Source organism: Klebsiella sp. K4 (assembly GCF_014596785.2).
In the GTDB taxonomy this organism is placed as follows: Bacteria; Pseudomonadota; Gammaproteobacteria; order Enterobacterales; family Enterobacteriaceae; genus Klebsiella; species Klebsiella pneumoniae.
Genome location: NZ_CP115022.1, coordinates 57672 through 234572, shown reverse-complemented (window position 1 = coordinate 234572; position 176901 = coordinate 57672). Strand labels below are relative to the sequence as shown.

Sequence of the window (176901 nt, the reverse complement as noted above, 5' to 3'; positions counted from 1 at the left end):
CTTGATCCTCAACGGTTATCCACAAAAGAATGTCGTTATACGTATCGCAGTCAACGGATATACATACCTCAGTAAATACCGTTGCATATCACAGTATTAGATTTCGCATACAGCAGTCAACTTTTTACATTCCACAGTCGATCCAGTATGACGTTCAAGCCAGTTACAGCGCCTGCTGCAGCGATCCGGGGATCTCTTTAGGATCTCAATATGATCTCTTTGGGATCAATTACTGGATCGAAGCAATGAATAACGTTAATCCCCAGCCAGATCTACCCCACCACATTCAGGGTTCTGCAAGGGTAATCTGAATGCCGCATGAGTAACTCTCCCTGATTTAACATTAAATATTGACTGCGATATGTAGAATCTTCTTTTGTTGTTGACCAGCCCTCGGCTTTTAGTTTCATACCATAGTCAATTTTTCACATATCACAGTCAACTTCATGAAGATAGACTAATCCGGAGAAGTATCCGGCATCGTAGCGTTCGTGCTTTGTGCAGTCTCTGTGCTTTTCCACTTCCTCACTGCGTGAGATCGCTTACTGCGGCGAGCGGCAGTGAGAAATATTGACTGCGGTATGTGATTGAGCCTCTCTTCTCCGGTTTACAGCTTTCATTACAGTCAGCTTTGCAATTTTCAGATGACTTTGCGATTTTATTGTTGCTTTGCAAATAATTCCAAGATTTAATAAAATGATGCAAAGTGATGATTAAAGGATGCTCAGAATGGGACTGATGGATATACTTAACCAGTGCATTACTGCTGGACATGAGATGACGAAGGCTATCGCCATTGCGCAGTTTAATGACGACAGTCCGGAAGCAAGGAAGATCACCCGCCGCTGGAGAATTGGTGAAGCGGCGGATCTGGTTGGCGTTTCTTCTCAGGCAATCAGGGATGCAGAGAAAGCCGGCCGGTTACCTCACCCTGATATGGAAACCCGTGGCAGAGTTGAACAACGTGTTGGTTATACCATCGAACAAATCAATCATATGCGGGATGTGTTCGGTACCCGACTGCGGCGTGCAGAAGATGCTTTCCCTCCGGTGATCGGGGTTGCGGCTCATAAAGGGGGGGTTTACAAAACCTCCGTTTCTGTTCACCTAGCTCAGGACCTAGCCCTGAAAGGACTCCGTGTTCTTCTCGTTGAAGGCAATGACCCACAGGGAACGGCTTCTATGTATCACGGATGGGTGCCCGATCTTCATATTCATGCTGAGGACACTCTCCTGCCCTTTTATCTTGGGGAAAAGGATGATGCCAGCTACGCTATAAAGCCCACCTGCTGGCCTGGCCTTGATATCATCCCGTCCTGTCTGGCACTGCACCGCATTGAAACTGAGCTGATGGGGAAATTTGACGAAGGCAAATTACCTGCTGACCCGCACCTGATGCTCCGTCTGGCCATTGAAACGGTCGCTCATGATTATGACGTGATTGTTATCGACAGTGCACCCAACCTTGGTATCGGTACGATAAATGTTGTATGCGCTGCTGATGTATTGATTGTCCCTACTCCGGCAGAGCTGTTCGACTACACCTCCGCACTGCAGTTTTTCGATATGCTTCGTGACCTGCTTAAGAACGTGGATCTTAAAGGCTTCGAGCCAGATGTCCGTATTCTGCTTACCAAATACAGTAATAATAACGGCTCGCAGTCCCCGTGGATGGAAGAACAAATTCGGGATGCCTGGGGAAGCATGGTCCTTAAAAATGTTGTGCGCGAAACGGATGAAGTCGGTAAAGGTCAGATCCGTATGAGAACCGTTTTTGAACAGGCTATCGATCAACGTTCTTCAACAGGTGCCTGGCGTAATGCCCTCTCTATCTGGGAGCCTGTTTGCGATGAGATTTTTGATCGTCTGATTAAACCACGCTGGGAGATTAGATAATGAAGCGTGCCCCTGTCATTCCAAGACATACCACACATACTCAATCGACTGAAGATACCTCATCACCGGCGCCGGCTGCGCCGATGGTGGATTCATTAATTGCGCGCGTGGGTGCTATGGCCCGCGGTAATGCCATCTCTCTTCCGGTATGTGGACGGGAAGTAAAATTTACCCTTGAAGTGCTCCGGGGAGACTCTGTTGAGAGCGCTTCACGCGTATGGTCAGGCAATGAGCGCGATCAGGAACTACTTACCGAAGATGCTCTGGATGATCTCATTCCTTCATTTTTACTGACTGGTCAGCAGACTCCAGCTTTCGGCCGCCGGGTTTCCGATGTCATTGAAATTGCAGACGGCAGCCGTCGCCGTAAAGCCGCAATCCTGACGGAAAGTGATTATCGCATTCTGGTTGGTGAACTGGACGATGAGCAGATGGCAGCATTGTCCCGACTGGGTAACGATTATCGGCCGACGAGTGCTTATGAACGTGGTCTGCGTTATACAAGCCGGCTGCAGAATGAGTTTGCTGGAAATATTTCTGCACTTGCCGATGCGGAAAACATCTCTCGTAAGATCATTACCCGCTGTATCAATACGGCCAAACTGCCTAAATCCGTTGTTGCCCTGTTTGCACATCCTGGAGAACTGTCTGCCCGGTCAGGTGAAGCCCTTCAGAAGGCTTTTGCAGATAAAGAAGAATTACTGAAGCAGCAGGCTGAGACTCTCCACGATCAGAAGAAAGCGGGACTAATCTTCGAAGCTGAAGAGGTCATTAGTCTTTTAACATCCGTACTGAAACAATCTTCCGCATCAAGAGTTAATCTGAGCTCACGTCATCAGTTTGCTCCAGGGGCAACAGCATTGTACAAGGGCGATAAAATGGTGCTTAACCTGGATAGGTCCCGCATTCCTGCGGAGTGTATAGAGAAAATAGAAGCCATTCTTAAGGAGCTTGAGAAACTAGGAGTTTGATGCGGACACGCTTTAGTCTACGGTTATCTCCCTTTACTTCATTTCCTTTCTCACAGGCCAGAAAAAATAACTGGCCTGAATACTCTCTATGGGACCACGGTCCCACCTGCATCGTCGTTTAGGTTTTCAGCCTGGGGCCACGGTCCCACCTGTATCGTCGTTTAGGTTTCAGCCTGGGACCACGGTCCCACCTGTATCGTCGTTTAGGTTTTCAGCCTGGGACCACGGTCCCACCTGCATCGTCGTTTAGGCTTTCAGCCTGGGACCACGGTCCCACCTGCATCGTCGTTTAGGTTTTCAGCCTGGGACCACGGTCCCACCTGCATCGTCGTTTAGGCTTCCAGCCTGGGACCACGGTCCCACCTGTATCGCCGTTTAGGTTTCAGCCTGGGACCACGGTCCCACCTGCATCGTCGTTTAGGCTCCCAGCCTGGGACCACGGTCCCACCTGCATCGTCGTTTAGGTTTTCAGCCTGGGGCCACGGTCCCACCTGTATCGTCGTTTAGGTTTCAGCCTGGGACCACGGTCCCACCTGTATCGTCGTTTAGGTTTTCAGCCTGGGACCACGGTCCCACCTGCATCGTCGTTTAGGCTTTCAGCCTGGGACCACGGTCCCACCTGCATCGTCGTTTAGGTTTTCAGCCTGGGACCACGGTCCCACCTGCATCGTCGTTACATTATTAGTTTGGGATCGCAGTTCCATCAATGCCTGTCACGAACAGGTATTGGCATGGCGCCGGTGACCCGTTGAGCGGAGTAATCACGCAGCAGGACTGCTATTACAGGCGATGGTGAGAGCTCTGTTGGGAAATGAACGAAGCATGCATGTTGAGTGAAATCTGCAAAATTTCGCAGGGTATGCGGCTTAATTTTTAATTTCCGCCAGCATTTTTAAAGCCAGTTGCCGCCGCTGCGCGTAGGCCGGTCCTTCGTTCGGCCGGTAACCAGTTCCGGCCGTTTTACGACCTTGGGATCACCTCGTCAGCAGTGTCTCCACTGTGATGTCGTTTGTCACGTTGTCCGATCACAAAATATATTGGTTTTGACGTTCTGTTATCAATTGCGCCAGGTCTTTTTCGTCCAGAAGATCGAGCATTTTTTCCTACAGAACCGCGGGCACACAATAAAAAAACAGGCCGGTTGCTGTCAATAATAGCGACCGGGTAGCCGCAGCCGGCACCGGCGCTGGCCACCGGATCGTTTTTAAGTTCGCTGACGCTGGCAGTTACATCACACAGAATGATATTTGTCATGGTTCCCCCCTGAGACAAGTCATCTGCATGATCGGTAAAGTATGATCTGGCAGCAAGTTCCGTCTGTCATTTCGCCGGTCAGAAACGGGCAACCGGCAGCTCCTTCCAGCGGGTGGTATATGCCGATGAAGGCATCTCACGTTTCATCGGCCATTCCGGGGCAATTCCTCTACCGGCAAACCATACTTTACCCAGCCCTGAGTTGTTGATCCCGTCCAGAACCATCATCAGCTCAGCACTGTGAGGCCGTGGCGTCAGCAATGATGTCCCTGGTGTCCTGAGTGGGTGTAAGTAGTTTCTCCGTGGCCACGTTGCCGTAGTAAGGCTCTTTAACGGCGAACGGAGACGTTTTGATGGAAACGGAAATATGCCGTAAGCGTCAAGTCACTGCCGCCTGTGATTCCAGTCCCGGGATCGCTAGCTTAGAGCTCCGTCTAATTTAGAAGGAGTTCTGTTCATGGAAAATGCTGCCAACTGGCGAACTGAATCGCGTACCGTCTATTCCAGTGACTTCAAACTTCGGATGGTCGAACTGGCTTCACGACCAGATGCCAACGTCGCACAACTGGCGCGGGAACATGGCGTTGATAATAATCTCATTTTTAAGTGGCTACGCCTCTGGCAGAGAGAGGGGCGAATCTCTCGTCGAATGCCTGCAACTATCGTGGGGCCGGTGGTACCTCAATCTCTTCCGGCTTCTCCGACTCTGTTGTCCGTCGACGTTATCAACGACCCGTTGCCCGCCGCAGAGAATGACACTCTGTGTACGTTCTCCTCCGCTCACGCCAGCGCCACTTCCTGTCATGTTGAGTTCCGCCACGGCAAAATGACGCTGGAGAACCCGTCGTCAGAGTTGCTGACTGTGCTGATCCGCGAACTGACCGGGAGGACACAATGATATCCCTCCCGTCAGGCACCCGCATCTGGCTGGTCGCCGGGGCCACGGATATGCGTAAATCCTTCAACGGGCTGGGCGAACAGATACACCACGTTCTGGATGAGGATCCCTTCTCCGGCCATCTGTTTATCTTCCGGGGACGCCGTGGCGATACCGTGAAAATACTCTGGGCTGATGCTGATGGTCTGTGCCTGTTTATCAAACGCCTGGAAGAGGGACAGTTCGTCTGGCCTGCTGTACGCGACGGCAAAATCGCGATCACCCGCTCACAACTTGCCATGCTCCTTGATAAGCTGGACTGGCGCCAGCCAAAAATATCCCGCCTTAACTCACTGACAATGTTGTAAAAAAATCATAACCGCATTATAAAAGCGGTTATGAATCACGACTATCTCGCCCGTATCGCTGCGCTGGAAGACGCGCTTCGCCAGAAAGACAGTCAGCTCAGTCTCGTTGCAGAGACTGAGTCGTTCCTGCGTTCTGCACTGGCCCGCGCAGAAGAGAAAATAGAGAACGAAGAGCGCGAGATAGAGCATCTGCGGGCTCAGATAGAAAAACTGCGTCGAATGTTGTTCGGTACCCGCTCCGAAAAACTTCGCCGACAGGTTGAAGAAGCCGAAGCCCTGCTGAAACAGCAGGAGCAGCAAAGCGATCGCTACAACGGACGGGAAGACGATCCGCAGGTACCTCGCCAGTTACGTCAGTCCCGCCATCGTCGCCCGTTACCGGCACACCTTCCCCGCGAGATACATCGGCTGGATCCTGCGGAAACCAGCTGTCCGGAATGCGGCAGCGGTATGGCGTACCTCAGCGAAGTCAGCGTGGAGCAGCTGGAACTGGTCTCCAGCGCCCTGAAAGTGATCCGCACGGTCAGGGTGAAAAAGGCCTGCACCCGATGTGACTGTATCGTTGAAGCACCTGCGCCATCACGTCCCATCGATCGGGGTATCGCCGGGCCGGGTCTGCTGGCCCGCGTGTTAACGGCCAAATACTGCGAACACCTGCCGCTGTATCGCCAGTGCGAAATCTTTGCCCGTCAGGGCGTGGATCTGAGCCGGGCTCTGCTCTCCAACTGGGTGGATGCCTGTTGCCGGTTAATGGCCCCGCTGGATGAGGCCCTTTACCACTACGTGATGGACTGCCACAAACTGCATACGGATGACACTCCGGTTCCGGTGCTTGCACCGGGCAGAAAGAAGACGAAAACCGGGCGTATCTGGACGTATGTACGTGACGACAGAAGCGCAGGTTCATCAGATCCGCCAGCGGCATGGTTCGCCTTCTCGCCAGACCGGCAGGGAAAACATCCTCAGCAACACCTTCGCCACTATCATGGTGTGCTGCAGGCGGATGCCTTCGCAGGCTACGATCGGTTGTTCAGTCCGGAACGTGAAGGAGGGCCGCTGACAGAAGCCGCATGTTGGGCCCATGCCCGCCGAAAAATCCATGATGTCTATATAAGCACTCACACAGCGACAGCAGAAGAAGCCCTGAAACGTATCGGTGAGCTGTACGCGATAGAAGAAGAAATACGCGGCCTCACGACAGAAGAGCGTCTGGCAGCCAGACAATCGCAAAGCAAACCACTGCTGGCATCGCTGCATGAATGGCTGGTAGAAAAAAATGAGACGCTGTCGAAAAAGTCCCGTCTGGGCGAAGCGTTCGTTTATGTCCTGAACCAGTGGGATGCGCTGTGCTACTACTGTGAAGATGGCCTGGCAGAGCCTGATAACAACGCTGCCGAACGAGCCCTTCGTGCCGTCTGTCTTGGGAAAAAGAATTTTATCTTCTTCGGCAGCGACCACGGTGGTGAGCGCGGAGCCCTGCTGTACGGACTGATCGGGACGTGCAGGCTGAATGGTATCGATCCGGAAGCCTACCTTCGCCATATCCTGAGCGTACTGCCGGAGTGGCCCAGCAACAAAGTGGCCGAACTGCTGCCATGGAACGTGGTTCTTACCGATAAATAACCGTCAATACGGCGCTCACTTAACGCTTACTACGTATCGGGGAAGAGAACAGAATTTTGTGAGGCGGCGTGAGGAATGAGGGCGTAGAAGATTATGATTAAGAAAACATTATGCAGCTTATTGCTGGCCGTACTTTGTGGCGGCATGGTTGGCCCCGCAGTGAGTACGGAGAATGACCATCAGTATATTAGTATTCGTAATACGGATAGCAGTTGGGTGCAGGGCGTGTGTTCTTTGGTATTCCGGCTGGATAACGGCGGTGATGGGACATTCAATAACCTGACAGTCAGCTTACAATTAACTGATAAATCGGGAGCCGTTCTGGAAAAAGGAACTCTTGATGTTCAGCCGTTTGGCGATAGCAGTGCTACTCGCTCAACCCTTTCGGCAACTGAATTCAGCTGTGATGCGGTTGAAAATACAGCTAACATCGTGATTACCGACGTTGAGGAAACGTCTTCGGATGGTTCAGTCCATGCTCTGCCACTGTCGATGTTTGATCCGCAATATTATCAACCATTAAAAATGAGCGTACAAAAAAGCGGATAGCTTTAGCTGCCTTCTATGGGGATGATAGATATACATCCCCATTACGACGAAATAAGCGTTTATGCTTTGTTGATTAAATCGATAATACGATCGCCTTCTGTATCTTCTTGCGCAAATCGGCTAAAGATGCTGCCATCGTTTTGTGTACCCACCTTGATAGGTTCCTTGCAATCTTTGTGGAAGATTCTTTTCCCTTTTTTTGTGACAACCACACCTGACATATCGCCGTGCTGCTCTTTATCGTAAACAATATATTCATAGGGGCCTTTGACGACACGTATCCAGTAAAGCGAGCCACCGGCGATCATCTGAGAATTATAGTAGGCGTTAACCCCCGGTTGATTAGTGACAAGATTCAGCTCAGCAGTCGGAGCAGACTGGGTTCCCAGGGCATATCCCGCGCTATCCTGCGCAATAAAGGCGCTGGCGTATTTATTATTGGTGAGCAGGCATTCCAGCGTTAATTGTTCCTGATCCTCCGCACTGTAAGACGCAGCTAAAGCTGTCTGGCTGAGTGACATACAGACAATGGTCAACGCCGCAATTCGTAGAGTTAATTTCACGTTCCTTACTCCTTTATAAACTGACATGTTTAAGATTAGTGGCCGTTCTTTACTTGTTTGCAGGTATCCAGCCAGCCAGCTGTATCAATTTTGCCGTTCGCTAGGTATTTTTGCTGATTCTGCCAATGAGCAGCGAGGAACGGCTTAAGACCGGAAAGACGTTTATTCAGCATCAGCATCTGATTGAACACGTTCACTTCGCCTTTTAGCCCTGCTTGCCCATACAGGGTGCCGGAATCCACCAGACTGCTGGCGTAGTAGCTCGTTAGCTGCTGTAGACGATCGGTTTGTTCCGCCAGCTTATTTTTGCGGATGGCACAGTTGGCATCGCTGCTGTCTTTATCTTTGCACAGCAGCTCATAATTGTGATTGAGGAAGTCAAGGAAACGACCATCGTCCTGTAATTTGGTACAGAGAAAAGAGCCCAGATTCAGGCTGGCGCGGATAGACTGTGCTCTTTCTTCTTGCTGCTGCTGGTTGCTGGCACGAAGTTGGTTTTCCAGATCTTTCAGCTTTTTCTTCAGCTCGCCGTCTTCAACGCCAGAAGCCAGGCTACCTAACGCTTTCGCCGTATCATTGGACCCGGATTTGCTGCTCTCTGCGCCCGTTTTATCATCACCGAGAGTCGACCAGTTTTTCTCAAGAAGTTTGACCCGGTCCGTTGAGGTAATTGCCTGGGAAACCAGCACCAACCGCAGGCCCATTGTTTTACTGGTAAAAGGCTGGGCATTATCGTAATAGTTAATTTCTTTACGGCTAGCGCTGCGGATATCCGACTCACTGGACATCACGCTGCCGCCACGCACCACAAAACCGCCAGCCTGGCCATGCAATCGATTAATTTTATTGAGGTAGAAGGGGGTAAACATCATCTCAGAGACGTTGCCTAACATATCGTACAGGCCGAGCGGGTTAGGATTTAACAGACCGATGAGCTGAAGTTTCCCGTTTGAGGACTGCGAACCGGAATACCACTCATAATTTTTGATGTCGTCCATCGGATAACGGGAATCACGAAACTGTGCGGTATCCACTTTCAGACCGCCGCGCGCGGCAAACTCCCACTCTACTTCGGTGGGCAGTCGTAAAAAACCTGGCTTGTTATCTTCTTTCGGCAGCTTGTCGAGCGCGTTTGCGCGTAACCACTGGTTATATTTATCGGAGAAATTAACGGCCTCAAACCAACTGATGCTGGTTTGAGGGAGGCTAAGTTTACGCGATGGTGTCGGGCAAGTATCGGAAGTTAATGCCTGATATTGCAATGCCGTCAGCTCATATTTCGCCATTAAATAATAACGGCCTTTATTTTGGGGCGTTTCAGTAAAGCTACCGGCGATAAACGTGGGATAACTGTGTTCCACAAAGCCCCATTCACCGCCATCTTCCCCTAAGGTGATGGGAATATCATCCAGAGGACCGGCTACTGGAATTTCTACCCGACGAAATACCATCGAACCTTCGCAGGGCATAGGCAAAATCACGTCATCGCTATCTGGCTTCGGATTATAGGTTTTCTCTGCCCACGGTTCTGCCAGCGCGGGGGAGATCTTCACCAGCAGGGCTAGCGCCAGGCAGCGCGATAATGTGGAAGGAGTAAAGGCCATGAACGATCTCCGCTAAAATAGATGCTTAGGGCAAATTAAAAAAATAAGGGTTATGCCTCGCGCAGGCTCTGCGCAGGTTCAATATGGATCGCGCGCCAGGCACCGATACCGGCAACCAGCGTCGCCACAACCAGCGTCAGTAAGAGGGCGATAAGGCCGTGTAAGGGCGTTATCTTGCAAATCATCTGACCGGTGGCCTGGCTTGTGGACAGCGCCCGGTTAAATATCTGGCTGGCTAAAAAATAGATGCCAAAACCGCCGATATAGGCCATCAGGCTGAGCAAAGCGCCCTGACTAATGACGTAAACGCCTACGGCTGGTCGCGTGAAGCCCAGCAGACGAAGTACCGCAATATGCTTACGTTTACGATCAACATTGGCGATAAACGAGCCGATTAACGAGGCGATACAGCCAATGAGCGCGGTGATGGCGATCGTGTTAAAGATGATGCCCAACACACGGTTAATGCTTTTTACATTCTCAATATCCGCCAGCCGACTGGTGGTTTCGATGCGTTGGGCGCGCAAATCGCGTTCAAGGCTGGCGACATGGTCAATATCGCGTGCGTACAACCTTGCGCGGGCGTAGCGCGGCGCGTTACCGTTAAGCTGAGCGCCGCTGGCGACCCCTAACGCTGTTACCGCATAGCCATCGCGAAAATGTTCAAGAGCCATTAATAACGCGGGGCGGGTAAAGATAGCGGGGCGATTAAAATAGGTGGCTGGCAAAATCCCCACCACGGTCACGCGCTTACGTCCCCATTCGCGGCGTTCATCGAGCATACGACTCACGCGTAACGTGAGCGTATCACCGGTTTTCACCGCCAGCTTGCGTGCCGCTTCCTGAGTAATAACAACTTCATGGTCATGATGGAGCACCTGCGTGCCGAGCAAAGGATCGCCAGCCTCTGTCGGAATGACTTCCGCATTTTCAATAAAATGTGTGCTGTCCGTCTGCAAGTCAGTCAGCGTATTGAGCGAGCGCGTTTGCCCGATGGCGAAGCCGACATCAGGCCGCTGCCGTAGCTGCGTAATCCAGTGCTGATCGTAGCTTCCGCTGCTCAACATGCGGATCTCCAGATTGCGGGGATCGTTGGCCAGATCGTTTTGTAACTGGTTCACAATGCCAAAGCGCAGGCCAAAAAGGAGCAGTAAAGGGGCGATGACCGCAACAAGAGAGGAGACGATGCAAAAAGAGATGATGCGATCGTGCCACAGGTCTTGCATTGCAAGGCGACCGAGCAGTCTTGCACGATTAAAGGACAAAGTAAGTACCTCCCCGTTCGCTCTGTGATGACGCCGTCAGCGATTCTGGCTGCGCAGCTAAACAGGGTAAATTGAAGTGTTTGACCAGAGGCCAGTCATGGCAAACGACCAGCGCCATCATGTCTTCCTGACGGACTAGTTCGATAAACAGGCTAAATAATTTCTGGGCATTGTAGGGATCGAGCGCCGCCGTCGGTTCATCTGCCAGTACCAGCGCCGGGCGATGTAATATCGCGCGCGCAAAAGCGGTGCGCTGCCGTTCGCCAAAGGAGAGCTGGGTAGGATATTTTGCCAGTAGTGGCGACAGTTTTAGCGTTTCGATGACCCTATCCAGCATGGTGCTGTCAGGGCGGGCTCCCAGCAGCTGGCACGGCAAGAGAATATTATCTTTGACGTTCAGGTAGGGAAGGAGGCCACCGTTTTGTAATACAAAGCCAAGTTCGCGTGCCCGAATCGCAGCGAGTGTATTATGTCGCTCGCCCAGAAGCAACGCGGCAATATCCTGCTGCTGTGTCCCTTTGCTGAGCGTGTAACGCCCAATTTTGCTGGGATGCAACACTAAACCAATGGCTTCCAGAAGCGTGCTTTTACCGCAGCCGCTTTCACCCGTTACCGCCACCACCTCGCCTGGCCGCAGCGAAAGCTGCGGCAGGTAAACACGGTGAGCCTGATGATCCTGACCACGAACCACGCACAAGTCTTCAATGTGCAGCATCAGGGCATCATTTCCAGTGGGATGGGATACACGCGATCGCGCGGATCGCTACCTTGCGCCAGCTCGACCCAGCGGTCGACATCTGCATTATATTTTTGATAGTGACGCAGCTTGGATGACAGTGTGCGGATAAATTTCTCCTGTGACAGCCCATCCCAGCTTTTCCACGTTTCTTCATCGAGATTCAGCACATCGCTTTTGTAGGGAAGATCGGCCAGATACTCGCCCAGCACGCCAAGATCGCCGATGCTCGCGCTGTCTTGCTGTTTCAACTGGTTAGGATCGGTCCCCATTGTTGCCGCAACGGTGCGCAGTTGTTCAAACATCTTAGTGGGCGAGATCATCCCTTCATTAGCGGCTTTCAGAATCTGGCTGACGGCATCGCTTAAATCGCTCAGCTGTCCCTTGGTTAAGAGCACGCGAACATCTGTTGTGGGGATGTTCTGCTTAATCAGATCGCGATCGCTAATCCAGGCCTGGAACACCAGCGGGGCCTGGGTGCTGTTGCGTTTGCCCAAATAGGCTAACTGCATCGCATGCCCGATTAACGCCGTATCCTGGAGCAATTTCTGCTCCGCCGTGAGCTTTTGCCCCTCATCTTTGGCATACAGCGCGCTGCCAATGGCGGCATCCCCCATATAGGCGGCTTTCACCTGTTCCGTAATGGCTGACGCCAGGGCATCAACCTGCTGACCGAACATTTTGATATCGCCTGCATTCACCGCCTGATAAAGGTTAGATTGCGTGCTATCAAAATTGGAGAGATCGCGGTACTGGCTCTCGGCTTTGGTATGGTTTGCTTTGCCGCTGGCGGTTTTCAGGTGCAACGTATAAATAGCAATGCCGCGGTTACCGGCTTCCAGACGGAGCTGGCTGGCATCAAGGCCGGTTCCTGAAAGTTTATTGCTGCCCTCAATCGCGCCAGCATCGGTAATCAGCACCATATAGCGGGCGCCGAATGGACTCCAGTCAATGTCATCAATAGCTGATAACACGCCGGAATAGGCATCCTCGTCGTATAAAGAGCTTGAGACCTTCGCTTCTTTAAGATCGGCGACTTTCTGCAGAAAATCCGCGCCGTCCTTGACCTGGTTAGGGTCGGCGAAAATGCGGGTGTTATATTCAAGTCCCGGTACGGCTTTGGTATTTGAACGATAAGAGACCAAACCAAACTTGACCTGCCCATCCAGATGCTCTTGTTTAATTTTGTCGTAGATCTTATTGACCGCCTCTTTAGTGCGCTCAATATACGGCCCCATTGAAATGGTTGAATCGATAACGAACACCACCGAAGCGTTAAAGCCTTTCAACTGGTTTACGTCGTTATCTTGTTTTGCCGCTGCGTTATCATCCGCCTTGCTGACGGAGGCCACGTTGAGCAGGCGCGTATAGAAGCCATCTTCGGTCATGACCTCTTCGCCGCTCAGGATTGGCAGCAGATAAAATTGCTTTTGCAGATCGACAAAATATTCCGGCTCCTGGGCCTGAATACCTTCAGCGTGGCCGTCACGCTTCAATTTGGCGCGCAGCGGCGCCACCAGAGAGACAGGATCGGGGGCAGAAAGAATGTTATCCAGACTTTCTTTCTCTTTGAAAAAGAGTAACCGATCGCGGTTGGCCGGGTTGGTAAACGCCAGCGTCAACTGCATTTTCCAGTCTACGGTACAGGATTTCGGCAACCAGCCAAGGGTTTTGCCATAGCTACCCGGCCCGACTTTAAGCCAGCTTTGCCCCTTAGCCTCTTCCTTTTGATAAACATAAAGGCTGCTAAAGGCAGGCTGAAGCTGCCCATTTTCATCCCCGGCGTTGTCGCTAAGCTTACAGCCTGGCGTCGTCAGGATGCGCTGGTATAGCGTTTTCTTCCCTTCCTGAAGCAGCGGTTTATCGCCCTCGGCGGCAAAGAGGTGCCCGCTGAACAACAGGCCGCATAAGGGCAGCGCCAGACGGCAAAAAAAAGTCCGGGTCATTTTGCTAGCTCCTCAAGGCGCTGCTTAGCCGTTTGGTTCTCGGGTTCTGATTGCAGTACCGTTTCGTACCAATAGGCCGCGGTATCTTTATCCGCCTCTTTGAAACATTCGCTTGCCTGATGGTATTTCGGATCGTACTCACCGGCGTAAATCAGGGCGATTTTGGTATCGCCGCCCTGCGCGCGATTTGCGTACAGGCGCTGGGCGACGCCGCATTTCTTCGCCTCTTTCGCTGACTGGATAATGGCCAGCAGTTTATCGCTATCGAGTTTTTCCTGAACGCACGTCTGCACGAATTCAAGCTCGCTCAGCGTGTCTAAACTCTGTGCGGAACAGCCAGCCGGGGCTTTAGGCTCGGTGTTCGTCGCTTCAGGGGCGGCGGCTGCGGGGGCTTGCTGAGCTTGTACCGCCGGGACCACCTCCTGACCTTTGTCCCGGCCCATGAACCACCAAAGCGCGCCAGCAATCACCACTAAAAGCAGGATGGCGGCGATGATGAGCGGGAGGCGGGAAGCCGCAGGTTTTTGTTGCGGCTGCGGCTCGGCATGAATGGTCGGCGCAATGGTTTCAGATTCTGCGACGGGCGCTTCTACGATGGCCGCTGGTGCGGAGTCGGTTTCTGGGGTTGCCAGCATACTGCTGCTGCTGTAATTACCCGTCGCGCCCCTGGCTTCAGAAGAGAGCAACTCATCACGCACCAATTGGAGGGTGGTATTGCGCACTTCTCCTGAAGCCAGCTTGATCTGAATCTGGACCTGGCTTGCGTTTGCCAGCAAAGGGTCAAGTAGAGTAGGGCCGATACGAAAGCCGCTGCCGTTGGCCAGGGAGTAACCGCCGTTGACAGTAAACCAGTGCTGTGCAGGGCTCCAGCTGCCATCGGGCTGCAGATAGTTCTGCTCGTTATTACAAAGCGTAAAGGTCAGATCGGGCAGCACCGCAGTTTCGCCGCGCAGGCGAACCATCAATTGTGCGGTACCCGGCTCTGCCGGTTGGCAGGCGATGATTTTAGCTAGCATGGCATGTTCTCTTGTTTCAATTGGCTGATAATTTGACCAAGTTGGCGATTATGTTCGACGGAAATATCGCGCGTGGCGCTATGACCAGCGTTATCAAGTACGACGCTCATCAGGGCGGATAGCCAGTCTCCCAGATAAGAGACACCCGGCTGCGGCGCAACGGCGGCGAGCTGCGGCAGCTCGTCGTTCATCAGCGGTTTCTGGCGCAGGAAGACTTTATTTTTCTCGCCAACATAGCTGTTGGGCACCTTTTCAGGCGGTAGAGTGAGATAACCAAACCAGGCGATAAAATCACGCATAGTCAGTTGGGCGCGCAGAACCTGGCGTGCCATAAGATGTTCACGCCGCGTACCCGCTTGCTCCTGACCCGCCAGCGCGCGTTTCAGCGTGCCTTCCAGATCTAGGCGCGTGGCTGCGGTGATCAATTCTTCGCTGAGATGATTAATCAGTTCGCTGTTCATCCCCAACTGACGCCACTGCGGCGCTTGCTGCGGCAGTTCACGCAAATGCGCGACCCAGGCTTTAAACGCCTGATGGGCGAAATCATCGTCCTGGCCGACTCTTTCCTGGGCAGTTGACGCTGGCGCGTCAACCACGGCGATTTCAGCCGGTGCGTCGGCGAAGGGATCGCTGCCAAACGGGTTATCACCGAAGGGGTTGTTGCCAAATGGGCTGGCGGTAAACGCGTTTGCCGCCAGGCTGTCGCCATCGTTTGACGCTTCCGGGTTGCGGTCGCGAATGCTTAAATAGATGTTATTAAGCTCCTGCGTCGGCAGATCCAGACGATTAATTAGCTCTCCCATACTGTGGGAGCAGGCGGACAGCCCCTGCCATAGCTCTTTCGCGATGGCCTGTTTTTTCACGAGCTGCCCGTCGCCGTCTTTTTCGTACCAGCGGCCCAGGCGGCGATTGCCGGTCTCCTCGCGACACTGCTCAAGTTGTTGCTGCAAACGTGCCAGCTTGAATTCCAGATGCGCGACGCCGCGCAGCGCTTTGGTTAAGCGTCCCATGCCGCCATCGTTGAGCTCGAGCATCGCGTGCCAGGCTTTGCTCGGCTCGGTGACGTGTTGCAGCACGTTTTTAGCGCTAATGAAGGTGCTGCCCATTTCGTCGAGCTTCTGGCGATAGCGCTCGGTGATGCACGCTTCCTTGTTTCGCTCCTGTTCTGTACCGTCTTTTAGGTCGATGAACGGATTATCCAGCCCCGGTTTTCGCACCAGGAAACAGTTATTAAACGCCTGGCCGGGCGCCCATTGCTGCAGCCAATCATATTGGGCGAAACGCTCCAGCAAGGTCATGTGCAGCATACCTTCCCAGCCTTCTTTTAACTGTTCGGTGGTGAGTTGCAGACTGCTGTTGATGCGCATATCGCACATGGTGATGGCCCAGAACAGCCCAGGGTTACGGCCCTGACGTTCTTCGGCGCTTTTACCCTGCGTTTTTTCTACCCAGCGGTTTAATACCGGACCAACGTCAGCAACATCGCTCTGTTTGGCGGAGCTGGCGCACACGACCAGCGCGTTCATCTCCTGATTATCGGTGTAACGTTCAAACAGATAGGCGACTTTACCGCGCAGCAGAAGCTGGCAAATGGGATTAAGCCCCTCTCTACCGGCCTCTTCCAGTGCGGTAATTTTAAGACGCCCGCGATACCCAGGGAAGTCAAGCAGATCGACCTGCTCCACGACGCTGTCGGCCTCGACTTCCGCTAACGGGAAGATAAGCTCGGTGGTTAACGCTGCCAGTTCCGCCTGGGTTAAGCTGGCGCTGCCGATTTGCTGCTCCTCTTTCCAGTAGCGGATCTCCACGTGGCGATCCTGGCTGGAGCCTAGCCGGTTAAGGCTGTCGACGTTCATAATGCTGCCATTACTGTGATCGATAAGCGTCTCCAGCGGGGCGAACACCGTCCGGGCATGATTGAGTTTGGTCAGCACATTGGCTAATGAACGATAGGTCTCGGTGAGGGCCGGCAGTTCTCCCCACAATAAAGAAAATAGCTCTGCGCGTTCACCAGGACTCAGCGCAGGGGCAATTTTCAACACCTGCGGCCAATAGGCGTGTTCAAGTTTTTCAACCGATTTTCTGAACGAGGCGTTCAGGTAATCCCATAAGGCAACCACATCTTCCTGGCTCACGCCGTTATAGCTTTTTGCTTGTGTGGCGCGTTGCAGGAAGGGGCGCAGTCGCTCTTCAACCCTGGCTTCATCAAGTTGAAAGCTCAGCTGCTCGTGGTTGAAATCATTAAACCAGGCGTTTGCCAGAATTTTGGCCAGATCGATTTCACTGAACAGGCGCAGAGGCACAGGATAGCCCGCAGGCGCGGCGGGGGCCTGGCGGGTGAAGCGGGTGACCAGGCCGGTGGCCTCTTTACCGCCGCCGACGGGATTCACTTCTTTGATAAAGTCGACGCGCCGTTCGCCATAAAGGGCTTCCAGTGAACCATTGCTGCCAGCTGCCAATGCGGAGATGAGATAGGATTTCCCGGCCTGAGAAATGCCGAAAAAACCGAAGGTCATTGGCGTTCTGGCGACCAGCGTCAGGCTATTGGCCTGGTTACGCGTGCGGAGCAAGCTAAGGTTGAGTTTATCCGCCTCGTTGTCGAGGCGACGTGAACCGGAACGCACTGCATCAACCCAGCCAAGTGCGTCCTGACAGCCCTGAGCGATAGCTGCCCAGCCCTGAGTGAGAGATTTTTGATCGCTATTCATTATTTTTTAACACTCCCGCTATCGAGCCAGTGTCGGCTATCAATGAGCCCCGTATCGGGCATAGTATTGAGTTCCAGATCTACATCACGCTTGCTGAATGACTTATCGGTGTTGCTGGTGATATCCGCAATCATCAGCCGATCGCTGATTAAGCCCAGTTGGCGCGCCCGTTTGCCTTTGTCGATAGCCAGTCTCACTTTCAGGTACGGTGAACCGTTATCCACGGAGAAGGCGGCGGAAAACTTCTTACGGCCTTCTTCGCTAAAACGTAAGGTATAAAGCGGTGCGGCGGCCCAACGTTCGGCATCCAGTTGACGATAACCCAGCCGCAAATCGCCACGCATGATGATACTTTGCGTGGTGTTCTCGCCATTTTCGTCGGTGAATGTCGGCAATTTTATCTGCCCGTTCTCCGATTCGATATGGCGATAAACGATATCGGCACTGCGAATCAGGTTATCCATATCAATGGTGCCAATATGGCGAATCGTTGAGTAAGGCTTCAGCGCCGAGGTACGGAAATGGAAGTTAGGAATGCTGTGATTTGCGCACAGTTGCGTGAGCATCGCGCCAACGGAGGCGGTGCTCTTCGGATCGTCGATATGGCCATTTTTATGGAACGGATACCAGGTGCCGGTCTGATAACCGTGCAGAGGTAAAATACGCCCCGGCGGCAACGGCAGGTTGCGACGAATAATTGCCTGAATGCCCGGCAGCTGCGAAGGGCGGCCCGTCAGCAGTAGCAGGTCGCAATGATAATAGCTCAGCACTTCGCACAGCGCGGTTAGCACTTTATCAATGTTGAACTTACCCGAGCACAAATCGTTATGCACTCTGGCGAGCGGCAGAGTGAGCATTACCTCCGCTAGTTTGAAATCGGTCGGACCACCAGCTTTTTGTACTTCGCGGCGAACAAAGCTCTCGACTTCATCACGCAGAGAACCTACCGGCAGTAGATCGCCGACACGTTGGTTAATCACGATATGCGTTTGCTCGTCCAGCGGATCGAATTGCTCGTATTTACCCAGAATGTGCAACGCGAGGGGAACGAAGAGTTGGAGGGTGAGCTGCTGGCGCAGCACGGATTCCGCCGCGCTAATATTTTGCGAGCCGCACAGTTGAGACATCAGCGTCTCAACGGATATGACCCCCGTTTCACGCAGCGCCTGCTCAAAGGCTGGAAGCACATAGGACTGGATGACATCCAGCAGAATATCGTCGCCGGCAATTTTAAAACTGTCGCGAAAACGCTGCTGCGGGATGATATGGACGTTAGCGCCGCCCCCACTATGACCATTGCGATCGAGATGATAATCGGTGATGACCAGATCGGTGGTGCCGCCGCCGATATCGATAGATGCGATGGATATTCTTTCACGTTGCGTGCTGTCGGGTCGGCTAAGGGCGTCGAAAAACGACTCCGGGTGACCGGCAAAGTTTTGGTTTATCTCGGTGTAGAGATAAACCAACTGCGCGCAGGACGCTTCATCCCACTCGACCCTGATTTTCGGCAGCGGAATTTTAATGTTTGTCTGACTATGATCTTCTTGCTCATCCTCATAAGGATCGTTTTCGCCGTTGTGCCAGCGTAGCGCTTTCCAGACTAAACCGACCGCCTGACGCATACGGTCATCCAGTACGCAACGTTCAGCCATCGGCATACCGGGCGGCACGGTCAGAATAATATGGCGTAGCTGACGCGGAATACCTGCGTGTCCCTGACGTATGCGTTGTTCCGGGCTATTAATCTGACTAATCGCCTGGGTTAATACTTCCGCGAGCATAAAGGTCATCAGCGAGCTGCGGGAATAGCGTGGCGTAAAGACCGGGATGCGATCCATCTCATCTTCGATGGTGTGTAACGCCTCGCCCCGTTCATCGATCAGATTCGCGAACGGCGCAGCGGTGGCGAGTGGATTACTGTCCTGCACGTAGCTACCGTTGAATCGCCAGCCCTGACCGTAATATTTTTCATCCCAAAGATAACGTTTAGGGCTGGAGAGGCCGGTTGAACCTTCGCTGCCTTTTCGGCGCGCCGCTAAACGACCCGCTTCTCCGCCGATACGAGCGATCGTCGGCCACTGGAAGGCATCGTGGCGGCCGCTACGCACCGAGCAGTGATCTTTGCCGAAGAAGGCCTGTGAAAATTCGACCCGGCTTTCAAAGGGTTCGGTATAAACATGTTCCGGCGCGCTAAGATCGCGCAATTTGAGCACATAGTTGTGCTGCATACCTGAACCTGATTGCCCATGATCTTCAATGAGAATACCGCAGGTGCGTGAGTTACCGACATCGAGGATCAAATCAACGGGAATAGGCTTGATAGCGTTAGTTTCCCGATTGGCGATGACCCTGAACTGCGGCAATTCAATGATGGGGGCGGTCTGACTTTGCAAACCTTCGACGGGAATCGCCATCAGTGAAAGAAGGTTAAGGTAGTGCGCCAGCGGATACTGCTGGTTAAGCTCCTGCTCGCGTTCGTCGATATCCCGGCCTTTGCTCGCCTCTTTAAATACCTCTTTCAGCCAGTCGACAATCCACTCTTGCGTGAGATACCAGTTGAGGGCATAGGTGGCTGTCGCCACCGCAAAGGTTGCCCCGGCATTGACATCTTCCTGGTTCGGGCTGAGGTCGGCGGCGGCCTGCTGTTTGGCCATTACGCGAGTATCGATAGCCAACGTCATTCGATGGCTATGCCCATCCATATCAGGCTTGTCCAGCTTGACGATACGAAAACGCGCCCAGTTTAGCGGCCCTTCCTGATAGACGTCAGGCGGGCTGAAACGGAGTAGGGGAAGCGGCAACCATGTCCCGTCAAACAGCTTAAGACTCTGCTCAACGGGAATATCGTACTGGCTTTTAGCCTTCTCGATATTTGCCGGGCTGGGCTGATAAAAATAGTAATCACGCTGTTCGTTGTAGATTAAACGGGTCAATACGCCATTGGCTAATTTAACAAATTCACCGGCGGGCAAACGTCCTGGAGACAAACCAAAATCCATAAACTGGATCCCGGAGTCGCCTACCAGGGTTACTTGACGATCAAAAGATACAATCTCGGGCAACATAGTTATCTCGTCCCTGTTCAGGAATTAGGTTGAAGCATACGAATCGGGAAGGTTTTTTCCCCATCGTTGCTGCCAATACAATCGGCATGACCCGCGGAAGGTGATTTGCACTCGATGGTCGGCACAATAAAGTTTGAGCCATCGCTGCAGGTCATTTGCTCAGGGTTGGTAATGTTGAGCGCCCCCTGCTGCACGTTACCGTTGGCTGGGCCACGGCACGTTACGCCGCTGGACTGGCGGATGCTGACGGTGCCGTTGCCCTGGTCAAAATTATATTGCAGCTGGAGCGGGCGTCCGGTGTGCTTGTCCTGAATACCGCCATTCACGCGCCATTCGCCGTTAAGAAACTTCGCCGGGCCGTCCGGCAGGGTGGCCGGGAGGGTTAACGGTTCGCCCTGCGGCGCAACGAGCGGCGGGGCGGTTACCGGAGTCACGCCCGGAGGCGTCTGCTCGTCGTGGGTATCCTGTACGCCGGGCGGCAGTGGCGGTTCTACGCTGGCTTCATTTGCGTTAGCCGGCGGCGGCGTCGCATCGCCGTCTACCGCTCTGTCAGATGTGTCGGCAGGCATCGCGGGCACCGTTGAATCCAGCGCAGGATGCGCGTCCGCGGTTGACCCTTCCACAATGCCGGGTACGGCGCGAGCGCCAACGGCGGTTTCTGACCCCCTGATCGCCACGTCATGGGTGCTGGTGGCCGGGTGCGTAGCCACAGGTTCAGCGGTGACCGTGGTTTTATCCGCAGAAAGACCAGGGAGGCCCGGCAGGGAAAGAGAAGGAGCGCAGCCGCGGAGCAGCCCTAACAGCAGCGCCAGCAGCAGTAACGCCAAAAGTAGCCATAGCAACCAACGCCAGCGCCAGCGGCGCGTTCGAACATCAACAAAGGGCGCGGGAGCGGGTTCGACGGTTTTTTCCGTGGCGCTGGCCTGCGGCGGAACGGCCGCGAGGGCGGCGGCGGGAACGGACGATGAACTCAGCCAATGCATCGGGTGACGTTGTTCCCCTTCCGGGTGGACAAACCCCCAAAAGGTGATCACCAGCGTTCCATTAACGAGATAGACAAACTCATAATCGGGGAAATGGGTTACAGATTTTAGCAACTGGGCAAAGACCCGACGATCGCCGCCGGTTCCGCTTTGCTCCGCGTTGAGCAACTGTTCGCTTAGTGACTGCACTGCCATTCGAAACGCATTAAATTGCTGGCGCGCCGATTCTCGCTCCGCTTCGCTTGCGCCGCTCCACGGGATAACATCGCCGGGAAAACTGCTGTACCAGTCGGTTCTGTCACCGCCCTGATCGTTTTGCGGGATAGCCAGATGACGGGCCAGATCGCGCCCTGCATCAAGACGATAGATGGCTTCGCGTAGCTGGAAGGCCATCTTGAAAACAGGATAGCCCGTTTCACCCAGCGCCTTGAATGAAGAGTTATTTCCGGTACGAAGTAGTGGTCCCTGAATCGAATTTCGCATTATCTAACCCTTAAAGGCTGTAATTTGACTAAAGCCACAGTGGTGCAGGCTAATTTTTGGTCGCGCCGGGCGTCCATTTGAAACCCCAGCCATAGTGCTTATCCATCGACTCGCGGTCGGGGAAGAAACGGTCAAGGCGTTCAACCTGAATATTGCCATCGACATTTTTGAGCCTGGCGATGGCGGCGACATTATTACGCTGGTCGCTATCCGTGAGCATGGATGTAATCGGCTGCTGTTCGGGGACATAGAGGGTGACGGAGGCGTTTGTCCCTTGCCAGTTATCGGTGCCAGCGTAAATGAAGCTATAAATCAGCACCTCATCAATGTCCTGCCAGTGGCTGCCGTTGACGAAAAGCCATTCGCCATCCACGTCATTGCCTTCACGCAGATCTTCCTGCAGCAGCAGATACGGTGGCTGGTCATAGTTGCCGGGCAAATGACTCAGCGCCTCAGCGCCGCTGATTTCACCGTTTTTTAAGCGCACAAAGGCGGCAATATCGAGATCGACAGGCTCTTTGTGGTCCCCCTGCTTCCACTGCAGATTGATTTTTATCCGGCCAAAATCCTGACGTTTCTCAAGCTTCACGCTGGGATTGGTGTCAGTTAATTCGGTATGGGTTGGTGTAACAACGGGGAGCGTCACGGCCGGGCGATGTGTAAACCACCACCAGACACCGACGAGTAGGAGCAGCAGTAGCAATAATGCCAGCCAAGGAAGAAAACCGCGGCACCAGGGGATAACCACTACCGTATGGAGGGGCGCCGCTGTGCTGGCTGTGGCCCAATTGACCAACACCGGTTCGCCGCCGACGCTATAGCCGTCGAGGTGGTGTGATTGGGTGAGTAGCGTTTGCAACGCATGTACTGACTTATCTTCGCCGCGCGCGGCCAGCTGGCTGATTAACCCCGCCAGAATGTCCTGATATTGCTGACGTTTATTCTCAACAGTCAGCCGTTCGGCGTCATTCAGTGCGGAAAAAGGTTTAGCCAGCCCCTGACGTGCTGTCCACCACTCCAGGCGTCCTTCGGCATTGCGACGCGCGGTGGCATACAGCAGCGCCAGTGAAGGGGGAAGATGACGATGTATGATACCGACCGTCTCTTCATAGGTTGTCAGCGTTGCTTCATGAATCGGCGCGGCAGTTGTTAATCGTTGCATAAGCAAATCATTATTGTTGTGGGTGATATGCATGAGATGTGTATCATTGCATCTCAGACAGCCGGAACGTTTTCTGCGCTTTTAGCGGAGCGTATTTGCTTCTTCGAGAACTTTTATTTTGTGCTTGGCTTCGGCGACCTTTTTCTCAATCGCTGAAATTTCGCTGGCGCTCGTTGCCGTTTGTGACTGGCGCTGCAGCTCCTGCAATTTGGCAATTTCCTGCTGGCGTTCGCGGCTTTGAATCTTGCTTGATTTCAGTTTTGCGAGCGTCTGCGACAGATCCGAACGCACGGCATTTAGCCTTGCTTGTTCATCTGCCAGCTTTTGATTTAAGGTCTGCTGTCTGTTTTGGGTATAATCCTGCTGTTGCCTGGCCGATTCATTTTGATATTGGCTCAGGCGAACCTGCTGTTCTTTTTGATCAACCTGCTGACGATAACCACCCGACGTGGCGCAGCTCAGTTTGGTAATAAAGCTTGGATCTTGTGCGTGTAAATCACAGTCCTGGGGAGACGTAGTACAACCCGTAAGGACAAGGGCGGCAAGAAGTGCGTATTTTCTCATCAAATAATCCATCATTAGCGTCGAATAACGCTGCTTTAAGCAGTCTTAAACCGGCCGATAATGCTATCGGCCGAAAGGGTTAACCAAGGGAGATCGCCTGGCGCTGTTCATACAGCTCGTTGGTTTCTTGTTCCAGAGCAGCAATCTTGCTATTGAGATTGGCATATTCTTTGTTCAAATTTGCCAGCTTGCTTTTCTCTGCACTTGTGGTGGTCGTTTGACCTTGTAAAGCGACCTTATAGGCAGATTCTTTATCCTTCATGCCTTTCATGGTCTCTTTCATCTTGCTGATGTTGGCATCAATTTGCGCCAGCTGGGTTTTCGCACCGGCTTTATCAAATCCAGCTTTATCTTTTTGGATGCTGATTTTGGTTAAGGTGGCCTGGTTTTCGCTAATAACTTGTTTCATCGCCAGCGTCGATTTTTCAACCGCTGCGGTATCTTTGCTGATGTCGTTATCCATTGCCTGCAGACGATCGGCGGTGGAGGCATAATCTTTTTTCAGTCTGTCAAGATAGTAGTTAGCGGTCATACCTGCAGCACAGCCAGCAGCGCCACCAATTGCAGCGCCGGCAAGCGCTTTCTTCGAGTCACCTGTTAGCGCCCCTACTAACGCGCCGAGAGCTGCGCCGGATACGGCGCCTACGCCACAACCTTGTGCACCAGAAGCGCTAAAGAACTGTGATTGTTCTGTGGTGGTAAGGCGAGGATCCGGCTTTGTCCCAGACAGGAGAGAGCTTCCGGTATTGGCACAGCCTCCAAGTAATAATGCTGCGGAAATCACGATGCATGTGGTAGTTCGGTTAAATGTATTCACAATCTTTTTCCTTAAAAATAATTAAGTAACGACAAGCAAGCTGTATCAACTAAAAATTTAGAATTAGTAATGATTTTGTCCGACATTACTGATTATTGTATTAGTTATAAGATGTCAAAAGAGCTATTCAAAGAGTATTTAAATAATAAGCAATGAATTAATTGCAATGAGTTATTATGTGTTCGTAGGTATCCCGCACTGACAGCTTATGCAATTTTGATCTTGACCCTCCATCTCCGAACAGCTTATGCAATTCTGTGTTTTAGTATCACTTTATGTTGGCCTTGCTGCTGAAACACATCTTTTTCAAAAATAATCGACATTTTCGAATTCGTAGGCCTTACCATGAAACATGGGAGGATATCTCCACATAAAATATACATTCCGTGAATATATCTCAACGTCGGTAATGACTTCAACTTACGGATAGTGTTTTATGTTTAGATAATGCCCGATGACTTTGTCATGCAGCTCCACCGATTTTGAGAACGACAGTGACTTCCGTCCCAGCCTTGCCAGATACTGCCTCAGATTCAGGTTATACCGCTCAATTCGCTGCGTATATCGCTTGCTGATAACGTGCAGCTTTCCCTTCAGGCGGGATTCATAAAGCGGCCATCCGTCCGTCATCCATACCACCACGTCAAAGGCCGATAGCAGGCTCAGAAGACGCTCCAGCGTGGACATTGTGCGTTCACCAAAAACGTGGGCCACGACCGTCCTGCGTACCCTGTCATACGCGTAAAACAGCCAGCGCTGGCGTGATTTAGCCCCGACGTAGCCCCACTGTTCGTCCATTTCCGCGCAGACGATGACGTCACTGCCCGGCTGTATGCGCGAGGTTACCGACTGCGGCCTGAGTTTTTTAAATGGCGGAAAATCGTGTTGAGGCCAACGCCCATAATGCGGGCGGTTGCCCGGCATCCAACGCCATTCATGGCCATATCAATGATTTTCTGGTGTGTACCGGGTTGAGAGGCGGTGTAAGTGAACTGTAGCTGCCATGTTTTACGGCAGTGAGAGCAGAGATAGCGCTGATGTCCGGCAGTACTTTTACCGTTACGCACCACGCCGTCAGTAGCTGAACAGGAGGGACAGCTGATAGAAACAGAAGCCACGCAAGCACCTTAAAATAGTGATAGTCTTAATACTAGTTTTTAGACTAGTCGTTGGAGTCCGGATGATTGATGTTTTAGGTCCAGAGAAGCGCAGGCGGCGAAGTGTTCAGGAAAAAATCGCCATTGTTCAGCAGAGCTTTGAACCCGGAATGACCGTGTCGCTGGTCGCCCGTCAGCATGGTGTTGCTGCCAGTCAGCTGTTCCTGTGGCGTAAGCAATATCAGCAACTGTCTTGAAGGTAAAAATTATGGAGCAACGTGGTGGTACGACTCATCCCATTCTTCGTTCTTTCTGAGCATTGCGTTCAGGATGGTAAGCAGCTTACGCATACAGGCTACCAGCGCCACTTTTTTGGCCTTTCCGGCTGCAAGCAGGCGCACATAAAACGTTTTTATCACCGGATTAAAGCGGGTTGCCACAAGCGCAGCCATGTACAGTGCTGATCTTACGCCAGCCCTGCCGCCAAAAATGGTTCGCCGGCCACGCATAGTCCCTGAGTCCCGGTTGACAGGAGCAACACCTATAAGCGCACTGATTTCGCGCCGGGAGAGCGTTCCCAGTTCCGGAATCTCCGCCAACATCGCGGAAACGGTCATGGTGCCTACACCTTTGATACTGCTCAGGCGCTCAGCAATCTCTTTAAAGTGGTTACGGATGTGACTGTCCATTTCTTTCTCGAGCCTGACAAGCTCATCTTCCAGCGCTTTAATGATGGTATTAATGCTTTTCTTGTTCTGCGGATGGAATGGATGCAGTCGGTTACGCTCAGCCACCAACATCGCAATCAACTGGCGTCTGCGAACCACCATCGCAGCAAGGGCCTGACGTTCAGCATCCGGCAGTGCCCTGATAAAGCGTTTCCGCTCAGGGTGACGATTAATAACCTCAGCCATCTGCGTGAGGACTCTGGCATCAATTCGGTCGGTCTTCGCAAGATATCCCATTGCACGGGCGAAGTCACGGGCCTGCCTGGGATTGACCACGGCAACCTCAAAACCTTCGGCCTGAAGCGAACAGGCCACCGCAACTTCCAGCCCACCAGTGGCCTCCATCAGAACCAGAGCAACGGAGTGCCGTCTCAGTCCGGTAATAATCGCGTTAAAGCCATCAGAGTCATTGCTGACTGTAAACTGAGCAACATCACTGCTGGCAGCGATGTCCAGTGTGGCTTTGGAAACATCGATGCCCACACAAAGTGGATTTGGCTGACTCATTTTTACCCCTCCTTGCAAATACGTTATGGAATACGGACAACTGTTCGGGTTTCAGATGAGTGGCTCAGCGTATGCGCCAGTCGCTGATATACGGGCTTGAACCTTGGAAGGCATCGGGCTGCATACGTTTTGCCAAATCTAATCGTATTAATTTTAATCAGTCTTCAAGATACAAGGAAGGCAGTCTCACTGCTGTTGCCGCTGGTGAACAGGTTGTACCCGCGTCGGAGCTGGCATCTGCGATGAAGCAGATTAAAGAGCTGCAGCGCCTGTTGGGCAAGAAAACCATGGAAAACGAGCTGCTGAAAGAAGCCGTTGAATATGGCCGACAAAAAAAGTGGATAGCGCACGTGCCCTTGTTGCCGGAGGATGGCAAATAGGCCTCGTCAGTCGTTGCCTTCGGATCTCACGTGCGCAACTGCATGCCATAGTCAGTAGGTCGAAGAACTGGCAGGATCGCCGACGCAAGCGCAAGCCTGATGATACTGAAGCGCTGGCCCGTATCCATACTGTTATCGGCGATCTGCCCACCTATGGTTATCGTCGGGTATGGGCACTGCTACGCAGACAATCAGAAACTGACGACATGGCGGTGATCAATGCCAAACGTGTATACCTCATCATGCGTCAGAATGCGCTGCTGCTTGAGCGTAAACCGGAAATACCGCCCTCGAAGCGGGCGCATACAGGGAAAGTGGCCGTTGGAGAAAGTAACCAGCGGTGGTGCTCTGACGGCTTCGGGTTCAGCTGTGATAACGGTGAAAAACTGCGGGTCACGTTCGCTCTGGACTGTTGCGATCGCGAGGCACTTTACTGGGCGGCCAGTAACGGTGGATATGACAGTGAAACCGTGCAGGACGTCATGCTGGGTGCCGTGGAGCGTCGTTTCGGTAACAGCCTGCCGACATCCCCCGTTGAGTGGCTGACAGACAACGGTTCAGCCTACCGTTCTTATCAGACGCGTCAGTTCGCCAGAATGGTAGGACTGGAGCCTAAACATACGGCGGTACGTAGCCCGGAAAGCAACGGGATGGCAGAGAGCTTCGTGAAAACGATGAAGCGCGATTACATCAGCATCATGCCGAAACCCGACGGGTTAACAGCGGTAAAGAACCTTGCGGAGGCCTTCGAACATTACAACGAATGGCATCCGCATAGTGCGCTGGGGTATCGTTCGCCACGGGAATATCTGCGGCGGCGAACCAGTAATGGGTTAAGTGATAAAAAGTGTATGGAAATATAGGGGCCAATCCAAAATTGAATATGATTTTAAAAGAAGAAATTGTTTTGGGTATCTACAGCTGGCTTCATATGACTCCGGTCAGCATGCTGGTAAGAAACATAACCAGCGATCAGGGAGGGGATTACGCGATCGTCCGCTTTACCGTCGATAGCCGGGGGGTCCAGATGGGGCCTAAGGCACAGGGCCAGCTTCTTTGTTCATTCGGGTTTAATGTAAAGGAATCCTGTGAGGCCGACCCTAAAGACGGTCCAGGCCTCATAAAGGCCGAAATGATGAACGGTGTTATGCAGCTGGTACCGGAATGCATTGAGCTCACAGACAGCCAAACCCAGGCAATCAGGAAAGAAGTAACCGTGTTTAACAGGGTTTGTGCAATGCAACTCCTGGGGGGGCATGGGAATGCAAGGTCTCTGTGGGAGAAAGAAATTCTTCCCCGGATGAAAGTGCGCAGACAACTACATTGAGGCAAGGCGATGAGCAAAGTGCATTGTATTAGTGGTATTACCTGGAAAAACTCCGATAGCGCGTCTTTCAAAGTATATGCCAGCATTGCTGCTGTATTCAGCCTTGGCCTGGTCACAGCTACCGTCAGGAACTATGAAATTCTACAACTGACAGTTCCGTATACCTGGTATGTTTTCTTCACTGCATTCTGGCTTCTGTTCCCGTCCTTTACGGTCTCTTTCCGGGAGCGGGAAGGGCGTCTGTTTACCTCGATGGGTTTTTACGGGTTAAAACTGGTCACTCTCGACCGCCCTGTCTCCGATGGGTACTGGCTGGTCACGATGGAGAAAAACCGTTATCGCCTCGTCAGAGTATGCCGGGACGGGCGACGCCAGCCTGTATGGCTGACGTTTAAGTCTTTACCAGAGTTTGTTTAACGATTACCGTCGCACGTTCAGGAATACGATACGGGAGACGATATGAATACTGACTTTGCCCATTACAACGAAGAGCAACTACGCAAACTCGGTGAGCTGCACAGTTTACTCCGTCACAGCGATATCGGCTCATCTTACCTTGCCTCGCTCCCGGAGCCCCGTAGTGTTGAGGAGTTGAATCCGCCACAGGAAATCAATGTGACTCATTCGGTACCCGACGTCGACACCCTGGTGGATATTTACCGGCAGCAGCGGGTTGATAAAGTCCATGTCAGGGATGAGCATTATTCAACCAAAATCACCCGAAAATACCCCGGGTTCGTTGTGGTCAGAAACAATCATGATCAGGTGATGTCGCTGGTGGGTGAAATCAACCGGCTTCGTGACAAATTTGCTGATGCTGTAAAAGCTATCACTCATTACCAGGACTCCCGGTCAGAAATTCTGCACCAGGTTTACCCGTGGCTGGTGACTTTACAGGTGTCCCGTAATATCCGGATCGTTACTGAGCAAATTCGCTCCCTGGGGTTCACCTGGCAAATCCCTGTCATTCATAAATTTACCCGGCTGGAAACGGTTATCGACCGCTTACGCAGGGAGATAACTGAGCTCCAGCCGGATATCAGTCTGACAAAACAGGATGTTGAACGGCTGAAACAGGAACGAACCGAAGAAATCATGATGCTGTCGTTGCTCAATGATGAAGTGAGTCATGACGATGAAAATTTGAGAAAATTTCGGCTTATCCGGGAAAGTAACTTTCCGGCTGTTAACGTCAATATCCGGTACACCAGTCCTGAAGATCCAGATGATGTTCATGGGCCGTACAAACTCAACTTTCGCGCGCCTTTACCATTAATTTTGTTCAGTGAACCGGGACGGTTTAATCCGTTAAAAAATTACGTAAAAGGTGAAAGGCAGAAGCGCGGCGATTTTAATGAAAAATATCGTTCTGTCCTGCCCCGTATAGGGCTGGTGGAAGTCATCAGGGAGTCAAAATGAGCCGGATTTTAACCGGGATTTGTGAAGCTGATCCGGCCAGGAGGTTATACAAAGTGGCCGTCAGTAGGGGAAACACTTTTCTGTCTGCAAAAGAACGTTTTCGTGTACAGGTCTGTTTCAAAAATGCCATAACACATCCAGATGAAGATCGGCTGCTGGCCGAGCTGTTGACTGTTCATCACTTCCTGGCTGACACCTCTATTTTATGGCATATGGAGCAAAAAACTTATGCATGCACCACGACATGGGCCACCACGTCCACATGGCTGCCAGAGATATATCAGCGTCAGGCCAGCACGCCCAATGTGGTAAAGATTATCAAATTTATGCACGCCCGGTTTCCAGGCCTTAAAACGGTTGCAGAAACAAATGAGCAGGGTTACGAACAGGCGCTTACCAGTGTGGATTTTGAAATTCCTTACTGGCCGGTGCTGCCGAAATTCGAATCTGATATAGGAACGATACAGGTAACGATTGCCGGGATGATCCGTTACACAGAAACGATGAGCAATAAAGATTGTAAAACCCCTCTCGACTTAATGATAAAAAGTTTTAAGTCAGGGTTGATCCCGATAGAGAAAATGCCGTTGAGTAAGACTGAAAGGCTTATGCCTCTGAATATCAACACCGCTGGTAAGATATTTACACACGCGACATGGCCGAGATGTCGTTACATTTTCGTACCGGATGAGGCGGGAGTAATGAAACTGGTTAACGTGGTCAAATTAAGATTAAAGCCTCTGGAGGAAAAATGACTTACGCTATTTTCTTGTTAGTAACTGCTGTTTGTGCATTCGGATTAAATTATCTGACAAACAAAATCTGTTCCGGTACGGGTATGATTAACCAGAGTGGAGGCTCTAATGTACACGCCTTACGGTGTATCACATCGTTCCTCCTTCTCCTTGTCTCACTCTGGCTTCCTGTCAAACCTGCCGTGATCAATCTGGCAGTAGAGTTTGCTGCACTGGTGAATTTCATTGCATCTGTCACTCTCTATACCGTTGCAAATTTCCGGGCAAAACGGAGATTAAAAAAACAAAGAAAAGAAGAAAAAGCTGCTCAAAAAGGATAATCCATGATATCGCCTCTCATTTTCATTCGTGAGACGCACCAGAACTGATTCAGGCACAGGGTAACATATTTTCAGGTTTCCTGGCTGCCTTCACAATTATTCCGAAGCAGGGAGCAATGTCAGCCGTTTTTAAATATCACCCGGAGTTTTCATGAATAATAAAAGAACGATTACCACTCGAGAGCAGATTAAAATTAATGGGGAAATTCGTGAGAGAACAGCAACCCATATTGTTACCGGTGCTCATGGGTACGAAACCCTTTGCATAAGTGGTTATATTGTCGAACATAACGAGATGGGTGAGGTTATCCATAACAGCGAAAAGTTAGCGGAAGATTTGTTACCTGTTACCTGCCCCACATGCAGGGTCATTTGGTATCACACCCATGAATTTACACTCGATGATTTTGACAGTCTTTCAGGAAAAGGGGATTTTGTTGTGACAGATTTGAAAGAACTGAATATCTGAAAAGTTCATAAGTGACCAGCGCTCAGAAACATGTTGCTGAGTGCTGGCGTTTCTCTCAGTAAAATCTATATGTCGTCCAGATGATTACGCATAAAGCTTACCATGGCTTTTTCACTGGCAAGATATCCACGGATATAACGGAAGACCATCTTTGGATCAGACCAGTTCCCCATCTCGGTAATCTTTTCCAGGGAGTACCCGGCCTTAAACAGCTCTATGGCTCCCCCCACACGCACACTGTGTCCTGTCCATGTCCGGTACCGCCCGGACTGTCGGTTACTGTCGCTGACCTTCCCGGCAATCCCCCAGAGGCGTGCAAATGCCTGGTTCAGTGAATTAGAGGACAGCATTCCAACATCTTCCCGTGATACCTTTGATTCATTCTGTAACTGCGTCAGTAACCCCTCACTGAATCCTGCTTTGACCAGCATCCTGTCTATGGATTTACCCCGGGATAGCTTACTGCTGGTGGACGGGAAATATCGGTTCGTATGGATGTTTACAGGCTGAAAAAGAAAACGGTGCCCGAAGGTTTCGGTATCGGTGTATTCCACCGTCTCAATCAACCGTCTGACATGCTGACTGCATTGTGGTGAGAGCTGAAATGTCAGGTTACTTGAAAGGCTTGTCTTGGTCCGCATGACATCCAGAAGGTAACAGGACGTGTCAGTTTGCCATTTCAGGTCGCCGGTTTTAATCCTTCGAATTTCCACGTTACGCAGCAGGGTTTCAAACCCAACCCATATCATTGCAAGGTCCCGTATGTCTCTCAGGTCGTCGCTTTTATGCAGCGACCGGCGAAGAATATTGAGATCGGATATAAGAAATGGAAGGGCCTGACCGGTGACGATTTTTTTCTCATTCTCCCGCGCCCGCCATACCTGAACCAGTGCTTTTATCAGAACGTTGCGGAAGTCTGGAAAACCCAGGCTGCTGTTAACGCTTGAAAGGCATGCAATAAAATGAGAGATAGTCGCCATTTTAACGGATCCATTCAGCCCATTAATATAGCGCTCGACATCAACCGCTGTGACCGGGAAGGGGGTCAGACCGTGCCTGGCGCACCATGCAGACCAGACACTCGTGACCCTTAACTGACTTCTGGCCGTATTGTACCGGCGAAACCGCAACAGCTTGAGTGCATCCAGAGCACTTATGTCATCGGTTCGTGAGATAGCAACCAGTTTGGTTTTATCTGTCATGGGAAGATCTCATGTCTTTTCACTGATGTCGCGGTAGGGATACCCGTTACCGGATACCCCCCGCACAGATCCCGGCGTGCGCGATTTACGCACCGGGCTCCTGCCTCGGGTGTCTGGCGGTGAACCGCTCCACAGGCCATGGATGAAGAACCCGAACCCTTGGTAGCCATGCGGCTGCCAGTTTGTTTGCTTTCGTCCAGGTCGTATCATCCTTCTGGCTCCTGCGCCTGAGCGCCCGGCGCCAGAGGTTTGTTACGTGTGTCCTGAACTTCTGCATGGTGGGGAAGTTGCCCGGTACCGAGTGATAGTTCAGGTATCCCTGAACCACTCTCCTGAGCCATTTTCCCTGTTCGGGGATTGAGTAATGCCAGCGCCTTCGCAGACCGTCTTTGATGGCTTTCAGAGTTGCCGTCATCCGATCCCGGCGGGTCTTTCGTATCAGCATGAACCTGCCGTTGCGATCTTTCCCGCTGATGTGCGTGAACCCGAGGAAGTTGAACGTTTCTGGTTTGCCTTTTCCCCTGATGGCACGGTTTTCGGCAGCGAAGCGGCCGAACTCCATCAGACGGGTTTTCTCCGGGTGAACCGTGAGTCCGAACTCCCTCAGTCTGCGCTGCATGGCTATACGGAAGCGCCGGGCATCGTATCGTTTGTCGAACCCGATGACGATGTCATCGGCGTATCTGACCATTACCACATTGCCTGTGGCATAGCGACGTCGCCACTGATGCGCCCACAGATCGAAGACGTAGTGGAGGTATATGTTTGCCAGCAGCGGTGAGATGACCGCACCCTGTGGGGTGCCTTCCTCCGTTGCTCGCCATTGACCCTCCTCCGACGTCCCGGCTGTGAGCCACTTACGTATGAGCCTGATTACCCTCCGGTCGCCGATCCGATGCTCTGTGAACCTGATCAGCCATTCGTGGCTCACCCTGTCGAAGAACTGACTGATGTCGGCATCCAGTACCCAGTTTACGTTAGTGCGTACCAGCCCTGTGGCCAGTGCGTCCAGTGCATCGTGCTGGCTTCGCCCGGGTCTGAACCCGTATGAGAACCCCATAAAGTCGTTTTCATAGACTGCGTTCAGGATTTTCACCAGCGCATACTGGACGATCTTGTCCTCCAGCGAGGCGATGCCGAGCGGGCGTTGTTTTCCATCCGCTTTTGGGATGTAGTGACGCCTGCCGGGCTGCGCCCTGTAGCTGCCCTGATGTAGCCTCCGGTGCAGATCTGTTATGTTGTTCTTCATGTTTCCGGCGTAGTCCATCCACCTGATGCCATCCACTCCGGCGGCCGCTTTCCTGCTCAGGGAGAGGAATGCGGCTTCCAGTGCTTCGACTGTCAGCAGGTGGAACAATGCTGTAAACCGTTCTTTCTTCCGCTGCTTCGCAGCTTCCCGCACGCGTGACAGCCTCTGTGACATGCTTTCCCGGCTCTGTGTCCGGCGCATGTGTGGCTGTTCCGCGTTCCCCTTGGCCCCGCTCCTTCGCTCCACTGACTCCGCTCCTTTCGGGTTGTTCGCCTGCTTCGCCGCTACTATGAGCGAGTCCGACTTCTCCTCTCCGTACATCACCGGCTATGACTCCTCGTCTTCCCGGTGCGGGCCATCTCCGACACTGGCAGATGGTCAGAGGGGAGATCTCCCGGTTCCCGCGTAGAGATCGTATTGACATGCCAGGGTCTCAGACCCCGCCGGGTCCATGTGGCACTCGCAGTATCGCACCCTATGATGTTGCCTTCCGTTAACAGTACAACGTCGGCACCCGGTAATTTAATATACATTTCGTGGCTCAATGGCTGGCCTGTCAACACCCCTGTCAACGCTTCGCCCCATACCTCGCGGTATGCAACGCATGACTCGGGGACCTTGTGGATTGCTGGTCCTTCAATGGTCGGGGACTTTCACCCCTTGATCTCTACCGGTCTCCCGGCGCACACTGTATGTATAACCAGTATAATTAGAGTGTCAGGAGGAAAGATGAAGCTACAACTTTTCAGCACCGGGAAAGAACTCCCGCCACAGGCCCATCCATTGTTTGCCGATCTGGCCAGCTGCGGTTTTCCCAGCCCTGCTGCTGACTATGTCGAGTCCGATCTGGATCTCCATGATTACTGCATACGGCATCCGAGCGCGACTTACTACCTGCGTGCCAGCGGAGACAGCATGGCCGACGGCAGTCTGTACAATGGCGATCTGCTGGTTGTGGACAGTGCTGAAAAGCCGCGGCACGGCGATATCGTTGTCGCCAGCGTACAGGGGGAGTTTACGGTGAAACGGCTTCTGCTGACGCCACGGCTGACGCTGCAGCCCATGAATGCCTCCTGGTCGCCGATTTATCCTGACCCCGACGAGCTGGATATCTTTGGCGTCGTCACGCACATCATCCACCGCCCGAGGGAGATGTACTGATGTTTGCCCTGGCCGATGTGAACAGCTTCTATGCCAGCTGTGAACGTGTTTTCCGCCCGGATTTGAAAGGAAAGCCGATAGTCGTCCTGAGCAACAACGACGGGAACGTAATCGCTCGCAGTGCCGAGGCGAAGCCCTGGATCAAAATGGGGACTCCGTGGTTTCAGATAAAAAACGAAAGGTACCCGGAAAAAATATATGCGTTTTCAAGTAATTATGAACTTTACGCTTCCATGTCAGCACGTGTGATGAGTTGCCTTGAGGAGATGGCCCCGAGGGTGGAACAGTATTCCATTGATGAGATGTTCCTCGACCTGACCGGCGTGGAGCACTGTATGGGGCTTGAGGACTTCGGCCGGCAGGTGCGTCAGCACGTGTATGACTGTACCCGCCTGACCATTGGCGTGGGCGCCGGACCAACGAAAACCCTCGCAAAATCAGCCCAGTGGGCCTCAAAAGAGTGGAAACAGTTTCGTGGCGTACTCGCTCTGACCAGGGGAAATCCGCAAAGGACGCGGAAACTGCTTTCACTGCAGCCGGTTGAAGAAATCTGGGGGGTGGGTAACCGTATTGCACGCAAGCTGAATCTGCTGGGCATAAAAACCGCGCTCGATCTGGCTCTGACGAACCCGGCCTTCATCCGCAAAAATTTTTCTGTGGTCCTTGAGCGAACGGTACGGGAACTGAACGGGGAAAGCTGCCTTTCGCTTGAGGAAGCCCCTCCGACGAAACAGCAAATTGTGTGCAGCCGCAGTTTTGGCGTGAAGATCACAGAGTACGAGTCGCTCCGCCAGGCTATTTGCCAGCACGCAGAGCGGGCCTCTGAAAAGCTGCGTAAAGAGCGCCAGTATTGCCGGCATATTTCTGTTTTCATCAAAACGTCCCCGTTCGCCGTTAAAGAGCCGTACTACGGCAACGTGGCCACGGAAAAACTGCTGACCCCGACTCAGGACACCAGGGACATCATTGCAGCCGCCACAACGGCTCTGGAGCGTATCTGGAGGGATGGGCACCGGTATGCCAAAGCCGGAGTTATGCTGAATGACTTCACCGGCTCCGGCGTTTCGCAGTTGCAGCTGTTCGACGAACGTCCGCCCCGCCCTCACAGTGCTGAGCTGATGAAGGTTCTGGACGGGATCAACCACTCAGGGCTGGGTAAAGTATGGTTTGCGGGGCGGGGCATTGCCCCGGAATGGCAGATGAAACGGGAGATGCTTTCTCCTGCTTATACGACACGATGGTCAGATATTCCTGAAGCGAAACTGGCGTGAAATTTTGGCGATTTCACCTTGAAATTCTCAACCTAAACTTCCTAATTACAATAAGTTAGATGTGAAATCGCCATGGCGAAATTATTGACTCAAATTTCTGTCAAGGACCTCATTGATGGCCTTGTCCAGTTCATCCTGAACCACTTTTGACATACGGCTAAACTCATAAGTCAGCGTGCGCCCTTTCACACGTTTGCGCGCAAACTTGTCCTTTTCTTCAAACGTCCAGAGCGGGGAAATCACTGACTTTTCCTTGGGAGGTGGAGCTATCAATGCCTGAGATGCCTGAGAAATCAGCTTCAGTATACTGGCTTTCTGTTCATCTTCTGGTCGCTCGCAATCACTTAAAATTGCATTATGTCGATCTGAGACAGACTGAATGAGTTCTTCAGGCGTTAAGCCCTTTTCACTGAGTTTTTCGTTAACTTCTAAAAGAATTTTATAGTCACTAAACGATAGCTCCGACTGAACCGGGAACAGAGCAATCAAGTCTTGCGGTACTGCCGCCGCCTGCAACGCCCTGGTGACCTTAGCCTGAGATAACCCCTCCAGTTCAGCAATTTCCTTTTGATTGAATCCGGACTCTTTAAGAGCTAACAGTCTCAGGCCGATTTCGCGAAGGTTATGTTCTTTAGCTGTCTGGATATCTTTAGCCAGTTGGCGAGCTTCATCAGCTGATAAATGTTCATCGGTAACCATGACATCAAGGCCTGTGCGGATATAAATCGCTGAGGCTCGCCGTCTTGAACCATCCAGTATCTCAATCTTTTCACCTTGCTTAATACCAATACAGGGGAAGAACTGCTGAAACTTAATCGTCTGGATAATGGATTTCAGAGACTCCCTGGTTAGAGCAAGTTGATCTCGTCCGTTATTTTCCTGGTTTACGAAGGTCATACTTTCAACGTCAGATGCAGGTATCCGAACAAACCTGAACGTTACCTTCCTGCCGGTTTTTAAGGTAAATACCTGGCTTCTATCGGTGTCAGTCATCTCGACCATTGACGCCTGAGTATTTAACTGTCTGCCGATGGTTTTTCTTCTCTCATTCGACATCACATACCTCCGTTAGTACGAATGAACTCAATGCGATCAAATACTGCCTTCGCAAAGTCTTCCGCCGCTGATTTTGCGCTTTTTAACGCCTCTGTGCTTCCATCATAGGTTGCGGGATTTGCTGAAATAACGGTGTCAAAAGTCTCCCCACAGCGTTCGAAACCATCCAGTCGCGGCAGAACCATGTCGAGCATATCGGCACCGAAAACCTCTTTAGCCTGGCTATGGCAAATTTTATGATCAGACTTGTTCAGGATTTTGGACATGAAGCCGACGTTACCGATGAGATTGCAGGTGTGCCCATCCATTTCGATCGAATCAATGAGGGCAGGGAGGCTGGCCACAAATTTCAGGGAAGAATGAAAATCAACCGTCGCCGGTGGAAGGGGGGTCAACATCAGGTCTGCCGCACCAATACAGTTTTTCAGGAATGCATCAAGGTGAGGACCACTATCAAGGAAAATAAAGTCGTAGTCATGCTGGAGCTTGTCGATAATGTTCTCTTTAAGCACTGCATGAATATTTTGCCCTGGCAGATGTTCTTCACACAGCCCCTTCCAGCCTTCAGCAAGGAATGCATCGTCAATGGAAGCAGGAATGACATCAACACCTGGAATAATCGACGGCACTATAAAATCGGAAAGTAATTCTTCACGAGACACGTTCTGGAGCATGGCCTGAGCAGCCGTATTTTCAACCAAGCCCACTGAATTCTCATGGCTCAGGAACATTGTCAAAGATGCCTGCGGATCGAAATCGATGGCCAGAATACGGAGGTCTTCGAACAGAAGCTGAGGATGAGCTCGAAAAGCATGTGATAATGAAGCGGTAGAGACTGTCTTGGAACCACCACCTTTAAGATTACAAACAAAAATCGTGAAGGCTTTATCGAAGCGATCCCTGTACTTGGGCACTTTACGATGGAAATACAGATCGATGACATTCTGAATCGTCATCGCGTATTTCATCGTATTGCCGGAAGGTTTCTTTTTAAAAATGTAGCCACCGGCTTCCATTTCGGCCACAGCATACTCAACACTGCCTTTACTGAGTTTAGGCAGCTTATACAGGGCGGCTTTGCTGTATTCCTGATAGAACTCGGTAAGTTTCAATTCCTCTTTTTGCTGGCGTATATTTTCGCTCAAAGATGTCAGAAGCTTACCAGCACGTGTGGCGACTTTCCGTAACTGCTCAATATTGTCCATTCATCACCTCATGACGTTTTTTGTCATTTTGAACAAAAAGAGTCATGTTGCAAGTAAAAAATCATGTTGTTTTGAGTTCGCTCTCAACAATTGGAGGGTTTGGACAAGCCAGAAGGGTGTTCCACTCAAACACCGTTCTGAATCGCAATTTTACGCTCAGGGGCTGATTTTTGTTACGACCGTTCAAAGATAGCTTTTCTGTAACAGTGCTCGCCGCAGCCATGAGACCGAGCGTAGCGAGCGAACTGGCGAGGAAGCAAAGAGCAGCCGTTCAGGCAGATAGCTCTTACGCCCAATACATGAATAGGTTTCCATTCTCTGTTGGAAACAGGTCAACTTCGCAGGCAGCCCTGACTGTGGGATACGGGTCAGGCCGGGTCTGCGGGAAACACCCCAAGCGCAGGCACACGCGCAGATAGCCTGTTCAGGGCAATAAGTGTGACAATCTGCCCTCATCAATTATGACGAGCTCGACCACTGCCTCAGGCCTTGCGACTAAAGGGAAGAGGGAAAGAGGGGAAATCAACTGTGACAAACTGCACTCATGTATTGTGACAAACTGCCCTCATGTATTGTGACAAACTGCCCTCATGTATTGTGACAAATTGCCCTCAAACTTGGTTTCACTACCGGTTACAGCCAAAAAAGAATTAATAAGCGCAGGCTGCCAGGGAGGGAACAGCAAAACTGTGACAAATCACCCTCAACCTGCCGGATCAAATGTGACGAACCACCCTCAAATCTGTGACAGATAACCCTCAAACTATTCTGTTGTCAGGGAGGTGATATCACGGAAAGAGAATACGATATGAGTTGTCTGGCGGCCTTTCTTTTTCTCGATGTAAGAGAGGCGCATTGGTGTCCGGCTGTTGATCTCATCAACACTTGCCTGCAGGAAGCGGCGGCGAAAGTCCGGCATACGCTGGTAACTTTGAGGTAGCTGGTAGCGCTCCATGATCCAGTCGATTTTCAGGGACACGACACCTGAGCCATCAGGTTTACGGTACTGACACAGGGATTCGTATAAACGCATGGCATACGGATTGGTAATCTCTTTTGTTTCACTGAGCCGGAACTGCGTAAACCGGTTCTGTAACCCGATAAAAAAGGGAATGAGATAGGGGTTGATATGTACGCTGTAAAGCCCTCTGGATGGACTGTGGGCACGTTTGATAAACCAGGGAAAGGATTCATACCCTTTTTCATCGCCGTCATCCTCTTCAGGGCGATAGAAAACCACTTCCTTACCCGCAAAACCTTTCAAAGCCTGTCGTATATCCTTACTGGCTTCAGCGGAGGTCAGCCCGAATGTTTCAGCGTATTTAGCAACATGAATTTCGCAGATGCCGTCGTGTTCCTGCAGCGAACCATCGGATTTCCTGATCTGGTCAACGAACAGATACAGCATACGTTTTTGATCCCGGGAAAGACTATATGCCGCCTCAGTCAGCTCATTTGACTGGACAATCCGCGGGCTATTTTTACGTTTTTTGTGGTTTATAACCGCTATTTCCGCCATGGCAGATCCATATGAAGTGTGACAGGTTTTCAGATTGTCACACTTCATAAAACAGAGTCAACAGGCATGGATAACTTTGTGAAAAGCAACATCTTCTGAGGGCAATTTGTCACAGGGTTAAGGGCAATTTGTCACAGAAAGGACGGCTATTTGAGGGTGATTTGTCACACTGAAAGGGCGGTTTGTCACAGATCCCCCTCTGTAACCCGCATGGATAAAGGCCTGCAGGCATTCTAAAAATAAAGATCTAACAACTATTAAAAAAGATCTTATAAAAATATCTCGGTGGATAAGTGGATAATCCCTACGTAAGGAAATTTTTCATGCATTGAGCGTCAGCAGAATATGAAAAGTACTCTCCCCTGGTGCTTCCTCGCTCACTCGGGGCTTCGCCCTGTCGCTCGGCTGCGGCGAGCACTGCTGGCTCGATCATATCCGTGGCCGGAAGATGCTACTCCTCCCCCTAGTCGCTCTCCAGTACCCGCTACAGCGAGACAAGCCGCACGAAGATTTCTATCGTCCCTGCAGGCATATTCGAATCGTTTTATTACCGCTGGTTGCCGTCGTGACAGAACACTACTTCCTGTAAAAGGGGGGACTAAGGCCCCTGAGTCACACACCTGAAATTAATAATGCGGAGTTTTACGATAATGACCTTGCTGGAAATTTTCCTGACCGCCTCTCCCGCTTCTCAGGGGGCAACAATCCTGTTCCTTGCCGTGCTGATCTACTGGCAAAAGCGATAAATCCATGCGAGCTGGCCTTTGGCCAGCTTCACTGTGTAAGGGGAAAAATGCGGCACATCCAGACATTTCACTAGCAATTTGAGTTCAGATATCTAAGCTTGGGATCCGGACAACATGAGGTAACAAGATGAAACTTGAAGCTATACAGATAGATAATACCGTAAGGAGTGGTCTTAATTCTTTCACTGATGGGGTGATTATTCGTGATACAAAGGTATTGATCACGCTCAATCTCCCGGATGGACAGAAAACCACTATTGAGGGGGAATGGCGGCATATGTCGGACGCCAACAGGTTGTCAGAACGTATTACGATGCTTCAGCATGCGATCTATGAGCAGTATGAGGAATACAGAGCAGATATTCCCGTCAGCTGGTCCAGATAACGTCTGACAGACCTCACCGGCGAGCAGGACGTTCGCCAGCATCATTCTCCTAAGTACTTAAATATTCCCTTTCAGCATGGCTACCGCATCCGCTTCGGGCATCTGAAACTGAACTCGATGCCGCGCAGCAACATCAAGTGCGAACACCTTCGTATAGACTTCCGTCGAGCTAATCGATTTGTGGCCCATCAGGCTCTGCAAAACCTTCAGTGGTATGCCGGCATACAGCATATGCATCGCGTAGGAGTGACGGAACGTATGGGGGGTAACCGGTACTGAGAACGTCACCCCGTCGGCCGCTGCGGCCTCCACCGCTTCGCTAAGCCAGGTGCGCACGGTACGGTCTGTGATCTCCCAGATACGCGCCTTCTCCATTCTGCCGGTGCGCTTGTTTCGTCTTTCCAGCGGAATTTTCAGGGTGGCCACCATCATCTGCAGCTGGCTGACGTAGTGGTGATCGGAAAGGGGAACCAGACGATGGATCTTACTGCCTGCGGGGGCACGACCTGCCGTCCTTGCCGCTTTCTCGGTGCGCTGCTTGAGCGTGGCCAGTTGCACGAACGGATATGGCGGCGCCAGCGAAAAATCCCCTCTTGTCAGCGCAAGCGCTTCGTTAATCCGCGCCCCGGTATTCCAGAGGGTGGCCAGCAGCATCTTGCGGTGAAGATCCGGCACGTAATGGAGCAGGGCGCTGACTTCCGGCGCCAGCAGGTATTTCGGGAGCTCATCCTGGACAATTGCCATCTGCCGCAAGGCCAATGCTGCGGGATAGTCGATGGTCACTGGCAGGGCGGCCATCGAGCCCTGAGAAGTAGCTGAAGGTATGAGGCCTGTCATGATCGGTATCTCAGTATCATTGGTTGCTCAGGTAAGTCTGATGGATTTTTCGCGCCATTTCTGGCTGTCAGAAGCTGTCCAGAATTTGATTCCATTCGGCCTTACAGTCCAGCAGGTACCGGAGGCCGTTGTCGACCCCGTCAAGTAAATCGGAAGCCTCTCCCATTTTTTCCCCAAAGCGGCGGGTGTTGACGTAATGAATCCCTTCAAGGCTCCGGGTGCCGTCATTTCTCCTGGCGTATCGGAAATCTGTCGCCCGTTCATCCACCAGGTGAAGAGCTTTAACCACTTCTTTGACAATTTTAAAATCGGAAGGCCGGTAGCTGTCATCAACTTCCAGGATCAGCTTTTGTGCCAGTGGCCATAAGGTGTTCAGGTTATGATCATCTTTTTTGTACTGGTGTTTATCCGGCTCTTCTGCCAGTGCCAGAGCCAGTCCGATAATCTGTTTGATAATGAGTTCGATGTGATGCCGGTAGAGAAACAACACTGGATAAACCAGAAAATCCTGGTCCCGCCCGGATTCATCAATGTGTTTAATCAGAATGTCAGCAGCCCGCCGGTAACCTTCGGTGTAAGCTGTGCCGTGATCAGGCATGTAATTCAAACATGCGTTATTGTGCCAGTCGCTGTCGCTTGCCAGTAACCCCGGTTCTGACGCTTTTTTCTTTTTCATGGTCTTTTCTGTACCGATGATCTGTTGATAAATCCCGCCATCCATTACTCCTCTGACCTTCAGGGGGCGATAATGTAATAGCCTTTAAAATAGTCATCTATCTGACAGGATTGCCAGGGCGGAGCACAATGTTGGAACAGCGGTTTTTTGTAGTCACCAACCAGTTGCCATGAGTCCGAGTTATCAATTCGTTCTGCAACCATTCTTCCGTTACGTTTCAGGATTTTTGGCGATTTCCAGTTATGTCTGGCGTTAATCATTTCTGTTGGCGTTGCGTATGCCGTTCCTGAATACAGCCATAGCTCTTTATGGCCATATACATCCTCAAGCTCCCGGACCACATCGTAAAATGATCTAAATGTTGGTTTACCCATACCTCGCCTCAAAAATAGTATCCGGTTCAATAGTCACGCAGAGTAATGATGACGCGCAGCACGACCCTGGTTCTGTCACACGAATGATTTTCCCATGTCGTAATCATCACTAGAGAGATAATAATCAGACATATAACCACGCTTTTAAATTACCGGACAGCCCTTCCGGCCGGATCCGATTTTTCTGTTATTAACAACTTTCCGGAAGTGTACCACGATCAGGAAGTCAGCGAACCCCTGTTTTCTGCTGCTGCGCGCCGGGCCACAGGGAAGGGGGGAAACACAGCATATAGCGTCATCATCAGCTGATGACACCGCTACATCTTGTGTCGGTGGGCGGCTGCGCCCCGGAGGGGAGGACGCAGATCCGGAACCGGCAGAAATCGGATCTTAAAAAGAGAAACAGGAAAAAGGTAATAAAAATCTTGCATTGGTAATACAACCAGGAGAAAGTAATACCACCACTGCAAGTGGAGTCAAATCCCGTTTTGTAGGAAATTTTTCTTTTTAGATTAAAACGTCAAAGAGGGGTTCATTATGAACATTCAGACTTCATCTGAACAAAACGAGTCTCAGGGGACCGTGTCGGTCTCACTTAAAGGCATTCCGACCGATCAGGGCCAGGCGCTGAAAGAGGTGGCCAGAGCACGGGACATTAACCAGTCTGCGCTGCTGCGTGAGATGGTTAATGCCAGTATGGGCAGTATACTCCACGTCTTCTGCCTTAAGAGCCCGCTTGTCGCGTCCCTGGATCAGGACATCGCGCAGTATAACGGCTGTACTGTCCTGCCGGCATGGAGCAGTGTCCCTCAGCCCCCTCAGTTTGAAGCGGCCTACCGCGACCTGCTTTCCATCCGTACAGAAGATGATCTGACCCGGATTTTGCTGCGTAATGCACAGTACCTCCGCATGCGAAGCAGCCAGGTTCTGCCACCGGGACAGCAGTTCTACGGCGGGACTGCGCTGTATTTTGCCCTGTTCTGTGATGTTGCCGGTCGTGATGAACAGACGATTGAAGCCTTCTGGGCCAGTATCGCGCGTTTCTGGGGAGCCTGGTATCGTCGGCAGGATTACTATCAGCAGATCAACCAGCTGCGCGGAGTCATGGGCAAGGCGCCGGCGAATGGTCTCAGTGAGGCGCATGCGGTGGGCGTTTACAGCCGGGTCGCTGTGTTTCAGGATGAAAGCGGCCAGAAAGGACTCAGCCAGGTGCTGCTGACCCTTCGCACAGAGAATACGCAGGCGCTGCCGGCAGGCGCGTTCGATCAGTTTGAGTTGCCGTGCTGTAATGGTCACATTCTGGTGCCTGATCCGGGCTATGGCGCCCCCGTTGTTTTTCTCAACAATGTACTCGGCCTGGGGTTCCGCTTCCGGGAAGGAACCTGCTCCATGCACTGCTACACTGTGGAGGATGTCCGACTCGGGGCCACTCAGACACTGACGGAAGTGGCGGAATCGCTCGTCAGTAATGTTGATGCTCCCCTGCGGGCCTATGCTGCCACCATCCCGGTAAATCAGAGGTAGTTGCTTTGACATCCTCCCTGCCTGAAGGACGGGGAGGATGTCAACTCATGGGGTCAGCTACGGCCCCGTTTCAGTTCACGGACACAGGGATCATAATCATCTGCATAACCTCCATAGTCACGGCTGGGCATGAAGTACCATTTTTTGCCGTCCCAGCCGACGATCCGGGTGGTTGGTTTGGTTTTATTAAAAACAACAATACAGACGCCGGAGGGAGACCCCGGGGGAAGAAGCCGTTGCACCACACACTCACTGTTGCCCACATCAATCCAGTCTTTGACGTGAATTTCAGGATGGCTCATTGTTAATCTCCAGGTGATAAAATTGATTACCGTACAGTGTACAGTGACCGGGTAATGCTCCTGACACCAGTATATTGCGGTGGTGTTGCCCTGATTCAGCCAGCACCTATAGAATTGCGTCATGAATATTCGTGACGTATATACGGGCCTGTTTTTTTCACGTTAGCAAATTTGCCCGTGCGGCAGAAACTCGATTTTAGCAATGGACGACCTGGACACTGATTTCCCCTCACGGTCTATACCGAAAGTGGAGTTCCCATCCGGCGGGAGATTCCGGACTGATGTATAAGCATATGCAAGTGCCGTTTCAAGCGTGCCCTTTTCATAAACAATATCTGCCTGGAACCAGATAATACAGGGGTGAAGCACCTTGAGGTAATGCGGCGTAAGATCGTGGGCGTAGTTCTCAAAGTATGCGTTACAGACATCCTCTACCAGCTCCGGCAGCCTGAGATAATCATGTTGCCCATTTTCACTGGTGTGGAAATGTAATTCCCGAACCAGATGGCCGTAAGGCCCCCAGTGCGTTCTATCGCCAGTTCTGAGCTGAAACATCTCATCCGGGACGCCCCCCGGAACATTCCATTCCTGAAGGTGTTTACGGACCATCTCATTCGGAGCCAGGTCGAGCAGCATTTTTATGGCGAGTGATTCTGACTGATTTAGCGCCAGTAACCCCGCGGGAAAAGTGTTACCGGCGAAAGTCCGGGTACCATGAAACCACAGAGCTCGTGTGAATGGTCCCGGTTCGCCCAGTTCCGCACAGACGTACTCTCTCAGATACTGAGGTGCATCAACCAACTGGCGAGGATTAAGCTCGTAGATACTTTCAAGATCGAGCGAAAGCAGCACCCTTTTCAGCTTTTCAGGGGGACAGCCAAACCCGGCAGATAATGTATGCAACGCCTGAGTTCGTGAGGAGCAATCGAGGATCAACATTGTGTAACCCCCTCACAAATCCTGTAGTTTAACAGCCCGGGCTCGACGCCGGGCCATATTGCCGAGCAGCAGGGTCGCATAATATTTCAGAAAGGGTAAAAGTTCCGGGGCGCTGAAAGTGGCATAGGCATTCTCATCCTCAGGAGCATCCCTGAAAGCAATCAGATCGACAAGACGATCGTCGGTGACTGATACAACCTGGACGCTGAAATGAGCCACAGAATTTCTCATTTTAAGGATAAGATCACGCAGAGTCATCTCCGGTCCGGGTAGCTGCGACTCCTGTAACCCCATGTTTGTTTTAAGCAGCTGCGTTAAACGGTCAGCGGGCAGGAAAGAGAGCGCCTTCTCTTTCGGCAGCACGATGAGACCCAGAAGGCAATTCAGGGTCAGTGTGTAGTTGTACTGCTCCCTGAAGGGCTTGCCCTGCACCTCAATCATTTCGTTATACTGATCAATAAGTGCCAGTGTTCGCTGAACAAATTCGGTCTCAAAATCTGAATAATTTCCCATTTAACCCTCCCGTTCCGGTTCGAGAATCCACTATATCATCCGGTCAGCCTGACGGCTCAGGTACAGCATTTCCGATTTTGGTATTTTTAGGATCTGCGGTGGAGAAATGAGAAAACAGGATATGCACAGCATATCCATATGCCGCGCATCTGCATATGGCAGACATACGCATATGCCAGTCATCTGCATATGCGACACCTATACAAACCAATCCGGCAGGCATATACTGCACATATGCACTCACACATCATGCATGATCAGTTGGAGGAACATCCATGCGCACAGTTTCGATATTTAAAAACGGCAATAACCGCGCCATCCGTCTGCCCCGGGACCTGGATTTTGACGGCGTCAGCGAGCTGGAGATCGTAAGGGAAGGGGACAGCATCATTCTGCGTCCCGTCCGGCCGACCTGGGGCTCGTTCGCGCAGCTGGACAGGGCCGATCCGGACTTTATGGCGGAGCGTGAGGATGTGGTCAGCGATGAAGGACGCTTTGAGCCATGAAGAAAACCTGGATGCTCGACACCAACATCTGCTCGTTCATCATGCGCGAGCAGCCGGCAGCGGTGCTGAAGCGCCTGGAACAGGCGGTGCTGCGCGGTGATCGCATCGTGGTCTCGGCCGTGACGTATGCCGAGATGCGCTTCGGCGCCACCGGCCCGAAGGCCTCGCCGCGCCATATTCAGCTGGTCGACGCGTTCTGCGCGCGCCTCGATGCCATCCTGCCCTGGGACCGGGCCGCGGTGGACGCCACGACGGACATCCGGGTGGCGCTGCGCCTCGCCGGGACGCCGATCGGCCCGAACGACACGGCCATTGCCGGGCACGCTATCGCGGCCGGCGCCGTCCTGGTGACGAACAATGTGAGAGAGTTTGTGCGGGTGCCTGGTCTGACGCTGGAAGACTGGGTTATTTAGTAGCAAACAGACTGATACAAGATATGCCCGCTGATTAACTACCTCAGGCATTTTTTGTGAATTAATGGTAATGAGTAGTGAATAGCTGTTAGTGTTCCGAGAAAACGGTGCCTGCAATGTATTCTGTATAACTAAACAGAGGGAGATTATTACACATGAAATTTAAGGACAGAAATCTCAGGGCTCTCGCGGAATGTATCATCGGAGATAATAAGGCATTTCTGTATCGCTCAAGCAGCCGCATCACTGAGTTTTTCCAGGACTGCGACATGGAAGTTGTTCATGATGGTTCAACACGGTGGGCATGGACAGCCATGAGGCTGGAAGAGCTTCTAAATGAGCCGCAGCCCAAAGCCCACGCTTTACCGGAAAGGTTTGTTCATGTGCTCAGGTATCTAATGTTAAAAGAGGATGCCATGGATGACGATCCCGGGAGATTAAAAGCCCTTGAAGAACTGAATAAGCCATTGTTGCGGGAGGGCTATGAAGCCTTCTATGGAGACGATAACCTGCTGTATATCCGTCACAATGGCACCAAAACAGTATCTGTAAGCAATAATCCTCACCGGCCCCTCACGCCTCACGAAATAAAACGAAGGACGTTACTGACAGCGTTTCTTGATACCTGCTCTGAAGATGAATTGATAGAGGAGGTGCTCCTTCCTTTATTCCGGCAGCTCGGCTTCCACCGGATAACAGCAGCAGGACATAAGGATAAAGCGCTGGAATATGGAAAAGACATCTGGATGAAGTTTATTCTGCCAACACAGCATATTCTTTATTTCGGTATACAGGCAAAAAAAGGCAAGCTGGATGCGTCCGGCGTCAGCAAATCCACAAATTCGAATGTTGCTGAAATTCACAATCAGGTTCTGATGATGCTTGGTCATGAAATATTTGACCCGGAGACAAACAGAAAGGTGCTGGTCGATCATGCCTTTATCGTTGCTGGCGGAGAGATTACTAAACAGGCGAGAAACTGGCTGGGTGGCAAACTTGATGCCAGCAAAAGAAGCCAGATCATGTTTATGGACCGGGAAGACATCCTTAATTTATATATCGTAAGTAATCTTCCTTTACCTAATGCTGCGCTTGACTCTGATGAAGCTGCGTGGGGCGACGATATTCCGTTCTAATCCTTAGCGCGTCCTTTCAAAAAGTAATTATCAGCTGACTGAGCGTTTGAGACATTGGGCAGGGGATTTACAGTAACACCCTGAGCGGGCTGCGTTGCATGTTCGGGGATTTCTGCATGGTGCGTTTATTTTACTGGAAAATCTGCTGAACTCGTTTGGCAGCAGGGCAACAGATTTGCTGCCCTGCCTTACCCTCATTCGAGTTCACTAGCCCGCTCAATGATCTCTTGACGTACAGCTGAAATATAATTATCCCATGCTGGTGAGTATTTGCTGATATAGCTCAGAATGGTATGTTCGATGTTGTGTTTCCGTGCCAGGTTATTCAGTCTGTCGTAATAATCATGCCAGTCAGCTAGTCCATTAATTGACATCGAAAACTGCCTTAGTTTGGCATACTCAGCGGCCTCGTCCGCCGATACTGTTGCCGGATCGATCGCTTCGAACCAGCATTTATGGTTAAACTCCGGAGCACCTTTTTGATGAACCGTCTGAAGAGTGAATTCAAAGAGTCTGCCCAACACTTCACGTCGTTGCTGTTTTATCACCCTGTCCGTTCCTGTCAGACACTTCTGAATGATTTTAAGTTTTTCCTGAATCGTATGGTGCACATCGCCGTCAAGAACGCACATCACCTTTCCAATATTACGGCCAGAAAGCAGAAGTCCCGCAAGCACAACAGCAGAGTTTTCTGCAGCACCAAAGAGCTGAACGTCCACCTTATCTGTCAGTGCCTCCCGCTCCAGAAGGACATTGATAGCCGTACGCGCCAGTTCATCTTCAACGAAAACACTGACCATTTCAGGCTGAACATCAGTCAACTGACGTAACGCATCAGCAGATACACCGGGAAATGCCCTAATCCCTGTGCCCATATTAAAAATACTGACAATATTGATCGCTCGCTTGAACTGAACGACAGATTCCCTGTGAGTTGAAAAAACAATTTCCAGCAGCGACTCATCCGCTATGTCGATGAGCTCAGTGACCAACTTTTTGAAGGCTTTCTCATGGAGAAGAACATCGAGTTCGTCAATAAGAAGCAATCCATTTGGCATTATAGAGGGGTCATGTGCAGCTTTAAGCACTTCAAATACACGTTTCTCACCGGCTCCCATGGTGTGCTCAGTATAGGAGATACCATTTTTGGTAAATTTATAGAATGTGTAGCCCTTTTGGGTAGTACAGACCATCAAATCGGAGTAATTAGCCTCAAGAATCCGACACATAGAATCGAGTATTTTTTGTTTGAGGTGGCTTTGTTGAATAAATCAGATTCGGGGCGAGTGTCCCTGTAGCAGGGCAGATTTTCAGGCAATACGCACGCTTTCCGGCATTCCTGCCTTTGTCATCCTGTTCAGCGCCCGAACCATGGCCAGAGCCTCTGCCACCTGCCCGTCATAATCACGCAGTGTCAGTGAACCTCCGAACAGCTGCTTTATCCTATACATCGCCGTTTCCGCTATCGAGCGACGGTTGTAATCTGTTGTCCACTTCCACCGCGCATTGCTCCCGCTCAGTCGCTGATTCGCAACAGCACGGTTGCGGTCTGCGTACTCAACGGGCCAGTAGCCCGCTCCCTTTCGGGGAGGGATAAGCGCGCTGATATTCTTACGCCGCAGTTCATCGTGACACAGGCGCGTATCGTAAGCTCCGTCGGCCACTGCTGCTCTGATTTTTCTGTGAGTCTGCCGGATAAGACCCGGGAAGGCTTCTGAGTCTGTTACATTGTTCAGTGACAGGTCCGCGCAGATGACTTCATGTGTTTTACCATCAACAGCAAGATGCAGCTTTCGCCAGATGCGGCGGCGCTCTTTGCCGTGCTTTTTAACTTTCCATTCGCCTTCACCGAAGACCTTCAGCCCGGTCGAGTCAATCACCAGATGCGCGATTTCACCCCGGGTGGACGCTTTAAAACTGACATTCACCGACTTTGCCCGCTTGCTGACACTGCTGTAGTCCGGGCAACGCAGTGGGACACCCATCAGGGAAAAAATGGAATCAATAAAGCCCTGAGCGGCTCGCAGGGTCAGCCGGAATACGCGTTTAATGACCAGAACGGTAGTGATGGCAAGGTCTGAATAGCGCTGAGGTCGTCCGCGCGATGCGGGCTTTGCTGACTCATACCAGGCCTGAATCGCCTCATCATCCAGCCAGAAAGTGAGGGAGCCACGGTTGATGAGAGCTTTGTTGTAGGTGGACCAGTTGGTGATTCTGAACTTCTGCTTTGCCACGGAACTGCCTGCATTATCAGGATTATGGAGCTCTGATCCTTCAACTCAGCAAAAGTTCGATTTATTCAACAAGCCACTTAATGGGTAGAAGCTATCGAGTTTAATTTTTTATGGCTATTGTTAAACTGCAGTAACGATAAAAGATGAACGCTCCCTGGTAAATCGGGGTAATGCTGCCAACTTACTGATTTAGTGTATGATGGTGATTTTAAGGTGCTTGCGTGGCTTCCATTTCCATCAGATGTCCTTCCTGCTCCGCTACTGAAGGCGTGGTGCGTAACGGCAAAAGCACTGCCGGACATCAGCGCTATCTCTGCTCTCACTGCCGTAAAACATGGCAAATCAGCTTCACTTACACCGCCTCTCAACCCGGTACACATCAGAAAATCATTGATATGGCCATGAATGGCGTTGGATGCCGGGCAACCGCCCGCATTATGGGCGTTGGCCTCAACACGATTTTACGTCACTTAAAAAACTCAGGCCGCAGTCGGTAACCTCGCGCATACAGCCGGGCAGTGACGTCATCGTCTGTGCGGAAATGGACGAACAGTGGGGCTATGTCGGGGCTAAATCGCGCCAGCGCTGGCTGTTTTACGCGTATGACAGGATACGGAGGACGGTTGTGGCGCACGCCTTCGGTGAACGCACTCTGGCCACACTGGAGCGTCTTCTGAGCCTGCTGTCGGCCTTTGAGGTCGTGGTATGGATGACGGATGGCTGGCCGCTGTATGAATCACGCCTGAAGGGAAAGCTGCACGTTATCAGCAAGCGTTACACTCAGCGCATTGAGCGACATAACCAGAATCTGAGACAACATCTGGCAAGGCTGGGACGGAAGTCGCTGTCGTTCTCAAAATCGGTGGAGCTGCATGACAAAGTCATCGGGCATTATCTGAACATAAAACACTATCAGTAAATTGGAGTCATTACCCTAAAATAGGGTCTTGCATTTAGAAGGTTACGCAGTCGTAGTAATTCGTCGTGACTCCCCCACGAATGACTAATAAAAATATTTAGATCTCTAGCCATAAATCCCCCAGCAATTATTAGTTATATTCCCATTAATAATATGGGGACTGTGACTTAGTTTATCAAGGGTATCATCCGGGAAAAACCTCACTAACACAGAGGCTTATATTAATTCATTAAAAACAGAAAGTTATCGTCTTGGCGTGGTTTTTTACATCATTGACCGTCAAACCCCTGGAAAGCCAAAACCCGCTTTCAGATGGCTCTGGAGTCTATGTGCGCCATCGGAGTGGTCACGGCAAGGCGAATCCGTAGCCGGGGCGTATAGATCAGCATGTTAAAGAAGGGTACTGAACAACCTGGAACTACCCTCTGAAGGAATGGTTATTCCGTTCGACGCCAATATTAGCTTTTTCCGGGCTGTGATAACATCTCCGGGTCATTTTTCAGAGACCTGGACCGATGAAGAAGAAACCCGGTACACCCACACCCCATGACGCGACATTTCGCCAGTTCCTGGCGAACCCCGATGTGGCCCGTGACTTCATGACACTACATCTGCCGGCAGAATTACAGGCACTGTGCGATTTGAATACGCTGAAGCTGGAGTCCGGTACCTTCGTTGAGGATGACTTACGTCAGTACGCCAGCGACATTCTCTGGAGCATGAAAACCACCACCGGCGATGACGGGTATATCCATCTGCTTCTGGAGCACCAGAGTTCGGCGGATAAAAACATGGCCTTTCGCCAGCTCCGCTATGCTGTCGCTGCTATGCACCGTCATCTTGAAGCAGGCCATAAAAAACTGCCGCTGGTCATCCCGGTACTGTTCTACCACGGCAGCCGGAGTCCGTACCCGTTCTCCACTAACTGGCTGGATTGTTTCAGTAACCCGGAGCAGGCCGGAAAGGTCTACACCAGAGGCTTCCCGCTGGTTGATGTCACCGTCATCGATGATGATGAGATAATGCACCACCGCCGGATGGCCGCCCTGACCCTGCTGATGAAACATATTCGCCAGCGGGACATGATGGAACTGCTGGACAGACTGCCACAGGTGATGGTGGAATGGATTTCCCCCGAACAGGTGCGTGTTCTGATAAACTATATGGTAAATGCAGGCGAAGCGCCTGCTCCTGAATTTATGCGGGCGCTGGCACAGCGTCTGCCGCAACACGAGGATGAACTGATGACCATCGCACAACAGCTTGAACAGATTGGCATCGAGAAGGGCCTGCAGCAGGGGATCCAGTTAGGCAGACAGGAAGGCCGTAATGAAGGCAAGCTGGAAGGCAAGCTGGAAGTAGCCCGCACCATGCTGCAGAACGGCATTGACCGCAATACCGTCATGAAAATGACCGGTCTGACCGAAGACGACCTGGCGCAGATCCGCCATTAATCCTTTTCTGACACTCCCTGTCTGGCCATCAGAGTAAACTGGTGGGGCAGGGAGACATCCCCTGCAGGCTCAGCCTGCCAGCCACAGCGATTAAACAGCTTCATCATCCCGGCTATGCTCCCCGTCAGGCGGGCCATCAGCGGATTTATCTGTCGGCCATTGTCGTTAAAAGCGGCATCGAGGTTGGCCCGTGAGAGATAAATGCCGTTCACGCCTGCACTGAGCGCCACAGAATTCCGGCCGGACCATTCCCGATCGTTCAGCAGACGGTATTGCCAGTGCATATCCTTCGCTGTTTCCAGCGCATACGTCAGCCGGAACAGGTCGTTCTGCTCAGACAACTCACCGGTGCAGGAACGCCAGAGGTAATCCAGCTTACTGGCCAGCTTCGCGCTGACGCCCAGCTGGCGCCCCTGCTTAAGCAGCCACTCGAGATCGGGTGTGACATCGCGAGAAAAACGTCGTTGCTTCAGTGCTGTCGCCAGCCAGCGGGTGAGAAAGAGATTTTCCTGTGCCGGTGAGAGAGCTCCGCCATCCTGTCTGGCCAACGCAAGCGCCACCAGAGCGCACCATGCCAGATGGCCCGATTTTTCTGTCAGCGTCATGCTGGCTTACTCCCTGTATCTTCATTTATATCCTCCTGGAGCTGGCGCCAGTATTCAGCAACATCGTTCACTACCCGTGCCGTCATGACGGCATCAGTGACGGCAGAATGGGCTTCCCCGGACCAGCCCTGCCTGACTGACAGCGCCGGAAAGCGATATAGTACCGTAACGGTTGGTGGGACCGTAATAACCTGCAGCGAGCCGCATGGCGCAGTACACCGTCAGGGTGTCCAGCCAGCTGGCAGAGTCGTTAAACGCTGCTGCTGTCTGCTTCAGAATCCGCGAATCAAAGTCAGCATTGAAAATGACCAGCGGCCGCTGCCCAATATGGTTCTGAAGCTGCTGCGCAATATCGGGCCAGGACGGCGCACTGACCAGATCATCGTCACTGATACCGTGTACCGCAGCTGCTGCCGGATCAATACTGACTGTCGGTTTCAGGCAGGTCTCAAACAGCCTCTCTCCCCGTGCATTCACCAGACCGATTTCCAGCGCCTGCGCGCCGGCAGAAAACGACACAACCAGGCTCTTATCGCCCTGGCGAGACGTCGTTGTGACGTCCTGTTCGCCATGATGCATACTCCCACTGCATCATAAACATGCTTGACAACTTAATAGGGGCACGTTACGAAACGCGAGCACCGCTTGGCGACACTGTTCCGTCACATGCTCAATGTCATGGTTCACGTCGATGCGGGCAATATCTTTCTCATCGTCCTGCGGGCACTCCAGCGCGTCGAACTGGCTTTTGAGTAATCCCACCGGCATAAAATGCCCCGCCCGACGCTGCATGCGCGCCAGAATGGTCTCGTAGTCGCCGTCCAGCCACAGAAAATGCACATTCGGGCTGCCCTGACGCAATATATCGCGGTACTGTTTTTTTAATGACGAGCAGACAATAAACCCGGTCTCGTTCTTTTTATATAAACTGTATGAGGCGTCATTTAATCGCGCTAGCCACGGCAGTCGATCTTCATCGGTTAATGGAATACCTTCAGACATTTTATCAATATTTTTAGCCGGATGGAGATCGTCGCCATCAATAAATTTAGCCGATAATACAGCGGCAATTTTGCTGCCAATTAAAGATTTACCGCTACCCGAAACGCCCATCAAAATATAACTTTCCCCGGCCATCGAAAAAAACTCCAGATTCATATTCCATGACGAGATACTACGCCTTCCACATTGCAGAATTCAACTTTTTTCGCCTCGACCGAGCAGATTTACAGGGCGCATCACGTTATGCGTAACATTGTAGTGTAACAATTTCTCAGCGTGATCTACATCACAAATAATAACAATTAAAACCGTTTAAATGCTGCCGAGGTTACTACCTGACCAGTGAGGCATTTATGCAAGTCAAAACCCAATCCTGCGTTGTAGCGGGTAAGAAAACTGTTGCCATTACCGACCAAAATATAGAATGGAATAATAAAGGAACGCTGGTGAAAATTACCCGAGGCGGTATTTGCGGCTCCGATTTACATTATTATCAGGAAGGCAAAGTCGGTAATTTTACCGTTAAAGCGCCGATGATTTTAGGCCATGAAGTTATTGGTAAAGTGGTGCACAGCGATTCAAAAGAATTACATGAAGGTCAGTCGGTGGCGATTAATCCGTCGAAGCCCTGCGGCCACTGTAAATACTGTCTGCAGCATGAGGAAAACCAGTGCACGGAAATGCGTTTTTTTGGCAGCGCCATGTATTTTCCCCACGTCGACGGCGGCTTTACTCAGTTTAAAACCGTCGATACTACGCAGTGCATCCCCTACCCTCAACAGGCCGATGAAAAAGTCATGGCCTTTGCCGAACCGTTGGCGGTCGCGATCCACGCCGCGCATGAAGCGGGCGACCTGCAGGGCAAGCGCGTGTTTATCTCCGGCGTTGGGCCTATCGGCTGTCTGATTGTCAGCGCGGTGAAAACGCTCGGCGCGGCAGAGATTGTCTGTGCAGATATCAGTTCACGTTCGCTCTCGCTGGCGCAACAGATGGGTGCCGATACGCTGATTAACCCGCAGCTGGACTCACTCGATGCGTGGAAAAAAGAGAAAGGCTACTTCGACGTCAGCTTCGAAGTCTCCGGCCATCCGTCCTCAATCACCACCTGTCTGGAAGTGACCCGCGCGAAAGGCGTGATGGTGCAGGTCGGCATGGGCGGCGCGGTGCCGGACTTCCCGATGATGATGCTGATCGGCAAAGAGATCGCGCTCAAAGGCTCGTTCCGCTTTACCACCGAGTTCAACACCGCGGTGTCGTGGCTGGCGAATAACGTTATCGATCCGCTGCCGTTACTCAGCGCCGAATATCCGTTTACCGAGCTTGAACAGGCGCTGATCTTCGCCGGAGATAAAACCCGGGCGGCGAAGGTCCAGCTCGTTTTCGAAGACATAAAATAAGGAATAGCATGATGAACGATCTTTTTTCACTGGACGGCAAAAACATTCTGATCACCGGTTCGGCCCAGGGTATTGGTTATTTACTGGCGACCGGGCTGGGTAAATATGGCGCGCAGATTATCGTCAATGACATTACGCCGGATCGCGCGGAGGCCGCCGTCGCCAAACTGCAGCAGGAAGGGATCCGCGCCGTGGCCGCGCCGTTCAATGTTACGCATAAACAGGACATCGATGCCGCCATCGACCATATCGAAAAAGACATTGGCCAAATTGATGTGCTGGTGAATAACGCCGGAATTCAGCGTCGTCATCCGTTTACCGAGTTCCCGGAACAGGACTGGAACGATGTGATTGCCGTGAACCAGACGGCAGTGTTCCTGGTCTCGCAGGCGGTAACGCGTCGCATGGTGGAACGTCAGGCCGGGAAGGTCATCAACATTTGCTCCATGCAGAGCGAACTGGGCCGCGACACCATCACGCCGTACGCCGCCTCGAAAGGCGCGGTGAAAATGCTTACCCGCGGGATGTGCGTTGAGCTGGCGCGCCACAATATCCAGGTCAACGGGATCGCGCCAGGCTACTTCAAAACCGAAATGACCAAAGCGCTGGTCGAGGATGAAGCCTTTACATCGTGGCTGTGCAAACGTACGCCAGCCGCGCGCTGGGGCGATCCGCAGGAGCTGATCGGCGCGGCGGTATTCCTCTCTTCCAAAGCTTCCGATTTTGTAAACGGTCACCTGTTGTTTGTCGATGGCGGCATGCTGGTCGCCGTCTGATACCACGCAACGCAACATCACGCAGCGCCCAGGCGCTGCCTTACTGGCACCTATAGAGATACGAATATGCCATTAATAATAATTGCGGCAGGCGTCGCGCTGCTCCTGGTCCTGATGATTGGCTTTAAAGTTAACGGCTTTATTGCTCTGGTTCTGGTGGCAGCGGTCGTCGGTTTTGCCGAAGGGATGGATGCACAGGCCGTTCTGCACTCAATACAAAACGGGATCGGCGGTACGCTCGGCGGGCTGGCGATGATCCTCGGCTTCGGCGCAATGCTCGGCAAGCTGATTTCCGATACCGGTGCGGCTCAGCGCATCGCCACCACGCTGATTGGCACGTTCGGTAAAAAACGCGTGCAGTGGGCGCTGGTGATCACCGGTCTGGTTGTCGGTCTGGCGATGTTCTTCGAAGTCGGCTTTGTTCTACTGCTGCCGCTGGTGTTTACGGTGGTGGCCTCGTCCGGCCTGCCGCTGCTGTATGTCGGCGTACCGATGGTCGCTGCGCTGTCCGTGACCCACTGTTTTCTGCCGCCGCATCCGGGGCCGACCGCGATTGCCACCATTTTTGAGGCCAATCTCGGCACCACCCTGCTGTACGGCTTTATTATCACTATCCCGACGGTGATTGTCGCCGGGCCGCTGTTTTCTAAGCTGCTGACCCGCTTTGAGAAAGCGCCGCCGGAAGGGTTATTCAACCCGCATCTGTTCACCGAAGAAGAAATGCCGTCGTTCTGGAACAGTATCTTTGCGGCGGTTATCCCGGTCATACTGATGGCGGTCGCCGCCGTGTGCGAAATTACGCTGCCAAAGACCAACAGCGTGCGGGTGTTCTTTGAGTTTATCGGTAACCCTGCGGTCGCGTTGTTTATTGCTATCGTGCTCGCCATTTTTACCCTTGGTCGACGTAACGGGCGTACGATCGAGCAAATTATGGATATCATTGGCGACTCTATCGGTGCAATCGCGATGATTGTGTTTATCATCGCCGGGGGCGGCGCGTTTAAGCAGGTTCTGGTCGACAGCGGCGTGGGGCAATATATCTCGCACCTGATGACCGGCACGTCGCTTTCTCCGTTGCTGATGTGCTGGACGGTTGCCGCCTTGCTGCGCATCGCGCTCGGTTCAGCCACCGTGGCGGCGATCACCACCGCAGGCGTGGTGCTGCCGATTATCAACGTCACGCATGCCGACCCGGCACTGATGGTGCTGGCGACCGGCGCGGGCAGCGTGATTGCCTCCCACGTTAACGATCCGGGATTCTGGCTGTTTAAAGGCTATTTTAATCTCAGCGTGGGGGAAACGTTGCGCACATGGACGGTCATGGAGACGCTGATTTCCATTATGGGGCTGCTGGGGGTTCTGGCGCTGAACGCCATTCTGCATTAAGACGGTCATCACCGGGGAGCACAGGTCAGCGCTCCCCGGCACTGGAGAGAAAATGAGGAACCACAGAATTTCTTTGCAAGACATCGCCACGCTGGCGGGCGTGACCAAAATGACGGTAAGCCGCTACATTCGCTCGCCGAAAAAGGTCGCAAAGGAAACCGGTGAACGCATCGCGCAGATTATGGAGGAGATTAATTACATCCCCAACCGCGCGCCCGCGATGCTGCTGAACGCGCAAAGCTATACGCTTGGCGTGCTGATCCCCTCGTTTCAAAACCAGCTGTTCGCTGACATTCTGGCCGGTATTGAGTCAGTCACCTCGGACCATAACTATCAGACGCTGATCGCCAACTACAATTACGACCGGGAATCCGAGGAAGAGTCGGTGATCAACCTGCTGTCGTACAATATCGATGGCATTATCCTGTCCGAGAAATATCACACCCTGCGCACGGTTAAATTTCTGCGTTCAGCCAACATTCCGGTGGTCGAGCTGATGGATATTCAGGGCGATCGTCTGGACATGGAAGTAGGTTTCGATAACCGTCAGGCGGCGTTTGATATGGTCAGCACCATGCTGGATAAACGCCAGCGGCGCAAAATCCTTTATCTCGGTTCGAAAGACGACGTGCGCGATGAACAACGCTATCGCGGCTACTGCGATGCCATGACGCGTCGGGGTCTGGTGCCGCTGCGCGTCAATCCGCGCGCTATTTCGTCCATTCATCTTGGCACCCAGATGATGCGGGACGCGCTGGCTGCGCATCCGGATGTAGACGGCGTGTTTTGCACCAACGACGATATTGCGATGGGCGCGCTGCTGCTGTGTCGCGAGCGCGAGCTGGCCGTTCCGGAACAGATCTCGATTGCCGGTTTTCACGGGCTGGAAATGGGCAGGCAGATGATCCCAAGCCTCGCCAGTGTGATCACCCCGCGTTTTGACATTGGCCGCATGGCGGCGCAGATGTTGTTGAGCAAAATCAAGAACAATGACCATAACCACAACACCGAGGATCTGGGGTATCAGATTTATCAAGGCAATACGCTTTAAGGGGTTCCGTGGTCATTTCTGCAATAACACCCGCTAAGGAAAAGTGAAGTTCTTTGGATTGAAGCGGTTAGTGCGAACCGGCCTGTATCGTTCAAGGGGGCGGTCAATTTCATTCCACAGATAGTCTCCGGTGGGTGATATATGAGCCCACGGTAACGATGCCACGCTGGACAATAATTCCTCCGGTATTAGGATCCCCTGGCTGCGAACGTAATCAACGGCACGGCTGAGATAGACCGTGTTCCACAGGACTATTGCATTAACAATAAAGGGCACGTGGCTGATATTGATGTAGCCCCCTGAAACACCGGACAGTAGCTGTATCTCCAGATAAGAGATAGGCTTGAATATATATGTCTAACACTAACGCCAATTTTGAGATGACCGGGATCCTGTTAGGGCAAGAAGTCCGTAAACGTAAAACTCCTCAGGAGAAGATCGCCATTATCCAGCAGACGATGGAGCCGGGTATGAATGTCTCCCATGTCGCCCGCCTGCATGGTATCCAGCCCAGCCTGCTGTTTAAGTGGAAGAAGCAATATCAGCAACTGTCTTGAAGGTAAAAATTATGGAGCAACGTGGTGGTACGACTCATCCCATTCTTCGTTCTTTCTGAGCATTGCGTTCAGGATGGTAAGCAGCTTACGCATACAGGCTACCAGCGCCACTTTTTTGGCCTTTCCGGCTGCAAGCAGGCGCACATAAAACGTTTTTATCACCGGATTAAAGCGGGTTGCCACAAGCGCAGCCATGTACAGTGCTGATCTTACGCCAGCCCTGCCGCCAAAAATGGTTCGCCGGCCACGCATAGTCCCTGAGTCCCGGTTGACAGGAGCAACACCTATAAGCGCACTGATTTCGCGCCGGGAGAGCGTTCCCAGTTCCGGAATCTCCGCCAACATCGCGGAAACGGTCATGGTGCCTACACCTTTGATACTGCTCAGGCGCTCAGCAATCTCTTTAAAGTGGTTACGGATGTGACTGTCCATTTCTTTCTCGAGCCTGACAAGCTCATCTTCCAGCGCTTTAATGATGGTATTAATGCTTTTCTTGTTCTGCGGATGGGATGGATGCAGTCGGTTACGCTCAGCCACCAACATCGCAATCAACTGGCGTCTGCGAACCACCATCGCAGCAAGGGCCTGACGTTCAGCATCCGGCAGTGCCCTGATAAAGCGTTTCCGCTCAGGGTGACGATTAATAACCTCAGCCATCTGCGTGAGGACTCTGGCATCAATTCGGTCGGTCTTCGCAAGATATCCCATTGCACGGGCGAAGTCACGGGCCGGCCTGGGATTGACCACGGCAACCTCAAAACCTTCGGCCTGAAGCGAACAGGCCACCGCAACTTCCAGCCCACCAGTGGCCTCCATCAGAACCAGAGCAACGGAGTGCCGTCTCAGTCCGGTAATAATCGCGTTAAAGCCATCAGAGTCATTGCTGACTGTAAACTGAGCAACATCACTGCTGGCAGCGATGTCCAGTGTGGCTTTGGAAACATCGATGCCCACACAAAGTGGATTTGGCTGACTCATTTTTACCCCTCCTTGCAAATACGTTATGGAATACGGACAACTGTTCGGGTTTCAGATGAGTGGCTCAGCGTATGCGCCAGTCGCTGATATACGGGCTTGAACCCTGGAAGGCATCGGGCTGCATACGTTTTGCCAAATCTAATCGTATTAATTTTAATCAGTCTTCAAGATACAAGGAAGGCAGCCTCACCGCCGTTGCGGCTGGAGAGGACGTCGTTCCTGCTTCTGAGCTTACTGCTGCTCTGAAGCAGGTCCGGGAGCTTCAGCGCCTTCTGGGCAAGAAGACGATGGAAGTTGAGATCCTGAAAGAAGCCGTGGAGTACGGTCAGTCGCGAAAATGGATAGCGCACTCGCCCTTGTTGCCAAAGGACGGGGAATAGCCATGGTCAGCCGGACCATGGGCGTGTCGCGTGCGCAACTGTCACTGCGGATTAACCGTTCTGCCGACTGGCAGGACAGGCGCTGTAACCGGCGTAATGAAGAAGCAGACGCAGAAATACTGTCGGCTATCCTCAACATTATCAGCGATATGCCGAGTTATGGTTATCGACGCGTGTGGGGCATCCTGCGCAAGCAACGTCGCACAGAGGGACAGCCACCTGTGAATGCCAAACGGCTTTACAGGATAATGAGCGAGCATAACCTGTTGTTGTTGCATCACAAACCAGAGCGACCGAAGCGTGAACATAAGGGCAATGCACTCAGTATTATACGTGAGCGCTATACAGACTTTGGGCCGACGCTGGCGCGTGAAAAGCTTGCAGAACTGCACGATGTCCACCTGTCATTATCCTTCTTCAGTATAAACGCCACCCGACAGAGCGGGCAGTGACACCCAGCGCACAGGAAATAACAGCCTTCACATAAATTCACATCATCGTGTGAAAGTCGTGAATTTGACAATTACTATTTAAATCAATAAATTGAATTAATACATGGTGCGAAAAGAGTACTAATATTTGTGATATTCATCATCTCAATGTGAAACCACTCCCTTCACAATAATGAACATCATCACAATGCAGCACGGGAATTAAAATTATGAGTATCAGCCTGGGTATCATTGCAGACGATTTTACAGGGGCGACGGATATCGCCAGCTTTATTGCACGTTCAGGCTGGCGCGTGATTCAGTTAAACGGCATCACCCACTATGAGGTGGATATTCACGATGCCGATGCGGTGGTCATTTCCCTGAAGAGCCGTTCCTGCCCGGCAGCCGAAGCGAAAAAGCTGAGCCAGCAGGCGTTCGAATGGCTACAGGCGCAGGGCTGCCAGCGCATCTATTTCAAATACTGTTCGACATTCGATTCCACGCCTGCGGGAAATATCGGCCCGGTGACCGATTTGCTGCTTGATCTCACGGACGCCCCGATGGCGGTGATGTGCCCTGCACTGCCCGTGAATGGCAGAACCGTCGTCTATGGCCACTTATTTGTGCACGGCCAGCTACTGAACGAATCCGGGATGCAGGATCACCCGCTCACGCCCATGAGCGATGCCAACCTTTTACGGGTGATGGCGCGTCAGGTGTCAGGCTCCTGTGGGCTGGTGTCGCTGGAGCAGGTGCGCGCGGGGAAAGAAGCCGTCGCCCGGCAGCTCGCCGTGTTGCGCGAGCAGAATAAACGCTATACCGTGCTGGACGCGATGACCGACGACGATCTGCGCGTCCTCGCCGAAGCGCTCCCGGACGATGTGCTGCTGACCGGCGGTTCCGGGCTGGCGGGCGCTCTTGCCGCCTTAGGCAGCAGGCCGCAAGAGAGTGAAGCGATTAGCGTACCCGACGCGCAGGGCAAGTGCCTGGTGCTGGCGGGAAGCAGTTCGTCCATGACCAATCGTCAGGTGGCCTTTTATCGCCAGCACGCGCCCTCACAGGCTATCGATGTCGAGCGTGCCCTGCACGACAGAGCGGCCTATCTTGAAGAGCTGGTGGCGTGGTATCTGGCGCAGCCCACCTCGCCTGCACCGCTCATTTACGCTACTCGCCCCGCCGATGAGGTGAAAGCGGTGCAGCTGCGTTACGGCGTGGAAGTGGCCGGCGCTGCCATCGAGGCGCTGATCGCCGCGCTGGCCAGCCGGTTAACGCAGCATGGTGTGAATAAAATTATCGTCGCCGGCGGTGAAACCTCCAGCCTGCTGGTGCAGCAACTCGGCGTGAGCGGTTTCATCATCGGCAAAACTATCGCTCCCGGCGTTCCGTGGGTGAAGGATGTTTCACGCAATATGTGGTTAGCACTGAAGTCAGGCAATTTTGGTGAAGAGCGCTTTTTTATCAACGCCCAGGAGCTGTTTCATGAATGAGTTACAACTGCGCGAACAAATGGTCACGCTGGCCAGTTCGATGTTTATGCGAGGATACAGCAGCGGCGGTGCCGGAAATCTCAGCACCCGCCTTCCGGACGGCGGCTTTCTGGTGACGCCCACCAACTCCAGCTTCGGTTCTCTCGACCCGGCGACGCTCAGCAAACTGGACGCACAGGGCGAGTGGGTGAGCGGGGATAAGCCCTCGAAGGAGTCGCTGATGCATCTGGCTTTCTATCGCCAGCGCGCTGATATCGGTGGTATCGTGCATCTTCACTCGCCGTACCTGACCGCGTTGTCGTGCCTGCCAAATCTGAACACGCAGGACTGTTTGCCGCCCGTGACACCCTATTTCATCATGCGCACCGGCCAGCTGCCGTTGATCCCGTATATGCGCCCTGGCCATCCGGGTCTGGCGGATGAAGTCGCCAGACTGGCCTCGGAGCACAACGCAATGCTGCTGGCGAATCATGGCCCCATCATCGGCGGCGCGAGCCTGAGCGAAGCGACCTTCAATGCCGAGGAGCTGGAAGATACGGCGCGGGTGTGGTTCACCATCCGTCCCTATGGCATGAATACGCTGACCGATGAGCAGGTTACGGAACTGAAAACCGTGTATCGCGTGAAAAAAGCGCCCTGAGGAAATCACCATGTTGCCCGACGAACGCCGCGTTTTTATTTACAGCCACCTCCACCGACACGCCCACGTCGCCGTCGGCGAACTGGCAAAATTGCTCGGCGTCTCGCATATGACCATCCGCCGGGATTTAAAAGAGATGGAAGCGGAAGGCAAGGTGAAATGTATTAGCGGCGGCGCGAGGCTGAATGAGGTGCTTATTCAGGAATTACCGTATATCGAAAAAGCGATGCTTCGCTATTCGACAAAACGACAGATTGGTATTATTGCTGAAAAATTTATTGAGTCCGGCAGCGTTATTTATCTTGATGCCGGAACCACCACCTATGAAATTGCCCAGGTGATTGCCAGCAAGCTGAAAAAAATCACGGTGATCACCAATGATTTTACCATCGCCGATTTTTTGATGACCACCTCCTGTATTGAGCTTTTTCATACAGGTGGCAGGGTGGATGTGCGTAACCGCTCGGCGGTGGGACACGGCTCGGCCGAGTTTATCCGCCAGTACAATATTGATATTGCCTTTATCAGTACAAGCTCGTGGGATTGTGAACACGGTATTTCGACGCCGGATGAAGGAAAAATGCTGGTAAAACAGGCGGTCATCGCCTCGTCCAGACGCCGCGTGCTGGTATCGGATTGCAGTAAATATGGCAAATACGGCATGTTCCATATTTGTCATCTGGATCAGATCGATGACATTATTTGTGATGACCAGTTGCCCGTTGAAGTTATTAATAAAATACAACAATTACCGCTGCGCTTACACCAGGCCCATTATTCCCCTGCCGACAAGGAGAAATAAAATGTAGACTTTTATAAAACACCCTACATCTCATTAAAAGTCACGACCGGTTTCCAATTATAAATATAAGGCTACTATAACAGTTAGCTAGGAGGCTCTATGCAATTTGAAATCAGCCTTTTTATTTCACTCATTGCGTCCATCGCAATTTTAGTCGTACTGATTACGAAATTTAAATTCCATCCGTTTTTAGCATTAATTATTGCGGCGGGTTTTTTAGGTATCGCGGCAGGGCTAACGCTAACGCCAACGCAAACCATTAAACACTTTGAAAAAGGTTTTGGCGGCGTGCTCGGCTCCACCGGCCTCGTTGTGGGGCTTGGCACCATGCTGGGCGGCGTCATGCTGGAATCCGGCGCGGCCGACCGGATTGCCAATACCTTCATCCGCCTGGGATCAGTGCGTATGATCCCGCTGACCATCTGCATCGCGGCGTTGATCATCGGCTTACCGCATCTGTTTGACGTCAGCTTCGTGATGCTGGTACCGCTGGTGTACGTTATCGCCCGCCGCACCCGCAATCAGCTGCTGCGCATTGGTATTCCGCTGGCGGCGGGTCTGTATGTCGCCCACGGTTTGATGCTGCCGCATCCCTCGCCGACGCTGGCGATGACCACCTATGGCGCCGATGCCGGCACCTGCATGTTCTACGGATTACTGCTGGCTATCCCGATGGTTATCCTTTCCGGCCCGGTATTCACGCACTTTGCGCTTAAAGTATTCCCCGATCTGCGCCGCCAGGATTTCAGCCAGGTACAGCTGGAGGAAAACGCGGCGGACACCACGCGCCACAATATGCCGTCTTTCGCCATGTCGATGCTGACCATCCTGCTACCACCTTTTTTGATGATGTTCAAAACGCTGGCAAAAGGGTTCGTCGAGCCTGGTACCGCCCCGGCAGAACTGCTGAACACCATTGGCGATCCCATCGTTTCCCTGCTGATTGCCGTACTGTTCTCCCTGTGGGGGCTGGGCGTGCGCAGCGGATTCAGCATGGCTCAGTTGCAAAAAATCGTCGGTAAAAGTCTCGGCCCCTGCGCTGCCATCATTCTGATCCTCGGTGCGGGCGGCGGCTTTAAAGAGATGCTGCTGGCCACCAACGTTAGCACCTTTATCGCCAGCTCCGCTATGCACTGGAACATTTCGCCTCTGGTACTGGCCTGGGTGGTCGCAGCGCTGATCCGCATCGCCATCGGCTCCGCCACCGTCGCCGTCGTCACCACGGCGGGCATCGTCGCCCCGCTTGCCAGCCACAGCGGCGTGAATCTCGAATTACTGGTGCTCGCCACCAGTACCGGCGGGTTGATGCTGTCGCACGTTAATGACTCCGGCTTCTGGCTGTTCAAAGAATATTTCCAGCTGACGGTCGCCGAGACATTCAAAAGCTGGACGCTGCTGGTGTCGTTCCTGTCGGTCCTCGGCCTCATTTTTGTCTTATTACTCAATGCCCTCGTTGGGTAACCTGTTAATCAGTAAGGAATGAATATGAATTACACATTGCTGTTCAATACGTTAACGACCCAACGGATCCGTATTGCGGTCACCGGGGCGTCCGGCGGATTTGGCCGCTCGCTGCTGGTACAGTGCCGGGAAATTCCGTCGATTGAGATAGCGGCCCTCTGCGACCTGAATGTTGACGGCACGCAGGCGCTGTTGCAGGATCTCCGTTACCGTGCCGATGCCGAGATTTGTGAAGACACGGAGCAGGTGAAAGCGGCGCAGAGCGGCGGTAAAACGGCCATCATCCGCGACTACGCCCTGCTGGATCATCTCGACGTGGATATGGTGATTGAAGCCACTGGCAAACCGGAAATCAGCATCGCTATCGCCATCAACGCGTTGCAGCGCGGCGTGCATGTCGGCATGGTGAGTAAAGAGACGGATTCCGTGGCCGGGCCGTGGCTGAACCAGCTCGCGCTGAAGCATAACGCCGTGTACACCACCGTCGACGGCGATCAACCCTCCAACCTGATTGGGCTGATTACTTGGGCGCAGGTGCTGGGGCTGGAGATCGTCGCGGCAGGGAAATCGAGCGAATATGATTTTGTCTGGTCACCGGAGAAAAACACGGTGAGCTGGTGCGATCGCACCGTGGCAGTTGAGGGGCTTGAGGCGTGCTGGCTATCCGGCGATGACCTCCACGCTACGCTGGCGAAACGGAAATCCCTGCTGAGCATGTTTCCGCTCAGTGCCACGCCGGACTACTGCGAAATGAACGTGGTGGCGAACTCGGCGGCCCTGATGCCAGCCTGTGATGAGTTAAGCTACCCGATGTGCCACATCAGCGAGCTGGCGGACATTTTTGTGCCTCAGGAAGATGGCGGCATCCTGACGCGAAATGGCGTGGTGGACGTGTTCAACTGCCTGCGCCGCGAGGACGAAGCCAGCTTTGGTGGCGGGGTGTTTATCGTCGTGCGCTGCAAGGATGAAGCCACTTGGGAAATGCTCGCCGGGAAAGGCCACGTGGTCAGCAAAAACCGCAAATACGCCTGCATCTATTTGCCGTATCACATCATGGGGCTGGAGTCGCCGCTCTCAATCTTCTCCGCCGTGCTGCATCATCGCGCATCGGGTGCCACCGACCAGCAGATCCATGCGGTGATGGCGGGCTACGCCGAGCGTCCGCTGAAAAAGGGCGGGCTGCTGGAGATGGGCGGCCATCATCACACTATTCCGAACGTCAGCGCCCGGCTGCTTCCGAAAGCCGATGCGGCAGGTATTGCGCCATATTATCTGCTGTCGAATAAAGTGCTGACCCGCGATATCGATCAGGGCGAGCTGATCCCGCTGGATGCGTTGCAGATGGACGATTCGCTGTTGTATGCCGCCTGGCGGGAATCGTTCTGAGCAAAGTAAAAAGCCATCCCGAGGGATTAATGCCAGTCAGTTAAGCAACTGACTGGCTTTTTGTTTGTGTAGGGGTTTGACGGTCAATGATGTAAAAAACCACACTAAGGAGATAATTCATTGTTTAAATTGAAATTTAATGGTCTCAACTCTCCCCTCAGAATATCCTCCGGTAGCGTAAACGTATAATGCCCCAGCATATTGATATGCCCGTGCATCAGTGGCGAAAGCCGGGCAATATGTTCATCCTCTGGCGTTTCCCCCATCATTCTGAGATGCAAAAGCGCTTCCTGCATGTAAAGCGTGTTCCACAGTACGACCGCATTTGTGACCAGGCCCAGCGCACCAAGCTGGTCTTCCTGTCCCTCACGGTAACGTTTTCTGATTTCACCACGCTGTCCATAACAGATGGCCCTGGCGACGGCATGGCGGCCTTCTCCCCGGTTTAACTGGGTCAGGATACGGCGACGATAATCCTCATCATCAATATAATTAAGAAGGTACAGCGTCTTGTTAATTCTCCCCACTTCCATGATCGCTTGCGCCAACGCCGATGGACGGGTACTCCTGAGCAGAGAACGGAGCAGTTCCGATGCATGGATAGTACCCAGCTTCAGGGAGCCGGATGCCCGCATCATTTCATCCCAGTGATTTTCAACCTTCGGCAGCTCCACGCATCCCCGCGCCAGTTCATCCAGTGCGCCGTAGTGGGCATTTTTGTCGATTCGCCAGAATACGGCTTCTCCGGCATCCGCCAGCCGGGGCGAAAACTGGTATCCCAGCAGCCAGAACAAGCCAAAAATAATATCGCTGGTTCCTGCCGTATCCGTCATTATTTCAACCGGATTCAGCCCGGTTTGCTGCTCCAGAAGACCTTCCAGGTAATGACTCCAACTTACTGATAGTGTTTTATGTTCAGATAATGCCCGATGACTTTGTCATGCAGCTCCACCGATTTTGAGAACGACAGCGACTTCCGTCCCAGCCTTGCCAGATGTTGTCTCAGATTCTGGTTATGTCGCTCAATGCGCTGAGTGTAACGCTTGCTGATAACGTGCAGCTTTCCCTTCAGGCGTGATTCATACAGCGGCCAGCCATCCGTCATCCATACCACGACCTCAAAGGCCGACAGCAGGCTCAGAAGACGCTCCAGTGTGGCCAGAGTGCGTTCACCGAAGACGTGCGCCACAACCGTCCTCCGTATCCTGTCACACGCGTAAAACAGCCAGCGCTGACGTGATTTAGCACCGACGTAGCCCCACTGTTCGTCCATTTCAGCGCAGACAATCACATCACTGCCCGGTTGTATGCGCGAGGTTACCGACTGCGGCCTGAGTTTTTTAAGTGACGTAGGGGTTTGAGGGCCAATGGAACGAAAACGTACGCTAAGAAGTTAATTCATTGTTTAAATTGAAATTTAGTTCTCTCAGTTCCCCCTTCAAAATATCCTCCGGTAGCGTAAACGTATAATGCCCCAACATATTGATATGCCCGTGCATCAGTGGGGACAACCGGGCGATATCTTCAACCCCGATTTCTTCTCCATTACTGCGTATCCAGCTCAGGGCTTCCTGCATATAAAGTGTGTTCCACAGTACCACTGCGTTAGTGACCAGGCCCAGTGCCCCCAGCTGATCTTCCTGACCTTCACGATAGCGCTTTCTGATCTCACCGCGCTGCCCGTAGCAGATCGCCCTCGCCACAGCATGGCGGCCTTCCCCCCGGTTTAGCTGCGTCAGGATCCGCCGACGATAATCCTCATCATCAATATAATTAAGAAGGTACAGCGTCTTGTTGACGCGCCCCACTTCCATGATCGCCTGTGCCAGCCCTGATGGGCGCGAGCTTTTCAGCAAAGAGCGAATGAGTTCTGAAGCATGAATGGTGCCCAGTTTCAGCGAACCGGCGGTTCGCATCATCTCATCCCACTGATCCTCGGCTTTCGACAGATCGGCACAACCACGTGCCAGTTCGTCCAGTGCACCGTAATTTGCCGATTTATCCACTCGCCAGAATACCGCTTCACCGGCATCGGCAAGCCGGGGGGAAAACTGGTATCCCAGCAGCCAGAAGAGGCCAAAAATAATGTCGCTGGTACCGGCTGTGTCTGTCATGATCTCAACCGGATTCAGCCCTGTCTGCTGCTCCAGAAGGCCTTCCAGCACAAAAATGGAATCTCGTAATGTGCCGGGGACAACGATGCCGTGGAATCCAGAGTACTGATCAGAGACGAAGTTGTACCAGGTGATGCCACGTCCGGAACCAAAATATTTTCTGTTAGGTCCTGAATTGACGGTTTTCACCGGCGTGACAAAGCGCATGCCATCAGCTGAAGCCACTTCGCCACCACCCCAGCGGCCAGCAAGCTCCAGTGTGGACTGAAAATCAACCAGGCGGGCATTGGCGCTGACCAGCGTTTCTGCCCGGAGGTAATTCTGTTTTACCCAGCTAAGCCGGTGGCGCGTCAGCGCCGGTATATTGTGCTTTATCAGCGGTTCCAGCCCGATATTGCAGGCCTCTGCCATCAGGACCGCGCACAGGCTGATGTGCAGATCCTGTGCCCGGGCCCCGGATTCACTGACATGCGTAAACTCACGTGTAAATCCCGTTCTGGCATCTATTTCAAGCAACAGTTCCGTCAAATCTACTGGCGGGAGTAGCAGCCTTACCCGACTGTTGAGACGATGCAACGATGGTGGCTCCTCCAGTTTCTCCAGGCTGCTGATAGTCAGGGAAGGATGTTTACCGTCATGGCAAATATGAACCTCCGCATTTCCTTCAAAGCGGGATGCGACGGTTTTCCAGGTTTCATCTAGCTGGACCGCCAACTGTTGCACGCCTTTATGTCCATCAGTGGGATGTCCCAGCGCCCGGCAAACGGGGACCCGCTGAGCCTGCCATTCTTCCCCCTGCAACAGCTTCTCGCGGGGATTTCCCCAGCGATCGCTGTTTTCGAGCCAGATGTCCCTTCGACGTAGTGCATCCTGAAGGCGCTCCAGCAGACAAAGCGAGTAACCGGCACGCTGTATCCGGCCCTCCGCATCGTATACCAGGCGTTTCCAGGGGCCGGTAATAATATGTTCAGGCGCATTGTCCAGGATGCGCTTTTTCGAGCCGTTCAGTTCGGTCAGATAATGAATGGCGGACAACGTATGTTCTCCGGCTGGCGCTGCCTGGAAATGCAGGTCGCGCAATACCGCCGGAAGAAAGCGCTTTACCCGCCCGTACTGCTCCACCATTTCGTCATGGAAATTGTTGTTCTGAGGCCGGGCCAGCTCATTTACCTTGCTGACGGATTCTGCCAGCCTGCTTTTCGGTATGCTGTTGAATATGGTCTCCCTCAGTTCAGCATCGTCAGCCTGTTCATCCAGCAACAATGAACATGCCCGCGCCAATATTAGCGCAGCACGATCAAGATCTTTAAGCGTCCTGAGCCGTTTTTTCTGCCCCGTTTTCTTCGCCGCACGAGTGATATCCAGTATCAGCATATCGAGCACATCAACGGCCTCATCCAGCGCCGCAGTCTCCTGCGCTTTAACGAATGCTGTGAGTACGGCCAGTTTTCTCTGCTGTGGCATTCGCGCGATATATTTTACCGACGCCATGCCTGCGTAACGGGCCAAATTACGCAGTTGTATAGCAGGCAGACCGGTAAAATTCAGTCGGGAAAATTCCAGGTTTCGCAGCCGGATATACCGCTCCAGCGCTTCGGTAAATGCCGGGCCGCTGACGGTGACCGGTCCCTTTTTCAGTTGCTCCAGCGGTGAAGTACGCTGCCCCTCAGGAATGTCCAGAAGCTCCGTCACGCGGGCGGTCTGCCAGCTGTCCGGCAACGCGGCCAGTTTCTTCCACAGCCGCTGATTTGCCCGTTCGCGTATTTCACTGACGAGACGTACAAGTGTGGTTGCTCCGGGCAGCAGGACCTTATTCTGAAGCAGCCACGCGGTGGCAAAATCAAACATAAGGCCGGGTCGCTCATTACTGAGCCATGCGCGGGTGTACAGCAGGCGCTTCAGGCGGAAAGACCAGGGGAAATCGCCAAATTCATGGTAACCGTAATATTCCTTAATCAGCGCAGTATGCTCTCTGAGGGTGGTAACCCGTTCTGCGTAGCGGGTAAGGACTTCCGGACGGCGAATATTAAGCTGCACCGCGACAAATTGCTGAACACCTGGCAGAACCCGGGTTAAGTCTGTCAGAAAGGCGCCCAGAAAACGGGCGGTGGTGAGCTGAAGCGCAATTCCCAGCCGGTTATGCCTTCCCCGCCGCTGGTTAATGAAGGCAAGATCCCGCTCATCAAGATGAAAATAGCGCGCCAGCTGCACGTCATTGGGTTCTGCAACATAGCGACCATAATTCAGTTCCTGCTCAGTGGTCAGAAAATCGACGGGCATACCGGCCTCCCTGCCTGATGGTCATGAATTAACAATTTCGCAACCGTCCGAAATATTATAAATTCTCGGACACACTAAAATGGTGTTGTCTAGGTGTCTATTAAATCGATTTTTTGTTATAACAGACACCCACTGTCCGATATTTGATTTAGGATACATTTTTATGCGACTTTTTGGTTACGCACGGGTATCAACAAGCCAGCAGTCCCTCGATATTCAGATCAAGGGGCTTAAAGAGGCGGGGGTGAAAGCCAGTCGCATATTTACCGACAAAGCATCCGGCAGTTCTACCGACAGGAAAGGACTGGATCTGCTGCGAATGAAGGTAGAGGAAGGTGACGTCATCCTGGTGAAGAAACTCGACCGGCTTGGACGCGACACTGCCGATATGATCCAACTGATAAAAGAATTCGACGCTCAGGGAGTCGCGGTCCGATTCATAGACGACGGGATCAGCACCGACGGTGAAATGGGGAAAATAGTTGTGACCATTCTTTCAGCTGTAGCCCAGGCCGAACGCAGGAGGATTCTGGAGCGTACGAACGAAGGACGGCAGGAGGCCAGGCTGAAAGGTATCCGGTTTGGCCGAAAGCGCATCATCGACAGAAATAGTGTACTGGCACTTCATCAGCAGGGAACTGGTGCAACAGATATTGCCCGCCGGCTCAGTATTGCCCGTTCCACTGTTTATAAAATTCTGGAAGATGAGAGCCGGGTTAATCTGAGCAAAATTTGAGGACGAACATGAGTGATGTAAAGGCATTCAACAATTGCATGAGTGTGTTCTGGCGACAGCATGAAGCCGAATTCTCTCGCTTTCTGACATCGAAGACAGGTGATAGCGAAAAAGCAGCAGACCCGGAGAAGACGAAGGTGATTATCGTGACGCTTGCCGAAACGACACCTGTACTGGAAGCCGCTAACCTGCAGCAGGATCTACGCCGAGCTGGCATCGAGCCGTGGGCATGGGTCGTTAATAACAGCCTGGCAGCTGCTCAAGTCGGAAGGTCAAAAAACAGCCTTAACGTACAATAATTTTCGATATCCAAACTGACCCCTATTACGCGGGTAGGATCACTGAGATAGTACATTGTCCCCAGTTTGCCCGAGAATAGCCTCTTAGTCATTATATTTTCATAACTTACTGATTTTTAATATTTAAGTTGTAAAATATGACTAAAGTTAACATTTTTTGTGACATGTTCCACAATTAGTAACGATGGTGGTTTTTAAAACACTGGTTTAGGTTCATATTGTAGACAATGAAAGAGAATGAAAAATGATGAAAGGTTTTAACAGCGTTCAATGGAGAGCTTATGAAAAGCGCGATTGAACGTCGCATGGAAATCGCGAATCTGGTTGGAGTGAGAGGTAAGGTCAGTGTTGGGGATCTTACCGAATATTTTGGAGTATCCGGAGCGACTATCCGTACTGACTTACGTTTCCTGGAGTCTATGGGGCACATTGTCCGCTCTAAGGAAGGTGCGAATAAGCGGGGAAATTCTTCTCGGCTGACTCAGTCATTTCATTTCTTCATGTTTGAGCCGATTTTTTCTCCCGTAAATGCCTTGAATCAGCCTATTTAGACCGTTTCTTCGCCATTTAAGGCGTTATCCCCAGTTTTTAGTGAGATCTCTCCCACTGACGTATCATTTGGTCCGCCCGAAACAGGTTGGCCAGCGTGAATAACATCGCCAGTTGGTTATCGTTTTTCAGCAACCCCTTGTATCTGGCTTTCACGAAGCCGAACTGTCGCTTGATGATGCGAAATGGGTGCTCCACCTTGGCCCGGATGCTGGCTTTCATGTATTCGATGTTGATGGCCGTTTTGTTCTTGCGTGGATGCTGTTTCAAGGTTCTTACCTTGCCGGGGCGCTCGGCGATCAGCCAGTCCACATCCACCTCGGCCAGCTCCTCGCGCTGTGGCGCCCCTTGGTAGCCGGCATCGGCTGAGACAAATTGCTCCTCTCCATGCAGCAGATTACCCAGCTGATTGAGGTCATGCTCGTTGGCCGCGGTGGTGACTAGGCTGTGGGTCAGGCCACTCTTGGCATCGACACCAATGTGGGCCTTCATGCCAAAGTGCCACTGATTGCCTTTCTTGGTCTGATGCATCTCCGGATCGCGTTGCTGCTCTTTGTTCTTGGTCGAGCTGGGTGTCTCAATGATGGTGGCATCGACCAAGGTGCCTTGAGTCATCATGACGCCTGCTTCGGCCAGCCAGCGATTGATGGTCTTGAACAATTGGCGGGCCAGTTGATGCTGCTCCAGCAGGTGGCGGAAATTCATGATGGTGGTGCGGTCCGGCAAGGCGCTATCCAGGGATAACCGGGCAAACAGACGCATGGAGGCGATTTCGTACAGAGCATCTTCCATCGCGCCATCGCTCAGGTTGTACCAATGCTGCATGCAGTGAATGCGTAGCATGGTTTCCAGCGGATAAGGTCGCCGGCCATTACCAGCCTTGGGGTAAAACGGCTCGATGACTTCCACCATGTTTTGCCATGGCAGAATCTGCTCCATGCGGGACAAGAAAATCTCTTTTCTGGTCTGACGGCGCTTACTGCTGAATTCACTGTCGGCGAAGGTAAGTTGATGACTCATGATGAACCCTGTTCCATGGCTCCAGATGACAAACATGATCTCATATCAGGGACTTGTTCGCACCTTCCCTTATGTAGTCACGCTTTATCGTTTTCACGAAGCTCTCTGCTATTCCGTTACTCTCCGGACTCCGCACTGCCGTGTTCTTCGGTTCAAGTCCCAACATCCTGGCGAACTGACGTGTTTCATTCGCCCGGTAGCATGAACCATTATCCGTCAGCCACTCCACTGGAGACGCCGGAAGCTCGCTGCCAAAGCGGCGTTCCACTGCTCCCAGCATGACGTCCTGTACTGTTTCACTGTCGAAGCCACCCGTTGTGACCGCCCAGTGCAGTGCCTCACGGTCACAGCAGTCCAGCGCGAACGTGACCCGCAGTTTTTCTCCGTTATCACAGCGGAACTCAAACCCGTCAGAGCACCATCGCTGATTACTTTCTTTCACAGCCACTCTGCCGGTATGTGCCCGTTTCGATGGCGGTACAGCGGGTTTTCGCTCAAGCAACAGCGCATTCTGGCGCATGATCCGGTAAACACGTTTGGCATTGATCGCAGGCATACCATCAGGTTCTGTTTGTCTGCGAAGCAGCGCCCATACCCGACGATAACCATATGTGGGCAGCTCTCCGATAACATGGTGTATACGGCGAAGCACATCCGTATCATCCGTGTGACGGCTGCGGCGGCCGTCCTTCCAGTCATCGGTTCGTCTGAGAATGACGTGCAACTGCGCACGCGACACCCGGAGACAACGGCTGACGAAGCTTACTCCCCATCCCCGGGCAATAAGGGCGCGTGCGCTATCCACTTTTTTGCTCGCCCATATTCAACGGCTTCTTTAAGGAGTTCATTTTCCATCGTTTTTTTGCCGAGCAGGCGCTGGAGTTCTTTAATCTGCTTCATGGCGGCAGCAAGTTCAGAGGCAGGAACGACCTGTTCTCCGGCAGCCACAGCAGTAAGACTTCCCTCCTGGTATTGCTTACGCCAGAGAAATAGCTGGCTGGCTGCCACACCATGTTGCCGGGCAACAAGGGAGACCGTCATTCCCGGTTCAAAGCTCTGCTGAACGATAGCGATCTTTTCCTGTGTAGTACGCCGTCTGCGTTTCTCCGGCCCTAAGACATCAATCATCTGTTCTCCAATGACTAGTCTAAAAACTAGTATTAAGACTATCACTTATTTAAGTGATATTGGTTGTCTGGAGATTCAGGGGGCCAGTCTAGAACATTGCAGACTGTGTGACACGAAGTTATGACGTTGAAGGTATGCATTTTGGGACTATTGGCGCTGGCCGTATTGGACTTGCTGTATTACGCAGATTAAAAGCGTTTGATATGCCATTGCATTACACCCAACGCCACCGTCTTGCGTCAGCTATCGAAGAGGAGTTAGGGTTAACATACCATCCTGATGCAGAGTCCCTGGCTCGTACTGTGGACATTGTTAATCTGCAGGTACCACTCTACCCATCAACGGAGCATTTTTTTAATCAAAAAATGATATCTGAGATGAAAAGGGGGTCTTATTTGATCAATACCGCCAGGGCACAACTTGTTGACAGAGATGCGGTTGTTAACGCGCTGAAGTCTGGGCACCTGGCAGGATACGCTGGTGATGTCTGGTTCCCACAGCCAGCCCCCGCGTCTCACCCCTGGAGAACTATGCCCTGGAATGGCATGACGCCACATATGTCAGGCACGTCACTTTCTGCACAGGCTCGTTATGCTGCGGGGACGCTGGAAATTCTTGAATCCTTCCTGGGAAACTCGCCTATCAGAGAAGAGTATCTGATTGTGGATCGCGGGCAACTGGCCGGGACCGGGGCAAAGTCTTATCAACTGAACTGATCATTACAGTGGAACTTGCGTAATAATGTCAGTTCAGTCTGTTATTTTGCTATGCTGGAGTTCTGTTTACTGACCTTTATCAAGGAGTTCAGGGTGGGGTGTCCATTTTCACAGTCCGTCTCTCAACCTGTGGATGAGAGACTTACGCGTGCAGCCATATTCCTGGTTGTGACTATTAATCCCGGTAAAGCGGCTGAAGTCGCCGTGCGTGCTCACTGCAGCATACTTTCCTCTCTTATCAGAGGCGTCGGTTTTCGTATATCTGATGGTGGGTTGTCGTGTGTCATGGGGGTGAGTGAAGGAGGGTGGGAGCGCCTTTTTGGGGATACAAAACCTGAATATTTGCATGTATTCCGTGAAATCAATGGTGTACATCATGCTCCATCAACACCCGGAGACCTGTTATATCATATTCGCGCCGCCCGGATGGATCTTTGTTTTGAGCTGGCCAGCCGGATACTGTCGGATCTCGGCAACTCGGTTAGTGTTGTTGACTCCGTTCAGGGTTTTCGGTATTTCGACGATCGCGATCTATTAGGTTTTGTTGACGGTACTGAAAATCCGGTCGCTCAGGCCGCTGTGGATGCAACCCTGATTGGTGATGAGGACATGGTATTCGCTGGCGGGAGCTATGTGATCGTCCAGAAATACCTGCATGATCTTGATAAATGGAATGCGATTCCTGTTGAGCAGCAGGAAAAGATTATTGGCCGCGAAAAACTATCAGACATTGAGCTCAGGGATGCTGATAAACCCAGTTATGCTCATAATGTACTCACCAGTATTGAAGAGGATGGCGAGGACGTCGACATACTGCGTGACAATATGCCATTTGGCGATCCCGGCAAAGGCGAGTTCGGAACCTATTTTATCGGTTACTCCCGAAAACCTGAACGTATTGAAAGGATGCTTGAGAATATGTTTATTGGTAATCCACCGGGTAATTATGATCGGATCCTGGATGTCAGCCGTGCGATAACGGGAACATTATTTTTCGTTCCGACGACCAGCTTCCTGGACAGTGTTGAACCCCAGTCAGCTCCCGGTCAACAGGGAGATGATGTGATAAATACACTACGCTCAACCGCCATTAAAGGAGACATAATGCCCGGTTCCCTTAATATTGGTTCGTTAAAAAAAGAGGTTCAGAATGAATAATCTACATCGCGAACTTGCGCCTGTTTCCGATGCGGCGTGGGAACAGATTGAAGAGGAAGCAACCCGCACACTTAAACGTTTCCTTGCTGCTCGGCGGGTGGTGGATGTCACTGATCCTCAGGGGGCGGCATTGTCGGCTGTTGGGACAGGTCATGTTGCCCATCTGGATGGCCCCTGTGCAGGGGTAAGTGCAGTAAAACGTCAGGTACTGCCGGTGGTTGAATTCAGGGTCCCGTTTAAATTAACTCGTCAGGCAATTGATGATGTTGAACGTGGCTCTCAGGATTCGGACTGGTCCCCTCTAAAAGAAGCTGCCCGCAAAATTGCGGCTGCAGAGGACCATACAATTTTTGATGGCTACATGGCGGCAGGTATTGCTGGGATTCGACCACAGTCGAGTAATACACCTTTAACCTTACCTGCTACTGCTTCAGATTATCCAACGGTGATTGCTCAGGCACTGGATCAGTTACGCGTGGCAGGAGTGAATGGTCCCTACCATCTGGTGTTAGGTGAAAAGGCTTATACGTCGATTACCGGCGGTAATGAAGGCGGTTATCCGGTATTCCAGCATATCCGCCGGCTTATCGATGGTGAAATTGTCTGGGCCCCTGCTATCGAAGGTGGATTACTGTTAACCACTCGTGGCGGTGATTTTGTCATGGATATCGGCCAAGATATATCCATAGGTTACCTGAACCATACCGGCACAGATGTTGAGCTGTATCTGCAGGAAAGTTTCACTTTCAGTGCACTCACGTCAGAAGCCACAGTAACATTACTTCCTCCTGAAGAATGACAGACAGACGCGGCGGCCATGAAGAATGGCTGCCGCGGTAACGTTAGCCGGTTAAAGAGCAATCGCACTGCGAAGTTTTTTCATCGCGTTATTTTCAAGTTGTCTCACGCGCTCTGCGGATATACCGTAACGTTCCGCCAGTTCATGCAATGTCGCTTTATTATCGTCATCCAGCCAGCGCGCGCGGATAATGTCCTGACTTCTGGGATCCAGTGTATCCATCGCTGCAACCAGATGGTCCGTTGCTTGCGCATCCCAGTTATCTTCCTCAATCATGCCGGCAAAGTCTGAGGATTTATCCTGCAAATAGAGAGAAGGAGAAACTGGGTGATGGGTATCTGTTTCATCATCCGGATAGATATCATAAGCCATATCCTGTGCCGACATCCTGGACTCCATTTCCCTGACGTCTTTTACGGATACACCCAGTTCCCGGGCGACCATATCAACTTCATCCTGGTTAAACCAGCCCAGGCGTTGCTTAGTTTTACGCAGATTAAAAAATAATTTTCTTTGCGCTTTCGTAGTGGCTACCTTCACAATCCGCCAGTTACGTAAGACATATTCATGGATTTCAGATTTAACCCAGTGGACCGCAAATGAAACCAACCGGACACCGACGTCAGGATTGAAACGCCGTACAGCCTTCATCAAACCTATGTTTCCTTCCTGAATCAAATCAGCTTGTGGTAAACCATAGCCGGAATACTGTCGGGCAATGTGGATAACAAAACGCAGATGCGAGAGGATAAGCTGTTTAGCTGCATCAAGGTCATCATGTGTTTGCAAGTTGCGTGCGAGTTGCTGTTCTTCTTCCTGTGATAACATAGGACAGGCATATGCCGCGCGAATATAAGAATCCAGGTTACCAACAGGCGCTAATACAGACATTTCTTTTGTCATTCAAATCCTCACTATAAGGACATAATCACTATGTCAGGATGTTGGGCAGGATGTTGGGGGGCAAGTATTTTAAATTTTGACAGTCAAGTTATGCACAAGTTCACTATGGATTGTGAATATTTTATACAAATAATAATGTTGTTGATATTTAATACTTTTATTGATTTTTTTGGGGTTTTGCGGGTCTTGCTGTTCCTGTAGAATCGTGATTACAATGTCGAAACAGGACGGCTCTGCCGGAAAAATATGATTCAAGCGATTAAAGACCATGATTTATTTATGTATATAAAAAACACTTTATTACACAGTGATATACCGGTTATTCGTGTGATAATTATTTTTATCCTGCTGCATTGTATAGCGCACTATCTCGTGCTGCCTTTCCTGGACAGGAAAGCAGAACAGCTTCAGTCATCCCGGTTAAAATTCGTTACATGGTCCTGACCCTGCAGGGAGCGGTGTTGGCAGTACAGCTATCACTGATTGTATCATCCGAAGATAAACTGCTGGATATCATCCTTGCCGGGGCGCGGCTCTGGATGCTCACCTTTGCTTTGCTTGCCTTCTATTCGTTTATCGATGTTGGCTGCGAGTTATTCAAAACCAGTGACCAGTTAAAAGGTTTACCTTATCGTGGCATCGAACAGAGCCTGAAGCTGACAGGGGCGGTGATTTATATCATCTTATTGATATCTCTGTTATTTGATAGATCACCACTTATCCTGCTCAGTGGACTGAGTGCAGTTGCTGCGGTGCTGTTACTCGTGTTCAAAGATCCCCTTCTGGGACTGGTTGCCGGGATACAGCTTTCCGCTAATGATATGTTGCGTCCCGGGGACTGGATTGAACTTGATCAGTTGGGTGCGAACGGAGCAGTCCAGGATATCGGGCTGACGACAGTTAAAGTCCTTAATTTTGATAATACGATCACAACAATCCCTACCTACACCCTGGTGTCAGGTGCATTTAAAAACTGGCGTTATATGATCGAGCATGATGCCCGACGGATCCAGCGTAGCATTAATATTGATATTAAAACCGTTCATTTTTTAGGTGAAGATGAAAAAAAGGCCATTATCAGTCAACCTGAACTGGCACTTTTGCGGGATGGTGAGCTCAATGTCGGGACTAATGTTGAATTGTTCCAGCAGTATACCAATGAGTATTTTCGCCAACACGATGATGTTTGCCAGCACATGACGCTGATGGTCAGGCAATTACAACCAACAGTGTATGGTCTGCCGGTTGAATTCTATCTTTTTACGTCGCTGACGGAATGGGTGTCTTACGAGCAATTCCAGACAGAAATTTTTTCACATATCCTGAGCGTGGTTTCATTATTTAACCTTAAAATTCATGATGTTTCATGATCGGGTGCAATGTTATTTTTGCCTTCTGCTAAGCTTAAAAACGGGGCTTATCCGAAGCCCCCGTATTTTTAATCAGGAGGCGAATGATGCCCGCATTATGCGATATTTGTCAGGAAAGACCGGCAACCAGCCGCGTCACTGTTGTTCAGAATGGTCAACGTAAAACGATAGATATTTGTGATTATGACTACCGTCAGCTGATGAGACATCAGAACATCATGAACCCTTTTGATTCTTTACTGGGAAGAGGGGGGCTCTCAGGGTTCTTTAATGGATTTGGCAATAACACCCGAGGGCGTGATGAGGATGATATTTTTGGTGAAGTACCGCGAGAATCGGTAGATACAACAGAAGCATTCAGTAAGCAGTCTCTGGAGTTATTGCAACGAGCTGCAGAAAAAGCTCACCAGCTCAATCGCAGCGAACTGGATACCGAACATCTTCTGTATGTTCTCGCGGACGCTGACGTCTGTGCTGCGTTGTTTAAAGAGCTGAAAATATCTCCCGAAGACATCAAAAGTTACATCGACCAGAATGCCTATACAGGTGCCTCTGAGACAGGTACTTCACCTGGAGATCTTTCTATTTCCCCCCGGCTTAAAAAGGCCTTTATGTATGCCTTCCAGGCCTCCCGTGAACTGGGTCATTCTTATGTCGGGCCGGAACATTTACTGATTGGACTCAGTGAAGTGACTGATAGTGTCGCGGGTTCATTACTGAAGAAATACGGAATTACGCCAGAGACTATTCGCCAGAAAGTGGTGAAAATCGTGGGTAAAGGAGCAGAGGATGGTCGGGTGGATACCCCTACCGGTACTCCTAACCTTGATAAAGTCGGCCGTGACCTGACGGAAATGGCGAGGGCCGGTAAGCTCGATCCGGTCCTGGGGCGCGCGCAGGAAATCGAAAATACCATAGAGGTCCTGGCACGCCGTAAGAAAAACAATCCGGTGCTGATTGGCGAACCTGGCGTGGGTAAAACGGCTATCATTGAAGGACTGGCACAACGTATCGTCAAAGGGGATGTTCCGGAAGTCTTACGCGATAAGCGACTTGTCGAGATCAATATGAACTCGATGGTCGCAGGAGCCAAATATCGTGGAGAATTCGAAGAGCGGGCTAAACAGCTGATTGACGAAGTGACGGCCAAGAAAGGGGAATTAATCCTCTTTATCGACGAACTGCACACCATTGTTGGCGCGGGTCAGGGGGGAGGCGAAGGTGGACTCGACATTGCCAACGTACTGAAACCTGCACTGGCACGTGGTGAACTTAGTCTGATTGGGGCAACGACCCTGAACGAATATCAGAAGCACATCGAAAAAGATGCTGCTCTGGAAAGACGTTTTCAGCCTGTTCTGGTGGAAGAACCAACAGTGGATCAGACGATCGTTATTCTGCGCGGGTTACGTGACACACTGGAAGCTCACCATCAGGTGACTTTCCAGGATGAAGCATTCGTCGCTGCAGCAGAGCTGTCTGATCGATATGTGACTTCCCGCTTTTTACCAGACAAGGCTATTGACCTTATTGATCAGGCAGCCGCACGTGTTCGTATTGGCGCAAGTTCACGGCCAGTTGCCATTCAGGAGCTTGAGGCAGAAATCGCACACCTGAAACGGGAAAGAGACTACGCTTCCACCCGTAAGCTTTTTGACGATGTGAAACGTTTTGAAAGCGAAATTTCAGCGAAGCAGGAGTCCCTGGAGCAGCAGACAGAAGCGTGGAAAAACAAAACGGGTTCAGAGACGCTTGAGGTAACCGTTGCTGCAGTCGCGGAGGTGGTCTCGAGACTGACAGGTATCCCGGTGAGTGATTTGACGCAGGAAGAAAGAAAAAAACTGCTAAACATGGAAGAACTTCTGCAGAAGAGAGTCGTTGGCCAGGATCAGGCTGTTGCCGCTGTCAGTGATGCTGTCCGCCTTTCAAGAGCAGGTCTGGGGCAGGCACATCGTCCTGTTGCCACCTTCCTGTTCCTTGGACCGACCGGTGTCGGGAAAACAGAACTGGCCAAAGCAATTGCCGAAGCGGTATTTGGTGATGAGCAGGCTATTATCAGGATTGATATGTCTGAGTATATGGAAAAACATACGGTAGCCCGTCTGATTGGTGCTCCTCCGGGTTATGTTGGTTATGATGAAGGTGGGCAGTTGACCGAAAAGGTTCGACGTCGTCCTTACAGTGTGATCCTGCTGGATGAAATCGAAAAGGCTCACCCGGATGTTTATAATGTTCTGTTACAGGTTTTCGACGATGGGCGATTAACCGACGGGAAGGGCCGCGTGATCGACTTCAGTAACACGACCATTATTGCAACCAGTAACCTCGGTTCGGCCGTCATTATGGAAAATGCTGGATTACCTGAAGCTGAGCAGAAAACACCTAAAGCACTGCACGAGGAGTTGATGCAACTGCTGAAAGGACATTTCCGTCCAGAATTCCTCAACCGAATTGATGAAGTGATTGTGTTCAATTCCTTGTCGCAGGAGAACATACGCCTGATCGTTCAGATTCAACTTGATCGTCTGATACGTACAGCCGCGGCACAGGATATTACCGTAAAACTGGATGATTCACTTGTTGAACACCTGGTTGAAGTCGGGTATCAGCCTGACTTTGGGGCCCGGGAGCTTAAACGTAAGATCCGCCAGGAAGTCGAAACCAAACTGGCAAAGGAGATACTCAGCGACCAGCTCAAATCAGGTGATACAGTCACCATCGCTTATGATGACAGCAACGATAGTGTTGTGTTTAATCATGAAACAATTTCCGTTAAAAAAGATAATGACAGTCAGACCGAAAATCAGGAAAATGAAAAAACCTGATTTTTCAGTAAATGATAACAGGCCCGCATACTGGGCCTGTTTTATTATAAAAAGATTATTGAAGGACTCATTTTAATGATCGTGCGTCCCCCGCAACATTGGTTTATTCGTTTGTTTACCTGGCATGGATCCGTTCTCTCCAGTATCATCTTTCGACTCTCCCTCAATGTTGGTATGTCCATTATTGCTATCGTGTTATTTCAATGGTATGAACAGCTGGGAATTCGGTAATGACTCCAACTTACTGATAGTGTTTTATGTTCAGATAATGCCCGATGACCTTGTCATGCAGCTCCAGCGATTTTGAGAACGACAGTGACTTCCGTCCCAGCCTTGCCAGATGTTGTCTCAGATTCAGGTTATGTCGCTCAATGCGCTGAGTGTAACGCTTGCTGATAACGTGCAGCTTTCCCTTCAGGCGTGATTCATAAAGCGGCCAGCCATCCGTCATCCATACCACCCATCAAAGACCGACAGCAGCTCCAGAAGACGCTCCAGTGTGGCCAGAGTACGCTCACCAAAGACGTGTGCCACCACCGTCCTGCGCATCCTGTCATAGGCGTAAAATAACCAGCGCTGACGTGATTTAGCCCCGACGTAGCCCCACTGTTCGTCCATTTCCGAGCAGACAATGACGTCACTGCCCGGTTGTATGCGCGATGTTACCGGCTCCGGCCTGAGTTTTTTAAGTGCCGTAAAATCGTGTTGAGGCCAACGCCCATAATGCGGGCACTGGCACGGCACCCAACCCCATTCATAGCCATATCAATGATTTTCTGATGTGTACCGGGTTGAGAGGCGGTGTAAGTGAAGCTGATTTGCCATGTTTTACGGCAGTGAGAGCAGAGATAGCGCTGATGTCCGGCAGTGCTTTTACCGTTACGCACGACGCCTTCGGTAGCTGAACAAGTGGGACATCTGATGGAAATGGAAGCCACGCAAGCACCTTAAAATCACCATCATACACTAAATCAGTAAGTTGGCAGCATTACCTGGCAACACAATATCTTGAGGCAGAACAACAAAGTGATTTATTCCGTTTTACCCTGTTTTTCTAGGAGTTGAAACGAAATGGCTGGCGTGGTTATGTTCTGCCTGAAAAGCATGTAAACACACAACGGAATACTGATGACATCTCTTCTGTTATCTATGTTAACCAGTCTGCATTAGTTGAATCATTTAACGATCGAGGGGAGTTGATTAGTCCACTTGATTTCAGTGTTAAAGGGAATGTTGTACAGGTTCAGTCTTTGCTAAACAAGTTCCAGTTTAATACTGAGAAATCGTTGGAAATTGAAGAGGTTGCTACTTTTAAGTTGATACCCTTCTGAAAGGGTACGATGGCCATTACAGGGTAGGGGTGATCCTACCCGCGAATAGTGGACACGCGACTAAGTGAGTAAACTCCCAGACAGAGGTATCTCACATGACTAAATCAGCAACCGTAAGTAAGAAACCACGTAAACAGCATTCGCCTGAATTCCGCAGCGAAGCCCTGAAGCTTGCGGAGCGCATCGGCGTTGCCGCTGCCGCCCGGGAACTCAGCCTTTACGAGTCTCAGCTATATACCTGGCGCAGCAAATTACAGCAGCAGAAAACGTCTTCCGAACGGGAAAATGAGCTGGCCGCTGAAAATGCCCGCCTGAAGCGCCAGCTGGCAGAGCGTGACGAGGAGCTGGCTATCCTCCAAAAGGCCGCGACATACTTCGCAAAGCGCCTGAAATGAAGTATGTCTTCATCGAAAAACATCAGGCTGAGTTCAGCATTAAAGCCATGTGTCGGGTGCTGCGCGTGGCCCGCAGCGGCTGGTATGCCTGGCGTATCCGTCGCCTGCAGCTAAGCCCGCGTCAACAATTTCGCCGGCAATGTGACAAAGCGGTCAGTCAGGCCTTTCATCAGGCGAAACAGCGCTACGGCGCACCGCGCATTACTGATGAGCTGCGCGAACAGGGGGTGAAATACAACATCAAAACGGTAGCGGCCAGCCTGAAGCGGCAGGGGCTAAGGGCCAAAGCCGCGCGTAAGTTCAGTCCGGTGAGTTATAAGCCCCATAATCTGCCGGTATTCGATAATCTGCTGAATCAGGATTTCACCGCCAGCGCACCGAATCAGAAGTGGGTGCAGGACATCACCTACATTCGCACCGATGAGGGCTGGCTGTATCTTGCCGTGGTGATTGACCTGTGGTCCCGCGCGGTTATTGGCTGGTCGATGTCATCCCGAATGACGGCCCGGCTGGTATGCGATGCCCTGCAAATGGCGCTGTGGCGGCGTAAGCGGCCAAAAGGGGTTATAGCCCACAGCGACCGGGGTGGTCAGTACTGCTCAGCAGATTATCAGGCCCTGTTGAAGCAGCACGACCTTCGGGGCAGCATGAGTGCAAAAGGCTGCTGCTATGACAATGCCTGCGCGGAAAGCTTTTTCCACACGCTGAAGGTAGAGTGCATCCACGGTGAGCGTCTAATCAGTCGCGATGATATGCGTACGATGGTATTTAATTACATTGAGTGCGATTACAATCGCTGGCGTCGTCACAGTGCCTGTGGCGGCCTCAGCCCGGAACAATTTGAAAATCAGAATCTCGCTTAGGCGCGTGTCCATATTACGAGGAGAGGATCAGGGTCTGTGAGAAATGGCTCAGACATTTATAATGTTCTGAGCCTTAAGCTAAACATGTATGTGGCTTAATCAAGCTTATCCCGGTGGTCCTGTAATTTTATGTCGACATATTCTTCAAATGAGGCCGGTAACTTATTGGAATGCTTGCAATTATCAAGGTAATTATCATAAGTGATCTCAAACTGATCAATTTTTATTGTTGGTTTAGGATCAGCAATGTCTTCATTCTGGTCATCAAACACTTGAACAACAAAGTCATTATTTTCTTTTCGCAGTAAATCATAACGGATGAGTCGATTGTTTTTACCACTATCGATGTAAAGAATAGTTATATCTTTATAAATCATAGAAAAAACCTCATTGTGTCAGTGTGATACACACCAATCTAACAGGAGTGCTAAACTGGTATATACTGAATTGTAACACAAAAGTGGCTCTTGCGAGGTAAAATCGCTTACCCATTTCTGAATCGCCACAGATAATCTAGACACTTCCGAGCCGTTGATAATACTGGTTTTCATATTCTGTCGGTGACATCTGATCGCTAGAACCATGCCGACGCTTACTGTTATAAAACATTTCGATGTAATCAAAAATATCACTGCGGGCTTCTTCCCGCGTTCCGTAGATCTTTTTCTTTATCCGTTCGCGTTTCAACAACTGGAAAAAGCTTTCTGCAACCGCATTATCATGGCAGTTACCGCGACGGCTCATGCTGCCCTCCAGGCCGTGTGATTTCAGGAAAGACTGCCACTCATGGCTTGTGTACTGACTGCCCTGATCCGAATGAACCAGCACCTGTTTTTGGGGATTACGCCGCCATACAGCCATCAGCAGTGCGTTCAGGACAATGTCCTTTGTCATCCGGGATTGCATGGACCAGCCGATAATTTTGCGTGAGAACAGATCAACAACCACAGCAAGATACAGCCAGCCTTCGTGGGTCCTGATGTAGGTTATGTCTGTTACCCAACGCTCATCAGGAGCATCCGGATTGAACTGTCGCTGGAGCCTGTTGGGCGACACGATACTGGCCTCGCCTTTACGTGCCCGCGGGCTCCGGTATCCGACCTGAGCCTTTATCCCGACACGTTTCATCAGTCGCCAGACTCTGTTCACTCCGCACTGTTGCCCGCTGTCCCGCAGATCCAGATGGATTTTGCGATAACCATAGACGCATCCCGATTCCAGCCAGAACTGTTTAATCTGTCCTGTCAGTCTCAGGTCTGCCTGATGGCGTTGAGAATGCGGCTGCTGAAGCCAGGCGTAAAAACCACTGGGATGAACATCCAGCACCCGACAGAGCAGGCGAACAGGCCAGCAACAGGTGTTGTCACGGATAAAGGCGTACCTCAGTCGGACAGCTTTGCGAAGTACGCCGCGGCTTTTTTTAATATGTCCCGTTCGTCGGTAACCCGCTTCAGCTCTTTCTGGAGACGACGGATCTCGGCCTGAGCATCTGACTGTTCTTTATTAGTGGAAGGATCCGGACCGTACTTCTTTATCCAGGCGTAAAGGCTGTGGGTGGTGATATCGAGACGTGTTGCCACGCTGGCAACAGAATAACCGCGATCAACAACCTGTTTGACTGCTTCAGTTTTAAACTCTTCGGGATAACGCTTACCGCTCATGGGCACCTCTCTTTAAGCCATCTTAAATGACTCTGAGGTGTCTGTTAAACCCGTGGCGATTCAGGTAGCCTTTCTCGTACAGCAGAGTCACTACAGGTAGCCAAAAGTACGTTGTCCGATAAGATAAAGAAATATGGGCTAAAATTTTGAAAAAATGGAATTCATCCAATAATGCAATAAATTAGAATCGTATTGCTGATTTTCGTTGATTCCAGTTGATCATATAGAACCATGAATCATTATGCCCATCATCACCGAGGATTCCCCTTTTGCATTGGTTAGTTCGTCTACGCCTGACCTGGCGCCAGGTCGTCACTGGATTTCCTTCACGTGCGAGGCTGGCAGCGCGTGATGCACTTGCTACTGCACTCGCCTGCCTGCTGTCATGGATACTGGCCGTATGGCTGCTGGGACATGAACATCCTACTTTTGCCATCGTCAGTGCCGTGGTATGTCTTGCTCCGGGCGTACCCAGTCACCTGAAACAAGCAAGAAATCTAGTGATTGGTTGTACGTTCGGTATTGTGATGGGGGAGTTGATGTGGCAGTTACCCGATACTCACCCACTGATTCGGATGTGCGTCGGTATGTTCTTCGCTATTTTGTTTGGTGCCGCCATTGGCCCGGCCCCGGTGGTACCAATCCAGGCTGGAGTATCGGTTGCTTTGGTTCTTGCCATGGGGCCAGAAAGCGCGGGTGGAACCCGTTTGGTGGATGTTTTGCTGGGAGCCTCTGTAGGATTATTATTCAGCCAGGTGCTTTTTACGTCTAATCCATTTAGTGATATTGGGCGTTCAACTTCTGATTTCCTTCGACAACTCGGTAATGGGATGGATCGAATGCTCAGAGCCTGCGAGGTGCAAAGCAGTAAGGGGGCAGAAGCCGCTTTGAGTCAGCTTTCAGATGCTCAGTCAGCTCTGGCAGCTCTTCGTGCCGCTGTAGCTGAAGCACAGGTCAGTAAACGCTGGTCGCTACGGGGTCGGCTACATGCAGAGCGGATTAACATCGTCACGCAACGTTACGACCGCCATGCAATACGGGTATACGCAACTTCCCTTTTATTAGCGGAAAGCATAAGCCGAGCCATGTCGCACACGCATACTCCGCCACCCGCCGCAGTTATGACGTATTGCCAATGGCTATCAGATAACTGCATGGAATTAGCCCGGCAATCAACCGTTTTTGTGCTAAAGGAAAGTGCCCCCCAAGCTTATATGGGCAAGCAGCCACAGAGCACAATCTATAAGTGCGATATATTACCACCAGAATGGCTCATTGTAGAAGATAATGCTAAACAACTGGAGTATGCCTTACAGGTGCTACTGTGTTCACGAGATGCATAATTGTAATGCCGAGATAACTGTATGCTGAACTACTGTTAGTATTTATCGACGTGTGTCACTTCCGTCACTTGGCTGAACAGTGGAAGATCTAATGACAAGTGGGTAATGACTCCAACTTATTGATAGTGTTTTATGTTCAGATAATGCCCGATGACTTTGTCATGCAGCTCCACCGATTTTGAGAGCGACAGCGACTTCCGTCCCAGCCGGGCGTTGCGGCAGTACGAAATAGCAAATTTCGGCATTACTGTCCCAAACGCGAATTTCTTTCTCCGGTGGAAGCTCAGTACCGAACTTCTTCAGCACGCCTCTTGGATCAATCACCACACGGGAGCGGTACTGTGCAGATTTAAACCAGATTGGCGGCAATCCCAGAACCGGCCACGGATAGCAGGAGCACAGCGTACAAACAACGATGTTATGTACCGCATCACTGTTTTCGAGGACGTGAATGACTGCGCCTTCGGCACCTGAAAAAACCATCTCGCTGATGGCAGCCGTGCCATCTTCAAGCAGCTTTTTTTAAATTCGGCATCAAGCCAGGCGCGCGCCACGACACTGGCACCGTTACGGGGACCGATCTTGTTTTCAAAATAGTCCACGATGGCGTCTGAAGTTTCTGGATCGAGCTGACCTTTCTCCGTCAGGAATGACTGAATCGCCCGCACTTTGATGGCATTTTCGGAAGGTAAGACATCATGATTTGATATGCTGACTCCACTGTAAGTGATTCATAACTGATTGCTCCAGCCTGTTGGCTGGAGCAAAGAAAATTAAAGGGCGGGATGAGTGCGATGCCAGTCAGTAACCTGCTGCCACGCCCAGCCAGACTGTATCAATGCGGTTTCGCCAAAATGTGGTGCAACAAGCTGGAAGGCGATTGGTGCGCCTGCAGCAGTACGCCCGCAGGGCAATGTCAGAGTTGGGTGGCAGGTCAAATCAAAAACGCTGGTGTAACGCAGCACACCACTGAACAGTGTTTCGTCCTGACCAAACATGCTCATGAGGACTTTTACATGATAAAGCAAATGCGCCAGCAGGGTGCGTATATTGTTGATATTGCCACTCAGGTTGGTTGCTCTGAGCGAACTGTCAGACGGTACCTGAAATACCCGGAACCTCCGGCCAGAAAAACACGCCACAAAATGGCCAAACTCAGGCCGTTCATGGACTATATCGACATGCGTCTGGCTGAGAATGTCTGGAACGGCGAGGTCATCCTCGCGGAAATCAAAGCGATGGGTTATACCGGCGGACGCTCCATGTTGCGTTACTACATCCAGCCAAAACGTAAGATGCGGCCATCGAATAAAACGGTTCGCTTCGAAACTCAGCCCGGTTACCAGCTCCAGCATGACTGGGGAGAAGTTGAGGCTGAGGTTGCCGGGCAACGATGCAGGGTTAACTTCGCGGTTAACACGCTGGGGTTCTCACGTCGCTTCCATGTCTTCGCGGCACCAAAGCAGGATGCTGAACATACCTATGAGTCACTGGTCCGCGCCTTCCGCTACTTCGGCGGCAGCGTGAAAACCGTGCTGGTCGATAATCAGAAAGCCGCAGTGCTGAAAAATAACAACGGGAAGATGGTGTTCAACTCCGGGTTCCTGCTGCTGGCCGATCACTATGGCTTCCTGCCACGGGCATGCCGTCCACGAAGGGCCAGAACCAAAGGTAAGGTGGAGCGGATGGTGAAATACCTCAAGGAGAACTTCTTCGTCCGGTACCGCCGGTTCGACAGCTTCGCCCAGGTTAATCAGCTACTGGAGCAGTGGATGGCTGACGATGTCGACAGGCGAGAACTTCGCCAGTTCAGGCAGACACCGGAACAGCGCTTCACGGGGTTTGAGATCCAACCGTACGAAAACGTACGGTAAGAGGAAAATTATCGTCTGAAAAATCGATTAGTAGACAAGAAAGTCCGTTAAGTGCCAATTTTCGATTAAAAAGACACCGTTTTGATGGCGTTTTCCAATGTACATTATGTTTCGATATATCAGACAGTTACTTCACTAACGTACGTTTTCGTTCTATTGGCCTTCAGACCCCATCACCGGCAGGGGCTGCAGTGCTGGTATGCACTTTATAGCAGTCCACCCGGCGGGACAATTCATGAAAGCTGGTGGGCTCGTAACCATCACACTCAAAACGTAAGACAACATACCTTATAGCCCTGCAAAGCCTTTGCCCCGGAGCGCCACGCTCTGCGTGGGTCGCGACTGTGCACATTTTCGGCATATTCTTTTTTTCTTTTTTTTTATTTTTTCTCTTTTTTTCGTCCGCGCGGGGGCGGTGGGCCTGGCACGTTGAAGGTCAGGACCCTTAAGGGTATGTTGTCTTACGCAGGCTCTTTTGCTGCCTGCAGCACTTGCCGGCGATCAGAATCAGGAGAATGGCCATCGCCAGTTTTCCCTCATTTATGGCATACAGTAGACATCAATCCGGTGTAAGGTACCGGTTCTGACCGGACTATTTCCCCTGGGGCTGCTGTTCGTTACAGCTCTGAGCTGATACCGTGGATACGCGGTTTGTTCTTACGCTTATCACCGAAAGTGGCGAACGGGCCTTACGGGCGAACGCTTTAACAGAATTAACACCAGCTTTGTTAGGGAGATAATAAGTGAACATCGAAGCGAAGCAGTTTCTTACCGGCAGCGGCAGAAGAGTACTGACAAATGAGGGCAGACAGGGTATGGGTGGAGTTGCTGGTGTAGGCTCTTCAACCGAGAAAATGCTGGGCTACGTCGCTGAAGCTGTTTTTGAAAACTGCGGCCAACTGGATAACCAACAGCTCGATGACATTATCAGCTGGATACAACTTTATAAGTCCTGAATGATGCATGAGTGTACAATGCAGCTCGTGTTTCTAACCGACGAAGCGTGCCAGATTTGAAATGTATATAAATCTGCTACACATGGGGTATCTATGAAACCTGAAGTTCGTGAAGCTCCGATTAGTATCCGAGCCAAAAAATCACAGCGTGACCTGATCGACATGGCCGCAAGCCTGGTCTCAAAATCACTGACTGATTTTATGCTTGAGGTCGCCTGCAGGGAAGCACAGGACATTCTGCTTGATCAACGCCTGTTTCTCCTCAATCACAACCAGTTTAAGGCGTTTATAGAGGAGCTTGACGCCCCAATAACGCCGGAGCGCAAGACGCGAATCGATAACCTGATGAACCGCAAATCACAATGGGAATGAGAGCGCCTGAATCCCTGACGGCTGAACATAACATCGCTGATGTTCTGTTGCCAGGTGCCTGCCCTTAATAAGTGGTTAAAGACAAAGGCTCTCAGAAACCACAGTACCGGCATTTCCCGTGTCTATGCCGTTTGCGCAGAAAACACGAACCGGATCATCGGTTATTATTGTTTATCTTCGGGTAGCTTCCGCCATAAGACAGTGCCTGGGACATACCGACGCAACGCACCTGATGTCATTCCGATCATTGTCCTGGGACGGCTTGCCATCGACCACTCCTGCTCCTGTGCTTATCCTCCCGGGTAGATCGGGCTTTTATGAAAACAGTGACATGTATAGGGAAGAGGTATGCCGGAAAGCGGGTTGGACGTCCTTCAGTACTGAATGAAGAACAGAAACTACGGTGATTGCACAGATTAAGCGGGAGTCGTTTTTCAACAAAATGCCTGCAGGTCAGGGGAGAATTCATCGCAGGGATGTTATGGTAGATTGCTTGCCAGTTTGAAAGTAGCCTTACCAAACATTCAGGGAAAGGAGAGTCATCGGTATGACAATTTTAGTGACGCTACAGGCTCAGCTCATTGTGGGAGAAGAGCAGGTGATAAAAAGCCTGGCACCGGAGGGGATGCTGGCGGCCGTATTTGAAGACGACGGCCGGACCGGGTATTTCTATGCGCTCGATGAGTCCCTTGAAGGAAACCCGATTCTTGATGCAGTGCATATCTACAATGTCGAGGATATATCAGACGCCCACATTCCTTCAGACGTTAAAATCGGCTGGTCTGAAGACAGTCAGAAGTGCGTGCTCCTTATCAACGGATATCCGCATGCAGTGTTCGATTTCGTGGGGAAAAATGGGTACTGCAGAAGTGGATACCCACCCCCGATTAACAAGGTTTGGTCTGTGTCCGGACATGAATGGAGCGATTCGGTGGATGACTTTTTCCGGTGAGTTACGGTGGGCTTAACGCCTGCCGCTTTTCTTTATCCAAAGTGAAAATGTCGCCCTGAAGAGACCGGACGATTTCATGGACTTTCAAATGATAAACCAGGTATCCAAATGCCCGCTTCTCTTTCATGCCTTAAATGACGAAGTCGTGGCGTTTTACACAAAGTTTGGATTCGAGACCTCTGCAGTCAATGCACTGACATTATTGTTCCCGGTCAAAGTATGAAAACTGCTCGGCGCTGATGGAAGGCTCGTCCGGGGCAGGATAGCAGGTGATGTTACTCATACTTCCCTGGGACTGGTTCCCCCATATAGGTGTGGGTACAGCAACGGCAAGTTACCTTAACGTCCTTTCCCGTAATCGAAGGGTTTACCTGTTGTAAGATTCCATTTCCATCAACAAACAGGCCCGGATAAAAGCTGCTGTCACCGATACGTACCAAATCTCTTTTCTGATGCTCATGCAGCGCGACCAACCAGAAAACAGGCTCTGTTGTATCAAGACGACCACATACTTCGCTGAATACCTTATCCCACGGTTGGCCAATCTGTTTGACGAGAAAGTAAAACAATGGGGTATAGTCACGGCCTCTCTTTTGCCTGCCATGCATTGTCTCGCGCTTTGCCAGCAGCTCGTCTTCGGCTTTTTTACGATTTCGCCCCCAGCGATACTCCCCCCCCGGATTAATTGAATAATGCCGCGTAGTTGTATTGTCACTGCGATATAGTTTACGTGACTTGTTCAGTTTATGAGTACGCATAGCCTGGTCTTCTATATGCTTCTTTCTTATGTGAGCAAGAGCACTCACCGGATCCGGGTTCAGTAGCCTGTGATGGCTAAAATTAAGGTCATGTTTAAAGGTGATTGTCTCATTCTGCAGAGGTATCTTTCGCCAGACAACCACCAAAATTCCGTTTCTGGCCCAGAGTGGCCTGTCAGGTGAAGTTGAGCTCTGCGCTGCAACAATGTCAGGTCAGGGTTAATGTAAAGCTAAATTTCATACCAACAAAGACATCCATTACCACACAAATACTCCTGGAATAAGCCCCGCTCGTACAGCAGGGCTTATCTGATTTACATACCAAAACGCCTGATAACGTTTTACCTCACTCTACCTTTTGCTGGTGATGAATATCAGTTAATTGTAAGCGTCGTCTCAGCACCGTCTGGCAGATCCTGATATTCCTGAGAGGATAGTGGACACCAAATATGGTGGACGCTATCCATGAAATCATTAACCGCAGTGCGTAAAAAAAGCCCTAATTATCCCGTTGAGTTCAAAATCAAAATGGTTGAACTCTCGCATCGACCAGAGATCTCCGTAGCGCAACTCGCTCGTGAGCATGGGATCAACGATAATTTGCTGTTCAAGTGGCGCCAGTACTGGCGCGAAGGAAAACTACGTCCTCCTTCAACAACAGAAAACAACGTGCCTGAGCTGCTCCCGATAACACTTGATGCCGAAGATGTTGTCCCTGCAACCTCCCCCCGGTCACAACCTGTAGCTGCTGCGGCACCTGAATCACTCAATATCAGCTGTGAAGTGACGTTCCGGCACGGATCACTCCGTCTGAATGGTGCCATCAGCGAAAATATCCTGAACCTGCTGATACGGGAGCTCAAACGTTGATCCCATTACCATCAGGGACAAAGATCTGGCTGGTCGCTGGCATCACCGATATGAGAAACGGCTTCAACGGCCTGGCGGCAAAGGTGCAGACGACGCTGAAAGACGATCCGATGTCAGGTCACGTTTTTATCTTCCGTGGGCGTAATGGCAGTCAGGTAAAGCTCCTCTGGTCTACCGGCGATGGACTGTGTCTGCTGACCAAACGGCTGGAGCGCGGCCGCTTCGCCTGGCCGTCAGCCCGGGATGGCAAAGTGTTCCTCACACCGGCACAGCTGGCGATGCTCCTTGAAGGTATCGACTGGCGGCAGCCTAAAAGACTGCTTACGTCACTGACTATGTTGTAGGCCTCTTTATCCTGGTCGACGCTGAATGAGCCTGGTAATATACCCGGTATGAACAGCTTACTTCCTGACAATATCGATGAACTGAAACGTCTCCTTGCCGAACAGGAGGCGCTGAACCGTGCCCTTCTGGAAAAGCTGAACGAGCGTGAACGCGAAATAGATCACCTGCAGGCGCAACTGGATAAGCTGCGCCGGATGAACTTCGGCAGCCGCTCCGAAAAAGTCTCCCGCCGTATCGCGCAGATGGAAGCCGACCTTAAGCAGTTGCAGAAAGAAAGCGATACCCTTACCGGCCGGGTGGATGACCCGGCCGTGCAGCGCCCGCTGCGGCAGACCCGTACCCGCAAACCGTTCCCTGAATCACTTCCCCGTGACGAAAAACGGCTGCTGCCGGCAGCGTCATGCTGCCCGGAATGTGGTGGTGCGCTGAGTTACCTGGGTGAAGATGCCGCCGAACAGCTGGAGCTGATGCGCAGCGCCTTCCGGGTTATCCGGACAGTACGTGAAAAGCATGCCTGTACTCAGTGCGATGCCATCGTGCAGGCCCCCGCGCCTTCACGGCCCATCGAGCGGGGTATCGCAGGACCGGGGCTGCTGGCCCGCGTGCTGAGTTCAAAGTATGCAGAGCACACCCCGCTGTACCGCCAGTCTGAAATATACGGCCGCCAGGGTGTGGAGCTGAGCCGCTCACTGCTGTCGGGCTGGGTGGATGCGTGTTGCCGGCTACTGTCACCGCTGGAAGGGGCGCTTCAGGACTATGTGCTGACTGACGGTAAGCTCCATGCTGATGACACGCCTGTCCCGGTGCTGTTGCCAGGTAATAAGAAAACGAAGACCGGGCGGTTATGGACCTACGTTCGTGACGACCGTAACGCCGGGTCAGAGCTGGCGCCGGCAGTGTGGTTCGCTTACAGCCCGGACAGAAAAGGTATCCACCCGCAGAGCCATCTCGCTGGCTTCAGCGGTGTTCTGCAGGCGGATGCGTACGCCGGGTTCAACGAACTGTACCGCAATGGACAGATAACGGAAGCTGCCTGCTGGGCTCATGCCCGCCGCAAGATCCACGATGTGCACGTTCGCACCCCGTCAGCGCTGACGGAGGAAGCCCTGAAACGGATCGGTGAGTTATATGCCATCGAGGCGGAAATAAGGGGGATGCCGGCGAAGCGACGCCTTGCAGAACGTCAGCAAAAAGCTAAACCGCGGCTGAAATCCCTGGAAAGCTGGCTGCGTGAAAAGGTGAAAACGCTGTCGCGACACTCAGAACTGGCGAAAGCGTTCACGTACGTACTGAACCAGTGGCCGGCGCTGGCTTACTATACTGACGACGGCTGGGCCGAGGCAGATAACAACATAGCTGAGAATGCGCTACGGATGGTCAGCCTGGGCCGCAAAAACTACCTGTTCTTCGGTTCGGATCATGGAGGAGAGCGGGGAGCGCTGCTGTACAGCCTGATCGGGACATGCAAACTGAACGGAGTGGAGCCAGAAAGCTACCTCCGTTATGTCCTTGACGTCATTGCTGACTGGCCGATAAACCGGGTCAGCGAACTACTCCCCTGGCGCGTAGCACTGCCAACTGAATAACACATCCCCGTCAATACGGTTCTCGCTGCACGCTTACAGTTAATTCACCACGAGTTGTACCACTACCAGCCGCCCACCATCCTCTGAAGAAAGGATGAACTGGGTGTTGTCCTCCAGCAGCAACTTTTCACCAATGCCGACCGTTTTCCGATCGGGAAGTGATATGAGCCCGCTAAGCCCCTCGTTAACCAGCCACCACTGGTCATTATGGAAGACGAAATAACCGACCCTTTTCTTCTGCTCATCAGTGGTTCGTTCGTTAGGAGCAATCAGTCGGTTGACGTGCCATGCATATAATGACTGACCGCTCCACACCATAAGCCGGTGATCATCTGGCCTGAAAGTTCCAGCCTTTCTCGACGAATACAGATTCAGGATGGGGAGTTTGCCTTTGTAGGGTGTACCGCAGTAGGGACAAACGGGTTTCGTCTTGCCATTGAAAACGTACCATTTCTGGTCACAATCCTTGTTCTGGCATGGCTGGATGAGATCGACGGTTTTTACCAGGGCGCTCTCCCATTCATCGGCTGTAGGGCGCTTCGACGGATCATGCAACCCGTCAATAAAAGCCCGGTCGAAGAGAGGTTTCAGGTAGGGCCCCATAATGGTGTACGGGATTTTCTGAGGATCTGCCCACGGGAGCGAAAACGATGAGACCTGATTAACCTTAACTGCATTGCTTCTGTCAGTCGGGTGTTCGATAAAAAGTGCCCGCTCTCCCATGGAAAGCGCCTCATCCCTGACCTCATCATCGATATCGTGAATTTTTCCTCCCCGTAACGGGTGCCGGAAAAGAAGATACATGTAAATGAGTACCGAAAGTGCATGCCGGTCAGTAGCGATACTCGGCAATACGCGGCGGGGATCGTCTTTAGGGAGATGGCTTGTCTTCACCACTTCCGGTGCAATAAAATCAGGTGTGCCAACCACGTCTGGAGGATATTTTCCCGGAACCACCAGCCCATCAACATCAATAATGCATGCGTGGCCTAGTTCCGGATCTATCAGCACATTTTTATAACTCAGGTCACTATGACACAGGCCCGCAGCATGCATTCGTCTGACTGCACGCGTTAGAAGGATGCAGACCTTCAGATAGTTAAGCGTATTGCCACGTTCACGCGGATCCAGAAATTTATTCTGATTGTTCGCGCTGGCAAACCATTTCCCTTCCTTTTCACGTCCTTTGATCCCGAGGAAATCATTGTTTTTGGAACCATATCGGAAGAAGAAATGCTGCTGGTAAGCAGGTACAACAATACCCACCTTATCAGCGTGCTCAACCACATCAGTGGGCCAGCAGAAGAGACCTTTCCAGTAATCTCCACCCGTCTGCTCAAAAATATTCTGCCGGTACCTCCCGGTGATCATGTTGATACGTTCCCGGGCCTGTTCATTCTGAGGTTTATGGTAGAAGGCTACGACATATGATTTATCCGGAGAAAAATAAACGTCTTTCATTGAGCCAGAGCCGATGACTTCATCGACATACTGAATGGTTTTTCCATCCTTAGTTTTGCATGTAATTATATTTGCCATGAATAGCCACCTGCTATCGCATTAATTTCACCAGAGCACAATGATTGTGCGATCATCGTGATTTCCCGGAGAGAAAAAGTTAAGCCACTCCACCAGTTGTGCCGAGGCATGTTCAGGGTCTGTGAGTAGGGGAGAGAGCTCGGCCATCAGCCTGTCCCATTTTTGTGGATTCTGAAGCCCGTTATCCGTTTCAAACCAGGGATCGGAAACACCATCCGTCATCAGAACCAGATGCGATATGTCGTTCCACTTACCGATACTGATACGTTTACTGAATCCGGCATCACTGACGGCATCGGCATCCAGAAAACGCGTCTGACCTGCATACTCTCCGCTATCCGGAGTCCCAAGCACTCTGACTTTGCCAGCAGGTCCATATGCAGCTATCGCACCGTCACCTAACCAGAAAGACGCGGCAAAAAGATCAGCACCGTCGCGAAAAGTGACGGTCGCGAGTAAAGTTGTTGAGAATGACTTTACTTTATCTTCAGCCAAAATTGCGGCACTGCTGATATTGTTTACGGCCAGTACCGCTGCCTGTCTGAAGTGGTGGTTCATAAACTCCCATACTGCTCGCTGATCTTCACTGTTCCAGCGAAGGACCCTGTTTTTGATCTCAAGCCCTTTTTCAGTCTTGAACTGGTTGAAGAGATAGTTACCAACAGTTTCAGAAACGATACGGGAGCCTTCCCGGGAATATTTAGCGCTCCCCGCGCCATCAGCTACCAGTAATACACTCCATCCGGATACATCACTGAAGTTGAGGTAATAATCGTCGTCACGAAAAGAGCCTACATGTTCATGGGAGCGTCCACGACGGCTTGCTCCGGCAATATGAATACCTGACCGACAGACACTCTGGTGGTCGATACTCTTCTTGTAGAATGGTGCATCAGAAGGCGGGTCAATCACTTTCCAGAGACTTTTCGGATCAGGGTTCACGACAAAAAGTAACTTTTTTTCATTATCACGATGTGAGCTGCATGACCATTTCACAGTCAGTTCAAAGTCTCCGCTGTGCCCTGGCGTCCCCTGGAGGCGTCGCTCATTGATATCAAATATCAGCCCTATATCCTGAGAGAAGTTAACCTCCGTAATCTCTGCCTCAACACCTGTATCAGTCGCTATTTCCAGTCGAACATCGTAGGGTTCACCCGCCCGTGCATTTGGCAGCATGATAAACACCTCCGGCACTTTTCCGGGGGCAGGGGATGTTTTATTCTCCACTCTCTGAGGTACTTCCCCGGGCCGTAAAGCACTGACTGCGGTGTCAGCTGAAAGGTTGTCAGAAACAACCGGACTGGTTTTATCCATGTCTTCTGGTTGCGCCGTGACGGAAGCCTCGGTCTGTAAGACCCCGGTTGCATCAGGAACTTCTTCAGTGAGTCCCTGAACGCCTTCTGACGCTGTATCATCCACCATTTCACTATGCGCTTCCTGCTTATCATTTCCCTGAAGTGCAGTAGCGGCATGGACGGGTTCAATCTCAGGTCGATCAGCTTCGCTTTCACCCGAGTTTTGAGGTGGGAGGATTTTGTCAGAAAAGGGCTGGGTAAGACATTCTGAAACTGTTTGAGTGTTCTCCGCCGGTATGGCTTCGCTTGCACAGTGTTGAATGACCGTTTCTCTCAGCTGCCGCACAGCAAGGGCAACATCAGGTATGTTACCAAGACAGCATACTTTATCAGCATCAGTCGGTTCCCCTGATGCCTCCAGAATGAGAGCAATAATTTTATGTTCAGGTGTAATGAACTCGCTCATTAGCCGCGTCCTCTGCTAACGTTAAAATCTGAATTTCCACCCTCGCTCTGAAAGGACAAACCTTTCCCACACCATGGGCAGTTCACATCATCAGGCCCATCAATACAGAGAAGTTTTCCGCAGGTACACATCGCAAAAGCACTACTGTTTCCGCAGTGTGGGCACCCTGGTACGCCATGGAGTTCACTGGTGTTTATCTGCGCCCCGGCTACGGACATATCCGTCCATGAGAAGTAATCTTCATCCACAGGATAACAACCAGCAATGTTAAAGCTGTTAAGGTTTAGATCGAAAGCGAGGCCCGATACCCTGGCTGGCGGACGCTCATACTTAATCAGATAGGGTCGACGGGTTTTACTGCAACGCCCGGTTAATACCACACAGTTTTCATCGTATGCACGGGCTGTGTCATCTTTGGCAAGTTTGACGATATAGTCAGTTTGTTTCAGGGGCGGCTGAGAATCCTCGCCAACACTACGACTGTGAGCTGTGACTGAAGCTGTGATCCACTGGATAAACCGCGAAAAATCGCCTTCCTGATTTTCGGTAAACGATAAGACGTTTTCAGTCAGTTGCCTGAGTACACTGAGATCAACTGATGGTCCGATCCCCACAGCAATCATATTCAATTTTTTTGCGTAAAATTCGTTCCAGCGCTTAACCTCAGCTGAAATGTCATCTGTCGGTCGGCCGTCAGTAAGTAAGTAGACAACTGGCTTCCAGTCACCTTTTTCTTCCAGCGTCGTTTTTCGGACCTGAGAATCTATTTGTGTTGTCAGTTCCCGTAAGGCAGTCGCGAGGTTAGTTCCTCCACCGACAGGAAGGCGAGGGGGATAAAAAGACACAATGTCATGTAACGGGACAATCGTTCTGGCAATACCGGCAAAGGCAATTACTGACACCCAGACAGTCTCCAGAGCATGAGGGTCCTTACGCAGATCGCTCACAATCTTCTGCAAGCCATCATTCATCCTTTTCAGGTTTTCACCAATCATGGACTCAGAACAGTCCAGAACAAAAAAAACGGGAAGTCGTCTCACAGGAAACTCCCTCATAGCAAAATGTGACGTCCATAGCAGAGATGGACTTTATCGGTATACGGCAGGGTTATTCCCTGCCATACCGGCGTAAGTTACAGAACAAGCTGGATTTCGGGTGGTGGTGGTGGAAGTGTGTCCGAATCAGTAGTGACTCCGGCACTGGAGCTTCCTGAAGCCACGCTGGCACTGACCCATTTGAAAAAGCCTGAAAATGCGGTCGAATCCAGTGTTTCAAGAGCCACAACTTTGTCAGTCAGTAGTTTCAGATGTTCGTGTCCCGCTTTAGGGCCAACAGCACAGGCTATAATGGAGCCAAACGAACGCCGCTGAACCTCTTTAACAGCTTCCCCATAAGCCCAGGCATCTGACGGAGTACCATCTGTCATCAGAAACACCAGCGGTCTCCAGTCGCCTTTCTGTTCACCATCAGAGCGGCGAATATCCCGGTCGACACACTGGATCAGACATTCAAGCGCCGCGCCGGTAAAGGTGCCGCCCGCACTTGGTACTTCTATATCAGAAAACTGAAAGTCAGCCAGGGCAGTGAGGGGAACATACTCCCGGGCTTCATTATCGTATGTAATTATTGAGATATGGACGCTTTCAAGCGCATAAGGGTCCTGTCTCAGGGCACTCAGCATAGCCTGCACACCCACATTCACTGAATGTATCGATTCTCCTCTCATTGAGCCGGAAGTATCGATGAGCAGATATACGGGTAGTCTTCGCATTTAGATATAGTTCCTCAGATGGCTTACGAACGAATCGGAGGTGGAAGGCTCGCCTATCGCATTCAGTTTCCAGCCACTGGATTCCCGGACAAGCTCAGCAAAGACCATCGATCGCTGACCATTAAAGGCTACACCGCCGGAGAGGTCAAAGCGTGCCATTTCCACATTTTTTCCGTCTACCGCCCGGATAAATGCATTTTGCACTTTTCCAAAGTGCTGCTGTAATTTTTCGCCGTTGTAGATCTGAACAATAAAGACAATTTTTTCGTACTTCGGATCGATGCTGTTTAGTTTTACGATAATTTGCTCATCGTCTCCGTCACCGGCACCTGTCCGGTTATCGCCGGTCAACCAGATCTGCCCTGATTTATGGCGAAGACTGTTGAAGAAGACGATATCGCCGTTAACCAGTGTCGGCTTACCATTTTCAACATTGCCAAGGTCAGTCACTTTACCGGCTGCGTTGCAGAGAAAGGCAATAACATCGAGGTCATACTCCTCCTCTTTTTTGCCAAAAATTCCACCCAGGAACCCTTTTTTCTCTTCATTGATGTCCCAGCCAAGACCTATCGTGACTGAGGAAAGATCGAACTCATTTTTACGCAGGCTGACGCCTTGCCCTTTCCGTAAGCTGACAGTCATAGGATCCTCTCTTAAGTTAATTGCTTATAAAACCACGTTTACTTCTGGCGGCGGTGGAGGCAAATCATCAAGACCGATAACTTCTTTTTTACCGGCATCGACTTTCTGGCTACCTACGGAAACACTGGCTGACACCCATTTGAAAAAAGCTTTGATGGAGGAACTGTCTGCAGTATCCAGCTGGAGAACAATCTCTGTAATCTCCTTAAGTACCGCTGTGTCGGCATCGTGACCGGCAGCACAGGCTACAACTACCCCTTTTTTGGCTGCTTTGAATTCATTCAGTCCTTTACGCCAGTCATCCGTAGGTCCGCCATCCGTCATCAGGAAAACGAGTGGACGCCAGTCTCCTTTTGTCTCCGCTGTCGTTTTCTGAACTTCTGCATCAATTCGGTTTGCAGTCAGGGATAAGGCTTCGCCCAGAGCGGTAGTTCCGCTTGCCGAAAAAGAGGGGAGATTGAAACTGAGGAGATCTGTAAGAGGTACGGCCTGACGAGCAGTAGAGTCGAAAGTAATGACAGAGACATATGCAGTTTCCAGTGCATAAGGATCCTGCTTCAGGGTGGTCAGTAGTGTCTGGACACCATTTTTAACTGCCTCTATAGGCTCTCCGTGCATTGAACCTGATGTATCGAGAAGCAGATAGACGGGAAGTCTTCTCATCTTAAACTTTCCTTAATGGTTGATGGGGGAGCTCATTTCCTGAACATGGTTTTATAAACACTTCATATCATATTACTAAAAACAAAGGCATATAGTTAGTTCAGCAATCACAAAGTGAGATTTTCACGTTGTTTCAAACGCGCGAGTTGGTTGAACAACAATACAAATTTGCAATATTTCAACAATACGATCCCCGCCATTTTTAGTAGGCATTCGCCATATTGATAACCCGTCGCCGGGAAACTGGACAGGTCATAATCTATATAAAATATGGTTTAACGTTTTTGCATTTAATAATACGGTGACGATGGTCAGTTAAAAGAAAACTAATAAAATAAAACACAGGGATTATTTATGAATTACTAATCTTTATTTTATTAATTTGCTTTTTATCTGTAGTTATACAATAAACACCTGTTGGGAAAATGGTAAAGATTGCCGATTAGTGGAGTGAGAACAACCACCCCACTAATATTCTGCTATTTCTTCATTTCATTGATAATTTCATCAATTTTTAACTCTACTAATTTTTCTACTGCCTCGCTTCTTGATGTACCGCTTAGCGCAGCCAGTTTGTCAATTTTGCGAAGAACACGGCGTCTTATCGACAGGGAAACGGAAGTTTTTATATCCTTATCCAGTACCACCCGTGCCCCCTGGTCATGTGTTTTTAAATCAGAATTAAGGTCCAGCGCCTCACTCATTCTCTTTAGTGTTTTCTTATCCAGTAATCCGGAGTGTACCATCTGATAGGAGTGGCCAGCCTTACTGTATTTAATTTCAGCAGCGTAAGTTTCCCTCAGCTCTTTAAGCGCCCGGCTTAGTGTCGGCTCAGAACAGGCCAGCGTCGCGGTGATGGATTGCGCCGATACAGGCTTCCCTGAGCCAAGTATGTTAGCCAGGGTGTAAACTCTTTCCTGTCTGGTGTTTAATTGCATATTCAGTCGGTACCTGCCATCTGGGTCAGTGGTTCTATAGGCTGAAAAATGTAAGTTGAACTCATTTTCCTGATCAGACCTCGATCACCCAATGCTTCAATAGGGTCAACGCCACGCAGATTCCCGAAGTTGATTAGCTCGATTTCAGAGCGGCGTACCCGCCAGGAAATAATGTACTCATCTTCAAGATATCCAGTGCGTTTACTCACCCGCTGAGTGAAGCCTGAAATGACGGCCTGTTCAAACGGAAGCGTCTGAAAAACGATTGCTGCTAATCTCAGCAGGCATCCGTGAACGTGTTTAGCGTAACTTTCCCGGACCGCTTTCTGTGTCATGGCTTTTTCATTGATATCAGTTCCCCGGGCATTCACGCTATACACTTTATCAGGCATATCCTCAATCTCAGGTAAATCAACATCAAGCCAGACTGTTGATTCTTCAGGCCGTACCTCAAACGTCACCAGCGTTTCTCGCGGCCATTCTGTTTGCGAGAAAACTTCCTCAAGACAATGTTCAAAGAAGCGGGCGTCAGATCGGAATTGCTCTTTCGCTAAAGCTACAGACTCCGTGCGATTTTTTTCATGCTCCTGGTACTGATGCTGCCATTCTGCGTACTGCTCAGCCCACGCTATACGCTGTTTCTCATAACGCTGTTTCAGCAACGCATTTTCACGTTCAATATCAGCGACGGACGTCTGCCACCGCCGAAGATTTTCGTTCTGTCGCTCCTGTCGGGCTGCATCAGATTCAAGCCATCCCCCAAGGAAACCGCGACCGGCATGCTCATCAGGTTCTGGTGGAAGAGGTATATATTCAGGTTTGTTTGGTCGTACCGGCGCAGGAAGAGTGAAACTGCCCTGACGGAGCGCCAGGTACTGTGTCTCGAGCGTGGCCCAGGTATTCCCTCCCTTTGGGGAAGGGGAGAGTTCATGGATATTGGTTATCGCTGTTACGGTGGACATCAGTTTTTCCACCACCAGCTCCAGTTCAGACCTCAGACCGGGATCTGCCTGATGCCTGGTATTCACTCTTTCCCGTGCTGTTCTGTCAATCCGGGTGCGGTAACTCAGTCCCGTTCCGGGAAGGCCCAGGTTGGCAAACGTTCCATTCTTTCCCACTGACAGCGAAGCTCCACGGGGGCCAATACTCAGACTGGGGGCCCCGTTACTCAGGTTAACCCTGACCCCCGGGATAATGCTGATCGATTTACGAAATCTGAATCCCATATATGCTTCCTCAGTGCTGCTTAGAAACTGGAATAAGCCTGATTCCTTCCGGATTTTGCCCCGTAGTCAGACCGTATACCTGTCCCCGTCCCAGGATCCCCTGAGCCCACCGGCGATGGGTGGCCGGTTCACACATCGCTCCCTGAGATTTGAAGACTGCCTGGGTGGAATTCAGAATTCGTAACGCATCTGAATGCTCACCAGGAGACACTTTAAGCGCCTCCTCTATCACACTAATCTGATCAGGATGAATGGCCGTTTTACCCACCAGCCCATGGGCGATATCCATAGAGAGTTCTCGTCCCAGAACGCCGTGATCGTCGATGTGTTCGCATACTGGTGCGGTAAGCGCAAAATCACGAGGAGCGAATACTGACACAAGCATTTTTATGACATAACCCATAGGAGTGTCATAAAGGGTCAGATCCCGTGGCCGTCGCAGAGACACGACGTTCATGAGATCGTTTCCGCCGATCCGCAAAGCGATTATGCGGTCACGGCAGTCATGACCCGAAAGTTCATTTGCCAGCGCCTGCATTTTAATAACATCATAGACTTCTTCGGTTTCAAGCGTTGGCATCATCATCAATGATGTTCCGGCCATGATGTCCCACCAAACCGGGAGTGTGGAACGGGTGAATTTGGGCAGTACAAAACCATCAACTGCACTCAGGTCCAAATTAGCCGTTAGCCATCTCCCCATATCAGGGTGGCGTGGACGGATAAATACCAGTGGGTACTTCTCATCATCGTTGACGGCTCTTGCGTGTCTCAATCGCTCCAAAAACTGTGAAAGATTCTGAATCGCAAAAGGGATGTCATGCTCGCTGACCGCATCTTCCAGGCAGACAACCAGAGAGCGTAGCCCCGGTATTTTCCCTTCCAGAACGACCTCAGCGATATCCTTGCGTGTGGCAGGCATATACAGCGTGGCACCGAGTTCCCATGGGTTGGGTTGTTTTTTCATCAGCGTACCTTTTTGATAATGGTAACCGCACGATACTGACCGAGCGTATCCCCGGCTTCCGTCACCTGGATACCTTTCTCTTTTGCCAGCCCAACCAGAAGAGAAACATCCGGGTCATCCATCTGGCGAACAAAAACATGATCAGGTACACGACGCAGAACCGCCCGCGTCGCTTCAGCGATACCCGGCTTAATGCGGTTAATGCTGTCCACCTCATAACGCGCAGCAAGGCTCTGGATAACTTTTCTGCTCAGCTGCCAGCGTGCGGCATTTTTCCCTGCGTCCCAGCCAGAAGCGGGAAGGGGTTTACCGTCAAGCTGTTCACGGAAATGTGCTACCGTATCCACCAGCATCTGGCTGCATTCAAAAGACTGAAGGTGATCGCAAACCACACAGCCATGCAGGCCTTCTTCGGCCCAGACAGAGCGCGAAATCAGACCCGAGACAGGCGCGCCCATGATACCGAACGGGATAAGCCAGTCATCGTCACTGGCAGCAAGCCAGGCACATCCGCAGGGGTCAGCCAGCACAACCAGTCGAGGCTGCTCCGGATAACCGGGACGGTCCTTCAGTGTGCGGGATAATTCGCCGGTAATAGCTCCTTTTCCCGTCCAGCCGTCGACAAACACTATGCCATCAGTACCATGGCGTGATTCGATAAAATCAAGCGCCGCAGCATCAATACCCCTGTCGCGGATAATGCTGATCCCGTAGTGGAAAGACTGTTTTCCCATCGCACGCAGAGCCTGATGCAGCATGACCCCCAGTGGAACACCAGCCCTGACCAGGCTGACCAGGACAATGGGTTCATCGCCAGCACGACGGGCCAGTTCACGAGCAAGATGAGAGACTTCCCGTGCCAGACGTGCAGCTCCCGAGTCAAGCGCACGGGTGAAAAGATCCAGGTGCCAGCGGGTCGGCTCTGGTTCCTGGCTTAACATGTCGGAATAATGCATTTTTCCTGACTGTATCAGTTCTTCCTTCAGGTCAACCGGTGTCATCTCCATGACAATGGGTTTCAGCAAAAAGTGAACATCGTCCGGTTTATAGGAACCAGAAAACGGGGCAAAATGCGACATCTTATTGCTCTCCAAAAATACGCTGTGATATGGCCTCGGCAAACTGACTCTGGCGTGGAAGACCAAACCAGCTGCAGAGTTTCATGAACCGATGGTCGCTCAGGCTGTCACCCAGCCCCATCACCGGGAAAACCCCGCGCTCCTGACGCAGTTTCTCCAGCAACCATGAAACGGCCAGCCCTTTTTCTACCGGGCAGGGTAACCAGGCAATGTTGTTGCTGTTACGGTGGATGTAAAACCCTTCGGTCGAAAAAACGCGCTCAATCTCATCCCCGACAGCGTTCAGTTCATCAAGCTTCGTGCTGTCGCGGTGCTTCATGACCAGATACACCGGCGTACCCTCATATTCGTAGTTGAGGCGTGCCCAGGCATTAATGCCTCGCGCATCCATGAGCTCGGTGATGATATGTTGCATTGATGTTAAGCGGTCGGCGTAGGAGGACAGGCACTCCAGCATATGGGCTTTCCAGTCGCTGTCTGGCGTACCATCTGGACGAAGGATCACCGCGCCATGAGTGGTCACGGCCCAGGAACGGAAGGGGATCTGTACCCGACTGATTTCTTCCGTACCTCTGGCCGTCACCGGAATGAGGTCCGCATGTTCCAGCAACCAGTCCACCAGCATGGCTTGCTCTTCGGTCATAAAACTGCGAGGCGTGAGGCTGCGATCCAGTGCGCCGGTCCGGAACGGTTCAAGGGCAAGTTCATCAACCATTTTTCGGCGGGTCTGGAACAGGGTGTCATCGAGGTCGCTGAAGACGACGGGCTTATTCATAGGTAATCACCTCTACGGTGGGAGCAACAGCGGAAAGCGCCTCAAGCAGCCGGGGGTCCACGCTGGAAGCTGGCGTTTCGCAACAAATCAGGATCCGGTCAAACTGCTGATGAGCAACGTTATAGACATAATTTGGAATACCCAGTCCGTAGTTATCGCTGAAAGCAATGGCGGACTGGATAGCATAACCAGTGGAAATCGGTGAGCGGGTCGTCGAACTGAACACGACCTGAGCACCTGCCGCTTCAAGTCGCTCAGCCAGCAGGAACGGCTCCCAGACAAATTCACCGGTGCCCAGTACCAGAATGTTTTCACCGTGCGAAACCTGAACCTGGAGACCCAGGTCACTCGCCGGTATCTGCATCCCGAGTCGCCCCCAGGATTGTTTGCCTGTGATCGGGACGTTCCCTCTGGAGGTCACATTTACCTGGGGCATGACAGGAAGCGGGGCATCCGGTTCGGGTGTCCAGCGCCAGTTGCCGGAGATGAGCGATACTGTATGTAGGGGCAGGGGGCTGTTCTGACTGAGTGCTTCTCCGCTCCAGTCAGTCAGCGTGACAGCAATAACCCGTCGTACCTTCCGGAGTGCACCCGATGCACGTAATGAGGCGAGAAGATTGAGGAACGTTTTCCCCGTCGTGGCTTCATCATCCACGAGCACTAATGTTTGTGCCTCCGCTACGGTTTTCCGCATGGCCGCAGAAACTGGATAGTAGATCAGGTGGTCTGTGGCATGGCTGTGCTCTTCTTTAAACTCGCACAACAGTTCGGCATCGACCGGATGGCGGGTTGATGTCAGATAAACACAGTCAGGGTGATGCTTGCGCACCTCATCAAACACTCCCGCCCCGAGGCCGACAGCCGTCTCAGCCATCCCGATAAATACCACCGGCCCGTCCAGAGTCCCGGGAAACTTCTCCGCCAGCTGTGTATAAACATTGCGCATGACCAGAGGAGAGACAGGAATATGTCGACCCAGCACTTTACTGACAAACAGAAATGCGCGTTTTGGATTCCGCCGTTCGGCGATATCAAAGAGATCAGTAAGAGGATAATCGGTTTCCTCGCTGCTTACCTCAATTCGCCCACAGGATAATGTCTTTTGATAAACGAAATTACCATCAATTGCTGACATATCTGTCTCCATTAATCAATTCTGTTGGTCAATGATGCCGGATAGAGAATGACATCGGTGACAGAGCGGACGACTGCAGGTGAAAAATCAGTTTTCGCTGACTGCCTGACCTGATCATCATCCATCAGCCCAAGTGTATGGAAGGCATACAGACCCGGAAGATTCACGCCACTGTACCGCGTATAACCAATACCTCCTGAAGGCCGCATGTTAATTTCCAGCAATAGCGGTTTGCCTTCGGCATTATGGCGAGTCTGTACATTGACCATGCCGTCTGCGTTCATTAGGCGGGCGCAGTTGATGGCAAGTTCAATCGCTTCCCCTTCATTTTCCAGATACTGAAGCACACCTTCTTTACGCCGCCCGATAGCGGCCAGGACCGTGCCTTGACTTACCACCATATCCACAGAGTATTCTGGTCCGGGTAAATAGGGCATCAGTACTTGTGGAGTAAAGCAGTCCATCCGGGCATGAGCAGCCAGAAACTGTGATGGGTGGATAACACGGCTATCAGGATTGTTGAGAAAAGCTACCGGGGAAACATTGTCATCAAAACGCCAGAATCCCATGCCATAAATGCCTGTAACAGGTTTAATGCAGAGGCAATCAGAAGGGAAAGGGGGATGACTCAGCAGAGTACGAAGCTCGTCTACATTTTTTACCCGAACCGACGGGACAACCGGAAGTCCATTTTTTTCCATAAACTCGGAAAAAGTAACTTTTTCATCGGCTAATTCAAACCAGTGAGTCCCCGTTGACCCGGTAGTCAGGTGGACACCAGAACGTTGAATGTTTTCCCGGTGGCTTTCAAACCATTTACAGTTGCGACCAGTATGTATCGCATTAATACCATGAGCGTCAGTAATGGAATGAATAAAAGAAAGACGTTCTTCTTCGTTGTTAGGTTCGATCATTGAAAAATCGGAAACAGACAAGATCTCTTTCCTCTCGTTGCGATGAGAAGAAAAGATTTCAATATCCTGATTTTCCTTTTCCGCAAATGATTTCACTCCAAGGATAATGTCTCGCTGGGAAGATAGCCCTTCCATAAACCAAATTTTCTTTTTCATTTTTTATAATTGTCGCCTGAAAAGGGGATGAGATTTTTGTAATACATGAGTCTAAGAACTGACCTGCGCCATGTCAATCATAATATGATAATCATTCGCTGTTTTTGACTTTCCGGCTAGATCACAAAAACCACTTAATAACAATAACATACATCAAACCACCACCTACCCACCCAATGTAATGAAACGTAAATTCCAGAAACCCACCAGTTTTTACCTTGCGGGTGAACTTTGTCATGATATGATTTAGATGCATTCTGTTTGAAAATGAATTTTATAAAAACCCGGTCAATACCTTTTAAGGAATGAATATGGTTTCTTTAAGTAAAAACCAGACAGTATCACTCAGCAAACAATCCACTGCTCTCAGCCAGCTTCAGTTCGGACTGGGTTGGGATCCTGTTAAGAAAAAGGGATTATTTGGCAGCATTTTTGGTGGCAATGATTCCATAGACCTGGATGCAGGTTGCGTTCTTCTGGATGCCGCAGGTAATAAAATTGACACCATCTGGTTTCGTAAACTGAAATCCAGCTGTGGGTCTGTCGTCCACTCCGGCGATAACCTGACGGGTGAGGGGGATGGAGATGATGAAATCATTCGCGTCGATCTCACAAAATTGCCGGCAAATGTTGAATACCTCGCCTTTACCGTGAACAGCTTTCGTGGGCAGTCCTTCAACGATGTCGATAACGCCTTCTGTCGCGTCGTGGATCAGACCAATAAAGAACTGGCCCGTTATCAGCTGACGGAACAAGGTGCTCATACGGGTATCATCATCGCTTCCCTGCGCCGCAACAACGGAAACTGGGATTTTACCGCCCACGGTAAAGCAAGCGGTGGCCGCACAATCGACGATATGCAGCGCGATATCATCAGTACGGTGGTAAAAGCATGAATCTGACACCGGGGGGCAATGCCCCCGTACCTGCTCAGGAACTCCGCGTTAGAGTCATTGCTGGTGGTCCTGTTGATGCCTCGGCGTTTCGATTATTCGCTGACGGAAAAGTTCGGGGTGACAGCGATATGGTCTTTTACGGGCAACCCCGTAATGAAGATGGTTCCGTTAGTTTCAGTACTGAAGGGACCAATAACTTTTTTACCGTTGATCTGTCTCGCCTCAAGCCCGACGTACAGAAAGTCGCGTTCACAGTAACCTGTGACGGCAGCCATACAGTTTCCTCCCTGAATCATCTGTCCATACAAATTGAAAGTGGCAATACCTCATTGGTCAGTGGTCAGGTAGACCTGAACGGCCGTCAGGAAGCTGCTCTGATCCTCGGTGAAGTCTATCGCCGGAATGGTGACTGGAAATTTCGTTTTATCGCCCAGGGCTTCAATGGCGGACTGAAACCTCTCGCTGAATACTATGGCGTCAACGTCGCGGATGAACCTGTTCCAGTCACTCCGCCACCAGCGCCTCCGGCTCCGCCTAAAGTTAGCCTGAGTAAAGTTTCTCTGACCAAAGAAAAGCCTGCCATCAGCCTTGCCAAAAAAGACAATTTTGGTGAAATCCGCATCAACCTGAACTGGCATCGTGGCTCGGGTTCAGGGGGCTTGCTGGGCGGTATGTTTAGTTCGAACAAAGCGATTGACCTGGATCTTGGCGCATTCGTTGAACTCGCAGATGGCTATAAGTCAGTTGTTCAGGCACTCGGTAATGCTTTTGGTAACTATCATTCTGAGCCATATGTTCAACTTCAGGGTGATGATCGTACCGGCGAGGCTCTGGATGGGGAATGGCTACACATTAATGGCCGCGAATGGAAAGAAATCCGCCAGGTACTGATTTATGCCTTTATCTATCAGGGCGTGCCCAGCTGGGACAAAACCGATGGCGTGGTGACATTACATGTTCCTGAGCAACCACCGATTGAATCGCGTCTGACTGAAGGTGATAACAAACGCACGCTGTGTGCGATTGCCCGTCTGGTCAACGAGAACGGTTCCATTCGTGTGGAACGTATTAACCAGTACTTCAGAGGCCAGGAGGAAATGGACCGCGCTTTTGGCTGGGGGTTTCGCTGGTCCAGAGGTTCCAAATAAACACAATGATGAGGGTATGAGAATGAGTTTTTTCGACAAAGTAAAAGGGGCTTTGACCTCGGGTCGCGAGGAATTGACCCGCCAGGTAGGCCGTTACAAAAACAAGAAATTTATGCAGGGTACCGTCGCGGTATGCGCCCGTATCGCTATTGCCAGTGACGGCGTTAGCTCCGAAGAAAAACAGAAGATGATTGGATTTCTGCGATCCTCAGAAGAGCTGAAAGTCTTCGATACAGCAGAAGTTATCGAGTTTTTTAACAAGCTGGTGACCAGTTTCGACTTTGATCTGGAAATCGGAAAAGGCGAAACGATGAAATATATCCTCGCCCTGAAAGACCAGCCAGAGGCAGCTCAACTGGCTCTTCGTGTCGGTATTGCTGTCGCTAAAAGTGATGGCAACTTCGATGATGATGAGAAGAGTGCTGTCCGTGAAATTGCCCGTTCGCTGGGTTTCGACCCGGCAGAATTTGGCCTCTGATAAACAACGGATAAAGGTACGATATGGTTTCCACTCACATCGGTTTTCCGGCTGAGACAGTGACGGTCTTTGTTGCGCTGTCGGTCGGCGCCATCTTTATTGACCTGTTCATGCACCGACATGACAAGCCAATTTCCCTCAAAAGCGCAGCCTTATGGTCCGTTTTCTGGGTTGTTGTCGCGATGGCATTTGCCGGTTTCCTTTTTGTGCATCACGGAGCCGAGGTTGCCAGCCTGTTTGTCACGGGTTATGCCCTTGAGAAGGTGCTGTCAGTTGATAACCTGTTTGTCATGATGGCGATTTTCTCATGGTTCTCAGTTCCGGACCGTTACCGTCACCGGGTTCTGTACTGGGGGATCATTGGCGCTATCGTCTTCCGGGGGATTTTCGTTGCGATCGGTACCGGTCTGCTTAGCCTTGGCCCTTATGTCGAGCTGATCTTTGCCGTTGTTGTTGCCTGGACTGCGGTCATGATGCTCAAAGGCGGTGGGGATGATGACGAAATTGAGGATTATTCTCAGCACCTTGCTTATCGCCTGGTTAAACGCTTCTTCCCGATTTGGCCGAAACTGTCCGGACATGCATTCCTGCTGACACAAAAAGAAGTGGACGCCGAACTGGCTAAGCCAGAAAACAAAGACGTATCTGTAGGGCGACTGAAAAAGGCAGCGCTTTACGCCACCCCATTGATGTTATGTGTGGCTGTAGTGGAACTCTCTGACGTAATGTTTGCCTTCGACTCTGTCCCGGCAATTATTGCAGTCAGTCGTGAACCTCTGATTGTCTATAGCGCAATGATGTTCGCAATACTGGGCCTGCGTACTCTGTATTTTGTACTGGAAGCCCTGAAACAGTATCTGTCCCAGCTGGAGAAAGCTGTTATCGTCCTGCTGTTCTTCATTGCGTTTAAGCTGGGTCTGAACGCTACCGATCACATCTGGCACCATGGTTACAGCCTGTCTGCGACCACCAGCCTGTATGTCGTACTGGGTGTACTGGCTCTTGGTATTCTGGCCAGTGTCATCTTTCCGGAAAAGCCGGAAGCTGAAAATAAAGAAAGCTGATCTCAGCTGATTAATGATTAACGAAAGAGGATAAATAGATGAGCGTTTCACTATCTAAAGGCGGCAACGTTTCCCTGAGCAAAACCGCGCCAAGCATGAAAAATGTCCTGGTTGGCCTTGGCTGGGATGCACGCTCTACGGACGGTCAGGACTTTGACCTCGATGCTTCCGCATTTCTGCTGGCAGCCAATGGCAAGGTTCGTGGCGATGCAGATTTCATTTTCTATAACAACCTGAAATCTGCTGATGGTTCCGTTACTCATACCGGTGATAACCGTACCGGTGAAGGTGATGGCGACGATGAATCCCTCAAAATCAAACTGGACGCGGTACCAGGGGATGTCGACAAAATTATTTTCGTTGTCACTATCCATGATGCTCAGGCCCGTCGCCAGAGCTTCGGTCAGGTTTCCGGCGCATTTATCCGTCTGGTGAATGATGACAATCAGACTGAAGTTGCTCGCTACGATCTGACAGAAGACGCTTCTACTGAAACAGCCATGCTGTTTGGGGAGCTGTATCGTCACAACGGAGAATGGAAATTCCGTGCGGTTGGCCAGGGTTATGCTGGTGGACTGGCTTCCGTGTGCGCTCAGTACGGCATCAACGCGTCCTGATAAAAAGTAACTTTCTTACCCAAATCATTCGGGGGTGATGCCCCCGATATCTACGACCCGATATCTACGATTAGCAGGAGCAAAAAATGGCTGTTTCTCTCGTTAAAGGCGGTAATGTTTCTCTGACTAAAGAAGCCCCGAGCATGAATGTTGCTCTGGTTGGCCTGGGCTGGGATGCACGCGTTACTGATGGTCAGGCATTTGATCTGGATGCATCAGTATTCCTTGTTGGCGAAAACGGTAAAGTGCTGTCCGATTCGCATTTCGTATTTTATAACAACACCACCAGCCCGGATGGCGCAGTACAGCATCAGGGTGATAACCGTACCGGTGAAGGCGACGGTGACGATGAGCAGGTCAAAATTGATCTGACAAAAGTGGCCGCTGACGTTAAGAAACTCGTATTCGCAGTCACCATTCATGAAGCAGAAAGCCGTAAGCAAAATTTCGGCATGGTCAGTAACAGCTTTATGCGTGTGGTGAACAACGATAATGGCTCCGAGATTGCACGCTTTGACCTGTCAGAAGATGCCTCAACTGAAACCGCAATGATTTTCGGTGAACTGTATCGCCATGGCGCGGAATGGAAGTTTAAGGCTGTAGGACAGGGCTTTGCTGGTGGCCTGGCTGCGCTGGCAACCCAGCACGGCATCAACATCTGATAAACCAGTAAAACCAAACCCCGGCCTGTCCGGGGTTTTTTCTACCCGCTGAGTGATCCCTTTACCCGGCAACAAGGAGCCTAAATGCAATTACAATCAGGACAGAACATTCCGCTTCACACAGATACACTGACTCTCCGGCTTGATTATCCCCCCAGTCCTGGATTTCACGGTACCCCTGAGACTTGCCTGTTTATGCTGAATGCTGAGGGAAAAGTGACAGGCGATGCCGATTTTATCTTTTACAACAATCTCAGTGCTGCCGGTGGCAGTGTGAAACTCAACCCCGGTCACCAGCACGCAGTCGTTCATTTTGCGCTTGACCAGATCCCGGATACGATCCAGAAGATTGCAATCACTATGGTGATAGATGGCAGTGATACGATAAGCGGCCTCGCGCAACTGAAACTTTCTGCTGAAAGTCAGGCCACCTTTTTTGTCGATCTCAATGGCCGCACAGAAAAGGCTGTAATTATGGGGGAAGTTTACCGATACCAGGGCAACTGGAAGCTCAGGGCGCTTGGGCAGGGATTTAATGGCGGGCTTGAGCCACTGGCAGTCAGCTATGGTGTGGACGTGGAACCTGCAGCAGAAGTTGTACCGCAACCAGCCCGGATCAGCCTTGAAAAGAAACTCGAAGGTAAAGCGCCTGCGCTTATCAGCCTGGCTAAGAAAGCCAGTATTTCACTGGCAAAACACAAACTGGATACCGTTGAAGCACGAGTCGCTTTTGTTCTCGATGCCTCAGGCTCTATGACCGGCCAGTTTAAAAAAGGGCATGTACAGGCCGTTCTTGACCGTATAGCTGTCCTGTCTGTCCAGTTCGACGATGACGGCACAATGGATGTATGGGGCTTTGCTGAGCGTCACAAGAAATATCCTGACGTCACACTGGACAATCTTGACGGATACATTGCTGCCATTCAGAACACGGGTAAACGATCGGCCTGGGAAATCCTTCCCGGCCTTGGCGGGACGAACAATGAGCCGCCAGTCATGAATGAGGTTATCGATTATTTCAAGGACAGCACCTTACCCGTTTTTGTCGTGTGCATTACAGATGGCGGGATCAGCAAAACACGAGAAATTAAAGAGGCCATCCGCCGCTCAGCCAACTATCCTGTCTTCTGGAAGTTCGTGGGACTGGGCGGATCAAATTATGGGATTCTGGAGAGGCTGGACACCTTTAGCGACCGTCGCGTAGACAACAGCAACTTTTTTGCGATCGATAATTTTGCCCACATAAAGGACGAAGAGTTGTATGAAAAACTTCTCGAAGAGTTCAAAGACTGGCTTGGACTGGCAAAAAAGGAAGGCATTATCTGACTCATCGCCCCGGTAAGGGGCGATAGGCCTGCTGCCATGACGACACCTTTTAAAGTACGCAGAGCTAAACAGGGCTATACGCAGAGGTGATCGCTGAAACCCAACTTCACCCAGTAATTTAGACCCAGGAACACATCGGCAGGGATGAAAAAAACCCGCTCGGAAAAGCGGGCTGAAAGTAGGTATTCCAATGGTAACAGGTTGAAGCATACCTAATAGTCCGAGCTACCGATTTACCAGGATGCACTCTTTTTTTGGCCAGTTACAGTGGTTAAATGTAGAATATATGTTGCCTTTATGTAAAGAAGAGATTGCAGAACGATAAAGGGCAATTTTTATCTGATGATTAGCTTCGACGGAAGCTTACGACGGAAACCTTGATGGAAGTGACGCCAGTGAGGCTCAGTCGCTGCGGAAAGGAGTTCATAATCACCCCGCGTATCACCCCATGCCCGAAGATGATAGTCAGTCAGAGGTCCATATTCTTTTTCAAGCCGGATAATTTTCTGTGAGCACCTGCAATTATGACCACTGATTCTGCCGGTCAGAATGCCGTCTTTTGTCTCTAATTGTGTACCAATCAGTTTGATCCTAAGTTTTTCGGCAAAGGGTCTGAGTACAATTTCCGGGGACGCAGAACATAAGGTGACGATCGCGCCGGAAGTGACTTCATTCGCCACAGCAATCAAACCTGCCGGGCGCATGAGGCGATGCCAGTAGAGCTGACAGAATTCCTCTGCTTTAGAAGACACCCACTTTTCCTCAACACCAGTAAGAAAAGTTGTAATGAGCGTTTCTTTTAGCTCATCACGCGTCATCTGCTTACCCATGCAGCGTAACGTGGGTAGAGCCATGCTGACGATACGTCGCGAAAACGCCCGATTGCCAAAGGCAAACCGCAGAAAAGGGATAAAGCTATCATGCCGCGTTAACGTACCGTCAAAATCAAAAACAGAGAGCATGCGGGGCTGAATGACGTTCATCGTGATCTTATTCCGTTGGATAGTAGGTTACTTCTGCCAGCCGCTGCACTATACCACCAGGACGCGAATAACAGTAACCGCACGTAAGGTGCCGACATCCTGCTCGTGTCAAAATGAAGGGCAGGGTTCCAGGCACCTCCTGAGAAAAAAGTAACTTTTTCGTGATTGTGTGCTCAGTAAAATCTGATGCGGTAACCCCATACTCTGGATCGGCGGAGGGCAGTATATTACTGTTCCTTCACAAGTAATGAGTTCTGATCTCTGTAAGCATACCTGTCACATTCAGCACGCTGAAACCGTACCCCGGAACTGTCTGGTGTCAGGACAAGTCCACCTTGTGCAGCATGTACGTGGAGAAGCGTATCCCCACCCGACACATTCAGATGTAGTGCAGGCACGCCATGATTGATTTCCAGTAATACACCTAAGCAAAGCTGACCTGTATCGTCCGCCACCTCGATTGAGGTCTGGTTATCCAGATGGTAGGTGGCCGTATAGATTCTGCGATCCGCTTCATGGCAAACCGGTTCACCTTCAGGGATACGCCAGTCCGTCATTCGTTTAATAACAGGAGCACCGACAGATTATTTTTGTGCGTAAGCGTCGTCTCAGCACCGTCTGGCAGATCCTGATATTCCTGAGAGGATAGTGGACACCAAATATGGTGGACGCTATCCATGAAATCATTAACCGCAGTGCGTAAAAAAAGCCCTAATTATCCCGTTGAGTTCAAAATCAAAATGGTTGAACTCTCGCATCGACCAGAGATCTCCGTAGCGCAACTCGCTCGTGAGCATGGGATCAACGATAATTTGCTGTTCAAGTGGCGCCAGTACTGGCGCGAAGGAAAACTACGTCCTCCTTCAACAACAGAAAACAACGTGCCTGAGCTGCTCCCGATAACACTTGATGCCGAAGATGTTGTCCCTGCAACCTCCCCCCGGTCACAACCTGTAGCTGCTGCGGCACCTGAATCACTCAATATCAGCTGTGAAGTGACGTTCCGGCACGGATCACTCCGTCTGAATGGTGCCATCAGCGAAAATATCCTGAACCTGCTGATACGGGAGCTCAAACGTTGATCCCATTACCATCAGGGACAAAGATCTGGCTGGTCGCTGGCATCACCGATATGAGAAACGGCTTCAACGGCCTGGCGGCAAAGGTGCAGACGACGCTGAAAGACGATCCGATGTCAGGTCACGTTTTTATCTTCCGTGGGCGTAATGGCAGTCAGGTAAAGCTCCTCTGGTCTACCGGCGATGGACTGTGTCTGCTGACCAAACGGCTGGAGCGCGGCCGCTTCGCCTGGCCGTCAGCCCGGGATGGCAAAGTGTTCCTCACACCGGCACAGCTGGCGATGCTCCTTGAAGGTATCGACTGGCGGCAGCCTAAAAGACTGCTTACGTCACTGACTATGTTGTAGGCCTCTTTATCCTGGTCGACGCTGAATGAGCCTGGTAATATACCCGGTATGAACAGCTTACTTCCTGACAATATCGATGAACTGAAACGTCTCCTTGCCGAACAGGAGGCGCTGAACCGTGCCCTTCTGGAAAAGCTGAACGAGCGTGAACGCGAAATAGATCACCTGCAGGCGCAACTGGATAAGCTGCGCCGGATGAACTTCGGCAGCCGCTCCGAAAAAGTCTCCCGCCGTATCGCGCAGATGGAAGCCGACCTTAAGCAGTTGCAGAAAGAAAGCGATACCCTTACCGGCCGGGTGGATGACCCGGCCGTGCAGCGCCCGCTGCGGCAGACCCGTACCCGCAAACCGTTCCCTGAATCACTTCCCCGTGACGAAAAACGGCTGCTGCCGGCAGCGTCATGCTGCCCGGAATGTGGTGGTGCGCTGAGTTACCTGGGTGAAGATGCCGCCGAACAGCTGGAGCTGATGCGCAGCGCCTTCCGGGTTATCCGGACAGTACGTGAAAAGCATGCCTGTACTCAGTGCGATGCCATCGTGCAGGCCCCCGCGCCTTCACGGCCCATCGAGCGGGGTATCGCAGGACCGGGGCTGCTGGCCCGCGTGCTGAGTTCAAAGTATGCAGAGCACACCCCGCTGTACCGCCAGTCTGAAATATACGGCCGCCAGGGTGTGGAGCTGAGCCGCTCACTGCTGTCGGGCTGGGTGGATGCGTGTTGCCGGCTACTGTCACCGCTGGAAGGGGCGCTTCAGGACTATGTGCTGACTGACGGTAAGCTCCATGCTGATGACACGCCTGTCCCGGTGCTGTTGCCAGGTAATAAGAAAACGAAGACCGGGCGGTTATGGACCTACGTTCGTGACGACCGTAACGCCGGGTCAGAGCTGGCGCCGGCAGTGTGGTTCGCTTACAGCCCGGACAGAAAAGGTATCCACCCGCAGAGCCATCTCGCTGGCTTCAGCGGTGTTCTGCAGGCGGATGCGTACGCCGGGTTCAACGAACTGTACCGCAATGGACAGATAACGGAAGCTGCCTGCTGGGCTCATGCCCGCCGCAAGATCCACGATGTGCACGTTCGCACCCCGTCAGCGCTGACGGAGGAAGCCCTGAAACGGATCGGTGAGTTATATGCCATCGAGGCGGAAATAAGGGGGATGCCGGCGAAGCGACGCCTTGCAGAACGTCAGCAAAAAGCTAAACCGCGGCTGAAATCCCTGGAAAGCTGGCTGCGTGAAAAGGTGAAAACGCTGTCGCGACACTCAGAACTGGCGAAAGCGTTCACGTACGTACTGAACCAGTGGCCGGCGCTGGCTTACTATACTGACGACGGCTGGGCCGAGGCAGATAACAACATAGCTGAGAATGCGCTACGGATGGTCAGCCTGGGCCGCAAAAACTACCTGTTCTTCGGTTCGGATCATGGAGGAGAGCGGGGAGCGCTGCTGTACAGCCTGATCGGGACATGCAAACTGAACGGAGTGGAGCCAGAAAGCTACCTCCGTTATGTCCTTGACGTCATTGCTGACTGGCCGATAAACCGGGTCAGCGAACTACTCCCCTGGCGCGTAGCACTGCCAACTGAATAACACATCCCCGTCAATACGGTTCTCGCTGCACGCTTACTTTTGTGCGGCCACAATAAGCAGAGATTGCAGGGCAGCTCTGTCAGAGTTTCGGATCGCCCTGTCGAGGATAGTTTCCTGTCCCTCGTCTGCCCAGGCTTCAACATGATAATTTGACCATACGTTACGTTCAGTCGAAGGCAGACGGTCATCGGGTTCAATGTGGAGTGTGGGGGTACACTCTATGTCTGAAAGATAGGGCTTTGCGACATCGCCATCCGTAATGCCGTTGACCCGTCCACCACAGTGATCAGCAATTACCCGCCCTATATCCAGCATGAAGGACTGGTGCGCCTCACGGGAGTCAAGTTCACCCAGCAGTTCAGGTTTAATAAGAAGACCGGTTACGATTTCAGCCAGTTCATTGGGTAATATTTGCTTTGTCATAATGCCTCACAAAATAGACAGATCAGTACAGAAGAGTGGAGGGAGAATGCCCGGACCAAAGAAAATCACATGACGTTCAGGTACGATTTCATCACCCGGAACTCATCAGGAGTGATTGGTTTCATACTGGATTTTTTGATGGCAGAGCCAGAACTAAATTGTATCCCTCCTTCGGCATCTTTTTCCCCACCATCGCGATAGTTAAGCTGAATCTCATCATACCTATGCGCTGCATTAACGCTGTTCGGGCAACGCAATATAAACGATACTGGATATTCAAGCTCACCGACGACCTCTGTAAATTCACAAAAGAAGTAATTCATCTTCTCGGCGAAAGCGGTTCGTTCAGCCTCCAGAAAATTGTGTAGACCTGTCCACCGGATGAAATCCTTGCTCACGACACAGGCAGCGCCTCCAAACCCGTCAGGCCTTTTTAAGTTACTGCATGTAAAAGCAATTTTGAACTCTATCAATTCGTTCCTGTCAAATGCAATAAGTGCCGCCTGAGCAAACAGCGCACCATGTTCAGAATTGAAATCACCGAGATCACTGTTAATAAGAAAACCTTCTGGGCATTTTTCCCCATCAAAATGCCAGTCTAGGTCTTCAGGAATATCTGCAACATTTCTGAATGGATGGTTCAGGACACAGTGACGTACAATAATCTCCATTTCTGACAGGCCGTTTGTGTTATCACATGAAATGAGTTTTTGAATAAAACTATCATCCGGTTCAAACAATTCATTCATTGCCTCAAGTAATATATCAGCTTGAGTAGGATTTGCTTCGATAAGGCAAGCACATTCTGAATAATAGTCAGCCATGATAAACCTCATATCTGTTTAGAAGATTACGATCGATTATGAATAAGACCATCATACTAAACCAAACCGGCTCATCAAGGGGGTATTTCCACCGGAAGCAATAATAATTAAGGTCAGATTCATAAATTCTGGATAATAATAACCACCCCCTTAAATGGTACAAAAAAACCCTTGAAAACAGTGAGAAATATTGGGCTTGCAAAATTTAGTTTTTCTGATTGAAGCTTTGTATTCTATCCAGTTTTATATATAAGAGATAATGGTAGCGCTGAAAAACAGACGTTAAACTCCATAATTGTAATAGTGCTAAGAACATAATCAATCTCGTCCAGCAATTCAGCCAGTGTGTAACACCAAATATAGTCCTTTCTGTATGAAGTTATCCAGAATGATGACCACCATTCCTTAATCAGCAGGTAAATATGATTAGTTGTAAGTCCTTGTCCATGGGTATCGTTTCGCCACTCTTCTAACCAGCGTTTATGTTGACCTGGAACACAGAAAGACAAGTAAAGCCTGGATTTTGCAACGTTAATTTCAAGTTGATATTTCAATAGGTTAGATTCTTTCTTTGTCAGGCGCTCCACCCTTTGATCATGAATCCGGTCACGGTGTTCGCGGCGCTGAAAAACCCTGTTCTGTAACTCCGGGAACATGGAAACTGCCAGAGACCAGGAAAGAGGGAGAATAAAACACTCTCCACGAGATTCAATCAGAATATCGATAGCACGCAGGTATTCAACTTTAGTTGCTTCGCCACGAACAAATGGATCGTAACTCGAATCAACCTTTCTCAAGTCATTCGAGCTAATTTGCGATTTACCTGTAAGTTCTTTAAAAAAGGCTTTGACGTAGGCCAGTTCTCCTGTTTTCCGTCCCAAAGCTCTGCGATTCTCCACAGAAGCAATAGAAGCCATTGCACATCGCTGGAAAGGGTTAATCGGGACAAGCGTGGAAGATATCATTAATTACCATCCTTAGAGAATAGGAAGCACATAAAGACATATTATCAGTAATTATTTCACTTGCTAGTACCTATTTATATAATAGTGCTTATGAATAATATTCAAAAACATTTAATATTTTTCGGAGTCAACTTCAAACATGAGAAAGCAACTTTTAGCACACCCATAAACCGGAAGCATATAAAAACAGTGAGCAAAGGGAGGGTTAAAGCAATTACTAAGCCTTACATGAAAGGCTTAGTAAAGGAAATCAGGGATATTACTTAGTGATACAGCTTTCAACTAGTGAAGCAATGAATTTTCTTTCTGCATAACATCCTTTCATTGATTGCGGATCAAAAACAATATTATCAGCTTCGACATAGCGTAGCCTGTGGTATACAGACAAACGCGCTTCATTCCTTTTATGCTCTTCAAGTACCGGGGTGTAATCATGATCGGTCATTCCTATAACAAAGAAAGCACAAATGACAGATAGTCCAATGATAAAGAAGGGAGCATGTTCCAGGAAAGAAGACATTGTTTTAGATACGTTTACGTCAAAAATATCAACAACAGCATTACTGAATAAGGTAATAATTATAAGTAAAAACATTACACCGATAACACAGGAAATCCGGAGGACCATTTTTGTGTTGTCAGGCTCAGCAGTAACTTCATCAGGTGGTGCAAAGACAGTAGAACGAGTCGTCTTCTGCATTTCCGAACCGGCATAACCTCCGCCTCCCAGAATAACAGAGTCTCCCGAAATGCCGCCCCCCAGTACTGAACCTGATCGTTCAGTAGTTGAAGTTTCCTTCAGATAAAGGGAGTGCAAAGGGATCCCGTCAGTTGGTGAATAATGAACTTTCATGATAGTCATAGTAAGGCTCCTGATTATTGATACTTTTATAGTACTGTGAGCCTGAGGACAATTTTTCCTTTAAAAGGGTGAAATCGCTATTTAACAATTTTTTTTACCGGGCACGAAAGGATAAAAACCGTAGTTGTCCTGCAAAAGCATCCAATTATGGAAAAACTATGAATGCAACATGTTGACGAGAAAATCTGATGGAAAAAGTTTACCTGTCTGGTATTGTCAGTAAAACCGGCAAAGGATTCAACTAACCAGGGGTGGTTTGTTGAATACGGAGCAGTAGCAGCCCCTTTGCCGGTTTGTCATCCTTTCATGCCTGCATCACTTTCCTTCCTGCTACCTGAAGACATCCACATACGATCTGCAATAAAGAAGCCCACATTTCGTTATGGGAGTGAACTACTTTTTTCACGAAAAGGGTCTCTCTGGGCGCACAATACGTGACACCGTCACTTTTAGATGTAAGTGATTTAATATCATTGGATATAGTCACAATGGTAAATGTCAATAGCGATAAAATAACAGAAATTGATTATAAAATTGATGCCTTTTAAATAAAACAAAGTTTCAATATATCGATATAAAAACCAACAAAAAGCATGAATTCAGGAATAACCAGAAGTGTGCTCATTTTTCCACCGGGCCAAGAGATGAATAACATCCTATTTACAGTTAGAATAATTACAGTTATTCCATGTGTTAATTTAATGTTATCACCCGAAGTGGGGGTAACCAGCTTCTAAATCAGTCAAAAAGTTACTTTTCTAGTGGTTTTTGTTCAGGTTGCGCTACGCGAAATCTGAAGAAAAACGGAGGGGTGAGTACGTCAGATTTCACGTAGCGCACGGCGACGAAAAGAAAATTTCGTATGATTTCTGGCCGGTTAATTGATCAAAATTGAAATCGCAGGATGAAGTACAACAGGGCTGAAGCCTTTTATGCCAGAAAAGTGCTGATAGTTATAATAGGGCCGAAGCCCTTACTGAAGCATTTTGGCGTTAACTGCAGCCCTTATCGGGCAAATGGGGTAGGGGGCCAGCCGGGGCAACCCATGATGCCCAACCATCCTTTCCATATCGTTCATTATAGTAACTTTCTTTGATCGCCTTACGCGCCAAATATGAAGCAGTATCCATACCAAATACCTCAATAGGAAATAGTTCATGCCCCCCAATATCCGTCAGACAAAAATCTGGGAAAACATCATTATTAGAAGCATCGTATCTCAGGGGTTTGATAAATGACCGCTCATGCTTATGAAGATAATTTAGCATGGTCAGCTCATAACTCGAGTCTGCCGGGATCCAGTTTTCATCAACATTCATCAATGCTATCTGAAGTGGTTTAAGATAGTATGTATCTTTCCCCTTAAATTTACCCAGATCACCTATAGCCATACAGATTACGTTACCTCCTGAACGCCAGTTTGCTATTTCAGAGCTGAATCTCTTCTCCAGTGATGCCCAATTCTCAGTATTCATCAGCACAACTGGAACACCTGAAAAAAACTTTATCGGAAGTCGTTTTGATGCATTCGAGTGTCTTTCAGGGTTATATTTAGATAGTACATTGAGGCAAATCAGACGCTCTTTATTCATCAGCGCCTCTGATGTCATTTTTATGTTTTTTGTCTCTTGAGGTGTCGAAGGATATGCACCTGCAAGTAAATGCATGGACAGCGGATGTGATGCGACTTTAATTTTTTCCGCAGAGTGGGTTATAAGGTTGAACACCTTGCCAGGATTACGTTTCCCGGCCATTTTCGGGTACCAACGATTCAGACCGCTGTCATCCCACAGGAACTGGAGAAGACCCAGCAATGACATGCTATTCTGAGAAACACCACCTGATTTATTCCTGTTATCTATCGGTACGATCGAGGTCGACTCCGAGTCAGATGAGGCTAATGCCACGTCTAACCTAATTCCGTAGCCTCCATCTTTAAGGTCTTTGACGACACCTTGTGTATAGCATTTTAGACCTGAATTGTCTTTATCAAGTGTAAAGAAAATACAGTCAGGTGAATGTTGACTACCTGTATTCGGGTACCGCGCCAGGAAATAAGTATCACCGCCTGAGTGATATTTTACGGCAAGTGATTTTTGTCCTTTTCCTTTACAGGCACAGCTTACCTTCGCTTCTACCGAAGCATGCGCCCGGGACAAAACGGCGTACCAACTCTTTTTAAATTCTTCTTTTGTCTGGAAGTCTCTTGAATACCTTTTACTGTCACCCCCATAAGATACAATCACATCATTAACAGTAGACATAAGCCCCCCTTAATTGATCTGAGCCGAGATGCGTTTTCATTCACCTCAGGTAATAATTTTCATATACATTGACACAATAGCATGTTGTTAATAAAGTAACCTATACTTTGAAAGTAACTTTTCAAAATCGTTGTGATTTCCCCCTCAAATCACATTTAATGATTATCATCCAGAGACAACCAATGATAAACATCCGGTCAACTAGATTAGCCATTTTTCCACTGGCTGTTATCCTTTTATATTCCCCACTAACTTCTATTGCCAAAACTTTCTCGGCGAAAGTAGTGCGAGTTATTGATGGTGATACAGTCCAGGCTTATGACGGTGCAACAAATACAAGAATACGGCTCTATGGGATTGATGCTCCTGAAAGTAAGCAAGCCTTCGGGCAGAAAGCAAAGCAAACAATGATTCAGTTAGTAGCAAACCAGGTTGTTAATATTCAGGACCATGGGCAGGACGTCTATGGTCGCTTGCTTGGCACAATCTATCTTAACAACAAGGATGTTAACGCCATCATGGTCGCAAACGGCATGGCCTGGGCATATCGGTATCAGGGGAGGTTAATTGTTCCTGAATATGGACCTCTTGAACAAAAGGCTCGAAATGAAGGGAAAGGTCTATGGTCTGATCCGCACTCTATTGAACCACGTCAATGGCGAAAAGCGAATAATTAAGTAAGGAATCACACTTCCACTTTCACAATATCGAGCATTCTACTCCTAAAAAGTAACTTTTTAACGTGCGCTATTATTTATAAACAACACTGTAAAAATGGGGGATTTATGGTCCAGATTCTTAATACAACAGGTTTAAACTATCATGTAGAGCAAACCATCGCTAATGCCGAAGAGCGCATTATTTTGATAAGCCCTTATCTGAAACTTAGCGCAAGAATTAAGGAGCTCATTGAAGACAAAAACCGTATGAAGGTTGATATTCGTATCATCTACGGTAAATCTGAACTTAACCCTAAAGACCATGAATGGCTTGTCAGTTTACCTTATGTTCGTTTGAGTTTTTGCCAGAACCTTCATGCTAAGTTTTATGCTAATGAAAATCAAAGCCTGATATGCAGCCTAAATCTATATGATTTTAGTCAAATCAACAATCATGAACTTGGGGTGTTAATTGTAAAGGATGATGACCGTGACGCTTTCAACGCTTCTATCACAGAGGCCCAGCGGTTAATCAGGATCAGTACAGAAAATATTCCATCACCAATATCATTACAATCGGGTAGATCTGAGTTGCAAAAAACTCATGAGCAGAAGAGTGAACATACAAGAACATCTCAAAAAAATGATGAAAAACATAGTATGTTAACAGATCCTATCTCAACCGAGTCAGATGAGAGAACAAGTAAAGAGGGGGATACAAACCCAGAACCCGCAAATAAACTAACCTCAACTAATTTAGCTAAACAACATAAAATGGGTTTATCTGAAATGTATGCGGAATTGATGAATTCAGGATACCTCATAGAGAAAGACGGAAAATATGAGTTAACGCCTTTAGGTATTTCCATCGGAGGCGAGAGTAAACCCAATCGTTATAAAAAAGGTGAGTTTTATTTTTTATGGCCTTCTGATATTTCTCTTTAACAGAGTTAACTTTTAAATTGCAGGGTGGTTTTTTTAATCACCCCTTTAACATTTATATGCAGCCTGAAATTTCTTAAGCAGTATCCTTTTGCAATCAAAAAATGTATTCAAATAGCATTGATTGTTTGCTTGATGACCTTTACAATTACAACATCTTATTCACTTCATACAACGATAGAATCATAACCGGATAAAAATTTCCCGAGATGATTTTTTTCAAGATGGTGAATTTACCAACAGGGCAGTATCAAGACCAAGGAACATACATTCAGCATGAGATAGACTCATTTTTAAGACTTTTCTCGATTGAGAGAATTGAACTTCCTAAACCACTTGCTGAATTTCTTTAATTAATTTAATGTTCTTATGTAATTGCATAACAATGTGCATAAAGAGGTAACTATGAGCGAGACATTACAGGTTCTCAATAACATCCGTACACTTCGCGCTCAGGCACGTGAGCTACCATTAGAAGTGCTTGAAGAAGTATTAGAAAAGTTCACTATTGTCGTCGCTGAACGCAGTGAAGAAGAAAAGGCGGCCGAAGCGGCTAACCGTGAGCGTTTAGAAAAACTCTCTCATTACCGGGAAATGATGATCGCTGATGGTATAAATCCGAGCGAACTTATGGACGCGGCCGTCAACATTAAAGTACGCAAAATGATCCTACCCGCGAATAGTGGACACGCGACTAAGTGAGTAAACTCCCAGACAGAGGTATCTCACATGACTAAATCAGCAACCGTAAGTAAGAAACCACGTAAACAGCATTCGCCTGAATTCCGCAGCGAAGCCCTGAAGCTTGCGGAGCGCATCGGCGTTGCCGCTGCCGCCCGGGAACTCAGCCTTTACGAGTCTCAGCTATATACCTGGCGCAGCAAATTACAGCAGCAGAAAACGTCTTCCGAACGGGAAAATGAGCTGGCCGCTGAAAATGCCCGCCTGAAGCGCCAGCTGGCAGAGCGTGACGAGGAGCTGGCTATCCTCCAAAAGGCCGCGACATACTTCGCAAAGCGCCTGAAATGAAGTATGTCTTCATCGAAAAACATCAGGCTGAGTTCAGCATTAAAGCCATGTGTCGGGTGCTGCGCGTGGCCCGCAGCGGCTGGTATGCCTGGCGTATCCGTCGCCTGCAGCTAAGCCCGCGTCAACAATTTCGCCGGCAATGTGACAAAGCGGTCAGTCAGGCCTTTCATCAGGCGAAACAGCGCTACGGCGCACCGCGCATTACTGATGAGCTGCGCGAACAGGGGGTGAAATACAACATCAAAACGGTAGCGGCCAGCCTGAAGCGGCAGGGGCTAAGGGCCAAAGCCGCGCGTAAGTTCAGTCCGGTGAGTTATAAGCCCCATAATCTGCCGGTATTCGATAATCTGCTGAATCAGGATTTCACCGCCAGCGCACCGAATCAGAAGTGGGTGCAGGACATCACCTACATTCGCACCGATGAGGGCTGGCTGTATCTTGCCGTGGTGATTGACCTGTGGTCCCGCGCGGTTATTGGCTGGTCGATGTCATCCCGAATGACGGCCCGGCTGGTATGCGATGCCCTGCAAATGGCGCTGTGGCGGCGTAAGCGGCCAAAAGGGGTTATAGCCCACAGCGACCGGGGTGGTCAGTACTGCTCAGCAGATTATCAGGCCCTGTTGAAGCAGCACGACCTTCGGGGCAGCATGAGTGCAAAAGGCTGCTGCTATGACAATGCCTGCGCGGAAAGCTTTTTCCACACGCTGAAGGTAGAGTGCATCCACGGTGAGCGTCTAATCAGTCGCGATGATATGCGTACGATGGTATTTAATTACATTGAGTGCGATTACAATCGCTGGCGTCGTCACAGTGCCTGTGGCGGCCTCAGCCCGGAACAATTTGAAAATCAGAATCTCGCTTAGGCGCGTGTCCATATTACGAGGAGAGGATCAAAAAACGTGAACCACGTCCTGCGAAATATGCTTACGTAGACGATGCCGGTGAGCAAAAAACCTGGACAGGTCAGGGACGTACTCCGGCACCAATTAAAGCTCAGCTGGATGCAGGAAAAACTCTCGAAGATTTCCTGATCTAAAACAAAATTTCTTTATTTTATTAACCACCTTACCAAGGTGGTTTTTTTTATCATCTTCATGCATTATCGTGGTTGGTCCGGCCGCAGAGAGATTACTATGTTAAACGATCATATTGAGACAGTTATGGATTTGTTTAACGGATCCAGACATCTAATCATTGCTGGAATTGTTCTAATTTATCTGGTGTTGATATGCCGTATAGTCAGTCATTATGAGGTTTATGCGGTAATGAACCGTAGACAGACATCATCCAGAGCTGGTAAGTATGAAGATGAGGACTCGGATTTAGCTAACCTTCTCATAAGCAAGAGTAAGGTTTCTCTGTGTTTAGACGTCATTACATTAGTATTGAGGCTTTGTTGAATAAATCAGATTTCGGGTAAGTCTCCCCCGTAGCGGGTTGTGTTTTCAGGGGCTTTGTTGAATAAATAAGATTTCGTGCGAACGACCCTGTAGCTGGCTGGATTTTCAGGCAATACGCACGCTTTCTGGCATCCCGGCCTTTGTCATCCTGTTCAACGCTCGCACCATGGCCATAGCTTCCGCTACCTGACCATCGTAGTCACGCAGCGTCAGTGAATCTCCCAACAACTGCTTCATTCTGTACATTGCCGTTTCCGCTATCGAGCGACGGTTATATTCCGTTGTCCATTTCCACCGTGCATTGCTTCCGCTCAGCCGCTGATTAGCAACGGCACGGTTGCGGTCTGCGTACTCACCGGGCCAGTAACCTGCTCCTTTTCGGGGAGGAATAAGCGCGCTGATTTTTTTGCGGCGCAGTTCATCGTGACAGAGCCGGGTATCGTAAGCCCCGTCTGCCGCGGCTGCCCTGATTTTTCTGTGAGTCTGCCGGATAAGGCCCGGGAAGGCTTCTGAGTCCGTGACGTTATTCAGCGACAGGTCTGCACAGACAACTTCATGTGTGTTGCTGTCAACAGCAAGATGCAACTTTCGCCAGATACGACGGCGCTCTTTGCCGTGCTTTCTGACTTTCCATTCGCCTTCACCAAAGACCTTCAGCCCGGTGGAATCAATCACCAGGTGTGCGATTTCACCCCGGGTGGACGTTTTGAAACTGACATTAACCGACTTTGCCCGCTTACTGACACTGGTGTAATCCGGGCAGCGCAACGGAACGTTCATCAGGGCAAAAATGGAATCAATAAAACCCTGCGCAGCCCGCAGGGTCAGCCGGAATACGCGTTTAATCACCAGAACGGTGGTGATGGCGAGATCAGAATAGCGCTGGGGCCTTCCTCGTGATGAAGGCGTTGCCGACTCATACCAGGCCTGAATCGCCTCATCATCCAGCCAGAAAGTGAGGGAGCCACGGTTGATGAGAGCTTTGTTGTAGGTGGACCAGTTGGTGATTCTGAACTTTTGCTTTGCCACGGAATGGTCTGTGTTGTCGGGAGGATGCGTGATCTGATCCTTCAACTCAGCAAAAGTTCGATTTATTCAACAAAGCCATGGCATTGATGAAAGTAGTAGAAAAAACTTGGAATCTTTGAAGATGTGTCCCTACCTCAGGGGGCTGGAAATATAGGGGCAAATCCAATGACGGGAAGAGGCATTAACACAGTACGTATCGGCGATGAAGTGAAGCACATCACCGAGCTCGATGCACTAACACTCATGCATGAATGGTCAAAACTTACAAAAGAAAATGCAGACCTGTATGACTATAACCGTCAGGTTAATCGGGGGTGGCGCGGCTTTATTCTTCGCCTGATGGGTATCCATTTGCCTGAAAAAAACCGTGTTTGTCTTTATGGCATTAATGCCAGAAAAGAATCCATCTATCCCGACTGAAGCCGTGCCGGCAGTGATAGTGAGCAGGCCATTGCAGAAGAATAGCCATAACTTGACATTAAGTGTATGATATTTAAGATAAAACTAATTATCGACACTTTGAGATGTGTAGCATTTGCTATACGTTCGTGTTGTGTTATTCTTGTATACCAATTGCTATACAGGAGAGGTGTGTATGAAATCAGATGTTCAACTCAACCTAAGAGCTAAAGAGTCCCAGAGAGCACTCATCGATGCCGCTGCAGAGATCCTTCATAAATCGCGAACCGACTTTATCCTGGAGATGGCCTGCAAGGCTGCGGAGAATGTGATCCTTGATCGCCGTGTTTTCAATTTTAACGACGAACAGTATGCAGAGTTCATCGATATGCTCGATGCACCAGTCGAGGATGATTCCGCCATTAATAAACTACTGGCAAGGAAACCTCAGTGGGACGTATAACCGCGCCCGAGCCGTTATCCAGCGCTCATCAGCTGGCTGAGTTCGTCAGTGGAGAGACAGTCCTCGATGAATGGCTAAAACAGAGAGGTTTAAAAAATCAAGCTCTTGGCGCTGCCCGAACGTTCGTTGTTTGCAAGAAGGGTACGAAGAAAGTAGCTGGTTTTTACTCTTTGGCCACCGGTAGCGTTAACCATACGGAAGCTACAGGCAGTCTTCGGCGTAACATGCCAGATCCTATACCGGTGATTATACTCGCTCGCCTGGCGGTAGATGTCTCATTGCACGGAAAAGGGGTTGGTGCCGATTTACTCCACGATGCAGTTCTACGGTGTTATCGCGTAGCTGAGAACATTGGCGTTCGTGCGATAATGGTTCATGCGCTTACTGAAGAAGCCAAAGGTTTCTATGCTCACCATGGATTTAAGGCATCACAAACTCATGAGAGGACTCTGTTTCTAAAGCTTCCATGACTGGTTGCTGGAGTGGGAAAGTAGCAGGCCACTGCCTCAAAATATTGATTTTTATGTCTTTTATTATTAGATTTAACATAATCTTTATTATGCGCACCTGTATTGTAGGGGCTCAATAGTAATGTCCGCCTGTGGCTCAATTCAGATGTCCGCGTTATGGTAAGCTTCACTGGTCCGTTTAAACTACCGGGAGGCATATCATGAGCGCAGAAAGCTCAGGAGTGTTTACTTTGAAAGAGATCAACCGGGTTAAGATTATACAGGACGTCATCGAACGCCGCATCACAACGCGTCGTGCGGCCGAGCACCTTGGTATCAGCGACAGACAATGCCGCCGTCTTCTTGCTCGTTACCGTGAAGGCGGTCCGCTTGGTATGGCCAGCAGACGATGTGGCATGCGTGGTAACCGTCAGTTGCCTCCCGGGCTCGCAGACGAGGCTCTGGAACTGATCAAGACGCGTTATGCTGATTTCGGTCCAACTCTCGCGCGTGAAAAGCTCGAAGAGCTCCACGGACTGTTTCTTGGCAAAGAAACAGTCCGGCGCATCATGGTCCGGGCTGGTTTATGGATCCCCCGTAAACAACGCGCCGCAAGGATCCCTCAACCACGGTACCGGCGTCCTTGCACTGGTGAACTGATACAGATTGACGGCTGTGATCATGACTGGTTTGAAGGCCGTGGCCCGGCCTGCACAGCGCTGGTCTACGTTGATGATGCAACCAGCAAACTGATGGAACTGTTGTTTGTTAAATCGGAGTCCACGTTTTCTTACTTTGAAGCCACGCGGCGCTATATTGATAAGCATGGTAAACCGCTGGCACTGTACAGCGATAAAGCTGGTGTTTTTCGTGTTAACAATAAACACGCCACAGGCGGAGACGGACATACTCAGTTTGGGCGAGCCATGCATGAACTGAACATCCAGACTATCTGTGCAGAAACCAGCCCCGCCAAAGGGCGTGTAGAACGTGCTCACCTGACTTTACAGGATCGTCTGGTAAAAGAACTGCGGTTACAGGGCATTTGCTCAATGGAGGCTGCAAATGACTTCGCTGAGGCCTATATGGCTGACTATAACCGCCGTTTTGGCAAAGTACCGCGACATGATTTTGACGTACACCGTGCTGTAGAACATGATGAAGACTTGGAGCTTATTTTCACTGTTCGTGAAAAACGTAAAGTCTCAAAATCGTTGACGATACAATATGATAAAATGTTGTACCTGATTGAAGACAGCGAGCTGAGTCGCCGTGCAATAGGTAAATATATCGATGTGTATCACTATCCTGATGGCAGAAAAGAGCTGCGCCTGAACGGTACGTTACTTCCCTACTCTACTTACGACCGACTGTCAGAAATCGACCAGGGCGCGATTGTCGATAACAAGCGTCTTGGCCGAACCCTGGAGTTTATCAGTCTGGTGCAGAGCAAGCGGGATAACACGCGCTCTCAGTCAATTCCCGCTGGTGATGGCCCTTCCCGACGACGGCCAAAGCAGGAAGGGAAGAAATCCCAGCGCTCACTGGATAATGATGACATGCTCGAAGCACTCAAACAGCTTCAGTCACGTTCAGAGGATATTTTTGGTAAAAGAGCCCGCTGATGGTACTCACTGACCGGACGGTTGTTGCTCACCAGTTGATATTGTCCGGCCAGACCCATGATGTATTATTCATTTCGTTCAGCATCTTTATGTCCTGCTTTTCACGGGCATACTTACCCCATAATGAATCAAAAGAGCGAACAATACTGATTAACTGCTTTTTTCTTTGCTCCGGAGATAAGCTGATAAAATAGCAGCACCTGCTGTCAATATTATCCTCAATGAAATTAAAATCAGAGTCTGATGCATATTTTGCTGTTTGCATAATATCATTCGACGTTGTTCGGTCAGACTCTGTTAATGCTGATTCTATCAGGTATTCAAAGGCATACATGACAGACAGCTGGTTTTTGTCTGTCTGAATATAACCCATTGAGTTTCTGAGTATTGAGGACTGAACCAGGACCAGAGGCCATAAAATCTCAACACCATAAAGCTTATATGTATCATGTTGATCATACTGATGTTGCTCAACACGACGATTACCTTCCCGCGCTTTACGAATATCATAGGCAAGGGATAACATAAATCCGTCTTTAACTTTAATCAGTGGGCTTTCATCCACGATGTAATGAACGAGTTCGTGCAATTCATTCAGGGCTTCTGAATCTCCCCACAGTATAAAACCTGCATTGTTCGGCGTTAACTCGTATCGAAGCATGAGATCAATCATCCTGTTGTTTCAGTCGAAGGAAAGTCTATCAGCAAAGAGAATCTGAGATCAAAGTGGACATTTTAATTGAGCCGGATAAAGGACATTTCAATTGAGCTTTGACATGTATTGTCAGCACAAAGCGTTATTGTCGTCTCAGCACAATTCACACGCGTCGTGTACGCTAAGCCTTCATTTTGCTCAGCACAGGACCGCGATCTTATGTTGGTGACTATGACAGACAAAGAACTTTACCGGCTTGGCATCATTCAGCGAGTATTTGACCGGGCTTTGCTTCAGCGCGACGCTGCAGATATTCTTGAACTCAGTGTTCGTCAGGTGCAGCGTCTTGTGCGCCTGTACCGGACAGATGGCGCAACCGCGTTTGCATCTTCCCGCCGTGGACGTCCTGCAAACAACCGGATCGATGAAGAAACACGCTGTAAAGCCCTGGATTTGATCCGGTGCCACTATTCAGATTTTGGCCCAACGCTCGCAACCGAAAAACTGGCTGAACGCCATCATATTCATCTCTCTGTTGAAACCGTCCGTAACTGGATGACAGCCGACGGTCTCTGGCGTCCTCATTCCCGCCGGCGAACCCGGGTTTACCAGCCACGCTATCGTCGCGACTGTCTCGGCGAACTGGTTCAGATCGATGGCTCTCACCATGACTGGTTCGAAGGCAGAGCCCCAAAATGCTGTCTTCTGGTCTTCATGGATGATGCCACCGGTCGCCTGATGCACCTGCGATTCTGTGATTCAGAAAACGCGTTTGACTACATGATGGCTACCCGGCAATACATTGATAAACATGGTAAACCTGTCGCATTTTACAGCGACAAGCATGCGGTGTTCAGGGTCAGCGGACCGGAAAGCCGACGTACCGGCACAACCCAGTTCGGACGGGCTCTCCGGGAACTGGCGATCGAATTGATTTGTGCCAACAGCAGCCAGGCAAAAGGTCGCGAGGAACGGGTAAATAAAACGCTCCAGGATCGCCTGATTAAAGAGATGCGCCTGCAGAACATCAGCTCGGTTGCTGAAGCCAATCAGTGGATTGAACATTTCATGTCCGATTTTAACCGTCGTTTCTCCCGGCCGGCAAAATACCCTAAAGATCTGCACCGTCCGGTCACACAGAGTCCACTGGAGCTGAATGATATCTTCGCCTGGCAGGAGCTGCGGACCTTATCGAAATCACTGACTTTTCAGTATGATAAAGTGATGTATATCATTGAACCCACTGAACAAAATTCGCGCATAGCAGGTGAAAAAATTACCGTTTATGATTACCCTGACGGAAGCATTGCTTTCCGGCATCTGCACCGGCCACTGGGCTATAAGATTTTCGATAAACTCGCCTGCGTTGATCAGGGTGCGGTTGTTGACAACAAACGACTGGGTGCCGTTTTGAAACTGGCGCAGCAGAAACAGGACGAGCTGGAGGCTGAAGGAAAGCGAATGCGCAGCAAAAAAATGCCCCGCAGGCGTGCCCAGGAGCGCGTACTGGAAGAGCTAAGGGCGATCAATCCGGTGCTGGCCAGCCCGCAGGATTTTGTCCCCAGCCTGAAGCGATGAGCCCTTCCCTCACCTGCAGATCTGACACGGCTGAATGATGAGAGAAAAATGGACGACAAAAAACCAGTGCTTCTGACATTACATGAAGCGTTGCGCCTGGATTTGATTGAGGCCTATGTGGCGCGGGAAATTACGCTGGCAGAAGTGGCGGAATCCATGGAGCTCACCCGTCGTCAGTGCTCCCGCCTGATTAAACGCTATCGTGAGCTGGGGCCAGCTGGTCTGGTCAGCCGGCGCCGTGATTACGAATAACCATGAGACAGCTGAGAACTTACGTCCGAACAACCCTATCCCTTCAAGTATTGTGCTGCGCCGAAAATACATTACCCCGCAGGATGCTTGCATCAACCGCAGCAACATTGGTCTTGCCGCAAAATGCCATCGATAAATCGAATTCATTACGAATAATATTAAGCGCCATCGTTACACCCTCTTCCCCAAGCGCCCCTAATCCATACAGCATGCTGCGCCCGATATAAGTCCCTTTCGCTCCCAGCGCAATTGCCTTCAGCACGTCCTGCCCGGAACGAATACCGCCATCAAAATGCACTTCAATCCGATCGCCTACTGCCGAGACTATCTCCGGTAACAGAGTAATCGATGACGACACGCCATCCAGTTGACGCCCGCCGTGATTGGAGACAATCAAGGCATCTGCCCCCGCCGCTACCGCCAGTCGCGCATCTTCTACATCCATAATACCTTTAACGATCAGCTTGCCGCCCCATCGCTGTTTAATCCACTCAATATCCTGCCAGGAAAGACGCGGGTCGAACTGCTGGGCTGTCCACTCAACCATCGCATCGATATTATCAACGCCGCTTGCGTGGCCGATGATATTGCCAAAGTTACGGTTACGCGTGGCGAGCATATTACGACACCAGCGCGGTTTGACAGCGATGTCCAAAAGGTTGCGCAGCGTCATTTTAGGTGGCGTAGACAGGCCATTTTTGATGTCTTTATGGCGCTGGCCAAACACCTGCAAGTCCATAGTGACAACCAGCGCTCCGCAGTTCACGGCTTTTGCACGATCGATAAGATTCTCGACAAAGTGGCGATCACGCATGACATAAAGCTGGAACCAAAATGGATGATAATCCGTTGCCTGCGCCACCGTTTCCATCGAGCAAATACTCATGGTTGATAGTGTAAAGGGAATGCCAAACCGTTTCGCCGCACGCGCAGCAAGGATCTCGCCGTCGGGATGAATCATGCCGGTTAAACCGGTGGGCGCAATTGCCATTGGCATCGTCACGGCCTGCCCGAGCATCACTGTGGCGGTGCTGCGCCCGGCGATATCGACTGCCACGCGCTGGCGAAACTCCAGGCGGCGCAAATCCGCTTCGTTGGCACGATAGCTGTATTCAGTCCAGGAGCCTGCATCCACATAATCGTAAAACATTTTCGGCACGCGCTTACGCGCAAGTTGCCGTAACTCTTCAATACAGGTAATAGTCACACCGGTTATCCAGTAAAAGTGGCTAAATACTATCATCTTAGCCACTGGTATAATGAAACGAGCCGCTGGGGAAATTACGATTTAACGTAGTCGGTATAAGCGTTCTGCAATGCGATGTGGTCGGCAATATATTTAGCGTCATGCCATACGCCATATATAAATGATGACGCACGGTTTACCAGATTCGGCAGGCCGAGGAAATAAATGCCGCGTTCAGCAGAAATACCGCGTTTATGAAACGGCAGGCCTTTTTCATCGAATGCATCAACCTGTAACCAACTGAAATCAAATTTAAAGCCCGTCGCCCAAATAATCGAGGTAATGCCCGCTTCGGCAATATCTAATTGCGTCAGCGGATGGAGCAGACATTCCGGATCCGGCAGTAGCTCCCACGCCTGCGGCTCCGGTGGCAGATCCAGCCCGTTGCGTTCAATGTAAGCATCGGCGTCGCGCAGCACGTCAAAGTAGGCTTTATCGCCTTCAGCGATATTCTCCGCGAGCCCCTCGGCAAAACTCAGCACGCCGTTATCCCAGCTTTTCGTAATGCCCACCAGCGTAATGCCCATATGCGCCAGACGCCGGAAATCCACGGTTTTGCCACCTTCATAGCCGCTTACCGCAAATGCCACATGCTCTTTCTTCGGCTTGATTTTGACTTCATCCCACAGACCAAGCGCGCCGAGCCACCAGCAATAATCTCTGTTGCGGTAAGCGCGTGGCGGACGGTAATGTTCGCCGACCGACAGATAAACCTCACGGCCCGACTTACGTAGCTCTTCCGCAATTTGCGTGCCTGAAGCTCCTGCTCCTACCACCAATACGCCGCCCGCAGGCAGCTGCTGCGGATTTTTATAGGCTGAGGAGTGAATTTGCTGCAATCCTGTGGTTTCCGGCACGATTTGCGGAAAGGAGGGCTTCTGGAACGGGCCGGTAGCGGCCACTACATTGTCGGCCTCAAATTCGCCGGCTGAGGTCACTACTTTGAATCCGCTACGTCCGAGCAACCGCACAACTTGATGCACTTCGACCCCGGTGCGCACTGGCGCATCAAGCATCTTCGCATAGTCTTCAAAATACTGTGCCATGCGCTCTTTCGGCGGGAAGGCTTCCTGAGAGATATTATCGAATTTTAGCGACGGGAAGCGATCATGCCAGGCTGGCCCGTTCGCCACAAGCGAATCCCAGCGCTCGGAGCGCCAGCGCTCAGCGATGCGGCTGCGTTCCAGGACGACGTGAGGCACGCCCATCTGCGCCAGATGTTCACTCATAGCAATACCGGCCTGACCCGCGCCGACAATCACAGTATTAATCTTTTCGACTGACATATTGAACCCCTGGATATAAGCGACCCTCGATATTTTCATCGCTAAGCGTAATCGGGTGTCGTATTAATGATAATCAGGCTGTTAAAATGCAGCGCTTCGGAAAATCCAAAGCGCATTGCATCACTATTTATTAATGTCTGGCTTCGACGTTTAAAACTTTCCCGAGGCCTAAAAACTTATTGGCGATAATTAACATCGTTGCTGTCACGACAATATATATAACCGACAGGGCCGCGAGTGTCGGGTCTGCAAATTCACGTACATAGTTATACATTGCCACTGGTAACGTCTGTGTTGCCTGTGTGGTAATAAACAGCGAGGCAGTAAATTCGTTAAAAGAGAGGATCGCGGCAAAAAGCCATCCGCCAAACAGGCCTGGTAAAATCAGCGGCACGGTGATTGTCCACACTACCCGCAGCGGCGAGGCACCGAGACTAGCCGCCGCCAGCTCAATGCGCTGCTCGAGATTTTTCAGCGACACATAGACGCTGCGCAACACAAACGGCAGCACCAGTACGATATGGCAGAAAATTACCAGCGGGTAACCGCGCCCGAGGTTGAGCTGTGATACCAGCATCAGCATACCCAACCCAATGGTGAAGTGCGGAATGAACAGCGGTGAAAGCAGGATCCCTTCCAGAATCTGCTTACACGGAAACGAATAGCGCTCAATGGCAATTGCCAGTGTGGCGCCGATGATAACTGCCAGCGATGACGCCCATGCGGTGACAATCAGCCCTGACGAGAAACCGTGACGGAAATCATCGTAGCTCACCGCGCGTTCAAACCAGCGCAGCGACCAGCCTTTCGGAGGAAAGAACAGCACTGATGTGCTGCTGAACGAGGAGATAAACACCACGATGGTCGGTAGCATTACAAAAATCAGTATAGCAGCGACCAGCAGGCGGCCCGCCAGCGTCACCAGTTTATCGTTCATCGAACGGGTCATCTTAATGCCCTCCCATCGCGTGCAGGAATCGGGTCATGCGTTTCAGCGCCATCAACAACAGAATGGTCAGGATCAAACCGGCAATACTCAGCGCAGCGGCAAACGGGAAGTTCATCGACGAAAAACCAAGCTGATAGACCATTGTCGCCACGGTGCTCACGCGTCCACCGCCAATCAGTTGCGGCGTGGCGAAGGCGCTGAAGGTCCAGGCGAACGCGGTGGTCAGACTGGAGACGATACCGGGGATGGAGAGTGGTATTGTCACTGTCAGCAGGGCGCGGATCGGGCCTGCGCCAAGGCTGGTGGCAGCTTTTTCATAATCAGGACTGATATGTGACAGCGCGGTCGCCAGCATCAGAACCATGATCGGCATAGTGACGTGCACCAGTGCCACAACCACGCCAGTTTGCGTAAACATAAACTGAATGGGTTTTGATATGACTCCCAGCGCCAGCAGCAGGCTGTTCAGAAAGCCACTGTTGCCCAGTACGATAATCCATGAGTAGGTACGCACTACTTCGCCGAGAAACAGCGGCGTAATCGCGATTATCAGAATCGCGGATTTGATCCACACGGTGCGGGTTCGCACCAGCGCATAAGCCAGCGGATAACTCATCAGCAGGCCAAAGACAGCAGTTTTGGCGCTCAGCCAGACGGTGTTGATAAAGGCATCGGCATAGATGGATTTAAACAGGCCGTTGAAGTTCGCCAGGGTGAATCCGCCCACGTCGAGCGAACCGGGAATATAGGCGCGTACGCTGAACTGCATTACCGCGCACATGGCGACAACCAGTCCGAACGCGGTCAGCGTGGCGGGAATAATAAACCAGGGTAAAAATGTCGGTTTTCTCGTCATAGACGTTGCTGCCTGAATAATGTGTTGCCAGTAGTAACGGAGCGGCCCGAGAGTCGCCCGATAAATCAATGAGACATGATGTTTTCAGAGAACCACTGACGCCACTCGGCGGTTTTCTCGGCGCGTAGTTTCGGATCAGTATTGATGGTGGCGTTCCACTGCTCAGGCGTAGTCAGCATACCCGGCAGTTTCGCCAGTTCTGGATCGATATGCGCGTTGGTCACAGTCGGGCTGCCTCGATAGATCTTCGCCACCTGCTCCTGAATTTCAGGTTTCAGGGCAATATTCATAAACTTGTAAGCGAGCTCGCTATGTTTGGTGCCTTTGTTGATGCCGATTGTATCGACGCCCAAAATCGCGCCCTCTTTCGGCATCGCCAGTTTGATGTTCACCCCTTCGGAAATCATGTTATAGGCGTTCATCGACAGCATGACCTGCACGGGCGTTTCGCCAGTGGAGATCAGCTGCTGGCTGTTAGCGTCATCGGTATAGAAAGATTTGATGTTGGGGATAAGCGCTTTCAGCTTCGCCTGACCCTGCTCCCAGTGCGCCGCATCGGTGCCGGAGAGCTTGGCGGAAACTGCGATAATATGGCTCGGATCCCAGTCTGGCAGCGCCAGCGTGCCTTTTAGCTCTGGTTTCCACAGATCATTCCAGCTCTCAAACGTTTCGCCCTTCGGCACCATGTCAGGACGGTAGCCGATGGTGTAAACATAGCCCCACACGCCGAGGTGAAAAGGGCTGACTTTCGCCTGCTGCACCAGATTCGTCGCGTTCGGGATTTTGCTCATATCGAGTTTTTCAAACAGGCCGCTATTGGCATACAGATAGCCCACATGCGCCGTGGTAAAGGTCACGTCCGTCTCCGGCGAGCCGCCCGCCAGTTTGGCTTTGTTCAGACGGTCGATGGTGCCGCCCGTAACAAACTGCACTTCCACGCCGGTTTCTTTGGTGAACTCTTTGGCGATAGTTTCGTCAATCAAATCCCTGAAGCTGCCGCCCCAGGTGCTGACAATCAGCTTGTCAGCGGCCATTGCATTACCTGCGCACAGCACGCTCGTGGTCAACAACGTTAAGGCACAAATCTTACGCAACATATTCTCGTCCCCAATGCATGAAATGGCTGTTGTAGCAATCTGAAATCCGGCGCGCCAAAAACGGTGCAAACGGTATTCCCTGGTGTGAAATCGATAATGCCGCTGCGAGCAGATTCGGTAAAACAGCCTTTTCCTCGCCGTTGCATCAGGATTTCTGACGCTAAAAAAGCGCGGCGTTGCGACGGATTTTCTTAACCAATGGTAAGGACAATAAAAGCTGCGGCTCAGGCAGGTGAATATGCTGTGATTTGGCTTTTGGCATGATAAATGCAGGATAACTGCCACTATTAGAATGACTGGCGCGACACGATCGCGCCAGCACTCCCAGGAGAACCTGCATGCTCAGTCGCATCACCCAGCGTCAGCTGGAATATTTTGTCGCATCCGGTGAAGCTGGCAGCATTATTGGCGCGTCGGAACGTATTCATGTTTCATCGCCGTCAATCTCTGCCGCCATCACCCACATCGAATCTGAACTGGGCGTACAGCTATTTGTGCGCCACCATGCTCAGGGCGTGTCGCTGACCTCTATCGGTCATCAAGTGTTAAAAGAGGCGAAGCTGATTCTGGAACAGATGTCGAATCTCTATACCATTGCATCGGAATCGCTGAACAATGTGCGTGGCCCGTTGCGTGTGGGCTGTCTGGATACCCTGGCACCCATGTTGACGCCAGAACTTGTTTTTGGTTTTGGCCGTGCTTTTCCGGGCGTGCGGATCACGCTGGTGGAGGGCAACCATGAACAGTTGCTGAAACAGCTGCGGTCCGCTGATATCGATATCGCCCTGACCTACGATCTAGTGCCAGCCAATGATATCGCCTTCACATCGCTGGCGCAGTTGCCGCCGTATGTGATGGTGGGCGAACATCATCCGCTCGCGACACAATCGGCAGTGACGATTGAGGATCTGGTAGCGATGCCCATGGTTCTGCTGGATATGCCATGGAGCCGTGAATATTTCCTTGGCCTGTTTAGCGAGGCGGGCGTCGCGCCGAATGTTGTCATGCGCTCCAGCAATATGGAAGTGGTGCGTGCGATGGTGGCTAACGGCGTGGGATTTGGCATCGCCAACGTACGGCCGAAAGCGCATTTCTCCCAGGACGGAAAACGCCTGATTCGCGTGCGGCTGGCCGGGGTGAATAAGCCAATGCAACTCGGTTATGCCACCGTCGCCAACACACAGCACTCCATGGTGGTTAACGCCTTCGCCGAACGCTGCCGTATGTTTATCTCAGACCAGTATATTCCTGGCATGGCGGCGCCGAGCTATTTCGATCCGCAGGTGGTGCGGGTGGCGTGACGGCAGACAGTTTAATAGCCACGCTCCGGGAACACCTGATTAGTCACCGGTTCGCCGCGCGCGGCGCGCTGGATGTTTTCAGCGACCTGCCGCGCGGCGCTGGTGGGAATGGCGACCGAGGCCAGATGCGGCGTGATCAGCACATTGTCCATCTGCCACAGCGGGTCGTGCGGCGGCAGCGGTTCGCGATCGAATACATCCAGCGTGGCTTCAGCAATCTGCCCTGAACGCAGCGCGTCCGTCAGCGCCGCCTGATCGACAATCGCGCCGCGCGATACATTGATGAACGCCGCGCCCTGAGGCAGGCGCGCCAGCCGTTCCGCGCTGAGCAAGCTGGTCGTGTGCGGCGTCAGAGGCAGCATCACCACCAGAATGTCGCTCTGGCTGAGAAAATCATCCAGTGAGGCCAGCCCGCAGCTGCATCGAATACCTGCAATCTCTTTTTTCGAACGCGACCAGCCGCGCACATCGAAGCCCTGACGCGCCAGTTCACGCGCCGCATACGCGCCTAACTCCCCTAACCCCAGCACGCCGACGCGGATGCCGGCAGGTGCGCGCGGATGCAGATAGCGCCAGCGTCGTTCACGCTGCGCGCGCTCAAAAGCCGGGATGTCGCGTGCGTAACGCAGCACAGCAAAAAGCACATAGCTGGCCATCATGCGCGCCATATCCGGATCGGACAGACGAATAATGGGAATATCCGGCAGGTCGTCGCGCCCGACCAGCGAATCGACGCCCGCGCCAAGATTGACCAACAGCCTGAGATTGCGGTACGGCGCAAAGAAGCCGCGCGGCGGTTTCCATGCCAGTGCATAGTGCACCTCATCAGGTTTTTGCACCGTTTCGGCGCGGCAAATCGTCACGCCGGGCAAGTAAGGTGCAAGCAAGGCAGACCACTCTTCGAAACTGTCGAATTCGCTGTAAAACACTAACGTGCTCATGCGGCAGGTGTCTCCATCAGGTTGACCACCGCGTCAATCGCCAGTTCGTAACCCAGCGCGCCCAGTCCGGCGATCACACCGGTCGCCGCTTTCGACACCATAGAGTGATGACGGAACGGCTCGCGCTTCCAGATGTTGCTCATATGCGCTTCGATGATCGGGCCGTCAAACATCAGCAGCGCATCCAGAATCGGCACTGAACGGTAGGTCAGTCCCGCAGCGTTGATTATCAATCCGGCCGCGTTCTGGCGCGCTTCCTGAATCCAGTCGACCAGCACCCCTTCGTGGTTGCTCTGGCGAAAGTGCAGCACTACGCCATGCGATTCGGCGCGACGTTGACAGCGCTCGCCGATGCTGACAAAACTTTCGCTGCCGTAAGCGCCGTTTTTATCCAGTCCGTACAGGTTGGCGTTAGGACCGTTGAGAAAATAGATTTGCTGCGACATGCAAGCTCCTGATTAAACGTGCGGACGCGTGGCGACCATGGCCGGGTGCGCATCAAAAGCGGCGAACCATGCGGCGGTCAGCGGATGGCTGGCGCGCCAGTTGAGTTCCGCAAAGCGGAAGTCGAGATAACCGAGCGCGCATCCGATGGCGATAAGCCCAATATCATTGGGGCGGTCGCTAAAATCACTGACCTGACGCTCAATCTCCAGCAGCGCGGCGGCAACCTTTTTCAGCTGCGCGTCCGCCCAGTTTTGCCACTGTTTCTCCGGCGGACGCGTGCTGAATTCGTAGCGCGCCAGCAATGCCGCATCGATTATCCCATCGCCCAGCGCCTGTCTTGCCAGGCTGCCCCAGCGCACGTCGCCGCCTTCCGGGAAGAGCCCGCCGCGGGCACGCGCGTTGAGGTATTCGCAAATGACCCGACTGTCGTAAAGGCATAGCCCGCTTTCGGTGCGCAGTGCCGGGACTTTGGCCAGCGGGTTAAACGTGGCGATGCGTTCGTCGCGCTCGATCGGATGCGCGGCGGAATCCAGCGGTTCAATCTCATCAGCAAGGCCAAGCACCGTCGCGCATACCATCACTTTTCGTACATAGGCAGAGGTGGCGGCAAAATAAAGTTGCATCATGGCGCCACCTGCAGCAGCACTTTGCCGATGTTGGTATTGGCTTCAAGAATGCGATGCGCGTCCGCAGCTTGTGCTAACGGTAAGGTTTGATGAAGGATCGGCGTGATTTTACCCGCGGCGATCAGCGGCAGCAGATGGCGGCTGATGCGCTGCGCCAGTCGCATTTTCTCGACGGGGCTCTTTGGCCGCAGCGTTGAAGAGGTCAGGCTCAGCCCTTTGCGCATCACCAGCTGCAAATCGAGTTCAATTTTTGCGCCCTGCATAAATGACAGGCTGACATGACGTCCACCAGGCGCCAGTATGCTCAGGTTGCTCGCCACATAATCGCCGCCGACATTATCCAGTACTATATCCACGCCGCGTCCCTGGGTTTCTTCAAGGATAACCGCGACGAAATCTTCGCTGTGACGATCAATGGCGCGCCCTACGCCAAGCTGTCGCAGCGCCCTGATCTTATCTGTGCCGCCCGCCGTGGCTATCACTCGCGCCCCGCATGCCTGCGCGCACTGAATGGCGAACGTACCCACACCACTGGCCGCGCCGTGAATCAGCACGCTTTCACCCGGTTGCATACGCCCCAGCTCGAACAGGTTATGCCACACGGTAAACGCCGCTTCCGGCACGCCCGCCGCCTGCGCGAGCGGCAGGTTTTTCGGCACGGATAAACAGAGCTCGGCGCGCGCCACGCAATAGTCGGCGTAACCGCCGCCGTTGAGCAGCGCCATCACCGGCGCGCCGATAGCGGGAGATTCAACGCCCGCACCCTGCGCCACAACGGTGCCGGAGACCTCCAGCCCCAGCACATCGGTGATGCCTGGCGGCAGCGGCATGCCGTTGCGTTGCATGATATCGGGACGATTCACCCCCGCGTTGGCGACGCGAATCAGCACTTCGCCCGCCGAAGGCTGCGGCACCGCGCGCTGTACTTGTTCTAACACCTCAGGGCCGCCCGGCTGGCGCGCAATGACCGCATTCATCATCTCAGGTATCATCGGTCTTTATCCCTGCTTCGCCGCGCTGAACGCGCAAACGCCTTCATCATCCACGCTTACCCCGACAAGGCTGCCCACCGGCCAGCGCGACAGCGAATCGAGTCCCGACTGGCGCGCAAACAGCGAGGCGTTGCCGAGCGCGGGTACATCAAGATGCACATCCACATGATCGCCCTGGAAGACATGGGTGATTACCGTAGCGCTGAACAGCGAACGCGGGCCAAGCGGCGCCAGTTGGATGTTTTCCGGGCGCATGTAAACGTCAAGGCGTTCGCCAATGTCGGCATGCACGCGGTCCGCCGGCAGACGCAACTCATTGCCACCCAGCTCCAGCACCGCCGCGCCGTCGCGACCGGCGTAGCGCCCCGGCACGATGTTCACATCGCCGACAAAGCTCGCGACAAACGCATCCTGCGGACGACGATAGATTTCATCCGGCGTGTCTATCTGGCGCACATGTCCCGCCGACATCACCACCACGCGATCGCTCATGCTCAGCGCTTCGCCCTGATCGTGGGTCACAAACACAGTGGTGACGCCCAGCTTGCGCTGAATCGCTTTCAGCTCAACCTGCATCGACAGGCGCAGATTTTTATCCAGTGCCGAGAAAGGTTCATCCAGCAGCAGCACTTTGGGGCGGATCACCAGCGCGCGCGCCAGCGCCACGCGCTGCTGCTGCCCCCCCGAGAGTTCACGCGGCTTGCGATGACCGTAACCAGCCAGTTTCACCAGCGCCAGCGCCTGTTCGACGCGCTCGACGATTTCAGCTTTTGGCACGCCGCGCATACGCAGGCCGTAGCCCACGTTCTTCTCGACCGTCATATGCGGAAACAGCGCGTAGTTCTGGAACACAATACCGATTTCACGCTGGTATGGCGGGATCTCAGTGACCAGTTCGCCATCAATAAAGATTTCGCCGCCATCCGCTTCGGCGAAACCCGCCATCAGATTCAGCAGCGTCGTCTTGCCGCAGCCGGACGGGCCGAGCAGCGTAATAAACTCTCCTTCCTCAATGGTAAGGGAAATTTTATGTAACGCGATGGCGTCGCCAAAGCGTTTCAGTACGCCATCAAGCCGCACGGCAACATTGGCTTTGTTCTCGGCGGGATGCAGCCTTGCGGGCTGCGGAAATGTGGTGACTTCTGCACTTACCATGGAATCTCCAGAAACGAGCTGTCAAATGCTTGCCACCAGCATACGGCTTAAACGCGCGTTACGCGGTTAGTGCTTCCTGAAGCTGGCGTTTGGAAAAGTTAAAGCAGAGAAAGAGACGACGCGGCGTACGGACGGTCCGGGACCGCCCGCGACGTTGGCAGAATGGGGTTTTACGCCTTCAGACTCATCCATCCGGCAAGGCGGCGCAGCATGGCGTCGCATGCATCCAGTTGTTCGATTGTGATGAACTCATCCGGTTTGTGGCCCTGCGCCATACTGCCCGGCCCGCATATCACGCTGGGGATGCCGGCCTGATGAAACAAGCCGCCTTCGGTGCCGAAGGCCACGGTGCTGAACGCCTCAGAGCCGGTGAGATGGGCGAGCAGCTGCGCGGCGGCGCTTTGCGCGGCGGTGTACAAACCGGGATAGCTGCTGAGGGGATAAAAGCGGATCTCGGTGTCGCTGTTCACGGCGCGCATTTGCGGCAGGAGTTCGCGCTGCGCGTAGCGTTCCAGCTCCTCCGCCACCTGCTGCGCATCATCCTGCGGCAGCGTGCGAACTTCAAAGTCAAATGTGCATTCGGCAGGCACAATATTCAGCGCCCGCCCGCCCTGAATCAGGCCGGTTTGCACTGTGGTGAACGGCGGATCAAAACGCGTATCCTGGCGTTCCGGCGCGGCGAACACCTCGCCGATAGCCGTCAGGCGGTGGATCAGCTTCGCGGCATATTGGATGGCGTTAACGCCCTGCGGCGCGTAGGCGGAATGGCAGGCCGCGCCCTGCACTTCGCAGCGCACGGCAAGCTTGCCTTTGTGACCGAGCACCGGCTGCAGTTCGGTAGGCTCGCCTATCAGGCAGAGATCGGGCTTTTCCGGGCGACTGGCCAGCACATCCAGCAAAGTACGCACGCCAAGACAGCCTACCTCTTCGTCATAAGAAATCGCCAGATGCAGCGGCTGTGCGAGCGGCTGCGCAAGAAAATGCGGCACTGCCGCCAGCATGCAGGCGATAAAGCCTTTCATGTCCGCTGTGCCGCGGCCGTACAGCTTGCCGTCTCGCTCTGACAAGGCAAAAGGCGGTACGCTCCAGTTCTGCCCGTCCACCGGCACCACATCGCTGTGGCCTGAGAGCAGTATGCCGCCGCTTCCGGCCGGGCCAAGCCGCGCATAAAGATTGGCTTTGCTGCGCCCGGCGTTGTGGATCAGCTCGCAGTTGACACCCAGGTCGGTCAGGTAGTGCCAGACAAAATCGATCAGCGCCAGGTTGGATTCGCGACTGGTGGTGTCAAACGCCACTAGGCGCTCAAGCAGTGTGCGACTGGTAATCATCATCTCTCCTTGCGGTTACTCGTCGCCCGGCACGCCGTAGCTCGGCGCCTGAGTGGGGTCGAGCGCGCGCGTGATATAGTCCTGCATCTGCGGCTGATAGGCTTGCCAGAGTTTGTTGAGTTCATCGATGGGGTCGGCGTCGGTCCAGTCGACGCGTAAATCAACAATCGGCCAGACGGGAGAATCCACAATCGACAGCGCCGCCGAATGCACCGGGCCCGCTTCTCCCCCTGCGCTCATGCCTGCCTGCATCGCGGCAATGAGCCTGTCGGCAAGGTGTCCCGACCGTTGTTCGAAGGCCTGCACCATCGCGGCAATCACATCGGGATTCGCCAGCAGATTGCCCGCGGCCACGCAGTTCTCTCCGCTCAGCGCGTTGTTGACGCCCAGCGTCTTCTCGCCGCTATAGAACGCGCTTTGTCCATCCGTTGTCATCACGGTGACCTGGCGCCAGGCGGCATAATCATCGGTGTCCAGCCCGGCTTTAAGCGCGGTTTCGGCGGTAGCGCCCTGCTGCAGCCTGTCAAGAATGCGCGGCCCCAGCGCCGGTAAGGTGATGTTTTGGGTCGATACCGCGCCGACTTTGCTGCGCAGCCAGGGGCAGCGCGCGCCCACAGCGATGCTGGAGGAACTGATGGCGATGCCCATCTGGCCGGTTTTCGAGCAACGTCCAATAATGGATAACGTCATGATGCTATTCTCCCACCTTGGGCTGCCAGTCGTCCGGAATCACGGCGATAACATCAATTTCCATCAGCCATTGCGGCTGACCGAGCCCGGAAATCACCAGCCCTGTTGAAATAGGAAACACGCCCTTGAGCCATTTGCCGACCACCTGATAAACCGGCTCGCGGTAGCGGGGGTCAATAATATAGGTGGTGGTTTTAACGATATGTGACAGATCGCTGCCCGCCTCTTCCAGCAACTGTTTAACGTTTTTCATCGCCTGCTCGGCCTGCGCGGCCGGATCGCCAAGCCCTACCAGATTGCCTTCGAAGTCAGTGCCAATCTGACCGCGAACATAAACGGTATTGCCTGCGCGAACCGCCTGGCAAAGATCGTTATCCAGCGACTGGTTGGGGTAAGTGTCTTTGGTATTGAATTTGCGAATGCGGGTATGTGTGCTCATGTCTGCCTGCTAAGAAAAGGGATTCCCCGCAAGGTATACATTCTCAGGCGAAACAAACAAAACAGCATAATCCGAGGCGTTAGTTTAGAAAATTCGAAGACGAATCTGGACACTAAACGTTAGTGGATTATGCCCAGCGATTTAATGCCCCCACAGGTACTGCTAAATGCGACAGCGCTGGACGTTTATCATGCACATATGTCAGCCCTATACTTACGTTTTTGCCTGACATATACTCAGCATATGCAAAGCGCTCACGGTACTTTACATAAATCGCCGGTATCGGCACAGCGTCGGAGTGACGACCAGAGGAGTAATCATGCGAACTGTATCTGTATTCAGGAACGGTAATAACCGGGCCATCCGTCTGCCCCGCGATCTGGACTTTGACGGCGTGAACGAACTGGAAATCATCCGCGAGGGCGATACCCTCATCCTGCGGCCGGTAAAACCCAGTTGGAGTTCGTTCCGCCAGGAGGAAAAAGCTGACGCAGATTTTATGGCGGAGCGTGAAAATGTTGTTAGTGACGAGGGACGTTTTGAGCTATGACCAAAACCTACATGCTGGATACTAATATCTGCTCTTATATCATGCGCGAACAACCGGAAGCGGTGCTGAAACGCCTGGAGCAAGCGGTGTTGCGCCGTCACCGGATAGTGGTGTCAGCCATCACCTATGCCGAAATGCGTTTTGGTGCCATCGGTAAAAGGGCTTCGCCCCGTCATGTGCAGCTGGTGGACGCATTCTGTGCGCGCCTTGATGCCATACTGGCTTGGGATCGGGCCGCAGTTGACGCTACAACAGAGGTTAAGGCCACGCTAGCGGCTGCCGGCACGCCAATCGGCCCAAACGACACAGCCATTGCTGGACATGCCATTGCCGCTGGCGCCATCCTGGTGACGAATAATACGCGTGAATTTGAGCGAGTCGCTGGTCTGACGTTTGAAGACTGGGTGCAATAAAATCCTGCCTGAAGGCTTGTACTGAAGCGAGACTTCATTCGAATCACTTTAAAGAGTATAAATGGGCTTTGTTGAATAAATCGAACTTTTGCTGAGTTGAAGGATCAGATCACGCATCTTCCCGACAACGCAGACCGTTCCGTGGCAAAGCAAAAGTTCAAAATCACCAACTGGCCCACCTACAATAAAGCCCTCATCAACCGTGGCTCCATAACTTTCTGGCTGGATGATGAAGCTATTCAGGCCTGGTATGAGTCGGCAACGCCTTCATCACGGGGAAGACCTCAGCGCTATTCTGATCTCGCCATCACCACCGTTCTGGTCATTAAACGCGTGTTCAGGTTGACCCTGCGGGCTGCACAGGGTTTTATTGATTCCATTTTTGCCCTGATGAACGTTCCGTTGCGCTGCCCGGATTACACCAGTGTCAGCAAGCGCGCAAAGTCGGTTAATGTCAGTTTCAAAACGTTCACCCGAGGTGAAATCGCGCATCTGGTGATTGATTCCACCGGGCTGAAGGTCTTTGGTGAAGGCGAATGGAAAGTCAGAAAGCACGGCAAAGAGCGCCGTCGTATCTGGCGAAAGTTGCATCTTGCTGTTGACAGCAACACACATGAAGTTGTCTGTGCAGACCTGTCGCTGAACAATGTGACGGACTCAGAAGCCTTCCCGGGTCTTATCCGGCAGACTCACAGAAAAATCAGGGCAGCATCGGCAGACGGCGCTTACGACACCCGGCTCTGTCACGATGAACTGCGGCGTAAGAAAATCAGCGCGCTTATCCCTCCCCGAAAAGGTGCGGGTTACTGGCCCGGTGAATATGCAGACCGTAACCGTGCAGTGGCTAATCAGCGAATGACCGGGAGTAATGCGCGGTGGAAATGGACAACAGATTACAACCGTCGCTCGATAGCGGAAACGGCGATGTACCGGGTAAAACAGCTGTTCGGGGGTTCACTGACGCTACGTGACTACGATGGTCAGGTTGCGGAGGCTATGGCCCTGGTACGAGCGCTGAACAAAATGACGAAAGCAGGTATGCCTGAAAGCGTGCGTATTGCCTGAAAACACAACCCGCTACGGGGGAGACTTACCCGAAATCTGATTTATTCAACAAAGCCCTGCAGATGCTCAAAATCAACATGGTACTTAAACTGGCCTTCCGGCAGCAGTTCGATGTTCGGCCGGGTGGCAACGAACAGATCCTCTTCCAGACCGGCATCGGCGTAGCCGATATATTCCGGCGTCAGTGGGAACAGTACCTTACGGGTGGTGCCATCTGCCCGACGGCCTGCAAACAGATTAAATAAGTAGAAAAATGCGCTCTGACTGCCGTTAGTTAGCGCAATATTCTGTGGTTCGATCTCCCAGCCCAGCTCGTCGCGCAGCATGTTCGCCAGCAGAGCCAGCAGCTCGCTTTTGCCCTGTGGACCATCATAATTACAAAGCGCATCAAGGGCTTTGCCATTATCCAGCATGTCGGCCAGCAGCTGCTGGAAGTAGTCATTCATTTCCGGGATCTGAGCGGGGTTGCCGCCGCCCAGCATAATAGCGCCCGGCGTGCGCAGACCGTCATTAAGGTCTTCCATCAAGCGGGTGATGCCTGAATGACGGGTGAATTTGTCGCCGAAAAGTGAAAATGTCATCGCGAATAGTCTATCGGTGGTTCTGGAAAGTGGCTAACCATAATGCCAGCGCTGGCGTGGTGCAAATCGGCGGGAGGAGGCGGCTTTTTATCTTTATCCTGTATATTACTATTTTGTTAGCATTTCGTGCTGAATGGTGGCTCCCCGCCAGGGCGGAGAGCCACATGTGGATTACTGCTGCTGTCCGGCCCAGATGACCATCACTTTGTCTTCACCGCTCTCACGCACGAACCCGTAACCACGCGACATCGACAGCGTTGTCTGTTTGCCCATGCCGATTGCCGGATGGCGAGCGCGGAACTGGCCGATCTTCTGCCAGTGGGTAACGCTGCGGGCCGCCTTGCCGTTGACATCCTGCCAGTTCATCTCCGAGCGGGTACCCTGCAGCGGGTCCGAGCCGGTGGGGCCGAACGGGCGCGATGATTCGTCGCCATAGAAAATCTGCACGGCGCCAGGGGCCAGCAGCAACAGCTCCGCCGCAGTGGTGCCGCCTTCGCGGAACAGCCGCGTATCGTGCGAGGAGAGGTAGCTCAGGACGTTAAAGCTCTGCAGCTTGTCCGCCATTTGCTGCCAGGTGAGGTCAATATTGGCCATACAGGTCGCCGCTTTCGCCGCCTGGTCCTGGTAGTCGAAATTGATCATCGCATCAAAACCGTGGCGATAATAATCGCTCTGCATCACTCCATGTCCCCAGGCTTCGCCAGTCATCCAGAACGGCGCCGCATCCAGCGCTTTATCCGGATTGGCTTTCTTCCACTCCGCCAGCGCGGCGGTGGCCTGGGTTTTTAACTGCTGCCAGGCGTCCATCTCCACATGTTTGGCGGTATCGACGCGGAAGCCATCGATGCCGTAGTCACGTACCCACTGGCTCAGCCAGTGTGTCAGATAGTCGCGCGGCGTATAGCCCGGGATCGCTTTCGCTGCGGTGTCTGGTTTATGGCTATAGAAGTTCGGCAGGCCTGAGACCTCCTTCGATTCGGTTTTCAGGTCCGGCAGTAAGGCCAGCGACATGGTGAGATCGTCATAGCCCGGATTGTCGTAATCGCCGATATTGGTGCGGATCCACTTCTTACCCCACCATTTCTCCCACCCGGCTTTGTCGCTGAAGTTGATATAGTCGTTAAAGCTGTGCCAGGTCTGTCCCGCGCCCGGCTTCCAGTCCGTCCAGCGCTCGCCGAGAGTTTTTTTCAGCTCATCTCCTTGCAGATACAGGGAGCCGAACTGGAACTCCTGCATGTCGGCCAGGGTAGCGTAACCGGCATGGTTCATCACCACGTCGAACAGAATACGTATTCCGCGCTTATGCGCTTCATCCACCAGTCGGCGGAGATCCGCTTCGGTCCCCATGTTGGCGTCCAGTTTCGACCAGTCCTGGGTGTAATAGCCGTGATAAGCGTAGTGAGGGAAATCGCCCTTCGTGCCGCCGCCGACCCAGCCGTGGATCTGCTCGAGCGGGGAGCTGATCCACAGGGCGTTAACTCCCATCTGCTGCAGATAATCCAGCTTGCTGGTTAATCCCTGCAGGTCGCCGCCGTGGAAGGTGCCGATCTCCTGCATGCCGTCTTTATGACGACCATAGCTGTTGTCGTTGGCCGGGTTACCGTTTACGAAGCGATCGGTCAGGACGAAGTAGACGGTGGCATTGTGCCAGTCAAACGGCGCCGGGGCGGCGGTCTCGGCACGCTCAAGCAGCAGCAGGCCATTGCTGCCGAAGGCGGGCTGCAGAGTGATTTTGCCGCCGCTGACAGTCGCGACATTGCCGCTGTAAAAATCGCGAACCTTACTGCCCTCGGCGAAGGTTTTGCTAACGTCGATGGTCAGAGGTTTTCCATCCCACTTCGGACACTGGCGGATCTGCGGCGCTGCGGCGCTGGCCTCTTTTTCCTCCAGCGAAATCATCATCGTCGGCGTGCCGGAGCGGGTATCCACCTCCAGGGTATACAGGCCCTGGCGGAAGATGCGCCATTGCGGCGGCGTGCCGCGACAGGGTTCCATGGAGAGCATCTGGTTGAGCTTAATGCCGCCGGAAGGCTGCCAGCACTGCTGGTCAAAATTTAGCTGCAGGGGACGTGTACCCTTCTCAACCACTTTCTGGCTGATGAATCGGCCGGTCCCTTCTTCGGTAAAAGCAGGAAAGTCGGTGGTAGTCCAGGCGGCAAAGGCCATCCCAGGCACGAATAACGTGGCAAGCGCAGCGAGTTTCATTGCGAGATCCTGTGAGCGGTTTTTATCTAGTGTGCCTTGTCGCCGCGCGGGTGAACTCATCCTGACGCGCGTTTTACCAGGAGGATGAAAAGGGGTGAGTGACACCGCTCAAAAAATAGGCTAAAAATGAGACGAAGCTCGCATTTTCGCGCTGGCGATGCGCCGCAGAAACCGATTTCAGATGACAGCAATTCGGAATGGCTTTGTTGAATAAATCGAACTTTTGCTGAGTTGAAGGATCAGATCACGTATCTTCCCGACAACGCAGACCGTTCCGTGGCAAAGCAAAAGTTCAAAATCACCAACTGGCCCACCTACAATAAAGCCCTCATCAACCGTGGCTCCATAACTTTCTGGCTGGATGATGAAGCTATTCAGGCCTGGTATGAGTCAGCAACACCTTCTTCACGAGGCAGACCTCAGCGCTATTCTGACCTTGCCATCACGACTGTGCTGGTCATTAAACGCGTGTTCAGGTTGACCCTGCGGGCTGCACAGGGTTTTATTGATTCCATTTTTACACTGATGAATGTTCCGTTGCGCTGCCCGGATTACACCAGTGTCAGCAAGCGCGCAAAGTCGGTTAATGTCAGTTTCAAAACGTTCACCCGGGGTGAAATCGCGCATCTGGTGATTGATTCCACCGGGCTGAAGGTCTTCGGTGAAGGCGAGTGGAAAGTCAAAAAGCATGGCCAGGAACGCCGCCGTATCTGGCGTAAGCTGCATCTCGCCGTTGACAGTAAAACACATGAAATCATCTGCGCTGACCTGTCGCTGAACAATGTGACGGACTCAGAAGCCTTCCCGGGTCTTATCCGGCAGACTCACAGAAAAATCAGGGCAGCATCGGCAGACGGCGCTTACGACACCCGGCTCTGTCACGATGAACTGCGGCGTAAGAAAATCAGCGCGCTTATCCCACCCCGAAAAGGTGCGGGTTACTGGCCCGGTGAATATGCAGACCGTAACCGTGCAGTGGCTAATCAGCGAATGACCGGGAGTAATGCGCGGTGGAAATGGACAACAGATTACAACCGTCGCTCGATAGCGGAAACGGCGATGTACCGGGTAAAACAGCTGTTCGGGGGTTCACTGACGCTGCGTGACTACGATGGTCAGGTTGCGGAGGCTATGGCCCTGGTACGAGCGCTGAACAAAATGACGAAAGCAGGTATGCCTGAAAGCGTGCGTATTGCCTGAAAACACAACCCGCTACGGGGGAGACTTACCCGAAATCTGATTTATTCAACAAAGCCTAAATCCACCTACTGAGATAACTCTTACAGCTTTGAGTAATTTATATAACGGCAATCTAAGAATTATAAATAAGTATTTATAGTGTCATTCAGCGCCTTTAAAAAGGATCGCTATTTGACAGGCAATCCATTGCCAAGTAATAGTATTTGCTAGTTGATAAAATGCATTCTGATGATTAAAATTTATGTCGGTATTTTTTATAGATAGTATATTATTTATTTGCGGCGGAAAAGCACCATTCCCGCGTGATGAAGCTCGTCATTACTGACAAAAGTTCCATCAGCTGTAAAACCGGTATCGTCCTGATAGTAGATCCTGTTTTCACGAATGTCGTAGTCGCCCTGATAAGCATTGTATTTTGCGCCTCGTGCTTCATTGTAACGCCCATTTGGTAAAAGCTCATGGCGAATGTACCCATCTTCGGTAATCCAGAGGCCTGTATAAGTATGCTGTTTTTTCATGTGTTTCCTGATGTCATGTATGCGTATCAGAGATAAATTGTTGTATTAGCGTGTGGTTTCACGACTCATTTTGAGCAATTCCGGTCAAGAGAAATCCCAAGCGCATATGAGATTGTTATTTTTTATTAACAGGGGTTAACTCTGCCGTCATATAAACCCTGTTTTTAAAAGAAGCCCCAAGAATTTCATATGATTTCCCCTCTTTAGTTGCCAGTGTGAGAATTTTTTTCTCAGCGCCCTCGATGGTTGAATCGACTGCCGTAACAATCTGGGCCATAGTGCTGAAAGATGATAAAAAGAGAATTGTTGCTACAGTCAAGCGATGGATATTATTCATAGTGATTTTCCTGTCAATGGATAAGAGATGATTTTTAAAAAGTGGGAATAAAATAATTTAAATTTATTCCCAGTGCCAGTTTGGTTTTTGTAATTAATACAGTGTTACTGTCGGTTAAGAATGACGTAATGAATTAAAAATTGTCATGCAATTTATCATGTCATCAGCAGTTCTTATTCCAGAGGCATTAAATAAATAATGATCGCAGATACTTACTTCGTCCCGCTGTCATACGCTTCAGTTTGCGGATGCTGTCGGTCTGATGGTTATTTCTGTTGTATCAACGCTTTCCGGAGCCTCAATGACATGTCGTACGGCACGGGCAATATCAGCGGGTTTAAGTGCAACAGAACGGTATGCATCCATCACCGCCATGGTTTCCGCATGGGTGATGGTTGAGGCGAGTTCACTTTCTACAACGCCGGGATTAACGCAGGTCACGCGGATTTTCGAGCTTTCCTGCCGTAAACCATCGGAAATAGCGCGTACTGCGAACTTAGAGGCGCAATAGACGGCGGCTGTAGGCACAACTGAAAGGGCACCGATAGAGCCAAGGTTGATTATCTGACCAGAACCCTGAGCTTCCATCACTGGAAGCACAGCCCCAATCCCCCACAGCACGCCCTTGATGTTAACGTCAATCGTACGTTCCCATTCATCCTGTTTACCGGCCGCAAGCGGCGAAAGTGGCATGATGCCCGCATTGTTAATCAGAACGTCAACACGCCCCCACGTATCAAGCGCTGACTGCACAAACTGAGCCATGGACAGTCGGTTTGTGACATCCAGCTCCCGCGCTTCAGTAATACCGCCGGTGCTGCGGATTTCTGCGGCTATGGCTTCGATACGATCCAGTCTGCGTGCCCCTAATAGTACCTTCGCGCCTGCATTTCCAAGCTCTCTGGCAATACCTTCCCCAATGCCACTTGACGCGCCGGTAATTAATATAACTTTATCCATGATGTGCTCCTTCAGTTGAGTTCAGAGAGATGATAGAACTTTGTGATTAGTTCCAGTATCCTGCTTTCACTGGACTCAGTAGTTAGCAGAGCTAAACAATGAAAATTGATCTCAATCTTTTACCTGTTTTTATTGCGGTTGCTGAAGAACGTAATTTCACCACAGCCGCAGCCCGGCTGGGAGTTACACGCTCGGCGGTTAGTCAGGGAATAAGGCGGCTTGAGGATGCTTTCGGCACAATGCTGGTAATGCGGACAACACGTTCAGTAAACCTGACTGAAGCGGGAGAACAACTGCGTACATCCCTGTCATTACCTTTATCCAGCATTGAAGCTGCGTTCGAAGAGATTGCATCCGACAGTACGCCACGTGGACTTCTGAGGATCGCGGTAACCTCCATAGCTGAAGAGTTTCTTTCAGGTCCGCTGATCGCCTCGTTTGCGGCTGCTAATCCAGCCGTGACGATCGACATTGTCGTGACAGATGAGGAATTTGATATTGTGGCCGCTGGTTATGATGCTGGCGTAAGGCTCGGAGATGTGATCGAGAAGGATATGATTGCCGTCCCGCTTACAGAAAAGCAACGTGAAATGGTGGTTGCGTCCCCATCCTATCTCACAGCTAATAGCGCCCCTCTTCACCCGCGTGAGCTTGTGTATCATCAGTGTATCGGCTGGCGTCCTTCCCCGGATGTTGCTCCTTATCGCTGGGAATTTGAGGAGAACGGGAGAGCTTTCGACGTGGCGGTAGAACCGCGAATAACAACTAATGACCTGCGTCTCATGCTGAGGCTGGCTCTTGCCGGTGGAGGTATAACATTTGCCCCTGAGGAAACATTCAGGCCGTATATTGAAAATGGTCAACTTGTTTCAATGCTTGATGATTTTCTTCCCCATTTTCCTGGCTTTTATCTGTATTTTCCTCAACGCCGGAATATAGCGCCAAAACTACGCGCCCTAATCGAACATGTCAGGCAATGGCGGCAACCGTATGCTTAATGGTAAGCGCTAAATACTTTGTAACGTAAACCAGTTTTCTGAGGACTGACTCATTTAGTTAGTTGTTATGTCCGCTTCTGGCACAGGGCTGCTGTTGCAGCCCTGACAACCTTAGACTTCAATCGATTCAGATATCTCTAACGCATCATCGACTTCGATGCCCAGATAACGGACTGTGCTTTCCAGTTTCTTATGGCCCAACAGAATTTGTATCACCCGGAGATTCTTGGTTTTCTTGTATATCAAGTAAGGTTTTGTTCTTCTCATGGAATGTGTGCTGTAAAGCGAAGCTTCGAGGCCAAGCTTTTCTACCCACCCATGAAAAATTCGGCTGTATTGTCGGGTTGATATGTGCCGGTTAGTTCCGATCCGAGACCGAAACAAGAAGTCTTTACTGTGCAAATTGCCAAGCTTTATCAATGCAGCAACAGCTTCTCTTGTCCCTTTGGTTATCTCAAATTGCACAGGGCTACCGGTTTTCTGTTGCAGCACCGTAGCTCTGCTTGAAACCGAGCTACCATATGCAACATCAGATACTTTGAGGCTCACCAGATCGCAGCCTCGTAGCTTACTGTCTAAGGCCATATTGAACAGAGCTAAATCACGCGTTTTACCTTCCAGTTCAAGCCGGATTCGGATCCCCCAGATATGAGATATCTGAAGTGGTCTTTTTTGGCCTATGATACGGTCTTTATTCCACGGTGACGTGTTCATACTCAAATCTCCTGCAATGTGGGAGATTTGAGTATGGTTGTCCTTTATGAGCGAGGTGCGGACGATTTTGGCGTTAAGCAACGCACATGACAAACCACGAAGCGAGCAAATCCGGGCAAAAATTTCGCGTGTCATTTCCACCCAGATTAAGCTGCGGGTTAACATAATAAGCGTAGCATGGACGACTTGATTAACTTACCTGCTGGCAGACGACTTCCAGATTATTACCGTCAGGATCAAAAACGTACGCTGCATAGTATTGTGAATGATAATGCTTACGAATTCCCGGTGCTCCGTTATCTTTCCCGCCCGCCAGAAGAGCCTGTTTCCAGAACTGATCCACAATGCTGCGCTTATCAGTAGAAAAAGCCAGATGCAACGATGCACCGGTTTCCTCATTGTCATGCAGCCATAACCGGGGGTAGCCCTGCGGCCCAAGCCCGTAACGAAAACCGCCGGTTCGTGTTTTGGCTGGCTCCTGGGTAATAACCAGCCTGAAGCCTAACGGCTCAAGTGCCTGCTGATAGAAGCGCAGCGATAACGGCGCATTTTTCACTGAAATCTCAAGATGGTCGATGGCAGACATAAAAACTCCCGTTATGTGTCAGGGTTTAGACTGAGTAACGCAGCAAAAGCTTGCCCGTTCATGCGGGCCACTTTTAACAGGCGGGGACGTGATAAGCCGGTGACCGCCGCAGCCGAAAATCCGCGCAGTGTGGTGACGACGAAATCGCTCAGTTCTTTCGCTCTTTCCGGTTCTGACTGGCGGATGTAATCTTCAATAAACAGTATTCCTGGTCTTGCATACTGGTTTGCCAGTTCTCGCGCCTGTTCATCGTCAGCACGCATACCTTCTGCGACGAGGCATCCCCGCTGCAGCGGAGATTTCACGTACAGACGCGCGGCCGTGATAAATAATTCTTCAATGGCTTCGGCCAGAGAGCGTCCGGCGATGAGGATCTTATCCGCCGGCAGGTTGCCTTCATCAACGTATCGCGCAAGGCACCGGCCAAACAGGCCTGCTTTACTGCCATAGGCGGCGTAAAGGCTTGGCGGATTAATATTTAATGCTTTTGTCAGTTCAGAAATACCAACAGCGTCATATCCTCTCTGATGAAACAGTGCCTGAGCTGTCTCAATCCCTGCTTCCCGGTCAAATGCACGCCTGCGTGTCCTGACGTTATTTTCTGTCTCACTCATATGCTCATTACCCGGCTGTGCCCGTAAAAATATACGGCTATTTTACGCCATTATTGTAGTGGTCGCTACAAATTAATGGTGACAGATTATCTGCTTCTGTTTATAGTGACCACTACATAAAATGAAGGGGGAGCGCAAATGAACCAGCCACTCAAAGGCAAATTTGCCGTAGTTACTGGCGGAAGCAGTGGTATTGGCCTGGCTATAGCCAGACGCCTGATCGATGACGGTGCGGACGTGGTGATTACTGGAAGAACCGCAGTAAAACTGAATCGGGCAGTTATGACGCTGGGAGAAAAAGCGAATGGAGTTGTGACTGATGTCAGCAGTAGAGCAAGTCTTGATGAACTTTACCAGCAGATCAAAACAGCAACTGGTCATATCGATATCCTGGTGGCAAATGCAGGGGGCGGTATTCATGCGCCTCTCGGTCAAATAACTGAACAGCAGATTGATGAACAGTTCGCGACCAACGTTAAAGGCGTGGTTCTGACTGTTCAGCAGGCGCTGCCTTTGCTTGGACAAGGCTCCAGCGTGGTCATCATCGGTTCAACATCCTCCTTTGATCCCGGACCGGCAATGAGTATTTACGGTGCAACCAAAGCCGCAGTGCGCAACATGGTCAGGAGCTGGGTGGCAGAACTCCATGGTTCAGGCATTCGCCTCAACATCGTTAGTCCGGGGCCGACGAACACGCCTTCTCTACGGGCTGCTTTTGGCGATAAGGCTGAAGAGGGACTTGCCTTCCTTACCGCGAAAAGCCCGCTGGGCCGTATCGGCGAGCCGGAAGAAATTGCTGCCGCTGTGGCATTCCTGGCCAGTGATGATTCAGGCTATGTGAACGGCATCGAGTTATTCGCTGACGGTGGCGCATCGCAAACCTAACAGGCCCGGCCATAAACCTGCACGGTGGCACACAACCATCGTGTTCCTGTTGTATCTCGTTTTTTCCATGAAACAAAAGGAAACGCTATTATGTATCCGCAAAATGAAAAAGATCTGGTCTCTGTTCTGCAGGCTGAGCGCGACATTACCCGTCTCATCAACTCTTACCCTTATCTGCTCGACAGTGGAAAATTTAGTGAAGTTGCAGGACTTTTACGCCATGCCACGCTGGAGGTGCCCGGTCATCAGATTACGGGCAGGAATGAGATTGAGAGATTTCTGTCGTCGGGCATTCAGCTGCACCAGGACGGCACGCCTCGCACCTGGCACGCCGTCTCCAATATTCTGGTTGAGGGAAACCCCTTCAGCGGTGAAGCTTCAGCGACCAGTTATTTTACCGTTCATCAGGAACTGCCCGGCTTCCCCCTGCAACCGATTTGCACTGGTCATTACAAAGACCGCTTTGCACTCATCGGCGATGAATGGCAGTTCGTACACCGTGCCGTTGTGCCTCATCTGATAGGGGATATCCGGTTTCATGTCAGCGGTGCAAATGCAGAGGCAAATCTATGACTGCGAAAACATCGGATAACCGTACGGCACTGATTACGGGAGCCAATAAAGGCATTGGACTGGCGATCGCAAAAGGACTGGCACGGCAGGGATTTCGTGTCTGGATCACAGCGCGCGATCGGCGACGCGGCGAAGAGGCTGTTCAGCAACTAAAGGCAGAAGGACTCACTGTCCAGCTACTGATAATGGATGTAACTGACGACGCAAGTGTACAGCAGGCAGCGGCAATTTTATCGGCAGTCACTGACAGGCTGGACGTACTGATCAATAACGCAGGCGTGTTGCTTGATGTCTCAGCTACGCCGAGCCAGACACGTTTATCAGACATGAAAAACACGTTTGAGGTTAATTTCTTCGGTCCGGTACGGGTAACCCAGGCGTTTCTTCCCCTGCTTCAAACAGCAGAAAATGCCAGTGTTATCATGTTGGGAAGCGGTCTGGGATCTCTTGCTCTGATTACTGATGAGGCATCAATTTACTCAACCGTAAACCTGCTCAGGGCTTTGTTGAATAAATCGAACTTTTGCTGAGTTGAAGGATCAGATCACGTATCTTCCCGACAACGCAGACCGTTCCGTGGCAAAGCAAAAGTTCAAAATCACCAACTGGCCCACCTACAATAAAGCCCTCATCAACCGTGGCTCCATAACTTTCTGGCTGGATGATGAAGCTATTCAGGCCTGGTATGAGTCGACAACGCCTTCATCACGGGGAAGACCTCAGCGCTATTCTGATCTCGCCATCACCACCGTTCTGGTCATTAAACGCGTGTTCAGGTTGACCCTGCGGGCTGCACAGGGTTTTATTGATTCCATTTTTACACTGATGAATGTTCCGTTGCGCTGCCCGGATTACACCAGTGTCAGCAAGCGCGCAAAGTCGGTTAATGTCAGTTTCAAAACGTTCACCCGGGGTTAAATCGCGCATCTGGTGATTGATTCCACCGGGCTGAAGGTCTTTGGTGAAGGCGAATGGAAAGTCAAAAAGCATGGCCAGGAACGCCGCCGTATCTGGCGTAAGCTGCATCTGGCAGTTGACAGCAACACACATGAAATCATCTGCGCTGACCTGTCGCTGAACAATGTGACCGACTCAGAAGCCTTCCCGGGTCTTATCCGGCAGACTCACAGAAAAATCAGGGCAGCATCGGCAGACGGCGCTTACGACACCCGGCTCTGTCACGATGAACTGCGGCGTAAGAAAATCAGCGCCCTTATCCCGCCCCGAAAAGGTGCGGGTTACTGGCCCGGTGAATATGCAGACCGTAACCGTGCAGTGGCTAATCAGCGACTGACCGGGAGTAATGCGCGGTGGAAATGGACAACAGATTACAACCGTCGCTCGATAGCGGAAACGGCGATGTACCGGGTAAAACAGCTGTTCGGGGGTTCACTGACGCTGCGTGACTACGATGGTCAGGTTGCAGAGGCTATGGCCCTGGTACGAGCGCTGAACAAAATGACGAAAGCAGGTATGCCTGAAAGCATGCGTATTGCCTGAAAACACAACCCGCTACGGGGGAGACTTACCCGAAATCTGATTTATTCAACAAAGCCCCTGCTCAGCTATAGTGCCTCAAAAGTGGCGCTCAATGCGGCCACGGTGTGTTTTGCCAAAGAGTTAGCCGAACAGGGCATTAAGATCAATGTCGTCGAGCCGGGTAACGTCAAAACCGATCTCAATGGCAATACCGGTGCGCTTACACCGGAACAGGGGGCGATGCCGGTTATCAGGCTAGCACTGGCGGAAAGACATGGCCCGACAGGAAAATTCTTTGGCCCGGAAGGCCGACGACCCTGGTAATTCATTTTCACAAGCTCCTTCCGGAAAAAACGGACGGAGCTTGTATTTCCTTCTTTTCAGCGCAGAGCTTCAGATGTCGTAATCCGGGTATCGGCGATGGTTTCGGCAAAGTGTTTGCCGAATAGCGCCGCCGGTGTCTGGAATCCCGGACGATATTCTCCCGCCAGCACTCTGCGCCCGGCTTCGGCAGCCGCCAGCGCAGTGAAGCTATATCCATTAACCGCATCCAGTAGCATATGCAGGGTCTCGCCATCTGCATTTAGCACTTCCGCAACGGCCTTATAACGACTGGCCTCACGTTCCTGAGCTGTCGGGCCATCGGGCAGTTCAGCCAAATTGCCCTGCGGAAAACCCTCACCGGAAATATGTACGAAAGTTTTGATATCAGAAATGCCAGTCGCTTTCCAGACGGTGATTACATCAGGAAGCGTCACAGGAAAACAGGCCTGCAGACCGTTGCCAAAATCGAAGCCCCGCAGCTCACCTGACTCGCTCTGCATCAGCTGGCCGTTACGGCGAATCAGGCACTGGGTTGATAAATTCTCAGCTGCGCTTACCGCAGAGCCGCGAGACATCGTGCCGGTGATATGCAGCGCCAGTGAGATACTGGCCGGATTTTTGACCCGCGTGGCCGCGTGAGCTGCGAGGCATCCCAGCATTGCTACGCTCCCGCCACAGCCAGGAAGCAGCATAACGCCCGCTGAAGAAGCGGCTTCATCGAGGATTTCTGCAAGCTGGTAACTGTCCAGTTCGGCAGCCACATCAAGGTAGTGTACCTTCTGGCGGATTGCTGCCTCCATTAACGGCCGTGCGGTATGCAAAAACGGACCGGCACAATTTAAGACAGCGTCAATATCCGCTAAGCCACCATCAATGGTGTCAGGATTATCCAGCCTGAAAGCCCGGAAAGGGACATCCAGAACAGACGACATCGCTGCCAGTTTTTCCCGATCGCGCCCGGCAATAATTATCTGCAGGCTGGATTCCAGCGCATGTCGTACGATCATACTGCCGGTATAGCCTGTCGCACCGTAAATCATGAGTTTTTTCATACAGAAATAGCATCCTTAAAGCGGAATGATTAAGGTCGGCATTAGTGGGGTTACACCCATATAAAATTTTTTCTGGCCAGCACCACCCTGTTATCAGCGCCCGTGCTGCCAGCTTTTATAAACAAACTCCAGGCTGTATCCATCCGGATCTCTGACCTGGGCGGCGTAATAGCGCGGGTCATAATGAAGTTGTGCTCCTGGCGGATGAATTTCTGTTGCTCCCGCCGCGATTGCTTCTGCATAAGCCTGGTTAACCATCGTTTCAGAATCCGCCGCGAACCCCACATGAACGGCCTGCGGACATGGCATTCCTGGCCTAAGCCAGAAAAATACGCGGCCACTGGCTCCAAATCCCTTAAGATCGGGATGGCCTGACGGGCCATCGCTGCCGTCATAATCGTGGCGGTTGATGATGCCGAGAAGAGGAAGCACGCGTTCATAGAAGGTAATTGAGCGCTCGGTATCGCTTACGGTAATAAAGATATGGTCCAGCATAAAAAGCTCCGTTGTCAGATGTTATAACCGCCCGCGACTTCGATCGTCTGTGCATTAATCCAGCCGCCATCGGCTGTCAGTAATCCGGCGATAACACGGGCAACTTCATCAGGTTCACCAATTCGTCCAAGTGCCGTTTGTCCGGCGAGCAATGCTTCAAACTCATCACTTAGGCCCCCTCCCAGTTCAGTACGGATCGGGCCTGGCGATACGGCGTTTACCCTAATCCCCCGTTCACCAAACTCTTTGGCCATATAACGTGTCAGCACTTCGAGGCCACCCTTAAAAGTGGCGTAAGGTGCCACACCAGCGGTCGCCACGCGGGTGGTGGCACTGGTGAGATTAACAATAGCGGCATCCCGCTGAAGAAGTGGAAGCAGCGTCTGAGTTAGAAAGAAGGGGCCCTTCAGATGCACATTCATTAAGCTGTCAAACTGCGCTTCAGTCACGGTTTCAATGGGGTTATACAAACCATATCCTGCATTGTTTACCAGCCCGTTCAGTCCCCTGGCGCCCCAGTGTGTCTCCATTGTCATAGCCAGTTGTGAACGAAAAGTACTGAAACTGCCGACATCCTCTAAATCCAGCCGCAATGCTAACGCGCGTCCCCCCTCGTTTTTAATCCGCTTAACGACCTGGCTGGCCGCTTCCGGCTGGCTATTCCAGGTGAGAATGACGCCGTAGCCGCGATGTGCACATTCAATCGCCGTACTGGCTCCGATGCCGCGGCTTCCGCCGGTAATCAAGACATGTTTCATAAAAGCTCCTGACAGAATGGATGACGAGTTCAAGATTACGCACAGCACCAGGCTCTGGCTCCTGTAATCCTCTCTGACATTTGCCTAATCCTGCTTTAATCTTGTTGCCTGTCCCGTGCCGTGTTATTTTACGAAGATGCAAAAACAATTAACTGAACTGCGACTGCTGGCTTCCGGAGCCGGAAACAAGGCCACAGAAACCGGTATACCGCGTGTCGCAATGGTGCAGGGAGAAATTCCTGAACACAGACTTTCAGCGGTATATGAACCGATGATTAACCTGATCCTGACTGGCTCCAAGAGCATGACGGTTGGGAATAAAACCTGGCAGTATGACCCTGCCACCTACTTTGTGATGTCGGTTGATTTGCCCGCCGTGGGTAAGGTCTGTGCAGATGAGAAAACCGGCGCGCCGTATCTTGCTGTGAGCCTGACGCCGAAGCCGGAAATTATTGCTGAACTGCTGGATGACATGCCGGCTGTTGACAAGATGCATCTTTACCATGCGGGATTTTCTGTGGCTCCGGTTACGTCTGAATTGCTGGATGCATGGCTGAGGATGCTGCGATTAATCAACAAGCCTGAGGAGATATCTGCTCTGGCACCGGCCTATGAGCGTGAAATTTTATTCCGGGTGTTGCAGGGGCCGCTTGGCTGGATGCTGCGTAATATCGCCACGCCGGAATCGCATCTTTCCCGGATTTATAGGGTAATTAACTGGTTGAAGCTCAACTACATGCAGGCCGTGCGGGTGGAAGAATTGGCAGCGATGGCCGCGCTGAGCGTTTCGGCATTTCATCGTCATTTTCAGGCTATAACGGCGCTCAGCCCCATGCAGTATCAGAAACGGGTGCGGCTCATGCAGGCACGGCTGAGATTAGCCACTACCGGTGATAGCATTACTGCCATAGCGCATTCTGTTGGTTATCAAAGTCATACTCAGTTCAGTCGCGAATATGCGCGCCATTTTGGTCTTTCTCCCTCATCAGATTTGAAAAATATTCTGTTAACCAAGAACGCATAAGCTGTGAGTTATGTCCGCTTATGGCACATAGCGGACAGAAAGCAAGACCCCAAGGTCCGCTATGAGCGAGGAGCGGACATATGATGTTTAGAAACCGCACGATTTGCAGTTAAGCAATCTAAGTTACTGAGGTACCATAGTTGGAACTGCTGGTCGGTTTGTGTGAAACACCATCCTTATCACTATAAGGAAATGAAAGTTGAAATGAATACTAAACTTTTAGCCTATTTAAACAATGAGTTACATGGAGTTTGGATAGATAGTGAAAATCGTAATATCCACATAATACTTAAATCAAGCATTCCTATAATTAAATCCGTCTGGTCAGGGGCACCTATCCATCTTTTGGTAGGTTTATCTACTAAAAAAAATATACTAGTGATCGGGATGTTGATTGAAGATAATGTCGATAATCCATTTTTACTGGCCTATCCACCAAGAGAGGAAGATGAAATCAAAGGGCTGGATTTGTTATTATTAGGTGATTATGATGGTATTCAATTAACATTTTTTGACTCGCATACAATGCGTGTTATGGATCTGAAAATAAAAGTCTCGGAAAATTTACCGGATAAAAATTTAAAAAAACTTCATGCTAATTCCTATTCTCTCAATTCAGGATTTAGGGAAGGCAATGAAGCAATGGATGAATTTTGCAACAATGCTTTGACTGGTAACGAGAAAATAATCAGTCTGCCACTAAGTGTAATTGATAAAAAATCTTACCTTGCAAGTGTTCATGAACCAAACGATACCGAATTAACATATGAATTTAGCACCAGCAAAAACGGCTCTGAGGGATATGAGCAGGAAGCTCTTATAAATCATGCTTTGCGGCAGATTTTTTCACATGAAGAAGTGTTTTTTTCTCCCGATGTTATTGAGGGTAATAAAAAAAGAGAACTAGTTGATATTCTTGTTGTAGAAAATGACTACGTATTATCTATACAGTCTAAAGCATCATCATTGATTGAAATGGGATTAAAATCTCATGAGAAGCTTTGTAGCATGTATAAGAAAAAAGCATTGCAAGGTATCGATCAGGTTAAAGGAGTTATCCCAATTCTAAATAATGATGTAGTTATTAATCATGGCGGGATGGAATATTTAATAAAGCGAAGAAGGGGTATTTATCATTTAGTGATAATCTCAGATCTTGTTTTAGAGAAAGAAGATGCTGAAAAGATTTATGACGAAATTAGCAACCTTAAAGAGTCAAAAGGGGCGAGAGTTTTAGTTATGAGTCTTGATGGTCTTGTAAATTTTATAAAACTATCAAGATTAAATAAAAGAATGTTTTGGGCAATGCTGGAGACTAAATACAAGTTCAGCATAAAAAACCGTACAATTTTAATTAGAGACATCGACTCTAGTCAAGAGAATAATCTACCATTACTTGCCACTGATCAATACCTATCACTTCTTCGAGGTAAGGGAAAATTAAAATAAATTATATCAATGATACCGTTGCCACGTATCGAGACTGGCTTATGAACTGCACAAAAGGGTTTTCCAGCAGCTTTGCGACCGCAACTACACATCGATGCCGGATTGTGCCTGCAATTATGCAGCTGGCCGCGTACTCGGCTAAGAGGATCTGCTGGCACTGGACAAAATAACCCGAACGTCCAAAGAGCGCGCAGTTTCATGTCAAAAAATAAACAGCTTGTCTGCTCCTGGCACTAAGTGGTCAGGCTCAAGGAACATGACGTCTGCTAAGAGCGAAAAGCGGGCTTGGCTTATTAAAACGAATGTCTGCGTTTCCACTCATTGATAACATCACCCAAAGTTTTCGGATCATCATTACGTATCCACATCATAAATTCACGATCGAATCGAAAATCTTCACCACATTCCTTAATCATGAAAAGACGAACGTTTTGTGTATTTTTGTAGTTTTTATCCATGCTATTGTTACTGGTCAGTAATGAGCTATGCCAATCGATTTTCAATTTACTAACTCCTATAATGAAGAGGTTGATTAGAAATTAGGAACTCACTGGCATAAAATGCCGAAACTTTGCAACTTCCGATCCTGGCACGGAGCTGACGAGTTTACTAGGTTGAAGTTTCGCTAGGAGCGAGAAGCGGCAGTTACCTGTTAATACCAATAACTAACAAAAATATGCGTCACCGAATTGGAGGGCTACCCCAAGAATAATGACTCAATATTTTTTGGCGTACCCCTCTAGATCGTAGACCACTTGTATAAAGAGATCAGCTAGCCCAACTCCGTATTTTTCTTGTGTTTCAAGTAGATCATCACATTGTTTTAGAGCACCATGAAGTTGTTCAAGTCCGTCGGTCATATCGTTAAAACTATCTATACATTGCTCAATTAGGTTCAATAAATCACCTTTATTCGGCTTGTAACCTAATTGATGAGCAAATTTATTTCTTATTTTGTTAATACTTTGCAAACAACTTGCTACGTTATCAGGTATTAGTTCCAAAGAATTTATGAAGTTTATTTTTTTACTATGACTCAATGTAAGAAAATGTTTTCTGAGCTTGATGTCATAGCCCAGAATTATCTCTTCAAGAAGATGTTCAATCACTAAATGGCCAATAACAAATCCTGTCAATAAATCCGAATCATCAATCCTATGGAACAAGAATTCCTCATATTCATTCATATTGTCGAGCATATCACTTACATCCCTAAGGTAACGAATAATATTTAAGGTCTTTGACGCCTGCTTTCTGATTCTACAATATAATTGATAACAGTAACAGGAGTCGACGTGTCCCTCATTTTGACTGACCCACTATTGAGTTAGTCAGTCTGCTTTTGGCACAAAGCAGACGTTAAGACTACAGCATCGGGAAGCTTGCGAATGCCGCGTCAGCGGCATGGAGGCGCCAGCTGAAGTTGAATGGAGTACCGCGGGTAACTGGCGCCGTCGCCCGGCGCAGCCGGCTCCTGGTTCACAAATTCTGCCTGTCAGCCCCCTGCCCTGGTTAGCCTTAACCCGCTATCAGCAATGAAGAAATTAAGGTAATCCCTTTTAACCCCGGTGAGCGGGCTTTACGGCGTTTACGACGTAAAGGGCGTGATTTCCGGGGCCTTAGCGGCGGCAGCTTGCTGCTGACGCTTAGGGGGATGTTCATAAAAAATTTCAGCGACACCAGGGAACTTAACACGGTAGCTTGTATCTAACAGTTTGTGGTGATTAGCTACTACCTCATATTCCCTGAGCGGAGGCGTATACGGTTACCGGCGGGTTCATGGCGATCTGAACGAAATCGGGGAAACCTGCGGTAAAAACCGGGTGGGTCGGATCATGCAACTGAACCGGATTAAAGCCGTGCGCGGCTATAAAGCGCCACGTCGTATCGCTGGCAGGCCTTCAGTCGTTGCTCCTAATCGTATGCAGCGACAGTTCACCGTTGTCCGTGCCAACCAGGTCTGGGTCACCGATATTACTTATATCCGCACCTGGCAGGACTGGCTGTATCTGGCGGTGGTTATCGATCTCTTTGCCCGTAATGTGGTCGGCTGGTCGATGAAACCCACTCTCTCGCGCGAACTGGCGCTCGACGCACTGATGATGGCGGTCTGGCGCCGAAAACCGGACGGCGAGGTCATCGTACATAGCGATCAAGGTAGTCAGTACGGCAGTGACGACTGGCAGCACTTCTGCCGGGCCAATAACCTGGCACCGAGCATGAGCCGGCGTGGCAACTGCTGGGATAATGCGGTGGCCGAATCGTTCTTCAGTTCACTGAAAAAAGAACGCATCAGGAAGCGGTATATAAAACCCGGGACATGGCCCGGGCGGATATTTTCGATTACATTGAAGTGTTCTACAACCGTAACCGACGCCACAGCCACCTCGGTGGCGTCAGTCCGAAGGCCTTTGAACAGGCCTCGTCGTGAGGACAGAAACTGTCTACCGGAGCGTGGTCACTCCATACTGGAAAGTGGTCACTGGCAGCTATGAGCTATGATTTCAATCGATGCATACAACACACTGGTTAAAGGGCTAGGCTTTATATTCAATTGTTTAACACTAGTCGTCCCGGTAAAACGAGTACTCCATCCCAGGCAGGGAGAAGTACCCGCAGATACAGGGATCAGGCTTCATTCTTACAGGGCTGAGCAATTTTAACGGATTTTCTGAACTTTTCTGACAGCTGCAGGCTGACCAGCGCCAGCACAATAAAGACCACAGACATACCAGCAAGCCCATAAAATCCTGCTACCGGATAAACCCAAGAAGCCGCCGCTGAGCCAAATCCAATCCCTCCAAACATAAAGGCACTGGTCAGCGCCAGTGCAATGCCGCGGTGCCGGACTGACGAAAGTTCAACGATCCTGCGCTGCTGACTGGGCCAGAGCAGATCAGTGGAAAAGGCCCAGAAAACGAGTGCCGTCAGCAGCACTCCCAGCGCTTTCGGCAACAGGGCAATCAGCGCCATATCCACTATCAGCAGTGTCATGCCCGTCAGCAGCAGTGTTTCAGACCTAAAGCGTGTCGATGCGCGGGTGACCCAGAGATTTCCCAGTACTCCGGCAACACCCAACACCGCCAGCGCCGCGGAGATTGCATGCGTGCCGCCGGCGTAGGTATCACGGATGAGCGGAGCGATAAAAGAGTAAAAGCAGTAAACTCCGGAGGTAATAAAAAACACTACCAGGAACGCCGTCAGGTATTTTCCCTCAAACAGCACGCTAGCCATCTCACTGAGCCGGATACGCGTCCCCGCACTTTCATCCGGTACCGTCAGCAGGACGTTCAGACCGCTCAGCAGGCTCACAACTCCGACCAGTGCAAACAATGCTTTCGCTCCCCACAAGCTGGCAACCCACGCGGCGAGTGGTATGCCGGCAAGGCTCGCCATGGATACGCCGAGAAGTACCATGCCGATAGCCCGCCCGCGCTGCTGTTCATGCACCAGCTCAGAACCCAGCGCAACCAGTACCGGGCCGATGAAGCCTGCGCCGATGCCCATCATTAAACGGGAGGTAACCAGCGCGCTGTAGGTCGGAGACAACGCAAAAGCGAAGGCACCCAGACCAAATAACCCGATGCCCGTAAGCACCAGCTGGCGGCGACGCAGGTGACCAAACAGCACCTGAACCAGCGGGGCAGCCAGTGCAAAGGTCAGGCCGAAAATACTCAGTAAGCGTGCACTCTGCGCATCAGTCAGCAACCAGGCTGCGGAGATAGCAGGCAGGCTGCCGGCGACAGACAGCGCACCGGTAGCCTGTATAAAGTATGCGATGCTCAGCGCGCGCAGGGCGCGACGCTGGGAAGATGTGATGACAGCGTTCATTATTATCTCCGGCATAAAAACAGGGGCCCGAAGCCCCTGAAGTGTTTACTGAACAGGGATTGGGTTATCCGCCACGGACTGATTGAACTGGTTCACCAGAGTATGCTCGTCTGCGCCCGGGTTATTACGAATAGGCAGCACGCGATCAACGATAGCTTCAATGGTGTTCGTGCCCAGCTTGTCAAACGTCTCGCTGATGAACTCATCCAGTGGCATGGCGCGCGGGTCGCCACTCTTGTAAATCAAATCCGTATCTACCCATGGCGGAGAAATTTCAATGACCTGCACACCTGTATCGCGCAGCAGGAAGCGCTGTGACAGGGTGTAGGAGTGGATCGCGGCTTTGGTTGCTGAGTAAAGCGCGTTGGTGGCCAGCGGCAGGAAAGCCAGCACCGAACTGTTGTTGATCAGCACCGCATCTGGCTGTTGCTTGAGGTGCCCAATAAACGCTGCGCTGACGCGCACCGGGCCCAGAATATTGGTGTTCAGCAGCGTAACCGCCTGTGCGTCATCCAGCTCGCCCGCCGCATTGTCAAACGGCATGATACCGGCGTTATTGATGACCACGTTCAGCGCCGGATAGCGTTCTAGCACGCTCTGTGCGGCGGCCTTGATACTGTCGGCGCGCGTCACGTCCAGTACCACATAATCCATACCCGGGCTAGCAGCGGTTACCTCCTTCAGCAACGCTTCGCGGCGCCCGGAGATGATCACCTGGTTGCCCAGCTGATGAAATTTTTCTGCCATTGCACGTCCGATGCCAGAGGTGCCGCCGGTGATGAAGATGGTGTTATGGGTCAGTATCATGGTCTTACTCCTTTATGGGATAGTTTTTAATGTTTGTGAGGCTGAAAATGGTCGTTCAGTGTACGGATACGGGCTGATAGCGTTCAGCTGGCGCGTCGCTTCCAAGGTGCGGCATCATGGCCTGCCGCGCCTGTTCGTAGCGGGTCCAGAGCGCCTCATCCTGCAGGGACGGGATAGTAATGAGCTCGCCGCGGGCAAATCCGGTGAGGGCCGCATCTACCATGTCCGGCGCGCTCATGACGATGTTTGGATCGAGCTGGTCCACCGGCAGACCCCCGTTGTCCCAGAACGGCGTGGCGGTGGCGCCGGGCAGTACGGCCTGCACCTGAATGCCCTTACCGGCCAGCTCGTGGTGAAGTGACTGACTGAACGCCAGTACATAAGCCTTACTGCCGCCGTAGACGCCGTTTAACAGCTCAGGGGCAATGCTGACGATAGAGGAGATGTTGATGATGGCCCCGCGTCCCCGTGCAACCATGCCAGGCACTACCGCATAGGTCAGGCGGGTCAGAGCGGTGACGTTGAGGTTAATCATGGCCGTCATCTCGTCGGCACCGCTCTGTAGCAGCGGGGTGTGCGTGCCGATACCGGCGTTATTGACCAGCAGCGTGACGCTCGCGTCCTGACGCAGCTTTTCTTCCAGCTTGCTCAGTTGAGCGGCATCGGCCAGGTCCGCTACAACGACTTCCACGCTACGTCCGCTGTCGGTGGTGATGTGTTCAGCCAGCTGGTTCAGTCGGTTGTGATTACGCGCCACAATGATTAGGTCATAGCCCATGCGTGCCAGGCGGCCGGCATACAGTGCGCCCATGCCGGTAGAAGCGCCGGTCACGACTGCGGTGCCGCGGTCGGTGTGTGTCTGCTGCGTCATGATATTCACCTTGTCAGTTATCGGGTTGGTGAATTCATAGTACGCAGTCACGCACCGGCGCGGCTGACAAGAAAGGTTGTGATTCCGGACATCATGATGTCCGGAATTCCGGACACCATGAACAGGGAGAGAAGTAATGCAGGGACAAAATAGTTGTCAGGCTTTACCAGTGCGCAGGGACTGAGGCGGAATGCCGTAACCGCGGATGAAGACTTCCCGCATATGACGACGGTCGCGGAATCCGGACTCACGCGCAATCACCTCCATCGACAGCCTGCTCTGCTCGATCAGCAGTCGGGCATTTTCCAGCCGCAGCCCCTCAATGGCTTTGGCAGGAGATTTGCCCGTTTCAGAACGGAACAGGCGGCTGAGTTGCCGGGCACTGACGTGGACCGCATCCGCAATGTCTTCAATGGTCAGCGCTTTGCTGAGGTTATTACGCACATATTCAAGAGCTGACTGCAGGCGGTCGCTACGTGGGGAGAGCATCAGCATTTCGGAGTGCTGCGTCTGCCCGCCGGAGCGGCGATGATGCATGACCAGCAGGTGTGCCACGGAGCGGGCCACCCCCGCACCGAGGTCTTTCTCTACCATGCCCAGCGCCATATCGAGTCCGGCGGTGAGTCCCGCAGACGTCCAGACGTGGTCATCAATAATAAAGATGCGGTCTTCTTCAACGCGCGTGGTGGGGTGCAGGGTCTTCAGACTTTGCGCGTGTACCCAGTGCGTAGTGGCGCGCCGCTCAGATAACAGACCGGCCTGTCCCAGCACGAAAGCCCCGGTACAGATACCGGCCACCCGTCGTGCACGGGGAGCATGGGTCTTCAGAAAATCAACGATGCCCGGCGAGGCTGGCAACTCCAGCGGAGTAAGCACACCCGCGACAAGCCAGGTATCCACTTTAATGTCCGCAGCAATCGGCTGGCTGTCCACGCCGAAGCCGTAAGATGACTTCACTGAACCGCCGTACTCTGAATAAACCGTACAGCCATAGAACGGTTCGCCGGCAACCTGATTGGCAAATTCAAAGATACTCAGCGTAGATAATCCCAGAACCTGGAAATGATCGGAAATCAGTAAGCCTACCCGGTGCATCATCGTCTCCTCTAATAATCCAGCGCCGTATACCCTCTGTAGCCGGTCTGGCTGTTAACAGTGTGAATATAGACAATAACCTGTTTTCGCTCACCGGCATCACCATCATAAAAAAATAAAAGTCCTCTTAACCCTTCATGGTCATCTTCACTCGTCGAGTGAAAGTCTTTGCTGCGCTCCGGTCTGTTTCGTCTGAACGCAGATATCTATTATTCATTTCACACAAGGCAGCAAATAAAAGATGCAGCCCTGAAACCGAAACGGGTAATGCTGTCAACTTGTTGATAACTATTTTAATCTGTAGTCATTCAATCCTTGTAACATCAGGATAATCCTAGTGTCAGTGAAAATACGAAATCAACAAGTTGGTATCATTACCGGGACGAACGTCCGCTATGAGCGAGGAGCGGTCGTGACCTGCTACCCTTGGCCATCGACGTTTAGACCTATGTTTAATGCCAGCCGGCGTCATTGCCATGTTGATGTAACAAATATCAAATACTTCCCGGGATTTAAAAATACCGAAATACCAATAGACTCGTTTCCTGATTAAAGTTTCTGTCGCTACCTTCGGCCTTAGAAAGTTGAAAGATTTTGATTCAAGCGGTTGATACCCTAACCCCTGACATCGAGGCGCTTACTTTGCTGGACGAGAGTCTGCACTGGTGGTCAGCCACAAACACCCACCTGCAAACGAATAATCGGTTGGGTTGCAGGCTCTGAACGACGAGTCGCTTGTTGTGCTCAGCGCGGAGTTTGCGACCCGCGGGCAGATTAATTGTTACAGCAGGGAACACGGGAGCAAGCCTCTGGTGCTGATGGAGGCAAATTCTCCCGGGGTGGGAATCGAAATTGTTCGCAGGACATCGTTATCAACATTGCTGCCCACGAGGACAGCCTTCGCGCATGACGATCTGATAGCTATCACACTTGAGGCTGAGCGCCTGCAGCGTACCGCAGTCCTCATTCGGCGAAAGAATGCCTGTCAGAGCTCCGCCGCTCGGATTTTTACTGAACTGTCTGTAGTAGTATCCAGATAATTAGTCGGGTGAAATAACCAGACGTGGATTCTGCTTTCTCAACAAGCCCGGATACGAACAAGGGGAAACCCCCCCCGTGGATGCGGACACTCCCATACCTCTCGGGGGAAAACTAAAAAAACTGAAGGCGCTGTCCCGGCAAATCCGGAACCTAATCAGGATGACAAGCAGATGGCCGAGGGTTCAGCGACCAGCCGGCGGTACCGGCTGGTCACTTGTTCGTTATTTCAGATGTTCTTTCAGCTGGCCGGCGGCCTGGCCTATGGCTGCCCGTACGGCAGGAACGTCACTCAGCGCATTCAGCAAACCAAAATCATGGATCAAGCCGTTATACCGGGTCACCGTCACATCCACTCCCGCTGCGTCGAGCTTACGTCCGAACGCTTCTCCCTCATCACGAAGCACGTCAAACTCGGCAGTCTGGATCAGTGTGGGTGGTAAGCCCTTCAGCTGCTCACGCGTTGCACGCAGTGGTGAGGCGAGAATATTATTACGCTCGCTCTCTTTGGTCGTATAGGCATCCCAGAACCACTTCATCATGTTCCGTGACAGGAAATAACCGTTTTGGTACTGATTATAAGAACCGGTATCAAAATTTGCGTCAGTGACAGGCCATAACATGACATTGTAGCGAATGGCAGGTGACTTATGCTGTTTTGCCTGAAGCGCTACGGCGGCAACCATGTTACCTCCCACGCTGTTACCGACAAGGGCTAACCGTTTGCCATCCACGCCAATCTCGCTGCCGTTTTCAGCCACCCAGCGGGTAGCAGCATATGCCTGATTGATAGCAACCGGGAAGTGCGCTTCTGGTGACGGGGTGTAGTTGACATAGACCGCTGCTGCTCCGGACTGACTGACCAGGTCACGAATAAGACGCTCATGTGTCTGGAAATCGCCCAGTATCCAGCCACCACCGTGGAAGAACATGA

164 protein-coding genes and 25 pseudogenes (1 of these 189 cut by a window edge) are annotated in these 176901 nt (G+C 51.2%); 90 read left to right on the top strand and 99 right to left on the bottom strand.

The annotated features are described in order from the left end of the window. Positions 1-729 precede the first annotated feature (729 nt). A complete protein-coding gene (gene sopA / locus IB144_RS27355; RefSeq protein ID WP_023287153.1) occupies positions 730-1896 on the top strand; it encodes a plasmid-partitioning protein SopA in 1167 nt (388 codons plus the stop codon). Next, positions 1896-2867, top strand: coding sequence for a ParB/RepB/Spo0J family plasmid partition protein (locus IB144_RS27350; RefSeq protein WP_004117790.1), 972 nt, complete (start codon positions 1896-1898; stop codon positions 2865-2867). The genes sopA and IB144_RS27350 overlap by 1 nt, the downstream gene beginning before the upstream one ends. A gap of 1025 nt (positions 2868-3892) precedes the next feature. Here IB144_RS27350 and IB144_RS27345 read toward each other — a convergent pair. Then, positions 3893-4121, bottom strand: a pseudogene (locus IB144_RS27345) (type II toxin-antitoxin system Phd/YefM family antitoxin). A 78-nt stretch (positions 4122-4199) separates the two neighbouring features. Then, positions 4200-4494: pseudogene (locus IB144_RS27340) on the bottom strand (DUF4113 domain-containing protein); the annotation flags it as partial. Positions 4495-4578: 84 nt separating this feature from the next. Here IB144_RS27340 and IB144_RS27335 point away from each other — a divergent pair. The 4 genes from IB144_RS27335 (at position 4579) to IB144_RS27320 (ending at position 7538) form a co-directional block, all read left to right on the top strand. Next, on the top strand, positions 4579-5019 hold the full coding sequence (locus IB144_RS27335; protein WP_004189163.1) for a transposase: 441 nt from the start codon (positions 4579-4581) through the stop codon (positions 5017-5019). Continuing rightward, the gene (gene tnpB / locus IB144_RS27330) at positions 5016-5366 is read left to right on the top strand and encodes an IS66 family insertion sequence element accessory protein TnpB (protein ID WP_004189161.1); all 351 of its coding nucleotides are present in this window, start codon (positions 5016-5018) and stop codon (positions 5364-5366) included. The genes IB144_RS27335 and tnpB (IB144_RS27330) overlap by 4 nt, the downstream gene beginning before the upstream one ends. A 30-nt stretch (positions 5367-5396) precedes the next feature. Further along, the gene (locus IB144_RS27325) at positions 5397-6989 is read left to right on the top strand and encodes an IS66-like element ISKox1 family transposase (protein ID WP_149359015.1); all 1593 of its coding nucleotides are present in this window, start codon (positions 5397-5399) and stop codon (positions 6987-6989) included. Between the two features lie 93 nt (positions 6990-7082). Next, complete coding sequence (locus tag IB144_RS27320; protein WP_149359016.1) at positions 7083-7538, top strand: IrmA family protein; 456 nt, start codon at positions 7083-7085, stop codon at positions 7536-7538. Positions 7539-7597: 59 nt separating this feature from the next. Here IB144_RS27320 and IB144_RS27315 read toward each other — a convergent pair whose 3' ends face one another. The 13 genes from IB144_RS27315 to IB144_RS27255 all read right to left on the bottom strand — a co-directional run bounded on the left by IB144_RS27315 (position 7598) and on the right by IB144_RS27255 (position 25571). Then, positions 7598-8101 (bottom strand): hypothetical protein, encoded by a 504-nt coding sequence (locus IB144_RS27315; protein WP_017901263.1) that lies wholly within the window; start codon positions 8099-8101, stop codon positions 7598-7600. Positions 8102-8136: 35 nt separating this feature from the next. Continuing rightward, positions 8137-9705: an SUMF1/EgtB/PvdO family nonheme iron enzyme gene (locus IB144_RS27310; protein ID WP_023288359.1), complete on the bottom strand. Its 1569-nt coding sequence runs from the start codon at positions 9703-9705 to the stop codon at positions 8137-8139. A 50-nt stretch (positions 9706-9755) separates the two neighbouring features. Continuing rightward, on the bottom strand, positions 9756-10970 hold the full coding sequence (locus IB144_RS27305) for an ABC transporter permease (RefSeq protein ID WP_025999345.1): 1215 nt from the start codon (positions 10968-10970) through the stop codon (positions 9756-9758). Next, entirely contained in the window at positions 10960-11685 is a 726-nt protein-coding gene (locus tag IB144_RS27300; RefSeq protein ID WP_023288357.1) for an ABC transporter ATP-binding protein, read from the bottom strand. Before IB144_RS27300 ends, IB144_RS27305 begins: the two co-directional genes overlap by 11 nt. After that, complete coding sequence (locus tag IB144_RS27295; RefSeq protein ID WP_149359017.1) at positions 11685-13652, bottom strand: vWA domain-containing protein; 1968 nt, start codon at positions 13650-13652, stop codon at positions 11685-11687. Before IB144_RS27295 ends, IB144_RS27300 begins: the two co-directional genes overlap by 1 nt. Continuing rightward, positions 13649-14668, bottom strand: coding sequence for a hypothetical protein (locus IB144_RS27290; protein ID WP_017901258.1), 1020 nt, complete (start codon positions 14666-14668; stop codon positions 13649-13651). Before IB144_RS27290 ends, IB144_RS27295 begins: the two co-directional genes overlap by 4 nt. After that, positions 14662-17376, bottom strand: a complete 2715-nt coding sequence (locus tag IB144_RS27285; protein WP_149359018.1) for a virulence factor SrfC family protein — start codon at positions 17374-17376, stop codon at positions 14662-14664. Before IB144_RS27285 ends, IB144_RS27290 begins: the two co-directional genes overlap by 7 nt. Beyond that, entirely contained in the window at positions 17376-20444 is a 3069-nt protein-coding gene (locus IB144_RS27280; RefSeq protein ID WP_023288355.1) for a virulence factor SrfB, read from the bottom strand. Before IB144_RS27280 ends, IB144_RS27285 begins: the two co-directional genes overlap by 1 nt. Positions 20445-20461: 17 nt before the next feature. Then, entirely contained in the window at positions 20462-21910 is a 1449-nt protein-coding gene (locus tag IB144_RS27275; protein ID WP_023288354.1) for an SrfA family protein, read from the bottom strand. Positions 21911-21959: 49 nt separating this feature from the next. After that, positions 21960-23072 (bottom strand): tellurite resistance domain protein, encoded by a 1113-nt coding sequence (locus tag IB144_RS27270; protein ID WP_223168874.1) that lies wholly within the window; start codon positions 23070-23072, stop codon positions 21960-21962. Between the two features lie 81 nt (positions 23073-23153). Continuing rightward, positions 23154-23636: a hypothetical protein gene (locus IB144_RS27265; protein WP_023288353.1), complete on the bottom strand. Its 483-nt coding sequence runs from the start codon at positions 23634-23636 to the stop codon at positions 23154-23156. Positions 23637-23715: 79 nt separating this feature from the next. Then, positions 23716-24453 carry a glycine zipper domain-containing protein gene (locus tag IB144_RS27260; RefSeq protein ID WP_025999344.1) on the bottom strand — a complete coding sequence of 246 codons (738 nt, stop codon included), beginning with the start codon at positions 24451-24453 and terminating at the stop codon, positions 23716-23718. A 420-nt stretch (positions 24454-24873) separates the two neighbouring features. Continuing rightward, positions 24874-25571, bottom strand: a protein-coding gene (locus IB144_RS27255; protein ID WP_223343773.1) for an IS1 family transposase whose coding sequence is annotated in 2 segments (ribosomal slippage) — positions 24874-25322 and positions 25322-25571 — 699 coding nt in all. Because the reading frame shifts where the segments join, the coding sequence is not laid out codon by codon here. 62 nt (positions 25572-25633) lie between these two features. Between IB144_RS27255 and IB144_RS27250 the strand changes: the two are divergent. Then, positions 25634-25798: pseudogene (locus IB144_RS27250) on the top strand (transposase); the annotation flags it as partial. 18 nt (positions 25799-25816) lie between these two features. Here IB144_RS27250 and IB144_RS27245 read toward each other — a convergent pair. After that, positions 25817-26785, bottom strand: coding sequence for an IS110 family transposase (locus tag IB144_RS27245; protein WP_004213807.1), 969 nt, complete (start codon positions 26783-26785; stop codon positions 25817-25819). A gap of 167 nt (positions 26786-26952) precedes the next feature. On the opposite strand from IB144_RS27245, the pseudogene IB144_RS27240 reads away from it, so the two are divergent. The 7 genes and pseudogenes from IB144_RS27240 to IB144_RS27210 all read left to right on the top strand — a co-directional run. Continuing rightward, positions 26953-28028 (top strand): annotated as a pseudogene (locus IB144_RS27240) (IS3 family transposase); the annotation flags it as partial. A 20-nt stretch (positions 28029-28048) separates the two neighbouring features. After that, the gene (locus tag IB144_RS27235; RefSeq protein ID WP_020477096.1) at positions 28049-28492 is read left to right on the top strand and encodes a hypothetical protein; all 444 of its coding nucleotides are present in this window, start codon (positions 28049-28051) and stop codon (positions 28490-28492) included. A 9-nt stretch (positions 28493-28501) separates the two neighbouring features. Next, positions 28502-28909 carry a hypothetical protein gene (locus IB144_RS27230; RefSeq protein WP_032409750.1) on the top strand — a complete coding sequence of 136 codons (408 nt, stop codon included), beginning with the start codon at positions 28502-28504 and terminating at the stop codon, positions 28907-28909. 42 nt (positions 28910-28951) lie between these two features. Continuing rightward, complete coding sequence (locus tag IB144_RS27225) at positions 28952-29911, top strand: DNA replication terminus site-binding protein (protein ID WP_014386528.1); 960 nt, start codon at positions 28952-28954, stop codon at positions 29909-29911. Continuing rightward, positions 29908-30666 (top strand): hypothetical protein, encoded by a 759-nt coding sequence (locus IB144_RS27220; RefSeq protein ID WP_004181760.1) that lies wholly within the window; start codon positions 29908-29910, stop codon positions 30664-30666. Before IB144_RS27225 ends, IB144_RS27220 begins: the two co-directional genes overlap by 4 nt. Continuing rightward, positions 30663-30986: a hypothetical protein gene (locus tag IB144_RS27215; protein WP_004186935.1), complete on the top strand. Its 324-nt coding sequence runs from the start codon at positions 30663-30665 to the stop codon at positions 30984-30986. The genes IB144_RS27220 and IB144_RS27215 overlap by 4 nt, the downstream gene beginning before the upstream one ends. 151 nt (positions 30987-31137) lie before the next feature. Beyond that, entirely contained in the window at positions 31138-31455 is a 318-nt protein-coding gene (locus tag IB144_RS27210) for a hypothetical protein (RefSeq protein ID WP_004026552.1), read from the top strand. 65 nt (positions 31456-31520) lie between these two features. On the opposite strand, the gene IB144_RS27205 is transcribed toward IB144_RS27210, so the two are convergent. Beyond that, on the bottom strand, positions 31521-32657 hold the full coding sequence (locus tag IB144_RS27205; RefSeq protein WP_143888629.1) for a tyrosine-type recombinase/integrase: 1137 nt from the start codon (positions 32655-32657) through the stop codon (positions 31521-31523). Positions 32658-32742: 85 nt separating this feature from the next. Then, entirely contained in the window at positions 32743-34230 is a 1488-nt protein-coding gene (ltrA, locus tag IB144_RS27200) for a group II intron reverse transcriptase/maturase (protein WP_004178082.1), read from the bottom strand. Between the two features lie 405 nt (positions 34231-34635). Between ltrA and umuD the strand changes: the two genes are divergently transcribed. Beyond that, entirely contained in the window at positions 34636-35067 is a 432-nt protein-coding gene (gene umuD / locus IB144_RS27195; protein WP_001568036.1) for a translesion error-prone DNA polymerase V autoproteolytic subunit, read from the top strand. Then, positions 35067-36338: a Y-family DNA polymerase gene (locus IB144_RS27190; RefSeq protein WP_149359012.1), complete on the top strand. Its 1272-nt coding sequence runs from the start codon at positions 35067-35069 to the stop codon at positions 36336-36338. Before umuD ends, IB144_RS27190 begins: the two co-directional genes overlap by 1 nt. A gap of 81 nt (positions 36339-36419) precedes the next feature. Here the strand turns inward: IB144_RS27190 and IB144_RS27185 are convergent, their stop codons facing one another. The 3 genes from IB144_RS27185 to repE all read right to left on the bottom strand — a co-directional run bounded on the left by IB144_RS27185 (position 36420) and on the right by repE (position 40118). Further along, a complete protein-coding gene (locus IB144_RS27185; protein ID WP_171877505.1) occupies positions 36420-37394 on the bottom strand; it encodes a ParB family protein in 975 nt (324 codons plus the stop codon). Next, on the bottom strand, positions 37394-38599 hold the full coding sequence (locus tag IB144_RS27180) for an AAA family ATPase (RefSeq protein WP_015632469.1): 1206 nt from the start codon (positions 38597-38599) through the stop codon (positions 37394-37396). Before IB144_RS27180 ends, IB144_RS27185 begins: the two co-directional genes overlap by 1 nt. Positions 38600-39362: 763 nt before the next feature. Continuing rightward, entirely contained in the window at positions 39363-40118 is a 756-nt protein-coding gene (gene repE, locus IB144_RS27175) for a replication initiation protein RepE (protein WP_012539983.1), read from the bottom strand. A gap of 632 nt (positions 40119-40750) precedes the next feature. Here repE and IB144_RS27170 point away from each other — a divergent pair. Together IB144_RS27170 and IB144_RS27165 are read left to right on the top strand one after the other, a co-directional pair. Then, complete coding sequence (locus IB144_RS27170; RefSeq protein ID WP_171877506.1) at positions 40751-40864, top strand: hypothetical protein; 114 nt, start codon at positions 40751-40753, stop codon at positions 40862-40864. A 127-nt stretch (positions 40865-40991) separates the two neighbouring features. Then, on the top strand, positions 40992-41249 hold the full coding sequence (locus tag IB144_RS27165) for a hypothetical protein (RefSeq protein WP_032433931.1): 258 nt from the start codon (positions 40992-40994) through the stop codon (positions 41247-41249). A 57-nt stretch (positions 41250-41306) separates the two neighbouring features. Here the strand turns inward: IB144_RS27165 and IB144_RS27160 are convergent, their stop codons facing one another. From IB144_RS27160 to IB144_RS27150, 3 genes are all read right to left on the bottom strand, one after another. After that, positions 41307-42086 (bottom strand): site-specific integrase, encoded by a 780-nt coding sequence (locus IB144_RS27160; protein ID WP_149359010.1) that lies wholly within the window; start codon positions 42084-42086, stop codon positions 41307-41309. A gap of 67 nt (positions 42087-42153) precedes the next feature. Continuing rightward, a complete protein-coding gene (locus IB144_RS27155) occupies positions 42154-42762 on the bottom strand; it encodes a hypothetical protein (RefSeq protein ID WP_048993637.1) in 609 nt (202 codons plus the stop codon). Between the two features lie 59 nt (positions 42763-42821). Continuing rightward, positions 42822-43136 (bottom strand): hypothetical protein, encoded by a 315-nt coding sequence (locus IB144_RS27150; RefSeq protein ID WP_048993616.1) that lies wholly within the window; start codon positions 43134-43136, stop codon positions 42822-42824. Between the two features lie 537 nt (positions 43137-43673). On the opposite strand from IB144_RS27150, the gene IB144_RS27145 reads away from it, so the two are divergent. Beyond that, the gene (locus IB144_RS27145; protein ID WP_223168871.1) at positions 43674-44660 is read left to right on the top strand and encodes a hypothetical protein; all 987 of its coding nucleotides are present in this window, start codon (positions 43674-43676) and stop codon (positions 44658-44660) included. 53 nt (positions 44661-44713) lie between these two features. On the opposite strand, the gene IB144_RS27140 is transcribed toward IB144_RS27145, so the two are convergent. From IB144_RS27140 to IB144_RS27130, 3 genes are all read right to left on the bottom strand, one after another. Beyond that, a complete protein-coding gene (locus IB144_RS27140; protein WP_071994626.1) occupies positions 44714-44962 on the bottom strand; it encodes a hypothetical protein in 249 nt (82 codons plus the stop codon). Between the two features lie 162 nt (positions 44963-45124). Beyond that, the gene (locus IB144_RS27135; RefSeq protein ID WP_032411310.1) at positions 45125-45901 is read right to left on the bottom strand and encodes a hypothetical protein; all 777 of its coding nucleotides are present in this window, start codon (positions 45899-45901) and stop codon (positions 45125-45127) included. 12 nt (positions 45902-45913) lie between these two features. Further along, entirely contained in the window at positions 45914-46414 is a 501-nt protein-coding gene (locus IB144_RS27130) for a HEPN family nuclease (RefSeq protein ID WP_032411313.1), read from the bottom strand. Positions 46415-46689: 275 nt separating this feature from the next. Between IB144_RS27130 and vapB (IB144_RS27125) the strand changes: the two genes are divergently transcribed. The 3 genes from vapB (IB144_RS27125) (at position 46690) to IB144_RS27115 (ending at position 48469) form a co-directional block, all read left to right on the top strand. Next, on the top strand, positions 46690-46920 hold the full coding sequence (vapB, locus tag IB144_RS27125; protein ID WP_001261276.1) for a type II toxin-antitoxin system VapB family antitoxin: 231 nt from the start codon (positions 46690-46692) through the stop codon (positions 46918-46920). Next, the gene (locus IB144_RS27120) at positions 46917-47333 is read left to right on the top strand and encodes a type II toxin-antitoxin system VapC family toxin (RefSeq protein ID WP_094986536.1); all 417 of its coding nucleotides are present in this window, start codon (positions 46917-46919) and stop codon (positions 47331-47333) included. Before vapB (IB144_RS27125) ends, IB144_RS27120 begins: the two co-directional genes overlap by 4 nt. 155 nt (positions 47334-47488) lie before the next feature. Then, positions 47489-48469: a hypothetical protein gene (locus IB144_RS27115; RefSeq protein WP_117146412.1), complete on the top strand. Its 981-nt coding sequence runs from the start codon at positions 47489-47491 to the stop codon at positions 48467-48469. Positions 48470-48663: 194 nt separating this feature from the next. Here the strand turns inward: IB144_RS27115 and IB144_RS27110 are convergent, their stop codons facing one another. After that, a complete protein-coding gene (locus tag IB144_RS27110) occupies positions 48664-49587 on the bottom strand; it encodes an ATP-binding protein (protein WP_223168872.1) in 924 nt (307 codons plus the stop codon). Between the two features lie 192 nt (positions 49588-49779). Next, the gene (locus IB144_RS27105; protein WP_149359009.1) at positions 49780-50703 is read right to left on the bottom strand and encodes an IS5 family transposase; all 924 of its coding nucleotides are present in this window, start codon (positions 50701-50703) and stop codon (positions 49780-49782) included. A 221-nt stretch (positions 50704-50924) separates the two neighbouring features. Here IB144_RS27105 and IB144_RS27100 point away from each other — a divergent pair. Both IB144_RS27100 and IB144_RS27095 read left to right on the top strand, forming a co-directional pair. Then, positions 50925-51622 (top strand): IS1 family transposase gene (locus IB144_RS27100; RefSeq protein ID WP_262491868.1). Its coding sequence is split into 2 segments (ribosomal slippage): positions 50925-51174 and positions 51174-51622, totalling 699 coding nucleotides; the frame shifts between segments, so codons are not numbered across the junction. 515 nt (positions 51623-52137) lie between these two features. Then, positions 52138-53076 carry an Rpn family recombination-promoting nuclease/putative transposase gene (locus tag IB144_RS27095; protein ID WP_149359008.1) on the top strand — a complete coding sequence of 313 codons (939 nt, stop codon included), beginning with the start codon at positions 52138-52140 and terminating at the stop codon, positions 53074-53076. Here IB144_RS27095 and IB144_RS27090 read toward each other — a convergent pair. Next, positions 53073-53681, bottom strand: a complete 609-nt coding sequence (locus IB144_RS27090; RefSeq protein WP_149359007.1) for a DUF2913 family protein — start codon at positions 53679-53681, stop codon at positions 53073-53075. The genes IB144_RS27095 and IB144_RS27090 overlap by 4 nt on opposite strands. 93 nt (positions 53682-53774) lie before the next feature. Next, complete coding sequence (locus IB144_RS27085) at positions 53775-54122, bottom strand: 3'-5' exonuclease (protein ID WP_249416008.1); 348 nt, start codon at positions 54120-54122, stop codon at positions 53775-53777. Between IB144_RS27085 and IB144_RS27080 the strand changes: the two are divergent. Then, positions 54052-54195, top strand: a pseudogene (locus tag IB144_RS27080) (hypothetical protein); the annotation flags it as partial. The gene IB144_RS27085 and the pseudogene IB144_RS27080 sit on opposite strands and share 71 nt — an antisense overlap. A 77-nt stretch (positions 54196-54272) precedes the next feature. Here the strand turns inward: IB144_RS27080 and idnK are convergent. Then, positions 54273-54818, bottom strand: a complete 546-nt coding sequence (idnK, locus tag IB144_RS27075) for a gluconokinase (protein WP_149359013.1) — start codon at positions 54816-54818, stop codon at positions 54273-54275. A 218-nt stretch (positions 54819-55036) separates the two neighbouring features. Here idnK and idnD point away from each other — a divergent pair, with 218 nt between their 5' ends. The 4 genes from idnD (at position 55037) to IB144_RS27055 (ending at position 59293) form a co-directional block, all read left to right on the top strand. Then, on the top strand, positions 55037-56080 hold the full coding sequence (idnD, locus tag IB144_RS27070; RefSeq protein ID WP_149359006.1) for an L-idonate 5-dehydrogenase: 1044 nt from the start codon (positions 55037-55039) through the stop codon (positions 56078-56080). An 11-nt stretch (positions 56081-56091) separates the two neighbouring features. Beyond that, the gene (idnO, locus tag IB144_RS27065; RefSeq protein ID WP_115643975.1) at positions 56092-56856 is read left to right on the top strand and encodes a gluconate 5-dehydrogenase; all 765 of its coding nucleotides are present in this window, start codon (positions 56092-56094) and stop codon (positions 56854-56856) included. A 66-nt stretch (positions 56857-56922) separates the two neighbouring features. Further along, positions 56923-58242 carry a gnt-II system L-idonate transporter gene (gene idnT / locus IB144_RS27060; RefSeq protein WP_016155581.1) on the top strand — a complete coding sequence of 440 codons (1320 nt, stop codon included), beginning with the start codon at positions 56923-56925 and terminating at the stop codon, positions 58240-58242. 52 nt (positions 58243-58294) lie between these two features. Continuing rightward, a complete protein-coding gene (locus IB144_RS27055; protein WP_149359005.1) occupies positions 58295-59293 on the top strand; it encodes a LacI family DNA-binding transcriptional regulator in 999 nt (332 codons plus the stop codon). 33 nt (positions 59294-59326) lie between these two features. Here IB144_RS27055 and IB144_RS27050 read toward each other — a convergent pair. Then, positions 59327-59560: pseudogene (locus tag IB144_RS27050) on the bottom strand (Tn3 family transposase); the annotation flags it as partial. 113 nt (positions 59561-59673) lie between these two features. Here IB144_RS27050 and IB144_RS27045 point away from each other — a divergent pair. After that, positions 59674-59841: pseudogene (locus IB144_RS27045) on the top strand (transposase); the annotation flags it as partial. A gap of 18 nt (positions 59842-59859) precedes the next feature. On the opposite strand, the gene IB144_RS27040 reads toward IB144_RS27045, so the two are convergent. After that, positions 59860-60828: an IS110 family transposase gene (locus tag IB144_RS27040; RefSeq protein WP_181591804.1), complete on the bottom strand. Its 969-nt coding sequence runs from the start codon at positions 60826-60828 to the stop codon at positions 59860-59862. Between the two features lie 167 nt (positions 60829-60995). On the opposite strand from IB144_RS27040, the pseudogene IB144_RS27035 reads away from it, so the two are divergent. From IB144_RS27035 to IB144_RS27010, 6 genes and pseudogenes are all read left to right on the top strand, one after another. Next, positions 60996-61522, top strand: a pseudogene (locus IB144_RS27035) (IS3 family transposase); the annotation flags it as partial. A gap of 347 nt (positions 61523-61869) precedes the next feature. Further along, positions 61870-63129, top strand: a complete 1260-nt coding sequence (gene otnK / locus IB144_RS27030) for a 3-oxo-tetronate kinase (protein WP_149359023.1) — start codon at positions 61870-61872, stop codon at positions 63127-63129. Next, positions 63122-63769, top strand: coding sequence for an aldolase (locus tag IB144_RS27025; RefSeq protein WP_149359024.1), 648 nt, complete (start codon positions 63122-63124; stop codon positions 63767-63769). The genes otnK and IB144_RS27025 overlap by 8 nt, the downstream gene beginning before the upstream one ends. Before the next feature lie 10 nt (positions 63770-63779). Next, entirely contained in the window at positions 63780-64571 is a 792-nt protein-coding gene (locus IB144_RS27020) for a DeoR/GlpR family DNA-binding transcription regulator (protein WP_149359025.1), read from the top strand. A gap of 99 nt (positions 64572-64670) precedes the next feature. Further along, positions 64671-66032, top strand: a complete 1362-nt coding sequence (locus IB144_RS27015) for a gluconate:H+ symporter (protein ID WP_149359026.1) — start codon at positions 64671-64673, stop codon at positions 66030-66032. Positions 66033-66056: 24 nt separating this feature from the next. Beyond that, positions 66057-67418 carry a homoserine dehydrogenase gene (locus IB144_RS27010; RefSeq protein ID WP_149359027.1) on the top strand — a complete coding sequence of 454 codons (1362 nt, stop codon included), beginning with the start codon at positions 66057-66059 and terminating at the stop codon, positions 67416-67418. Positions 67419-67522: 104 nt separating this feature from the next. Here IB144_RS27010 and IB144_RS27005 read toward each other — a convergent pair. The 3 genes and pseudogenes from IB144_RS27005 to IB144_RS26995 all read right to left on the bottom strand — a co-directional run. Beyond that, positions 67523-68299: pseudogene (locus IB144_RS27005) on the bottom strand (Tn3 family transposase); the annotation flags it as partial. Positions 68300-68313: 14 nt separating this feature from the next. Next, positions 68314-68763 (bottom strand): annotated as a pseudogene (locus IB144_RS27000) (IS1 family transposase); the annotation flags it as partial. 40 nt (positions 68764-68803) lie between these two features. Continuing rightward, positions 68804-71812, bottom strand: coding sequence for a Tn3 family transposase (locus IB144_RS26995; protein WP_001619425.1), 3009 nt, complete (start codon positions 71810-71812; stop codon positions 68804-68806). Positions 71813-71975: 163 nt separating this feature from the next. Between IB144_RS26995 and IB144_RS26990 the strand changes: the two genes are divergently transcribed. From IB144_RS26990 to IB144_RS26980, 3 genes and pseudogenes are all read left to right on the top strand, one after another. Continuing rightward, positions 71976-72548: a recombinase family protein gene (locus IB144_RS26990; RefSeq protein ID WP_001619426.1), complete on the top strand. Its 573-nt coding sequence runs from the start codon at positions 71976-71978 to the stop codon at positions 72546-72548. A 119-nt stretch (positions 72549-72667) separates the two neighbouring features. Further along, positions 72668-72811: pseudogene (locus tag IB144_RS26985) on the top strand (arsenical pump-driving ATPase); the annotation flags it as partial. A gap of 317 nt (positions 72812-73128) precedes the next feature. Beyond that, positions 73129-73287: pseudogene (locus IB144_RS26980) on the top strand (DeoR family transcriptional regulator); the annotation flags it as partial. Positions 73288-73435: 148 nt separating this feature from the next. On the opposite strand, the gene IB144_RS26975 reads toward IB144_RS26980, so the two are convergent. Together IB144_RS26975 and IB144_RS26970 are read right to left on the bottom strand one after the other, a co-directional pair. Further along, positions 73436-74416: an IS5-like element IS5 family transposase gene (locus IB144_RS26975; protein WP_001619432.1), complete on the bottom strand. Its 981-nt coding sequence runs from the start codon at positions 74414-74416 to the stop codon at positions 73436-73438. 70 nt (positions 74417-74486) lie between these two features. Further along, positions 74487-75544, bottom strand: a pseudogene (locus IB144_RS26970) (IS3 family transposase); the annotation flags it as partial. Positions 75545-75636: 92 nt separating this feature from the next. On the opposite strand from IB144_RS26970, the pseudogene IB144_RS26965 reads away from it, so the two are divergent. From IB144_RS26965 to IB144_RS26955, 3 genes and pseudogenes are all read left to right on the top strand, one after another. Then, a pseudogene (locus IB144_RS26965) lies at positions 75637-76260 on the top strand (NAD-dependent formate dehydrogenase); the annotation flags it as partial. A gap of 93 nt (positions 76261-76353) precedes the next feature. After that, the gene (locus tag IB144_RS26960) at positions 76354-77418 is read left to right on the top strand and encodes a Dyp-type peroxidase (RefSeq protein ID WP_001619435.1); all 1065 of its coding nucleotides are present in this window, start codon (positions 76354-76356) and stop codon (positions 77416-77418) included. After that, positions 77411-78217: a family 1 encapsulin nanocompartment shell protein gene (locus IB144_RS26955; RefSeq protein WP_001619436.1), complete on the top strand. Its 807-nt coding sequence runs from the start codon at positions 77411-77413 to the stop codon at positions 78215-78217. The genes IB144_RS26960 and IB144_RS26955 overlap by 8 nt, the downstream gene beginning before the upstream one ends. 51 nt (positions 78218-78268) lie before the next feature. Here the strand turns inward: IB144_RS26955 and rpoH are convergent, their stop codons facing one another. After that, positions 78269-79120, bottom strand: a complete 852-nt coding sequence (rpoH, locus tag IB144_RS26950) for an RNA polymerase sigma factor RpoH (RefSeq protein WP_001619438.1) — start codon at positions 79118-79120, stop codon at positions 78269-78271. A gap of 434 nt (positions 79121-79554) precedes the next feature. Here rpoH and IB144_RS26945 point away from each other — a divergent pair, with 434 nt between their 5' ends. From IB144_RS26945 to IB144_RS26935, 3 genes and pseudogenes are all read left to right on the top strand, one after another. Then, on the top strand, positions 79555-80490 hold the full coding sequence (locus IB144_RS26945) for a mechanosensitive ion channel domain-containing protein (RefSeq protein ID WP_001619443.1): 936 nt from the start codon (positions 79555-79557) through the stop codon (positions 80488-80490). Positions 80491-80576: 86 nt separating this feature from the next. Beyond that, positions 80577-83315 (top strand): AAA family ATPase, encoded by a 2739-nt coding sequence (locus IB144_RS26940; protein WP_001619444.1) that lies wholly within the window; start codon positions 80577-80579, stop codon positions 83313-83315. Between the two features lie 75 nt (positions 83316-83390). Continuing rightward, a pseudogene (locus tag IB144_RS26935) lies at positions 83391-83540 on the top strand (hypothetical protein); the annotation flags it as partial. Between the two features lie 16 nt (positions 83541-83556). On the opposite strand, the pseudogene IB144_RS26930 reads toward IB144_RS26935, so the two are convergent. Continuing rightward, positions 83557-84253, bottom strand: a pseudogene (locus IB144_RS26930) (IS1 family transposase). Between the two features lie 488 nt (positions 84254-84741). Between IB144_RS26930 and IB144_RS26925 the strand changes: the two are divergent. Then, a protein-coding gene (locus IB144_RS26925) for an IS3 family transposase (protein ID WP_087759146.1) occupies positions 84742-85904 on the top strand; the annotation gives its coding sequence in 2 pieces (ribosomal slippage) (positions 84742-85003 and positions 85003-85904; 1164 coding nt in all). A gap of 95 nt (positions 85905-85999) precedes the next feature. On the opposite strand, the gene IB144_RS26920 is transcribed toward IB144_RS26925, so the two are convergent. Further along, on the bottom strand, positions 86000-86281 hold the full coding sequence (locus tag IB144_RS26920; RefSeq protein ID WP_000639434.1) for a hypothetical protein: 282 nt from the start codon (positions 86279-86281) through the stop codon (positions 86000-86002). 136 nt (positions 86282-86417) lie between these two features. Beyond that, positions 86418-87565, bottom strand: a protein-coding gene (locus IB144_RS26915) for an IS3 family transposase (RefSeq protein ID WP_086013483.1) whose coding sequence is annotated in 2 segments (ribosomal slippage) — positions 86418-87328 and positions 87328-87565 — 1149 coding nt in all. Because the reading frame shifts where the segments join, the coding sequence is not laid out codon by codon here. Between the two features lie 269 nt (positions 87566-87834). On the opposite strand from IB144_RS26915, the gene IB144_RS26910 reads away from it, so the two are divergent. Further along, entirely contained in the window at positions 87835-88908 is a 1074-nt protein-coding gene (locus IB144_RS26910; protein WP_001572325.1) for an FUSC family protein, read from the top strand. Positions 88909-89024: 116 nt separating this feature from the next. Here the strand turns inward: IB144_RS26910 and IB144_RS26905 are convergent. From IB144_RS26905 to IB144_RS26895, 3 genes and pseudogenes are all read right to left on the bottom strand, one after another. Next, positions 89025-89138, bottom strand: a pseudogene (locus tag IB144_RS26905) (IS1 family transposase); the annotation flags it as partial. After that, a pseudogene (locus IB144_RS26900) lies at positions 89104-89618 on the bottom strand (nitrile hydratase subunit alpha); the annotation flags it as partial. The pseudogenes IB144_RS26900 and IB144_RS26905, both read right to left, overlap by 35 nt. Positions 89619-89681: 63 nt before the next feature. Next, entirely contained in the window at positions 89682-89912 is a 231-nt protein-coding gene (locus tag IB144_RS26895) for an amidase family protein (RefSeq protein WP_024193449.1), read from the bottom strand. A 12-nt stretch (positions 89913-89924) separates the two neighbouring features. On the opposite strand from IB144_RS26895, the pseudogene istA reads away from it, so the two are divergent. The 4 genes and pseudogenes from istA to IB144_RS26875 form a co-directional block, all read left to right on the top strand. Next, positions 89925-90746: pseudogene (gene istA / locus IB144_RS26890) on the top strand (IS21 family transposase); the annotation flags it as partial. A gap of 779 nt (positions 90747-91525) precedes the next feature. Then, positions 91526-91738, top strand: a complete 213-nt coding sequence (locus IB144_RS26885; RefSeq protein WP_004181742.1) for a hypothetical protein — start codon at positions 91526-91528, stop codon at positions 91736-91738. Between the two features lie 93 nt (positions 91739-91831). Beyond that, positions 91832-92110, top strand: coding sequence for a DUF1778 domain-containing protein (locus tag IB144_RS26880; protein ID WP_004118062.1), 279 nt, complete (start codon positions 91832-91834; stop codon positions 92108-92110). 547 nt (positions 92111-92657) lie between these two features. Next, positions 92658-93062 carry a DUF2251 domain-containing protein gene (locus tag IB144_RS26875; RefSeq protein WP_038992151.1) on the top strand — a complete coding sequence of 135 codons (405 nt, stop codon included), beginning with the start codon at positions 92658-92660 and terminating at the stop codon, positions 93060-93062. Positions 93063-93337: 275 nt separating this feature from the next. Here the strand turns inward: IB144_RS26875 and IB144_RS26870 are convergent, their stop codons facing one another. Further along, on the bottom strand, positions 93338-93820 hold the full coding sequence (locus IB144_RS26870) for a hypothetical protein (protein WP_004196929.1): 483 nt from the start codon (positions 93818-93820) through the stop codon (positions 93338-93340). 465 nt (positions 93821-94285) lie between these two features. On the opposite strand from IB144_RS26870, the gene IB144_RS26865 reads away from it, so the two are divergent. From IB144_RS26865 to IB144_RS26855, 3 genes are read left to right on the top strand one after another with little or no spacing between them, the layout of a single operon-like run. Next, complete coding sequence (locus tag IB144_RS26865; protein WP_003031976.1) at positions 94286-94690, top strand: transposase; 405 nt, start codon at positions 94286-94288, stop codon at positions 94688-94690. Next, positions 94687-95034, top strand: coding sequence for an IS66 family insertion sequence element accessory protein TnpB (gene tnpB, locus IB144_RS26860; RefSeq protein ID WP_000612626.1), 348 nt, complete (start codon positions 94687-94689; stop codon positions 95032-95034). Before IB144_RS26865 ends, tnpB (IB144_RS26860) begins: the two co-directional genes overlap by 4 nt. Before the next feature lie 48 nt (positions 95035-95082). Further along, on the top strand, positions 95083-96621 hold the full coding sequence (locus IB144_RS26855) for an IS66-like element ISKpn24 family transposase (RefSeq protein WP_104897368.1): 1539 nt from the start codon (positions 95083-95085) through the stop codon (positions 96619-96621). A gap of 39 nt (positions 96622-96660) precedes the next feature. Here the strand turns inward: IB144_RS26855 and IB144_RS26850 are convergent, their stop codons facing one another. The 13 genes from IB144_RS26850 to IB144_RS26790 all read right to left on the bottom strand — a co-directional run bounded on the left by IB144_RS26850 (position 96661) and on the right by IB144_RS26790 (position 110187). After that, positions 96661-98160 (bottom strand): lipopolysaccharide kinase InaA family protein, encoded by a 1500-nt coding sequence (locus IB144_RS26850; protein WP_080876673.1) that lies wholly within the window; start codon positions 98158-98160, stop codon positions 96661-96663. A 27-nt stretch (positions 98161-98187) separates the two neighbouring features. After that, entirely contained in the window at positions 98188-99921 is a 1734-nt protein-coding gene (locus IB144_RS26845) for a PP2C family serine/threonine-protein phosphatase (protein WP_032412835.1), read from the bottom strand. Further along, a complete protein-coding gene (locus tag IB144_RS26840; protein ID WP_080876689.1) occupies positions 99921-100961 on the bottom strand; it encodes a TerY-C metal binding domain-containing protein in 1041 nt (346 codons plus the stop codon). The genes IB144_RS26845 and IB144_RS26840 overlap by 1 nt, the downstream gene beginning before the upstream one ends. 92 nt (positions 100962-101053) lie before the next feature. Further along, the gene (locus IB144_RS26835) at positions 101054-101692 is read right to left on the bottom strand and encodes a VWA domain-containing protein (RefSeq protein WP_004026585.1); all 639 of its coding nucleotides are present in this window, start codon (positions 101690-101692) and stop codon (positions 101054-101056) included. After that, the gene (locus IB144_RS26830; protein WP_004026586.1) at positions 101693-102334 is read right to left on the bottom strand and encodes a TerD family protein; all 642 of its coding nucleotides are present in this window, start codon (positions 102332-102334) and stop codon (positions 101693-101695) included. It abuts the gene before it with no gap. 24 nt (positions 102335-102358) lie between these two features. Next, a complete protein-coding gene (locus tag IB144_RS26825; RefSeq protein WP_004210261.1) occupies positions 102359-102997 on the bottom strand; it encodes a VWA domain-containing protein in 639 nt (212 codons plus the stop codon). Positions 102998-103476: 479 nt separating this feature from the next. Further along, positions 103477-103935 carry a ribbon-helix-helix protein, CopG family gene (locus tag IB144_RS26820; protein ID WP_004026591.1) on the bottom strand — a complete coding sequence of 153 codons (459 nt, stop codon included), beginning with the start codon at positions 103933-103935 and terminating at the stop codon, positions 103477-103479. A gap of 2 nt (positions 103936-103937) precedes the next feature. Further along, the gene (locus IB144_RS26815; RefSeq protein WP_112029087.1) at positions 103938-105161 is read right to left on the bottom strand and encodes a DUF4236 domain-containing protein; all 1224 of its coding nucleotides are present in this window, start codon (positions 105159-105161) and stop codon (positions 103938-103940) included. A gap of 10 nt (positions 105162-105171) precedes the next feature. After that, a complete protein-coding gene (locus IB144_RS26810; RefSeq protein ID WP_110184550.1) occupies positions 105172-106128 on the bottom strand; it encodes an HpcH/HpaI aldolase/citrate lyase family protein in 957 nt (318 codons plus the stop codon). After that, entirely contained in the window at positions 106128-107207 is a 1080-nt protein-coding gene (locus IB144_RS26805; protein WP_064794358.1) for a cysteine protease StiP family protein, read from the bottom strand. The genes IB144_RS26810 and IB144_RS26805 overlap by 1 nt, the downstream gene beginning before the upstream one ends. Position 107208: 1 nt before the next feature. Further along, a complete protein-coding gene (locus tag IB144_RS26800) occupies positions 107209-107982 on the bottom strand; it encodes a hypothetical protein (RefSeq protein ID WP_004181732.1) in 774 nt (257 codons plus the stop codon). After that, positions 107975-109117: a phosphoribosyltransferase domain-containing protein gene (locus IB144_RS26795; RefSeq protein ID WP_004210246.1), complete on the bottom strand. Its 1143-nt coding sequence runs from the start codon at positions 109115-109117 to the stop codon at positions 107975-107977. The genes IB144_RS26800 and IB144_RS26795 overlap by 8 nt, the downstream gene beginning before the upstream one ends. An 11-nt stretch (positions 109118-109128) precedes the next feature. Further along, positions 109129-110187: an ATP-grasp domain-containing protein gene (locus IB144_RS26790; RefSeq protein ID WP_016947105.1), complete on the bottom strand. Its 1059-nt coding sequence runs from the start codon at positions 110185-110187 to the stop codon at positions 109129-109131. A 311-nt stretch (positions 110188-110498) separates the two neighbouring features. Between IB144_RS26790 and IB144_RS26785 the strand changes: the two genes are divergently transcribed. The 7 genes from IB144_RS26785 to IB144_RS26755 all read left to right on the top strand — a co-directional run bounded on the left by IB144_RS26785 (position 110499) and on the right by IB144_RS26755 (position 116378). Next, complete coding sequence (locus IB144_RS26785; RefSeq protein ID WP_004026602.1) at positions 110499-111083, top strand: TerD family protein; 585 nt, start codon at positions 110499-110501, stop codon at positions 111081-111083. Then, a complete protein-coding gene (terA, locus tag IB144_RS26780) occupies positions 111080-112231 on the top strand; it encodes a tellurium resistance system protein TerA (protein WP_023288284.1) in 1152 nt (383 codons plus the stop codon). Before IB144_RS26785 ends, terA begins: the two co-directional genes overlap by 4 nt. Positions 112232-112253: 22 nt before the next feature. Further along, a complete protein-coding gene (gene terB / locus IB144_RS26775) occupies positions 112254-112709 on the top strand; it encodes a tellurium resistance membrane protein TerB (RefSeq protein ID WP_149359035.1) in 456 nt (151 codons plus the stop codon). Positions 112710-112732: 23 nt separating this feature from the next. Then, complete coding sequence (terC, locus tag IB144_RS26770) at positions 112733-113773, top strand: tellurium resistance membrane protein TerC (RefSeq protein WP_004026607.1); 1041 nt, start codon at positions 112733-112735, stop codon at positions 113771-113773. Positions 113774-113811: 38 nt separating this feature from the next. After that, a complete protein-coding gene (terD, locus tag IB144_RS26765; protein WP_004026609.1) occupies positions 113812-114390 on the top strand; it encodes a tellurium resistance membrane protein TerD in 579 nt (192 codons plus the stop codon). An 86-nt stretch (positions 114391-114476) separates the two neighbouring features. Then, positions 114477-115052 carry a tellurium resistance cAMP binding protein TerE gene (terE, locus tag IB144_RS26760; RefSeq protein WP_004196906.1) on the top strand — a complete coding sequence of 192 codons (576 nt, stop codon included), beginning with the start codon at positions 114477-114479 and terminating at the stop codon, positions 115050-115052. 84 nt (positions 115053-115136) lie between these two features. Beyond that, complete coding sequence (locus tag IB144_RS26755) at positions 115137-116378, top strand: VWA domain-containing protein (RefSeq protein ID WP_149359036.1); 1242 nt, start codon at positions 115137-115139, stop codon at positions 116376-116378. Between the two features lie 335 nt (positions 116379-116713). On the opposite strand, the gene IB144_RS26750 is transcribed toward IB144_RS26755, so the two are convergent. Beyond that, a complete protein-coding gene (locus IB144_RS26750) occupies positions 116714-117361 on the bottom strand; it encodes an HAD family hydrolase (RefSeq protein WP_001100942.1) in 648 nt (215 codons plus the stop codon). Positions 117362-118038: 677 nt separating this feature from the next. Between IB144_RS26750 and IB144_RS26745 the strand changes: the two genes are divergently transcribed. The 3 genes from IB144_RS26745 to IB144_RS26735 are packed head-to-tail and all read left to right on the top strand — an operon-like array spanning position 118039 to position 120374. Then, a complete protein-coding gene (locus IB144_RS26745; RefSeq protein WP_003031976.1) occupies positions 118039-118443 on the top strand; it encodes a transposase in 405 nt (134 codons plus the stop codon). Then, a complete protein-coding gene (gene tnpB / locus IB144_RS26740) occupies positions 118440-118787 on the top strand; it encodes an IS66 family insertion sequence element accessory protein TnpB (protein ID WP_000612626.1) in 348 nt (115 codons plus the stop codon). The genes IB144_RS26745 and tnpB (IB144_RS26740) overlap by 4 nt, the downstream gene beginning before the upstream one ends. A gap of 48 nt (positions 118788-118835) precedes the next feature. Further along, positions 118836-120374, top strand: a complete 1539-nt coding sequence (locus IB144_RS26735; RefSeq protein ID WP_104897368.1) for an IS66-like element ISKpn24 family transposase — start codon at positions 118836-118838, stop codon at positions 120372-120374. A 33-nt stretch (positions 120375-120407) separates the two neighbouring features. On the opposite strand, the gene IB144_RS26730 is transcribed toward IB144_RS26735, so the two are convergent. From IB144_RS26730 to IB144_RS26710, 5 genes are all read right to left on the bottom strand, one after another. Next, the gene (locus IB144_RS26730) at positions 120408-120797 is read right to left on the bottom strand and encodes a hypothetical protein (RefSeq protein WP_016947103.1); all 390 of its coding nucleotides are present in this window, start codon (positions 120795-120797) and stop codon (positions 120408-120410) included. 65 nt (positions 120798-120862) lie between these two features. Beyond that, positions 120863-121621 carry a hypothetical protein gene (locus IB144_RS26725; protein ID WP_016947102.1) on the bottom strand — a complete coding sequence of 253 codons (759 nt, stop codon included), beginning with the start codon at positions 121619-121621 and terminating at the stop codon, positions 120863-120865. A 233-nt stretch (positions 121622-121854) separates the two neighbouring features. Next, positions 121855-122586 carry a plasmid SOS inhibition protein A gene (locus IB144_RS26720; RefSeq protein WP_025368661.1) on the bottom strand — a complete coding sequence of 244 codons (732 nt, stop codon included), beginning with the start codon at positions 122584-122586 and terminating at the stop codon, positions 121855-121857. Between the two features lie 259 nt (positions 122587-122845). Continuing rightward, on the bottom strand, positions 122846-123448 hold the full coding sequence (locus IB144_RS26715) for a hypothetical protein (protein WP_004181720.1): 603 nt from the start codon (positions 123446-123448) through the stop codon (positions 122846-122848). 992 nt (positions 123449-124440) lie between these two features. Beyond that, positions 124441-125712, bottom strand: a complete 1272-nt coding sequence (locus IB144_RS26710) for a DUF1173 family protein (protein WP_004181719.1) — start codon at positions 125710-125712, stop codon at positions 124441-124443. A 182-nt stretch (positions 125713-125894) separates the two neighbouring features. Here IB144_RS26710 and IB144_RS26705 point away from each other — a divergent pair, with 182 nt between their 5' ends. From IB144_RS26705 to IB144_RS26685, 5 genes and pseudogenes are all read left to right on the top strand, one after another. Next, on the top strand, positions 125895-126389 hold the full coding sequence (locus IB144_RS26705) for a thermonuclease family protein (RefSeq protein ID WP_038992354.1): 495 nt from the start codon (positions 125895-125897) through the stop codon (positions 126387-126389). A gap of 108 nt (positions 126390-126497) precedes the next feature. Continuing rightward, positions 126498-127316, top strand: a complete 819-nt coding sequence (locus tag IB144_RS26700; RefSeq protein WP_004181718.1) for a phospholipase D family protein — start codon at positions 126498-126500, stop codon at positions 127314-127316. 402 nt (positions 127317-127718) lie between these two features. Beyond that, positions 127719-127952 (top strand): annotated as a pseudogene (locus IB144_RS26695) (DNA-binding protein H-NS-like protein); the annotation flags it as partial. 90 nt (positions 127953-128042) lie between these two features. Continuing rightward, positions 128043-129205, top strand: a protein-coding gene (locus IB144_RS26690) for an IS3 family transposase (protein ID WP_087759146.1) whose coding sequence is annotated in 2 segments (ribosomal slippage) — positions 128043-128304 and positions 128304-129205 — 1164 coding nt in all. Because the reading frame shifts where the segments join, the coding sequence is not laid out codon by codon here. Between the two features lie 32 nt (positions 129206-129237). Continuing rightward, positions 129238-129378 (top strand): annotated as a pseudogene (locus tag IB144_RS26685) (H-NS family nucleoid-associated regulatory protein); the annotation flags it as partial. 469 nt (positions 129379-129847) lie between these two features. Here IB144_RS26685 and IB144_RS26680 read toward each other — a convergent pair. After that, the gene (locus IB144_RS26680) at positions 129848-130816 is read right to left on the bottom strand and encodes an IS5 family transposase (RefSeq protein WP_000654811.1); all 969 of its coding nucleotides are present in this window, start codon (positions 130814-130816) and stop codon (positions 129848-129850) included. 120 nt (positions 130817-130936) lie between these two features. Between IB144_RS26680 and IB144_RS26675 the strand changes: the two genes are divergently transcribed. The 4 genes from IB144_RS26675 to IB144_RS26660 all read left to right on the top strand — a co-directional run bounded on the left by IB144_RS26675 (position 130937) and on the right by IB144_RS26660 (position 133707). After that, on the top strand, positions 130937-131191 hold the full coding sequence (locus IB144_RS26675) for a hypothetical protein (RefSeq protein ID WP_044246670.1): 255 nt from the start codon (positions 130937-130939) through the stop codon (positions 131189-131191). Positions 131192-131366: 175 nt separating this feature from the next. Continuing rightward, on the top strand, positions 131367-131633 hold the full coding sequence (locus IB144_RS26670; protein ID WP_032415032.1) for a DUF1778 domain-containing protein: 267 nt from the start codon (positions 131367-131369) through the stop codon (positions 131631-131633). Further along, a complete protein-coding gene (locus IB144_RS26665; RefSeq protein WP_004098919.1) occupies positions 131621-132103 on the top strand; it encodes a GNAT family N-acetyltransferase in 483 nt (160 codons plus the stop codon). The genes IB144_RS26670 and IB144_RS26665 overlap by 13 nt, the downstream gene beginning before the upstream one ends. 200 nt (positions 132104-132303) lie before the next feature. After that, entirely contained in the window at positions 132304-133707 is a 1404-nt protein-coding gene (locus IB144_RS26660) for an ISNCY-like element ISKpn21 family transposase (protein WP_004883460.1), read from the top strand. A 28-nt stretch (positions 133708-133735) separates the two neighbouring features. Here the strand turns inward: IB144_RS26660 and IB144_RS26655 are convergent, their stop codons facing one another. After that, complete coding sequence (locus IB144_RS26655; protein WP_004883463.1) at positions 133736-134368, bottom strand: hypothetical protein; 633 nt, start codon at positions 134366-134368, stop codon at positions 133736-133738. A gap of 225 nt (positions 134369-134593) precedes the next feature. On the opposite strand from IB144_RS26655, the gene IB144_RS26650 reads away from it, so the two are divergent. Beyond that, entirely contained in the window at positions 134594-135940 is a 1347-nt protein-coding gene (locus tag IB144_RS26650) for an ISNCY family transposase (RefSeq protein WP_149358965.1), read from the top strand. A gap of 48 nt (positions 135941-135988) precedes the next feature. Beyond that, on the top strand, positions 135989-136192 hold the full coding sequence (locus IB144_RS26645) for a helix-turn-helix domain-containing protein (RefSeq protein WP_149358964.1): 204 nt from the start codon (positions 135989-135991) through the stop codon (positions 136190-136192). Positions 136193-136235: 43 nt separating this feature from the next. On the opposite strand, the gene IB144_RS26640 is transcribed toward IB144_RS26645, so the two are convergent. From IB144_RS26640 to IB144_RS26620, 5 genes are all read right to left on the bottom strand, one after another. Beyond that, the gene (locus IB144_RS26640; RefSeq protein WP_165381873.1) at positions 136236-137435 is read right to left on the bottom strand and encodes an alpha-hydroxy acid oxidase; all 1200 of its coding nucleotides are present in this window, start codon (positions 137433-137435) and stop codon (positions 136236-136238) included. Positions 137436-137473: 38 nt separating this feature from the next. Beyond that, positions 137474-138724: an NAD(P)/FAD-dependent oxidoreductase gene (locus tag IB144_RS26635; RefSeq protein WP_149358963.1), complete on the bottom strand. Its 1251-nt coding sequence runs from the start codon at positions 138722-138724 to the stop codon at positions 137474-137476. A gap of 130 nt (positions 138725-138854) precedes the next feature. Then, the gene (locus IB144_RS26630) at positions 138855-139673 is read right to left on the bottom strand and encodes an ABC transporter permease (RefSeq protein WP_014386171.1); all 819 of its coding nucleotides are present in this window, start codon (positions 139671-139673) and stop codon (positions 138855-138857) included. Position 139674: 1 nt separating this feature from the next. Beyond that, on the bottom strand, positions 139675-140529 hold the full coding sequence (locus IB144_RS26625) for an ABC transporter permease (RefSeq protein ID WP_000197183.1): 855 nt from the start codon (positions 140527-140529) through the stop codon (positions 139675-139677). A 65-nt stretch (positions 140530-140594) separates the two neighbouring features. Further along, complete coding sequence (locus IB144_RS26620) at positions 140595-141626, bottom strand: ABC transporter substrate-binding protein (RefSeq protein ID WP_001327073.1); 1032 nt, start codon at positions 141624-141626, stop codon at positions 140595-140597. A 338-nt stretch (positions 141627-141964) separates the two neighbouring features. On the opposite strand from IB144_RS26620, the gene IB144_RS26615 reads away from it, so the two are divergent. Beyond that, positions 141965-142927, top strand: coding sequence for a LysR family transcriptional regulator (locus IB144_RS26615; protein ID WP_000952529.1), 963 nt, complete (start codon positions 141965-141967; stop codon positions 142925-142927). Between the two features lie 11 nt (positions 142928-142938). Here IB144_RS26615 and IB144_RS26610 read toward each other — a convergent pair whose 3' ends face one another. From IB144_RS26610 to IB144_RS26575, 8 genes are all read right to left on the bottom strand, one after another. Continuing rightward, positions 142939-143868, bottom strand: a complete 930-nt coding sequence (locus IB144_RS26610) for a glyoxylate/hydroxypyruvate reductase A (RefSeq protein WP_075253167.1) — start codon at positions 143866-143868, stop codon at positions 142939-142941. Further along, positions 143865-144314 (bottom strand): type II 3-dehydroquinate dehydratase, encoded by a 450-nt coding sequence (locus tag IB144_RS26605; RefSeq protein ID WP_000082700.1) that lies wholly within the window; start codon positions 144312-144314, stop codon positions 143865-143867. Before IB144_RS26605 ends, IB144_RS26610 begins: the two co-directional genes overlap by 4 nt. A 12-nt stretch (positions 144315-144326) precedes the next feature. Continuing rightward, positions 144327-144941, bottom strand: a complete 615-nt coding sequence (locus tag IB144_RS26600; RefSeq protein WP_000983413.1) for a glutathione S-transferase N-terminal domain-containing protein — start codon at positions 144939-144941, stop codon at positions 144327-144329. Beyond that, on the bottom strand, positions 144938-145921 hold the full coding sequence (locus IB144_RS26595) for an NAD(P)H-quinone oxidoreductase (protein WP_001471744.1): 984 nt from the start codon (positions 145919-145921) through the stop codon (positions 144938-144940). Before IB144_RS26595 ends, IB144_RS26600 begins: the two co-directional genes overlap by 4 nt. An 18-nt stretch (positions 145922-145939) precedes the next feature. Then, positions 145940-147088, bottom strand: a complete 1149-nt coding sequence (locus IB144_RS26590; protein WP_075253165.1) for an ABC transporter ATP-binding protein — start codon at positions 147086-147088, stop codon at positions 145940-145942. A gap of 170 nt (positions 147089-147258) precedes the next feature. Further along, positions 147259-148416 carry an acetylornithine deacetylase gene (argE, locus tag IB144_RS26585; RefSeq protein WP_038807146.1) on the bottom strand — a complete coding sequence of 386 codons (1158 nt, stop codon included), beginning with the start codon at positions 148414-148416 and terminating at the stop codon, positions 147259-147261. 15 nt (positions 148417-148431) lie between these two features. After that, complete coding sequence (locus IB144_RS26580) at positions 148432-149106, bottom strand: DUF1028 domain-containing protein (protein WP_000175734.1); 675 nt, start codon at positions 149104-149106, stop codon at positions 148432-148434. A gap of 4 nt (positions 149107-149110) precedes the next feature. Next, a complete protein-coding gene (locus tag IB144_RS26575) occupies positions 149111-149545 on the bottom strand; it encodes a RidA family protein (protein ID WP_000103648.1) in 435 nt (144 codons plus the stop codon). Between the two features lie 319 nt (positions 149546-149864). On the opposite strand from IB144_RS26575, the gene vapB (IB144_RS26570) reads away from it, so the two are divergent. The 3 genes from vapB (IB144_RS26570) to IB144_RS26560 all read left to right on the top strand — a co-directional run bounded on the left by vapB (IB144_RS26570) (position 149865) and on the right by IB144_RS26560 (position 151573). Then, entirely contained in the window at positions 149865-150095 is a 231-nt protein-coding gene (gene vapB, locus IB144_RS26570; RefSeq protein ID WP_032408893.1) for a type II toxin-antitoxin system VapB family antitoxin, read from the top strand. After that, positions 150092-150508, top strand: a complete 417-nt coding sequence (locus IB144_RS26565) for a PIN domain-containing protein (RefSeq protein WP_014386165.1) — start codon at positions 150092-150094, stop codon at positions 150506-150508. The genes vapB (IB144_RS26570) and IB144_RS26565 overlap by 4 nt, the downstream gene beginning before the upstream one ends. A 96-nt stretch (positions 150509-150604) precedes the next feature. Then, positions 150605-151573: an IS5 family transposase gene (locus IB144_RS26560; RefSeq protein ID WP_181578648.1), complete on the top strand. Its 969-nt coding sequence runs from the start codon at positions 150605-150607 to the stop codon at positions 151571-151573. Positions 151574-151629: 56 nt separating this feature from the next. On the opposite strand, the pseudogene avtA reads toward IB144_RS26560, so the two are convergent. Together avtA and IB144_RS26550 are read right to left on the bottom strand one after the other, a co-directional pair. Beyond that, positions 151630-152154 (bottom strand): annotated as a pseudogene (gene avtA, locus IB144_RS26555) (valine--pyruvate transaminase); the annotation flags it as partial. Between the two features lie 171 nt (positions 152155-152325). Then, positions 152326-154359 (bottom strand): alpha-amylase, encoded by a 2034-nt coding sequence (locus IB144_RS26550; RefSeq protein WP_042944097.1) that lies wholly within the window; start codon positions 154357-154359, stop codon positions 152326-152328. 231 nt (positions 154360-154590) lie between these two features. Here IB144_RS26550 and IB144_RS26545 point away from each other — a divergent pair, with 231 nt between their 5' ends. Then, positions 154591-155559: an IS5 family transposase gene (locus IB144_RS26545; protein WP_079838441.1), complete on the top strand. Its 969-nt coding sequence runs from the start codon at positions 154591-154593 to the stop codon at positions 155557-155559. Positions 155560-155831: 272 nt separating this feature from the next. Here IB144_RS26545 and IB144_RS26540 read toward each other — a convergent pair. The 3 genes and pseudogenes from IB144_RS26540 to IB144_RS26530 form a co-directional block, all read right to left on the bottom strand. Further along, positions 155832-156071, bottom strand: a pseudogene (locus tag IB144_RS26540) (Atu4866 domain-containing protein); the annotation flags it as partial. A gap of 121 nt (positions 156072-156192) precedes the next feature. Further along, positions 156193-156414 (bottom strand): hypothetical protein, encoded by a 222-nt coding sequence (locus IB144_RS26535; protein ID WP_071031576.1) that lies wholly within the window; start codon positions 156412-156414, stop codon positions 156193-156195. Positions 156415-156651: 237 nt separating this feature from the next. Then, complete coding sequence (locus tag IB144_RS26530) at positions 156652-157374, bottom strand: SDR family oxidoreductase (protein WP_071031578.1); 723 nt, start codon at positions 157372-157374, stop codon at positions 156652-156654. A 98-nt stretch (positions 157375-157472) separates the two neighbouring features. Here IB144_RS26530 and IB144_RS26525 point away from each other — a divergent pair, with 98 nt between their 5' ends. Continuing rightward, complete coding sequence (locus IB144_RS26525; RefSeq protein ID WP_149358974.1) at positions 157473-158372, top strand: LysR family transcriptional regulator; 900 nt, start codon at positions 157473-157475, stop codon at positions 158370-158372. Between the two features lie 111 nt (positions 158373-158483). On the opposite strand, the gene IB144_RS26520 is transcribed toward IB144_RS26525, so the two are convergent. From IB144_RS26520 to IB144_RS26510, 3 genes are all read right to left on the bottom strand, one after another. After that, positions 158484-159086 (bottom strand): site-specific integrase, encoded by a 603-nt coding sequence (locus IB144_RS26520; protein WP_045344561.1) that lies wholly within the window; start codon positions 159084-159086, stop codon positions 158484-158486. Between the two features lie 190 nt (positions 159087-159276). Then, a complete protein-coding gene (locus tag IB144_RS26515; RefSeq protein WP_045344562.1) occupies positions 159277-159672 on the bottom strand; it encodes a VOC family protein in 396 nt (131 codons plus the stop codon). Between the two features lie 11 nt (positions 159673-159683). Continuing rightward, on the bottom strand, positions 159684-160286 hold the full coding sequence (locus IB144_RS26510) for a TetR/AcrR family transcriptional regulator (protein WP_045344563.1): 603 nt from the start codon (positions 160284-160286) through the stop codon (positions 159684-159686). 138 nt (positions 160287-160424) lie between these two features. On the opposite strand from IB144_RS26510, the gene IB144_RS26505 reads away from it, so the two are divergent. The 5 genes and pseudogenes from IB144_RS26505 to IB144_RS26485 all read left to right on the top strand — a co-directional run bounded on the left by IB144_RS26505 (position 160425) and on the right by IB144_RS26485 (position 163547). Next, positions 160425-161171, top strand: coding sequence for an SDR family oxidoreductase (locus tag IB144_RS26505; RefSeq protein WP_045344564.1), 747 nt, complete (start codon positions 160425-160427; stop codon positions 161169-161171). 90 nt (positions 161172-161261) lie between these two features. Continuing rightward, complete coding sequence (locus IB144_RS26500) at positions 161262-161744, top strand: nuclear transport factor 2 family protein (RefSeq protein WP_048242175.1); 483 nt, start codon at positions 161262-161264, stop codon at positions 161742-161744. Then, a complete protein-coding gene (locus IB144_RS26495; protein ID WP_223168862.1) occupies positions 161741-162274 on the top strand; it encodes an SDR family NAD(P)-dependent oxidoreductase in 534 nt (177 codons plus the stop codon). Before IB144_RS26500 ends, IB144_RS26495 begins: the two co-directional genes overlap by 4 nt. Position 162275: 1 nt before the next feature. Continuing rightward, a pseudogene (locus tag IB144_RS26490) lies at positions 162276-163244 on the top strand (IS5 family transposase). A gap of 36 nt (positions 163245-163280) precedes the next feature. Beyond that, positions 163281-163547: an SDR family NAD(P)-dependent oxidoreductase gene (locus IB144_RS26485; protein WP_310902695.1), complete on the top strand. Its 267-nt coding sequence runs from the start codon at positions 163281-163283 to the stop codon at positions 163545-163547. A 56-nt stretch (positions 163548-163603) separates the two neighbouring features. On the opposite strand, the gene IB144_RS26480 is transcribed toward IB144_RS26485, so the two are convergent. From IB144_RS26480 to IB144_RS26470, 3 genes are all read right to left on the bottom strand, one after another. Further along, the gene (locus IB144_RS26480; protein WP_048242180.1) at positions 163604-164599 is read right to left on the bottom strand and encodes a saccharopine dehydrogenase NADP-binding domain-containing protein; all 996 of its coding nucleotides are present in this window, start codon (positions 164597-164599) and stop codon (positions 163604-163606) included. A 93-nt stretch (positions 164600-164692) separates the two neighbouring features. Next, positions 164693-165094 carry a VOC family protein gene (locus IB144_RS26475; protein WP_032611598.1) on the bottom strand — a complete coding sequence of 134 codons (402 nt, stop codon included), beginning with the start codon at positions 165092-165094 and terminating at the stop codon, positions 164693-164695. A gap of 14 nt (positions 165095-165108) precedes the next feature. Beyond that, positions 165109-165852, bottom strand: coding sequence for an SDR family oxidoreductase (locus IB144_RS26470; protein ID WP_045344568.1), 744 nt, complete (start codon positions 165850-165852; stop codon positions 165109-165111). A gap of 136 nt (positions 165853-165988) precedes the next feature. Between IB144_RS26470 and IB144_RS26465 the strand changes: the two genes are divergently transcribed. Further along, positions 165989-166876, top strand: coding sequence for an AraC family transcriptional regulator (locus IB144_RS26465; protein WP_045344569.1), 888 nt, complete (start codon positions 165989-165991; stop codon positions 166874-166876). A 204-nt stretch (positions 166877-167080) separates the two neighbouring features. Next, the gene (locus IB144_RS26460) at positions 167081-168325 is read left to right on the top strand and encodes a hypothetical protein (RefSeq protein WP_149358973.1); all 1245 of its coding nucleotides are present in this window, start codon (positions 167081-167083) and stop codon (positions 168323-168325) included. A gap of 293 nt (positions 168326-168618) precedes the next feature. Here the strand turns inward: IB144_RS26460 and IB144_RS26455 are convergent, their stop codons facing one another. Together IB144_RS26455 and IB144_RS26450 are read right to left on the bottom strand one after the other, a co-directional pair. After that, complete coding sequence (locus tag IB144_RS26455) at positions 168619-168828, bottom strand: DUF6434 domain-containing protein (protein WP_072006038.1); 210 nt, start codon at positions 168826-168828, stop codon at positions 168619-168621. A gap of 213 nt (positions 168829-169041) precedes the next feature. Next, positions 169042-169524, bottom strand: coding sequence for a hypothetical protein (locus IB144_RS26450; protein ID WP_032444803.1), 483 nt, complete (start codon positions 169522-169524; stop codon positions 169042-169044). 537 nt (positions 169525-170061) lie between these two features. On the opposite strand from IB144_RS26450, the pseudogene IB144_RS26445 reads away from it, so the two are divergent. Further along, a pseudogene (locus IB144_RS26445) lies at positions 170062-170756 on the top strand (IS3 family transposase); the annotation flags it as partial. Between the two features lie 197 nt (positions 170757-170953). Here the strand turns inward: IB144_RS26445 and IB144_RS26440 are convergent. The 4 genes from IB144_RS26440 to IB144_RS26425 all read right to left on the bottom strand — a co-directional run bounded on the left by IB144_RS26440 (position 170954) and on the right by IB144_RS26425 (position 174929). Then, positions 170954-172156 carry an MFS transporter gene (locus IB144_RS26440; protein WP_142515253.1) on the bottom strand — a complete coding sequence of 401 codons (1203 nt, stop codon included), beginning with the start codon at positions 172154-172156 and terminating at the stop codon, positions 170954-170956. Between the two features lie 45 nt (positions 172157-172201). Beyond that, positions 172202-172963: an SDR family NAD(P)-dependent oxidoreductase gene (locus IB144_RS26435; RefSeq protein WP_130988328.1), complete on the bottom strand. Its 762-nt coding sequence runs from the start codon at positions 172961-172963 to the stop codon at positions 172202-172204. A gap of 55 nt (positions 172964-173018) precedes the next feature. Further along, on the bottom strand, positions 173019-173834 hold the full coding sequence (locus IB144_RS26430) for an SDR family oxidoreductase (protein ID WP_130988329.1): 816 nt from the start codon (positions 173832-173834) through the stop codon (positions 173019-173021). A 156-nt stretch (positions 173835-173990) separates the two neighbouring features. Further along, positions 173991-174929: a GlxA family transcriptional regulator gene (locus IB144_RS26425; protein WP_149358967.1), complete on the bottom strand. Its 939-nt coding sequence runs from the start codon at positions 174927-174929 to the stop codon at positions 173991-173993. A 740-nt stretch (positions 174930-175669) separates the two neighbouring features. On the opposite strand from IB144_RS26425, the gene IB144_RS26420 reads away from it, so the two are divergent. After that, positions 175670-175969 (top strand): LysR substrate-binding domain-containing protein, encoded by a 300-nt coding sequence (locus tag IB144_RS26420; protein ID WP_223146318.1) that lies wholly within the window; start codon positions 175670-175672, stop codon positions 175967-175969. A 222-nt stretch (positions 175970-176191) separates the two neighbouring features. Here the strand turns inward: IB144_RS26420 and IB144_RS26415 are convergent, their stop codons facing one another. Then, on the bottom strand, positions 176192-176901 hold the 3' portion of the coding sequence (locus tag IB144_RS26415; RefSeq protein WP_065808204.1) for an alpha/beta hydrolase. Its footprint extends 298 nt past the window's final position; only the last 710 of its 1008 coding nucleotides appear in the window; its start codon lies off the right edge, out of view — the gene reads right to left on this strand; it ends in the stop codon at positions 176192-176194.

Excerpts from the sequence above, each read along its gene's own strand:
- sopA (WP_023287153.1), top strand. The coding sequence starts at position 730 with ATGGGACTGATGGATATACTTAACCAGTGCATTACTGCTGGACATGAG.
- IB144_RS27350 (WP_004117790.1), top strand. The coding sequence starts at position 1,896 with ATGAAGCGTGCCCCTGTCATTCCAAGACATACCACACATACTCAATCG.
- IB144_RS27335 (WP_004189163.1), top strand. The coding sequence starts at position 4,579 with ATGGAAAATGCTGCCAACTGGCGAACTGAATCGCGTACCGTCTATTCC.
- tnpB (WP_004189161.1), top strand. The coding sequence starts at position 5,016 with ATGATATCCCTCCCGTCAGGCACCCGCATCTGGCTGGTCGCCGGGGCC.
- IB144_RS27325 (WP_149359015.1), top strand. The coding sequence starts at position 5,397 with ATGAATCACGACTATCTCGCCCGTATCGCTGCGCTGGAAGACGCGCTT.
- IB144_RS27320 (WP_149359016.1), top strand. The coding sequence starts at position 7,083 with ATGATTAAGAAAACATTATGCAGCTTATTGCTGGCCGTACTTTGTGGC.
- IB144_RS27310 (WP_023288359.1), bottom strand. The coding sequence starts at position 9,705 with ATGGCCTTTACTCCTTCCACATTATCGCGCTGCCTGGCGCTAGCCCTG.
- IB144_RS27300 (WP_023288357.1), bottom strand. The coding sequence starts at position 11,685 with ATGCTGCACATTGAAGACTTGTGCGTGGTTCGTGGTCAGGATCATCAG.
- IB144_RS27295 (WP_149359017.1), bottom strand. The coding sequence starts at position 13,652 with ATGACCCGGACTTTTTTTTGCCGTCTGGCGCTGCCCTTATGCGGCCTG.
- IB144_RS27290 (WP_017901258.1), bottom strand. The coding sequence starts at position 14,668 with ATGCTAGCTAAAATCATCGCCTGCCAACCGGCAGAGCCGGGTACCGCA.
- IB144_RS27285 (WP_149359018.1), bottom strand. The coding sequence starts at position 17,376 with ATGAATAGCGATCAAAAATCTCTCACTCAGGGCTGGGCAGCTATCGCT.
- IB144_RS27280 (WP_023288355.1), bottom strand. The coding sequence starts at position 20,444 with ATGTTGCCCGAGATTGTATCTTTTGATCGTCAAGTAACCCTGGTAGGC.
- IB144_RS27275 (WP_023288354.1), bottom strand. The coding sequence starts at position 21,910 with ATGCGAAATTCGATTCAGGGACCACTACTTCGTACCGGAAATAACTCT.
- IB144_RS27270 (WP_223168874.1), bottom strand. The coding sequence starts at position 23,072 with ATGCAACGATTAACAACTGCCGCGCCGATTCATGAAGCAACGCTGACA.
- IB144_RS27265 (WP_023288353.1), bottom strand. The coding sequence starts at position 23,636 with ATGAGAAAATACGCACTTCTTGCCGCCCTTGTCCTTACGGGTTGTACT.
- IB144_RS27245 (WP_004213807.1), bottom strand. The coding sequence starts at position 26,785 with ATGAGTCAGCCAAATCCACTTTGTGTGGGCATCGATGTTTCCAAAGCC.
- IB144_RS27235 (WP_020477096.1), top strand. The coding sequence starts at position 28,049 with ATGATTTTAAAAGAAGAAATTGTTTTGGGTATCTACAGCTGGCTTCAT.
- IB144_RS27230 (WP_032409750.1), top strand. The coding sequence starts at position 28,502 with ATGAGCAAAGTGCATTGTATTAGTGGTATTACCTGGAAAAACTCCGAT.
- IB144_RS27225 (WP_014386528.1), top strand. The coding sequence starts at position 28,952 with ATGAATACTGACTTTGCCCATTACAACGAAGAGCAACTACGCAAACTC.
- IB144_RS27220 (WP_004181760.1), top strand. The coding sequence starts at position 29,908 with ATGAGCCGGATTTTAACCGGGATTTGTGAAGCTGATCCGGCCAGGAGG.
- IB144_RS27215 (WP_004186935.1), top strand. The coding sequence starts at position 30,663 with ATGACTTACGCTATTTTCTTGTTAGTAACTGCTGTTTGTGCATTCGGA.
- IB144_RS27210 (WP_004026552.1), top strand. The coding sequence starts at position 31,138 with ATGAATAATAAAAGAACGATTACCACTCGAGAGCAGATTAAAATTAAT.
- IB144_RS27205 (WP_143888629.1), bottom strand. The coding sequence starts at position 32,657 with ATGACAGATAAAACCAAACTGGTTGCTATCTCACGAACCGATGACATA.
- umuD (WP_001568036.1), top strand. The coding sequence starts at position 34,636 with ATGAAGCTACAACTTTTCAGCACCGGGAAAGAACTCCCGCCACAGGCC.
- IB144_RS27190 (WP_149359012.1), top strand. The coding sequence starts at position 35,067 with ATGTTTGCCCTGGCCGATGTGAACAGCTTCTATGCCAGCTGTGAACGT.
- IB144_RS27185 (WP_171877505.1), bottom strand. The coding sequence starts at position 37,394 with ATGTCGAATGAGAGAAGAAAAACCATCGGCAGACAGTTAAATACTCAG.
- IB144_RS27180 (WP_015632469.1), bottom strand. The coding sequence starts at position 38,599 with ATGGACAATATTGAGCAGTTACGGAAAGTCGCCACACGTGCTGGTAAG.
- repE (WP_012539983.1), bottom strand. The coding sequence starts at position 40,118 with ATGGCGGAAATAGCGGTTATAAACCACAAAAAACGTAAAAATAGCCCG.
- IB144_RS27170 (WP_171877506.1), top strand. The coding sequence starts at position 40,751 with ATGCGGAGTTTTACGATAATGACCTTGCTGGAAATTTTCCTGACCGCC.
- IB144_RS27165 (WP_032433931.1), top strand. The coding sequence starts at position 40,992 with ATGAAACTTGAAGCTATACAGATAGATAATACCGTAAGGAGTGGTCTT.
- IB144_RS27160 (WP_149359010.1), bottom strand. The coding sequence starts at position 42,086 with ATGACAGGCCTCATACCTTCAGCTACTTCTCAGGGCTCGATGGCCGCC.
- IB144_RS27155 (WP_048993637.1), bottom strand. The coding sequence starts at position 42,762 with ATGAAAAAGAAAAAAGCGTCAGAACCGGGGTTACTGGCAAGCGACAGC.
- IB144_RS27150 (WP_048993616.1), bottom strand. The coding sequence starts at position 43,136 with ATGGGTAAACCAACATTTAGATCATTTTACGATGTGGTCCGGGAGCTT.
- IB144_RS27145 (WP_223168871.1), top strand. The coding sequence starts at position 43,674 with ATGAACATTCAGACTTCATCTGAACAAAACGAGTCTCAGGGGACCGTG.
- IB144_RS27140 (WP_071994626.1), bottom strand. The coding sequence starts at position 44,962 with ATGAGCCATCCTGAAATTCACGTCAAAGACTGGATTGATGTGGGCAAC.
- IB144_RS27135 (WP_032411310.1), bottom strand. The coding sequence starts at position 45,901 with ATGTTGATCCTCGATTGCTCCTCACGAACTCAGGCGTTGCATACATTA.
- IB144_RS27130 (WP_032411313.1), bottom strand. The coding sequence starts at position 46,414 with ATGGGAAATTATTCAGATTTTGAGACCGAATTTGTTCAGCGAACACTG.
- vapB (WP_001261276.1), top strand. The coding sequence starts at position 46,690 with ATGCGCACAGTTTCGATATTTAAAAACGGCAATAACCGCGCCATCCGT.
- IB144_RS27120 (WP_094986536.1), top strand. The coding sequence starts at position 46,917 with ATGAAGAAAACCTGGATGCTCGACACCAACATCTGCTCGTTCATCATG.
- IB144_RS27115 (WP_117146412.1), top strand. The coding sequence starts at position 47,489 with ATGAAATTTAAGGACAGAAATCTCAGGGCTCTCGCGGAATGTATCATC.
- IB144_RS27110 (WP_223168872.1), bottom strand. The coding sequence starts at position 49,587 with ATGGGAGCCGGTGAGAAACGTGTATTTGAAGTGCTTAAAGCTGCACAT.
- IB144_RS27095 (WP_149359008.1), top strand. The coding sequence starts at position 52,138 with ATGAAGAAGAAACCCGGTACACCCACACCCCATGACGCGACATTTCGC.
- IB144_RS27090 (WP_149359007.1), bottom strand. The coding sequence starts at position 53,681 with ATGACGCTGACAGAAAAATCGGGCCATCTGGCATGGTGCGCTCTGGTG.
- idnK (WP_149359013.1), bottom strand. The coding sequence starts at position 54,818 with ATGGCCGGGGAAAGTTATATTTTGATGGGCGTTTCGGGTAGCGGTAAA.
- idnD (WP_149359006.1), top strand. The coding sequence starts at position 55,037 with ATGCAAGTCAAAACCCAATCCTGCGTTGTAGCGGGTAAGAAAACTGTT.
- idnO (WP_115643975.1), top strand. The coding sequence starts at position 56,092 with ATGAACGATCTTTTTTCACTGGACGGCAAAAACATTCTGATCACCGGT.
- idnT (WP_016155581.1), top strand. The coding sequence starts at position 56,923 with ATGCCATTAATAATAATTGCGGCAGGCGTCGCGCTGCTCCTGGTCCTG.
- IB144_RS27055 (WP_149359005.1), top strand. The coding sequence starts at position 58,295 with ATGAGGAACCACAGAATTTCTTTGCAAGACATCGCCACGCTGGCGGGC.
- IB144_RS27040 (WP_181591804.1), bottom strand. The coding sequence starts at position 60,828 with ATGAGTCAGCCAAATCCACTTTGTGTGGGCATCGATGTTTCCAAAGCC.
- otnK (WP_149359023.1), top strand. The coding sequence starts at position 61,870 with ATGAGTATCAGCCTGGGTATCATTGCAGACGATTTTACAGGGGCGACG.
- IB144_RS27025 (WP_149359024.1), top strand. The coding sequence starts at position 63,122 with ATGAATGAGTTACAACTGCGCGAACAAATGGTCACGCTGGCCAGTTCG.
- IB144_RS27020 (WP_149359025.1), top strand. The coding sequence starts at position 63,780 with ATGTTGCCCGACGAACGCCGCGTTTTTATTTACAGCCACCTCCACCGA.
- IB144_RS27015 (WP_149359026.1), top strand. The coding sequence starts at position 64,671 with ATGCAATTTGAAATCAGCCTTTTTATTTCACTCATTGCGTCCATCGCA.
- IB144_RS27010 (WP_149359027.1), top strand. The coding sequence starts at position 66,057 with ATGAATTACACATTGCTGTTCAATACGTTAACGACCCAACGGATCCGT.
- IB144_RS26995 (WP_001619425.1), bottom strand. The coding sequence starts at position 71,812 with ATGCCCGTCGATTTTCTGACCACTGAGCAGGAACTGAATTATGGTCGC.
- IB144_RS26990 (WP_001619426.1), top strand. The coding sequence starts at position 71,976 with ATGCGACTTTTTGGTTACGCACGGGTATCAACAAGCCAGCAGTCCCTC.
- IB144_RS26975 (WP_001619432.1), bottom strand. The coding sequence starts at position 74,416 with ATGAGTCATCAACTTACCTTCGCCGACAGTGAATTCAGCAGTAAGCGC.
- IB144_RS26955 (WP_001619436.1), top strand. The coding sequence starts at position 77,411 with ATGAATAATCTACATCGCGAACTTGCGCCTGTTTCCGATGCGGCGTGG.
- rpoH (WP_001619438.1), bottom strand. The coding sequence starts at position 79,120 with ATGACAAAAGAAATGTCTGTATTAGCGCCTGTTGGTAACCTGGATTCT.
- IB144_RS26945 (WP_001619443.1), top strand. The coding sequence starts at position 79,555 with ATGGTCCTGACCCTGCAGGGAGCGGTGTTGGCAGTACAGCTATCACTG.
- IB144_RS26940 (WP_001619444.1), top strand. The coding sequence starts at position 80,577 with ATGCCCGCATTATGCGATATTTGTCAGGAAAGACCGGCAACCAGCCGC.
- IB144_RS26920 (WP_000639434.1), bottom strand. The coding sequence starts at position 86,281 with ATGATTTATAAAGATATAACTATTCTTTACATCGATAGTGGTAAAAAC.
- IB144_RS26895 (WP_024193449.1), bottom strand. The coding sequence starts at position 89,912 with ATGAGCATGTTTGGTCAGGACGAAACACTGTTCAGTGGTGTGCTGCGT.
- IB144_RS26880 (WP_004118062.1), top strand. The coding sequence starts at position 91,832 with ATGAAACCTGAAGTTCGTGAAGCTCCGATTAGTATCCGAGCCAAAAAA.
- IB144_RS26875 (WP_038992151.1), top strand. The coding sequence starts at position 92,658 with ATGACAATTTTAGTGACGCTACAGGCTCAGCTCATTGTGGGAGAAGAG.
- IB144_RS26870 (WP_004196929.1), bottom strand. The coding sequence starts at position 93,820 with ATGCGTACTCATAAACTGAACAAGTCACGTAAACTATATCGCAGTGAC.
- IB144_RS26865 (WP_003031976.1), top strand. The coding sequence starts at position 94,286 with ATGAAATCATTAACCGCAGTGCGTAAAAAAAGCCCTAATTATCCCGTT.
- IB144_RS26855 (WP_104897368.1), top strand. The coding sequence starts at position 95,083 with ATGAACAGCTTACTTCCTGACAATATCGATGAACTGAAACGTCTCCTT.
- IB144_RS26850 (WP_080876673.1), bottom strand. The coding sequence starts at position 98,160 with ATGGCAAATATAATTACATGCAAAACTAAGGATGGAAAAACCATTCAG.
- IB144_RS26845 (WP_032412835.1), bottom strand. The coding sequence starts at position 99,921 with ATGAGCGAGTTCATTACACCTGAACATAAAATTATTGCTCTCATTCTG.
- IB144_RS26835 (WP_004026585.1), bottom strand. The coding sequence starts at position 101,692 with ATGCGAAGACTACCCGTATATCTGCTCATCGATACTTCCGGCTCAATG.
- IB144_RS26830 (WP_004026586.1), bottom strand. The coding sequence starts at position 102,334 with ATGACTGTCAGCTTACGGAAAGGGCAAGGCGTCAGCCTGCGTAAAAAT.
- IB144_RS26825 (WP_004210261.1), bottom strand. The coding sequence starts at position 102,997 with ATGAGAAGACTTCCCGTCTATCTGCTTCTCGATACATCAGGTTCAATG.
- IB144_RS26820 (WP_004026591.1), bottom strand. The coding sequence starts at position 103,935 with ATGCAATTAAACACCAGACAGGAAAGAGTTTACACCCTGGCTAACATA.
- IB144_RS26815 (WP_112029087.1), bottom strand. The coding sequence starts at position 105,161 with ATGGGATTCAGATTTCGTAAATCGATCAGCATTATCCCGGGGGTCAGG.
- IB144_RS26810 (WP_110184550.1), bottom strand. The coding sequence starts at position 106,128 with ATGAAAAAACAACCCAACCCATGGGAACTCGGTGCCACGCTGTATATG.
- IB144_RS26805 (WP_064794358.1), bottom strand. The coding sequence starts at position 107,207 with ATGTCGCATTTTGCCCCGTTTTCTGGTTCCTATAAACCGGACGATGTT.
- IB144_RS26800 (WP_004181732.1), bottom strand. The coding sequence starts at position 107,982 with ATGAATAAGCCCGTCGTCTTCAGCGACCTCGATGACACCCTGTTCCAG.
- IB144_RS26795 (WP_004210246.1), bottom strand. The coding sequence starts at position 109,117 with ATGTCAGCAATTGATGGTAATTTCGTTTATCAAAAGACATTATCCTGT.
- IB144_RS26790 (WP_016947105.1), bottom strand. The coding sequence starts at position 110,187 with ATGAAAAAGAAAATTTGGTTTATGGAAGGGCTATCTTCCCAGCGAGAC.
- IB144_RS26785 (WP_004026602.1), top strand. The coding sequence starts at position 110,499 with ATGGTTTCTTTAAGTAAAAACCAGACAGTATCACTCAGCAAACAATCC.
- terA (WP_023288284.1), top strand. The coding sequence starts at position 111,080 with ATGAATCTGACACCGGGGGGCAATGCCCCCGTACCTGCTCAGGAACTC.
- terB (WP_149359035.1), top strand. The coding sequence starts at position 112,254 with ATGAGTTTTTTCGACAAAGTAAAAGGGGCTTTGACCTCGGGTCGCGAG.
- terC (WP_004026607.1), top strand. The coding sequence starts at position 112,733 with ATGGTTTCCACTCACATCGGTTTTCCGGCTGAGACAGTGACGGTCTTT.
- terD (WP_004026609.1), top strand. The coding sequence starts at position 113,812 with ATGAGCGTTTCACTATCTAAAGGCGGCAACGTTTCCCTGAGCAAAACC.
- terE (WP_004196906.1), top strand. The coding sequence starts at position 114,477 with ATGGCTGTTTCTCTCGTTAAAGGCGGTAATGTTTCTCTGACTAAAGAA.
- IB144_RS26755 (WP_149359036.1), top strand. The coding sequence starts at position 115,137 with ATGCAATTACAATCAGGACAGAACATTCCGCTTCACACAGATACACTG.
- IB144_RS26750 (WP_001100942.1), bottom strand. The coding sequence starts at position 117,361 with ATGAACGTCATTCAGCCCCGCATGCTCTCTGTTTTTGATTTTGACGGT.
- IB144_RS26745 (WP_003031976.1), top strand. The coding sequence starts at position 118,039 with ATGAAATCATTAACCGCAGTGCGTAAAAAAAGCCCTAATTATCCCGTT.
- IB144_RS26735 (WP_104897368.1), top strand. The coding sequence starts at position 118,836 with ATGAACAGCTTACTTCCTGACAATATCGATGAACTGAAACGTCTCCTT.
- IB144_RS26730 (WP_016947103.1), bottom strand. The coding sequence starts at position 120,797 with ATGACAAAGCAAATATTACCCAATGAACTGGCTGAAATCGTAACCGGT.
- IB144_RS26725 (WP_016947102.1), bottom strand. The coding sequence starts at position 121,621 with ATGGCTGACTATTATTCAGAATGTGCTTGCCTTATCGAAGCAAATCCT.
- IB144_RS26720 (WP_025368661.1), bottom strand. The coding sequence starts at position 122,586 with ATGATATCTTCCACGCTTGTCCCGATTAACCCTTTCCAGCGATGTGCA.
- IB144_RS26715 (WP_004181720.1), bottom strand. The coding sequence starts at position 123,448 with ATGACTATCATGAAAGTTCATTATTCACCAACTGACGGGATCCCTTTG.
- IB144_RS26710 (WP_004181719.1), bottom strand. The coding sequence starts at position 125,712 with ATGTCTACTGTTAATGATGTGATTGTATCTTATGGGGGTGACAGTAAA.
- IB144_RS26705 (WP_038992354.1), top strand. The coding sequence starts at position 125,895 with ATGATAAACATCCGGTCAACTAGATTAGCCATTTTTCCACTGGCTGTT.
- IB144_RS26700 (WP_004181718.1), top strand. The coding sequence starts at position 126,498 with ATGGTCCAGATTCTTAATACAACAGGTTTAAACTATCATGTAGAGCAA.
- IB144_RS26675 (WP_044246670.1), top strand. The coding sequence starts at position 130,937 with ATGACGGGAAGAGGCATTAACACAGTACGTATCGGCGATGAAGTGAAG.
- IB144_RS26670 (WP_032415032.1), top strand. The coding sequence starts at position 131,367 with ATGAAATCAGATGTTCAACTCAACCTAAGAGCTAAAGAGTCCCAGAGA.
- IB144_RS26660 (WP_004883460.1), top strand. The coding sequence starts at position 132,304 with ATGAGCGCAGAAAGCTCAGGAGTGTTTACTTTGAAAGAGATCAACCGG.
- IB144_RS26655 (WP_004883463.1), bottom strand. The coding sequence starts at position 134,368 with ATGCTTCGATACGAGTTAACGCCGAACAATGCAGGTTTTATACTGTGG.
- IB144_RS26650 (WP_149358965.1), top strand. The coding sequence starts at position 134,594 with ATGACAGACAAAGAACTTTACCGGCTTGGCATCATTCAGCGAGTATTT.
- IB144_RS26645 (WP_149358964.1), top strand. The coding sequence starts at position 135,989 with ATGGACGACAAAAAACCAGTGCTTCTGACATTACATGAAGCGTTGCGC.
- IB144_RS26640 (WP_165381873.1), bottom strand. The coding sequence starts at position 137,435 with ATGATAGTATTTAGCCACTTTTACTGGATAACCGGTGTGACTATTACC.
- IB144_RS26635 (WP_149358963.1), bottom strand. The coding sequence starts at position 138,724 with ATGTCAGTCGAAAAGATTAATACTGTGATTGTCGGCGCGGGTCAGGCC.
- IB144_RS26630 (WP_014386171.1), bottom strand. The coding sequence starts at position 139,673 with ATGACCCGTTCGATGAACGATAAACTGGTGACGCTGGCGGGCCGCCTG.
- IB144_RS26625 (WP_000197183.1), bottom strand. The coding sequence starts at position 140,529 with ATGACGAGAAAACCGACATTTTTACCCTGGTTTATTATTCCCGCCACG.
- IB144_RS26620 (WP_001327073.1), bottom strand. The coding sequence starts at position 141,626 with ATGTTGCGTAAGATTTGTGCCTTAACGTTGTTGACCACGAGCGTGCTG.
- IB144_RS26615 (WP_000952529.1), top strand. The coding sequence starts at position 141,965 with ATGCTCAGTCGCATCACCCAGCGTCAGCTGGAATATTTTGTCGCATCC.
- IB144_RS26610 (WP_075253167.1), bottom strand. The coding sequence starts at position 143,868 with ATGAGCACGTTAGTGTTTTACAGCGAATTCGACAGTTTCGAAGAGTGG.
- IB144_RS26605 (WP_000082700.1), bottom strand. The coding sequence starts at position 144,314 with ATGTCGCAGCAAATCTATTTTCTCAACGGTCCTAACGCCAACCTGTAC.
- IB144_RS26600 (WP_000983413.1), bottom strand. The coding sequence starts at position 144,941 with ATGATGCAACTTTATTTTGCCGCCACCTCTGCCTATGTACGAAAAGTG.
- IB144_RS26595 (WP_001471744.1), bottom strand. The coding sequence starts at position 145,921 with ATGATGAATGCGGTCATTGCGCGCCAGCCGGGCGGCCCTGAGGTGTTA.
- IB144_RS26590 (WP_075253165.1), bottom strand. The coding sequence starts at position 147,088 with ATGGTAAGTGCAGAAGTCACCACATTTCCGCAGCCCGCAAGGCTGCAT.
- argE (WP_038807146.1), bottom strand. The coding sequence starts at position 148,416 with ATGATTACCAGTCGCACACTGCTTGAGCGCCTAGTGGCGTTTGACACC.
- IB144_RS26580 (WP_000175734.1), bottom strand. The coding sequence starts at position 149,106 with ATGACGTTATCCATTATTGGACGTTGCTCGAAAACCGGCCAGATGGGC.
- IB144_RS26575 (WP_000103648.1), bottom strand. The coding sequence starts at position 149,545 with ATGAGCACACATACCCGCATTCGCAAATTCAATACCAAAGACACTTAC.
- vapB (WP_032408893.1), top strand. The coding sequence starts at position 149,865 with ATGCGAACTGTATCTGTATTCAGGAACGGTAATAACCGGGCCATCCGT.
- IB144_RS26565 (WP_014386165.1), top strand. The coding sequence starts at position 150,092 with ATGACCAAAACCTACATGCTGGATACTAATATCTGCTCTTATATCATG.
- IB144_RS26550 (WP_042944097.1), bottom strand. The coding sequence starts at position 154,359 with ATGAAACTCGCTGCGCTTGCCACGTTATTCGTGCCTGGGATGGCCTTT.
- IB144_RS26535 (WP_071031576.1), bottom strand. The coding sequence starts at position 156,414 with ATGAATAATATCCATCGCTTGACTGTAGCAACAATTCTCTTTTTATCA.
- IB144_RS26530 (WP_071031578.1), bottom strand. The coding sequence starts at position 157,374 with ATGGATAAAGTTATATTAATTACCGGCGCGTCAAGTGGCATTGGGGAA.
- IB144_RS26525 (WP_149358974.1), top strand. The coding sequence starts at position 157,473 with ATGAAAATTGATCTCAATCTTTTACCTGTTTTTATTGCGGTTGCTGAA.
- IB144_RS26520 (WP_045344561.1), bottom strand. The coding sequence starts at position 159,086 with ATGAACACGTCACCGTGGAATAAAGACCGTATCATAGGCCAAAAAAGA.
- IB144_RS26515 (WP_045344562.1), bottom strand. The coding sequence starts at position 159,672 with ATGTCTGCCATCGACCATCTTGAGATTTCAGTGAAAAATGCGCCGTTA.
- IB144_RS26510 (WP_045344563.1), bottom strand. The coding sequence starts at position 160,286 with ATGAGTGAGACAGAAAATAACGTCAGGACACGCAGGCGTGCATTTGAC.
- IB144_RS26505 (WP_045344564.1), top strand. The coding sequence starts at position 160,425 with ATGAACCAGCCACTCAAAGGCAAATTTGCCGTAGTTACTGGCGGAAGC.
- IB144_RS26500 (WP_048242175.1), top strand. The coding sequence starts at position 161,262 with ATGTATCCGCAAAATGAAAAAGATCTGGTCTCTGTTCTGCAGGCTGAG.
- IB144_RS26495 (WP_223168862.1), top strand. The coding sequence starts at position 161,741 with ATGACTGCGAAAACATCGGATAACCGTACGGCACTGATTACGGGAGCC.
- IB144_RS26480 (WP_048242180.1), bottom strand. The coding sequence starts at position 164,599 with ATGAAAAAACTCATGATTTACGGTGCGACAGGCTATACCGGCAGTATG.
- IB144_RS26475 (WP_032611598.1), bottom strand. The coding sequence starts at position 165,094 with ATGCTGGACCATATCTTTATTACCGTAAGCGATACCGAGCGCTCAATT.
- IB144_RS26470 (WP_045344568.1), bottom strand. The coding sequence starts at position 165,852 with ATGAAACATGTCTTGATTACCGGCGGAAGCCGCGGCATCGGAGCCAGT.
- IB144_RS26465 (WP_045344569.1), top strand. The coding sequence starts at position 165,989 with ATGCAAAAACAATTAACTGAACTGCGACTGCTGGCTTCCGGAGCCGGA.
- IB144_RS26460 (WP_149358973.1), top strand. The coding sequence starts at position 167,081 with ATGAATACTAAACTTTTAGCCTATTTAAACAATGAGTTACATGGAGTT.
- IB144_RS26450 (WP_032444803.1), bottom strand. The coding sequence starts at position 169,524 with ATGCTCGACAATATGAATGAATATGAGGAATTCTTGTTCCATAGGATT.
- IB144_RS26440 (WP_142515253.1), bottom strand. The coding sequence starts at position 172,156 with ATGAACGCTGTCATCACATCTTCCCAGCGTCGCGCCCTGCGCGCGCTG.
- IB144_RS26435 (WP_130988328.1), bottom strand. The coding sequence starts at position 172,963 with ATGATACTGACCCATAACACCATCTTCATCACCGGCGGCACCTCTGGC.
- IB144_RS26430 (WP_130988329.1), bottom strand. The coding sequence starts at position 173,834 with ATGACGCAGCAGACACACACCGACCGCGGCACCGCAGTCGTGACCGGC.
- IB144_RS26425 (WP_149358967.1), bottom strand. The coding sequence starts at position 174,929 with ATGCACCGGGTAGGCTTACTGATTTCCGATCATTTCCAGGTTCTGGGA.